Annotated in this window: 195 protein-coding genes and 16 pseudogenes (1 of these 211 running past the window's edge); 97 read left to right on the top strand and 114 right to left on the bottom strand. The window is 70.0% G+C overall.

Translation table 11 applies throughout. The features are described from left to right. Positions 1–91 precede the first annotated feature (91 nt). The 3 genes and pseudogenes from SGFS_RS05705 to SGFS_RS05695 all read right to left on the bottom strand — a co-directional run. Positions 92–1,606 (bottom strand): tryptophan 7-halogenase, encoded by a 1,515-nt coding sequence (locus SGFS_RS05705; RefSeq protein ID WP_286248125.1) that lies wholly within the window; start codon positions 1,604–1,606, stop codon positions 92–94. Next, on the bottom strand, positions 1,603–9,837 hold the full coding sequence (locus tag SGFS_RS05700) for a type I polyketide synthase (RefSeq protein WP_286248123.1): 8,235 nt from the start codon (positions 9,835–9,837) through the stop codon (positions 1,603–1,605). The genes SGFS_RS05705 and SGFS_RS05700 overlap by 4 nt, the downstream gene beginning before the upstream one ends. Before the next feature lie 179 nt (positions 9,838–10,016). Continuing rightward, positions 10,017–10,121: pseudogene (locus SGFS_RS05695) on the bottom strand (glycoside hydrolase); the annotation flags it as partial. A gap of 174 nt (positions 10,122–10,295) precedes the next feature. Between SGFS_RS05695 and SGFS_RS05690 the strand changes: the two are divergent. The 10 genes and pseudogenes from SGFS_RS05690 to SGFS_RS05645 all read left to right on the top strand — a co-directional run bounded on the left by SGFS_RS05690 (position 10,296) and on the right by SGFS_RS05645 (position 18,450). Continuing rightward, the gene (locus SGFS_RS05690) at positions 10,296–10,805 is read left to right on the top strand and encodes a hypothetical protein (RefSeq protein WP_286248122.1); all 510 of its coding nucleotides are present in this window, start codon (positions 10,296–10,298) and stop codon (positions 10,803–10,805) included. Beyond that, positions 10,802–11,056, top strand: coding sequence for a site-specific integrase (locus tag SGFS_RS05685; protein ID WP_434026312.1), 255 nt, complete (start codon positions 10,802–10,804; stop codon positions 11,054–11,056). The genes SGFS_RS05690 and SGFS_RS05685 overlap by 4 nt, the downstream gene beginning before the upstream one ends. 439 nt (positions 11,057–11,495) lie before the next feature. Further along, positions 11,496–12,593 carry a protein kinase family protein gene (locus SGFS_RS05680; RefSeq protein ID WP_286248121.1) on the top strand — a complete coding sequence of 366 codons (1,098 nt, stop codon included), beginning with the start codon at positions 11,496–11,498 and terminating at the stop codon, positions 12,591–12,593. Positions 12,594–12,674: 81 nt separating this feature from the next. Then, positions 12,675–13,088, top strand: a pseudogene (locus SGFS_RS51760) (helix-turn-helix domain-containing protein); the annotation flags it as partial. Between the two features lie 230 nt (positions 13,089–13,318). Beyond that, positions 13,319–13,879: a transposase gene (locus SGFS_RS05670; protein ID WP_286248120.1), complete on the top strand. Its 561-nt coding sequence runs from the start codon at positions 13,319–13,321 to the stop codon at positions 13,877–13,879. Between the two features lie 358 nt (positions 13,880–14,237). Continuing rightward, on the top strand, positions 14,238–15,290 hold the full coding sequence (gene denD, locus SGFS_RS05665) for a D-erythronate dehydrogenase (RefSeq protein ID WP_286248119.1): 1,053 nt from the start codon (positions 14,238–14,240) through the stop codon (positions 15,288–15,290). Positions 15,291–15,579: 289 nt separating this feature from the next. Further along, on the top strand, positions 15,580–16,461 hold the full coding sequence (locus tag SGFS_RS05660; RefSeq protein WP_286248117.1) for an LLM class flavin-dependent oxidoreductase: 882 nt from the start codon (positions 15,580–15,582) through the stop codon (positions 16,459–16,461). Positions 16,462–17,155: 694 nt separating this feature from the next. Next, the gene (locus SGFS_RS05655; protein ID WP_286248115.1) at positions 17,156–17,359 is read left to right on the top strand and encodes a cold-shock protein; all 204 of its coding nucleotides are present in this window, start codon (positions 17,156–17,158) and stop codon (positions 17,357–17,359) included. Between the two features lie 189 nt (positions 17,360–17,548). Continuing rightward, positions 17,549–17,716, top strand: coding sequence for a hypothetical protein (locus SGFS_RS05650; RefSeq protein ID WP_286248114.1), 168 nt, complete (start codon positions 17,549–17,551; stop codon positions 17,714–17,716). An 86-nt stretch (positions 17,717–17,802) separates the two neighbouring features. After that, positions 17,803–18,450 (top strand): class I SAM-dependent methyltransferase, encoded by a 648-nt coding sequence (locus SGFS_RS05645; protein ID WP_286248113.1) that lies wholly within the window; start codon positions 17,803–17,805, stop codon positions 18,448–18,450. A gap of 222 nt (positions 18,451–18,672) precedes the next feature. Here the strand turns inward: SGFS_RS05645 and SGFS_RS05640 are convergent, their stop codons facing one another. The 6 genes from SGFS_RS05640 to SGFS_RS05615 form a co-directional block, all read right to left on the bottom strand. After that, positions 18,673–19,635, bottom strand: a complete 963-nt coding sequence (locus SGFS_RS05640) for a carbohydrate kinase family protein (RefSeq protein ID WP_286248112.1) — start codon at positions 19,633–19,635, stop codon at positions 18,673–18,675. A 159-nt stretch (positions 19,636–19,794) separates the two neighbouring features. Then, a complete protein-coding gene (locus tag SGFS_RS05635; RefSeq protein WP_286248111.1) occupies positions 19,795–20,784 on the bottom strand; it encodes a zinc-dependent alcohol dehydrogenase family protein in 990 nt (329 codons plus the stop codon). Beyond that, entirely contained in the window at positions 20,781–21,665 is an 885-nt protein-coding gene (locus SGFS_RS05630; RefSeq protein ID WP_286248110.1) for a carbohydrate ABC transporter permease, read from the bottom strand. The genes SGFS_RS05635 and SGFS_RS05630 overlap by 4 nt, the downstream gene beginning before the upstream one ends. Further along, positions 21,662–22,621, bottom strand: a complete 960-nt coding sequence (locus tag SGFS_RS05625; RefSeq protein WP_286248109.1) for a carbohydrate ABC transporter permease — start codon at positions 22,619–22,621, stop codon at positions 21,662–21,664. Before SGFS_RS05625 ends, SGFS_RS05630 begins: the two co-directional genes overlap by 4 nt. An 82-nt stretch (positions 22,622–22,703) precedes the next feature. Continuing rightward, positions 22,704–24,059: an ABC transporter substrate-binding protein gene (locus SGFS_RS05620; RefSeq protein WP_286248107.1), complete on the bottom strand. Its 1,356-nt coding sequence runs from the start codon at positions 24,057–24,059 to the stop codon at positions 22,704–22,706. 92 nt (positions 24,060–24,151) lie between these two features. After that, a complete protein-coding gene (locus SGFS_RS05615; RefSeq protein ID WP_286248105.1) occupies positions 24,152–24,913 on the bottom strand; it encodes a DeoR/GlpR family DNA-binding transcription regulator in 762 nt (253 codons plus the stop codon). A gap of 605 nt (positions 24,914–25,518) precedes the next feature. On the opposite strand from SGFS_RS05615, the gene SGFS_RS05610 reads away from it, so the two are divergent. Beyond that, complete coding sequence (locus SGFS_RS05610) at positions 25,519–25,761, top strand: hypothetical protein (RefSeq protein ID WP_286248102.1); 243 nt, start codon at positions 25,519–25,521, stop codon at positions 25,759–25,761. A gap of 40 nt (positions 25,762–25,801) precedes the next feature. Here SGFS_RS05610 and SGFS_RS05605 read toward each other — a convergent pair whose 3' ends face one another. Beyond that, positions 25,802–26,281, bottom strand: a complete 480-nt coding sequence (locus tag SGFS_RS05605; RefSeq protein WP_286248101.1) for a hypothetical protein — start codon at positions 26,279–26,281, stop codon at positions 25,802–25,804. 353 nt (positions 26,282–26,634) lie between these two features. Here SGFS_RS05605 and SGFS_RS05600 point away from each other — a divergent pair, with 353 nt between their 5' ends. Then, positions 26,635–26,952, top strand: a complete 318-nt coding sequence (locus SGFS_RS05600) for a hypothetical protein (protein ID WP_286248100.1) — start codon at positions 26,635–26,637, stop codon at positions 26,950–26,952. Between the two features lie 437 nt (positions 26,953–27,389). On the opposite strand, the gene SGFS_RS05595 is transcribed toward SGFS_RS05600, so the two are convergent. From SGFS_RS05595 to SGFS_RS05575, 5 genes are all read right to left on the bottom strand, one after another. Continuing rightward, complete coding sequence (locus SGFS_RS05595; protein WP_286248098.1) at positions 27,390–28,682, bottom strand: benzoate/H(+) symporter BenE family transporter; 1,293 nt, start codon at positions 28,680–28,682, stop codon at positions 27,390–27,392. Then, positions 28,642–29,766 carry an aminotransferase-like domain-containing protein gene (locus tag SGFS_RS05590; RefSeq protein WP_286248097.1) on the bottom strand — a complete coding sequence of 375 codons (1,125 nt, stop codon included), beginning with the start codon at positions 29,764–29,766 and terminating at the stop codon, positions 28,642–28,644. Before SGFS_RS05590 ends, SGFS_RS05595 begins: the two co-directional genes overlap by 41 nt. A gap of 45 nt (positions 29,767–29,811) precedes the next feature. Next, positions 29,812–30,882 carry an alpha-hydroxy acid oxidase gene (locus SGFS_RS05585; protein ID WP_286248096.1) on the bottom strand — a complete coding sequence of 357 codons (1,071 nt, stop codon included), beginning with the start codon at positions 30,880–30,882 and terminating at the stop codon, positions 29,812–29,814. 71 nt (positions 30,883–30,953) lie between these two features. Continuing rightward, positions 30,954–31,721 carry a sulfite exporter TauE/SafE family protein gene (locus SGFS_RS05580; RefSeq protein ID WP_286248095.1) on the bottom strand — a complete coding sequence of 256 codons (768 nt, stop codon included), beginning with the start codon at positions 31,719–31,721 and terminating at the stop codon, positions 30,954–30,956. Positions 31,722–31,803: 82 nt separating this feature from the next. Next, complete coding sequence (locus SGFS_RS05575; protein ID WP_286248094.1) at positions 31,804–32,793, bottom strand: TauD/TfdA family dioxygenase; 990 nt, start codon at positions 32,791–32,793, stop codon at positions 31,804–31,806. Between the two features lie 812 nt (positions 32,794–33,605). Here SGFS_RS05575 and SGFS_RS05570 point away from each other — a divergent pair. The 4 genes and pseudogenes from SGFS_RS05570 (at position 33,606) to SGFS_RS05555 (ending at position 37,959) form a co-directional block, all read left to right on the top strand. Beyond that, positions 33,606–34,151 (top strand): hypothetical protein, encoded by a 546-nt coding sequence (locus tag SGFS_RS05570; protein ID WP_286248092.1) that lies wholly within the window; start codon positions 33,606–33,608, stop codon positions 34,149–34,151. A 116-nt stretch (positions 34,152–34,267) separates the two neighbouring features. Continuing rightward, positions 34,268–34,420, top strand: a pseudogene (locus SGFS_RS05565) (twin-arginine translocation signal domain-containing protein); the annotation flags it as partial. Between the two features lie 216 nt (positions 34,421–34,636). Further along, the gene (locus tag SGFS_RS05560; protein ID WP_286259813.1) at positions 34,637–35,374 is read left to right on the top strand and encodes a VOC family protein; all 738 of its coding nucleotides are present in this window, start codon (positions 34,637–34,639) and stop codon (positions 35,372–35,374) included. Positions 35,375–35,568: 194 nt separating this feature from the next. Continuing rightward, positions 35,569–37,959 (top strand): SpoIIE family protein phosphatase, encoded by a 2,391-nt coding sequence (locus SGFS_RS05555; RefSeq protein ID WP_286248090.1) that lies wholly within the window; start codon positions 35,569–35,571, stop codon positions 37,957–37,959. A 39-nt stretch (positions 37,960–37,998) separates the two neighbouring features. Here the strand turns inward: SGFS_RS05555 and SGFS_RS05550 are convergent, their stop codons facing one another. Both SGFS_RS05550 and SGFS_RS05545 read right to left on the bottom strand, forming a co-directional pair. Further along, positions 37,999–38,283: a hypothetical protein gene (locus tag SGFS_RS05550; protein WP_286260452.1), complete on the bottom strand. Its 285-nt coding sequence runs from the start codon at positions 38,281–38,283 to the stop codon at positions 37,999–38,001. Between the two features lie 27 nt (positions 38,284–38,310). Continuing rightward, positions 38,311–39,152: pseudogene (locus SGFS_RS05545) on the bottom strand (aconitase family protein); the annotation flags it as partial. 320 nt (positions 39,153–39,472) lie between these two features. Between SGFS_RS05545 and SGFS_RS51330 the strand changes: the two are divergent. The 7 genes from SGFS_RS51330 to SGFS_RS05515 all read left to right on the top strand — a co-directional run bounded on the left by SGFS_RS51330 (position 39,473) and on the right by SGFS_RS05515 (position 45,160). Continuing rightward, positions 39,473–39,832, top strand: a complete 360-nt coding sequence (locus SGFS_RS51330; protein WP_350283980.1) for a hypothetical protein — start codon at positions 39,473–39,475, stop codon at positions 39,830–39,832. Continuing rightward, positions 39,829–39,984: an NAD(P)-dependent oxidoreductase gene (locus SGFS_RS51325; RefSeq protein ID WP_350283979.1), complete on the top strand. Its 156-nt coding sequence runs from the start codon at positions 39,829–39,831 to the stop codon at positions 39,982–39,984. Before SGFS_RS51330 ends, SGFS_RS51325 begins: the two co-directional genes overlap by 4 nt. A gap of 420 nt (positions 39,985–40,404) precedes the next feature. Then, the gene (locus SGFS_RS05535) at positions 40,405–41,490 is read left to right on the top strand and encodes an S-(hydroxymethyl)mycothiol dehydrogenase (RefSeq protein ID WP_286248088.1); all 1,086 of its coding nucleotides are present in this window, start codon (positions 40,405–40,407) and stop codon (positions 41,488–41,490) included. Further along, positions 41,490–42,122, top strand: a complete 633-nt coding sequence (locus SGFS_RS05530; RefSeq protein WP_286248085.1) for an MBL fold metallo-hydrolase — start codon at positions 41,490–41,492, stop codon at positions 42,120–42,122. The genes SGFS_RS05535 and SGFS_RS05530 overlap by 1 nt, the downstream gene beginning before the upstream one ends. Positions 42,123–42,376: 254 nt before the next feature. Next, positions 42,377–42,739 carry a bifunctional 3-phenylpropionate/cinnamic acid dioxygenase ferredoxin subunit gene (locus SGFS_RS05525; protein WP_286248083.1) on the top strand — a complete coding sequence of 121 codons (363 nt, stop codon included), beginning with the start codon at positions 42,377–42,379 and terminating at the stop codon, positions 42,737–42,739. Further along, on the top strand, positions 42,736–43,899 hold the full coding sequence (locus SGFS_RS05520; RefSeq protein WP_286248082.1) for an NAD(P)/FAD-dependent oxidoreductase: 1,164 nt from the start codon (positions 42,736–42,738) through the stop codon (positions 43,897–43,899). The genes SGFS_RS05525 and SGFS_RS05520 overlap by 4 nt, the downstream gene beginning before the upstream one ends. Positions 43,900–44,029: 130 nt before the next feature. After that, entirely contained in the window at positions 44,030–45,160 is a 1,131-nt protein-coding gene (locus SGFS_RS05515) for an aromatic ring-hydroxylating oxygenase subunit alpha (RefSeq protein ID WP_286248081.1), read from the top strand. Between the two features lie 10 nt (positions 45,161–45,170). Here SGFS_RS05515 and SGFS_RS05510 read toward each other — a convergent pair whose 3' ends face one another. Further along, entirely contained in the window at positions 45,171–45,917 is a 747-nt protein-coding gene (locus tag SGFS_RS05510) for an IclR family transcriptional regulator (RefSeq protein WP_286259811.1), read from the bottom strand. Between the two features lie 203 nt (positions 45,918–46,120). On the opposite strand from SGFS_RS05510, the gene betA reads away from it, so the two are divergent. Both betA and SGFS_RS05500 read left to right on the top strand, forming a co-directional pair. Then, positions 46,121–47,797, top strand: a complete 1,677-nt coding sequence (gene betA / locus SGFS_RS05505; RefSeq protein WP_286248079.1) for a choline dehydrogenase — start codon at positions 46,121–46,123, stop codon at positions 47,795–47,797. A gap of 3 nt (positions 47,798–47,800) precedes the next feature. Further along, on the top strand, positions 47,801–48,637 hold the full coding sequence (locus SGFS_RS05500; protein ID WP_286248078.1) for a methylenetetrahydrofolate reductase: 837 nt from the start codon (positions 47,801–47,803) through the stop codon (positions 48,635–48,637). Between the two features lie 101 nt (positions 48,638–48,738). On the opposite strand, the gene purU is transcribed toward SGFS_RS05500, so the two are convergent. Next, positions 48,739–49,620, bottom strand: coding sequence for a formyltetrahydrofolate deformylase (gene purU, locus SGFS_RS05495; protein WP_286248077.1), 882 nt, complete (start codon positions 49,618–49,620; stop codon positions 48,739–48,741). Positions 49,621–49,838: 218 nt separating this feature from the next. On the opposite strand from purU, the gene SGFS_RS05490 reads away from it, so the two are divergent. The 10 genes from SGFS_RS05490 to SGFS_RS05445 all read left to right on the top strand — a co-directional run bounded on the left by SGFS_RS05490 (position 49,839) and on the right by SGFS_RS05445 (position 65,488). Next, entirely contained in the window at positions 49,839–51,308 is a 1,470-nt protein-coding gene (locus SGFS_RS05490; RefSeq protein WP_286248076.1) for an aldehyde dehydrogenase family protein, read from the top strand. Between the two features lie 19 nt (positions 51,309–51,327). Next, positions 51,328–52,416 (top strand): quaternary amine ABC transporter ATP-binding protein, encoded by a 1,089-nt coding sequence (locus SGFS_RS05485; protein ID WP_286248074.1) that lies wholly within the window; start codon positions 51,328–51,330, stop codon positions 52,414–52,416. After that, the gene (locus SGFS_RS05480) at positions 52,416–54,428 is read left to right on the top strand and encodes an ABC transporter permease (protein ID WP_286248072.1); all 2,013 of its coding nucleotides are present in this window, start codon (positions 52,416–52,418) and stop codon (positions 54,426–54,428) included. Before SGFS_RS05485 ends, SGFS_RS05480 begins: the two co-directional genes overlap by 1 nt. 12 nt (positions 54,429–54,440) lie before the next feature. Further along, positions 54,441–55,418: an ABC transporter substrate-binding protein gene (locus SGFS_RS05475; RefSeq protein WP_286248071.1), complete on the top strand. Its 978-nt coding sequence runs from the start codon at positions 54,441–54,443 to the stop codon at positions 55,416–55,418. 215 nt (positions 55,419–55,633) lie between these two features. Beyond that, complete coding sequence (locus tag SGFS_RS05470; protein WP_286248070.1) at positions 55,634–58,072, top strand: GcvT family protein; 2,439 nt, start codon at positions 55,634–55,636, stop codon at positions 58,070–58,072. A gap of 146 nt (positions 58,073–58,218) precedes the next feature. Further along, entirely contained in the window at positions 58,219–59,079 is an 861-nt protein-coding gene (locus SGFS_RS05465; protein WP_286248069.1) for a bifunctional methylenetetrahydrofolate dehydrogenase/methenyltetrahydrofolate cyclohydrolase, read from the top strand. After that, positions 59,076–60,359, top strand: coding sequence for a serine hydroxymethyltransferase (glyA, locus tag SGFS_RS05460; RefSeq protein ID WP_286248068.1), 1,284 nt, complete (start codon positions 59,076–59,078; stop codon positions 60,357–60,359). Before SGFS_RS05465 ends, glyA begins: the two co-directional genes overlap by 4 nt. Beyond that, the gene (locus tag SGFS_RS05455; protein ID WP_286248067.1) at positions 60,356–61,588 is read left to right on the top strand and encodes a sarcosine oxidase subunit beta family protein; all 1,233 of its coding nucleotides are present in this window, start codon (positions 60,356–60,358) and stop codon (positions 61,586–61,588) included. Before glyA ends, SGFS_RS05455 begins: the two co-directional genes overlap by 4 nt. A gap of 11 nt (positions 61,589–61,599) precedes the next feature. Further along, positions 61,600–64,902 carry a sarcosine oxidase subunit alpha family protein gene (locus SGFS_RS05450; RefSeq protein WP_286248066.1) on the top strand — a complete coding sequence of 1,101 codons (3,303 nt, stop codon included), beginning with the start codon at positions 61,600–61,602 and terminating at the stop codon, positions 64,900–64,902. Next, the gene (locus SGFS_RS05445; RefSeq protein ID WP_286248065.1) at positions 64,895–65,488 is read left to right on the top strand and encodes a sarcosine oxidase subunit gamma; all 594 of its coding nucleotides are present in this window, start codon (positions 64,895–64,897) and stop codon (positions 65,486–65,488) included. Before SGFS_RS05450 ends, SGFS_RS05445 begins: the two co-directional genes overlap by 8 nt. Before the next feature lie 53 nt (positions 65,489–65,541). Here SGFS_RS05445 and SGFS_RS05440 read toward each other — a convergent pair whose 3' ends face one another. From SGFS_RS05440 to sigJ, 7 genes are all read right to left on the bottom strand, one after another. Next, entirely contained in the window at positions 65,542–65,823 is a 282-nt protein-coding gene (locus tag SGFS_RS05440) for a hypothetical protein (protein WP_286248064.1), read from the bottom strand. Then, on the bottom strand, positions 65,816–66,913 hold the full coding sequence (locus SGFS_RS05435; RefSeq protein WP_286248063.1) for an isocitrate/isopropylmalate dehydrogenase family protein: 1,098 nt from the start codon (positions 66,911–66,913) through the stop codon (positions 65,816–65,818). The genes SGFS_RS05440 and SGFS_RS05435 overlap by 8 nt, the downstream gene beginning before the upstream one ends. Continuing rightward, complete coding sequence (locus tag SGFS_RS05430; protein ID WP_286248061.1) at positions 66,910–67,107, bottom strand: hypothetical protein; 198 nt, start codon at positions 67,105–67,107, stop codon at positions 66,910–66,912. The genes SGFS_RS05435 and SGFS_RS05430 overlap by 4 nt, the downstream gene beginning before the upstream one ends. Continuing rightward, positions 67,104–67,400: a hypothetical protein gene (locus SGFS_RS05425; protein ID WP_286248059.1), complete on the bottom strand. Its 297-nt coding sequence runs from the start codon at positions 67,398–67,400 to the stop codon at positions 67,104–67,106. The genes SGFS_RS05430 and SGFS_RS05425 overlap by 4 nt, the downstream gene beginning before the upstream one ends. A 222-nt stretch (positions 67,401–67,622) precedes the next feature. Then, positions 67,623–68,339, bottom strand: a complete 717-nt coding sequence (locus SGFS_RS05420; protein ID WP_286248057.1) for a FadR/GntR family transcriptional regulator — start codon at positions 68,337–68,339, stop codon at positions 67,623–67,625. Positions 68,340–68,376: 37 nt separating this feature from the next. Beyond that, positions 68,377–70,560 (bottom strand): MMPL family transporter, encoded by a 2,184-nt coding sequence (locus tag SGFS_RS05415; protein ID WP_286248055.1) that lies wholly within the window; start codon positions 70,558–70,560, stop codon positions 68,377–68,379. A 17-nt stretch (positions 70,561–70,577) separates the two neighbouring features. Next, positions 70,578–71,480, bottom strand: coding sequence for an RNA polymerase sigma factor SigJ (gene sigJ / locus SGFS_RS05410; RefSeq protein ID WP_286248053.1), 903 nt, complete (start codon positions 71,478–71,480; stop codon positions 70,578–70,580). Between the two features lie 181 nt (positions 71,481–71,661). On the opposite strand from sigJ, the pseudogene SGFS_RS05405 reads away from it, so the two are divergent. From SGFS_RS05405 to SGFS_RS05395, 3 genes and pseudogenes are all read left to right on the top strand, one after another. Next, positions 71,662–72,392: pseudogene (locus tag SGFS_RS05405) on the top strand (cytosine permease); the annotation flags it as partial. Positions 72,393–72,530: 138 nt separating this feature from the next. Further along, positions 72,531–73,730: an NAD(P)/FAD-dependent oxidoreductase gene (locus SGFS_RS05400; RefSeq protein ID WP_286248051.1), complete on the top strand. Its 1,200-nt coding sequence runs from the start codon at positions 72,531–72,533 to the stop codon at positions 73,728–73,730. 121 nt (positions 73,731–73,851) lie between these two features. After that, positions 73,852–74,748 (top strand): RNA polymerase sigma-70 factor, encoded by an 897-nt coding sequence (locus SGFS_RS05395; RefSeq protein WP_286248049.1) that lies wholly within the window; start codon positions 73,852–73,854, stop codon positions 74,746–74,748. A 52-nt stretch (positions 74,749–74,800) separates the two neighbouring features. Here the strand turns inward: SGFS_RS05395 and SGFS_RS05390 are convergent, their stop codons facing one another. After that, the gene (locus SGFS_RS05390) at positions 74,801–74,926 is read right to left on the bottom strand and encodes a hypothetical protein (RefSeq protein ID WP_286248047.1); all 126 of its coding nucleotides are present in this window, start codon (positions 74,924–74,926) and stop codon (positions 74,801–74,803) included. Here SGFS_RS05390 and SGFS_RS51320 point away from each other — a divergent pair. Then, a pseudogene (locus SGFS_RS51320) lies at positions 74,914–75,230 on the top strand (citrate synthase family protein); the annotation flags it as partial. The gene SGFS_RS05390 and the pseudogene SGFS_RS51320 overlap by 13 nt on opposite strands. A 220-nt stretch (positions 75,231–75,450) precedes the next feature. On the opposite strand, the gene SGFS_RS05385 reads toward SGFS_RS51320, so the two are convergent. The 7 genes from SGFS_RS05385 to SGFS_RS05355 form a co-directional block, all read right to left on the bottom strand. Next, positions 75,451–77,391: an SWIM zinc finger family protein gene (locus SGFS_RS05385; RefSeq protein WP_286248045.1), complete on the bottom strand. Its 1,941-nt coding sequence runs from the start codon at positions 77,389–77,391 to the stop codon at positions 75,451–75,453. Next, positions 77,388–81,098 (bottom strand): vWA domain-containing protein, encoded by a 3,711-nt coding sequence (locus tag SGFS_RS05380; protein WP_286248043.1) that lies wholly within the window; start codon positions 81,096–81,098, stop codon positions 77,388–77,390. Before SGFS_RS05380 ends, SGFS_RS05385 begins: the two co-directional genes overlap by 4 nt. Further along, positions 81,095–82,255 carry an ATP-binding protein gene (locus SGFS_RS05375; protein WP_286248041.1) on the bottom strand — a complete coding sequence of 387 codons (1,161 nt, stop codon included), beginning with the start codon at positions 82,253–82,255 and terminating at the stop codon, positions 81,095–81,097. Before SGFS_RS05375 ends, SGFS_RS05380 begins: the two co-directional genes overlap by 4 nt. Before the next feature lie 99 nt (positions 82,256–82,354). Beyond that, positions 82,355–87,265, bottom strand: a complete 4,911-nt coding sequence (locus SGFS_RS05370) for a DNA-binding protein (protein WP_286248039.1) — start codon at positions 87,263–87,265, stop codon at positions 82,355–82,357. Next, positions 87,262–88,128, bottom strand: coding sequence for a DUF4132 domain-containing protein (locus tag SGFS_RS05365; RefSeq protein WP_286248036.1), 867 nt, complete (start codon positions 88,126–88,128; stop codon positions 87,262–87,264). Before SGFS_RS05365 ends, SGFS_RS05370 begins: the two co-directional genes overlap by 4 nt. Positions 88,129–88,501: 373 nt before the next feature. Continuing rightward, a protein-coding gene (locus SGFS_RS05360) for an IS5 family transposase (protein ID WP_434028170.1) occupies positions 88,502–89,292 on the bottom strand; the annotation gives its coding sequence in 2 pieces (ribosomal slippage) (positions 88,502–88,971 and positions 88,971–89,292; 792 coding nt in all). A 103-nt stretch (positions 89,293–89,395) separates the two neighbouring features. Next, on the bottom strand, positions 89,396–89,788 hold the full coding sequence (locus SGFS_RS05355; RefSeq protein WP_350283978.1) for a hypothetical protein: 393 nt from the start codon (positions 89,786–89,788) through the stop codon (positions 89,396–89,398). A 144-nt stretch (positions 89,789–89,932) separates the two neighbouring features. On the opposite strand from SGFS_RS05355, the gene SGFS_RS05350 reads away from it, so the two are divergent. Then, the gene (locus SGFS_RS05350) at positions 89,933–90,367 is read left to right on the top strand and encodes a LacI family DNA-binding transcriptional regulator (RefSeq protein WP_350283977.1); all 435 of its coding nucleotides are present in this window, start codon (positions 89,933–89,935) and stop codon (positions 90,365–90,367) included. Positions 90,368–90,441: 74 nt separating this feature from the next. Here the strand turns inward: SGFS_RS05350 and SGFS_RS05345 are convergent, their stop codons facing one another. The 9 genes from SGFS_RS05345 to SGFS_RS05305 all read right to left on the bottom strand — a co-directional run bounded on the left by SGFS_RS05345 (position 90,442) and on the right by SGFS_RS05305 (position 100,301). Further along, positions 90,442–91,890 carry a helix-turn-helix domain-containing protein gene (locus tag SGFS_RS05345; protein ID WP_286248033.1) on the bottom strand — a complete coding sequence of 483 codons (1,449 nt, stop codon included), beginning with the start codon at positions 91,888–91,890 and terminating at the stop codon, positions 90,442–90,444. Between the two features lie 289 nt (positions 91,891–92,179). Further along, on the bottom strand, positions 92,180–92,983 hold the full coding sequence (locus SGFS_RS05340; protein ID WP_286248031.1) for a class I SAM-dependent methyltransferase: 804 nt from the start codon (positions 92,981–92,983) through the stop codon (positions 92,180–92,182). Then, on the bottom strand, positions 92,980–93,138 hold the full coding sequence (locus tag SGFS_RS05335) for a hypothetical protein (RefSeq protein WP_286248029.1): 159 nt from the start codon (positions 93,136–93,138) through the stop codon (positions 92,980–92,982). Before SGFS_RS05335 ends, SGFS_RS05340 begins: the two co-directional genes overlap by 4 nt. A gap of 136 nt (positions 93,139–93,274) precedes the next feature. Beyond that, on the bottom strand, positions 93,275–95,266 hold the full coding sequence (locus tag SGFS_RS05330) for an ABC transporter ATP-binding protein (protein WP_350283976.1): 1,992 nt from the start codon (positions 95,264–95,266) through the stop codon (positions 93,275–93,277). Positions 95,267–95,375: 109 nt separating this feature from the next. Then, positions 95,376–95,501, bottom strand: coding sequence for a hypothetical protein (locus tag SGFS_RS05325; RefSeq protein WP_286248027.1), 126 nt, complete (start codon positions 95,499–95,501; stop codon positions 95,376–95,378). Beyond that, positions 95,498–96,208, bottom strand: a complete 711-nt coding sequence (locus SGFS_RS05320) for a DUF5819 family protein (protein ID WP_286248024.1) — start codon at positions 96,206–96,208, stop codon at positions 95,498–95,500. The genes SGFS_RS05325 and SGFS_RS05320 overlap by 4 nt, the downstream gene beginning before the upstream one ends. Then, positions 96,205–98,127, bottom strand: coding sequence for an alpha/beta fold hydrolase (locus SGFS_RS05315; RefSeq protein ID WP_434026278.1), 1,923 nt, complete (start codon positions 98,125–98,127; stop codon positions 96,205–96,207). Before SGFS_RS05315 ends, SGFS_RS05320 begins: the two co-directional genes overlap by 4 nt. Positions 98,128–98,320: 193 nt before the next feature. Continuing rightward, the gene (locus tag SGFS_RS05310) at positions 98,321–98,629 is read right to left on the bottom strand and encodes a hypothetical protein (RefSeq protein ID WP_286248020.1); all 309 of its coding nucleotides are present in this window, start codon (positions 98,627–98,629) and stop codon (positions 98,321–98,323) included. A gap of 235 nt (positions 98,630–98,864) precedes the next feature. Then, the gene (locus tag SGFS_RS05305; protein ID WP_286248018.1) at positions 98,865–100,301 is read right to left on the bottom strand and encodes a phytoene desaturase family protein; all 1,437 of its coding nucleotides are present in this window, start codon (positions 100,299–100,301) and stop codon (positions 98,865–98,867) included. Positions 100,302–100,855: 554 nt separating this feature from the next. Between SGFS_RS05305 and SGFS_RS05300 the strand changes: the two genes are divergently transcribed. Continuing rightward, positions 100,856–101,203 carry a response regulator transcription factor gene (locus SGFS_RS05300; RefSeq protein ID WP_286248017.1) on the top strand — a complete coding sequence of 116 codons (348 nt, stop codon included), beginning with the start codon at positions 100,856–100,858 and terminating at the stop codon, positions 101,201–101,203. 114 nt (positions 101,204–101,317) lie between these two features. Here the strand turns inward: SGFS_RS05300 and SGFS_RS05295 are convergent, their stop codons facing one another. Continuing rightward, entirely contained in the window at positions 101,318–102,592 is a 1,275-nt protein-coding gene (locus SGFS_RS05295; protein ID WP_286248015.1) for a sensor histidine kinase, read from the bottom strand. Between the two features lie 242 nt (positions 102,593–102,834). After that, positions 102,835–103,509, bottom strand: coding sequence for a response regulator (locus SGFS_RS05290; RefSeq protein ID WP_286248013.1), 675 nt, complete (start codon positions 103,507–103,509; stop codon positions 102,835–102,837). Between the two features lie 286 nt (positions 103,510–103,795). Here SGFS_RS05290 and SGFS_RS05285 point away from each other — a divergent pair, with 286 nt between their 5' ends. Next, on the top strand, positions 103,796–104,563 hold the full coding sequence (locus SGFS_RS05285) for a helix-turn-helix transcriptional regulator (protein WP_286248011.1): 768 nt from the start codon (positions 103,796–103,798) through the stop codon (positions 104,561–104,563). Positions 104,564–104,755: 192 nt separating this feature from the next. On the opposite strand, the gene dmpG is transcribed toward SGFS_RS05285, so the two are convergent. From dmpG to SGFS_RS05270, 3 genes are read right to left on the bottom strand one after another with little or no spacing between them, the layout of a single operon-like run. Continuing rightward, the gene (dmpG, locus tag SGFS_RS05280; protein ID WP_286248010.1) at positions 104,756–105,775 is read right to left on the bottom strand and encodes a 4-hydroxy-2-oxovalerate aldolase; all 1,020 of its coding nucleotides are present in this window, start codon (positions 105,773–105,775) and stop codon (positions 104,756–104,758) included. Then, positions 105,772–106,710: an acetaldehyde dehydrogenase (acetylating) gene (locus SGFS_RS05275; protein WP_286248009.1), complete on the bottom strand. Its 939-nt coding sequence runs from the start codon at positions 106,708–106,710 to the stop codon at positions 105,772–105,774. Before SGFS_RS05275 ends, dmpG begins: the two co-directional genes overlap by 4 nt. Beyond that, positions 106,707–107,552 (bottom strand): 2-keto-4-pentenoate hydratase, encoded by an 846-nt coding sequence (locus SGFS_RS05270; protein WP_286248008.1) that lies wholly within the window; start codon positions 107,550–107,552, stop codon positions 106,707–106,709. Before SGFS_RS05270 ends, SGFS_RS05275 begins: the two co-directional genes overlap by 4 nt. Before the next feature lie 126 nt (positions 107,553–107,678). Between SGFS_RS05270 and SGFS_RS05265 the strand changes: the two genes are divergently transcribed. Then, a complete protein-coding gene (locus SGFS_RS05265) occupies positions 107,679–108,398 on the top strand; it encodes an IclR family transcriptional regulator (RefSeq protein WP_286259808.1) in 720 nt (239 codons plus the stop codon). Positions 108,399–108,490: 92 nt separating this feature from the next. On the opposite strand, the gene SGFS_RS05260 is transcribed toward SGFS_RS05265, so the two are convergent. Both SGFS_RS05260 and SGFS_RS51315 read right to left on the bottom strand, forming a co-directional pair. Then, positions 108,491–109,267, bottom strand: a complete 777-nt coding sequence (locus SGFS_RS05260) for an SDR family NAD(P)-dependent oxidoreductase (protein WP_286248006.1) — start codon at positions 109,265–109,267, stop codon at positions 108,491–108,493. Positions 109,268–109,476: 209 nt separating this feature from the next. Beyond that, complete coding sequence (locus SGFS_RS51315; protein ID WP_350284080.1) at positions 109,477–109,833, bottom strand: SUKH-4 family immunity protein; 357 nt, start codon at positions 109,831–109,833, stop codon at positions 109,477–109,479. On the opposite strand from SGFS_RS51315, the pseudogene SGFS_RS05255 reads away from it, so the two are divergent. Further along, positions 109,738–110,259: pseudogene (locus SGFS_RS05255) on the top strand (Hsp70 family protein); the annotation flags it as partial. The gene SGFS_RS51315 and the pseudogene SGFS_RS05255 sit on opposite strands and share 96 nt — an antisense overlap. 9 nt (positions 110,260–110,268) lie before the next feature. On the opposite strand, the gene SGFS_RS05250 reads toward SGFS_RS05255, so the two are convergent. The 3 genes from SGFS_RS05250 to SGFS_RS05240 all read right to left on the bottom strand — a co-directional run bounded on the left by SGFS_RS05250 (position 110,269) and on the right by SGFS_RS05240 (position 115,831). Further along, entirely contained in the window at positions 110,269–113,151 is a 2,883-nt protein-coding gene (locus SGFS_RS05250) for a Tat pathway signal protein (protein WP_286248004.1), read from the bottom strand. A gap of 156 nt (positions 113,152–113,307) precedes the next feature. Beyond that, positions 113,308–114,822 carry a flavin-containing monooxygenase gene (locus tag SGFS_RS05245; protein ID WP_286248002.1) on the bottom strand — a complete coding sequence of 505 codons (1,515 nt, stop codon included), beginning with the start codon at positions 114,820–114,822 and terminating at the stop codon, positions 113,308–113,310. A gap of 1 nt (position 114,823) precedes the next feature. Further along, positions 114,824–115,831 (bottom strand): patatin-like phospholipase family protein, encoded by a 1,008-nt coding sequence (locus SGFS_RS05240; protein WP_286248000.1) that lies wholly within the window; start codon positions 115,829–115,831, stop codon positions 114,824–114,826. Between the two features lie 201 nt (positions 115,832–116,032). Here SGFS_RS05240 and SGFS_RS05235 point away from each other — a divergent pair, with 201 nt between their 5' ends. After that, on the top strand, positions 116,033–116,638 hold the full coding sequence (locus SGFS_RS05235) for a TetR/AcrR family transcriptional regulator (protein ID WP_286247998.1): 606 nt from the start codon (positions 116,033–116,035) through the stop codon (positions 116,636–116,638). 114 nt (positions 116,639–116,752) lie between these two features. Here SGFS_RS05235 and SGFS_RS05230 read toward each other — a convergent pair whose 3' ends face one another. From SGFS_RS05230 to SGFS_RS05220, 3 genes are read right to left on the bottom strand one after another with little or no spacing between them, the layout of a single operon-like run. After that, a complete protein-coding gene (locus SGFS_RS05230; RefSeq protein WP_286247997.1) occupies positions 116,753–117,481 on the bottom strand; it encodes an SDR family NAD(P)-dependent oxidoreductase in 729 nt (242 codons plus the stop codon). 2 nt (positions 117,482–117,483) lie between these two features. After that, positions 117,484–118,281, bottom strand: coding sequence for an SDR family NAD(P)-dependent oxidoreductase (locus SGFS_RS05225; RefSeq protein ID WP_286247995.1), 798 nt, complete (start codon positions 118,279–118,281; stop codon positions 117,484–117,486). Beyond that, positions 118,278–119,714 carry an APC family permease gene (locus SGFS_RS05220; protein ID WP_286247993.1) on the bottom strand — a complete coding sequence of 479 codons (1,437 nt, stop codon included), beginning with the start codon at positions 119,712–119,714 and terminating at the stop codon, positions 118,278–118,280. Before SGFS_RS05220 ends, SGFS_RS05225 begins: the two co-directional genes overlap by 4 nt. A gap of 286 nt (positions 119,715–120,000) precedes the next feature. On the opposite strand from SGFS_RS05220, the gene SGFS_RS05215 reads away from it, so the two are divergent. From SGFS_RS05215 to SGFS_RS05200, 4 genes and pseudogenes are all read left to right on the top strand, one after another. After that, positions 120,001–120,939, top strand: coding sequence for a TIGR03619 family F420-dependent LLM class oxidoreductase (locus tag SGFS_RS05215; protein ID WP_286247991.1), 939 nt, complete (start codon positions 120,001–120,003; stop codon positions 120,937–120,939). Further along, positions 120,936–121,694, top strand: a complete 759-nt coding sequence (locus tag SGFS_RS05210) for a type 1 glutamine amidotransferase (RefSeq protein ID WP_286247989.1) — start codon at positions 120,936–120,938, stop codon at positions 121,692–121,694. Before SGFS_RS05215 ends, SGFS_RS05210 begins: the two co-directional genes overlap by 4 nt. Positions 121,695–122,216: 522 nt before the next feature. Further along, a pseudogene (locus SGFS_RS05205) lies at positions 122,217–122,330 on the top strand (TetR/AcrR family transcriptional regulator); the annotation flags it as partial. A gap of 256 nt (positions 122,331–122,586) precedes the next feature. Next, complete coding sequence (locus tag SGFS_RS05200; RefSeq protein ID WP_286247987.1) at positions 122,587–123,528, top strand: DMT family transporter; 942 nt, start codon at positions 122,587–122,589, stop codon at positions 123,526–123,528. Positions 123,529–123,543: 15 nt separating this feature from the next. Here the strand turns inward: SGFS_RS05200 and SGFS_RS05195 are convergent, their stop codons facing one another. Further along, positions 123,544–124,434, bottom strand: a complete 891-nt coding sequence (locus SGFS_RS05195) for a GntR family transcriptional regulator (protein WP_286247985.1) — start codon at positions 124,432–124,434, stop codon at positions 123,544–123,546. 508 nt (positions 124,435–124,942) lie between these two features. On the opposite strand from SGFS_RS05195, the gene SGFS_RS05190 reads away from it, so the two are divergent. From SGFS_RS05190 to SGFS_RS05180, 3 genes and pseudogenes are all read left to right on the top strand, one after another. Further along, positions 124,943–126,673 (top strand): streptophobe family protein, encoded by a 1,731-nt coding sequence (locus SGFS_RS05190; protein ID WP_286247982.1) that lies wholly within the window; start codon positions 124,943–124,945, stop codon positions 126,671–126,673. Positions 126,674–126,725: 52 nt separating this feature from the next. Next, positions 126,726–127,434, top strand: a pseudogene (locus tag SGFS_RS05185) (response regulator transcription factor). Continuing rightward, a complete protein-coding gene (locus SGFS_RS05180) occupies positions 127,431–129,056 on the top strand; it encodes a sensor histidine kinase (RefSeq protein WP_286247980.1) in 1,626 nt (541 codons plus the stop codon). Before SGFS_RS05185 ends, SGFS_RS05180 begins: the two are co-directional and overlap by 4 nt. Here the strand turns inward: SGFS_RS05180 and SGFS_RS05175 are convergent. Next, a complete protein-coding gene (locus SGFS_RS05175) occupies positions 129,002–130,669 on the bottom strand; it encodes a hypothetical protein (protein WP_286247979.1) in 1,668 nt (555 codons plus the stop codon). The two genes, SGFS_RS05180 and SGFS_RS05175, sit on opposite strands and share 55 nt — an antisense overlap. 3 nt (positions 130,670–130,672) lie before the next feature. Then, positions 130,673–131,527 carry a hypothetical protein gene (locus tag SGFS_RS05170; protein WP_286247978.1) on the bottom strand — a complete coding sequence of 285 codons (855 nt, stop codon included), beginning with the start codon at positions 131,525–131,527 and terminating at the stop codon, positions 130,673–130,675. Between the two features lie 145 nt (positions 131,528–131,672). Here SGFS_RS05170 and SGFS_RS05165 point away from each other — a divergent pair, with 145 nt between their 5' ends. Beyond that, entirely contained in the window at positions 131,673–132,398 is a 726-nt protein-coding gene (locus SGFS_RS05165; RefSeq protein ID WP_286247977.1) for a hypothetical protein, read from the top strand. A 30-nt stretch (positions 132,399–132,428) separates the two neighbouring features. Here SGFS_RS05165 and SGFS_RS05160 read toward each other — a convergent pair whose 3' ends face one another. Together SGFS_RS05160 and SGFS_RS05155 are read right to left on the bottom strand one after the other, a co-directional pair. Continuing rightward, positions 132,429–134,807, bottom strand: a complete 2,379-nt coding sequence (locus tag SGFS_RS05160) for a family 43 glycosylhydrolase (protein ID WP_350283975.1) — start codon at positions 134,805–134,807, stop codon at positions 132,429–132,431. 131 nt (positions 134,808–134,938) lie between these two features. Beyond that, positions 134,939–135,814: a (2Fe-2S)-binding protein gene (locus SGFS_RS05155; protein ID WP_286247976.1), complete on the bottom strand. Its 876-nt coding sequence runs from the start codon at positions 135,812–135,814 to the stop codon at positions 134,939–134,941. A 335-nt stretch (positions 135,815–136,149) separates the two neighbouring features. On the opposite strand from SGFS_RS05155, the gene SGFS_RS05150 reads away from it, so the two are divergent. The 6 genes from SGFS_RS05150 to SGFS_RS05125 all read left to right on the top strand — a co-directional run bounded on the left by SGFS_RS05150 (position 136,150) and on the right by SGFS_RS05125 (position 144,541). Next, positions 136,150–137,340: an ATP-grasp domain-containing protein gene (locus tag SGFS_RS05150; protein WP_286247975.1), complete on the top strand. Its 1,191-nt coding sequence runs from the start codon at positions 136,150–136,152 to the stop codon at positions 137,338–137,340. Then, positions 137,337–139,073 (top strand): IucA/IucC family protein, encoded by a 1,737-nt coding sequence (locus SGFS_RS05145; protein ID WP_286247974.1) that lies wholly within the window; start codon positions 137,337–137,339, stop codon positions 139,071–139,073. The genes SGFS_RS05150 and SGFS_RS05145 overlap by 4 nt, the downstream gene beginning before the upstream one ends. Next, on the top strand, positions 139,070–140,293 hold the full coding sequence (locus tag SGFS_RS05140) for an MFS transporter (protein WP_286247972.1): 1,224 nt from the start codon (positions 139,070–139,072) through the stop codon (positions 140,291–140,293). Before SGFS_RS05145 ends, SGFS_RS05140 begins: the two co-directional genes overlap by 4 nt. Next, positions 140,293–141,996, top strand: a complete 1,704-nt coding sequence (locus tag SGFS_RS05135) for an IucA/IucC family protein (RefSeq protein WP_286247970.1) — start codon at positions 140,293–140,295, stop codon at positions 141,994–141,996. The genes SGFS_RS05140 and SGFS_RS05135 overlap by 1 nt, the downstream gene beginning before the upstream one ends. After that, on the top strand, positions 141,993–143,213 hold the full coding sequence (locus SGFS_RS05130) for a type III PLP-dependent enzyme (protein WP_286247968.1): 1,221 nt from the start codon (positions 141,993–141,995) through the stop codon (positions 143,211–143,213). The genes SGFS_RS05135 and SGFS_RS05130 overlap by 4 nt, the downstream gene beginning before the upstream one ends. Positions 143,214–143,350: 137 nt before the next feature. Then, positions 143,351–144,541, top strand: a complete 1,191-nt coding sequence (locus SGFS_RS05125) for a 4-hydroxybenzoate 3-monooxygenase (RefSeq protein WP_286247966.1) — start codon at positions 143,351–143,353, stop codon at positions 144,539–144,541. Positions 144,542–144,614: 73 nt separating this feature from the next. Here the strand turns inward: SGFS_RS05125 and SGFS_RS05120 are convergent, their stop codons facing one another. Continuing rightward, positions 144,615–144,977, bottom strand: a complete 363-nt coding sequence (locus SGFS_RS05120) for a DUF6479 family protein (RefSeq protein WP_286247964.1) — start codon at positions 144,975–144,977, stop codon at positions 144,615–144,617. 115 nt (positions 144,978–145,092) lie between these two features. Here SGFS_RS05120 and SGFS_RS05115 point away from each other — a divergent pair, with 115 nt between their 5' ends. Next, on the top strand, positions 145,093–145,467 hold the full coding sequence (locus SGFS_RS05115; protein ID WP_286247962.1) for a ferredoxin: 375 nt from the start codon (positions 145,093–145,095) through the stop codon (positions 145,465–145,467). 32 nt (positions 145,468–145,499) lie between these two features. On the opposite strand, the gene SGFS_RS05110 is transcribed toward SGFS_RS05115, so the two are convergent. Next, positions 145,500–146,090, bottom strand: a complete 591-nt coding sequence (locus SGFS_RS05110; protein ID WP_286247960.1) for a histidine phosphatase family protein — start codon at positions 146,088–146,090, stop codon at positions 145,500–145,502. A gap of 140 nt (positions 146,091–146,230) precedes the next feature. Between SGFS_RS05110 and SGFS_RS05105 the strand changes: the two genes are divergently transcribed. The 4 genes and pseudogenes from SGFS_RS05105 (at position 146,231) to SGFS_RS05095 (ending at position 150,923) form a co-directional block, all read left to right on the top strand. Continuing rightward, positions 146,231–147,409 (top strand): acyl-CoA dehydrogenase family protein, encoded by a 1,179-nt coding sequence (locus SGFS_RS05105; RefSeq protein ID WP_286247957.1) that lies wholly within the window; start codon positions 146,231–146,233, stop codon positions 147,407–147,409. Positions 147,410–149,037: 1,628 nt separating this feature from the next. Next, positions 149,038–149,133, top strand: a pseudogene (locus SGFS_RS51755) (IS5/IS1182 family transposase); the annotation flags it as partial. Further along, positions 149,111–149,608: pseudogene (locus SGFS_RS05100) on the top strand (molybdopterin cofactor-binding domain-containing protein); the annotation flags it as partial. The pseudogenes SGFS_RS51755 and SGFS_RS05100, both read left to right, overlap by 23 nt. 169 nt (positions 149,609–149,777) lie before the next feature. Continuing rightward, a complete protein-coding gene (locus SGFS_RS05095) occupies positions 149,778–150,923 on the top strand; it encodes an XdhC family protein (RefSeq protein WP_286247955.1) in 1,146 nt (381 codons plus the stop codon). Positions 150,924–151,128: 205 nt separating this feature from the next. Here SGFS_RS05095 and SGFS_RS05090 read toward each other — a convergent pair whose 3' ends face one another. From SGFS_RS05090 to SGFS_RS05080, 3 genes are all read right to left on the bottom strand, one after another. Beyond that, a complete protein-coding gene (locus SGFS_RS05090; protein ID WP_286247953.1) occupies positions 151,129–151,794 on the bottom strand; it encodes an SDR family NAD(P)-dependent oxidoreductase in 666 nt (221 codons plus the stop codon). Positions 151,795–151,845: 51 nt separating this feature from the next. Next, positions 151,846–153,102, bottom strand: a complete 1,257-nt coding sequence (locus SGFS_RS05085; protein ID WP_286247951.1) for an MFS transporter — start codon at positions 153,100–153,102, stop codon at positions 151,846–151,848. A gap of 439 nt (positions 153,103–153,541) precedes the next feature. Continuing rightward, entirely contained in the window at positions 153,542–154,384 is an 843-nt protein-coding gene (locus SGFS_RS05080) for an ROK family protein (protein WP_286247950.1), read from the bottom strand. Between the two features lie 139 nt (positions 154,385–154,523). Here SGFS_RS05080 and SGFS_RS05075 point away from each other — a divergent pair, with 139 nt between their 5' ends. Next, positions 154,524–154,715: a hypothetical protein gene (locus SGFS_RS05075; protein WP_286247947.1), complete on the top strand. Its 192-nt coding sequence runs from the start codon at positions 154,524–154,526 to the stop codon at positions 154,713–154,715. Positions 154,716–155,973: 1,258 nt separating this feature from the next. On the opposite strand, the gene SGFS_RS05070 is transcribed toward SGFS_RS05075, so the two are convergent. Further along, a complete protein-coding gene (locus SGFS_RS05070; protein ID WP_286247945.1) occupies positions 155,974–156,117 on the bottom strand; it encodes a hypothetical protein in 144 nt (47 codons plus the stop codon). On the opposite strand from SGFS_RS05070, the gene SGFS_RS51310 reads away from it, so the two are divergent. Both SGFS_RS51310 and SGFS_RS05065 read left to right on the top strand, forming a co-directional pair. Continuing rightward, complete coding sequence (locus SGFS_RS51310) at positions 156,077–156,658, top strand: ImmA/IrrE family metallo-endopeptidase (RefSeq protein WP_350284079.1); 582 nt, start codon at positions 156,077–156,079, stop codon at positions 156,656–156,658. The genes SGFS_RS05070 and SGFS_RS51310 overlap by 41 nt on opposite strands. Next, positions 156,573–157,142: an amidohydrolase family protein gene (locus tag SGFS_RS05065; RefSeq protein ID WP_350283974.1), complete on the top strand. Its 570-nt coding sequence runs from the start codon at positions 156,573–156,575 to the stop codon at positions 157,140–157,142. Before SGFS_RS51310 ends, SGFS_RS05065 begins: the two co-directional genes overlap by 86 nt. Positions 157,143–157,464: 322 nt before the next feature. Here SGFS_RS05065 and SGFS_RS05060 read toward each other — a convergent pair whose 3' ends face one another. The 3 genes from SGFS_RS05060 to SGFS_RS05050 form a co-directional block, all read right to left on the bottom strand. After that, on the bottom strand, positions 157,465–158,334 hold the full coding sequence (locus tag SGFS_RS05060) for an alpha/beta fold hydrolase (RefSeq protein ID WP_286247940.1): 870 nt from the start codon (positions 158,332–158,334) through the stop codon (positions 157,465–157,467). 103 nt (positions 158,335–158,437) lie between these two features. Continuing rightward, positions 158,438–159,442 (bottom strand): NADP-dependent oxidoreductase, encoded by a 1,005-nt coding sequence (locus tag SGFS_RS05055; RefSeq protein ID WP_286247938.1) that lies wholly within the window; start codon positions 159,440–159,442, stop codon positions 158,438–158,440. Positions 159,443–159,605: 163 nt separating this feature from the next. Beyond that, positions 159,606–160,208 (bottom strand): TetR/AcrR family transcriptional regulator, encoded by a 603-nt coding sequence (locus tag SGFS_RS05050; RefSeq protein ID WP_286247935.1) that lies wholly within the window; start codon positions 160,206–160,208, stop codon positions 159,606–159,608. Between the two features lie 482 nt (positions 160,209–160,690). Between SGFS_RS05050 and SGFS_RS05045 the strand changes: the two genes are divergently transcribed. Both SGFS_RS05045 and SGFS_RS05040 read left to right on the top strand, forming a co-directional pair. Then, the gene (locus SGFS_RS05045) at positions 160,691–161,542 is read left to right on the top strand and encodes an alpha/beta fold hydrolase (protein WP_286247933.1); all 852 of its coding nucleotides are present in this window, start codon (positions 160,691–160,693) and stop codon (positions 161,540–161,542) included. Between the two features lie 721 nt (positions 161,543–162,263). Continuing rightward, entirely contained in the window at positions 162,264–163,022 is a 759-nt protein-coding gene (locus SGFS_RS05040) for an alpha/beta fold hydrolase (RefSeq protein ID WP_286259801.1), read from the top strand. 111 nt (positions 163,023–163,133) lie between these two features. Here the strand turns inward: SGFS_RS05040 and SGFS_RS05035 are convergent, their stop codons facing one another. Together SGFS_RS05035 and SGFS_RS05030 are read right to left on the bottom strand one after the other, a co-directional pair. Then, positions 163,134–163,706 (bottom strand): TetR/AcrR family transcriptional regulator, encoded by a 573-nt coding sequence (locus SGFS_RS05035; RefSeq protein ID WP_286247929.1) that lies wholly within the window; start codon positions 163,704–163,706, stop codon positions 163,134–163,136. Positions 163,707–163,824: 118 nt separating this feature from the next. Next, positions 163,825–164,292: a winged helix-turn-helix transcriptional regulator gene (locus tag SGFS_RS05030; RefSeq protein ID WP_286247927.1), complete on the bottom strand. Its 468-nt coding sequence runs from the start codon at positions 164,290–164,292 to the stop codon at positions 163,825–163,827. 92 nt (positions 164,293–164,384) lie between these two features. Here SGFS_RS05030 and SGFS_RS05025 point away from each other — a divergent pair, with 92 nt between their 5' ends. Further along, positions 164,385–164,885, top strand: a complete 501-nt coding sequence (locus SGFS_RS05025) for a PaaI family thioesterase (protein ID WP_286247926.1) — start codon at positions 164,385–164,387, stop codon at positions 164,883–164,885. A gap of 201 nt (positions 164,886–165,086) precedes the next feature. On the opposite strand, the gene SGFS_RS05020 is transcribed toward SGFS_RS05025, so the two are convergent. From SGFS_RS05020 to SGFS_RS05000, 5 genes and pseudogenes are all read right to left on the bottom strand, one after another. Continuing rightward, positions 165,087–166,154 carry an alkene reductase gene (locus tag SGFS_RS05020; RefSeq protein WP_286247924.1) on the bottom strand — a complete coding sequence of 356 codons (1,068 nt, stop codon included), beginning with the start codon at positions 166,152–166,154 and terminating at the stop codon, positions 165,087–165,089. A 285-nt stretch (positions 166,155–166,439) separates the two neighbouring features. After that, positions 166,440–166,829, bottom strand: a pseudogene (locus SGFS_RS05015) (ATP-binding protein); the annotation flags it as partial. A gap of 55 nt (positions 166,830–166,884) precedes the next feature. After that, a complete protein-coding gene (locus SGFS_RS05010; RefSeq protein WP_286247923.1) occupies positions 166,885–168,774 on the bottom strand; it encodes a propionyl-CoA synthetase in 1,890 nt (629 codons plus the stop codon). 183 nt (positions 168,775–168,957) lie between these two features. Beyond that, on the bottom strand, positions 168,958–169,869 hold the full coding sequence (locus tag SGFS_RS05005; protein WP_286247921.1) for an alpha/beta hydrolase: 912 nt from the start codon (positions 169,867–169,869) through the stop codon (positions 168,958–168,960). Positions 169,870–170,119: 250 nt separating this feature from the next. Continuing rightward, positions 170,120–170,743 (bottom strand): TetR/AcrR family transcriptional regulator, encoded by a 624-nt coding sequence (locus SGFS_RS05000; RefSeq protein ID WP_286247920.1) that lies wholly within the window; start codon positions 170,741–170,743, stop codon positions 170,120–170,122. Positions 170,744–170,901: 158 nt separating this feature from the next. On the opposite strand from SGFS_RS05000, the gene SGFS_RS04995 reads away from it, so the two are divergent. From SGFS_RS04995 to SGFS_RS04980, 4 genes are all read left to right on the top strand, one after another. Further along, a complete protein-coding gene (locus SGFS_RS04995) occupies positions 170,902–171,897 on the top strand; it encodes an NADP-dependent oxidoreductase (RefSeq protein WP_286247918.1) in 996 nt (331 codons plus the stop codon). A 66-nt stretch (positions 171,898–171,963) separates the two neighbouring features. Continuing rightward, the gene (locus SGFS_RS04990; protein WP_286247916.1) at positions 171,964–172,830 is read left to right on the top strand and encodes an alpha/beta fold hydrolase; all 867 of its coding nucleotides are present in this window, start codon (positions 171,964–171,966) and stop codon (positions 172,828–172,830) included. Positions 172,831–172,861: 31 nt separating this feature from the next. Continuing rightward, positions 172,862–173,668 carry a strictosidine synthase gene (locus SGFS_RS04985; protein WP_286247915.1) on the top strand — a complete coding sequence of 269 codons (807 nt, stop codon included), beginning with the start codon at positions 172,862–172,864 and terminating at the stop codon, positions 173,666–173,668. A gap of 117 nt (positions 173,669–173,785) precedes the next feature. Continuing rightward, positions 173,786–174,619, top strand: coding sequence for an enoyl-CoA hydratase/isomerase family protein (locus SGFS_RS04980; protein WP_286247913.1), 834 nt, complete (start codon positions 173,786–173,788; stop codon positions 174,617–174,619). Between the two features lie 248 nt (positions 174,620–174,867). On the opposite strand, the gene SGFS_RS04975 is transcribed toward SGFS_RS04980, so the two are convergent. Further along, positions 174,868–175,581 carry an SDR family oxidoreductase gene (locus SGFS_RS04975; protein WP_286247912.1) on the bottom strand — a complete coding sequence of 238 codons (714 nt, stop codon included), beginning with the start codon at positions 175,579–175,581 and terminating at the stop codon, positions 174,868–174,870. Between the two features lie 166 nt (positions 175,582–175,747). On the opposite strand from SGFS_RS04975, the gene SGFS_RS04970 reads away from it, so the two are divergent. Then, a complete protein-coding gene (locus tag SGFS_RS04970; protein ID WP_286247910.1) occupies positions 175,748–176,335 on the top strand; it encodes a TetR/AcrR family transcriptional regulator in 588 nt (195 codons plus the stop codon). Positions 176,336–176,518: 183 nt separating this feature from the next. Here the strand turns inward: SGFS_RS04970 and SGFS_RS04965 are convergent, their stop codons facing one another. Continuing rightward, on the bottom strand, positions 176,519–176,788 hold the full coding sequence (locus SGFS_RS04965) for a hypothetical protein (protein WP_286247908.1): 270 nt from the start codon (positions 176,786–176,788) through the stop codon (positions 176,519–176,521). Between the two features lie 724 nt (positions 176,789–177,512). Here SGFS_RS04965 and SGFS_RS04960 point away from each other — a divergent pair. Next, positions 177,513–177,968, top strand: a complete 456-nt coding sequence (locus SGFS_RS04960; protein ID WP_286259800.1) for a hypothetical protein — start codon at positions 177,513–177,515, stop codon at positions 177,966–177,968. Between the two features lie 51 nt (positions 177,969–178,019). Further along, positions 178,020–178,364 (top strand): annotated as a pseudogene (locus SGFS_RS04955) (helix-turn-helix domain-containing protein); the annotation flags it as partial. Positions 178,365–178,445: 81 nt separating this feature from the next. Here the strand turns inward: SGFS_RS04955 and SGFS_RS04950 are convergent. Beyond that, positions 178,446–179,117 (bottom strand): TetR/AcrR family transcriptional regulator, encoded by a 672-nt coding sequence (locus tag SGFS_RS04950; protein WP_286247907.1) that lies wholly within the window; start codon positions 179,115–179,117, stop codon positions 178,446–178,448. Between the two features lie 68 nt (positions 179,118–179,185). Here SGFS_RS04950 and SGFS_RS04945 point away from each other — a divergent pair, with 68 nt between their 5' ends. Then, positions 179,186–180,025 (top strand): alpha/beta fold hydrolase, encoded by an 840-nt coding sequence (locus SGFS_RS04945; protein WP_286247906.1) that lies wholly within the window; start codon positions 179,186–179,188, stop codon positions 180,023–180,025. 280 nt (positions 180,026–180,305) lie between these two features. On the opposite strand, the gene SGFS_RS04940 is transcribed toward SGFS_RS04945, so the two are convergent. The 3 genes from SGFS_RS04940 to SGFS_RS04935 all read right to left on the bottom strand — a co-directional run bounded on the left by SGFS_RS04940 (position 180,306) and on the right by SGFS_RS04935 (position 183,437). Further along, positions 180,306–181,256, bottom strand: a complete 951-nt coding sequence (locus tag SGFS_RS04940) for a hypothetical protein (protein WP_286247905.1) — start codon at positions 181,254–181,256, stop codon at positions 180,306–180,308. A gap of 130 nt (positions 181,257–181,386) precedes the next feature. Further along, positions 181,387–181,914, bottom strand: coding sequence for a site-specific integrase (locus tag SGFS_RS51305; protein ID WP_350284078.1), 528 nt, complete (start codon positions 181,912–181,914; stop codon positions 181,387–181,389). Between the two features lie 509 nt (positions 181,915–182,423). After that, positions 182,424–183,437 carry an NADP-dependent oxidoreductase gene (locus tag SGFS_RS04935; RefSeq protein ID WP_286247902.1) on the bottom strand — a complete coding sequence of 338 codons (1,014 nt, stop codon included), beginning with the start codon at positions 183,435–183,437 and terminating at the stop codon, positions 182,424–182,426. Positions 183,438–183,576: 139 nt separating this feature from the next. Between SGFS_RS04935 and SGFS_RS04930 the strand changes: the two genes are divergently transcribed. After that, positions 183,577–184,050, top strand: coding sequence for a winged helix-turn-helix transcriptional regulator (locus SGFS_RS04930; RefSeq protein WP_031143657.1), 474 nt, complete (start codon positions 183,577–183,579; stop codon positions 184,048–184,050). Between the two features lie 34 nt (positions 184,051–184,084). On the opposite strand, the gene SGFS_RS04925 is transcribed toward SGFS_RS04930, so the two are convergent. Next, complete coding sequence (locus SGFS_RS04925) at positions 184,085–184,690, bottom strand: CGNR zinc finger domain-containing protein (RefSeq protein WP_286247898.1); 606 nt, start codon at positions 184,688–184,690, stop codon at positions 184,085–184,087. A gap of 65 nt (positions 184,691–184,755) precedes the next feature. On the opposite strand from SGFS_RS04925, the gene SGFS_RS04920 reads away from it, so the two are divergent. Next, positions 184,756–185,628, top strand: coding sequence for an alpha/beta fold hydrolase (locus SGFS_RS04920; RefSeq protein WP_286247896.1), 873 nt, complete (start codon positions 184,756–184,758; stop codon positions 185,626–185,628). 225 nt (positions 185,629–185,853) lie between these two features. On the opposite strand, the gene SGFS_RS04915 is transcribed toward SGFS_RS04920, so the two are convergent. Genes SGFS_RS04915 through SGFS_RS04905 form a run of 3 tightly spaced genes read right to left on the bottom strand, consistent with a single transcriptional unit; the run spans position 185,854 to position 189,258 of the window. Then, on the bottom strand, positions 185,854–187,320 hold the full coding sequence (locus SGFS_RS04915; RefSeq protein WP_286247894.1) for a class I adenylate-forming enzyme family protein: 1,467 nt from the start codon (positions 187,318–187,320) through the stop codon (positions 185,854–185,856). A 35-nt stretch (positions 187,321–187,355) separates the two neighbouring features. Beyond that, positions 187,356–188,276, bottom strand: coding sequence for an alpha/beta hydrolase (locus SGFS_RS04910; protein ID WP_286247892.1), 921 nt, complete (start codon positions 188,274–188,276; stop codon positions 187,356–187,358). A 7-nt stretch (positions 188,277–188,283) separates the two neighbouring features. Next, complete coding sequence (locus SGFS_RS04905; protein ID WP_286247890.1) at positions 188,284–189,258, bottom strand: enoyl-CoA hydratase/isomerase family protein; 975 nt, start codon at positions 189,256–189,258, stop codon at positions 188,284–188,286. Between the two features lie 211 nt (positions 189,259–189,469). Here SGFS_RS04905 and SGFS_RS04900 point away from each other — a divergent pair, with 211 nt between their 5' ends. Further along, positions 189,470–190,153, top strand: a complete 684-nt coding sequence (locus tag SGFS_RS04900) for a TetR/AcrR family transcriptional regulator (RefSeq protein WP_286247888.1) — start codon at positions 189,470–189,472, stop codon at positions 190,151–190,153. 48 nt (positions 190,154–190,201) lie between these two features. Here the strand turns inward: SGFS_RS04900 and SGFS_RS04895 are convergent, their stop codons facing one another. Further along, on the bottom strand, positions 190,202–191,098 hold the full coding sequence (locus SGFS_RS04895) for an SDR family oxidoreductase (protein WP_286247887.1): 897 nt from the start codon (positions 191,096–191,098) through the stop codon (positions 190,202–190,204). Positions 191,099–191,205: 107 nt separating this feature from the next. Here SGFS_RS04895 and SGFS_RS04890 point away from each other — a divergent pair, with 107 nt between their 5' ends. The 3 genes from SGFS_RS04890 (at position 191,206) to SGFS_RS04880 (ending at position 193,411) form a co-directional block, all read left to right on the top strand. Further along, the gene (locus tag SGFS_RS04890) at positions 191,206–191,703 is read left to right on the top strand and encodes a winged helix-turn-helix transcriptional regulator (protein WP_109004512.1); all 498 of its coding nucleotides are present in this window, start codon (positions 191,206–191,208) and stop codon (positions 191,701–191,703) included. A 113-nt stretch (positions 191,704–191,816) separates the two neighbouring features. Beyond that, on the top strand, positions 191,817–192,350 hold the full coding sequence (locus tag SGFS_RS04885) for an SRPBCC family protein (protein WP_123107143.1): 534 nt from the start codon (positions 191,817–191,819) through the stop codon (positions 192,348–192,350). Beyond that, entirely contained in the window at positions 192,350–193,411 is a 1,062-nt protein-coding gene (locus tag SGFS_RS04880) for an LLM class flavin-dependent oxidoreductase (protein ID WP_286247885.1), read from the top strand. The genes SGFS_RS04885 and SGFS_RS04880 overlap by 1 nt, the downstream gene beginning before the upstream one ends. A gap of 50 nt (positions 193,412–193,461) precedes the next feature. Here the strand turns inward: SGFS_RS04880 and SGFS_RS04875 are convergent, their stop codons facing one another. Further along, on the bottom strand, positions 193,462–194,091 hold the full coding sequence (locus tag SGFS_RS04875) for a TetR/AcrR family transcriptional regulator (protein WP_286247884.1): 630 nt from the start codon (positions 194,089–194,091) through the stop codon (positions 193,462–193,464). 33 nt (positions 194,092–194,124) lie between these two features. Here SGFS_RS04875 and SGFS_RS04870 point away from each other — a divergent pair, with 33 nt between their 5' ends. After that, on the top strand, positions 194,125–195,363 hold the full coding sequence (locus SGFS_RS04870) for a saccharopine dehydrogenase NADP-binding domain-containing protein (protein WP_286247883.1): 1,239 nt from the start codon (positions 194,125–194,127) through the stop codon (positions 195,361–195,363). A 131-nt stretch (positions 195,364–195,494) separates the two neighbouring features. Further along, positions 195,495–196,907: a dihydrolipoyl dehydrogenase gene (gene lpdA, locus SGFS_RS04865; RefSeq protein ID WP_286247882.1), complete on the top strand. Its 1,413-nt coding sequence runs from the start codon at positions 195,495–195,497 to the stop codon at positions 196,905–196,907. Here the strand turns inward: lpdA and SGFS_RS04860 are convergent. The 4 genes and pseudogenes from SGFS_RS04860 to SGFS_RS04845 all read right to left on the bottom strand — a co-directional run bounded on the left by SGFS_RS04860 (position 196,897) and on the right by SGFS_RS04845 (position 199,076). After that, entirely contained in the window at positions 196,897–197,145 is a 249-nt protein-coding gene (locus SGFS_RS04860; RefSeq protein WP_434028184.1) for an AMP-binding protein, read from the bottom strand. The genes lpdA and SGFS_RS04860 overlap by 11 nt on opposite strands. Before the next feature lie 148 nt (positions 197,146–197,293). After that, a pseudogene (locus SGFS_RS04855) lies at positions 197,294–197,362 on the bottom strand (hypothetical protein); the annotation flags it as partial. Between the two features lie 25 nt (positions 197,363–197,387). Next, positions 197,388–197,549 carry a hypothetical protein gene (locus tag SGFS_RS04850; RefSeq protein ID WP_286247878.1) on the bottom strand — a complete coding sequence of 54 codons (162 nt, stop codon included), beginning with the start codon at positions 197,547–197,549 and terminating at the stop codon, positions 197,388–197,390. 60 nt (positions 197,550–197,609) lie between these two features. After that, complete coding sequence (locus SGFS_RS04845) at positions 197,610–199,076, bottom strand: amidase (RefSeq protein ID WP_286247876.1); 1,467 nt, start codon at positions 199,074–199,076, stop codon at positions 197,610–197,612. Between the two features lie 326 nt (positions 199,077–199,402). Between SGFS_RS04845 and SGFS_RS51300 the strand changes: the two genes are divergently transcribed. Beyond that, positions 199,403–199,558 (top strand): hypothetical protein, encoded by a 156-nt coding sequence (locus tag SGFS_RS51300; protein ID WP_350283973.1) that lies wholly within the window; start codon positions 199,403–199,405, stop codon positions 199,556–199,558. An 11-nt stretch (positions 199,559–199,569) separates the two neighbouring features. On the opposite strand, the gene SGFS_RS04835 is transcribed toward SGFS_RS51300, so the two are convergent. After that, a complete protein-coding gene (locus SGFS_RS04835; protein ID WP_286247875.1) occupies positions 199,570–200,397 on the bottom strand; it encodes an SDR family oxidoreductase in 828 nt (275 codons plus the stop codon). Positions 200,398–200,460: 63 nt separating this feature from the next. On the opposite strand from SGFS_RS04835, the gene SGFS_RS04830 reads away from it, so the two are divergent. The 3 genes from SGFS_RS04830 to SGFS_RS04820 all read left to right on the top strand — a co-directional run bounded on the left by SGFS_RS04830 (position 200,461) and on the right by SGFS_RS04820 (position 203,232). Then, positions 200,461–201,687: an acyl-CoA dehydrogenase family protein gene (locus SGFS_RS04830; protein WP_286247873.1), complete on the top strand. Its 1,227-nt coding sequence runs from the start codon at positions 200,461–200,463 to the stop codon at positions 201,685–201,687. A gap of 123 nt (positions 201,688–201,810) precedes the next feature. Then, the gene (locus tag SGFS_RS04825) at positions 201,811–202,305 is read left to right on the top strand and encodes a MarR family winged helix-turn-helix transcriptional regulator (protein ID WP_051185546.1); all 495 of its coding nucleotides are present in this window, start codon (positions 201,811–201,813) and stop codon (positions 202,303–202,305) included. 75 nt (positions 202,306–202,380) lie between these two features. Beyond that, a complete protein-coding gene (locus SGFS_RS04820) occupies positions 202,381–203,232 on the top strand; it encodes an IS5 family transposase (protein WP_286247864.1) in 852 nt (283 codons plus the stop codon). Positions 203,233–203,520: 288 nt separating this feature from the next. On the opposite strand, the pseudogene SGFS_RS04815 reads toward SGFS_RS04820, so the two are convergent. From SGFS_RS04815 to SGFS_RS04725, 19 genes and pseudogenes are all read right to left on the bottom strand, one after another. Continuing rightward, positions 203,521–204,116, bottom strand: a pseudogene (locus tag SGFS_RS04815) (molybdopterin cofactor-binding domain-containing protein); the annotation flags it as partial. 255 nt (positions 204,117–204,371) lie between these two features. After that, positions 204,372–204,509 carry a hypothetical protein gene (locus tag SGFS_RS04810; RefSeq protein WP_286247862.1) on the bottom strand — a complete coding sequence of 46 codons (138 nt, stop codon included), beginning with the start codon at positions 204,507–204,509 and terminating at the stop codon, positions 204,372–204,374. Beyond that, entirely contained in the window at positions 204,506–204,862 is a 357-nt protein-coding gene (locus SGFS_RS04805) for an LLM class oxidoreductase (RefSeq protein WP_286247860.1), read from the bottom strand. Before SGFS_RS04805 ends, SGFS_RS04810 begins: the two co-directional genes overlap by 4 nt. A gap of 128 nt (positions 204,863–204,990) precedes the next feature. Then, positions 204,991–205,689, bottom strand: coding sequence for a nitroreductase (locus SGFS_RS04800; RefSeq protein WP_286247858.1), 699 nt, complete (start codon positions 205,687–205,689; stop codon positions 204,991–204,993). 239 nt (positions 205,690–205,928) lie between these two features. Beyond that, the gene (locus SGFS_RS04795; protein ID WP_286247856.1) at positions 205,929–206,669 is read right to left on the bottom strand and encodes an NADPH-dependent F420 reductase; all 741 of its coding nucleotides are present in this window, start codon (positions 206,667–206,669) and stop codon (positions 205,929–205,931) included. A gap of 105 nt (positions 206,670–206,774) precedes the next feature. Next, a complete protein-coding gene (locus SGFS_RS04790) occupies positions 206,775–207,368 on the bottom strand; it encodes a TetR/AcrR family transcriptional regulator (RefSeq protein ID WP_286247855.1) in 594 nt (197 codons plus the stop codon). 246 nt (positions 207,369–207,614) lie between these two features. Beyond that, positions 207,615–208,454: a helix-turn-helix transcriptional regulator gene (locus tag SGFS_RS04785; protein WP_286247853.1), complete on the bottom strand. Its 840-nt coding sequence runs from the start codon at positions 208,452–208,454 to the stop codon at positions 207,615–207,617. 354 nt (positions 208,455–208,808) lie between these two features. After that, positions 208,809–209,558 carry an SDR family oxidoreductase gene (locus tag SGFS_RS04780; protein ID WP_286247850.1) on the bottom strand — a complete coding sequence of 250 codons (750 nt, stop codon included), beginning with the start codon at positions 209,556–209,558 and terminating at the stop codon, positions 208,809–208,811. A gap of 814 nt (positions 209,559–210,372) precedes the next feature. Then, positions 210,373–211,347, bottom strand: a complete 975-nt coding sequence (locus SGFS_RS04775; RefSeq protein WP_286247849.1) for an Lrp/AsnC family transcriptional regulator — start codon at positions 211,345–211,347, stop codon at positions 210,373–210,375. Positions 211,348–211,550: 203 nt separating this feature from the next. Next, positions 211,551–213,134 (bottom strand): MFS transporter, encoded by a 1,584-nt coding sequence (locus SGFS_RS04770; RefSeq protein ID WP_286259798.1) that lies wholly within the window; start codon positions 213,132–213,134, stop codon positions 211,551–211,553. Positions 213,135–213,534: 400 nt separating this feature from the next. Continuing rightward, positions 213,535–214,689 carry an XdhC family protein gene (locus tag SGFS_RS04765; RefSeq protein WP_286247848.1) on the bottom strand — a complete coding sequence of 385 codons (1,155 nt, stop codon included), beginning with the start codon at positions 214,687–214,689 and terminating at the stop codon, positions 213,535–213,537. Between the two features lie 122 nt (positions 214,690–214,811). Beyond that, positions 214,812–216,986 (bottom strand): xanthine dehydrogenase family protein molybdopterin-binding subunit, encoded by a 2,175-nt coding sequence (locus tag SGFS_RS04760; protein WP_286247847.1) that lies wholly within the window; start codon positions 216,984–216,986, stop codon positions 214,812–214,814. Next, positions 216,983–217,984 (bottom strand): FAD binding domain-containing protein, encoded by a 1,002-nt coding sequence (locus SGFS_RS04755; RefSeq protein WP_286247846.1) that lies wholly within the window; start codon positions 217,982–217,984, stop codon positions 216,983–216,985. The genes SGFS_RS04760 and SGFS_RS04755 overlap by 4 nt, the downstream gene beginning before the upstream one ends. 3 nt (positions 217,985–217,987) lie before the next feature. After that, the gene (locus SGFS_RS04750; protein WP_286247845.1) at positions 217,988–218,605 is read right to left on the bottom strand and encodes a (2Fe-2S)-binding protein; all 618 of its coding nucleotides are present in this window, start codon (positions 218,603–218,605) and stop codon (positions 217,988–217,990) included. A 625-nt stretch (positions 218,606–219,230) separates the two neighbouring features. Next, the gene (locus SGFS_RS04745) at positions 219,231–219,908 is read right to left on the bottom strand and encodes a TetR/AcrR family transcriptional regulator (RefSeq protein WP_286247844.1); all 678 of its coding nucleotides are present in this window, start codon (positions 219,906–219,908) and stop codon (positions 219,231–219,233) included. Positions 219,909–220,051: 143 nt separating this feature from the next. Then, on the bottom strand, positions 220,052–220,810 hold the full coding sequence (locus SGFS_RS04740) for an SDR family oxidoreductase (protein WP_286247843.1): 759 nt from the start codon (positions 220,808–220,810) through the stop codon (positions 220,052–220,054). After that, on the bottom strand, positions 220,807–221,595 hold the full coding sequence (locus tag SGFS_RS04735; protein WP_286247842.1) for an enoyl-CoA hydratase/isomerase family protein: 789 nt from the start codon (positions 221,593–221,595) through the stop codon (positions 220,807–220,809). The genes SGFS_RS04740 and SGFS_RS04735 overlap by 4 nt, the downstream gene beginning before the upstream one ends. Further along, complete coding sequence (locus SGFS_RS04730; RefSeq protein ID WP_286247841.1) at positions 221,592–223,235, bottom strand: AMP-binding protein; 1,644 nt, start codon at positions 223,233–223,235, stop codon at positions 221,592–221,594. The genes SGFS_RS04735 and SGFS_RS04730 overlap by 4 nt, the downstream gene beginning before the upstream one ends. Further along, positions 223,232–224,977 carry a CocE/NonD family hydrolase gene (locus SGFS_RS04725; protein WP_286247840.1) on the bottom strand — a complete coding sequence of 582 codons (1,746 nt, stop codon included), beginning with the start codon at positions 224,975–224,977 and terminating at the stop codon, positions 223,232–223,234. Before SGFS_RS04725 ends, SGFS_RS04730 begins: the two co-directional genes overlap by 4 nt. A gap of 188 nt (positions 224,978–225,165) precedes the next feature. On the opposite strand from SGFS_RS04725, the gene SGFS_RS04720 reads away from it, so the two are divergent. Continuing rightward, positions 225,166–225,474, top strand: a complete 309-nt coding sequence (locus tag SGFS_RS04720; protein ID WP_286247839.1) for a hypothetical protein — start codon at positions 225,166–225,168, stop codon at positions 225,472–225,474. Positions 225,475–226,341: 867 nt separating this feature from the next. Continuing rightward, positions 226,342–226,719, top strand: coding sequence for a TOPRIM nucleotidyl transferase/hydrolase domain-containing protein (locus tag SGFS_RS04715; protein ID WP_350284077.1), 378 nt, complete (start codon positions 226,342–226,344; stop codon positions 226,717–226,719). A 272-nt stretch (positions 226,720–226,991) separates the two neighbouring features. Here the strand turns inward: SGFS_RS04715 and SGFS_RS04710 are convergent, their stop codons facing one another. Then, complete coding sequence (locus SGFS_RS04710) at positions 226,992–227,951, bottom strand: helix-turn-helix domain-containing protein (RefSeq protein WP_286247837.1); 960 nt, start codon at positions 227,949–227,951, stop codon at positions 226,992–226,994. 242 nt (positions 227,952–228,193) lie between these two features. On the opposite strand from SGFS_RS04710, the gene SGFS_RS51295 reads away from it, so the two are divergent. The 5 genes and pseudogenes from SGFS_RS51295 to SGFS_RS04690 all read left to right on the top strand — a co-directional run. Beyond that, complete coding sequence (locus tag SGFS_RS51295) at positions 228,194–228,475, top strand: SDR family NAD(P)-dependent oxidoreductase (protein WP_350283972.1); 282 nt, start codon at positions 228,194–228,196, stop codon at positions 228,473–228,475. Next, positions 228,445–228,762: pseudogene (locus SGFS_RS51290) on the top strand (SDR family NAD(P)-dependent oxidoreductase); the annotation flags it as partial. The gene SGFS_RS51295 and the pseudogene SGFS_RS51290, both read left to right, overlap by 31 nt. Positions 228,763–229,075: 313 nt before the next feature. Beyond that, positions 229,076–229,921, top strand: a complete 846-nt coding sequence (locus tag SGFS_RS04700) for an SDR family oxidoreductase (protein WP_286247836.1) — start codon at positions 229,076–229,078, stop codon at positions 229,919–229,921. A gap of 10 nt (positions 229,922–229,931) precedes the next feature. Next, positions 229,932–230,414 (top strand): nitroreductase family deazaflavin-dependent oxidoreductase, encoded by a 483-nt coding sequence (locus SGFS_RS04695; RefSeq protein ID WP_286247835.1) that lies wholly within the window; start codon positions 229,932–229,934, stop codon positions 230,412–230,414. Between the two features lie 179 nt (positions 230,415–230,593). Then, positions 230,594–230,686 carry the beginning of an aldo/keto reductase gene (locus tag SGFS_RS04690; protein ID WP_286247834.1) on the top strand. 888 nt of this gene lie beyond the right edge of the window, so 93 of the gene's 981 nt are visible here — the first part of the coding sequence; its start codon is at positions 230,594–230,596; the stop codon falls past the right edge of the window.

Raw genomic sequence — 230,686 nt, 5'->3', positions numbered from 1 at the left:
TCAGGGCCGGACACCAGGACGGTCAGGAGACGGCGGGCCCGGTCGTCGTGATGGGCCGACCACTGTGGGGGCCCTTTTGGCATGGCAGGGTTCACTCGGTCACCCACGTGAGTCCGTCCTCCGAGGCCATCAGGCCGCCGGGGTGCAGCGGGGTCTCCTTCTCCAGCGGGCCACCGAAGACACCCCGTTCCTGGAGGATCGTGCCCTCCTGGAAGACCTGGCGGATCGAGGCGGACTCGAAGAGCGGATTGCGCAGGCCGTCGGAGTCCGGGAGCCGGCCGACCGCGTGGTCGAGTTCCGAGGCGGTGGCAGTCAGCCGGGCACCCGCCTGCCCGGGCCCGGCGAGGGACGTGTCGCCGGAGGCCAGTCCACCCACCAGTTCGACGAACGCCTCCATTTCCGTCGCGTCGACATGGGTGACCTTGCGGGCCTTCCAGAAGTACGACCGTTCGTCCTGGTGCATGTCGTAGAAGGAGACCAGGAACTCGTGGAACAGGCCGTATTCGTGCCGGTAGCGTGCCTCGAACTCGTCGAAGAGGCGGCCCTCGTCGAGGTTTCCCGCCAGGCCGCTGTTGATGGAGCGGGCCGCGAGCAGGGCCCCGTACGTGGCGAGGTGCACTCCGGAGGACAGCACAGGGTCGACGAAGCACGCCGCGTCGCCGACCAGCACCATGCCGGGCCGCCACAGCTGTGACTTCCAGTACGACCAGTCCTTGCGGACCCGCACCTGGTCGTACGGCGCCTCGGTGGCCTGCGCCACCCCGTCCAGGAGGCCCCGGACCTCCGGGCAGGAGTCGATCAGCCCGCGCCAGGCCGTCACCGGGTCCCGCTGGATCGCGGCGGCGTTGTCCCGGCCGACCACCGCTCCGACGCTGGTGAGGTCGTCGCGGAGCGGGATGTACCAGAGCCAGCCCTCGTCGAAGGCGGCGCAGAAGATGTTGCCGTCGTTGGGCTTCGGGAGCCGCTTGCCGCCGGCGAAGTAGCCGAACACCGCGATGTTCCGGAAGAAGTCGGAGTACGTCCGCCTGCCGCCGACCTCGCCGTGGATCCGGCTGCCGTTGCCGGACGCGTCCACGACGTAACGGGCCCGGGCCTCGCGGGTCTCCCCGGCGGGGCCCGTCCAGCCGACGCCCCTGACGCGCTCCTCGTCGCCGAGCACGCCCTTGACCCGGCAGCCCTCCCGAACGTCGACGCCGACCCGGCGGGCGTTGTCCAGCAGGATCGCGTCGAACCGGGACCGCTCGACCTGGTAGGCGAAGGAGGTCGGGTCGGCCAGCCGGGGGGACAGAGCGAAGGAGAACTGCCACGGGTCCGGGTTCCGGCCCCAGCGGAAGGTCCCGCCGCGCTTCGTCTTGAAGCCGGCCCGCGCGACCTCCTCCTCGACGCCCAGGATGCGGCACACCCCGTGCACGGTGGAGGGGAGCAGCGACTCGCCGATCTGGTACCGGGGAAACGTCTGCTGCTCCAGCAGGAGGACGCGGTGACCCCGCAGTGCGACGGCCGTGGCGGCGGTCGACCCGGCCGGGCCGCCGCCCACGACGATCACGTCGAACTCCTCGGTTTCCACCGACTTTCCTGTCTTCCCTGTCTCGTGGTCGGGGTTCACCGCTCTCCTTCTGTTCCTGTGTTCGGCGCCGACGCGGCGCCCGTACGGCCGAGGGAATCGATCCAGGCGCGGACGGCCGCCGCCGTGGTGGGGGTGTGTTCCCCCATGAGCGAGAAGTGGTCGCCGGGGACGTCGACCCGCGTGTGCGGCAGCGGCCAGGAGGTGCGCCACTCGTCCGGGGCCGCGCCCGCCGCCATCGCGGGCGTCGGCCGGGTGGCCCGGACCAGCAGGGTGGGGGTGGCGACCGGCTCCGGCTCCCAGTCCAGGAACATCCGGGTGTACGCGCCCAGCGCGGCCACCCCGGTGTCCTCGTCCCCCGTGAACTGGTTTCCGCCCAGGCGCGGCGCGATCACGGCGGGCAGGGACAGCAGCCAGTCCTTGTCGCTGTTGCCGTCGTTGATGAGGTACGTGTCGAGCAGCACCTGTCCGACGGGCGGGTTCCCCATGGCTTCGAGCCGCCGGGTCACCGCATGGGCGACCGCGCCTCCGGTGCTCACACCGACGATTACGAAGGGCCGGTCGCCGACGTGCTGTCGCACCGTCTCCGCGTGTGTCCGGGCGAGCGTGTCCCGGTCGGCCGGCACGGCACGGCCCGCCCCGATGCCGGGGTGCGGGAGTTCGAGGACGTCCAGTTCGCCCTGGAAGTGGGCGTGGAATCCGGCGAATTCACCACCGGGGGCGGCGAAGGGCGGGTGGAAGCCGTTGAGGAAGACGAGTACTGGCCCGGCCTGGGAACCGTCGGCGCGCCGCAGCGGGGCCAGGGCGTGCTCCCGGCCGGCGTCCGGGCCGAAGGTCGGCAGCGCCCAGGAAGCCGTGACCAGCATGTGCATCGCCGCGACCACCTGCCCGGCCTCGCAGACCCGCCGGTAGAGCGAGGAGAGCGTCTGCGCGGGCCGGTCCTCCTCCGTCTGCGCGGGCCGGTCCTGCGCGGGAGCGCGCTCCGGCTCCGGTGCGACGTCGGGCAGGTCGTCCAGCAGACCGAGTACGTGGCGGGCCAGCCCCTGGGCCGTCGGGTGCTCGAACACCACGGCGGCGGACAGCCTCAGCCGCAGGGCCATGCTCAGCCGGTTGCGGACCTGGACCGCCATCAGGGAGTCGAAGCCCAGCTCGGCGAAGGACCTGCCGGCCGGCAGCGCGTCGGCGTCCGGGTAGCCGAGGACCGTGGCCACGTCGGCACGCATCAACTCCGCGAGGGCGTCCTCCCGTCGGTCGGCGGGCAGCCCGGCCAGCACCTTGCGCCAGGCGCCCGGCTCCCAGACCTGCTCCGCACCTGGCGAGGAGCCGTCACCGGCGCCCTCCCCGGTCCCGGCGGCCGGCCTGCGGGGCGGCACGAGTCCGCGCAGCGGCGGCGGCAGGAGCCCCTGGGCGGACCTGAGTGCCGCCCGGTCCAGCAGTACCGGCGCCAGTACGGGTTCGCCCGCGCGCAGCGCCGCGTCGAAGAGGGCCAGGCCCTGCTCCACGGAGAGCGCTCGGAGCACCTCACCGGCCGACCGGTGCGGGACCCCCGCGTCCCCGCCGGCCGCACCGGCCGCACCGGCCGCACCGGCCGCCCCGGCCGCACCGGCCGCCCCGGCCGCACCGGCCGCCCCGGCCATGCCGGCCCCGTGGTCCCACGGCCCCCAGGCCAAGGACACGGCGGGCAGCCCCAGTTGGGAACGGCGCCGGGCCAGGGCGTCCAGGAAGACGTTCGCCGCCGCGTAGTTGCCCTGACCGACGCGGCCCAGCAGGCCGGACACCGAGGAGAACAGGACGAACGCCGACAGGTCCAGGTCCCGGGTCAGCTCGTGCAGATGCCAGGCCGCGTCCACCTTCGGCCGCAGCACGGCCGCCATCCGCGCGGGTGTCAGCGCGGCGAGGACACCGTCGTCCAGCACCCCTGCAGCATGCACCACGGCGCTCAGCGCGGGCGAGCACTCCTTGATCACCTCGGCCAGCGCGGCGCGGTCGGCCGCGTCACAGGCCACGATCCGTACCTCGGCGCCCAACTCCTCCAACATGACGCGCAGTTCCTCGGCATTCGGCGCCTGGGGCCCCTGCCGACCGGTGAGCAGCAGGTGCCGTACGCCATGGGCCGTCACGAGATGGCGGGCGACCTCCGCGCCGAGCGCGCCGGTACCGCCGGTGATCAGGACCGTGCCGTCCGGCCCGAAGCTGCCGCCCTCGGTGGAGAGTTCACCAGCGGCGACCAGACGGGGGACCGCCAAGTGCCCATTCTGTACGGAGAGTTGGCCCTCGTCGCCGGCCGCCGCAGCGGGGAGCAGCCGCAGTGATTCCGGCCGCCCGTCCACATCGACGAGGACGACACGTCCGGGCAGCTCCGTCTGTGCGGCACGCACCAGCCCCCACACGGCGGCCCCGGCCGGATCCGGCTCGGGTGCGGTCGCGTTCCGCGTCAGCACGACCAGACGGGCGCCCGCCGTCCGAGGGTTGTCCTGCCAGTCCTGGAGGGTACGCAGCACCCTGCCGGTCAGCCGGTGCACGGCGGGGAGCGGATCGGTATCCGCCCCCTGGCCGTCGTCGACGGCCGTGACGACGACGGTGTCCGGTTCGGGGGCGTCGGTTCCCACGAGGTCGGGGAGCGCCCCGCGCAGGTCCAGCTCATCCGGGCCGACCAGCGCCCAGCGTCCGCCGGTCACGGGTCGCCGCTCGCCCTCCGGCTCCTCGACGCCGGTCCACTCAAGGCGCAGCAGGGCCCGGCGCACGGCGTCGGCCGTCGACTCGACCGTCTCGGCGGGGAGTTCACGCGTAATCATGGAGTCCACGTGAGCCACCGGGCGTCCCGACGGGTCGGCCAGGGTGACCGTGACCGAGTCCGTCCCGCTCGGGGCGATCCGTACGCGTACCTCCGACGCACCCGTCGCGTACAGACGTACGCCGTTCCACGCGAACGGCACCCGGACCGTGCCGGAGCCGGGAGCCGAACCCGTGAGCATCGGGGCGTGCAGGGCCGCGTCCAGCAGCGCCGGATGGATCCCGAACCGGTCGGCGTGTTCCGACTCCGCCTCGGGCAGGCGGACGTCCGCGAACATCTCGTCGCCGCGCCGCCAGACCGCCCGCACGCCCCGGAACGCCGGGCCGTAGGAGAGGCCGACTGCCGCGAGGCTGTCGTACACGTCGGCGAGGTCGACCTCGGTCGCGTCCCGCGGCGGCCACACCGCCGGTTCCGCCTCCGGCCGGGTGGTTTCCGTGGTGCAGAGGAGGCCTGTGGCGTGCCGGGTCCAGTCGGGCTCGGAGTCGTCCGTGGCGGGCCGGGCGTGGATGTCGACCGGGCGCCGGCCGGAGTCGTCCACCGGGCCCACGACGACCTGTACGTGAACGCCCGTGGCCGCGGGCAGGATCAGCGGGGCCAGGACCACGAGTTCGTCGAGCGTGCCGAAGCCGACCTCGTCACCCGCCCGTACGGCCATCTCCACGAACCCCGTCGCGGGGACCAGGACCCTTCCGCCGATCACATGGTCGGCGAGCCACGGGTGAGCGGTGCTGGAGAGCAGGCCGGAGAACACTGTCCGGCCGGTGTCCGGCACGGTGAACGCCGGTCCCAGCAGCGGGTGTTCGTGCGGGTCCGGGGCGGCGAGGGGAGCGCTTGGCGCGGCCAGCCAGTACCGCTGCCGTTGGAAGGCGTACGTCGGCAGATCCTCCAGGTGCCGTGCACCGCTGCCCGTGAACACGACGGGCCAGTCGACGGGCGTTCCGCGCACATGGAGGCGGGCCACGGCGGCCAGCAGGCTCTTCGGTTCGGGATCGCCGCCACGGGTGGCGGCGGCGCACAAGGGGGCGGGGCCCTCGCCGTCCGGGCCGGTCAGACAGTCCTCGGCGGCGGTGGTGAGCGCCGCCCCCGGGCCGATCTCCAGGAACGCCGACACCCCGTTGTCCCCGAGCCATCGCACGGCGTCGGCGAAACGCACCGGCAGACGGGCGTGCCGCACCCAGTACTCCGGCGAACACAGTTCCCCGGCCTCGGCCGGGCGGCCCGACACGGCCGAGACGACCGGGATCCGCGGCGGCCGGAACGTCAGCCCCTCGGCGACCCGGCGGAAGTCGTCGAGCATCGGTTCCACGAGTGGGGAGTGGAAGGCGTGAGCGACCCGCAGTCGAACGGTCCTTCGACCTCGCGCCTCGAATCCGGCCGCCACGGCCAGCACCGCGTCCTCTGCTCCCGAAATCACCACCGCACGCGGTCCGTTGACCGAGGCGATCGCCACCCGGCCGTCGAACGCGGGGAGTTCGGCGAGTACCTCCTCCTCCGTCGCGTGCAGCGCCACCATCGCCCCGCCGCCCGGCAGAGCGTGCATCAACCGACCCCGGGCCGCGACGAGTTCCGCCGCGTCGGCCTGGTCCAGCACTCCGGCGACATGGGCGGCCGCCAGTTCCCCCACGGAGTGCCCGGCCAGGAAGTCGGGGCGTACTCCCCAGGACTCCAACAGCCGGAACAGCGCCACCTCGAAGGCGAACAGACCGGCCTGGGTGAAGTCCGTACGGTCGAGCAGGGCGGCCTCCGGCGTGCCCGGCTCCGCGGACAGCACCACGTCGAGAGGGTGCTCCAGGCGGCCGTCCAGTGCCCGGCAGACCCCCTCGAACGCCGAGTCGAAGGTGGGGAAGGCGTCGCGCAACTCCGCACCCATACGGGCACGTTGAGAGCCCTGACCGGTGAACAGGAAGGCCGTACGGACGCCGGGATCGGCGACGGCACGATCCGCTCCCCTCCCGTCGGCGAGCGCATCGAGGGCGGTCAGCATCCGCGCCCGGTCGTCGGCCGGAACCATCGCCCGGTGGGCGAGCGGGGACCTCGGCACGGCCAGGGAGACACCGACGTCGGTGGGCGACAGGTGGGGCCGGGACGCCAGGTGGGCGGCGAGACGTCGGGCCTGGGAGCGCAGGGCGGCCTCGTCGGCGCCGGACAGCAGCCAGGGCACCGGGACCTGGGTGGGGCTCGGTCCGGTGTCGGGTTGCTGAGGGGCCTCCTCCAGGATCACGTGGGCGTTGGTCCCGCTGATGCCGAACGCGGACACCCCGGCCCGGCGTGGCCGGGAGCCCGTCACCGGCCAGGGGCGGGACTCGGCCAGCAGTTCCACCCGGCCTGCCGACCAGTCGACGTGCGGGCTGGGTTCCTCCGCGTACAGCGAGCGCGGGAGCCGCTCGTGGCGCATGGCCTGCACCATCTTGATGACCCCGGCGACACCGGCGGCGGCCTGGGTGTGCCCCAGGTTGGACTTGACCGAGCCCAGCCACAGCGGCGGCCGGTCCCCGGCCCGCCCCTGCCCGTAGGTGGCCAGCAGGGCGCTTGCCTCGACGGGGTCACCCAGCGTGGTGCCCGTACCGTGCGCCTCCACCACGTCCACGTCGTCGGCGCCGAGCCCGGCGTCGGTCAACGCCCTTGTGATCAGGCGCTGTTGGGCCTGGCCGTTCGGTGCCGTCAGGCCGTTGGACGCGCCGTCGGAGTTGACGGCGGAGCCGCGCAGCACGGCCAGGACGGGGTGGCCGTTGCGCCGGGCGTCGGACAACCGCTCCAGCAGCACAAGGCCCGCGCCCTCGCCCCAGGAGGTGCCGTCCGCCGAGGCCGAGAACGACTTGCAGCGGCCATCGGGCGACAGCGCGCGATGTCGGCTGAAAGCCGTGAACGCCTTGGGAGTCGCCATCACGGTGACACCCCCGGCCAGGGCCAGGGAACACTCGCCGGAGCGCAGCGCCCGCGCCGCCCAGTGCAGGGCCACCAGCGAGGACGAGCACGCGGTGTCGAGCGTGATCGACGGCCCGCGCAGGCCGTACACGTAACTGATCCGGCCGGAGGCCACGCTGCCCGCCGAGCCCAGGGCCAGATGGGCCTCCAGCTCGTGCTTGTCCACGCGCGCGGAGTAGTCGCCGTGCATCACCCCCACGAACACACCCGTGTCGCTCTCGCGCAGCGCCGCCTGGGAGATGCCCGCCCGCTCCCACACCTCCCACGAGGTCTCCAGCAGCAGCCGCTGCTGCGGGTCCATGGCCAGTGCCTCCCGCGGCGAGATCCCGAACAGGGACGCGTCGAACTCGGCGGCCCGGTGCAGGAATCCGCCGCTGCGGGTGTACGACGTACCGACCCGGTCCGGGTCCGGGTCGTACAGGGCGGCCAGGTCCCAGCCCCGGTCGGTGGGGAAGCCCGAGACCGCGTCCCGGCCCTCCGCCACCAGATCCCACAGATCCTCGGGGGAGTACACGTCCCCGGGGTAACGGCAGCCCATGGCGACGATCACCACAGGGTCGTCCGCCTCCGTCGCGGAGCCGAGGTGCGGCGCGGGTGCGGGCGCCGGGGTGAAGAGGATGTCGTGCACGTGCCGCGTCAGGGCGTCCGGCGTGGGATGGTCGAAGACCAGCGTCGACGGGAGCCGCAGCCCGGTCGCCTCGCCGAGCCGCTCGATCAGCGTGACGGCTCCCTCGGATGTCAGCCCGAGATCGGTGAACGGGCGGTCGGCGTCGAGCCGTTCATGGGGACCGTCGGCGTCGGGCCGCTCGTTCGATCCGTCGGCGTCGAGCCCTTCGTACGATCCGTCGCCGCACACCGCGGACGTCTGCGCGAGTACCGCCTCGCGCAGGGCGCGTTCCCTCCCCTCCGGCGGGAGAGCGAGCAGGCGTCGGCGCAGGGCACCGTCGGCCGCCGTCGGGGATGCGGGGCGAACCTCGGGTACCGGTCGGGCCAGGTCCGGCAGGACCGCGTGGCGGGTGATCTTGCCGGACGCCGTACGTGGGACGGCCGCGATCTCGTGGATCTCGACGGGCAGCTTGTACGCGGCCAGCCGCTCCCGGCACGCGGCCAGTATCCGCCGAGGGTCGAACCCGTCCGGTCCCGGAACGACGTACGCCACCGGGACCTCGCCGAGGACGTCGTGCGGCCTGCCCACCACCACCGCGTCCCGCACGCCGGGACAGTGCAGCAGGGCCTGCTCGATCTCGGTGGGGTGGATGTTCTCCCCGCCCCGGATGATCAGCTCGCTGACCCGGCCGGTGAGGGTGAGATGCCCGTGCGCGACGCGTCGCCCCAGGTCACCGGTGCGGTACCAGCCGTCCCGCAGCGCGGCCGCCGTCGCCTCGGGCTGATGGTGGTAGCCGCTCATCAGACTCGGCCCACGCGCCCAGATCTCGCCCTCGTCGCCGTCCGCGACATCGTTGCCGGAGCCCGGATCGACCAGCCGTACGTCCATCCCCGGGACCGGCGGCCCACAGGACCCGTCGACCATCGGCCCGTCCGGTCGGTTCACCGCGATCATCCCGCAGGTCTCGGTACTGCCGTACGCGTCGAGCAGCGGCGCCCCCAGCAGGTCCTCCACCGCCCGTCGCAGGGCCGGCGCGCTCGGAGCGCCCGCCACGACACACGTCCGCAGAGCGGGTACGGGCGAGGTGTCCTCGGCCGCCGACGCCACCAGCTGGTGGTACACGGCGGGCACCCCGGCCAGGACGGTGTAGGAGCCGCCCAGGGATGCGCGAGGCGTGCGCAGCTCCCTCAACAGGCCGCCAGGAGGCAGCAGTTCGCCGGTGATCCGCGCGCTCGCGCCGACCGCGGTGACCCCCAGGATCGCCAGCGAGTGCCCGAAGCTGTGGAACAGCGGGAGCGGCCAGAGCAGCCGGTCCTCGGGGGAGAGCCCGAAGATCGGCGTGTAGCAGGCCGCAACCGACCACAGGGCCGCACGCTGCGTGGACAGCACGCCCTTGGGCCGATGGGTGGTGCCGGAGGTGTAGAGCATCCAGGCCGGCTCGTCGAGCCCGAGATCGTCGCGGGGCGGCACGGCGGGCTCCGCCTCGGCCGCCACCTCGAAGAGGACCGTGCCGTCGGGGGCGTCCGACGGCACCGGATCCGTGCCGGTGAACAGGACGCGCGTACGGTCGTGCAGGCTCCCCACGCGGTTCAAGCGGGCCAGGTGCGTACGGTCGGTGACGACGACCGAGGCCCCGCTGTCCTCCAGGAAATGGGCCAGTTCGGCGTCCGAGGACCGGGGGTTGAGAGGCACGCCGACCGCACCCGCCCGGACACCGGCGAGGACGCTCTCCACCATCTCCACACGGTTGCCCAGCAGGATCGCGACCCGGTCCCCGCGCCGCACACCCACCCCCGCGAGATACGCGGCCAGTCGACCCGTGCGCCGCTCCAACTCCGCGTAGGTGACCTCCCGTTCGTCGTCGGCGTACGCCACCCGCGACGGTGACCTCTCGGCGTGCGCCTTCAACAGCTCGGGCAGCGGCCGGATCAGCTCGTCGCGCGTCATGTACCCGCCCCTCCGGCACGCGGCGCAGCACGGCCCGTTGTCAATCCCCTTGCAGAGCAACGGTATTGATCGTAAAGGCAGGTCGGCCGGGTAATCGAATGTGTCGACGACCGGCGTCGCGTCGCACCTGTCCGACCTGTCCGACCTGTCCGGTCTATCCGCGGTGCAGCGCCGCGTCGGCCGCCGCCGTCCAGGTCCGCGCGTCGGCGCAGCACCCGTAGCTCCTGGCCGGCGAGCTCCATCTCGTACGGCTTGCCCCGCGCGCTCTCGAAGGGGCGGTGGAGCTGGGGGCCGTCGGTGATGTAGGGGGATCAACGCCGTCACGGCGACAGCCACGCCGCCGTGCAGCAGCTCTGGAACACGGTACGCGGTGTCGTCCGGCCCTGCGCTCCAGAGGGCCTTCCTCCGCTCGGCCTCTCGACCGCGCCGTCAGCACAGCGGGCTGGCGGATCCGCTCATTGCTGAACTCGTTGCTGACCGATTCACTGGACAACGAGGAAGGATGGCAACGGCTGACGGAACAGCTGCTTGAGGTGTTGCCCGAACTCACCCAAGCACCATGGGACGACCGCGCCGCGCTCCATGAACCGTTGGCCTACGTCCCGGCTGACCAGCCGACAACTCGTCACTCGACCAACGAGTCCGGCCACGCGGTCTCCTTGGTGGGCACTATTCAGAGTGCCAAGGGCGAAACACACGCCGCGACCCTCGTTCTTGAGTGCCTGGACAGAACGGGAAAGAAGCACGATGTCACTGAAGTGCTGGCGCTGCTGGCCGGAGCTGGCGACCTCGCCCGTGCTTCCCCGACAGTTCGCCGCGCGGCACAACTCATCTTCGTCGGAGCCACACGCCCCACGCACTTCCTCGCCCTGGCCGCGTTGCGGGAGCGAGCAGAGCCCCACGCCGAGGCTCTCGCCCAGAGGGGATGGGCCATCTACGACGTTTTGGACCCCTGGCTGACAAGATGAACCTCGCACCGCCGTGGGGGCTTTTCACGTCGCGGACACTAGCCAAGCGCCCTTATGACCTGCGGCATGCGGGCATCTCGTTCCTGCTGACCTCCGGCGTTGACCCCGCAGAGTGCGCGCGCCGAGCCGGACAGAGCATCCATGTCCTCTTCTGCTTCCACGCCAAGTTCCTGGCCGAAACGCGAGACCACGCCAACCGGCTGATCGAGGAATCGATGAGGGGCTGGGAGGAGCCGACCAGCCGCCTCTGAAGGTGCGTCAGTTGTGATCTGGCTCGGATCAATCCCGGAACAGCTGGTCAGAGGTGAGATAGGGGTGGGAGATATCTGGAGCAGGGCCCAATTTCGACTCGCTGTCCAAGTGGTCGGCTCCGGAAGTCCTTCGGGGGTTGACCCCTGGGCCTGGAGGGCGTGTTCGCGGTCCGGGCGTCGAAGACGGTGCGGATGGAGCTCGACACATGGCGAGACAGGCCAGATCCGAGCCCCTGAGCAGTGGCGGTCTGCCGGGGCATCGTGTTCGCCCGACCTTGTTGTCGATCTTCACGTACAGTGCGGCCAAAGGGTGTTCGGATCCGTGTTCACAAACGGTCCTGGATGCCCTTCGCCCGTGCCAGGGGGCGAACCCTAGGGCTATGCGTCGCGTGCGCGCCCTTTGGACGGGCCCAGGTATTTCCGAGAGGTTGGTGCCCTGGTGGAGGTAGCCGTCGAGAGCTTCGACGCGTCGCGTGGTGCGCGTTTGGCGGCCTACAGTGCCGTCTCCACATCGCTGGCGCTATGCAGTGATCGCGAACTGCGCGACCTTATGGATACGGCTGCGCCGATGGGTTCTGGCATCGGCGGGACCTCAGCGTTGCTGGAGGTCGGCGGAACCCCAGTCTTCGTTAAGCGGCTGCCGCTGACCGATCTGGAAAGGCAGCCGGAGAACGTCCAATCCACGGCGAACCTCTTCGAGCTACCGACCTTCTGTCATCCCGGCCTCGGGGTTCCCGGAAGCCCGGGATGGGGGGCCTGGCGGGAGTTGGCCGTGCACACCATGACGACGAACTGGGTGCTCGCACAGGACCATGAGGGCTTTCCGTTGATGTACCACTGGCGGGTGCTGCCGCACCCCGGGCAGGTGCTGCCCGAGCAACTGGCCGACGTGGAGAAAGCTGTCGCCTACTGGGGAGGCGGACCGCAGGTGCGCCACCGGATCGAGGCGCTGCGGGACTCCTCGGCGAGCGTCGCACTGTTCCTGGAGTACATCCCGCAGAACCTGCACGACTGGCTGGACGGTCAGGTCAAAGCCGACGATGAGACGGCCGAGCAGGCATGCACCATGGTGGCGAAGGAACTTGAGGCCGGAACCTCTTTCATGAACGCCCGCGGGCTCCTGCATTTCGATGGCCACTTCCAGAACATCCTCACCGCCGGCAAGCGTCTGTTCTTCACGGACTACGGCCTCGCGATCTCCTCCCGGTTCGACCTGTCGAAGGAGGAAGCCGACTTCTTCGCCGAACACCAGACCTATGACCGCTGCTACACCGTCACCCACCTGGTGCAGTGGCTCGTCACTGCCCTGTACGGGTACGAGGGGGATGAGCGCAGTGCGTTCGTGCACGCCTGCGCCCGAGGGGAACCTCCGACGGGAATTCCGCCGCAGGTCGCGGCGATCCTCACCCGCTACGCCCCGGTCGCCGCAGTGATGACGGACTACTACCGCGAGTTCCGTTTTGAGAGCAGGCAGACCCCGTATCCCCTGGAGGCGATCCGTCGGATCGGCGGGCCGGACAGCTTGTTCATCATCTGATGGACCTGGGCGGCCAACAGTCGGGCTGGATGCGGGAGCTCCGGGTGCCCTGATCCGCTTCTGCTGAACGGTCTGCCTGCCTTGCCCGTAGCCGCCGCGCGCCCGATCGTCCTGACCGCCGCCGAACGGCACCGGCTGAAGAAGGCGGCCTACGGCCACAGCACCCCGCACCGTGACCGCCTGCGGGCGCAGATCGTGCTGCAGGCTGCCCGGGGGCGGGGCAACGCAGCCATCGCCCGCGAAACGGGAGCGCACCTGGACACCGTGCGCACCTGGCGGGTCCGCTTCGCCGACGGCGGCCTGGCTGCCCTGGCCGATCGCAGGCGCTGCGGCCGTCCACGACGCTTCCCCCCGGTGCAGGTCGCCGAGGTCAAGGCCCTGGCCTGCCAACTGCCCGCCGGGACCGGCACCCCGCTGTCGCGCTGGTCGTGTCCGGAACTGGCACGTGAGGTCGTCGTCCGTCGCATCGCCGGCTCGATCTCTGCCTCCACCGTCCGCCGCTGGCTGCGCGAGACACACTCAAGCCCTGGCAGTACCGGTCCTGGATCTTCATCCGCGATCCGAAGTTCCGGCCCAAGGCCGCCCGCATCATGGACCTGTATGCCGGCACCTTCGACGGCGTCCCGCTGGGCGCGGACGAGTACGTGGTCTCCAGCGACGAATAGACCTCGATCCAGGCCCGCTGCCGCTGCCACCCCACCCTCGCCCCCGGACAGGCCCGGGCCATGCGGGTCAACCACGAGTACCGACGCGGCGGCGCCCTGGCCTACCTCGCCGCCTACGACGCCCACCACGCCCGCGTCCTCGGGCGCTGCGAGCCCACCACCGGCATCGTGCCCTTCATGAGCCTGGTCACCCAGGTCATGACCAGCGAGCCCTACGCCAGCGCGAAACGTGACTTCTGGATCGTCGACAACGGCTCCTCCCACCGCGGCAAGGCCGCCATCGACCGCCTGGCCAAGGCGTTTCCCAACGCCGTCATGGTCCACACCCCGGTCCACGCCTCCTGGACCAACCAGATAGAGATCTTCTTCTCCGTCCTCCAACGCAAAGTCGTGGCACCCAACGACTTCACGGACCTCGACCAAATCCGAAACCAGCTCCGAGCCTTCGAAGACCGCTACAACGCCACAGCACAGCCGTTCCAGTGGAAGTTCACCACCTCCGACCTGGACGATCTGCTGGCCCGGCTCGACCGATACACACTGGACCGCTGTCGACCAGGGGAAACCCCCTCCTCTGAGGCGGACGGCGGATTGATGGCCCGGGAACGCTCCGGATCTTGAGAGACCTCTCCGACGCCGAAGCCGGAGGAAGGTCCAGTGCCGGCACTGCCACGTGCGCGTCACCGAGCAGCACCCCGACCGGCCGGGAGCGTGGTTCGGAGGCCGGCGGATACGGCACACGGACAGGACACCGGTCTGCGCCGTGTTGTCGGCTCGGGAGGTGACGACGGGCAGGCCTACGACCTGATCGGCTGCGTCTACCCGCACGTCCCGGCCGGCGGGGACAAGAGGCCGCCATCGAGCAACCCGCAACCCGCAACCCGCAACCCGCAAGCCGGATCAATGGGGCCGGGCACGTTCGCGTATCCGTTCCGCGGGCATGCTGCACTCCCGGATCCGACTACCGAGGAGACACCGCATGAGGATCGTCATCACGGGTGGCTTCGGCTTCCTGGGACGACAGGTCACCAGCACACTGCTCAAGACGCGGACGTTTCGAGGGGCACCGATCGATCGCCTGGTGCTCGTCGACCGGATCGTGCCGTCCGAGCCGCAGTCGGCGTCCGACCCACTCGTGGAGATCATGCGGGGCGACCTGATCGACCATCTCGGTGAGGCGTTCGCAGAGCCGGTGGACGTGCTGATCCACCTCGCAGCCGCCGTCTCGGCCGAGTGCGAGGCCGACTTCGACCTGGGCATGGGCGCCAACCTGGACACCACTCGCGCGCTCCTCGAAGCCGCCCGGACGCAGTCGGCCACCTGCGGGCCGACGCCACGCCTGGTGTTCTCCAGCAGTGTGGCGGTGTACGGTTCCGACCCGGCGCTCCCGCTCCCGTCTGTCGTCAGCGAGGCGACCCTGCCCACGCCGCGATCCAGCTACGGGATCCAGAAACTCGTCTGCGAGCAACTGATCGCGGACTACACCCGGCGCGGTTTCGTCGACGGACGGGTCGCCCGCCTGATGACCGTGTCGGTGCGGCCCGGCAAGCCGAACGCGGCCGCTTCCGGCTTCCTGTCCGGTATCGTCCGCGAGCCCCTCGCGGGCCTCCCGGCCATCTGCCCGGTACATCCCGACCTGCGGGTGGCCCTGGCCTCGCCGCGCCGCACCGTCGAGGCAATCCTCCGCATCGCGGAAGTAGAGCGCGGGGTGGAGAAAGGTCGGCTCGACGGCGGACTTCCGGTCAACCTTCCGGCACTCACAGTCTCGGTCGCCGAGATGATGGCCACGCTGCGGCAGATGGCCGGCGACGCCGTCGCCGACCTGGTGACGGTCACGCCCGACCCTGCCGTCGAGGCCATCGTGGGCTCGTGGCCTTCCGTCTTCGACAACGCGCGCGCCGCCGCGCTGGGGCTGGATCCCGACCCGAGCTTCGCATCGGTGGTGCGGGACTACCTCGCCCACCCCGACGCAGTCCTGGCCGACCCATCGCTCGCGGCGGGAAAGCCGGGCCAGGGTCCATGGGCTGACTAGATCCTCCTTCCGGACCTCCCCGCGTACCGCACGGGCCGCCCGCTGCGTCGCCAGGGTCATGTGTCTGGAACGGCCTCGCCTGTGGAGCGACGGCACGACAGCCCCTGCGGATGCGGTGATCTGGTGCATGCACCGGATTCCGCCTCGCCCTGTCCAGCCTCACCACGCCGGGTCCGCGTCGCAAGGCCTCGGGTGTTGCCGGAACACTCACCGACAAGCCACGGATGGACGTTCGTCAGGTGGGATACGCCGTTGATCCGCTCGTCGTCCGCCGCATAGGTTCCCCCACATGACAAACGTACGGATCGGTGTGATGCACGACCGCGACTGGGCCCCGGAGGGGTTGCCGGAGTTCGCGCGGCGGGCCGAGGCGCTCGGTGTGGATGACCTGTGGGTGGTGGAGGACCTCGGTTGGAACGGCGGCGTGTCGGCGGCGGCCGTGGCCCTGGGCGCGACACACCGCCTTCGGGTGGGCATCGGCATCACCCCGGCCCCGCTGCGCAGCCCGGCGCTGCTGGCGATGGAACTGGCCACGCTGGCCCGGGTGTTCCCCGGCCGACTGGTGGCCGGCATCGGGCACGGCGTGCGGGAGTGGATGGCTCAGGTCGGCGTCGCGCCCCGCTCCCCGCTGGCCCTGCTGGAGGAGACGATCACCTCCGTGCGGGCGCTGCTGCGTGGTGAGCGCGTCGAAATGACGGGGCGTGAGGTACGGCTGGACGGAGTCAAGCTGGTGCATCCGCCGACCGAGGTCCCGCCGGTCGTCGCGGGCGTGGTGCGCCCGCGCTCCCTCGAACTGTCCGGTCGGGTCGCCGACGGCACGCTGATCGCCGAGGGCCACGGTCCGCGCGATCTGGAACACATCCGGGAGCTGATCGCCAAGGGCGGTGCCACCGCCGACCACGCCCTGACCGCCTTCGCCTTCGCGTGCGTCGGCGACGACCCCGACGAGGTGGCCCGCACCCTCCACCCCCACACCGAGGGCCACGGCGCCTGGTTGGGCCGCCCCCAGGAGGAGGTCTTCACCGTGTCCGGCGACGCCGCCCGGGCCGCCGACGGCATCCGCGAACTCGCGGCGGCCGGTGCGGACACGGTCGTCCTGCGCTTCGTGGGCGAGGATCCGCTGGGGCAGTTGGAGGCCGTGCTCGGAGCCTGGCAGGCGTCGTCGGCCTGAGGGGCGTCGTTCGAGTGCCCTCAGTCCTCACCCAGGCCGCCCCCGCCGCCGGGCTGACGGCAGTGGGGGTGTGCGCCGCACGGCGCGCTGCCTCCGGCTTCGCCCACGGCCGCTACCGGCCCAACCTTCCCGCCACCCAGCCCCGCGCGGGCGCTGCCGCAGACAATGGCGTCCACACAATCGCCCTGGTCATCGACGAAGGCCGGCACCGGCCGTCGGCCGAGCACTGCCACACCTTGCTCCAGCGGCGGCAGGATCGCCACCTGGCCCGAGCCCGAAGCCCCCGAACGCCCGCAGGGGGCGGGGCGGCGGGAGGTTTCCGTGCCGGGCACGGGGCCGGGCGCGCTCAGTGAGTGTTCGAAGCGGAGGCGCCAGGGGCGGCGATCTGGCCGTGCGGCGGTTGCGGCAGAGGCCCGTACGAGCGATGGCGGTCACCGTGAGGCAGTGAGCCGGGTGTCCTCGCGCATGTGGTGCGCCGGGCAGGCCCTGGCGGCATGGATCCAACACCAGCCGACAACACCGGCGTTCCCTACTGGTGGGGCCCTGCGTCGCCGTGTAGCGTCCTCGGTAGATGTCGTGGTTCGCCGTACCAGCCCGCGCCGTGGCGCGGGCGCTTTGCTGTGTGCCCGAGGACCAGGACGACCACCTCCGGGCCCGCACCGCGGGGACCCGTCACCGATAGGAAGGCACCAACATGGCCAGCGGCACCGTCAAGTGGTTCAACGCGGAGAAGGGCTTCGGGTTCATCGCCCAGGACGGGGGCGGTCCCGACGTCTTCGCGCACTACTCCAACATCAACGCCTCGGGCTTCCGTGAGCTCCAGGAGGGCCAGGCAGTCTCCTTCGACATCACCCAGGGCCAGAAGGGCCCGCAGGCGGAGAACATCACCCCCGCCTGATCCGGCACAGCCCGCCGCGCTGGGGCCGCGCTCTCCGAGCAGCCGCCCGCGACGGGTGCGACCGCGGCGCGTGGCCCGCCAGTCGGAAGGCTGGCGGGCCTCACTGCCGCTGGCCTGCCACGGGGCGGGGGCTTCGGCTCCCCACCCACACACACATGGGCTCAGCGATCTGACCGCCACCGTGATCGAGTGGATCTCTGCCCACACCTGGACGAGCCCGGCCCCGGTACATCCCGGGCCGACGCAGTCGTCGGCGGTGTCGCCGTCGCGCACGAGCACGACACGCCCTGGTGCGGGCTGCTGCTCGGAGGCTGCGGCGTCCAGCCGGCGACGAAGCTCTGCACCAACCTTCTCTGAACCAGCGGTAGCCCGGACGAACAGGCGGGCGGGGAGACCGTGATTTCTCTCGGCTCGCCTCAGCGCCAAGAACTACTGTCGCGAGCATGGTCGAACACGATGCCCTCAGTGTCTCCCGCGAGGCTTACGACGCTGCTGCCTCCACCTATGCGCAGCTGTTCCGCGACGAACTGCGTGACAGGCCTCTGGATCGCGCGATCTTGAGTGTTTTCGCCGAGGTCGTAAGTGCGAGTGGGAACGGTCAGGTCGCGGATCTGGGGTGTGGGCCTGGCCATATCACCGCCTATCTGAACGAGTTGGGTCTGGCGGCGTTTGGCGTTGATGCCTCTTCTGCGATGATCGAGTTGGCTCGACAGGCCTATCCGGGCCTGCGGTTCGATGTGGGCTCGATGGCGGCGTTGAACATCGCTGACGGCGCGCTGGGCGGCGTACTCTCACGTTGGTCCATCATTCACACTCCGCCGCGAGAACTGCCCGCCATCTTGGCGGAGTTCCACCGTGTACTGGCATCGGGCGGCCACCTGCTGGTCGGCTTTTCGGCAAGCGACGATCCGTTTCACGCGACGCAGGCCTTCGATCACGCAGTCGCGCCCGCCTATCGGTGGTGGCCCGATCACCTCGCCGCGATGCTACGCAAGTCCGGGTTGGCCGAGGTGGCCCGGATGATTCGCGAGCCTCAGCCCACGGACCGACGGCAGTTTCAGGAGATTCAACTGCTCGTCCGCAAAGCCTAGGCAGGGGCTACCTGATCGAATTATTGAGGCAAAGCAGATCACCCACCAGACGTCTACCGGTGGGCGAGGCGCGACAGCGGGGGCGCCGTCAGGAGAATGTCCCACCGAGACATCCGCGAGATCACCGACGGCCGTTGGGGTCGCTCGTCCCGTGCATCTCCGGCGTGAAGTGGAACTGAAGGCGACAGGTGGCCGGGATGTCCGGCCTGACCTGCCTGCCCGTCAGACACCGCCGGTGGTCGCGAGCTCTGTCAACTGGTTCCGCCATGGCGGATTGGGACCGGCGACCGAACAGGTCAGGGCCGCGACCCGGGTGCCGAACCGGCAGGCTTCCGCGACATCGTCGACACCGAGACGGGCCAGCCGGCCGCCGAGGAGGCCGCGGGCGCCGAGGTGGTGCAGCAGGCCGGCGGTGAAGGAGTCGCCCGCGCCGACCGTGTCGACGACCTGCGTGGTCACCGCGGGCACCCGCAGCCGTTCGCCGTCGAGTGAGGCCAGGGCGCCGTCGCCGCCGAGCGTGATCACGACGAGCCGTACCCCCGCGGCGTGCCAGGTGTCGCACGCCTGCTCGGGCGGGGTGCCCGGCAGGAGGAGTTCCAGGTCGTCCTCGCTCAGGCGCAGGATGTCGGCGAGACCGCACCAGTGTGCCAGCCGGGCGCGGTAGACCTCGGGGCGCACCAGCAGCGGCCTTACGTTGGGATCGATGCTGATGGTGGCCTGCGGAGCCGCTGCCGCCAGGAACTCCTCCACCACCGCCCCGCCGGGCTCTCGGATCAGCGCCAGCGACCCGGTGTGCAGACAGGCGGTTTCGGACAGGTCCACCCTGGCCAGTTCCGCTGGAGTCCACTGCCAGTCGGCCGTGTTCTGGGCATGGAACGAGAACGCGGCCTGCCCAGTGGCATCCAGCTCCGCCACGGCCAGTGTGCTGGGCTCGTCGGCGGCGACGGCGTACGACAGGTCGACGCCGGATGCCTCCAGGTGGGCCTGGAACAGGCGGCCGAACACGTCGCTGGACAGACGTGCGAGGAAGCGGGCCGGCGTGCCCAGCCGCGCCAGGGCCACCGCCGTGTTCGCGGGTCCGCCGCCAGGCAGCACCCGCAGGGCGAGTTCGTTCGCGGCGTCTGCCGGTTCGGTGAAGGCGTCCGCGACGCACTCTCCCAGAACGGTGATCTGATGCGGGCTCATGGTTGCTCTCCCTCGGAAAGGCTCGAAGAGTTCGGAAACGAAGGGCGGAATCGGGCGGGGGCCGGACCCGGGCTTCGTTCGGGTCCGGCCCCCGCCCGACAGGTACGACCGGGCGTGACGTCGAGGAAGATGACGAGGGCACCGGCAGGGAGGGGGTGGTCAGGGCAGTACGACGATCTTGCGCCCCTGGCCGGCGGCGAACTGGTCCAGTGCCTGCGGGTACTCCGTCAGCGGCATCCGGTGGCTGATGAAGACCTGGGGATCGAGTACCCCGGTGGCGAACAGCTCGGCCGCGCGTTCGTAGCTGTGCAGCACCGCCATGGAGCCGGTGATGGTGATCTCCTGGTTGTAGATGCGGTACGGGGAGATGGTGGCTGTCGTCGCGTAGTCGGAGACGCCGAACTGCAGGAACGTCCCGGCCTTGGCGACCCGTTCCAGGCCGTCCTGGATGGCGGCGGCGTTGCCGGTCGCGTCGACCACCACGTCCCAGCCGGCCGGCCGCCCCAACTCGTCGGCGGAGAGGGCCGCTTGGGAGCAGCCCAGCTTCTCGGCCGTCGCCAGTCGCTCCGGGTTGATGTCGACGACGTCGACCGAGGAGGCGCCGGTGCGCTTGGCCAGCTCCAGCATCATCAGGCCCATCGTCCCGCTGCCGTAGATCAGCACGTGGGAGCCGAGCCTGCTGTTGAGGACGTCGTAGCCGCGCACGGCGCAGGACAGCGGCTCGATCAGGGCCGCGTCCTGGACGTCCACGTGGTCGGGCAGCCGTACGCAGTTGGCGACGGGCGCCACCGCGTACTCGGCGGCGCCGCCGGCGACGGTCACGCCGATCGCCTGCCACCGGTCGCAGAGGTTGTTGCGTCCCACCCGGCAGTAGCGGCACTCGTTGCAGTACAGCGAGGGATCCACGGCGACCCGGTCGCCGACCTTCAGTTCGGTGACCTCGCTGCCGAGGCCCACGACCTCTCCGGCGAACTCGTGGCCCGGCACGATGGGCAGTGTCGGGGCGAACTCGCCCTGGAGGATGTGCAGATCGGTCCCGCACAGCCCGCAGGCCGCCACATCGACCACGACCTCGCGCGGCCCGGGAGTGGGGTCGGGCACCGTGGTGACGATGACCTTGCCGGGGGCTTCGATGACAGCGGCTTTCACTTGACTGCTCCTAGGGACAGGCCGCGGACCAGTTTGTCCTGGGCGGCGAAACCGGCGATGAGGACCGGCAGGGAGACCAACGTGGCGGCGGCACACAGCCGGGCGAGGAACAGCCCCTCGCTGGTGATGAAGCCGACGAGGAAGACAGGCGCGGTCGACGCCTTGGTCGCCGTCAGGTTGACGGCGAACATGAACTCGTTCCAGCTGAAGATGAAGCAGATCAGCGAGGTGGCGGCGAGTCCCGGCATGGCGACCGGTGCGACGATCCGCAACAGCACGGTGGGCAGGTTGGCGCCGTCGACCTCGGCCGCCTCGAGAATCTCCTTGGGGACCTCGGCGAGGAACGAGCGCATCATCCACACCGCGATCGGCAGGTTCATGGCGGTGTAGAGGACGATCAGTGTCCACACGTTGTCGAGCATCCCGGCGTCCTTGACGATCAGGTACACCGGAAGCAGGGCCGCGATGGCGGGTAGGAACTTGGTGGACAGGAAGAAGAACATCACGTCGGTCCACTTCTCGACCGGCTTGATGGACAGCGCGTAGGCCGTCGGCACCGCCAGGGCGAGCACCAGCAGCGTCGAAATGACGCTGGCCATCGCCGAGTTGAGGAGGAACGGAGTGATGTCCCGGCTGAACAACAGTTCGTACTGGTCGAGGGTGAGGGCGGCGAAGGGGGTCGGCGGGTTGGTCGCCGCGTCCGCCTCCTGGTGGAAGGAGGTGAGCACCATCCACGCCACAGGCGCGAAGAACGCCAGCGTGGCGAGCCAGGCGACGAAGGTCCACGCGGGTGACAGCCGGGGCGCACCGCCCTGGTCGTCGCGTCGGCGGACGAGTTTCCTGAGCTTCGCGCCGGGCGCGGTGACAGCTGCGTGAGTCATCGGGACACCTCCTCACGGAACAGCGACGCGATGGTGCGCAGCGCGAAGGTCGCGATCACGATCGAGCCGAGGACGACGACCACTCCGGCGGCCGCGGCCTCGCCGTACTCGAATTTGCGGAACATGGTCAGGTAGATCTCGTAGGGCAGGTTGGTCGTCTGGGAGCCCGGTCCGCCCTGGGTGATGGTGTAGACCGCGTCGAAGGTCTGCACGACGTAGATCGTGCCGAGCAGGACGCCCAGCTCGATGTACTGGCGCAGGTGCGGCAGGGTGATGTGGCGGAAGGTCGCAATGGCCGAGGCCCCGTCGACGCGGGCCGCCTCCAGGACGTCACCGGGCTGCGCCTGCAGACCGGCCAGGAGGATCAGCATCATGAACGGTGTCCACTGCCACACCAGCGACACCACGACCCCCGGCATGGGGTAGGAGGACACCCAGTCGATCGTGGGACCGTTGTCCGCGCCGAAGAGCCGGTAGACGGCGTTGAGGGTGCCGTTGAGCAGGCCGTAGTCGGGGTTGTAGATGGCGTGCTTCCACAGCAGCGCGGCCGCTACCGGCATGACGAGGAACGGCGCGATGAGCAGGGTGCGAGCCAGCCCGCGGCCGACGAACCTGCGGTCGAGCAGCATCGCCAGGCCGAGGCCGAGGACCACGCTGATGAGCACCACCGAGGCGGTGAGCACGATGGTGTTGAGCACCGCTGTCCGCAGTCGCTCGTCGGTGAAGACGAACGTGAAGTTGGACAGGCCGACGAATTGCCGCTCTCCCGGCTTGAGGATGTTCCACCGGAAGGTGGAGATGACGAGCGTGGCCACGAACGGCAGCTGTGTGACGACGATGGTGAAGACCAGCGCCGGCAGCAGCGGGAAGCGGCGCTTCCACTTGCTGACTTGGGCGGGGGCGCGCCTGCGGCTGGGCGGTGGGGCTGTCTTGGGTGGGGCGGTGAGCGTGGTCATGATGGTTCCTCTGCCGATGACGGCCGGGGTGGGGGAAGCGGTGCCCGGCCGGGGGGAGGGCCGGCCGGGCGGTTCGGGCGGGTCACTGGTAGTTCTTGGCGACGTCCTCGGCGAGCTTCTGGCCGTCGTTCAGCGCCTTGTCCACGCTCGTCTTTCCGGCGATGGCGGCGGAGATCTCCTGCGTGACCTTGGTCCCCAGGTCCTGGAACTCGGGGATGGCCACGTACTGGATGCCCACGGTCGGCCTGGGCTGGACGCCCGGGTTGGCCGGGTCGGCCGCCTCGATGGACTTCAGCGTGATGTCACCGAACGACGCGGCGGCCTTCTGGTACTCGGGGTTCTCGTAGGTGCTGGCCCGCTTGCCGGCCGGAACGCGTGACCAGCCGAGCTTCTCGCCGACGAGGTTCTCGTACTTCTTGCTGGAGGCCCACAGCATGAACTTCGAGGCGGCGTCGGCGTTCTTCGTGGTCTTGGGCATGGCCCACGCCCAACTCCACAGCCAGCCACTGCTCTTGGTCTCGACGGTCGGGGCGTAGGCGTAGCCGACATGGCCGGCGATCTTGCTGGAGCCGGCGTCCTCCAGTGGCCCGGCCGCGCTGGTCGCGTCGTACCACATCGCGACCTTCTTCTGGCTCATGGCGTTGAGGCACTCCGTGAAGCCGGCCTGCGCCGCTCCCGCCTGCCCGTGCCTCCTCACCAGGTCGACGTAGAAGTTCGTCGCCTTCTTGAACTCGGGGCCGTTGACCTGGGCCTTCCAGTCCTTGGTGAACCAGGTGCCGCCGAAGGTGTTGACCACGGTCGTCAGTGACGCCCCGAGTTCGCCCCAGCCGGCCAGACCGCGCAGACAGATGCCCTTCATGCCGGGTTCCGCGCCGTCGACCTTGGCCGCGATGTCGGCGATCTGCTGCCAGGTCGGGTGCTCGGGCACCGTGACGCCCTTCGCCTTCATGACGTCCTTGTTGTACATGAGCATCGAGGACTCGCCGTAGAACGGCAGGGCGTAGAGCTTGCCGTCGGAGCCGGACAGGGACGTGACCATCGGCTTGAGCAGGTCGGCCTTGTCGAAGCCGGTGTCCTTGTCGGCGTAGGAGCTGAGTTCGTGCAGCCAGCCGTTCTTCTCCCAGATCGGCACCTCGTAGGCGCCGATCGTGGCGACGTCGTACTGGCCGGCCTGAGTGGCGATGTCCTGGGTGACCTTGTCGCGCAGCTCGTTCTCGGGCAGGATCGTGAAGTTGACCTTGATGCCGGTGTCCTTGGTGAACGTGCTCTTCGTCAGCTTCGCGATGTCCTCCATCTGCGGATTGCCGACCATCAGCACATTGATGCTCTCCCCGTCACCGCCCGAGCTCGAGGAGCCGCCCGCGCCACTGCAGGCGACCAGCAGCGAGCTTGTGGCCGTGGCCGTGGCGAGGATGTGGATCATTCTCCGTGTACGCATGACTGACTCCAGGGGTGTTCGAGGGCATGGGGAACCAGGCCCCCGGGCTTGCGCGGGTGGCGGGGAGGGTGGGAATGGAGCTGAACCGCGGCTCAGGCCCGGATGACCTCGGGGCCCAGCAGCGAGTAGCGGTGTGCCTCGGAGGCGGGGAGCCCGGCGTCGGTGACGATCGCCTCGAACTCCGTGACCTCCGCGAAGCGGCAGAAGCTCGCGGCACCGAACTTCGTATGGACGCCGGAGAAGACCCGGCGCCGGGCGGCCCTCATGACCTGGGCCTTGACCTCGCTGACCGCGGGGTCGGGGGTGGTGAGTCCGTACTCGCGGGAGATGCCGTTGGCACCGACGTACGCCAGGTCGATGACGAAGCCGGACAGCATGCGGGTCGCCCAGTGGTCGACCGTGGCCAGCGTCCCGCCACGCACCCGGCCGCCGAGCAGCAGCACGGTGATGTTCTCGGCGGAGGCCAGATCACCCGCCGTGGCCAGTGAGGAGGTGACCACGGTCAGTGGCCGGTCGCGGGGGAGGGCGGCGGCGATGAGCTGTGGGGTGTAGCCCTCGTCGATGAAGACGGTCTCGGCGTCTCCGAGCAGTTCGGCCGCGGCGGCCGCGATCCGGGACTTCTCGGGGACGTGCATGGTGGTGCGGAAGGCGAGCGTGGTCTCGAAGCCCGCGCTCTCCACGGGATGGGCACCGCCATGGGTACGCCGGACCAGCCCGTGCTCCTCCAGTACGTTCAGATCGCGCCGCACGGTCTCCTTGGAGACCGTGAGATCGGCGGCGAGCTTTCCGACGTCCACGGATCCGGTACGGCGTGCCGTCTCCAGAATCCAGCGCCTTCGCTCCTCGGTGTCCACGGCGACACCTCCGTTCCACGGCTCCGCGCGGTGTGCCCGCGTCGGCTGATTTCCGAAGGCCCTGCCCGTTTGGGCGTCCGGTGGCTAATTTCTACAAGGCGACAGACCTGCTGACCAGGCTCTTGGCGGAGCACTTCATGACCGAATGTGCCCGTTTAACGAAGTCTGGAGGCCCTGGACGAGGCGGTGGAGGGCCCCGGGGAGTGCGAGCTCGCTGCCCGTTTGTCCGCTGCGCGTGCCCGTTCGCTGCCCGTATTCCCGGCGGAGGGGCGATGGTGCCTGCTGGTACCTGTCACGGCTTTCTTGAACAGAAGCTTCAGACTCCCGCAGTGGCAGTGGCAGTGGCAGTGGCAGTGGCAGTGGCGGTGGCAGCGCCAGCGGCGACGGTGGGCCGTCCTTGTGTCGACCCGTGGCGACTCCGCCGCACGACCGGCCGGATCCTGCCCGCGACCGGTCGTCAGTCATGTGAAGATCGAGGCCGCGTTCGATGTGCCACCGGCGACGCGCACTGCGGTGCGGCAGGTTCCCTCCACCGCGTCGTGACTGTGTACGTGAGAGCGGGCTGGCGCAACTTGAGCGCGAAGCGATACGCGTGGAGGCCTGCGGTGCGGTCGAACGCGCCGCAGGCCCCGGATGTGGTTTCTGCGCGCGCAGTGCGCAGGCTCGCCCTCGCCCCCCCCGCGCACGGCGAGCCCGAAGCCGAGGGCACGACGATCGCGGCCCGCCGCGCCGAGTACTGGCCCGGCACCGGCCACTGTCTGCACGAGGAGCGGGCCGAGCGCACGATGCGGCTCATCCGCGAGTGGGCGGACGGTGAGACGGCCAACGGCACTTGGTTACGCCGGTAGGCGGTCGGAACGCACGTCCCGACCGCCTACCGGGGCCGTCTCAGGCCTGCACGAGAACGGTGCACCAGACCTCGTTGTTGTCGCCGATGCCGCAGTCGGCGATCTCCCCGCTCCGGATCTTCGTCCAGACACCCTTCTGCCGCCAGTGCCACGTACCGACCCGCGAGAACCGCTCGTGGTACCCGTGGGTGGCGAACGTGAAGGCGTCGACGTCCTTGCCGGTGCCGTTACCGCCCACCGTTCCGTTGCCGAACGACTTCTGCTCGCACTCGGCGTGCTTGAACTTGCTCCCGGTACCGCCGTCCCAGTTCCACACGTCGCAGAAGTGCGGGCCGTCGCCGAGACTCGTCGTGTAGTGCATCGTGCGGCCCGTCCTGTTCTTCACCGCCCCGCACAGGGGACCTACGCACCCGTCCGCAGAGGCGGTCGTCGCCCCCGCGACGACCACTCCGGACGCCATGAAGGCGACGGCGACGATGGCGACAGCCGTCCTGTTCGCTCGGGACATCATCTTGCGCATGCCAGTTCCATTCTCGTGTTGCGTCGGCTCGGCCACGGTTCGCGTGACTGCCGGCAGGGCGAGTGCGGCACACACCGTTCCCTGGAGCCCTGCGCGGGTCAGCGTCGGGTTTCATCGTCGAACAGGGCAAGCACACAGGCGATTCCGGGGACGCTGGGACGAGAAGCCAGCTGTGAGCTGGGCCTTCTGGCAGTCTCTGGGACAGCGCAGACACCGATAACCCAACGTGAACCGTGCGCGTCCCGTGTCAGCGGCCAGGGTGGCTGCATAAATGGATAGGGTAATCCGATTGATGGAGTGGCTGATATGACTCCTGACGCTCAGCCGTCCGAAGCTTCCCCACCGTCAAGACGTTGGAGGGGCACCGCGACAAGGCGCTCGAGGGCATGGTGCGGCTCATCGACCGGGCCAAGGCCGCGGGCCGGTTGCGCGAGGACTTCGACTCCTCGGACATCGTGCTGCTCCACATGGCCAACGCCGGTGTCGTCAACGCCACCGGCGCCGCTGCCCCCGACGCCTGGCGACGTGTCGCCGCCCTGTTCATCCAGTCCTTCGAGGCCCCGGCCCGCGGCCCCCTGCCCGCCTCGCCGGAGCACGACGCCCTCCACAAGGCCATGCTCCGCATCAGCCCAGCCGACCTCACCACGCCGGAACCGGACACGATCAGCTGACCCCAGGTCGATGCCGCTGTCCTATGGCGGGGCGCGGCCGTCGCGTGTCAGGTGGCGTGCACTGGAGCGGTGAGGGCAGGAGGCGGTCCGGCGCACGGAGCTGGGCACTGGCTGAACAAGCCGTGGCCCAGCGGGGCCCCCACGCAGACGCCGACATCCCCTCGTGCCGCCCCATCCACAGACCCCACACCAGGTGGGATGCCGACGGCGCCTGCGCGACGACCCACTCGCGCCGCGCCCCCGTCACCTGTTCCGGGCCGACCCGGAGGCGTTTCAGTCCACCCCGGTCCAGCTGCCGACTGCCGGGTACTGGCTGGCAGAAGGCGCCGGCACCCAAACTCCGTCCCGTTCGGTGACCCCGCTGCCGTAGCGCCAACCAGCCCCGCGAACCAGCCCCTGGCCCAAGGGGATAGCCACCATGCCGCTGGAATTCTTGGTCATCGTCGGGCGTGGGCCCGTTGTCGGAAGGTGAGCGTTCCGTGGGTGGCGAGTCCCAGGACAAGGCCCCAGCAGGCCGAGCCGATGCCGCCGAGTGTGACGCCCGACGCCGTGGTCAGAAATGTGACCACGGCTGCGTCCCGGCCGGATTCGTCGGCGACGGCTTGGGCGAGACTCGTGGAGAACGCGCCCAGGAGAGCCACTCCGGCGATGACGGCGACCAAGTCGGTCGGCAGCGCGGTGAACAGCCCAACGAGGGCGGCTCCGCAAACCCCGGTCACCACGTAGAAGAAGCCGCACGCAATTCCGGCGACATAGCGGCGCCGTCGATCGGGGTGTGCCTCCTCGCCGGTGCAGATCGCGGCGGTGATGGCCGCCAGGTTGATCGCGTGCCCGCCGAACGGAGCGAGCGCTGTCGTGGCCAGTCCGGTGACGCCGATCAGCACACGGTCACTCGGGCGGTAACCGAACGCGGTGAGCACGGCGAGACCGGGGGCGTTCTGCGAAGCCATGGTGACCACGGTCAGAGGGACCGCGATGCCCACCATCGCCTGGAGCGAGAAGTCGGGAGTGGTGAACAACGGGACGGCCGGGGCGATGTCACCCGCCGCGACATGGATGCCTGGCCCCGCAGCCGTCGCGAGCACAGCGGCGAGAAGGGCACAAGCCACTGCGTACCTCGGTGACCGTCGCTTGGCCGCGAAGTACGTGACGAGCGAGGCGAGCACCGGGACGGGAGTGCTGTCCAGCGCGGAGAACACGCCGGCCCCGAAGGAGAACAGCACGCCCGCGAGCATGCCGGCCACCACCCCGGGCGGCACGCGCCGCATGGCCCACCCGAAGGCGCCTGTCACCCCGACCAGCGCCATGAGCAAGCCGGTGACCAGGAACGCCCCGACCGCCTCGGAGTACGGGTATGAGCCGAGGCTGCCCACCAGGACCGCCGCGCCCGGTGTCGAGAAGGCGGTGATCACCGGCATACGGGTCCACCAGCTCAGGGCTGCGCACGTCACCCCGCTGCCGATGCACGCGGCCCAGACCCAGGAGGCCGTCTGCTCGTTGCTGAGCCGTCCGGCGTCCGCCGCGGCGAGCACGATCACCAAGGGGCCGGAGCACGAGACCACAACCGCGACGAGCCCGGCGAGGACGGCCGAGAGCGAGGCGTCGCGGGCGATGCCACGTCGTCCTGCCCCTCCGTCCTCACCGGTCCGGCCGGCGGTGCCCGCCGCTGCGGGCACCGCCTCCTGTTCCTTACTCCGCTCGTTCAGCGGCAGCGGCGAGTCGCCGGACACCTTCCGCGAACTCCTCGGGATCGAGTGCCTGGAACGGCAGCCGCAGGAACGCGGTGCCGGAGGGCGGCGCGGACTCCGACGGATAGAAGGCCGAACCGCGTGTCAGGGCAAGGCCGTCGTTCCGCGCCGCGGCCAGGAAGGACTCCTCGTCGGTACGGATCGGAAGGTGCACGCTGATGTAGTAGCCGCCGTCCGGAACGCACAGGTGGACATCGCCGAGCGTCTGCCGTACCGCCTCGACCGCGGCGTCGTGCCGGGGGCGCAGCAACTGCCGTACGTGCTCGACGTTCTCCTGGACGAGACCGTTCGCGAGGGCCCGCGCGGCGACAGCCTGGAGCAACGGGGCCGGGGACAGATAGATGCTCTCGGCCAGGGCCGCGAGGGCGTGGGGCGTTCCGGGCGGGCCGATGACGTAGCCGACGCGCAGGCCGGGACTGAGCACCTTGCTCAGTGAGCCGATGGTCAGCACCCGTGCGCCGTCGATGGATTCAGCCAGTTCACCGAGAGGTGTGGGGGCGGTACCGCTGAAGCGGAGTTCCCGGTACGGGATGTCCTCCAGGATCGTGAAGCCGTACTCGGCGGACAGGCGCACCAGCTCGCGGCGCTTGTCCTCGCTCGTGGTGACACCGCTCGGGTTCTGGAAGTCCGGGATGACATAGACGAAGGCGGGGACTTTGGTCCGCACGAGCTCTCGGAGGACGTTCAGGTCGACACCGTCGTGCCGCAGGGGCACCCCGGACACCCGGGCCCCATGCCGCTCGAAGATCTGCACCGCGCGGTCGTACGTCGGCGCCTCGACCAGGACCTGCGGCTCGACGGCGTCGCGCAGCAGGTGGGCCGCGAGCAGGTCGAGGGCCTGCAGGGAACCGTTGGTGACGAACACCCGGTCGGGGTCGACCGCGTGGAACTTGCCGAGTTGCTCCCGCAGTTCCTGGTCACCTGTGTGGCGGCCGATGGGCGCGTACTGGAAGACCCGGTCGGGTTCCGCGGCGAGGACCGCGGAGGTGTGCTCGGCGATGGCGGCGGAGGGAATGGCTTCGAGCGGGGGTATGCCGCGAGAGAAGTGGACGGTCCGGACAGTCACAGGTCGTCTCCTAGAGCGAATGGGTGGGCAGAGCCCGAGGCGGCATCAGGCCCGGGTCGCGAAGTCGGGGCCGATATCGGCGACCGAGTCCGCGCCGAGTTGCAGGAGCGTGTCCTCGATCTCGTCCTTGAGAAGGTCCAGGACCGCTTCGACGCCCTCCTGCCCGGCGAGGCCGAGCCCCCACAGATAGGGCCGGCCGATGCACACGGCATCCGCGCCGAGGGCAAGGGCTTTGACCACATGGACCCCGGACCGTATGCCGCCGTCCATCAGCACCAGGCCGCGACCGGACACCGCCGCAGCGACCTGTTCGAGCGCAACCAGACTCGGCACCGCGCCGTCGAGCTGGCGGCCGCCGTGATTGGAGACGATGACTCCGTCAGCCCCGAGATCGAGACACCGCTCGGCGTCCTCAGGACGCAGGATGCCCTTGACCACCAGGCGCATCCCGGTCCGGTTCCGTATCCATTCGAGGTCGTCCCACGTCAGGGGGAGGCGTTCGATGCGCGCACCGTCCGGGATCGCGCCAGTGAGGATACCCAGCGAGCGCAGATTGCCGAAGTCGACATGGGCGGGGGTACGGAAGCCCGCTCGCCGGGTGGTGATCCGGCGGGCCGCGTGGCTGGCGTCGACGGTGACCACCAGAGCGGTTGCGCCGGCCTCCTCCGCCAGGGCGATCGTCGCAGCGACATCCTCCCGGGAGCGGTAGGCATAGAGCTGGAACCAACAGCCGCCCTTGACGGACCCGGCCACCTCGGGGAAGGCATGGTGACTGTCGGTGCTGACGATGGAGACCGTTCCCGCAGCCTCGGCGGCCCGGGCGGTGGCGATCTCCGCGTCGTCGTGCAGAAGCCGCTGCGGGCTGGTCGGAGCGAGCAGCACAGGCAGGGCGAGCCGCTCCCCGAACACACTCACCGATGTGTCCGGCTTTTCGCTCGCACTCCCGAGGGCCCGGGGCCGCAGCCAGACCCGGTCGAACGCCTCGGTGTTGGCACGCACCGTGACCTGCGTATCAGCGCCGCCGGCAACGTATGCCCAGGAAGCGGCGTCGAGCACGGAGTCGGCCGCACGCTCGAAGTCGGGCAGGGTCAACAGCGCGGACAGTTCCCTTGCCATAAGCTCTCCTGTCTACGATCTCACCAGTCGCCGTTTCAGGGAGATTTCCCCCAGCGACATGGAGAGTTCACTTACGCGAACTGATCGAATCCCATCTTGATCACCATTCCGGTGACCACGAGAACCAATACGATCCGTACGAATCCAGAGCCCTTTTTCATCGCGGTACGCGAGCCGATCATCGCGCCCGTTATATTCCCCACGGCCATGCCGAGGCCAATGGCCCACAGAACGTTCCCCTGCCAGGCGAAAACTGCCAGGGCGCCCAGATTCGACGAGGCGTTGATGACCTTCGCCATGGCGGCGCTCTCCAGGAATTGCGTGGCAAGGAGGGTGGTGAAGGAAATGATGAGGAAGGTGCCCACTCCGGGGCCGAAAACGCCGTCGTAGAAACCGATTCCGACGCCTGCCAGAACTATGGCCGTGACACGGCGGCGCCGGGTTACGACCGTGTCCGTCTGCTGCACGCCGAAACTCGGTCTGAAGGCCACGAAAAGTGCCACCGAGACCAGCAGGGCCATGATGACGGGCCGGAAGTAACTCGTCGGCACGCTCGCCGCCGACAGCGCGCCCAGTGCGCCGAAGGGGACCGCGAGCGCCGCGGCCGGTATGAGGACCGAGCGGTCCAGCCGGGTGCGCCGTTGGTACATGTACGCGGCGGTCGCGGTGCCCATGACGGCTGCGATCTTGTTGGTGCCGAGCGCCGTCGCGGGCGGGTACTGCGGGAAGGACAACAGCAGCACAGGGATGAGAAGCACCCCGCCCCCGCCCACGACGGCATCCACCCAGCCGGCTGCCGTCGCGGCGACGAGCAGGCCGAGTACCTCGTACAGATCCACTTTTCCTCATTCGTGTCACATGGGTCACCCTCGGCCCGCGTGGCACGACGTCAGGCGCGGTGGGCAGTGCTGTGGGTGCGGGTCAGGCGACGCCGCGGATGTCCGCCATCGCGGGCAGCACACGCGGGTGCCGCATCATCCGCTGGGCCCAAAGCGGGGTGGAACGCAAGGAGTAGAAGCGGCGCAGCCAGCGGTCGCGCCCGTCGTAGCGGGGCTGGAACGCGCTGCGACCGTGCACCACCACGTGGTTGTCCAGGACGACGAGGTCGCCCGGCGCGAGTACCAGGTCGCGGCAGACGCTCTCCAGCGCCTCGGTCAGCGCACGCAGCACGTGTTCACCGCCGGCGTCGGCAGCGCGTGTGTTGTGCGAGTTGAAGCGGATGAAGGGCCGGTCCACGGGCCCGAAGATCACCGGGTGCGGACCCGACGACGGCCGCGGTCCCTCGGTGTTCCGGGTGAAGGACGTCGGGTACAGGCTGTGGAACTGCGGTTTCCGCAGCTCAGCCACCTGGCCTTCGGTGAGGAGCGGCAGGGCGTCGCGGACGGACGACAGGCGGGTCGCGGCGATCGCCTCGTGGTCCTGGCGCAGACAGAGCAGCCCCAGGAAGTCCGGCCGCAGGGGATGGTGCACGTTCTCGGTGTGGAAGTCGAAGGCGACCGATCCGCTGTTCTCGATATGGTGCTCCTCGCCGCGAACCGGATGCACATCGTGGAACAACGCTCCCGACTTCTCGTCCTGGTATCCCATGAGGGAACCGAGGAGATCCGCGACGAGCATGAGAGTGCCGTTCGTGAAATGGTCGTCGAGAGCCGACATTCCGTGAACCGCGGGGGTCTCCGGAAGATCGTCCACCATCAGACCGCGGAGCATGAAATAGTCGCTCGCCCCGTTCTCCGCCCCGAAGTTGAGCAGAGAATTCCGCATCCCTTCGGGTAGGTCGAGCAGCAGTCCCGAAATGACGATGGGGAGCGAGTTGGACAGGCGACCCGCGAGTGCCGACAACTCGCGTGTCTTGGTCGCCTCGGCCTCGGTTAAGTGATAGCTCGTCACACCTTGAGCGGTGGTGGTCAATATCCCCCTCCTTGCTTCGCATGTGCACTCATCGAAGACGTTGATCAACCTAACCCGCGTAAATTCACTCCGTCAACAAAAGGTTTCGGACGGTGACCATCCCTGTTAAGTGAGAGGGCAATATGCGCAAAAATGCATCATCGTTGAGATAGGCGATCAATGGTCATATGTCGGCACAGATCGACTGCCTAGTAAGGTGTGTTCGCTTCGGTTGCGCATGACCGACGCGCGTCCTGAGCTGCTCTGATGATCGGCATGGAGGGTGAGCGATGGAACGACGGAGCGTGATTGTCGACCTTCGGCGGTCGTCGCTCCTGAGGTGTCGCGACCTTGGGAGGGCGTCCACGTGTGCACGCTTTTTCGCCACGATCCATCCGGGATGCCGAACGGCTCAGGGAATGTGTCCTACCTCACGCGCGAGGCTCCAGAGCACCCGCACCGCGAGCCAGGACGACCTGCCGCTGACGTGAGACACATGATCAGGCGACAGGCTCCAACCGGACACAGCACCGGCCGAAGGGAGAGTTGCCCAGCGTTATGGCGCCTTCCTGCCAGGAGGCCAGCGAGCCGTCCGTGTTGCGCCGGTCCGGGTTGCGCCAGCGGTGGCCGCGTTCCGCGGCGGCCCGGACCGCGTCCTCGTCGATGCCGATGCCGATGCCGATGCCGATGCCGATGCCGGGGCGGGGGCGGTGGGGTGGTCGATGTAGCCGTCACGGAAGGTGGAGGGCGTGGCGTCGTCGAGGTGGTCCAGCAGTCCGCCGTACACCTCGGCCATCGCGGCTGATTCGGCGGGACTCGGAGATGCCGCCGGCGTGGCTGATGTCGGGCTGGGCCACGGCGATGCCGTCGGAGAGCACCGAGCGGAAGTCACATGGGCGGCAGCAGGGCTCCAGGAGGGGCAGTACGCGGCGGGACATCGCTCCGCTGAACCGGCCGTGGAAGTGGAGTGCCAGGTCGCGCTACGGGCCGATGGCCTCCCGGACCGCGGTCACCCCGGCCACGATGGCGTTGATCGCGGCGGGCGCGGCGAGTGGCTCCAGCTGGCCGCAGGGGTTGAGCTTGACCGCTCAGTGGTGAACTCGGGTGCCCACAGCGGAACCTACGCGGCTCGGGTCGGGCCGGCGCCGACCCCCGTCGAGAACCACGTGATCAACGGCAACTCCGAGTACGGCCACACAGTGCCCTGGCGCAACGGTGACTTCTCGCTCACGAGCGCGTCGACCACGTCGAGCACCTACTTGAAACAGTCGACGACCTTCACGCCAGGGGCAGGTGTGACCACCGCTCGCATCTACTGTCACCTCGTCCCCGGGAGCGGCGACGGCCACTGCGACGAAGTCACCCTGACCGAGCCATGAACGACATCGACACACGACGCCTCGACAGCCGCTTGACGAGTACCACCAGTTGATTGCCTTCGGAGGCGACTACCCCGAGTGTCGCGAGGAGGTGCGCACGGAGGACCCTCGGCCCGGTGAAACCGGCCGGGGGTCCACCTGGTGAGCGTGGGCGTGACCGGCTGGGCACGGATCGAGCCGCCCGCCCCGGAGCGCTGTCCCGGCGTGGAATCCTCAAGGGAGCGGCGGTCACGGTGGGGGCCGCCACACTGGGCGTAGTCGGCACCGGCGAAGCCCACGCGGAGGACGCCGCCAGGACAGCCACCTCGCCGGACGGCATCCCCTACCGGGACGGTGACTGGCTCATCCAAGTATTCGCCGCCCAGTCCCAAGAGATCGAATACTTGGCTGCGGGTGACGCCGTGTCACGCTTAGGCTTCTGTTCGGGGGCTGACAAGGTGCCCTGTCGACAGTGGTCAGTCAGTGGATCGGAGATGCGCCGGAGAATGACCTGTCAACTGTTCGCACTCAGTTTCTACGCAAGTCAGCCATTACGTCTCGCGCGGTTCTGGTCCGGGGTTCTGGGGTGGGAGCTGGCCGACGATCCACAGGACGGCGTCGCGCTGCTGCCCAGTGATGACACCGGGTTCCGCATCCGTTTTCTTCCGACCGAGGAGCCGAAGACCGTCCAGAACCGGATGCACTTCGATCTGACGAGTACGTCCCCGGAGGATCAGCGGCAGACGGTGACCAGGGCGCTGGGACTTGGCGGACGGCACATAGACATCGGCCAGAGCCCGGACGATGATCATGTCGTGCTCGCCGACCCCGAAGGCAACGAGTTCTGTGTCATCGGGCCGGACAACAAGTTCCTCGCCGACTGCGGCTTCGTCGGAGCGCTCGCCTGCGACGGTTCCCAGGAAGTCGGGTACTTCTGGAGCGAAGCACTCGGGTGGCCGTTGGTCTGGGACCAGGACCAGGAGACCGCGATCCGCTCACCGCACGGCGGCCCGAAGATCACATGGGGTGGTCCACCGGTGGCGCCGAAGCCAGGCAGGAACCGGCTGTATTTCGACCTCGCGCCCCCTGCCCACGGTGATCGGCAGGCAGAGATCGACCGTCTGCTCTCCCTCGGGGCGACCCGCATCGACACCGGCCAGGGCGACACCGGTCAGGGCGACACCGGCCAGGTGGTGCTGGCCGATCCCGACGGCAACGAGTTCTGTGTGCTGACGCCCCGGTAGCGTGGCGAGGGCCCGGCGCGTGCGATGCGAACCCCGAGGCCAGGGGCGCTTCGACGCTTCGCCGTCGTGGCTGTTGGTAACGAGTCGCGCGCGGCGTGCGGAGTGCCCGGCGCACAATGAACCCTGAAAGTACTGTCGGCAGTCGATCCGTGAGCCCACTGACGGCGGCTCCGGTCGTGTGGAGAGAAGGAACGATGGGCCAGCACGGTGTCGCCTCGGCCGCGGTGGACGCGAAGGGGGTGGTCATCGCGTGGAGCGCCGACGCCCGCCGGGTGCTCGGATACGAGCCGGGGGATGTCCTCGGCCGCCGGGCGGCCGAGCTGCTGGCCGACGTCCTTCCGGCCTCGGCCCGGAGCTGCCTGGCCGAACGGAGCGAGTGGCGCGGCCCCGTTCGCGTACGGCATCAGGACGGTCACGGTGTGCACCTGGAACTGGAGGCCCATCCGCTGGTGGACTCGGCGGGGGAAGTGCAGTGGTTCCTGACGGCCACGGTGCCGGAGCCCGCGGTCCGGCTCCGGCGGTGGGCTCTGGACCAGCTTCCCGTTCCGATCGCGCTCTTCGATCATGACGGGCTCGCGGTGTCCGCGAACTCCGCGATGGAAAGGGTGATGGGCAGGCCGGAGGAGGACCTGCTGGGCCGGCGCGTGGGGGAGTCGGCCGACGGGCGGCGACGGCTCCGGGGCTTCGAGGGGCTCGACGACGCGGTGCAGCGCGTGCTGCGCACGGGTGAGTCGGTGCCGTACGAGGCATGGCTGCGCGCGCCCGGCGAGAGCCGTGAGCACGCGTGGCTGGTGTCCCTCAGCCCGTTGAAGGACGGCATGGGCGCGGTGCGGGGCATGTGTCTGGCGGCGATGGACAGCACGGAACAGTTCCTGGCCCGCCGACGCCTGAGCATGCTCAACGAGTCCGGCAACCGGATCGGCTCCACCCTGGACGTGGCGCGCACCGCCGAGGAACTGGCTGAGGTGTACACGGACTATCTCGCCGACTTCGCCGTCGTGGACCTGTTGGATTCCGTGCTGGCCGGTGAGGAAGCGGTTCCGTCGCCCAGCGGCGATCTTCTGGTCTTTCGTCGCACGGCTGAGCGGTCTGTGCTGGAGGGCTGTCCGGAGGCCGTGATCGCGGTGGGAAGCAGGCACACCTATGACGAGGACTCGCCGCCGGACCGTGCGCTGGCCACGGGCCGGGCCCTGATGTACGTGCTCGACGACACCACCCGGCCCCTGTGGGCTGCGGGCTCGCCCGAGCGTGCCCGCAGCATCGAGACCCATGGCATCCACTCACTGATGGCGGTGCCGCTGCGAGCCCGTGGCATCACCCTCGGCCTGGCGGTCCTCGCCCGCCACCGGACCCCGGAGCCCTTCACCAAGGATGATCTGCTGCTGGCCGAGGAGCTGGCCGCGCGTGCCGCGGTGTGCGTGGACAACGCCCGCCGCTACACCCGTGAACGTGCCATCGCTCTCGAGCTGCAGCGCAGTCTCCTTCCGCACCGTGCGCCACGGCAGGCGGCTGTCGAGGTCGCTTCCCGTTACCGGCCGGCCAGCTCCCGTGCCGGGATCGGCGGTGACTGGTTCGACGTCATTCCCTTGTCCGGGGCCAGAGTGGGACTGGTGGTGGGCGATGTCGTCGGCCACGGAGTGCAGGCGTCCGCCACGATGGGCCGGCTGCGCACCGCCGTACGGACTCTGGCCGATGTGGATCTGGCTCCGGAGGAGCTGCTCACCCGGCTCGACGACATCGTCCTGCGCCTGGATGCCGAGACGACGGCGGACGGTGCCGAGGACGCCGGCAGCCCGGGCGAGATCGGTGCCACCTGCCTGTACGCCGTCTACGACCCGGTCACGCGCCGCTGTTCCATGGCCAGAGCCGGCCACCCGCCACCGGCCCTGGTCTCCCCCGGCGGCGAAGCGGTGTTCCTCGACCTGCCGACCGGGCCGCCGCTGGGCGTGGGCGGTCTGCCCTTCGAGACCGCGGAGTTCGACCTCCCCGAGAACAGCGTGCTCGCCCTGTACACCGACGGCCTAGTCCAGGCACCCGACCACGACCTCGACGGCGGCCTCGCCCTGCTGCGCCAGACTCTGGGCGGTGTGGGCCGTCCCCTGGAAGAGATGTGTGACGGCGTTCTGGGGCGGCTGCTGACGGATCGCCCCGCCGACGACGTCGCCCTTCTCCTGGCCCGCACCCACGCGTTGGACGCCGAGCGGGTCGCCACCTGGGACGTTCCCGCCGACCCCGAATTCGTCGCCCGTGCCCGCAAGCTGGCCTGCGAGCAACTCGCCGCCTGGCAGCTGGAGGACGTCGCGTTCGTCACCGAACTCATCGTCAGCGAGCTGGTCACCAACGCCATCCGCTACGGCGGGTCCCCCATCCAGCTACGGCTGATCCGCGACTCCACCCTCATCTGCGAGGTCTCCGACTCCAGCGGCACCGCTCCGCACATGCGCCGGGCCCGTGCATTCGACGAAGGCGGCCGCGGCCTCCTGCTGGTCGCCCAGCTCAGCCAACGCTGGGGCAGTCGCCACACCCGCACGGGCAAGACCATCTGGGCCGAACAGGCCCTTCCCGACGAGGTGCGCACTCCGTAGGAATTGGTCCGCGTGGAGGGAGGCCGCCCGGTTTGCGGCTCACGGCGAGGCAAGGGCGCGGCGGACCACGTACGGGAGGATGCCCCCGTGCCGGAGGTAGGCCAGCTCCTGGCGGGAGAAGATCCGCAACCTCAGTTCCGCCGAGGCGTACCGTCCCTCCGCCCCTCGTAGGCGGAGGGTGACGTGGTTGGTGCCGACGTCCAGGCTGTCGAGCCCCTCGAAGGAGAGCTCCTGCCCGCTGCTGAACGAGTGGGACGACGCGTCGTCGCCCTCGGCGAACTCGAGCGGCAGTAGCCGCTGGTGCGGCAGGTTCGGCCCCGCCACGCTGGGCTCGACCGTGTCCAGATCGAGGTCGAGCAGCTGGTCATAGTGGGGAACCGGACGGTTGTCGGTGCGCTTGAGCCCCTGGGCGGTGAGGTAGGCGTCGACGAGACGGACGTGTTCCTCTTCCCGGCCGCTCAGGCGGAGATAGGCGGCGGTCTCGTCGTCGTAGGGAAGTAGACGCAGGTCGCGCCGTACTCGGGTGCCATGTTGGAGACGGCGGCGCGTTCTGCCCAGCCCAGTGTGGTGACGCCGTCGCCGCAGAACTCGACGAACTTGTTCACCACGTCCGTGACGCGCAGCAGTTCGGTCAGGGTCAGGGCGAGGTCGGTGGCGCCGACGCCTTGGCGCAGCCGTCCCGTCAGGCGGACACCGACGACGTCCGGGTAGGGGATGGTGACCGGCTCACCGAGCATGGCGGCCTGCCCTTCGAGGCCGCCGACGCCCCAGCCGACGACGCCCAGGGCGTTGATCATCGGGGTGTGGCTGTCGGTCGCGACCAGCACGTCCGGGTGCAGCACCGGCAGGCCGCCGTCACCCGGGTCGTCCTGCCAGACGACGCGAGCCAGCGCCTCCATGTTGACCTGGTGGATGATGCCGGTCCCCGGCGGCACGACACGGAAGTTGTCCACGCTGCGCTCGGCCCACTTCACCATCTCGTACCGCTCGCCGTTGCGGTGGAAGTCGATCAGCAGATTGCGCTCGACGGCGTCCGCGCGGCCGTACTCCTCGACGATCACGGAGTGGTCCACGGTCAGGTCCACGGGAATCGACGGCTGCAGCCGTTCGGGATCCCCGCCGAGTTCCGCGACGCTGTCCCGCATGGCTGCGAAGTCGGCCAGCGCCGGCAGACAGGTCGTGTCGTGCAGCATGATCCGGTTCGGGTGCACGGGAACCTCACCCGCGCCGCTCCCGGCGCGCATCCGCGACACCACGTCCGCAAGCGATTCCGGCGCCCGACGAGCCACGTTCTCCAGCAACACCCGGATCGCGTACGGGAGGGCGTCCAGCTCCGCGGGCGGCAGGATCCGGTCCAAGGGCTGATAGCGGTAGGAGCGGCGCCCGACGGTGAGCAGCGCGGTGCGGTCGGCGTTCATGATCCCCTGCTGTCGTAGGCGTGGCGACTGCGCTCATATTGTCTTAACACGCTCACTGATACAATCTGTCGGTCCGTGCCGTAGATGACGATGGCGTGGCCGCGCTCGTTCGCGGCGTAGAGCTTCCGGCCGTTCTCGCTCGTGGTGGTCGACGGCCACGCCCCCTGCGCACCGCCCTCCTCGGCAACCTCATGGCCGAGCGCGTCCGCGGCAACGGCTGGGCCGGCCGGGCCGTCTCTCACAGCTGTCCGCTTCGCTGTCATCGCGACAGGCGCGCGGCCGTCGGGCCGTGGCTGTCGTCGTCCGGGGTCGGCCACACGCTCGACTGGTCGAGCACCGCCCAAAAACTGATCTACCGCTCGCTGCTGCGGTCGGTCTACGCGGACAAGGCGATCGCGGACGAGCGCATCCGCTCCAGCGGGCTGGACTGGACCGTGTCCTCCCGACGAGGTTGACCAACGACTCGGCCAAGGGCACGTTCGGCGCGGCTGACCGGCTGCCGATGAAGGGCAATCCGACGATCAGCAGGGCGGATGTCGCCGCCTTCATGCACAAGGCGGCCCACGGCACCGAGTGGATCCACCGCAGCCCCGTGCTCACCGACTGACGACCACGGGGCTGCGCCCGGCGACTTGTGCATACAACGGGGCTGCGCCCGTCGACTTGTACATACAGGGGTACGGCTCGCAGCCCTGTCCTTGGTCGATCCCGGCGCGGCGGCACCGTCGCCGATGCGGTTGATCACGCCGCGCCCTGATACAGGGGCAGGCCCCCGCCCCCGGAGTGCCACGGGCTCCCTCCCGCGCTCCCTCGCCGCACCCCGCCGAGTAGCCGCATCACCGACCCCGGACCCCGACCCGGACCCGACACCGGCCCCTGGCCGCCACCGCACCGGCAGGTCCCCAACCCCACGCACGTCCAATCCTTGACCCTCGGTCGACCCTCCCCCATGCTGTGTTGCGGTACACGATGAGTGTGCCGTAATGAGCAACTTGGATTCAGGTCTCGCACCAGCTGAGGAGTGGCCATGACTCACCAGGTCCGTGCTGTCGTCGCGCGGGGGAAGGGCGCCCCCGTCAGCCTGGAAACGATCATCGTGCCCGACCCCGGTCCGGGTGAGGCGCTGGTGAAGATCGAGGCCTGCGGGGTCTGTCACACCGATCTGCACTACCGCGAGGGCGGCATCAACGACGACTTCCCCTTCCTCCTCGGCCACGAGGCCGCGGGTGTCGTGGAGTCGGTGGGGGAGGGCGTGACCGACGTCGCGCCCGGTGACTTCGTCATCCTCAACTGGCGAGCCGTCTGCGGCCAGTGCCGGGCCTGTCAGCGCGGCCGCCCCTGGTACTGCTTCAACACGCACAACGCCAAGCAGAAGATGACCCTCCTCGACGGCACCGAACTCTCCCCCGCGCTGGGCATCGGGGCCTTCGCGGAGAAGACGCTGGTCGCGGCCGGGCAGTGCACCAAGGTCGACCGGGCCGCCTCGGCGGCCGCCGTCGGTCTGCTGGGCTGCGGTGTGATGGCCGGCATCGGCGCCGCCATCAACACCGGAAACGTCGGACGCGGCGACACCGTGGCCGTCATCGGCTGCGGCGGCGTCGGGGACGCGGCCGTCGTCGGGTCGAACCTGGCGGGCGCGGCGAAGATCATCGCCGTGGACATCGACGACCGCAAACTGGAGACCGCCCGGAAGCTGGGCGCGACCCACACCGTCAACTCGCGCGACACCGACGCCGTCGAGGCGATCCGCGAGCTGACCGGCGGCTTCGGCGCCGACGTGGTCATCGAGGCGGTGGGCCGCCCGGAGACGTACAAGCAGGCCTTCTACGCCCGCGACCTCGCCGGCACGGTCGTCCTGGTCGGGGTGCCGACCCCGGAGATGAAGCTCGAGCTGCCGCTGCTCGACGTGTTCGGACGGGGCGGCGCGCTGAAGTCGTCCTGGTACGGCGACTGCCTGCCCTCCCGTGACTTCCCGATGCTCGTCGACCTCTATCTCCAGGGCCGCCTCGACCTGGACGCCTTCGTCACGGAGACGATCGCGCTGGACGAGGTCGAGAAGGCCTTCGAGCGGATGCACGGCGGCGATGTCCTGCGCTCGGTGGTGGTGCTGTGATGCCGGGCGCCCGCATCGAGCATCTCGTCACCTCGGGAACCTTCTCGCTCGACGGCGGCACCTGGGACGTCGACAACAACGTGTGGATCATCGGCGACGACACCGAGGCCGTCGTCATCGACGCCGCCCACGACGCCGAGGCGATCGCCGAAGCCCTCGGTGGACGCGCCCTGCGGGCCATCGTGTGCACTCACGCCCACAACGACCACATCGACGCCGCGCCCGCCCTCGCCGGGCGCACCGGCGCCCCGATCCTGTTGCACCCCGACGATCTGCCGCTGTGGAAACAGACCCACCCCGACCGGACCCCCGACGGCGAACTCGCCGACGGCCAGGTCCTCACGGTCGCGGGCGTCGAGCTGACCGTGCTGCACACCCCCGGCCATGCTCCCGGTGCGGTCTGTCTGTACGCGCCGGCCCTGACAGCCCTCTTCAGCGGTGACACGCTCTTCGCGGGCGGGCCGGGGGCCACGGGACGGTCGTACAGTGACTTCCCGACCATCGTCGACTCGATCCGGGACCGGCTGCTGACCCTGCCCGGCGACACCGTCGTGCACACCGGACACGGGGAGCGGACCACCGTAGCCGCGGAGGCCCCGCACCTCCAGGAGTGGATCGACCGAGGCTTCTGATCGCCTGCCGCCCACCAGCAGGAACCCGCCCGCCTCCCCGGCCTTGCGCGCCGGGGAGGCGGGCTGCCTTCATGTGCCCACGGCGGCGGGCTCCTGACGCCCCTCGCTGTTGTTTACTGCGCACTCTGTTGCGTCAAAAGAAACCCTTGGAGGTCCGGTTCCATGCTCTCTGGATGCCTTGACAAGGGTTCGGGGCGACCTCAGACTGATGTTGCGCTTACCGCAATCCGTTTCGCTATACGCACCGAGGTGTCATGATGATTCCCGCGTGCCGTCTCGCGGATCTCCCGCGAGGCGAGGCCATCCGGCTCGATGTCGAACCGCCGGTCTCGGTGTTCCACACCGACGACGGCGAGGTGTTCGCCATCGACGACACCTGCACCCACCAGGACGCCTCGCTCGCCGACGGCTGGCTGGAGGGCTGCGAGGTGGAATGCCCGCTGCATGCTTCGAAGTTCGACCTGAGGACCGGAGCGGTCGACGCCCCGCCGGCCAAGCTCCCCGTCCGCACCCACGAGGTCGTCGTCGAGGACGGCATGATCTACGTCAAGGTGTCCACGGAGGCCCCCAACCTGCCGCCCTGCGTGTCAGCCCGGCTCGCCGGGGGTCCCGCGTGAGGACGGTGGCCGTGGTCGGCGCCTCGCTGGCCGGACTGTCGGCGGCGCGCTCGCTGCGGAAGCAGGGCTACGACGGGCGGCTGGTCGTCATCGGTGACGAGCCCCACCGTCCCTACGACCGGCCCCCGCTGTCCAAGGAGTTCCTGGCCGGTGAGGTCGGCGAGGCCGACCTCGTGCTGGAGACGGACGGCGAGGATCTGCGGGCGGAGTGGCTGCTCGGCACCCGCGCCACCGGACTGGACGCCAGGGAGCGTGCCGTCCGGCTCGCCGACGGCAGGGAGATCCGGGCCGACGGCTTCGTCATCGCGACCGGCGCGGCCGCACGGCGGTTGCCCGGTTCCGACGGGCTGGCCGGAGTGCACGTCCTGCGCACCCTGGACGACGCGCTCGCCCTGCGGGACGAACTCGCCCGAGGCGGACGGCTCGTCGTGATCGGCGGCGGATTCATCGGAGCCGAGGTCGCCTCCACGGCGTACGCCCTCGGCCTCGACGTGACGGTGATCGAGGCGGCCCCGACCCCGCTCGCCGGCCCGCTCGGCGCCGACATGGGCACCATTGTCTCCGGCCTCCACACCGACCACGGTGTACGGCTGCTGTGCGGTGTGGGCGTCAAGGGGCTGAGCGGGGAGAGCCGGGTCGACGCCGTCCTGCTGGAGGACGGTCGCACGATCCCCGCCGACATCGTCGTCGTCGGTGTGGGCGCGCGCCCGTGCGTCGAGTGGCTGGAAGGGTCCGGCGTCACGCTCGACAACGGCGTGAAGTGCGGCGCCGACGGTCGCAGCAGCCTGGCCGGCGTGGTCGCGGTCGGTGACTGCGCCAACTGGTACGACCCCCGCGCGGGCGCCCACCGCAGAGTCGAACACTGGACCGGTGCGCTGGAGCGCCCCGCAGTGGCCGTCGCCACGCTGCTGGCCGGGGGCGCGGTGGAGTCGGGCGTGCCCCGGCCGCCGTACTTCTGGTCGGACCAGTACGGCGTGAAGATCCAGTTCGCCGGGCATTCGGTCGGCGCCGACAGCGTCACCATCGAGGAGGGCGCCGCGGACGACCGCAACGTCCTGGCCGTCTACCGGCGCGCCGGTGAGCCGGTCGCCGTGCTCGGGATGAACCAGCCGCGGCTGTTCACCCGCTGGCGCAAGCAGCTCGCCGCGGCCACCTCTTGACAGCGGTCGCACGACATCCCATGCTGCGGTTTCATATGGCGCGTAGCGTTGCTCTATACACAACACCGTCCGGAGTCGCTCTTCCCGGCGTGTGACAGTCCGATCCACGACGTTTCCCGAGGAGTGCACCGTGACCTCGACCAGCCTGCCGGACAGCCTGATCGCCACCCTCCCCGGCTCCTCCTACACGGATCCGGGCATTTTCGCCCAGGAGCAGGAGCGCATATTCGAGACCATGTGGTTCTGCGTCGCGCGCGCCTCCGAACTGGCGAAGCCCGGCGCCTTCCGCACCGTCGACGTGGGCCGCGAGAGCATCCTCGTGACCCGCGCCCGGGACAACTCGATCCGCGCCTACTTCAACGTCTGCCGGCACCGCGGCGCCAAGCTCTGCACGGAGGAGACCGGCGAGGTCAAGCGGGCCTTCCAGTGCCCGTACCACGCCTGGACCTACGACCTGAACGGCAAGCTCGTCGCGGCGCCCAACCTCACCAAGATGCCCGACGTCGGCCGCACCGAGTACGGCCTGGCGAGCGTGGCCGTGCGCGAATGGCTCGGTTATGTCTGGGTCTGTCTGGCGGAGAACCCGCCGTCCTTCGAGGAGGACGTGATCGGTGCGGTCGTCGAGCGCCTCGGCGACGTCGAGTCCATCGAGCGCTACGACATCGACAACCTCTCCGTCGGCAAGCGGATCGTCTACGACGTACAGGCCAACTGGAAGCTCATCATCGAGAACTTCATGGAGTGCTACCACTGCGCCACGATCCACCCCGAACTCACCGAGGTGCTCCCGGAGTTCGCCGACGGCTACGCCGCCCAGTACTACGTCGGCCACGGCGCCGAGTTCGGCGAGGAGATCCAGGGCTTCACCGTCGACGGCAGCGAGGGCCTGGACCGCATTCCAGGCGTCGCCGAGGAACAGGACCGCCGCTACTACGCGATCACCATCAAGCCGCAGGTCTTCATCAACCTCGTCCCCGACCATGTGATCTTCCACCGTATGTACCCGGTGGCCGCCGACCGCACGATCGTCGAGTGCGACTGGCTCTACCTCCCGCACGTCGTCGACAGCGGCAAGGACGTCAGCCGGTCCGTGGAGCTCTTCGACCGGGTCAACCGGCAGGACTTCGACGCCTGCGAGCGCACGCAGCCCGGGATGAGTTCCCGGATGTACGCCAAGGGCGGCGTCCTCGTGCCCAGCGAGCACCACATCGGCGCCTTCCACGACTGGGTGAACGAGCGCCTGGGCGCCCACCAGGGTTAGCCGTGGGCGCTCAGCCCAGGTAACCCATCCGCTGGCTGATCTCCTCCGCGCCCTTGACCAGCGCGGGGGCCAGCTCGTGCATCCGCTCCTCGGTGAACCGGTACGAGGGCCCGGAAGCGGTGACCGCCGCGATGACCTCTCCGTCCTTGTCGCGGATCGGCGCGGCCAGGGCGTGGAGCCCGATCTCCAACTCCTCCAGCGTCCAGGCGTACCCGCGCTCCCGCGCCTCGGCGAGGTTCTTCTCGAGTTTCGCCTTCGCGGTGATGGTGTGCGGGGTGACCTTCTTCAGGCCGGCCTCGGCCAGCAGCGCGGTGCGCTGCCTGGCGGGCAGGTGCGCCAGCAGGATCTTGCCGCTGGACGTCGCGTGCAGCGGGGTCAGTTCGCCGACCCAGTTGTGCGCGGCGACGGCCGCGGGGCCGCGCACCTGGTACAGGTTGATCGCGTACTGCTCCTGCATCACCGCGATGTTGACCGTCTCGCCGATCTCCTCGGCGAGACGCTCGCAGATCGGGCGGCCCTGCTGGGTGATGTCGAGCCGGCCCGTGACCGCGCCGGCCAGCCGGACGATGCCGAAGCCGAGGCGGTACTTGCCGCGCTCGCCGGCCTGTTCCACCAGGCCGCGTGACTCCAGGGCACCGAGTAGACGGAACGCGGTGGACTTGTGAACATCGATCTCGGCGGCCACTTCACTGACGCCCGCCTCGCCGCGCTGGGCCAGAATCTCCAGGACGCTGATGGCGCGGTCGACCGACTGCACTCCGCCGGCCTGTGAATTTGTCGCTTCGGTGTCTTGGCTGTGGTTGCTCACAGCGAAACTATACGCGGAGTAAACAACGCGATTGCAAGTAACAGGGTAGAAACCAAGGTCTTATAAGTTGCGTTGCTCGCAACCTGGTGCGTATAGCGCTACCAGTACTAGCATGCCTCGCGTATCTATGGCGCGAGCGAGACGAGGGCACCATGGCTCCCTTGCAGTACGACTTCGTCATCGTCGGCGGCGGATCGGCCGGCAGTGCACTGGCGAACAGGCTCTCCGCGGATCCGGCCAACCGGGTCCTGGTGCTGGAGGCCGGCCGGCCCGACTACCCCTGGGACGTGTTCATCCACATGCCCGCCGCGCTGACCTATCCCATCGGCAGCCGGTTCTACGACTGGAAGTACGAGTCCGAACCCGAGCCCCACATGGGCGGCCGGCGCATCTACCACGCGCGCGGCAAGGTGCTCGGCGGCTCCAGCAGCATCAACGGCATGATCTTCCAGCGCGGCAACCCCATGGACTACGAACGCTGGGCGGCCGACCCCGGCATGGAGAGCTGGGACTACGCGCACTGTCTGCCGTACTTCCGCCGGATGGAGAACTGTCTCGCGGCCGACCCGGACGACGAGTTCCGCGGCCACGACGGCCCCCTCGTCCTCGAACGCGGCCCGGCCACCAACCCGCTCTTCGGTGCCTTCCTCAAGGCCACCCAGGAGGCGGGCTACGCGCCCACCGAGGACGTCAACGGCTATCGCCAGGAAGGTTTCGCCAAGTTCGACCGCAATGTCTCCCGCGGTCGCCGCCTGTCGGCCTCCAAGGCGTACCTCAAGCCCGTCAGGAAGCGTCCCAACCTCACCGTCACCACCCGCGCCCTGGTCACCCGCGTCCTCTTCGAGGGCAAGAAGGCCGTCGGCGTCGAGTACCAGCGCGGCAAGGGCGCCCTGACGCAGGTCCGCGCCAAGGAGGTCATCCTCTGCGGCGGCGCGATCAACTCCCCGCAACTGCTCCAGCTCTCCGGCGTCGGCAACGCGGAGGAACTGAGCGCCCTCGGCATCGACGTCGTCCACGATCTCCCGGGCGTCGGCGAGAACATGCAGGACCACCTGGAGGTCTACGTCCAGTACGCCTGCAAGCAGCCCGTCTCCATGCAGCCGTACATGGCCAAGTGGCGTGCCCCCTTCATCGGGCTCCAGTGGCTCTTCCGCAAGGGCCCGGCCTCGACCAACCACTTCGAGGCCGGCGGCTTCGCCCGCAGCAACGACGACGTGGACTACCCCAACCTGATGTTCCACTTCCTGCCCATCGCCGTCCGCTACGACGGCTCCTCGCCCGCCGGCGGCCACGGCTACCAGGTGCACGTGGGCCCCATGTACTCCGACGCCATCGGCTCGGTGAAGATCAAGAGCAAGGACCCGCGCGAACACCCGGCGCTGCGCTTCAACTACCTGTCCACCGAGCAGGACCGCCGCGAGTGGGTCGAGGCGATCCGGGTCGCGCGAAAGCTCCTCAACCAGCCCGCCCTTGCCCCCTACAACGACGGTGAGGTCTCGCCCGGGGCGAAGGTGGAGACGGACGAGGAGATCCTCGAATGGGTCGCCAAGGAGGGCGAGACGGCTCTGCACCCGTCCTGCACCTGCAAGATGGGCCCCTCCGCCGACGAGATGGCTGTCGTCGACCCGGAGAGCATGCGGGTGCACGGCGTGGAGGGGCTGCGCGTCGTCGACGCCTCGGTGATGCCGTACGTCACCAACGGCAACATCTACGCGCCGGTGATGATGATCGCGGAGAAGGCCGCCGACCTGATCCTCGGCAAGAAGCCGCTGCCAGCCTCCGAGGCCGTGTACTACCGCCACCGCGACGACCAGCAGCAGGCCGGGTAGACGTTGGGTGCCGCAGGGCTGAGGACGCTGCTGGAGAGCGTCCGCTACGAGGTGCTGCCCGCGAAGGCCACCGAGGACAAGGTCCTCGCCCATGTCCCGCGCGACGTCGTCGTCACGGTGACGGCGTCGCCGGTCAAGGGCCTGGAGCCGACCCTCGATCTCACCGCCCGGCTCGCGGCGCACGGCTACCGCGTCGTCCCGCATGTGCCGGCGCGGCTGCTGCGGGACGACGCACAGCTGAAGGACGTCGTCGACAGGCTCCGCGCGTCGGGCGTGGACGACGTCTTCGTCCCGGCGGGCGACGCCGATCCGCCGGCCGGGACCTACGACGGGGCGCTGCCGGTGCTGCGCAGGCTCAGCGAGTTGGGCAGGCCCTTCGCGCATGTCGGCGTCACCGGTTACCCCGAGAGTCATCCGCTCATCCATGACGACATCACCATCCAGGCGATGTGGGACAAGCGCGAGCACGCCACGTACATCGTGAGCAACCTGTGCTTCGATCCGCGGGTGCTCGGGGAGTGGATCGCGCGGATACGGCGCCGGGACGTCGGTCTGCCGGTGCACCTGGGGGTGGCCGGGCCGGTGCAGCGGGCGAAGCTGCTGGCCATGGCGACGAAGATCGGTGTGGGGGAGTCGACGCGCTTCCTGACGAAGCACGCCTCGTGGTTCGTGCGGTTCGCGACGCCTGGGGGCTATTCGCCGGAGAGGCTGCTGACCCGCGCCGAGGACGCGCTCACCGCCCCTTCGGCGGGTGTGGCGGGCCTGCACCTGTTCACGTTCAACCAGATCGCCGAGACGGAGGCGTGGCGCCGCGCGGTGCTCGCGCGGCTCGAGGGCTGAGTTTTGATGCGTGCGTGAGGGGGGCGAAGCCCCTCACGCCCGTATACGGCGGCGGGGCGGAGCTGGACCCCCAGCTCCGCCCCGCCGTCCTGCCGTACCGCTCAGCGGAAGACCACCGTGCGGTTGCCGTACACCATGACGCGGTTCTCGCTGTGCCACTTCACGGCGTGCGCGAGTACCTGGGCCTCGACGTCCCGGCCGACCGTGACCAGGTCCCGGGGGTCGAGCGAGTGGTCGACCCTGACGACGTCCTGCTCGATGATCTGGCCCTCGTCGAGGTCCGGAGTCACATAGTGCGCCGTCGCGCCGACGAGCTTCACACCACGGTCGTAGGCCTGCTCGTACGGACGCGCGCCCTTGAAGCTGGGGAGGAAGGAGTGGTGGATGTTGATGGCGTGGCCCTCGAGCTGCTTGCACAGGTCGTCGGAGAGGATCTGCATGTAGCGGGCCAGCACCACCAGGTCCACGTCCAGCTCGCGCACCAGCTCCAGCAGGCGCGCCTCGGCCTCGGCCTTGGTGTCCTTGGTGACCGGGATGTGATGGAAGGGGACACCGTAGGTCTCCGCCAGCCCCTCGAAGTCGCGATGGTTGGAGACGATCGCGGGGATCTCGATGTTCAGGGCGCCGGTGCGCCGGCGGAAGAGCAGATCGTTGAGGCAGTGGCCGAACTTGGACACCATGATGAGCGTCCGGGTCGGGGTGGACGCCTCGCGCAGGGTCCACGAGATGCGGTACGCCTCGGCGACGGGACCGAATCGGTAACGCAGATTTTTCAGATTCGCGTCCGGATCGGAGACGTCGAAGTGGACCCTCATGAAGAATCGGCCCTGGAGTCGATCATCGAACTGCTGGCTCTCCAGGATGTTGCCCGAGTTCCTGACGAGGAAGCCGCTCACTGCATGGACCAGTCCGGCGCTGTCGGGACACGAGAGGGTGAGGACGAACTCACGGCCAGATTGCGGTCGTGGGGTGTTAGGGGACACGTCGGCCTCCGTCGGTGCGTATTGCACAACAAGGTGAGCGATACGCAACATGGTCGGCTCGACTTCGCTCGCGGTCAAGAGTTGGTCGCGGAAGTGTCCGCTGGCTGAATCGTCATCCTCCAACCTCTTGACGCAGGTCTATGACGTTGGCCATGGTGTTCCACCACAAGCAATTTGATGCACAATGCGCAACGCATTTCGGCTGAGGGGCTTGGCGCGTGGCAGACCTGTATGTGGCTGGGGAATGGCGGGATCCGGTGGCCGGAGGGCACCGGGAGATCCGCTGTCCCGCTGACGGCTCGCTCTCCGCGACCGTCTCGGAGGGGACACGTCCCGACACCGAGGCGGCGATCGCCGCGGCCCGCCGAGCCTTCGACGAGGGCCCCTGGCCGCACACTCCCGAGCGGGAGCGGGGCGCCCTGCTGCTGCGCACCGCCGACCTCATCGAGCGCGACGCCAAGGTGTTCGCCCGCGCCGAGTCGCTGGACACCGGCAAGAGGCTGGTGGAGAGCGAGTACGACATCGCCGACGTCGTGTCCTGTTTCCGATACTACGGGGGCCTCGGCGGCACCGACGCCGGCCGGGTGATCGACACCGGCCGCGACGACGCCGTGAGCCGCGTGATCTACGAGCCCATCGGCGTCTGCGGGCTCATCACCCCCTGGAACTATCCGCTGCTCCAGGCGTCCTGGAAGGTCGCGCCCGCCCTCCTCGCCGGCAACACGCTCGTCCTCAAGCCCAGCGAGCTCACCCCCTCCACCTCGATCCTGCTGATGAAGGCCCTGGCGGAGGCCGGGCTCCCGGCGGGCGCCGCCAACCTCGTCCTGGGCACCGGGCCCGAGGTGGGCGCCCCGCTCTCCGAGGACCCGGCCGTCGACATGATCTCCTTCACCGGGGGACTGGAGACCGGCAAGCGGATCATGGCCACCGCCGCGGCGACCGTGAAGAAGGTCGCGCTGGAGCTCGGCGGCAAGAACCCCAACGTGATCTTCGCCGACGCCGACTTCGAGACGGCCGTGGACTTCGCCCTCACGGCGGTGTTCCTGCACTCCGGTCAGGTCTGCTCGGCAGGCGCCCGGCTGATCGTCGAGGACTCCCTGCACGACCGCTTCGTCGACGAGGTCGTCCGCCGCGCCCGGCAGATCCGCCTCGGCGGCCCCTTCGACCCCGAGGCCGAGACCGGGGCACTGATCTCCGCCCAGCACCGTGAGAAGGTCGAGGCGTACGTCGCCGCGGGCCTCGCCGAGGGCGCCGTACTGCGCTGCGGCGGCGAGCGGCCCGACGACCCCGCTCTCGCCGACGGCCACTACTACCCGCCGACCGTGCTCGACGAGTGCACGCAGGACATGCGCGTGGTGCACGAGGAGTCCTTCGGGCCCGTGCTCACCGTGGAGCGCTTCACCGACGAGGACGACGCCGTACGCATCGCCAACGACACCGAGTACGGACTCGCCGGAGCCGTTTGGACGCAGGACGCGGGCAAGGCCCAGCGGGTCGCCCGGCGGCTGCGCCACGGCACGGTGTGGATCAACGACTACCACCCCTATGTGCCGCAAGCGGAATGGGGTGGTTTCGGACACTCGGGCGTGGGCCGGGAGCTGGGACCGACCGGCCTGAACGAGTACCGAGAGCCCAAGCACATCTGGCAGAACATCCAACCCCGGCCGCAACACTGGTTCCGCGGCTGAACGCCGAAAGAGGTCGATCGTGACTTCAACGCAGACCGAGGTCCCGCAGCGGTGGGACACGCCTCAGGATTCGGACGGTACTCCGGTCATATCCGTGCGCCGGCTGTGGAAGGTGTTCGGGCCCAAGGCCGACCGGGTGCCGGATTCCGAGGAGCTGTGCGGCCTCACCCGCCGCGAGCTCATGGACCGCACCGGCTGCACCGCGGCCGTGCGCGATGTGAACTTCGACGTCCGCAAGGGCGAGGTCTTCGTCGTCATGGGCCTGTCCGGCTCCGGCAAGTCCACCCTGGTGCGATGTCTGACCCGGCTGATCGAACCCACTGCCGGGGAACTCGTCTTCGAGGGCGAGGACATCCGTGAGGCGGACGCCAAACGCCTGCGTGACCTGCGCCGCCGCAAGTTCTCCATGGTCTTCCAGCACTTCGGGCTGCTGCCCCACCGCCGGGTCGTCGACAACGTGGCCTTCGGTCTGGAGATCCGCGGCATGAGCAAGGCGGAGCGCACCAAGCGGGCCCTGGAGGTCGTCGAACTGGTCGGCCTCGCCGGCTACGAGAACTCCTACCCCGACCAGCTCTCCGGCGGTATGCAGCAGCGCGTCGGCCTCGCCCGGGCACTGGCCGGCGACCCGGACGTGCTCTTCTTCGACGAACCGTTCTCCGCGCTCGACCCGCTGATCCGCCGTGACATGCAGAACGAGGTCATCCGACTGCACCACGAGGTCGGCAAGACGATGGTGTTCATCACCCACGACCTCTCCGAGGCACTCAAGCTCGGTGACCGGATCCTCATCATGCGCGACGGCAAGATGGTCCAGTGCGGTACCGGCGACGAACTGGTCGGCGCCCCCGCCGACGACTACGTACGCGAGTTCGTCAAGGACGTCCCGCGCGGCGACGTGCTCACCCTGCGGTGGATCATGCGCCCGGTCGAGGACGGCGACGCCCTTGACGGTCCCGAGCTGGGCCCGGACGTCGTGGTGCGGGAGGCCACCCGGGCGGTGCTGGCGGCCGACAAGCCGGTCAAGGTCGTCGAGAACGGCGAACTGCTCGGCATCGTCGGCGACGAGGAGATCCTCGCGGTGGTCGCCGGGCAGGAAGGCGGCATGTGATGACCGTCGCCGTGGAGAAGCCGGAACAACCCCAGAAGACGGACGCCGTACCCCCGGCCGCCGCACCCGCCGCCCGCGTACGCAAGATCGGGCGCGGCACGGTGGTGGCCGTGATCCTGGTCGCCTGGCTGGTGCTCTTCGCCGTACTGCGTGGCAAGCAGACGCTCGCCCTGGCCGCGGCGGACCTCACGGATCTGCACCGCTGGATCAACGACCTCAACGACTCCATCGGCGCGAATCGCAACTCCAACCCGCTGTTCCTCTACTTCTTCAACGAGATCCGGCTGGTCATCGACACCCTGGTGACCTTCCTCCGGGAACTGATCTCCCAGCCCTCCGTCGGCCGCCCCGTCCCCCAGATCGGCTGGCTCGGCGTCGTCGGCATCGTGGGTTACGTCTCCTGGGCCGTGGGCAACTGGCGGGTCGCCCTCCTGGCGGTGGCGGGCTTCACCTTCTTCGGGCTGCAGGGCCTGTGGCAGCAGAGCATGGACACCCTGGCCCTCGTCCTCTGCGCGGTCCTCGTGGCGCTGCTGTTCGCGATCCCGCTGGGGGTGTGGGCGGGGCTGTCCGACCGGTTCAACCGGATCGTGACGCCGTTCCTGGACTTCATGCAGACGATGCCGACCTTCGTCTATCTCGCCCCGCTGACCCTGTTCTTCCTCATCGGCGGTGCCTCCGCCGTCATCGCCACCGTGATCTACGCGGCGCCGCCGGCGATCCGTATCACCGCGCACGCCATCCGGTCGGTGCCGGGGACCACTGTGGAGGCGGCCGACTCACTGGGTGCGACACGGTGGCAGGCGCTGCTGAAGGTCCTGCTGCCGATGTCCAAGCGGACCGTGGTGATGGGCGTCAACCAGTCGATCATGGCCGCCCTGGCCATGGTGACCATCGCGGCCCTGATCGACGCGCCCGGTCTCGGCAAGACCGTCATGCAGGCACTGCAGTCGCTCGACGTGGGCACGGCCTTCAACGCGGGCCTCGCCATCGTCGTCATGGCGATCGTCCTCGACCGGGTCACCACCGCGGCCAGTGCGCGTGAGGAGGAGGCCCGGCGTTCGAAGAACCGCTTCCTCAAGTGGCGCAGGCCGCTTCTCTGGGCGGGCGCGGCGGTCACGGCGGTCCTCGTCTACATGTCGCACACCTATCTGTGGGCGGCCGAGTTCCCCGGCGAGGGCGGCATCGGCAGCTCCATCGCGAGCACGGCGGACACCGCGACCACCTGGGTGCAGGACAGCCTCTCGGGCGTCACCAACGCCTTCCGGGACGGCATCACCAACGGCCTGCTCAACCCCTTCCAGTCGCTGCTGACCGACTCCCCGTGGTGGCTCGTCGGCGCCGTGCTGATCGCGCTCGGCGCGGTGCTCGGCGGCCCGCGCGCCGGGGCCATAGCGGGCATGTGCGTGGGCCTGCTGGTCGCCACCGGCCTGTGGTCGGACGCCATGACGACGCTGGCGTCGACCCTCGTCGCCACGGTGCTGGTGATGCTGCTCGGGGTCGCCGTCGGGGTGTGGATGGGGCGCAGCACGCTGGTGGACCGGGTGCTGCGGCCGACGCTGGACGCGGCGCAGGTCATGCCGCCGTTCGTCTATCTGGTGCCGTTCCTCGCGCTGTTCGGCGCGACCCGCTTCACGGCCATCGTCGCGGCGATCGTGTACGCGGCGCCGGTCGCCATCAAGATCATCGCGGATGGGGTGCGGGCCGTGCCGGCCACCACCGTCGAGGCGGCCACGGCCGCCGGGTGCAACAACTGGCAGATCATCACCAAGGTTCAACTGCCGATGTCACGCAGTGCCCTGACGCTCGCGACCAACCAGGGCCTGATCTACGTGCTGTCGATGGTTGTTGTGGGCGGCCTGGTGGGAGCGGGCGCCCTCGGCTACGACGTCGTGGCCGGATTCTCACAGGGGCAGCTGTACGGGAAGGGGCTCGCGGCGGGGCTCGCCATCGTCCTTCTCGGAGTCATGTTCGACCGGATCACTCAGGCAGCCGCGCGACGCGTGAGCGCATAAGGAGCACGGACCATGGCAACACAAGTACGTCAGTGGAGAGTCGGCGCGGCCGGTCTGGCCGTTCTCGGTCTCACCCTCACCGCCTGTGGCGGCGCGAAGGTCGGTGACAGCTCCTCGGCCTCGGACAGCTCGGGCGACTCCGGCAAGTGCGGAGCCTTCAACCTCGCCGTCAACCCGTGGGTGGGCTACGAGGCGGACGCGGCGGTCGTCGCGTACGTCGCGGAGCACGACCTCGGCTGTACGGTCACCCAGAAGGACCTGAAGGAGGAGATCGCCTGGCAGGGCTTCGGGACGGGCGAGGTCGACGCCGTCATCGAGAACTGGGGCCACGACGATCTGAAGAAGAAGTACATCACCGACCAGAAGACCGCCGTGGAGGCCGGCTCGACCGGCAACAAAGGCATCATCGGCTGGTACGTGCCGCCGTGGCTGGCCAAGGCCCACCCGGACATCACCGACTACAAGAACCTCAACAAGTACGCCTCGAAGTTCAAGACGTCCGAGTCGGGCGGCAAGGGCCAGCTCCTGGACGGCGACCCGTCGTACGTCACCAACGACGAGGCGCTGGTGAAGAACCTGAAGCTGGACTTCAAGGTGGTGTACGCGGGCAGCGAGACCGCGCTCATCCAGGCCTTCCGCAAGGCCGAGAAGAACAAGGAATGGGTGATCGGCTACTTCTACGAGCCGCAGTGGTTCCTGTCCGAGGTGCCCCTGGTCAAGGTGAACCTGCCCAAGTACACGGACGGCTGTGACGCCGACGCGGAGAAGGTCGCCTGCGACTACCCCGTGTACGACCTCGACAAGATCGTCAGCGCGAAGTTCGCCAAGTCGGGCAGCCCCGCCTATGACCTGGTGAAGAACTTCAGCTGGACGAACGACGACCAGAACACCGTGGCCAAGTACATCGCGGTGGACAAGATGGCGCCCGAGGCGGCGGCGAAGAAGTGGGTCGAGGCCAACCGCGACAAGGTCGACGCCTGGATCAAGTGACCCCTGCTCCGGGGTGGTCGAACATGCCCGGCGGGCGGTGTGCACACGTGTGCGCCGCCCGCCGGGCATCGCCGTGTTCGGGGCCTTTTTCCTCCCCTCACGGACCCCTTGACACCCCCTCCTCGGGGCAGGCACATTGAGTTGCGCAACCTGAACCATGTTGCGCAGACAGCAACTGAACCGGCTGGACTCAGTTTTCAATCGGAGGTGCGGCGATGGCGGGACCCCGAGTGGTCATCATCGGAGCGGGCGTCGTTGGCGCGGCACTCGCGGACGAGATCTCCGCGCGCGGCTGGACCGAAGTGACCGTGGTCGACCAGGGGCCTCTCCCCGCCACCGGGGGCTCGTCGTCGCACGCCCCGGGCCTGGTCTTCCAGACCAACTCCTCCAAGACCATGACCGAGATGGCGCGCTACACCGTCGAGAAGTTCTGCTCCCTCGACGTCGACGGCAAGCCCTGTTTCCTCCAGGTCGGCGGCCTCGAAGTGGCCACCACCCCCGAGCGCCTGACCGAACTGAGGCGCCGCCACGGCTGGATCACCGCCTGGGGCATCGACGCCCGGCTGCTGAGCGCCGACGAGTGCGTCGAGCAGCACCCGCTGGTCAACCGCGACAAGGTCCTCGGCGGTCTCCTGGTCCCCACCGACGGCCTCGCCAAGGCCGTCCTCGCCGTCGAGGCGCAGATCCGCCGGGCCACCGAGCGCGGCGTGACCTTCCTGGCCCGCCACGAAGTCCTCGACGTACAGCAGGCCGACGGCCGCGTCACCGGCGTCCTCACCGACCAGGGCGAGATCGCGGCCGACATCGTCGTGTGCTGCGCCGGCATCTGGGGCCCGAAGATCGCCCGCATGGTCGGCATGAACCTCCCGCTGACCCCGCTCGCCCACCAGCTCGCCTGGACCGGCCCGGTCCCCGCCCTCGCCGGCCAGACCGAGGAGGCGGTCCGCCCGATCCTGCGCCACCAGGACGCCGACCTCTACTACCGCGACCGCTTCGACGGCATCGGCATCGGCTACTACGGCCACCGCCCGATGCCCATCACGGCCGACGAGATCCTCTCCGTCGACGAGGCCGACGACATGCCCTCGGTCCTCAAGTTCACCGAGGACGACTTCGCCGACGCCTGGACCGAGACCCAGTCCCTCCTCCCCGCGACCAAGGACGCCAAGGTCGAGGAGGGCATCAACGGCCTGTTCTCCTTCACCACCGACAACTTCCCGCTGCTCGGCGAGTCCCCGGACGTCAAGGGCTTCTGGGTCGCCGAGGCGGTGTGGGTCACCCACTCCGCGGGCGTCGGCCGGGCCATGGCCGAATGGCTGGTCGACGGCTACTGCTCGTCCTTCGACCTGCACGAGTGCGACGTCAACCGCTTCGAGCCGCACCAGCTCTCCCCGGAGTACGTCCTGGCCCGCGACTGCCAGAACTTCGTCGAGGTCTACGACATCCTCCACCCGCTCCAGCCCTCCGGGAAGCCCCGCCCGATCCGCACCAGCCCCTTCCACGCCCGCCAGCAGGAGCACGGCGCCGTCTTCCTGGAGGCGAACGGCTGGGAGCGCCCGCAGTGGTACGAGGCCAACGCGTCCCTGGTCGAGGGCCGCAACATCCCCACACCGGGCGACTGGGCCGCTCAGTACTGGTCGCCCATCGTCGGCGCCGAGGCCCAGGCCACCCGCGAGACCGTCGCCATGTACGACATGACGGCCCTCAAGCGCCTGGAGGTGACCGGCCCCGGTGCCGCCGCCTTCCTGGAGCGCCTGACCAGCAGCAAGGTCGCCAAGTCCGTCGGCTCGGTGACGTACACGCTGCTGCTGGACCACGACGGCGGCATCCGCAGCGACGTCACCGTCGCCCGGCTGGCCCGTGACCTCTTCCAGGTCGGCGCCAACGGCAACCTCGACCTCGACTGGCTCACCCGCCACCTCCCCGCCGACGGCACGGTCCAGGTCCGCGACATCACCCCCGGCACCTGCTGCATCGGCCTGTGGGGCCCGCTGGCCCGCAAGGTCCTCCAGCCCCTGACGGACGAGGACTTCTCGAACGACGGCCTGAAGTACTTCCGCGCCAAGCGCGCCCACATCGGCTCCGTCCCGGTGACGGCGATGCGCCTGTCGTACGTCGGTGAACTCGGCTGGGAGCTGTACACCACCGCCGACCTCGGCCAGAAGCTGTGGGACACCCTGTGGCAGGCGGCCCAGCCGCTCGGCGGTGTCATCGCCGGCCGTGGCGCCTTCAACAGCCTCCGCCTGGAGAAGGGCTACCGCTCCTTCGGCACCGACATGACCTACGAGCACGACCCCTACGAGGCCGGCGTCGGCTTCGCGGTCAAGCTCGACCGCGACGACTTCATCGGCAAGGCCGCATTGGAGCGTCGCAAGGACGACGTACGACGGAAGCTGACGTGTCTGACCATCGACGACCCGCAGTCGGTCGTCATGGGCAAGGAGCCGGTGTACGACGGTGATCGTGCCGTCGGCTATGTCACCAGCGCGGCCTATGGCTACACCATCGGCAAGGGGATCGCCTACGCGTGGCTGCCGACGGAACTGACGGCCCCTGGGACCACCTTGCACATCGGCTATTTCGACCAGCGCGTCGAGGCTGTCGTGGCCGAGGAGCCGTTGTTCGACCCGACGATGTCCCGTCTTCGTGGCTGAGTGGTCCGAGGGGGCGCCGCGATGTGTTGTCCGTCGGCTGCGGGTGCGTCGTGGCTGGTCGCGCTCCGCGGCGGAGCCGCAGATCGATACAGCCCCGCGCCCCTTTGGGGCGCTCAGCCTCAGGCCCGTAGGAAGGAGTACCGTCGGTGACCGCACAGCTGCTTGACGGCAAGGCGACCGCTGCCGACATCCGCCGCGAACTCGCCGAGCGCGTCGCCAAGTTGACGGCCACCGGTGGCCGCCCGCCCGGGCTCGGCACGGTCCTGGTCGGCGACGACCCCGGCAGTCGTGCCTACGTCGCCGGCAAGCACCGCGACTGCGCGCAGGTGGGCATCGCCTCGATTCGCCGGGACCTGCCTGCCGACGCCTCGCAGCGGCAGGTCGAGGACGTCATCGACGAACTCAACGCCGACCCGGCCTGCACCGGCTACATCGTCCAGCTTCCGCTCCCGCGCCACCTCGACGCCAACGCCGTACTGGAACGCATGGACCCGGCCAAGGACGCCGACGGCCTGCATCCCGTCAACCTCGGCCGGCTCGTCCTCGGCGTCGAGGCCCCGTTGCCGTGCACCCCGCGCGGCATCGTCGAACTGCTCCGCCGGTACGAGGTGCCGCTCGCCGGGGCGCGGGTGTGCGTGATCGGACGCGGCATCACGGTCGGGCGGCCCATCGGGCTGCTGCTGACCCGCCGCTCGGAGAACGCCACCGTCACCCTCTGCCACACCGGAACCAAGGGCCTGGCCTGGCACACACGTGAGGCCGACATCGTCATCGCCGCCGCAGGATCGCCCGGACTGATCACCAAGGACATGCTGCGTTCCGGCGCGGCCGTCCTGGACGTCGGTATCACCCGCACCGAACAAGGGCTGGTCGGCGACGTACACCCGGAGGCCACCACGGTCGCCGGATGGCTGGCGCCGATGCCCGGGGGCGTGGGCCCCATGACCCGAGCCATGCTGCTCGCCAATGTCGTCGAGGCCGCCGAGAGGAACGTGAACGCCGTATGAGCGCGCTGAACACCCCCCTGGCGCAGCTGGACCCCGAGGTCCACGAAGCCCTGCGCGCCGAACTGCACCGCCAGCAGTCCACCCTCGAGATGATCGCCTCGGAGAACTTCGCGCCCACCGCCGTGATGGAGGCGCAGGGCTCGGTCGCGACCAACAAGTACGCCGAGGGCTACCCCGGACGCCGGTACTACGGCGGCTGCGAACACGTCGACGTCACCGAGCGGCTCGCCATCGAGCGGGTCAAAGCCCTCTTCGGCGCGGGCTACGCCAACGTCCAGCCGCACTCGGGCGCCCAGGCCAACACCGCCGTCTTCTTCGCCCTGCTCCAGCCGGGCGACACGATCCTCGGGCTCGACCTCGCGCACGGCGGGCACCTCACCCACGGCATGCGCATCAACTACAGCGGCAAGATGCTCAACGTCGTGCCGTACCACGTGGCCGCGGAGGACAACCTCGTCGACATGGACGAGGTCGAGCGGCTCGCCAAGGAACACCGCCCCAAGATGATCATCGCGGGCTGGTCGGCGTACCCGAGGCAGCTGGACTTCGCGGCCTTCCGGCGGATCGCCGACGAGGTGGGCGCCCTGCTGATGGTCGACATGGCCCACTTCGCCGGCCTGGTCGCCGCCGGGCTGCACCCCAACCCCGTCCCGCACGCCCATGTGACGACCACGACGACCCACAAGACGCTCGGCGGTCCGCGCGGCGGCGTCATCCTCACCAACGAGGCCGACCTCGCCAAGAAGATCAACTCGGCGGTGTTCCCGGGGATGCAGGGCGGACCGCTGGAGCACGTCATCGCCGCGAAGGCGGTGTCGTTCAAGGTCGCCGCGTCCGAGGAGTTCGCCGAACGCCAGGCCCGTACGCTGGCCGGCTCCCGCATCCTCGCCGAACGCCTCACCCGCCCCGACGCGGCGGCCGCCGGGGTGAAGGTGCTGACCGGCGGCACGGACGTCCACCTCGTCCTCGTCGACCTGCGGGAATCGGAGCTCGACGGCCGACAGGCCGAGGACCTGCTCCACGAGATCGGCATCACCGTCAACCGCAACGCCGTCCCCTTCGACCCGCGCCCGCCCATGGTCACCTCGGGCCTGCGCATCGGCACCCCCGCGCTGGCCACCCGGGGCTTCACCGAGGACGACTTCACCGAGGTCGCCGACGTGATCGCGCTGGCCCTCCAGCCCGGTCCGGACATCGGCGCCCTGCGCGCCCGTACGGAGGCGCTGGCCGCCAAACACCCGCTCTACCCGCACCTCTCGGAACACGGAGACGCCCGATGAGCCCCCGCACCCCAGGCGCCGCGCTCCCCGAACACCCCGACTGGCTGTGGCGCACGCCCGAGCCTAAGCGCTCGTACGACGTGATCGTCGTGGGTGGCGGCGGCCACGGGCTGGCCACCGCCCACTACCTGGCGAGGAACCACGGCATCACCAACGTCGCCGTGCTGGAGAAGGGCTGGCTGGCGGGCGGCAACATGGCCCGCAACACCACGATCATCCGCTCCAACTACCTGTGGGACGAGAGCGCGGGCATCTACGAGCACGCCCTCAAGCTGTGGGAGGGGCTCGCGGAGGAGCTCGACTACCCGATCCTCTTCTCCCAGCGCGGCGTGCTGAACCTCGCGCACAGCCTGCAGGACGTCCGCGACAGCGTGCGCCGGGTGGAGGCGAACCGCCTCAACGGCGTGGACGCGGAGTGGCTCGACGCCGAGCAGGTCAAGGAAGTCTGCCCGATCGTCAACATCTCCCCGGATGTGCGCTACCCGGTCCTCGGCGGCACCTACCAGCCACGCGCCGGCATCGCGAAGCACGACCACGTGGCCTGGGGCCTGGCCCGCTCGGCCGACGCGGCCGGTATCGACATCATCCAGAACTGCGAGGTCACCGGCCTGGACGTGGTCGGCGGCCGGGTGGTCGGAGTCCAGACCAGCCTCGGCCCCATCGCCGCGGGCAAGGTGGCGCTCTGCTCCGCGGGCCACACCTCGGTCCTCGCCGCCATGGCGGGCATCGAACTCCCGCTGCAGAGCCACCCGTTGCAGGCCCTGGTCTCCGAACTGCTGGAGCCGGTCCACCCCACGGTCGTCATGTCCAACGCGGTCCACGTGTACGTCAGTCAGGCGCACAAGGGCGAGCTGGTCATGGGCGCGGGCATCGACGCGTACAACTCCTACACCCAGCGCGGCGCCTTCCACATCATCGAGGAACAGATGTCGGCGGCCCTGGAGCTCTTCCCGGTTTTCGCCCGGGCCCACGTCCTGCGCACCTGGGGCGGCATCGTGGACGTCAGCCCCGACGCCTCGCCGATCATCGGCCTCACCCCGGTGGACAACCTCTACCTCAACTGTGGCTGGGGCACGGGCGGCTTCAAGGCCACCCCGGGCGTCGGCTGGGTCTACGCCCACACCATCGCCCACGACACCCCGCACGCCCTCAACGCCCCCTTCTCGCTCGACCGTTTCACCACCGGCGCGCTCGTCGACGAGCACGGCGCGGCCGCGGTGGCCCACTAGGGAGCCGAACCATGCTGCTCATCCCCTGCCCGTGGTGCGGGCCCCGCGACGAGGCCGAGTTCCACTACGGCGGCCAGGCACACGTGCCGTACCCGGAGAACCCGGCGGCCCTCACCGACGAGGAGTGGGCCCGCTACCTGTTCTTCCGTGACAACACCAAAGGCCCCTTCGCCGAGCGCTGGAGCCACGCGGCGGGCTGCCGCCGCTGGTTCAACGCGGTGCGGGACACGGCGACGAACGAGATCCTCTCCGTCTATCGGTCGGGGGAGCCGCGTCCGGCCGACACGGAACTGAGGCCTGCGACGACTTCCGAGCCGCGTACGGCAACAGCTGGGCCGAGTACGGTCACTTCTCAGCCCGGGCCGGCACAACCAGCCGGTCCGGCGCTTGCGGACGAGGCCGTTCAGGCCGAAAGCGGGGGTCTGGGGGCGGCAGCCCCCAGGGATGGGACGGGTAGGGGCGGCGGGGGCGCCGCACCCGTCAGCGGCTCCGCCGCGAGCCACCCGTTCCGCCACCCCACCCACGGCCGAGTGGACCGAGACACCCCCCTCACCTTCACCTTCGACGGCACCGCGTACCAGGGCTACCGAGGCGACACCCTCGCCTCCGCCCTCCTCGCCAACGGCGTCATCCAGGCCGGCACCAGCATCAAGCTCGGCCGCCCACGCGGCATCTTCTCGGCCGGCGTCGAGGAACCCAACGCCGTCATCCAGATCGAGGCCCCGTTCCCCGAGCCGATGCTCCCCGCCACGACCGTCGAGCTGTACGACGGCCTGGTCGCGACCAGCCTCCCCGGCCAGGGCCGCCTCGCCACCGAACCCGACCCGGCCCGCTACGACGCCGTACACGCGCACTGCGACCTGCTCGTGGTCGGCGCGGGCCCGGCCGGCCTCGCGGCCGCGGCGGCGGCGGCGAAGAGCGGCGCCCGCGTCATCCTCGCCGACGACCAGCCCGAGCCGGGCGGCAGCCTCCTGGGCACGGGAGAGCACCTCGACTGGGTGGCGGAGACCGCCGCGCGACTGGACAGCGCACCCGATGTGCGCGTCCTGCGCCGCACCACCGTCTTCGGTTACTACGACGACAACCACCTCCTCGCCGTCGAACGCCGCACCAACCACCTGGGCGCCGACGCCCCCGAGAACGTCTCCCGCGAACGTGTCTGGCGCATCCGCGCCCGCCGCGTCGTCCTCGCCACCGGCGCCCACGAGCGCTCACTGGCCTTCGCGGACAACGACCGCCCCGGCGTGATGCTGGCCGCCTCGGCCCGCACCTACGTCAACCGTCACGGAGTCCTGCCCGGCCGCCGCGCGGTCGTCTTCACCACCAACGACAGTGCCTACGCGGCGGCGCTGGACCTCGCCGCGGCGGGAGTGGACGTCGTCGCGGTCGTCGACACCCGCTCCGAGCCGGGGGAGTGGGCGCAGCGCGCCCGGGCCGCCGGTGTCGAGGTGCTTCCCGGGCACGCCGTCACCGGCACGGAGGGCGCCCCGCGTCTCACCGCCGTGACCGTCGCCCCGTACGGGGAGTCCGCCGGGCAGCGGGAGTTCGCCGCCGATCTGCTGCTGGTCTCCGGCGGCTGGAATCCGGTGGGGCACCTGTTCAGTCAGGCGGGCGGCAAGCTCCGCCACGACGAGGCGCTCGGTTCCTTCGTCCCCGCCGAGTGCCGCCAGGCGGTCGAGGTCGCGGGCAGCGCGAACGGCGTACTGGACCTGGCCTCGGTGCTCGCCCAGGGTGCCGCAGCCGGTGCCCGCGCGACGGAGGCGGAGGGCTACGCCGCCGAGGCGCCCCGGCTGCCGGACGTTGCCGCGCGGCCGCACACGCCGCCCATGCATGTGTACGCCGTCCCCGGCCGGGAAGGCGCCCCCCGCTTCGTGGACCTCCAGCGCGACGTCACCATCGACGACCTGGCCCGGGCGACCGGCGCCGGTATGCGCTCGGTCGAGCACACCAAGCGCTACACCACGGCCGGCACCGCCAACGACCAGGGCAAGACCTCAGGTGTTCTGGCCAGCGGGGTCGTCGCCGAACTGCTCGGCGTGGACATCTCGGCGCTCGGCACGACCACGTTCCGCCCGCCCTACACCCCCGTCTCCTTCGCCGCCCTCGCCGGCCGGGACCGCGGCGCGCTGAGCGACCCGGTCCGCACGACCGCGATCCACGAGTGGCATGTCGAGCACGGCGCCCTGTTCGAGAACGTCGGCCAGTGGAAGCGCCCCTGGTACTACCCCCAGGACGGCGAGGACATGGAAGCGGCCGTGCTGCGCGAGTGCGCCGCAGCCCGCGACAGTGTGGCGTTCATGGACGCCTCCACCCTCGGCAAGATCGACGTCCAGGGCCCGGACGCCGCCGTCTTCCTCGACCTGCTCTACACCAACATGATGAGCACCCTGAAAGTCGGCATGATCCGCTACGGCGTCATGTGCCGCATGGACGGCATGGTCTTCGACGACGGCACGGTCATCCGCCTCGCCCAGGACCGCTTCCTCGTCACCACGACCACGGGCAACGCCGCCGCCGTACTGGACTGGATGGAGGAGTGGCTCCAGACCGAGTGGCCGGAGCTGCGCGTCCACTGCACGTCCGTGACCGAGCAGTGGGCCACGGTCGCCCTGGTGGGCCCGCGTTCTCGTGACGTCCTCGGCGCCCTCGCACCTCAACTGGCCGTGTCCAACGACGACTTCCCGTTCATGGCCTGGCGGGACACGACCGTCGCGGGCCTCGACGCCAGGGTCTGCCGGATCAGTTTCTCCGGCGAACTCGCCTACGAGATCAACGTGTCACCGTGGGAGGCCCGCACCCTCTGGGAGGCGCTGTACGAGGCCGGCGCCCCGTACGGCATCACCCCGTACGGCACCGAGACCATGCACGTCCTGCGCGCCGAGAAGGGCTACCCGATCATCGGTCAGGACACCGACGGCACGGTCACCCCGCAGGACCTCGGCATGGGCTGGGCGGTGTCGAAGAAGAAGCCCGACTTCATCGGCAAACGCTCCTACGCCCGCGCCGACAACGCCCGCCCCGACCGCAAGCACCTGGTCGGCCTGCTCCCGGACGACCCCGGCACCTTCCTCCCCGAAGGCACACACCTGGTCGCCGACAGCGTGCTGCCCGCCCCGCCCGTCCCGATGCTGGGCCATGTCACCTCCAGCTACCGCAGTGCCGCCCTCGGCCGGACCTTCGCGCTCGCCCTGATCAAGGGCGGCCGGGACCGTATCGGCGAGCGGCTGTACGCCCCCGTCGGCGACCGGCTGGTGCCGGTGACCGTCGCCAACCCCGTCCTCTTCGACCCCGAGGGAGCCCGTCGCGATGGCTGACACCGCCCTGCCCCGCAGCCCTCTCGGGCCCGCCGCCGACCGCCTGGCCGCCACGACGCACGCCTCCGGGGGCGCGGTCCGGCTGGCCGAGCTGCCCTTCCTGGCCCAGATCGACCTGCGCCTCGACGCCAAGGGGACAGCGGCGGACGCCGTCGGGCTCGCCCTGGGCCTCCAACTGCCGCTCGAACCCAACACCGTCGTACGCGCCGGGGAGTTGACCGCACTGTGGCTCGGCCCGGACGAATGGCTGCTGGTGGGCCCGGCCGGCACACAGCGGGACCTGGAGAGCCGGATCCGGGAGGCCGCCGGGGACGAGCCCGTCTCCGTCACCGACGTCTCCGCCCAGCGCACCACGCTGCTCGTGGCGGGCCCCCGCGCCCGTGACCTCCTGGCCCACGGCTGCGCGCTGGACCTGCACCCACGCGCCTTCGGTCCCGGACGCTGCGCCCAGACCACACTGGGCCGCACCCAGGTCGTCGTGGTCGCCCGGGACGAACCCAGGGCCGGCTTCTGGGTGCTGGTCCGTTCGTCCTTCGCCGGCTATCTGGCGGACTGGCTGCTGGACGCGGCGACGGAATACATCTGACCCCCCTGAGGGTGTCCACGTAGGGGCTGCCGCGCTCGTGGCGTTTCCGGTCGTCAGGACGGGATCGGCGCGAGCGCGGCAGTCTGCCGTTGCAGGGCGGGAGCGGTGACGACGGGACCGTGGTTGGCGAGCAGGACGGCGTGATGGGCGCGTGTGATCTGCTCGGCGGGGGCGTCCAGGTTCGTGTCGCCGGGTACGGCGACGGCTTCCTCGGTGGGTGGGGAGCGGGATTCGACGGTGTTGCCGGCGGCGTCGCAGTCGGCGGGCAGTGAGGTGTCCGGTCCGGGAGCGCCGAGGACCAGGGCGGTGCGCAGGGACGTGGTCGGGCTACTCACAAGGTGAGTTCAGGCCGATGCCGGCGGTGATGGCCTTGATGACGGCGGCGGTGAACTCGGTCGTGGAGGCCGAGCCGCCCAGGTCGCGGGTGGAGGTGCCGGAGGCGATCGTCTCGGCCACCCCCTTCTCGATGATCTTCGCGGCCCGGGCGGTGGCCTCGTCCCCGTGCCGGGCTCCGAGCCACTCGAAGAGCATCGCGCCGGAGAGGATCATGGCGACCGGGTTGGCGATGTTCCGCCTGGCGATGTCGGGGGCGGAGCCGTGCGAGGCCTGGGCCATGGCGGTGGTGGCGGAGGCGTTGATGGAGGGCGCGGTGCCCAGGGAGCCGCTGATCTCGCCGGCGAGGTCGGAGAGGATGTCGCCGAACATGTTCTCGGTGACGATGACGTCGAAGTCCTGGGCGCGACGCACCAGATGGACGGTCATGGCGTCGATGTGGAAGTCGTCGACCGTCACGTCCGGGTACTCCTGGGCGACCTCCTGGCAGACCGTGCGGAACAGCCCGGTGGTGAGCTTGAGGACGTTGGCCTTGTGGACGATGGTCAGCTTCCTGCGGCGCGAGCGGGCCAGTTCGAAGGCGACGCGGGCGACGCGTTCCGTGGCCTCGCGGGTGATGATGCCCATCATGATCGCCGTGTTGGGCGTGGGCATGAACTCCCCGGTCCCGGCGTAGGTGTTGCGGTCGGCGTAGAAGCCCTCGGTGTTCTCGCGGACGATGACCAGGTCGGCGCTGTTACAGACGGCCTTCGCGCCGGGGAAGCTCTTCGCCGGGCGGATGTTGGCGAACAGCTGGAAGTGCTTGCGCAGGGTGCCCGAGGGGTTGAGGGCGGACTTGTGCGGCTCGGGGTAGCCGACGGAGTCGTGCGGGCCGAGGTACCAGCCGTCCAGCTCGGCCAGGGTCCGCCTGGTCTCCTCCGGTACTGGGTTGTCGTGGGTCTCGATGGCGGTGGCGCCGAGCGGGAGGGTGACCCAGTCGACGGATACGCCGGCTGCCTGCGCGGCGGCGGTGGCGATCTCCACGGCGGAGGGGACGATCTCGGGGCCGATGCCGTCGCCCGCGAGGACACCGAGGCGGTAGGTGGTGCTCATGATGCAGGTTCCTCTTTCGGTCGGCTGCGCTGCGCGACAGCGGGGTCGGTACAGGTCAGGGTGATGGCCGTGTCGTCGAGCGCGGCCGATGAGCGGGCCGCTGCCTCTGGGCCATTGATCGTGCCGATGGCCAGGACGCGGATGCCCACGGCTTCGGCTGCCGCCGTCAGGGCGGGAGCGTCCCGCTCGCTCACCCGGCGCACTTGTACCCCCAGGCCGGTGTGACCGAGGTCGGCCAGGTGCCCGGCGGCCTGGTCAGCGGCAGGCCCTGGGCGCCTGTGTCCATGGCGTGGGCGATCAGGCGGAGCATGCGGCGGCGCAGGGCCTCGGTCAGGCCGTCGGCGTCACGGGCGTCGTCCAGGGGACGGTCGTCGAGGATGTTCCGCAGCCGGGCCTCGGGGAATGCGTGGGCGAACGCCTGCCGGGCGATGCGTACGACGGGCGGAACGGCGTGGATCAGGGCGACCAGGGGGCGGGGCTCGATCACCGGGGTTTCTTCCTCCTCCGGTAGGCGGAGAGCCGGAACGAGCTGCCGCCTGGGCCTGTTCCGATCGGAGCAGTGCTGAGAGCGGGCCCGGACGGGGCACGGCAAGCCCGTTTCCGTCGGGCCGCCACTGTAGAGATCTTTGACACAACCGGTCAACCGGTAGACCGGTTGTGTTTACAGTTCTGCGCGGGTCGTTTCTCCCCGCGCAGATCCGGGCCCTGGTCAGGCGTCGTCGCGCTGAACCAGGGCCTCCCTCAGGCGCCGGGACGCGCCCTCCATATGGGCCGCCATCGCGGCGCGCGCCGCCTCGGCGTCACCCTTCTCGACCGCCTCGAAGATCGGCACGTGGTCCGCGTAGGCGATCTCGCGGGGGCGGACCGCGCCGGTTCGCTCGACCCAGCCGCGCTGGATCATGGCGCGCATCCCCTTGAGCATGTCCCGCAGCACGGTGTTGCCGGCCAGTTCGTCCAGTGCCGCGTGGAAGGCGGTGTCGGCTTCGGGGAAGTCCTCGTCCGGGCAGTCGCGCATCACCGTCAGCCGGGTGCGCAGCAGTTCCACACCGGCCTTGTCCCGCGCCTGCGCGGCCAGCCCCGCGACCACCACCTCCATCTCCGCCCGCGCCTGCAGCATGTCGTGCGCGCCGCGCTCCCCGAGGATCAGCCCGAGTTCGAAGAGGCGGTAGAGGACGTCGGAGTCGGTTCCGCGGAAGTAGGTGCCGCTGGACTGCCGGACCTCCAGCAGACCGAGAAATCCCAGCGACTTGATCGCTTCGCGGACGGTTGGCCGGTTCACCCCGAGCAGTTCGGTCAGCTGCCGCTCCGAGGGGATCCGGTCCCCGGGCTGCACCTCACCCGACATCAGGTAGTCGATCAGACGCCGGGCGACCTCGGAGGCCAGCGGCTCCCGCGGCTCGACCTTGATCCTCGCGAGTTCGGCCATGGGGTCCTCACTTCGGTACGGACGGGGTGGCCGGATTCTAGTTACCAGCCGCCTCACCGGTGAACCGGTCAGCCGGAGAACCGCCCGCTTCGTGACGCGCTCCGAGCGCACAGGCAAGAAAGTCGTGACGTCTGAACAGTGCGCCCGGCCACCACATCCATCGGCCCACGTCCAGGGTCAGCGCGGTGACCAGGACCGACCGGACGACCATGGTGTCCAGGAGCACGCCGAACGCCACCGCGAAGCCGAGTTCGGCCGCGAACACCAGCGGCAGTGAGGCCATTGCCGCGAAGGTGCCGGCCAGCACCAGGCCCGCCGAGGTGATCACACCCCCGGTGGCGGACAGGCCCGTCAGCGCACCGCGCCGGGTGCCGTGCAGCAGTGCCTCCTCGCGTACGCGGGTGACCAGGAAGATGTTGTAGTCGATGCCCAGGGCGACCAGGAACACGAACGTCAGGAGCGGGAAGGAGGCTTCCGCGCCGGCGAATCGGAACACGTGGTTGAACATCAGACTGCTCACACCGAGGGCCGCGCCGAAGGACAACACCACCGTCGCCATCAGCAGCAGAGACGCGACGATCGCCCGCAGCAGCAGCGCGAGGACGAGGAACACCACGACCAACACGATGGGAATGATCACCTCGGAGTCACGTGCGGCGGCCTCCTGCGTGTCGAGAACGATCGCCGTGTTGCCGCCGACCTGGGCGTGCGCGCCCTCGATCCTGTACACCGCGGCTCTGGCCCGCTCGACGGTGCGCAGCGCGGCCGTGCTGCTGGGAGCGTCCCTCAACTCCCCGAGCAGGAGGGCCTCACCGCCCTTGACCATCGGCGTCGAGACACCGGCGACTCCCTGGACGCCGGACAAGGCTGCCCGCACCTGCTCGGCCGAGGAGGCCCTGGCGACGACGTAGAGGGGATCCCCCGACCCGGCCGGGAAGTGCCTGGCCTGGATCTCCTCGCCCACGGCCATCTGCGGTCGGTCGGTGAACTGGTCCGTGTTGGAGAGCCCGTCGGCCTTGAGCCCGAACACTCCGATGGCCATGACGCCGAGAACGAGCGCGGTGCCGATCCACACGACCCGGGGTCGGCCCGCGACGGCGGTGCCGACTCGGGTCCAGAGCCCGCCCCTGCCCGCCGAGTTCGCCCCGGCCACTCCTGTCGTTCCGGGCATGCCGGCCGATCCGTACGCCTCGTACGACGGTCTCACCGGCCAGAAGACCCAGCGGCCGCAGATGACCAACAGGGCGGGCATCAGGGTGAGCATGGCGAGCAGTCCGACGAGGATGCCCACGGCGCAGGCCGGTCCGAGCCCCTGGGTGGAGTTGAGGGTGGCGAGCATCAGCAGCATCAGGCTGACCGCGACGGTAGCGGCGCTGGCGACGATCGCGGGACCGGACCGGCGCAGGGCCTCCGCCATGGCCTCGTGCCGGTCCTCGTGCCGCCTCAACTCCTCCCGGTAGCGCGAGATGAGCAGTAGCGCGTAGTCGGTGGCGGCGCCGAAGACCAGCACCGTCAGGATGAAGCTTGTCTGCTTGTTGACGACGAGTCCGGCGTTCTTCGCCAGCACGTAGATGACCGCTTCTGACGTGACCAGGGCGACGCCCAAGGTCAGCAAGGGGAGCAGGGGCAGTACCGGGCTGCGGTAGGTGAGCAGCAGAATCACGACCACCACCACCGCGGTGATCGTCGTTAGGTCGCCTCCTCCGCTGAAGGCCTTGATCGAGTCGGACGCGTAACCGGCCAAACCGGTTACATGGAAGCCGAGACCGTCCGCGTTCTTCTCACCGACGTCGGTCATCGCGTCGACGACCTCGCCGATCCCCTCCCAGCCCGTCCTGTCCTTGCGGACCTGCACCACGGTCTGGATGGCCTTGCCGTCTTCGGCCTTCGAGGGGCCCTGCGGCTGCCCCACCACGTTGTCGATGTCCTGGAACGCCTCGGCATCGGCTCGGGCCTTGGCCAGGTCGGCCGAGGTGACGCCCTCGGGCCGGTCGTAGACCACGATCGCGGGCAGGGTGTCGGCGGGCTGGAACCTCTCGGCCCGCTCGACGACCTCGGTGGACTCCGCGTTGCCGGGCAACCAGGCCGAGTTGTCGTTCTCCTCGACCTCGCCGAGCCCGCCGGCCAGCAAGAGGGCCGGGACCAGCAGGGCCGTCCAAAGGGCGAGGACGACCCACTTCGCCACTCTGCCACTGGGCAAAGACGCTATTTTCCGCACCATGTGGATTTCCTCGGTCCTCAGTTGACGTGGGCGAGCTTGTCGGGGTTGGCGACGGTGTAGATCCCGCACACCTGATCGCCGTCCGGAGTGAGGTCGAGGACCATGACGGCGTAGGGGGTGTCGCCGGCGAACAGCAGTGCCGACGGGTCGCCGTTGACTCTGCGGTAGACCACGTCGAGGCCCTTGCCGGAGCGGGGGGCGAGGCCGGCGAAGAGGCGGGCGACCTTGTCCCGGCCGTGGACCGGACGCAGGCCCGCCGCCCGGGTCTTGCCTCCGCCGTCACTCCACAACGTCACCTCCGGCGCGAGGATCCGCAGGAGGGCGTCCAGATCACCGCCGAGCGCGGCGACCAGGAACCGTTCGGTCACCTGCTGCCGGACGTGCGGGTCGGGTTCGTAGCGGGGGCGCCGGGCGTGGACGTGCTCGCGGGCGCGATGGGCGAGCTGGCGGATCGCCGAGGGACTGCGGCCGAGGATCTCCGCGATCTCGGTGTGGGCGTACCCGAACACCTCGTGCAGGACGAACACCCCGCGCTCCAGCGGAGTGAGGGTTTCCAGGACCACCAGCAGCGCCATCGACACCGACTCCGCGCGCACCGCCGCGTCCGCGGCGTCGTCGGGGGCCGGGATGCCGCAGAGGGGGCTGACGAGCGGCTCGGGCAGCCACGGCCCGACGTAGGTCTCACGGCGGCGGCTGACGGCGGTCCGGTGGGCGAGGGCGCCGTTCACCGCGATCCGTACGAGGTAGGCGCGCGGATTGTCGATCCGCTCCGCGCCCGGCACCTGGCTCCTGCCCGTCCACGCCAGCCACGTCTCCTGCAGTACGTCCTCGGTGTCGGAGACGCTGCCGAGCATGTTGTAGACGATGGAGAAGAGCAGCTCACGGTGGTCGTGGAACACCTGTGTCGCCGTGTCGGACATCGTGGGGCCTCCCGTCGCGGATACGTTCCGAACTGAGAGGGATCCAGGCGCCGGGAGTGTGACATCCGCTTCTGAAATGTGATCCAGACCTCATGGATGGGCGACCAGGGGCGGGCAGGCGTAGGGGGGCCTGCGCCAGGATGGTGGCCGAATCATCCAGTGTGGGTGCCGACTATGGCCGGCCCCGGAGTACGTCGATCCGGTTGCCCTCGACTTCGTGGGCGGGCCGCTCGCCATCTCACCGGGCTGGTTCTTCCTGCCGGTCTGCCTGCTCGCCCTGATGGGAGGCATGCCCACGGCACCACAATCGCTGTACGGCACGGGGCTCGACTTCTCGTCCGTGTTCCCGCGGCTGTCGCCGCGTTCAGGCGACGCTGCTGGTCGGCGTGCTGTCCATCGGAGTCATCTTCGTCTGCCGTTTCGGCCTGAACCTCGTCCAGTCCATCTCGACTTTCGCCACGATGATCATCACCTGCGCCACGTTCTGGATGGTGATGATGACGCTCGGCTTCCACACCCGCCGCGGCTGGTACGACCCGGACGCCCTGCAGGTCTTCAACCGCCCTCAGGGGGGCGGCCGTTACTGGTTCAGCCACGGCTGGACCTGGCGCGGCACGACCGCGTGGTGGGTGTCCGCGGTGCTCGGCGTGCCGTTCACCAACATCCCCGGCCAATTCGTCGGCCCGCTGGGCGATCTGGCGAACGGCGTCGACATCAGCCTGCCCCTGTCGCTCGCCGCGGCCGCGGTGCTGTTCCTCGCGCTGCTGCGGATCTTCCCGGAGCTCCCGGGCGGCGTACGGCCCCGAGGGCGCCCGGCTCGCGCGGACCGTGGACGCGCCGGTCCCGCCGATCACCGGACCGGGAACGCCGGACAGCCGGACACCGCCGGTGCCCGCTGCCGAGGCAGGCTGACGGTCACCTGAGTCGGCCCGTCTCTCCGCGCCGAGGGCCGCTGAAGAGGGCCCCGAAAAAAATTCGCACGCGTCCCTGTCACAACCATCGACCCGGCGGTGTCTTGAGGCCGAACCCCTTTCATACGGAGGAGACACCATGACCGGGAACACCGATGTGGTCGTGATCGGCGGCGGATACGCCGGCGTCATGGCGGCCAACCGTCTGACACAGCGCGACGACGTGACCGTGACCCTGATCAACCCGCGCCCGAACTTCGTCGAGCGGATCCGCCTGCACCAACTCTTGGGCGGATCCCACGACGCGATGGTCGACTACCGAAAGGTCCTGGGCGAGCGCGTCGGCCTGGTCGTCGACACCGTGATCCGGATCGACACGGCCGAGCGCAGGGTGACGCTGGCGACGGGCGGCACGGTCGACTACGACTATCTGATCTACGCGGTGGGAAGCGGCAGCGCCGACCCGAGCGTGCCCGGAGCGGCCGAGTTCGCCCACCCGATCGCGAGCCTGGAGGAGGCGCAGAGGCTGCGGCCGGTCCTCGACGCCGCGCCTGCCACGGCCGCGGTGACCGTGGTCGGAGCCGGTCCGAGCGGTATCGAGACCGCCGCCGAACTGGCGGAGGCGGGCCGTGCCGTGACGCTGGTCTGCGGCGGGGTGCTCGGCCCCTACCTGCACCCTCGGGGCCGTCGCTCGGTCGCCGGGCGGCTGGGCGAACTCGGTGTGACCGTGCTCGAAGGCCCCGACACGAAGGTGACGGCTGTGACACGCGATGTCGTGCGGCTCGCCGACGGCCGAGAGTTGCCGAGCGAGGTGACCATCTGGACCGCCGGGTTCGGCGTGCCGGACCTGGCCGCGCGCAGCGGACTGACGACCGACGCCTTGGGCCGACTGCTCACGGACGAGACGCTGACCAGCGTGGACGACGAGCGCGTCGTCGCGGCCGGGGACTCGGCCGCGCCGTCCGACCTGCCCTTCCGGATGGGCTGCCAGTCCGCGGTCCAGCTGGGCCCGCAGGCCGCGGAGACCGTCCTTCGCCGGCTCGAGGGTGAGGAGCCCGTGCCCGTCAGCGTGGGGTTCGCCGGCCAGTGCATCAGCCTGGGGCGTCGTTTCGGCGTCTTCCAGGTCTCACAGAAGGACGACACCGCCAACAGGTACTACCTCGGCGGCCGGACGGGCGGAAAGCTCAAGGAGTTCATCTGCAGGAGCACCGTCTGGCAGCTGCGGTACGAGGCACGCAAGCCCGGTGCGCACACCTGGTGGGCCAAGGACGACAAGCGTCAGGAGTTGCTGCTGGCCAAGCGGGGCGAGGTGCCGAGCACCGTAGAACCGGTGTCTTGACCAGGCAAGTGTGATCAGGTGGATCGGAACGAACGACTGCCAATGAAAAGGACCTTGCTGTGCACGCACGTCTGAAGGCCTTCGGTAATCAGGTCCGGTCGCACGGGAGAGGAGCCGGGACATGAGCGACCCCGCCACCGACCCGGCGACCGAGACCTTCGTCGCCCATCGCAACCTGCTCTTCACCGTCGCCTACGAGATGCTCGGATCGGCGGCCGACGCCGAGGACGTCCTCCAGGAGACGTGGCTGCGGTGGGTCGAGGTCGACTTGGAGCAGGTGCGCGATCAGCGCGCCTACCTGGTCCGGATCACCACCCGGCAGTCGCTCAACCGGCTGCGCACCATGCAGCGCCGCAGGGAGGCGTACGTCGGCCCCTGGCTGCCGGAGCCGCTGCTCACCGCGCCCGACGTGGCGGAGGACGCCATGCTCGCCGAGAGTGTGTCGATGGCGCTGATGCTCGTCCTCGAAACGCTGGCGCCGACCGAACGAGCCGTCTTCGTGCTGCGCGAGGTCTTCGACGTCGGCTACGACGAGATCGCGGCCGCTGTCGACAAGAGCCCCGCGGCCGTCCGACAGATCGCCCACCGCGCCCGCAAGCACGTCGATGCCCGCCGGCCTCGCCAGGTGGTCTCCCCGAGCGAGACCCGGGCGGCGCTGGAGTCGTTCCGGCGCGTGCTCGAGACCGGGGATCCGCAGGGCTTCCTCGACGTGCTCGCCCCCGAGGTCGTCATGGTGAACGACGGCGGCGGCATCAAGCAGGCCGCGCCGCGGCCCATCACCGGCGCCGGCAAGGTGGCCCGCTTCCTGATGGGTGTTCTCGGCAAGAACGAAGGCCGGGTCACCGTCGCCCCCACCGTGGTCAACGGCAGCCCGGCACTCGTCGTACACCTGGACGGCGAGATCGACGGCATCATGGCGGTCCGTGTCGAGGACGCCTGTATCACCGGCCTCTACTACGTCCGCAACCCGGAGAAACTGTCCCGCGTGGCATCCGCGACTCCGCTCACCCTGCGCTGAGCTCCTGGCGGCGGCTCAGCCCCGGTGGCCCGGAGTCGGGCGCCGGGGCTGGTCAGCGGTATGTGTTGTTGCCGGAGTGGTCGCCCGACAGCCAGGAGGCGAGGCCGGTGCGGGCGGTGCGGCGGCGTTCGGCGTCGCTCTCGTGGATGCCGGGGCACAGCCAGGGTGCCCACCGCACCCGGCGCCTCCAGCCGCACCGCGATCACCCTGCTCGGCCACGACCTCGCCCGTGACGTCATGGGCGAGGTGGGCGAGGTGGGCTTCGGCGAACTCACCTACTGGGTCGCCAACGCCACCCAACGCCGCCCCACCCCGGCCAAGTACGCGTCTCCGAGGCCGTACCCGCCGCGCTCGCCGACCACGGCTTCACCCCGACCACCACCGTCACCCGCCTCACCCACCTGTCGGCGCCCGATCATTCGGTGCAGGGCGCGCTCGCCACCGGGCTGCTCGGCGGCGGCTCCCGCTTCCTCGGCGTCACCTAGGACACCGGCGCGGAGCCGCCCTGGCCGACCTCGACCTGCCCATCCCGCTGCTGCGCGGCAATGTCACCGGCTCCTTCTGCGGCGTGCGGGCCATCCCCCCGTCATACGACGCCGCGGCCGCGGACGCGTCCTGCACCTCTCCAGCAACGGACGGATCGGAATCGGTTCCTCCATCCGCTGATACTCACCTGGTGCAGCCTTGGCGCGCAGCACAGCGTCAGGTCGCATCGGAGGCCGACGGCTGCCAGGTGGCCTGGATCAGGGCCCGTTCGGTGCCGGCCAGGTACACGGCTGTGGCGAGCCATGCCCGGGCGTAGCGGTCCGGGTCGGGCTCGGTGATGCGGCCGAAGACGTCGCGGGTGCGGCGGTCGGCTTCCGAGGTGAGGGCGGCCGCCAGATCGGCGGCCGAGCGGAAACCGCTGCGCCGCAGGGCCGCCCCGCCCTCGCTCCGATCTCCGTCGCGCGCCGGTTCGGCCACGGCCCGGCGGCCCCCGGACACCGCGACCTCGACCAGCCTGCGCAACCGCCACAGCGGGGCCTCCGCGAGCGGGTCCGCCGGGACGCCGCCGAGGCCGTCCACGGTGGGAAGGGCATCCGATGGCGGGAAGTGCGCGCCCTGGAGACGGTCGTAACCCAGGTCGGCGTGGCCCTGCCAGTCGGCGGGGAGCCGCAGCGTCGCCTCGGTGTCCGGCACCGGGCCCACCGCGAGGGGGCGCAGCGTGGCGGCGCGCTCGGCGTCCAGGCGGCCGATCACGCGCAGCCGCAGACCGGGCCGGGACGCCAGCTGACGGAAATTGGCCGTGTGGGCGAGGTCCGGGTGGCCGTTGGCCGGTGTCAGCCTGATCAGGAGGCCGTCCGCCGCCGGGTGCCCGGCGGGGTCCAGTGCGTGAGCGAGCAACTGGTCGCCCGCCGCGCCGACGAGGACCAGGTCGCAGCCGATCAACTGGCGCGCCGTCTGCTCGGCCTGCTCGGGGTCGGCTCCGGGGCTGCCCGTGAGCCGCTCGGCGACGGCTTCGGCCAGGGGGCGGGCGAACAGGGCGGCGAGCGGGCCCGATGTCCAGGACAGACCGGCGACCGGGGTGGCCCGCACACCCTTGCCGGAGCCGAGGCGGCCGTCCGGAGAGAGCGTGGCACCGGAGATCAGCAGCCCGCCACGGGCCAGCCGGGCGTGGTCGAGCGCGCCCGAACCGAGCGCCACGCTGGCTGTGCCCGCACCACGGGCGCGCGCCGGGCCACCTGGCTTGACATCGGCGATGGAGAACCAGCGCCCGTCGTCCGAGACCAGGTGGGTGACGACCCCGCCGTACCCGGTGGCCGCGATCACCGGCTCCCGGCACACCCCGTGCACCCGCAGTGCGCCGCCCGGCCGGTAGCTGCGGCGGGCAGTGCCGACCAGCGCCGGATCCGGGTCCGCCGCTGCCAACAGGCCGGTGGTGAGCAGCAGCTCGCGCACGTTGGCGACCAGGTCCGCCAGCCGATGGCCGTCGTGGCGGGCACGGGCACCGCGCAACCCGCGTACGACCCGCAGGGCCGCCGCCTCCGCGCGGTGCAACCCGGCCAGCCGCGCCGTGTGGGCGGCCCGCAGCAACTCCGCCTGCGGCACCGCGCCCGCCGCGGGGACTCCGGAGGCGAGGACGGCGGCGGTGGCCGCCCAGAGGCCGGTGGCGGCGGCCACTTGAGCGGCAGTGGGGCCTGTCGGCCCGGTCGGTTCGGTCACTTGCGGAGGCTCGGAGGTCTCCGAGGTGGGCACCTGAGCGGCGGTGGCCCCGGCGGCGGTGGCTCCTTCCGCTGACACGGCATCACCGGCGCCGCCCGCTACGGCGGTCGCCTGCTCGACAGCCGTGTCCGCGTCGGCGACCGCGTCCGCGTCGGCCACGGGGCAGGCGCCCAGTACGGCCGCGCGGTGCAGGCACCGGGGCGCGAGCAGACAGCTGCACACCGCCTGCCCGGCGTCCGTGACGGCGCCGGAGGGACCAGGCGTGAGGGTGACTTCGGCGTCCTCACCGCACCGGACGCGCAGGACACCGTCTTCCGTGGTGACGGGAACGGCCGCGTACGACTCGATCGCGGCGTCCAGCTTCTTGCGCAGCCGCGAGGTCAGGCTCTCGACGGCGGCGGCGACCACGTCGGGCGCCACCGGGGGCAGTTCGGCGTTCATCGGGTCTCTCCGCGGAGGCGGTCGCCCACCCAGCGGGCGAGGGCGAGGGGACTGAGGGCGGCGACGGGCATACCGGCCGCGACGAGCTGCTGGGCGACGGGCACCGAGTAACGCGGGGTGCCGGTGTCGTCCAGGGCGGCGCAGCCCATCAGGTGCACCCCGGAACCGGCGAGGGCCCGTACCTCGCCGAGGAGGCCGCCCAGCGGATAGCCCTCCTCGAAGTCGCTCACCACCACCACGAGGGTCCGGCTGGGCACGGTCACCAGGGAACGGGCGTGCGCGAGCCCGGCCGCGATGTGGGTGCCGCCGCCGACCCGTACCTCCAGGAGCAGCGACAGCGGGTCGTCCACCCGGTCCGTCAGGTCGATCACCTCGGTCGAGAACGTGAGGAAGTGGGTGGACAGGGTGGGTACCCCGCCCAGGACGGCCGCGGTCAGCGCCGACCAGATGACGGACGCCTCCATCGACCCGGACACGTCCACCACGAGGATCAGCCGCCAGTCCGACTCCTTGCGGGAGCGGGTGCTGAACACCGGCTTCTCCGGCACGATCACCGTCCGGCCGTCGGCCGTCCGGCGCGTGTGCGCCAGGTTGGCGCGCAGCGTACGCGGGAGGTCGAGCCGTCCGCCGGGGCGGCGGGTCGGGCGCGGTGTGGCCAGCCCGGTCAGGGCCGGGCGCATCCGGGTGGCCAGCTCCTTGGCCAGCTCGTCGACCAGACGGCGTACGAGCGGGCGCAGCTTGGCCAGTTGCTGCTCGGGCATCCCTCCGGCCAGGGACAGCACGGACGTCAGCAGATCGACCGACGGGCGGACCGACTTGGGGTCCAGCTCGGCCAGTACGTCCGTACGGCCCTGGTCGGCGGCCCGCGCCAGCACCTCCTCGCGGACCTCCGCGCCGAACAACGCGTCCAGTTCCTCGGCCCATTCGCGGGCCGTGGGGAAGGACGCGTCCTGGCCGCCGCCCTGGGCCTGGTCGTGCTCCCGGCCGAGATCCGAGGAGCCCTCACCCCGGCCGGTGCCGTACAGCTCGTCGAGCGCGTGCGCGTAACGGCGGGCGCCCTGCGGCAGTTTCTCGGTCTCCCTGCCGAGGAGGAGTCGCCAGCGGTCGGTGGGGGTGAGCCGGAGGACGGTCGAGGTTGTGGCGGCGGGTGCCTCCGGCGGAGCGGCCACAGTCACCTCGGCGGCCGTGGCGGCCGAGGTGGTCACGGGAGTCTCAGCGGCAAAGGGGCCCGCAGGGACGCTGACGCTCTCGGGCACGCCCGTCGCGCCGGTGTCGTTCGTGTCGTCCGTCCGCACCGGCAACCGCAGGGAGTTGACCGCCGCGAGGCCCACCCTGTCCGCCGCCGTCCACAGCGCGAGGAGCTCCGGGGATACGGTGAGCGACAGGTCGAGGCGGTCGCCGAGCCGCTCGGTCACCGTGCTGAGCAACCGGTCGCGGCCGGCCGGAGTGAGCGTGTCGAAGCCGCCGCGCAGCGCGGGCAGCCGGTCCAGAAACCCCTGATCCGGGAGCGTCTCGATCCGGCCGAGCAACGGGTCGAGGGCGGTCGGCGCCGCCTGGAGGAGCGGAGCCGCGCCGCTGAGCAGCCCGGTGAGGCGGCGGGCCAGCCCAAGGCGCGCGTCCGGCGCCGTGGCCGTGTCGATCCAGCCGGCGGCCCGCGCGCCGAGTGTGCCGGCGTCGTCCAGGTCGAGCAGGACCCGGGCCGCCAGGGCGGCCCCCTGCACGAGCGGTGAGCCGGTGCGCGCGAGGGTACCCAGGGCGTCGTCCATACGCAGACCGAGGAGGTGTTCACCGGCCCGCGACGCGAGCGCGATGAGCGCGGCCGCGTCCTCCGGCTGGTCGCTGCCCGCCAGGCCGGGCAACGCACGGACCGCCGCCTCCATCAGGGTGGCCGCCAGCTCGGCGGCCTCCTGCCGAGCCTCGGGCGTGGTACCGGGCAGATGACCCCGGCGCAGCGCCTCCAACAGGTCCAGCGCTTCGAGGAGTTCGGGAAGCGTCGCCGCCGCGGGGAGTACGACCGCGGCGTCGGCCAGGCGGTCCGCGACCAGCGCGGGCAGGTCGCATCGGGCGGCCGCGCGAAGCCCGGAGAGAACAAGAGCACAGGTCGGCCCGCCGTCCGCCGACTCCCGGCGGAAGGTCTCCCGCAGGGTGCCCTCGGCGGCCAGGGCCGCGGTCACGCCCCGTATCCCGGCCAGGTCCAGCCGTACGGGAACGGCCGGGGTCCACGACAGCCGCCACTTTGTGGTGAGCGCCGTACCGTCGCCCGTGCCGGCCACCTCCACGGACTCGCCGTAGCCCGCGCCGCACACCGCGAGGCGCTGGAGCAGGATTTCGCGGCGGCCGTCGAGGGCCGAGCGGAACGGGTCGAGCCGCAGCTCGCGCGAGGCGGGGTCGTCCGGGCCGGGCAGCCGCAGCGCGGCCAGCTCCGATTCCACGGACGGGCCCAGCCCCGACCGTGGTGTGCCCGGCGCGATCCTGCCCCGGTCGGTACCGACCAGGACCACTTCGAGCGCCCGCGCGAGGGCCCGGCCGCGGCCGAGCGGCTCGCCCTGGCCCAGCACGGCCGTCAGCGCCTCCAGCACCTCGCCCCGCCCCGGGGCCGCGAGCCCCCGCAGACTGGCCAGGTCGCACGCCATCCGCAGAGTCTCGGCGGCCTCACCCGTCCCCGCCGTGTGCCCGGCCGCGCGCAGCTCCCGGCACACATCGGTGATCGCCCGCGCCGCCGCGCCGTGCAGCAGCTCGGGGTCGCCCCCGGCCATGAACACCGCCTGCTGCCAACGCGGGTCCCGGATGCCCGCCGGGTAACCGGAACGGGAGTCCAGCAGATCGAAGGCGTACGGGACGAGGGAGGTGACCACGGGCGGCCGCTCCCCGACGAGGCCCGCTCCCCGTGCCCCGGACGCCGAACCGGCCGCGGTACGCGGGGCCGGAAGCGGGCCGTCCGCCACGGTCTCCTCCGCGCCCGTGCCCACGTCCGTGAGCGCCGGGGCGTGGAACGCCCCGACGACCGCCGCGACGCGGCGCCCGCCCGCAGCCGCGCGGGCGATCGTGTCGCGCATATGGGCCTCGCGGGCCAGGTCCACCGGCGGTACACCGCCCGCCGACTCGGCGTCGCGGCGCAGCGCCCACCCCACGCCGAGAGCGGCCCGGCGGATCGCCTCGGGGGCGCAGCCGGGGGCGAGTACCTCCACGCAGCGGTCCCAGAGGTCGTCGCCGTCGCGGCCGGTGCCGGCGGCTGTGAGGGCGACCGCGAAGGCGGTGGGCGGGGCGACGGTGGCTTCCGCGACCGCGTTCCGCGTGTCGCCCGCCGGGGCGGGAACATCCGCGTCCCGCCCCGCGCCGTCCGCGCTCCACGTCGGATCGGACATCGGCAGATCACAGCACACGACGTCCACCCCCCGCTCCCGGGCCCAGCGGACCGCGGCGAGCTCGGGGGAGAAGTCGGCGAACGGGTAGAAGCCGAGCCGCCCGCCCTCACCGGCCCCGGCCAGCGCCACCGGCGCCAGGGTGCCCGGGGCGGAGAGATGGACGAGCCAGGGCTGGAAGTCGGCGGGCAGTTCCACGCACACGACCTCGGCGCCTGAGGCGTCCAGCAGGGCGGGCACGGCCGCGGCGAGGGCAGGGCTGTGGTGCCGTACGCCCAGCAGATACGGCATCGCGGAGTCGGCGAGGGCCGGGATGACCGCCCGGGGGTCCTGAGCGATCGTCACCGAAGGTTCTCCCGCAGGTCCCAGAGGCGGCGCCACATCGCCGAACCGTCCTCGGCGCGGCGGCGAACCGGGCCGTCCCAGTAGCCGAGCAGCCGGGCGTGGTCGGCCGGGTCGTCCTTGCGGACCACGCCGAGGAGGTGACCGGGGACTAGGTCCAGGGCGTCCCCGCCGGGCAGATAGGCGGCGGCCACCCCCAGCGAGGCGGCGACCTGCACGGCCTCGGCGGTGGACATCACCGTCCCGGGCCGCTCCACGTCCCAGCCCTCGACGGAGCGCCCTTCGCGCAGATCGCGGAAGACGGTGACCAGTACGTCGAGCACGGCGTCGTCGACACCGAAGGCCGCGCCCGCCCGCTCGACCGCCGCCTGCGCCTGCCGCCGGACCAGCGCCGTCTCGGCGTCCACGTCCGCGATCGGGTGCACGGTCTCGAAGTTGAAGCGCCGCTTGAGCGCGGCGGACATCTCCGAGACACCGCGGTCGCGCAGGTTGGCGGTCGCGATGACGGTGAACCCGGGAGCCGCGGCGACCTGGGCGTCGTCCGTGCCGGACAGCTCGGGCACGCTCACCCGCCGGTCGGACAGGATCGACACCAGGGCGTCCTGCACCTCCGGCAGACAGCGGGTGATCTCCTCGACCCGCGCCACCCGCCCGGAGCGCATGGCGCCGAGCACCGGCGAGTCGACCAGTGCCTGCGGGGTCGGGCCCTGGGCGAGCAGCAGGGCGTAGTTCCAGCCGTAGCGGAAGGCGTCCTCGGTGGTGCCCGCCGTGCCCTGCACGGTGAGCGCGCTGGTGCCGGACACGGCGGCCGACAGCAGTTCGGAGAGCATCGACTTGGCCGTACCGGGCTCGCCGACGAGCAGCAGGCCGCGCTCACCGGCGAGGGTGACCACGCACCGCTCCACCAGGGCGCGCTCCCCGACGAACTTGGGGGCTATCACGAGCCGGTCGGGCAGCGTCTCGTGCGGCTTGGCGAGCTTCAGGCTCTCGCCGCCACTGCCGCAGACGAACGTGACCGCGGCACGCGGGGTCAGGCGCCAGCCCGGCGGGCGGGGTCCCTCGTCGTGGGCGGCGAGGAAGGCGAGTTCGGTGGCGTGGCGCTCTTCGGCGGGCAGGACCTGCCGGGCCGGAAGGGCCGTCGCCGTGTCGGTCGAGGTCATGGATGTCCTTGCTCGGTGAGTCGGTGAGTCGGTGAGTCGGTGAGTCGGTGGGTCTGTCTGTCGTCGCGGGGGCGCCCGTGGCCGGGCGCCCCCGTCTCCTCAGCGGCGGCGGCCCCGCCGCACCTTCAGCTCCTCGAACCGGGGCGCGTCGCCGTCCTGGACCCGCTGCCAGGCCCTGCGGTACAGCTCGGCGGCCGGTTCGGTCGGCACGATCACGCCGAACGTCGCGTGGTCGTCGCTCATCAGGTCGCCGAACAGCGGCAGCTTCCACCGCTCCAGCGGCAGGCGCGGCGCCTTCGGGTCGACCCAGGCGCCGGGCAGGAACAGCGACCGCCCCGCCCTGCTGCGGCTCGCCTCCACCACCAGCTCGCCCCCGGCCAGTTCGGCACGGGCCGCCCTGAGCCGGGCCGGCTTCCAGCCCGTCCAGCGGGCCGTCGTACGGTCGGTCGGGTCGGGCATGGCCAGCAGCATCAGATACAGCGTGGCGGCGTCCTCACCAAGGCCGTACTCCTTCGCCACCTCGGTCACCAGCTCGGGCACCGAACGGCTCGGGTCCTGCGGCCACCAGGTGCCGTCCTGGGCGCGCTCGCCCGCGACCGGGTCCCCCGGGTCGGCCATCAGGGCCGCGTACGGGGCGGAACGGGCCAGGCGCAGCGCCACCTCGGCCGCGTAGGGCCGCTGGTTGTCGACCCGCAGCGCGGGCAGGTACGGGTCCTGGCCGGCCTCGTCGAGCAGCGCGACCCGGATGCCCGGCGCCGGCTGGTCGTCGTGGGTGGCGAGGACGACGGCGCCGTACCGCTCGAAGCCCTGGCCGGTCTCGGTCGGGGTGCCCGCCGTCTTCCGGAACTGGGTGATGCTGATGTACTGCCCGAGGTCGAGCACCAGCCCGGGGTGGGCGAGCCGCTCTCGTACGGCGGTGAGCGCGGCGGGCAGCGCGGCCCGGAGCGGGTCGCCGGCGGGCAGGCGGTGGGCGAGCCAGGCGGCCAGCCCGACCGAGCCGACCAGCGTGTCCGCCGTGAACCCGACGGCGTCGTCCGTCACCGGCCTGACCCGGTCGCCCTTGACGGCCCACTCCAGGTCCTGGGTGAGCCGGGGCTCACCTGCCGGGTGCACCAGGGCGGGCAGGGCCTCGCGTACGTTCCATCGCGCGTGCTTGACCGCGCGCAGGGCGTCGGCGAGCACGTCCTCGGGCACGGCCGTCCGCCTGCCGACCTCGCTGTTCCACAGCTCGACCGCGGCGGCCACGTTCGGCCCGTCGGTCCAGAGGCCGGCGGGGTCGTCGGGTAGCAGCGCGCCGACCACGGCCGCGCGGACCGCGCTGTCGATGCCCTGGAGCTCGTCCTTGGCGACGGCCGCGGGGGCTGCCTTGACCCCGAGGGCCTGGCGTGCCTCCGTGGTCAGGAACGTGCGCTGGTGGACGTCGACCCCCGGAAGACCGGCCACGATCAGCCGGGCCACCGTCTCGGTGACGCCGGTCAGGCGGGCGAACTCCTCGGCCGCCTCCGGGAACCAGGGTGCCGGTCCGCGCGCGGCGAGCTCCGCCAGGAAGCCGCCGATCCAAGGGGCGTCCCCCGCGACGCCCAGCGGGGTGAACTTTCGGAGTGTGTAGGGCTCCGGGGTCTCGAACCGCTCCGCCGGGTCGTGGAAGTACCCCCGGAAGGTGCAGCCGTCGTTGTCCGGTGAGCCGTGCTCCACGATCGCCAGGAACGCGCCGCCGCCCAGCGGCAGGAGCCCGTCCCAGGAGCCCTCGTGCCATGCGCCCGACGGGGTGCGCAGCTGGTCGGCCCCCAGCCTCAGGGTCACCTCGCGCCAGCGGGTGGACGCGCCGTCGTTCCCCAGCCCGAGGGTGTCGAGCCGTTCGAGCAGCGTCCTCAGTACCTCGCGGTGCTCCTCCGTGGTGGTGAGGGCCGCGGCCCGGAACGCCAGGGCGCACACCCGGTCGATCAGCGTCGGCAACTCGGGGCGCCCGGTCGGCAGCCCGGTCCCGTCGAGGTGGAGGCGTACGGTGCGCTCCTGCGGCACGGCGGTCTCGGCGTGCCCGGCGGCCCTGGTCAGGGTGCGCAGGGCACGGAAGACGGTGTCGGCCTGGTCGTCACGGTTCCACCAGTAGCCGGCCGACCCGCCGACACCGCTCAGGGCCTGCTGGAGCACGGTATCTGCCGGCCCGGCGGGCCCGTCCGACTCCTCCAGGCCCCCGTCGAGGGCCCGGGTGAGCCGCGCCGCCGCGCCGTCGAGGACGGCCTGCTGACCGGCGGCGTGGCGCACGACTCCGGCGATGCCCGCGACGAGCGCGTCATCCGTGACCGGCAGGAGCGTACGGATCGCGTCGGGCAGCGCGGCCTTGTCGTCCTGGGCGGCGGCCGCCAGCAGGGCCGACGAGGTGCCCTGGTCGATGCGGCGCAGCGCCTCGGAGCCCGCCGGGTCGCGGGGTGTCATGCACTCCCAGAACTGCACCGGCGGCAGCAGCAGTGTGCCCTCTCCGAAGACGCCCGGGGTGCGGTCCGTCTTCGCGACGGAGGTGACGACGCCGTCCGTGTCGACGATCTCGAGCTGCCAGCCGTTGCGGACGACGGCACGGGCCCGGTCGTCGCCCGGGAACACGACGAGCGCGGACGGCCTGCCCCTGTCGGCGGGCAGGGTGACGGTGTGTCCGGCGAGGTCCTGGGTCCGCCAGGAGCCGTCGGGCAGCTGAACCGTGCGGATGCCGACCACGCCGTCCACGGGCGCGGAGGCCGGCGCGTGGCCGACGGTCGGCGAGGGGCCGAGCCAACCGCTGTCGAAGACGCTGCCCTCGGGGGCGTCGCGCAGCGCGTCGGCCAGGAACGCGGGCATGCTCATGCGCCCGCGCTTGTTCGTGGCCGGGTCGTACTCGTACCAGCCGTGCGTGTCCGGCTCGCCCTCCGCGTGCCAGACCCAGTACGAGGCGCCGTCGAAGGCCAGCCACGGCTCCTCGGGGATCGTGGTGTCCCCGACGTGCAGCACGCCCGCGCCGGTGGTGCGGCCGCCACCCGGCAGGGGCAGGGTGAGCCTCAAATCGCCCTTGTACCAGTCCATCTCCGTGCCCCGGGTGCCGCCTGGGCCCTCCATGGTCTGGGGACGGTCGGCGCGGGTGTGCCAGTAGCCGCGCAGACCGCCGCTGCGGGAACGCCAGTAGACGAGCAGCTCGCCGTCCACGTGGTGGAAGCCCGGGTCGCCCCACTTGTCGTCCGCCGGGATGCGCAGGTCGTGGGTGAGAAGGGTGCCCTCGGGGCCGATCACGCGGGCCTGGGCGGCGCCCGCCACGATGAGGTGGGGCCAGGCGTCGGCGACGATGATGTCCTCGACGTCGTCCTTGGGGACGAGGCCGGCGGTCGCGTCCTCCCAGGCGGGCCAGCCCAGTTCGTCGAAGAGCCCGGCGCGCAGGGTCCGCGACAGCACCGGTGCCAGGTCGGTGGCGACGGCCGCGCGCACCTCGTCCTCGGCGAGCGCCAGCGCCTCGGCGGGCAGCCACTTCAGCCGGGTGAGCGCGTCGGGCAGCTGCGGCAGACCCACGGCGGCGAACCGCCGGACGACCCCGCGCACCCACTCCGCCAGCAGCGGGCGCCCGCCCGGCGACGTGGCGAGCACACGGATCGCCCGCAGCCCGGAGTCGTTGTCGCTGAACCGGTCCGCGCCGTGCCGGAACGCCTCGTGGAAACGGGAGTCGGCGGTCAGCGACAGCAACTCGCGGTGCCCGTCACCCGAGGCCCACTGCTCCAGCGGCAGCGAGTCGCCCTTCCCCGGGGCGGCCACGGGCACCCCCAGAAGCAGTAGCAGATCCATCAGATCGATGTCGTGCGTGACCTTCAACTCGCGCCCGGTGGGCGCCAGTTCGGCACGAAGTCGGTCAGCGGCCCGCTCCACCAGCGGGTACAGCTCGGGCATCCGGGTGGAACCGTGCCAGGACCGCGCCCGCTCCCGGAACGTCAGGAACCGCTCCAGCCAGCCCGCCGTACCGTCGTGCGGCCGCTGCTCCTCGGGCAGAGAGGCGTCCCACAGCCCCGCCGTGGCACCGGAGGCCTCCAGCATCTCCAGCCACATCGCGGGCATCTCGTCGTCGTAGGACGAAGGGAGGGTGTCCAGCAGGGTGCCGCGCACCTTCGGCTCGCGCGCCGCCAGCGCCACCAGCGCCGTACGGTGGCCCTTCCACCAGCCCGCCGCGGCGCGCAGGGTGGACGGCAGGACGAGCAGCTCGGCCAGATAGTCCTGTTCGGTCAGGTCCGCGTCCCGGCCTGCGGCTCGCGCCAGCCTTCGCAGGTCGTTGGCCATCTGTGCCGACGGCGGCAGACCGCCCGCCGTGCGGCGCAGGCACAGCTTGGTGAAGCGCCGCAGTGCCTCCTCGGCCGGGACCCGCGCGGCCAGCTCCTTCGCGTACGCCGACAGCACCTTCACCGGGAGCGCACCGGCCAGCGCGAACTCCAGGAACACGGCGTCGAGCCGCTCCTCCTCGACCGTCAGCCCGTGCTCCGCCTCGGCCTTCCGGGCGCGGGTGAACAACTGCGCCGCGTACGTGGCGTTCTCCTCGGCGAGGAACACCCGCCCGGCCTGCTCGTAGAAGGTCGGCAGGAAGTGCGGCACCGACGCCGCCAGCCGCTCGCCGAGCTCCAGGTAGGCCTCCAGGGCCGCCTTCGGCTTGGACTTCGCCTGCCGGGCCGCCCGCTCCAGGTCGGGTACGACACCCAGCGCGTGGTGCCCGTCCGCCGGGTGGTGCACCAGCACCCACTCGGGGAACCCCAGCGACTGGCGCAGCCCCAGCCCCACGACCTCCGGCTCCGCTTCCTGCTCCAGACCGAGGAACCCGGCGGCCAGATCCTCCGCCGCGCCCAGCTCCCCGGCGACCAGGCGCACCACCACCCGGTCGTCCAGGCCCGGATGACGGTACGTCCGCACCGTCAGCGGCACCGCCCGCTCACCGGCCCCCTCGGTGTCCGGCGGCAGCACACCGCCCGCCGTCAGCAGCTCTTCGTACGACACGTCAGTCCCCCCGCTCATGCGTCCTTGCCCTCCTCGATCACGCGCCCGGCGTACAGCGCCGCAGCCATCCGCATCCCCTCCGACCAGGCCACCGGGCCCACTTCGCCGAGCGGCAGGGCGTGGCCGTCCTGGTCCTGCCAGGTGAGGCTGCCGGTCTCGACCTGGTCGTCCCAGTACGGTTCGCCGATCCACACGGAGGCCTCGACCGTGCGCTCGCCGTCCCGGACGCGGGCGGTGGCGTAACCGCCGGACACGCGGTACCCCAGCGAGGTGGCGCGCGCGGCGAGGGCGAAGCGGGAGCGGAACTGGCCCCCGGTGAAGTCCCGCACCTGAGTGGCCTTGGCGGCGAGGCCTTCCGGCCGCCGCCAGGTCGCCCGGTGTATCTGCTCGACGCGCTGGACGATGCCCAGCTCCGCCGCGAACTCCCGCAGGTCGTCGAGGTCCGGCAACAACACCGGGTGGGGCAGCGTCACCGTGCGAGGGGACAGCCGGACGGTCTCGCCGTCCAGGTTCACGATCTGTAGTTCGCCCGATTCGGTGGCGCCCCGCAGAAAACCCACCTCGTCCGGGTCGTCGCCCACGACCGCCAGGTCGCGCAGCGCGGACTGCCAGGCCTCGTCCGGCCACACACGGGCCAGCAGGCCGGTGGGCACGGGCAGTGACGACACCATCCAGGCGTCCACCTGCGTGACGCACGACGCGGCATGCCGATCCAGCCACTCGGCGAACCGCCGCAGCCGGTCCACCTCCGGATGCTCCTTGATCGCCTTCGGCAGCGACTTCAACTGCCGCCCCGCCGCCCGTCCCGAGGTGGCCCGTGCCGCCACCCGTCCCTCCACAAGGGCGACTTCATACCCGTCACCTGCCGACAGCCAACCCACGTACCCCAGCCCTCCGCGTCAATTGCACAAGAAGAAAGCACAGTTCAGCCGGGGAATCCCGGCCCAAGTGCGACCATGTGCGGAACGCTAGCGGCAGCCACTGACAATCGGTCCGGGACGCCTCCCGACGGGTCCCGCCCGATGCGCCGGAAACCCGGCGACGAGCGGACACGCGAGGCGATCCCTCCGGCGTCCGGCAAGTCAATCCAACGGAGATCACCCGCCGCATCCGTAGACCTACGTAACGGGAATACGTATTACCGGCCAGTCGACGTAGGCGCCCGCGCGGAGTTTGACATGGTCACGCTCTGTTTCCAATGGATGTGGCCCCGTTCCTGGTCGACAGGAACGGGGCCACGCGGAGTAAGAGGTCCTAACAAAGGCGTTGGACGTGTCGGTGGGTGATGAGACAGGTGGCGAGGCCGAGGAAGGCTTCATGGATGTCGTCGCGTCGTTCCCAGCGGATGCGCAGGCGACGGAAGCCGTGGAGCCAGGAGATGGTGCGCTCGACGACCCAGCGGAAGATGCCCAGGCCGGAGCCATGTGGCTGGCCCCGTTCGGCGATCGCGGGCCGGATGCCGCGTTTCCGCAGCAGTCGCCGGTACTTGTCGTGGTCGTAGCCGCGGTCCGCGAAGAGCATGTCCGGCCGTCTCCGCGGCCTCCCGACCGCGCCGGCCACGGGTGGAATCTTGTCCAGCAGCGGGATCAGCTGAGTGACGTCATTGCGATTGCCGCCGGTCAGCGACACCGCGAGCGGGATGCCCTGCCCGTCGACAAGGACGTGGTGCTTGCTGCCCGGCCGTGCGCGGTCGACCGGGCTGGGACCGCTTTTGGGCCCCGTCGGGCCGCCCGCACGTGGGAGGAGTCGATCACCGCCCTCGACCAGTCCAGCTGCTTCGCCGACCGCAGCTTCTTCAGCAGCACCAGGTGCAGCTTCTCCCACACACCGGCCTCGTTCCATGCGGCCAGGCGCCGCCAGCAGGTCATGCCCGAGCCGAAGCCCAGTTCCTGGGGCAGGTACTCCCACTGGATGCCCGTGTGCAGCACGAACAGGATCCCGCACAGGGCTTGTCGGTCCGGCACCCGCGGCCGGCCCGCCACCAGCTTCGGCCCCGGCTCGGGCAGTAACGGCTCGATGAGCGACCACAGTTCGTCCGACACGATCCACGGCCGCGACTGACGTTTCCCCACGACTAGACCAACGACCACCCAAGTCGAAAGTCACTTGATCAACAACTTCTGTTAGGACCTCTAAGAGGGGGGAGGGCTACACGGCCGCTGTGGCGTTGTGGAGGTCCTTGGCTGCGAGGGCTAGGCCTTCGGTCCGGGAGTAGGCGGCGTCCTCGTGTTCGATGTTGACGGCCATGTCGGGGTTGATGTCGGCGAGGGCTTTGAGGAACCGGGTCCAGAAGGGGACGTCGTTGCCGAGGCCGACGGCGACGAACTTCCAGGCGGGGTCTTCGGGCCAGGCGTTGCACCAGAAGCCGTAGCCGGTGGGGACCTTGCCGGGGGCGTCGGCGGGCACGCGGGTGAAGGAGGTGTCCAGGACGCCGCGGATGTCGGCGCCGGGGCAGAGGGCGGCGTCCTTGACGGCGATCCTGCTGGGCCCGACCGCCCCCACCGCCGCGCTCGCCGCCCTCGACCGTAAGTCATCGGTCATCGGTCATCGCCGTCGGCCGGCGGATCGCCGACGCCGACCTGGACGTCGTACGGACCGCCGACGACGACGGGGTCGGGCAGATCGTCGACCACCTCGTCGAGTTCGGCCACCGGGCGATCACCTACGTCGACGGCGGCAAGGGGCGTGATCGCCACCGACCGGCGCCGCGGATACCGCACCGCCATGCGCCGCCACGGCCTTGACGACCACATCCGTGTGCTGCGCGGCGACCACACCGAGGCCGCAGGCGAGCGCGCCGCCCGCGAGCTTCTTGACAGCGGCGACGTGCCCACCGCCGTCCGCGCCTTCAACGACCAGTGCGCCATCGGGGTCCTGGCCGCCCTCGCCAGCGCCGGGGTCTCCGTCCCGGGCGAGGTCTCCTTTGTCGGCTACGACGACGACACCCTCTCCCGGCTGAGCTGCTTCAACCTGACCACCGTCAGCCAGAGCGCCGAGGAGCAGGCCCGATACGCGGTGACCGGCGCCGTGCAATGCCGCGACCACGATCGCACCGAACCGCGCGAGGTCGTCCTCACCCCCCGCCTGGTCCTCCGCGGGACGACGGCGGAGCCCGCCTGACACGTACGGCGGTGTCCGTCCGAGGTGACCGGCACGGATCTGCCGGGACGGGCGGACGGGCACCCGCGACGCGGTCAGTGGGCGAGGCCGGCGGCTGTCTCCGTGGGGATGTTCGCGCACGAACGCGAGATGTCCGCGGCCGCGTTGCGCGCGGCGCGGATCCGTGTCCGCAGGGTGTCGAGCCCGGGAGCCTGTGACACCAGGGTCAGTACGGCGTCCGGTATCCCCCCGCAGGTGAGGACGGGGACCGCGAGGGCGGTGAGACCTCCGGAGGCCGTTGCCACGGCGTAGCCGTGTTCGGACGCCACCACGGACGGCGGCGGCGACGCATACTCGGGGCACTCGGAGAGCATCGCGAACGGGCCGTTCGGATCGGCCGTCCGCACAGTGGCCCGAGCGGCGGCCGTGCACAGCCTCCCGACGGCGCCGGTGACACTGCGATCGAAGGCGGAGACCATCGGCCCGCCGAAGTAGACACGCGTCAGAGGGTCCATCACCGGCGCGTTCGGCACCAACAGACAGGAGATCCCGGCGCTCTGTTCGCACAGCGACCGCTGCCACGGCAGGGCGGTGGCCCGCAGCAGTCGCCGGGACGGCACCTGAGCACTGAGGGCGAAGACCCGGGGGCCGAACATGACACCGGCGCCACCCTCCTGCAGGAACTGGTAGTCGATCAGCACCGAGATCAGCCGATGCGCCGTGGACTTGGGCAGCCCGGTGCGGTTGGCCAGCTCCGAGAGGCTCACCCGGGTCTCGCCCGCGCGCACACTGTTCAGCAGACTGATACCCCGGAAGAGCATCGAGGGGGTGTCCGGGCACGGGTCAGGCGGGGGAGGACTCGGCGGCAGCGGGACCACCGCAGCGTCCGCCAGCTGGCCGCTGAGCCCCTGCGCCACGGCGTACACATGGGGTACGGCGGCTGCCACGGCGTCCCTGTCGCCCCGGCCGATCAGGGTGACCGCGGCCCTGATGGCCGTGCCCGGTGGGCTGATCGCGGCGCTGACCCCGGTCACCTCGCCATGGCTGATCACCTCCGGGGTCACGACGCCGCGGTCGTGGCGCCGCAGGGCTCCCGCCACCAGCGTGGAGTTGATCATGCTGTCCGGCGGCGCGTACGAGACCACCGTGGTGCCGCCCAGCCGGCTGAGGTGGCCGATCGGCAGTGTCTGCGAGCCGTAGCGCGCGGAGAGCACCACAGCGAGGCCGGTCGCGTCGTGCAACCGGGTCAGCAACGGCAGCGAGTCGTCCAGGAGCGTGTGCAGATGGCCTTGCGCGCGTGTCGCCAGCAGCGCCAGTGACCGGCCCAGCCGCAGATGGCCGCCAACGCGCTCCAGCATGCCGCACAGCTCCAGTTCCTGGACGAGCCGGTGCGCGGTCGGCAGGGGTACCTGGGCCCGGGCCGCCAACTGCGAGAGTCTCAGCACGTCGTCGTCGGGGCCGAAGCAGTTCAACAGATTCAGACCGCGTACGAGCTTGGACTCCCGTGGCACGGCCAGGCGTGCGGGGGGCTCTGGCTGCGACATCGCTCTCCTGGGGACAGGAACCGGCAGTTGAGCCGTGCCGGTCCTGCCTGGGACCGGGGCGGATCATCGGCACGGGCAGCCATTCTCGGCAGAGCGCCACCGACTCGACCAGAGTCAGATGCCCCTACCGGCGAGTGTTGCCGGAGCCGCCGGGGCGTGTTCCGGATCTCTTCCGGACACGACCTCGCCCGGACGCGTGCGTGCGCGTCCGGGCGAGACCTTCATGGGGTGAGGCCGGAGGATCGGCGGGACAGCGGGGAGTGCCGGGGGTGAGCGGACCGTCAATCACTCACGCCGCCGACGCGGGGCGGGACGGTTTGACGTAGGTGCAGATGGTCAGGGGCGAGAGTTCGTCGTGCGTGTCCGCTTCCGGGTCCCAGTCGCCGAGGCGGCTCTCCGGCCACAGACCTGCGGCGCGGGCGTACGCGTCCAGTTCGTCGGCACCGGTCAGCCGGGAGACCTCGGTGCCGACCCGGGTGCTGCCGTCGGCCTCGTACCAGATGTGGGAGAGATGCCACAGGGAATCCTCGGGCTCGAGTACGGAGTGGCTCTGCAGACCGGTGCCGGCGGTCGGGTACGGGGTGAAGAACGTGGCCCGGCGGCGGCCTTCGTGGAGGTCGACGATCGCCGACTTGTTGTGGGTCTCCACGACGAGCCGGCCGCCGGGGGCGAGCAGGTCGGCGGCCCGCCGTACGGCCTGCCGCTGGTCCTCGGGGGTGAGGAGCATCGACAGGGTGGCGCACACGCAGTAGACGAGTCCCACGGTGCGGGCGGCGGTGTAGGTACGGATGTCGGCGTGGACGGCTTCGACGGGGGTGTCGGGGCGGAGGTTCGCGCGCAGGACGTCGAGCATCTCGGCCGAGGAGTCGACGCCGACGACGGGTCCCACCCGCCGGGAGAGCGGCAGCGCCAGCCGGCCGTTGCCCACGCCGAACTCGACGGTGCCGGAGCCCGGGTCCGGATGGAGCGAGACGAGACGCTCCACCTCGACGTCGACGGAGTCGTCGCTGGGGAACAGACGGTCGTACCAACCGGCGAACTGCAGTCCGTAGCCGATGTCGTCGACGACGTCGGTCGTGTCGGCTGTTTTCATGAGTGCTGCCTCTTCTTCCTGAGCTGGGCGGCGACGCCGGTCGGCACGAGCAGTGCGGCGCCGATGAGGGCCGGGAGGGCGACCGCCTGATTGGCGATCAGAAACCCGAATATTCCGATGACCACGACGGCCGGACAGAGCAGAAGATGACTCATCGTGTTTCCCTTCTCCGTCTCGGGTGGACGGTATGTGCGAGGGCCTTTTCTGATTCGACGTTAGGTCCCTGCGGGATTCCGAACCATTGAGAGAAATACCTATTCATGGCACGGGATCGGAAAGTCGAATTCGAGATCAGGATGCGATGTCGCTGAGTTCCTGCAGCTTCGACAGCCTGCTGTAGAGGGCATTGGTCCGGTTCAGATCGGCATGCGTACCGGTCGCCTGTACCGTGCCCTTGTCCATGACGATGATCTGCTGTGCCTGGGTGACCGTGGACAGCCGGTGTGCGATGGCGATGACCGCGCAGAATTCCGAGATCATGGCGATGCTGTCCCGCAGGGCGCCTTCCGATTCGCTGTCCAGATTCGCGGTCGCCTCGTCCAGAAGCAGAAATCTGGGAGTCTGCAAAAGGGTGCGGGCGATGGCCAGGCGCTGCCGCTGACCGCCGGACAGCCCGGCGCCGCGGTCGCCGAGTCCGGTGTCGAGTCCGTTCGGCAGGGCCGCGATGACCTCGGTGAGGTTGGCCATGCGTAATGCCTCGGCGATGTCCTTGTCGCCGGCGTTCGGAGCGGAGTACGTGAGGTTGTCCCGCACGGAGCCGCGCAGCAGCGTGTGGTCCTGGTCCACATAACCGACGACGGACCGGAGCTGGTTCAGCGGCATGTCGGTGATGTCCGTGCCGTCGATCCTGATCACCCCGGACACCGGGTCGAAGAGCCGCTCGATCAGCTGGAACACGGTGGACTTGCCGGCGCCGGACGGCCCCACGATCGCGGTGAGCCCGCGGTCCGGAACGGTGAAGGAGACCCCGCCCAGAATCACCTGCTGGCTGTTCGGATAGGAGAAGCGGACCTCGTCGAAGACGAGCCCTGCCTCGTATCCGCGGCTACGGGAGCGGCCACTACGAGTACGGGCCGTCGCCGGGTCGTACCGTTGGTCGGTCTCGACCTCGATCCTGCCGAGTTCCGCCAGCCGGTCCACTGATGCCCTGCCGACCTGGAACTGGGCAATGGACTCGAACAGTTGCAGCAGCGGTGCCACCAGGTAGAAGAGGTACAGGATGAACGCCGTGAGATCCGCCGCGGGCATCGCGCCCGTCGCACTGCGGGCCGCGCCCAGACCGATGACCACGGTCAGAGCGAGCTGGGTACCGATGCTCATGGTCGGATCCAGCAGCGACGACATGACCGTCACCTTGATCCCGGACTTACGGGCTTCCTTGGCGATGACCGCGATGCCCTCCGCCTCCCGGCTCTCGGCACGCGACGCCTTCACCGTGGGCATCGCGCCCAGCACCCGCAGCAGCGCGGAGCCGAAGTTGCCGGTGTCGGTCTGGTTGCGCACCGACACCCGGTGGACCCCCCGAGCGAGCCACAGGGAGACGACGCTGGTGACACCGAGACACACGAGCGTCGCGGCGAGCAGCACCATGTCGATCCAGGCCATCAGCACGATGCCGCCGATGACCAGGAAACCGTTGTTGAGGATGCTGTCGATCGCGTGCGTCATGGTGGACCGGGCGAGCAGGGTGTCGCTGACCATCCGGGAGAACACATCGCCCTGTTGCCAGTCGCTGTACGCCCGGAACCGGGAGCGCAGCAGACGTGACGTCAAGGTGGAGCGGATGTCGTAGACGATGTTCTCCCCGGCCAGCCCGATGGTGTACGAGTGCAGCGCGCCGAGGACGGCGTCGGCGGTGAACAGTGCCGCGGCGATGAGGATCGGCTCGGTCACCGGCCGTCCCTTCTCCGCGGCGCCCACCAGTTGGCCGATCACCGCGGGCTGCGCCAGGGACGTCGCCGCGCCCGTCAGACCGAGCAGGATGCCGAGGACGATCAGCCTGCGGTGCCGGCCGAGGGCCTGCCAGGGTTTGGCGCCCTTGCCCCACAGCAGATGCAGGTGAAGCTGGGGAACCGCCCGGTGCCCGGCGCGACGCCGAGCGGTCCCGTCCTCCATCTGCTGCTGATCCTTGCTCATGCCCTGCCCGTGTCCCCGCTTCTCTCGGGTCGCTCTCCGGCCCTGTTCCGGGCCCTGCTGCGAGGCGCTCTCCGAGGCCTTCGTCAGGTCCGTCCGCTGTTCCCGCGGACGCCGGTGCCCGCCCTCGTCGGTGGTCCGGTCGCTCATGTCGCGTCCTCGGCGGGGCCAGGGACCTGGGGCCGGAACCACCCGCCGCCCGCCCGGAGTCGAACCGGGCGGGCGGCGGGGGCACTCGTGGCGATCGTGCCGGCCAAGGTCACTCGGTCTCCCTCTCTTCCTGGTTCGGTTCCCGCGTCCCTTGGAAGTAGAGGGCGCCCGCCTTGACCAGGCCGAGCAGGAAGATCGCGCCACCGGCGATCAAGAAGGGGTTGTCGAGGCTCATGAGCCTGTCCTCTCAGGTGTCTTGCCGGGTGCCTTGGCGGGTGCTTTGTCAGGCGCCACGTCGCCGGTCCAGTCGGACGACTTGGCGAGGGTGATCGGAGTCAGCGGACTGCTCGGCGCGTGAGGGGCGAGTGGGACGAAGGGGGAGACGAACAGGAGTTGGGGTTTGTGCCGCAGGTCGTATCCCGTGCCGGAGGCAAGCGCGAACTGGAAACCCCGGGCCTCGGCCGTTCCGCCCGGAGCCGCCTCCCCGACCGTTTCGTCCCCGGCCGTGATCCGAGCCCGTACGCGCTCTACGACCAGCCGGTACCCAGGAGTGCGAACGACAGCCGGGAAGCCGTGGTCGAGTCGCTGCAGCATCTCCTGGCAGGCGTCGAAGACGGACTTGTCAGCGCGGCGGGTCGGGAACCAGATGAGGTGCATGGGCTTGCGGTCCTCGATGCCGCTGATGTCGTGCCACGTCGAGGCCGAACCGTCCGCGTGCACGGTGCGGTACAGGAAGTGGTAGTCGTACATGGCCGGATTTGGCGCGAAGAACCGCCAGTTCGGCAGCATGGAGAAGATGTCCCTGGTGCGGACCCGGTTGAACTCGTGGTTGGGGTGCTGGGCCGCGAGGGTCAGCAGCAGTGCGGCGGCTCCGGCGATCCGCCAGGGGGCTCCCTCGCCGGCGAACGGGTTCTTCGAGCTCGGATGCGACAAGGCACTCACCGGACGGTCTCCTTCGTGTGCTGGGGCTTCCTGCCGGGGGAGCGGACGGGCTCGGCGACCGGGGCGCGACCGTCGTCGCCGAAGAAGGCGATGATGAGATCCGACACCTGATGGGCGTGACGGCTGTTGATCAGCATGCTCTCGTGTGTGGCGTTCTCTACGACCACCGTCTTGGTACGCGTGCCGGTGTGGGCCTCGGCGAGTTCCCTGTGGAGCAGCAGCTGTGCGGGGTTGCTGTCCACGGTCCGCTGTGCGGAGACCACCAGGGCGGGCACCCCCTCGATCCTGCTGAGCGTCCCGGGGAAGGACCGGAAGTCGGCCTGCACCGCCTTCCATTCGCGGCGCGCCGCCTCCCACATGCGAGAGTCCGCGTACTGGGCGTGGACCTTCTTCCGGTAGGCATGGGGCAGTTCGTCGAGCCAAGTCGGCCGGTTGAGGAGGATTCCGGTCCCCAGGCGCAGCGCCCGGCTCACGGCGGTGAAACTCCCGCCCAGACCGATGTCGACCAGACTCTGCCCACTGTTGAACTGGCCCGGGTGGGAGGCGTCGAGATAGACGACGCCCTCGACGCGGTCGCCCAGGTGCAGGGCTGCGCGGCGGGCGAGTTCCCCACCGATCGAGTGGCCGACCAGGATCACCTTGCGGTGCGGGGCGACGGCACCGTTCACCAGGTCCACCAGGTCGTGGACGGACTCCACCAGACGGAAGGGACCGGTGGCCTTGCGGTGGCTGCCGGCGTACCCGGCGCGGGCGTAGGTGATGACCCCGTACCCGGTGTCGTGGGCAAGGCGCTCGGAGATCCAGGCGTAGTGCTCGCTGGTGGACAACAGCCCGCTGGCGAGCACGACGACCGGCTTCTCCGGAGCGCCCGGCGAGTACTCCTCGTACTGCAGCAGGTTGCCGTGCCGCGTGGTCAGCACCCGTGAGCTGTGCCAGCCCTCCGTGGTGCGCAGGCGCCGCTGCACGGCGGTTACAGCCGCCGCGGCCACACCCGCGGCGAGCGCGGCGAGCGCGGTCTGCACGGCACGGTCGTCCCGTCCGGCGACCGTGGGGTGGGAACGTGGAGCGGAGGTGTAGGCGATCAGCGGATGGAACGCGGGGAAGGCGGTCGCGAACCTGCCCAGACCGAGGAAATAGCCGTTGGCCAGGTGGAACGCGGCGGCACTGGCGATCATGGAACGGGTCAGTTTGCCGCCTCGCGCGTAGGCGAGCGGGAAGAGGCACTCCAGCGCCAGCACGCTGTGGGTGAGCACCTTGGTGACCTGGGGGTGTTCCTGCGTCCACCGGTACATGCCCTCATGACCGTAGGTCCGGGTGCGCATGACACCGCCCAGAGCGGAGGCGTCGCGCCAGCTCTTGCCGAAGAGCTTGACCCAACCGGACACCGCGTAGGCGAGGTTGCCCTGGAGGGCTGTGTACCACAGCAGCGCGTCCTTGGCCGCCGGCGACGGTACGAGGCGGGCGGCGCCGGTGGCCAGCTGCACCAGCGACGCCACCTGGTCGGAACCGTCGGCGCCGTAGTGGTGGCGCGGGGAGAGCAGGGCCGAGGTGGTGCCGAGGAAGAGGCTGCCCGCGCCCCGCCAGCGGGAGTTGCCCGGCAGTAGCATGGCGGCGGACACCGCGGAGCGCGCGATGTGCAGGGCGGTCGTGGTCCGCACTCCGCTGACGCTGTCGACCAGTCGGCGCGTGAGCGGGCCGGAGCCCGCCAGGTACCCCTTGCCGACCTCCCAGTCGCTCATGCCTCCCTTCTCGATGTCCTTGCGCTGGGTCAGGTACTCCAGTGACGAGGTGAGAGAGGACATGGCGGCCAGCCGCTCGGACATGGCGATGGCGCGGTCCCGGCCGACCGGAGCCGGGGCGAACACCGCCGAATTGATCCTTCCGGGAATGCTGGAAGGTATTTTTCCGGTGAATTTCACTGGAACCCCAATCGTGATAGCCTCCGCCGGAGGAATCTTTCCCTTTGCAGTGCGCTGCCGGGCCAGAACAGGCCTCTGGCCCGGCAGTCTTCAAGCACTTCTCGCGTCAGCTCCTACAGACTTGTCGCACCGCTTGATTCGGGCGGCCTCTGCTTTCTTACGAGCTGACAGACCCCGGATCGGGGCAATGTGATCAGGCCGGCGGAGCACCAGCGCCCGCGGCGACGTCCGCCGCGGCCTGGGCCACGGCCTGGTCCGCTGCCACGGAGGCGTTGGCCGCCTCCACGGTGGACGCGGCACCGACCGTCGCGCCGACACCGCCGGCGACACCGGCGAGGTCCGCGATCGCACCCAGTGCGGCGAGGCCGCGACCGGCACCGCCACCGGCGCCACGCCCGGCCCGACCGATACGCGGAGTGCCCAGGGTGGGGCGGGCGGCCCCCAGGATGATCCCCTCCACGGGGAGGTTCAGGCTGTCCACTGCCTTCGCGATGTGGCTCATTTCCTTTTTCCTTTCGGAACTGATTACCCGGAGTCTTGTTTCTCCGGTGCCGCTTTCGTGAAAGAAACAATGCCCCAGCGGCGTCCGGTCGCACATTGTGGAAAATACCTAATCCCGGGTGGCGCAGTTCACATGAACGCTGGCCCTGTTTTTTACGTACAGGTTCTTTGCGCGTAATCGCGCACAAAAAAATCACTCCCGGCAGTGGCCGGGAGTGACATCGGGTGGAATGCGATCAGCTGTTCACGGTCTGTTTTGTCGCGCGCAGATGGCGCAGGGCCGAGGCCGCCGCTCCCGCCCCGCACATGCCGTGGGCGCCGGCCCCGGGCGGCGTCGCGGCGGAGCAGATGAAAAGGCCCGGAACTCCGGTGCTGTAGGGATCCAGGGCTATACGGGGCCGCATCACGAGCTGGAGCGCGGTGTTCGCTCCCGTGACGATGTCTCCGCCGACGTAGTTCGGGTTGTACTCCTCGAAGCCGGACGGCGGGCGGACGGACATGGCGAGGACCCGCTCGCGGAAGCCGGGGGCGAACCGTTCGATCTGACCGACGATGGCCTCCGTGGCGTCGCCGTCGTAGCCATGGGGCACGTGGGCGTACGTCCACACGGGGTGGACGTCGCCGTCGGACCGCTGGGGATCGGCCAGATACTGCTGGCCGACCAGCACGAAGGGCCGCGTGGGCATCCGGCCGGCGTGGATCATCCGTTCGGTGTGGGCGACCTCGTCGTAGGGGCCGCCGAGGTGCACCGTGCCGGCCCGACGCGCCGCTTCGTTGCGCCATGGGACACCGCCATCGACCGCGAAATCGACCTTGAAGGCACCGGGACCGTGCCGGAACCGGCGGTACGCGCGTGCGACCCGTCCCGGCAGCCGGTCCCCCACGATCTCGGCGACCGCACGCGGGGCGAGATCGAAGAGGACCACGTCGGCCGGCGGTAGCTGCGCCATGGACCGCACCGGCACACCGGTCTCGATCCGGCCACCGAGGTCGGCCAGCAGGGCGGCGAGCGCGTCGCTGATCGCCCGGGAGCCGCCCGCGGCCACGGGCCAGCCGTGCCGGTGCCCGGCGCCGATGATCATCAGTCCGACGGCGGCCGTCATGGGGCGGTGGAACGGGCGGAACGCGTGCGCCGCGACCCCCGCGAACAGGGCGCGGGCGCGCTCGGAGCGCCACAGCCGGGCCACCACACCGGCCGGCAGCAGCGCCGACGCGCCGAACGCGGCCATGGGCAGGGGGTGTTTCGGCAGGTGGAGGAGGGGGCGCATGAGGTCCTCGGCGAGCGCGTCGTAATGACCCGCGACCGGGCCGAACAACCGCTGCCACATCCGTCCGTCCCGTTCCTCCAGGCCGTCCGCCGTGCCCGTCACCGACCGGTGGAGCACCCCGGCGTCGCCCGAGTCCAGCGGATGGACGCAGTCGATCTCCGGGAGGCGCCACCGCAACCCGTGACGCTCCAGGTCCAGGGTGCGCAGAAAGGGGGATCCGACGGTCATGGGATGGGTCGCCGAGCAGTGGTCGTGGAGAAGGCCCGGGGTCAGTTCGCTGGTACGCGTACCGCCGCCGATGGTGGGGGCGGCCTCCAGCACGGTGACCTCCACACCCTCCCGGGCGAGTGCGACCGCCGCCGCCAGACCGTTGGGGCCGCTGCCGACCACGATGGCCGTGCTCATGTGGGCTCCTCTCGATGAGGGCCGAAGCGTCGCCGGCCGGGCGTTGTTCGGGTGGGTTGCGAGGTTAGACGGTGCGTGTGTTCCGTGCGATTCGCAAAATTACCTAGTGGCGGCTGATCCGGCTCCCCGGCGCCTCCATCGAAGCGGAACTGCTCTCCTCCGATTCGCCGCCTTACCTGGGCGGATGTCGCGGCCGATTCATCACCGGGCGAGGGCGGGGCGAGGCTTCCGGGGGGAGGGGTTCCGGAGAGCCGCTCTTTCATTGGGCGGGACGTTTCTGTGAAATTTCTCAGAGTTGTGTCAGCATCTGCTCACCGCCTCCGCGAAACGGTGAATTCGGCGAGTGCGGTCCGTGTCGAGCGCCGGTACGAGGACATGACCGAGAACACCTGTCCTTCGTCGTCACCGCGCCACGGAAACGGTTCCACGGAAGGGAAATCCACCCACATGGATTTGACATCGATCGTGCCCCGAGCTGTGTACCGCTCCCGGTCGGCATTCCGGAGAGAATCAGCGCCCGTCCATCCGTGCGGCGCACCTCTTCAGGGAGCGACATGAGCCTGGACAGTTCATTGCCCGAGGCGGGAGCGGCAGGAAATCGTTCCGAACAGCTCAGCCCCCGGGAACGCGAGATATTACTCCTGGCGGCACACGGCATGTCGGATTCGGAGATCTCCGCCTCCCTGTCGATTTCGCCCCGCACGGTGGGCGCGCACCTGTCCAGCATCAGGGACAAGCTGAGCGCCAAGAACCGCACCCATCTGGTGGTGCGGGCACTGCGCGCCGGTGTGCTCGCCATCCGTACGGAGTGGTCCTCCGCGCGACCGAGCGGCGGCGACCCCGAAGAGACGTTTCGCCTCACCTGCCCGACGAAGGTGCGCGGCGAAGGTCCTGGACGGTGATGGCCCGAGCCCCGTCTCCGCGACAACCACATCCGACCGCTTCCGTGCCGCTCACCGGGTTCCACCGGTGAGCGGCACGGCTGCTGACGCGGAGAAAGTACGGGCCCCTTGGCCCTAACGGGCACCGCTCGCATGGCGGGCCCGGGGCATGGCCGGGTCCTGGGCGGTCGGGAAGTGGGCGATGACCCACCAGCCGCCGTCGTCACCAGGGCCCGCCGTGAAGGTGCCGCCCACGGCGTACGCCCGCTCCCGCAGACCGGTGAGGCCGAAGCCGCCGTGGCCCCCGGTCGGGACGCCCACCGGCACCCGGGCCTCGGTGTTGTGGACGTCGACCCGGAGCAGCCCGTCGTCGGTCCGGTGGACGCGTACGGTGGCCTGGGTGCCCGGGGCGTGCCGGCGCACATTGGTCAGGGCCTCCTGCACCACACGATGCACCGCCGATTCCACCTCGGGCGCGACGAGACTGCGGCGGGCGACGGCGGAGATCTCCAGCCGCGCCACCGTCCCGTCGCCCGGCTCGCTGAACGACGCGACCAGATCGGTGAGGAGCGGGGCCAACTCGGTGAGGACCGGCTTCGGTTCGTCGGAGCGACCGCGACCGCGCCCGCCCCGGCGTACGACGGCCTCGGCCGGGGACTCCTTGTCCTCGCGCAGCACCCGGACCAGACGGCGCATCGAGTCCAGCGTCTGCTGGCCGGCCTCCGCGATGTTCTGCAGGATGGGCCCGATCTGCTGGGGCGCGCTCTGGTGGATGACGCCGGCCGCGTGCGCCTGCGCGACGATGCCGGTGACGTGATGGGCGACGAAGTCGTGTAGTTCGCGGGCGAGTTGGAGCCGCTCGGCGAGCCGTGCCGCGGCCACCGAACGTGCCCGCCGGGCGTCCATGGAGCGTTGGTAGCACCCTGTGCCGATCGCGGCCCCGACGGCGAACGTCAGCAGGAACGGATACGTCAGGGTGATCCCGGTCCCCTCGGACCGCAGCGGTTCGTCTATCACGGCGGCACCGAGCCCCGCCGACAGGACGAGGGCGATACCGGGCTGCCTGACGGTGCGGCAGGTGCGGGCCAGCAGGATGAGTAAACACGCCGTCTCCACCAGCCCCCAGTCGGGCATCGACCGCCCGACCACGATGGTGGCCACCGTCAGCACCGACGAGCCGACCGCGGCCACCCCCGCCCGCCACTCCGTGGTGAGCCATCGCTGCGGCATGAGGAGCAACGCCACCGCGATCGGACCGGTCAGTGTGGGCAGCCAATCACTGAGGTGCTGCTGCTGGAGCCAGACCAACTCGACGTCGAGCAGCCACAACAGACCGAGCGCCGCGTACAACGCACCGAGGCCGACACGAAGGGCGCGCCGTGGGAGGTGCGAGGGTGCCGAGTGGGTCATGGGGCGAGCGTATGTAAGCCTCTGTCGCCGCGCGGGCCGTTCGCCGGATCTGTGGGCATGGACACGACCGGTTGCCGGACTTCTTCCCGTCTGACCGTCATGTACGCACGGCCGTCATGTCCGCACTGCCGTCATGTCCGCACTGCCGTCATGTGAGTAGGGCCGTCACGTTCGTACGGCCGTCCGCCCGTCCCGAGTGTGTCCGCGCCACACAACAGTGCGGCGGTGTACGGCAGTTGGGGTCATCCCGCTCGGACGGCGCCGTTCGCCCAGGCCCAGGCGGCCACCTCGACGCGGTTGCGTACGCCGAGCTTGCCGTGGATCTTGCCCAGGTGGGTCTTGACCGTCGAGAGGGACAGGAACAGCTCGTCGCAGATCTCCTGGTTGGTGCGGCCCACCGCCACGCGCTGGACGACCTCCAGCTCCCGGGCACTGAGCGGCGACCCGGACGGGTCCGAGCCGGACCGCGACGAGGACGTCTGCTCCTCCAGGCGCTTCAGCAGCCGGACGGTCACCGCGGGCGAGACCAGCGCGTCACCACGCGCCGCGGCCCGTACCGCCTCGACCAGCAGGGCCGGGGTGGCGTCCTTGAGCAGGAAGCCGCAAGCCCCGTTGCGCAGGGCGGTGTTGATGTAGTCGTCGTGGTCGAAGCTCGTGATCACCACCACCTGCACCGGGTCGACGACCCCGGGCCCGGCCAGGCGCCGGGTCACCTCCAGGCCGTCCAGTCCCGGCATCCGGATGTCCACCAGACAGACATCCGGCCGCAGTTGCCGGACCATGTCCAGGCAGGTGAGCCCGTCGGCGGCCTCGCCGATCACATCGATGCCCTCCTGGGCGTCGAGGATGAGCCGGAAACCGACGCGGACCAGGTCCTGGTCGTCGGCGATGAGGACACGGATACGGGTGCTGCTCACGCCGCTGATCCTTCCATAGAAGGGCCGAACTCCTGGTCGAATACCGCCAAGTCCGTGGTATCCGTGATCAATCGTCGGTCCCGGAGCGGACGGCATGGCCGTTCGGCCGACGCCGGCTCCGGGAAATCGGCCGAACGGCCGATGGTCGCCTGAGCTGCGCCGGAGGACAGTCCAAGACGACAGCCCGTCCGTCCGCAGCGGTTCGGACGGGCAGGGCGCCAACCCCAGCGGGAGCGCGCCCGGTCGTCCTCGTTCCCGGCGGAAGGAATGCAAGGTGCGGTGCTCGATGGTCACGGCTGCGGTTCCGGTTCCGGCCCTTGGGCCGTCCTTCACCCTCGACGTGGCCGTGGTCGGTGACGAGGGGGACTGGCCGCACGGGGACCTTCTGAGCCGGGACGACGGGATACGGCTGCGCCACGTCTCCTCCCCGTACGGCGAACTCCTCGACGGACCGTGCCATCTCGTGCTGGTGCGCGGCGCGGAGGCGGCCCGTGACGTCTCCCGGTATCTGGCACCGCTGGGCACGGACGCGCCCCCGCTTCTCCTCGTCTGCTCCGTGGACGGCCTCAGGGAGATCGGTGACGTGTTCCGCCTCGGCGTGACCAGCTGCCTGGTCGAGGGGGACTACGACGGCTGGACCCTCATGCACGCCCTGTGGAGCACCGCCCAGCGCCACACCCTGGTCTCCCCGACCGTCAGGGCGCTCTGCCGGGACCTCGCCCCCGCCGCCGCACACCCCGCCGCTCCGGCCGCTCGGCAGGAACGGCTGCGCGGAACCCTGTCACCGCGCGAACGACAGGTCATGGACCTGATCGCCAGCGGACTCGGGGTCTCGGAGATAGGGCAGCGGATGTGCCTCACGGTGAAGACCGTCCGCAACTATCTCAGCGGCATCTACACCAAGCTCGGCGTCTCCGGCCGCACCCAGGCGGTGCTCCACTGGCTGGACGCCGCACCGCCGCCCGCCGCCCCCCACCCCACGCCGACGGCGACGAGACGGGGCCGCGGCTTCACCCCGAGCACGACGGGCACCGCCGTACGACGCTGCGCCTAGGGGGTGTCCGACGATTCCCGTCCGCGGACGCCGACGGGAATCGCCGGACAGGCCCTGGCGGGCGACGGCCGTACGGTCCGCCGCGCGACTGCGGCGACCTGCTGAGCCACGCACACTCGTTGTGCCGCCGAAGGCCGGGGCCCGGTGCGACCCCTACGCACCGGGCCCCGGCCGCCTCTCCACCGCCCCGGATCAGGACGTGCTCTCCGCGCGGGCGGCCAGGTCCAGCGCGATGTCGGTGATCATGTCCTCCTGGCCGCCGACCATGCCCCGCCGCCCGACCTCCACCAGGATGGTGCGGGTGTCGAGGCCGTAGCGGGCGGCGGCCGACTCCGCGTGGCGCAGGAAGCTGGAGTACACCCCCGCGTAGCCGAGGCTGAGCGTCTCTCGGTCCACTCGGACCTCCCGGTCCTGGAGCGGTCGTACGAGATCGTCGGCGGCGTCCATCAGCGGGAACAGGTCGCAGGCGTGCTCCCAGCCCATGAGGTCGGCGACCGCGACGAACGCCTCCAGGGGGCAGTTGCCCGCCCCGGCGCCCTGCCCGGCGAGCGAGGCATCGACGCGTACGGCCCCGCTCTCGACGGCGACGACGGTGTTGGCGACACCGAGCGCGAGGTTGTGGTGGGCGTGGATGCCCAGCTCGGTCGCAGGGTCGAGGACATCGCGGTAGGCGCGGAAGCGGTCGCGTACGCCGTCCATGGTGAGACGGCCGCCGGAGTCCGTGACATACACACAGTGCGCGCCGTACGACTCCATCAGCTTGGCCTGGCGGGCGAGTTCGGCGGGCTCCGCCATGTGGGACATCATCAGGAACCCGGCGACGTCCATGCCCAGCTCCCGCGCGGCGGCGATGTGCTGGGCGGAGATGTCGGCCTCCGTGCAGTGCGTGGCGACACGCACCGAACGGACTCCGAGGGCGTGCGCCTGCTTGAGGTCGTGGACCGTGCCGATGCCGGGCAGCAGAAGGGTGGTGGGGATCGCGGTGCGCGTGGCGCCCACGACCGCCTCGATCCACTCCCAGTCGGTGTGGGCGCCGACACCGTAGTTGATGCTGGAGCCCGACAGACCGTCGCCGTGGGCGATCTCGATGGCGGCCACACCGGCGGCGTCCAGGGCGGCCGCGATGGCTCGGGCCTGGTCGACGGTGTAGCGGTGGCGGACGGCGTGCATACCGTCCCGCAGGGTCACGTCCTGGACGTACAGAGCGGTCACTTGGCTGCCTCCCGGCCACGCTGGGCGGCCATGCGCTCCGCGGTGCGCAGCGCGGCCGAGGTCATGATGTCGAGGTTTCCGGCGTAGGCCGGGAGGTAGTGGGCGGCGCCCTCCACCTCGAGGAAGACGGAGACCTTCAGGGCCTCGCCCGCGCCGGCGACGAGGGCGTGCAGGGGGTCGCCCGCCCGAACCCGGTCGTACTGCACCTTCTGCTTGAGGCGGTATCCGGGCACATACGCCTGGACCTGGCCGACCATCTCCTCGACCGCCGCCGTCACGGCCTCGGTGGCGCAGTCGGCCACCAGACAGTGCACGGTGTCCCGCATGATCAGCGGGGGCTCGGCCGGGTTGAGGATGATGATCGCCTTGCCCTTCGCGGCCCCGCCGACCCGTTCGATCGCCGAGGACGTGGTCTCGGTGAACTCGTCGATGTTGGCGCGAGTGCCCGGCCCGGCGGAGCGGGAGGAGATGGAGGCGACGATCTCGCCGTAGTGCACCGGGGCGACCGCGTCGACGGCGGCGACGATCGGGATGGTGGCCTGGCCGCCGCAGGTGACCATGTTGACGTTCGGCGCGTCGAGGTGGGCGTCGCCGTTGACCGGCGGGACGACATACGGGCCGAGCGCGGCCGGGGTCAGGTCGACGAGGGTACGGCCCAGCGGGCGCAGTACCTCGTCGTGGTGGCGGTGGGCGCCGGCGGAGGTCGCGTCGAAGACGAGGTCGACGTCGGCGAACTCGTCCATCGCGACCAGCCCCTCGACGCCCTCGTGGGTGGTGGCGACCTTCAGGCGGCGGGCGCGGGCCAGGCCGTCGGAGTCCGGGTCTATCCCCGCCATGGCGACGATCTCCAGGCTCTCCGACAGCCGCAGGACCTTGATCATCAGGTCGGTGCCGATGTTGCCGGAGCCGATGACGGCGACCTTGGTGGTGCTCACTGTGCGTCCCCCTCCTCGGAGAGTTCTTCGGCGAAGACGACCCGGACGGAGCCCAGGCCGGAGATGCGGGCCTCGAAGGAGTCGCCGGGGACGGCGGGGGCCATCGGGCCCAGGGCGCCGGTGAGGACGAGATCGCCCGCGCGCAGCGGATCGCCCCGCTCGGCGAGCGCGGAGGCCAGCCAGACGGCCGCGTTGATGGGGCTGCCGAGGCAGTCGGCGCCGGTGCCCTCGGACACGGTCTCGCCGCCCCGGGTCATGGTCATCGCGACGGTCCGTAGATCGACGGCCGTGAGGGGGACGGGCGTGGCGCCCAGGACGTAGAGGCCGCAGGAGGCGTTGTCGGCGACGGTGTCCACGAGGGAGATGTCCCAGCCGCGTACCCGGCTGTCGACGATCTCCAGCGCGGGGAGCGCGAAGTCGACCGCGCGCAGGACGTCGACGACCGTGCACGCGCGGTGCGGGAGGTCACGGCCCAGGACGAGCGCGACCTCGGCCTCCACCTTGGGCTGGATGAGCCGCCCGGCGGACACCTCTCCGCCGTCCGGTACCGCCATGTCCGCGAACAACGCGCCGAAGTCCGGCTGGTCCACGCCCAGTTGCCGCTGCACGGCCACGGAGGTCAGACCGATCTTGCGGCCGACGATCCGACGGCCGGCGTCGAGGCCGCGCCGCACGTTCAGCTGCTGCACGGCGTAGGCGGTCTCCAGGTCGCCGTCGGCGAGCAGATCGCGGACGGGGGGACAGGCGGACCCGGTGCGGGCGGCCTCCGCCAGCAGATCGGCGGCCTTGACGGCGGCCGGTGGCACGGCGTCCGGACGGACGCCGTCGAGCACGGTCGACACGGATTTCCTCCAGAGGGGGGCGGCGAGGCTGGGTTTCGACGAACCCGGCTGTGCCTACCGGTATAGACAGTGCGCCCTCGAAGGGCCAAACATTGTTCCGTGACACGGAACAACGTGGGCGGAAGCATGCTGGAAAAGGCCGCCGTCATCCTCGACTGCTTCAGTCCGAGCGGCGGGCCGTTCCGTCTCGCGGAACTTGCGGAGCTCGCCGGCCTGCCCAAGCCCACGGTGCACCGGCTGGCCGCGGACCTCGTCCGGCTGGGCTGGCTGGAACGGACGGGCCCGCAGTACCGGCTCGGCTCGAAACTCTTCGAACTCGGCTCGCTGGTCCCGCACCGGCTCGATCTGCGCGAGGCGGCCCTGCCCTTCCTGCAGGACCTGTTCGAGGCGACCCGGGAGACCGTCCACCTCGGAGTGCGTGAGGGCCTGGACGTGGTCTACCTCGAACGCATCCACGGCCACGAGGCGCTCCAGCTGCCGTCCCGCATCGGCGGCAGCCTGCCGCTGAGCTGCACCGGCGTCGGCAAGGCCCTGCTCGCCTTCTCGGGCGCCGAGCTGACGGAGGAGGTGCTGTCGAGGCCACTGCCGAGCCTGACGCCCCACTCGATCACCGACCCGGCCCGGCTGCGCATGACCCTGGAGAAGATCCAGGTCTCCGGCCTCGCCTACGAGGAGCAGGAGGCCGCCCCGGGCGTGAGCTGCATCGCGGCGCCCGTCTTCTCGGGCGGCACCACGGTCGCCGCCCTCTCGGTGGCCGTACCCCGTGCCCGCTTCAGCCCCGCCCAGCTGGCCCCCGCCGTACGGACGGCGGCACTGGGGCTGTCCCGGGTCCTGCGCGGCGGCTGACTGTGCGTGCATCCCTGGACAGCTCCACCACACCGGAGGTCTTCGCCAGATCAAGCACCGGCGAGTGCCGACAACGCTCGTGATCAATACACCTAGCGCGCGGCGAGACGCCGCAGCACGAACGCGGAGAGCGGTGTCGGCAGGGCACGCAGCGTGCGGACCAGGGCCGCCGTGGGCCACGGGAAGTACGCCTGCGCCGGTTCCCTCTCCAAGGCGCGCACGACATGACGGGCCGCCTGCTCCTGGCTGATCTGGAACGGCTTGGGCAGGCCGTCCTCGCTGATGCGCTCCGTGGCGACGAAGCCCGGGTGGATGGAGGTGAACCGGATGCCGTTGGGCGCCAGTTCGATCCGGGCCGCGTCGATGAGGGTGCGCGCGGCAGCCTTCGCCGCCGAGTACGGCCCCTGGCGGGGGATACCCATGAGCCCGGCCAGCGAGTTGGTGTGGGCGATCAGGCCCCCGTCCCGCTGGCCGCCCATCTGCGCGATCAGCGGGACGAGGTAGTTGACGACGACGTCGTAGTTCAGCGCCATGATCCGCGAGACGTCGGCCACCGTGACCTGGTCCATGGACATGTCCGGACCCTGGCCCGCGTTGAGCAGCGCGATGTCGACACCGCCGTACTCCGCGACCGCGGCCGCCACCACATCGGCCGCCGCCTGTGGTTCCAGGGCGTCGGCGGCGACGTCCAGACAGTCGCCGCCCGAGGCCCGTATCTCCTTCGCCAGCGCGGCCAGTTCGGGGGCGCGCCGGGCCGTGACGACCAGCCGGTTGCCGTCGTGGGCGAGCAGGCGTGCCACGTCGGCGCCGATGCCCGACGAGGCGCCGACGATCAGAACCGTCCGGCCGGTGATACGCGCCATGGGCATCCCTTCACTGTGCGGACCGGTGATCACAGGAAGTGTCGGCTCTCGCCCCACTACGAGGCAACGTGACCGGGGCGACGTGACCGAGGCGACGACAGGCCCCCGGCCCCGGGACCGGTGGGCTCGCATGTTGAGGTGTCGCGTATTCGCGAGCCACTTGGCACGCCGGACACGGTGAGTGATCGCTTGGGCGTCGTGGCAGCTGCGGGCACCTACCAGAGCCGGCGGTCGAGGAACTCGGCCCAGATGAACCCGTTGTAGCCGTCGAAGGCACGTGAATCGATCTTCTTGAGTTCGTCGGCGAGCATGCTGAGTTCGGCCAGGGCTTCGTCCTCGCGGTCATCCGGATCGCTGAGGGTCTCGGACACGCCGACGTGCAGGCCGTAGTGGTGCAGGGTCCGCAGCCACAGGTCGATGGAGGAGTTGGCGAACCATGCCTCGCCTTGAGGAAGGACGTAGAAGACCGGCCCTGTGCCGGGTTCCTGCAGAAGCTGAAGCGGGACGCCGAGTCGTACCTGGGCGAGCAGGTCACCGATGCGGTGATCACCGTCCCGGCGTACTTCGGCCACTCCGAGCGGCAGGCCACCAAGGAGGCCGGCCAGATCGCGGGGCTGAACGTCCTGCGCATCATCAGCGAGCCGACCTCCGCCGCCCTCGCCTACGGCATGGACCGGGACGATGAGACAGTCGTGGTCATCCACTTCGGCGGCGGTACCTTCGGCGTGTCGCTGCTGGAGATCGGCGACGGCGTGGTGGAGGTGAAGGCCACCGGCGGCGACAACGAACTCGGCGGTGACGACTGGGACCATCGCATAGTCGACCATCTGGTCAAGCGATGCGCCGACGACCACGGCGTCGATCTCGCCGAGGACAGGAAAGCGCTTCGGCGCCCGCGCGAGGCCGCGCAGAGGGCGAAGGTCGAGCTCCCTTCGACCGCCGAGTCCACGATCGACCTGCTCACGAGCCCACCAGTACCGGGGCCGGCCCCCGCCCCCTCCGGCGGCTCAGCGCCTGCGCAGCACCACCGTCGTACCCGGCCTCAACCGAAGCTGGGCGTTCTCGCTCACCCTCGCGCCGGTCACCAGGTTCGTCGACGCGCCGAAACCCTTCGTGGTGAAGGTGTGGACGCGGTCCACGGTGGTGTTCATCGCGATCAGATACGGGCCGTACACGCACCGGTAGAAGGAGGCCCGCCCGGCGTACGGACTCTCCACCCCGGCCGCCCGCTCCGGGACGTCGGCGGGCGCCTCGGCCAGCGGCAGCACCTGCCCGGCGAACGCCTGGTGCAGGGCGTCGCCGGGAGGGGCGAAACCGCCGTCCGGGATGTCCAGGTCGTCCACGGTGAACTCCCAGTTGACCCAGTCGGGCTCGGTGAACGTCCGCCCGTCCGCGACGAACCGCACGTCCTGCCAGACCGTGGCCGACCGCTCGACGCCCCCGGCGCCGATGTGATGGACGCGCGCGAGCCGGTTGACGCCCCAGCGGGCCCGCCAGTACAGGGACGCGTACAGGATCTCCTCGCCGTGTTTGACAGCGACCAGGCCGTTCTCCTCGTCGGAGAACACGAAGTCCGGCGACCCGGGCGTCATGGGGAGCCGCGCGCCGCTGCCGGTGGCCCCGCTGATGTACGCGTAGTCGTCGGCGGTGCTCAGCAGATTGAGGTTGGTGCGGGCGGAGACCGTCATCCCGTGGGAGTCCTTCAGGGACTGGAACGCCTGGCCGTCGGCGACGGACTGCCGCGCGTACGAGGTGAGGTCGGGGTCCTTGACCAGCGCGGCCATCTTCAGGGCGTGGCCGTCCCACTTGGTGTCCTCGTCGTAGGCGACCTTGCCCGGGTACTCGCTGTCACGCCAGCCGACCACGGTCTCCAGCCGCATCGCCCGGTAGCCGTCGCGGTCCAGGGCCGGGTGGCGGAAGACCATGCGCGCCTTGGCCATCTTGACCAGGTGGTCGCGCAAGGTGCCGTCCTCCACGCCGCCGATGCCCGTCACCGCGTCGTACACCAGCGACAGCCACTCCTGGAGCTCGCCGTAGCTGCCCGCGTAACCGAGTTCCTTGGAGATGCCCTTCTTGGTGACCTGGTGGTACGAGCCGCCGAGCGGCTTGGTCGGGGTGCCGTCCGCCTTCTCCGGGCCGAGCCAGGGGACCAGGCCGACGGACTGGTAGACATAGTCGCGGGCCTTCTTCTCGCCCCAGGCGGCGTCGGAGCCGAGCCGGGACAGTCCGCGGTCGGCGAGGCAGAGGCCGATGGCGCAGATGATGGCCTGGTTGGTGTACTGCGGGAAGTTCTGCCGCCAGTACTCGCGGCTGTCGAGGAGCATCTTCGCCCAGGCGGCCCGGCGGACGACCGGCGCGTACGCCGAGCCGCTGGGCGCCGTCATGGTCAGATCGTCGAACCAGGCGGTGCCCGCGCCCGACAGACGGACACCGAGGGTGACCTGCGTGGCCGTGGCGGGTGTGACGAGCGTGGCCGTCACGTGCTCCCAGTCGTGGGTGCCGGCAGCGGCGTGGACCTTGTTGTCCGTGCCTACGAGCGTGCCGTTCGCGTCGTGGAACAGGACGTCGAGGCAGGCGCCGCTGGTGCCCACCCCGTCCGTCTTGATCCAGGCGCCGTACGTGTACGTCCCCTGGTCCACCGGAAGCTTCGCCGAGGTGCTGTAGCCGACCGTGCCCGAGACGGGGATCGTCACCTTCGCGGAGGCGTGGCCGGTGCGGTACACGCTGGTGTCGCGCGAGGCCGTACCGCTGCCGGACCAGGTGGCGGACTTCCAGCCGGTCATACCGAACTCGAAGCCCGGGTTGCTCAGACCGTACGGCGAGCCGAGGACCGGCTCGTCCAGCAGCGGCTCCAAGGCGTCGCCGAGGGCCAGCAGGACCAGGCCCGCCCGTCCCAGGCCCATCCACTGCTGGCTGGAGCCGGTCATCACCGTGGAGTCGGCGAGGTACCTCCAGTAGACGCCGTCGAGGCTGCGCGCGATCTGTGGCGGCACGGCGATGTTCCGGTACGCGGCCGTCGACGGCATGGTGGAGGCGCGAGCCAGGAAGTCCAGGTACCACAGGTCGAGTTGGGGGCTGGTGCGGGAGGCCTCGGACGCGGCCCTGGCCAGGACGCGCGCGTTGATCGTGTCGACGATCTCGCTGCCGGGGGAGGGGCGGGTGGTCGCGGTCGGCAGGGTGCCGGTGAGGTCGTCGTCGGCGGGGTCGAAGTGGGGCTCGTGGTGGGTGTAGAGGCGGTAGATCGTGCGGCTCGGGCCCTCGACGTTCTTGTAGTAGGCCTCCGCCGTGGCCGCGTACCCGGCGATCCGGCCCATGGCGCGGACCTCCAGCGCGATCGACTTCTTGCCCTTGGTGAGGTCGGTTGGCAGGGGCAGCGTGTGGAAGAAGAACCGTCCCGGGCTGCGCGGGTCGTCACTCGCGATGTCGAGGGGGTCGACGGCGCCCAGGTGGTAGTGGCCGACCTGCTTGCCCTCGGCGAACAACTGGAGCCGGCCCAGGTCCGCGCCGCCCTCCGAGCCCCACAACTTGACGGTGACGTAGGTGGCGCCCTTGGGGCTGCACGCCATCGTCGCGGCGAGCGTGCCGCCCCAGAACCCCGGGGTCTCGGGCGCGTTGAGCACTCGTGCCGCTTGGTCCAGCCCGCCGGTGACCACGTCGGAGAGCGTGCTGGTCAGCCCGTGCGCTCTTTCGGACGCGCCGTCGCCGAGGACGAGGGTGTCGAGGGGACCGGTGCCGACCGGTCGGGAGCCGGTCGCTCCGGTACCGGCCGACACGGTCTCGTCGGCGGACTCGGCCGCCCGGGCGTGGCCGCCGCCCTGCCAGAGCCATCCGGTGGCCGCCGCGCCTGCGGCGGCCTTCAGGAGGGATCTGCGGTGGATGGTCTCTGACATGGCCGAGCGTCCTTTCGGCGGAACTGTCCCCGGCTCTGGGGAGTAAACGTATTCCACGCTATGAGGGGACGCGAGTTCGGTCAATGGCCGCCCAGCTACGGGAGTTGCTACGGGCGGGCCTATTGAGTACCCGTTGAGCCGATCGTCCGGAGTGTTCTAGAGCAAACGATTACTGTTCTCTGAGGTGGCCGTGTACGCCTCCGGATCGAACTCGGCGAGCCGTCGGCGCATCCGGCCCGTCGACCAGGGCCAGCTGAAGCTGTTGCGCCCGTTGACGTCGAGGTAGTAGCTGGAGCAGCCGCCGGTGTTGTACACGGTCGTCGAGAGGGCCTGCCGCACCTCGGCACTGAATGCGGCCTGGACCTCGGGGCGTACGTCCATGCTGGTCCAGCCCGCGGCGCGGAAGTGGCGTACCGCGCCCGCCAGATAGTCGAGTTGGGCTTCCAGGACCATGTAGGCGGAGGAGTGCCCGGTGCCGAGGTGCGGTCCGAGGAGGACGAACGCGTTGGGGAAGCCGCTGACGGTGGTGCCGAGATAGGCGTCCGGGCTGCCCTTCCAGTGGTCGTCGAGACTGGCACCGTCGGAGTCGAGGACCCGCCCCGCGATGGGCATGTCGAGGATGTGGAAACCGGTGCCCAGGATGATCGTGTCGACGTCCGCGCCGCTGCCGTCGGCGCCGACGACGCGGCTGCCCCGGACCGCCTCGACCGCCGTCGCGTGGACGCTGACGTTGGGCCGGGTGAGGGCGGGATAGTACGAGTTGGAGAGCAGGAGCCGCTTGCAGCCCAGTGTGTAGTCGGGGGTCAGCGCCCGGCGCAGCCGTGGGTCCTTCACGGTGGCCCTGAGGTGCAACGAGCCCAGCTTCTGGACCGCGCGCAGGAGGGACGGGTGGCGGAAACCCAGGCCCAGGGTCTCCAGCGCCCCGTACTCCGCGTTCCGCAGGGCCCGTTGGGCGGCGGGGAAGCGCCGCAACAGCCGTCGCTCGGCGTGCGGCACATAGTGGTCGGGCTTCGGCAGTACCCACTGGGCGGTCCGCTGGAACAGATGCAGTCGGCCGACGCGCGGCTGGATCGCCGGTACGAACTGCACGGCCGAGGCGCCGGTGCCGATGACGGCGACACGCGCGCCGGTGAGGTCGTGGTCGTGGCGCCAGCGGGAGGAGTGGAAGACCTCGCCGGGGAAGTCGGCCAGGCCGGGGATGTCCGGGAGTCGGGGCTCGTGCCAGGGGCCCGCCGCCGCGATCAGGAAGCGGGCGGTGTAGTGGTCGCGGTTCGTCTCGACGCGCCAGCGGGCGGCCCCCGGGTCCCATTGCGCGCGTATCGCTTCGGTGCCGAAGCGGATGAGGGGCGTGATGCCGTACCTGGCCGCCGTGTCGCGTAGGTAGGCGCGGATCTCCGGCTGGCCGGCGAAGGCGCGCGTCCACTCGGGGTTGGGGGCGAACGAGTACGAGTACAGGGCGGACGGGACATCGCAGGCGCAGCCCGGGTAGGTGTTGTCCCGCCAGGTGCCGCCGAGGTCGTCGGCCTTCTCGATGACGGCCAGGTCCCGCACGCCGGCGTTGCGCAGGGTGACGGCCGCGCCGATGCCGGACAGGCCGCTGCCGATGATCAGCGCCTCGACGTGGTGGGTCTCGCGGACGACGGACGTGGTGGGCTCGTCCTGGTGCGGCATGTCAGGCTCCTGTCCGGGCGTTCGGGCGGTGGCCGGGCGCCTGTCGTCCGGCGGACGAGGCGGCGAGGCTGTCGCGGACCACGGCCCGGGTGGTGCGCAGCGCGGTCTCCAGGACCGTCGGACGACGCCTCGGGTCCATGAAGTTGCCGCCCATCACCCGCAGATCGGCGGCCGTGGGCTCGATACGGACGACCCTGGTGCCCACCGCCCGCAGCGCGGCGCACTCGGCGTCCAGGGTGCGGGTCATGGCGCGGCGCAGCAGGGCCTCCGCACGGCCAAGCCCCCGTCGGGGCACGGGAGTCGCCGAACTCATCGGAGCGATCACGTACACCTCGTCGAGCCCCAGGGGGGCCAGGACGTCGGCGGAGGCGGTGGAGAGGATGCCGCCGTCCGCGTAGCGCAGGCCGTCGATGCGTACGGGCGGGAACCAGCCCGGGACGGCCCAGGAGGCGCGGAGCGCGTCGCGCAGCGCGACCGGTCGGGCGTCGGGGTGCCCGAAGACCGTACGCCGTCCCGTGTCGAAGTCGGCCGCCACCAGCCAGGTCGCCGGATGCCGGACCCACTGCCCGGGCGGCGTCAGGAAGTCGGCGAGGGCCGCCAGCCAGTGCGCCTCGCCACGCCCTTGGGGCAGCAACCCGGAGAGGCCCGCCAGTGTGGGGGCGTCGCGCCGCAGGGCTCGGCGTGCCAAGGGCGGTGACCCGGGGAAGAGCGCCGGCCGGGGTGGGAGTGCCCGGGGCGGAGTGGCGAAGTGCCGGACCAGTTCGGGGCGGGCGTCCTCGTCGGCGAGCTGCGCCGACAGCAGGTCTGCCACCCCGATCCCGCCGCCCAGCAGGGACACCAGCTCCGCCCCCGCCGAGGTGCCCAGCAGGACCTCGGCGTCACGGGGGTCCCACCCGAGGGCTTCCTGGAGCGAGTGCAGGGCGCCGACCGTCCAGGCCGCGCCGAGGGTTCCGCCGCAGCCCAGTACGAGTCCGCGGGAAGGGGGTGTTGGCGCGCCAAGTGGGGTCACGGAGTTCTCCGGCTGCTCGGGATACCAATGGAATCGGGATACTAGCGGTATCCGAATGTAGGTGGCAGCCCGCGACGGAGATAAGATCCGAAGGACTTCCCCGGGGCAGCCGGTCACGGAGAGCGAAGCTCCCTCGGGCAAGTCACGTGGAACGAAGACTTCTCGGGGAAGCCGCGCAGGGAACAGGGAAGGGAGCGGGACATGGCCGCCCGCCTCAGCCGGGCCGAGAGCCAGGAACGTACGCGCGAGCGGCTCGTGGCCACCGCGCGGGAGCTCTTCCTGCGGGACGGTTACGGCGCCACGTCCCTCAGCCAGGTCGCGGAGGCGGCCGGCTACTCCAAGGGCGCCGTCTACTCCAACTTCCGCGGCAAGGGCCATCTGTGTCTGGCCGTCCTCGACGACATCCGCGCCGAACAGTTGACGCTGCTCGCGGACGCCGTGCTGCGCGACGCCGGGATCGACGACCGCCTCGCGGCCTTCGCGGCCTGGGGCGAGGCCCACATCGGCGACGAGGCCTGGACGACGCTGGAGGTCGAGTTCCTCACCGCCGCACGGCATGACGAGGAGCTCCGACGCGAGATCACGGCACGCGTCGGAGTGATCCGGGAGGCGCTGGCCCAGCTCCTCGACTCCCTGGCCCGCGAGTTGGGCACCTCACCGGCCATGCCGGCCGAGGCCGCCGCGCTGGCCCTGCTCAGCCTGGGCATCGGGATCGGCATCCAGCGGATCGCCGATCCGGCCGTGCCCACGGCGGTACTGACCGACACGCTGCGGTTGGTGCTGGGCAGCGGGGGTCCGGGCGGCTGACGACCGGGTTCGTGGGCGGGCGCGAGGCAGGCCCTGGTCGGCTGGACTCGCTCCACCACCAGCTCGACACGGCCTTCGCGGGTGATCAGCGGCCCCTGGCGCCCGACTTCTCGTTCACGCCGGGAAGGTCGACCTCGCCAGGCCCCCGAAGTCCAGTACGTGTGTGGTGCCGTTGACGCCGCGCGCCAGGTCCGAGGCGAGGTAGCAGACGGCCGCGGCGACCTCCTCCGGCTGGTGCACGGGGAAGGGCTGGCCGTCGAAGCCCTGTTCGGTCAGGCCGAGGTCGGCGCGGGACATGGGGGTGTCGACGACGCTCGGGGCCACGCAGTTGACCCGGATGCCGTCGTCGGCGAGGTCGGTCGCCAGGGCCTTGGCCAGCATCAGCAGGCCGCCCTTCGAGGCGCAGTACGCGACCATGCCGGGCGCGGCGACGAAACCGGAGTCGGAGGCGAGGAAGACGATCGCGCCCCCGCCGCGCTCCCGCATGGCCGCCGCCGCGTGCTTCGCCAGCAGGAACTGGCCGGTCAGGTTCACGTCGAGGGTGCGGGCGAAGTCGTCGCGGCCGATCTCGGTGGGCGCCTTGCCCACGGGCCCGGAGATGCCCGCGCAGCCCACGGCGATGGAGAGGTCGCCGCTGTCCCGCACGGCCGCCGCGACCGCCTCCTCGTCCGTGACGTCCCCCGAGTGCCAGCGCACGGACTCGGGCACGTCCGCCGGCCGCTCGGCGCGGTCGAGCACGACGACCCGTACGCCCTCGTCGAGCAGCGCGGTGACGACGGCGCGGCCGATACCGCTCGCGCCGCCGGTGATCAGGGCCGTACGGCCCGCCAGGTTCAGTTCCATCCTCAGTCCTTACGGGGGGTGATGCGGAAGTCGAACGGCAGCGCGCCCGGGTCGACGATCGTCGTTCCCCCGTCGACCACGAGGGTAGTGCCGTTGACGTACGAGGAGTTCGGGCCCAGCAGCCACAGCACCGCGTCGGCGATCTCCTCCGCCGTGGCCGGCCGGCGCTGCGGGACGAGCGCGGTGACCGCCTCGTACGACTCGTCGACGCCCATGCCGAGCGGGCCGCCGAACTCGCGCATCTCCTCGTCGGCCATCTCGGTGCGGGTCCAGCCGGGGGAGACGGTGTTGGCGCGCACCCCGAGCGGCCCGAACTCGGCGGCGATGGTGCTGGTCAGCATCGCCGCGCCCGCCTTGGAGGCGGCGTAGGCGGACATGCCCGTGGGGGCGCGCAGCCCGGCGATCGAGCCGACCGTGACGAACGAGCCCCGGGCGGCGATCAGTTGGCCGATGGAGGCGCGGGCGAGCAGGAAGACGGAGGTGAGGTTGGTGCGCAGGGTGGCGTCCCAGTCGTCGTGCGTCAGGTCGAGGACCCCGCCGGGGCGCATGACACCGGCGTTCGCCACGACCCCGTCGAGGCGGCCGTGTTCGCGTACGACCGCGTCGATCAGCTGCTCCACGTCCTCGCGCCGGGTGACGTCGGCGACGTGCGCGGTGGCGCCGCAGCGGTCGGCGACCGCCGTCAGGGCCTCGCGGCGACGGCCGCAGACGGCGACCCGGGCCCCGGCCTCGGCTGCCCGGACGGCGACGGCCGCGCCGATGCCGCTGCTGGCCCCGGCCACCAGATAGACGGGCTTCAACGTGCCACCGCCGTACGCGACTTGACCAGGAACCCGGCCGCCAGCGCGAGCACCGCCCAGCCGATCGCCGCCCACGCGGCCCAGATGGTGGGGGCGGGCACGTGGTAGACGGCTCCGAAGAGGGCCCCGCCGGTGATCACCACGCCGATGGTCGCTGCCGCCCACACCTTGGCGGGGGCGACCTGGCCGCGCAGCCCGCGCGGGGCGCCCAGACACAGGGTCAAGTAGATCGCGGCCAGACAGATGATGCCGAACGCCGACAGCCACGCGTACCAGCTGAAGTAGTCCGGCAGACCCGGCACGGAGACGGCTTTCGGGAAGGCCTGGCTGACCAGGACGATCAGCAGATACGCGCCGCCGACCACCATCGTGCCCCCGATCGGTGTACCCCGGCGCGCGCTGACGCGGGCGAGCGGGCGGGGCAGCCAGCCGTCGCGGGCCATCGTCAGGACGCCTCGGGTCACGGAGACGGAGACGCCGATGTAGACGGCCAGCATGTCGAGGAGGATGACCAGTTCGACGAGCCGGGCCAGCCAGGTGGCGCCGTACGCGCCCGGCGAGGCGAGGGCGACGAGCGGGGCGCCCGCGTTCTCCGCGACCGCGGACACGTCGAAGTGGAAACCGGCGATCTGGGCGTAGCAGCCGAGCAGGAAGAACGCGGCGGAGACGAGGAGGGAGATGAGGACGGCCCGGGGGATGGAGTGTTTGGAGTCGGCCGTCTCCTCGGCCAGGTTGGCGGCGGCCTCGAACCCGGTGAACAGCAGCACGCCGTAGATCACCGAGAAGGCGATACCGCTGAGGCCCTGCGCGGAGCTGGAGGGCTTGAAGGGGGTCAGGCTGTTGTCACCGCCCACCTTGATGATCATGTACACGAAGAAGACGGCCAGGACCACCATGGAGACCAGCGCGAGCGCAAGCTGCACTTTCACCGAGACCTGGACGCCGATGTGCACGATGGCGACGAGAACCGCCAGGACGATCAGCTGCCAGGCCCACACGGGCACGGCGTCGAAGCCGAACTCGGCCTTGAGGTTGTCGTACAGCGTGCCGCCGATCAGTACGGCGATGCCCGCGCCGAGGACGAGGACGCCCAGGTAGTAGACGTAACCGGCGGCCGCGCCGAGGCGGGCGCCGAAGCCGTCGGTGACGTAGTTGTAGAGCGATCCGGCGGCGTGGATGCGGCGGGCGTAGGCGGCGACGATCCAGCCGATGGCCAGCATGCCGATCGTGCCGATGAGCACGGCGAGCGGGGCGGCGGCGCCCGCGCCGTTGCCGGTGGCGGTGGTGATGCCGACCAGCTGCGGCAGAAGTATGGAGACCGAGAAGACCGGGCCCATGAAGCCCACGGACTGGGCCACCACATCGGTGAGCGAGAGGGTGCCGGAGACGCGCGTGGTCGGTGCCGTGCTGGGTGGTGCGGTCTGGCGCGACATGGATCGCTCCATCCGGGAGGAGCCGCGGGGCGGCGAGTGAACGGGGAGGGGCGGTCGGTTGCGGGGAAGCCGGCTCCGGAGAGCACCGCCGAGCAGTGCGAGGTCATTCGTTTGGGCCCGTACGTTATGCGAGGCGCCCGGTGGCGGCAACCACCCCGACGTCTCGACTCGGCAAAGCGGCGCCCGGACGCCGGCGCGCCGGTGTTCCCGTTCGGCCTTGCCGGTTCGGCATCCCCCGACCTATGGTTTGGGCTCAAACGAGATGGCGAACGGAGTACGCCCAGCGATGACCAACGCCCCCCGTATGCAACTCGTGCTCAGCGAGAACTGGACGATGACCGGCGGCCGCGCCGACCTGCCGGCCCTGGTGCGCTGGGCCCGTGAGGCCGAGGACGCCGGCTTCGACTCCGTGATGATCAGCGAGCACATCGTGCTCGGCCCCGACGCGGGCGCCAACGGCGTGATGGGCAACCCCCGCGACTACGCCCTCCCGGGCAACCAGGACCCCTACACCCCCTGGCCCAACTCCCTCCTCCTGCTCGCTTCCATCGCCGCGGTCACCTCACGCGTACGACTGGCGGCCTCGGCCGTGATCGCGCCACTGCGCCACCCCCTGCTGCTCGCCCGCGAGCTGGGCACCCTCGACCTGTTGAGCGAGGGCCGGCTGATGGTGCTGCCCAATGTGAGCTGGAGCCGCGACGAGTACGCGGCCCTCGGCGTCCCCTTCGCCAAGCGCGGCAAGCTGCTCGACGAGCACCTGGAGATCTGGGCGAAGCTGTGGGGCCCCTCGCCCGTGTCGCACAAGAGCGAGAACTACGCCTTCGAGGACGTGTACTTCGAGCCCAAGGCGTACCACCCCGACGGCCCGCGCCTGTGCATCGGCGGGGCGGGCATGCACGACGCGATGGTCCGCCGCATCGTGCGCCACGGCCATGCCTTCAACCCGCTCGGCCGCCCCACGCCGGATGAGATGCGGAAATTGGCGGACGCGATGGCGGCCGCCGGGCGGGACATAGCCGACCTGGAGATGATCGGCGGCACCCGGGCGGTCTTCCCCGACGACACCTCGTGCGCGGACCTCGCCCAGGCGCTGGAGTCGATCCCGGAACAGCTGGCGGAGGGCTTCACCACCTTCTGCGTGAAGCCCTCGCAGTTCATCGACGACCAGCACGGGGTGGGCGCGTTCTGCCGTGAGGTCGTACGACGAGTGGAGGCCCTGGCGTGACGACTTCGCCGCGCGCTCTCCTCATCCGGCACGACCACGCCTCCCTGTCCGGCCCCATCGGCGACAGGATCGCCCGACTCGGCTACTCGATCGACGAGTTGACGGTCGTCCCCGCCGAGCGCCACCGCACACCCACCGTCGACTTCACCTTCCCGGACCCCACCGACTACGACCTCGTGGTCGCCTTCGGAGCCCCCTGGTCCGTGTACGACCGCGGCTCGGTCGCCCCCTGGATCGACGGCGAACTGGACCTGCTGCGCACCGCGCACACCCTGGACATCCCCGTCCTCGGCATCTGCTTCGGCTCCCAGGCCTTGGCGACCGCCCTCGGTGGGCGGGTCGAGCGGGCGCCGAGCCCGGAGATCGGCTGGACGAAGGTCGAGTCCGACGTACCGGAACTCATCCCGGCCGGCCCGTGGTTCCAGTGGCACTTCGACCGTTTCGAAACGCCGCCGGGAGCCGTCGAACTGGCCCGGAGCGCCGTCGGGCCACAGGCGTACCGGACCGGCCGGGCGCTGGGCGTGCAGTTCCACCCGGAGATCACCGAGGAGACCCTGAACCTGTGGCTCGACCTCGGCGGCCGACGCCAGGCCGAGGAGAACGGGGTCGACCCCGACCGGCTCCTTTCCGACACCATCGCCCTCCGGGACGACTCCCGGCAGCGGGCGCATGACCTGGTGGACGCGTTCCTGGACCAGGTGGCGGCCGTGCCCGGCGGTGCCCAGAGCCGACCGAGCCGATCCGCGGGCCTCTGACGACACGCGCGTCCCTCGGCCCCTCTCGCCACCCGCCACGGAAGGCGACCGTACCCGTCGAGGGCGATGCCGATCGCCGCAGTGCCCCCGGCCCGAGGCGAACACCCGGCCCTGCCCGGGCGGCCAGGTTCAGCTGCTGTCGAGGTCGGCGGCGAGGGCGGTGCCAGGGGCGGGAGGGGGCACTGCCGCTCACGGCCGCGACGGTGCAGGCCACGGCCCTCTTCGGCCCGGTGGGTCGACCCCGCGCCGAGGCCAAGCGTGACGAGCGCCCGGCGTGGGGGCGCGGTCGGGGAGGGGCGGTCGGAGAAGGAGCGGTGGCGTAGGGCGGTCGCGTGCCCGACGGCGTCGGCGATGGTCGCCATCGGGCGGCTCCCTCAGGAGACGTGGGGGAACGAGGCGTACCCACAGGGCGCCCGTCATGGGGCGCGGCGCACTCCACCGGCCGGTCGTATCGGCCGCAGGCCCCGCTATCGTGAATGCAAGCGGACACCTGTCCGCTGTCGGGAAACGCGACGGACAGGTGTCCCCGGCCTCTGGCAGATCGACCGCGCAGGGGACTGGCAGCCCCGGACCACCCGCCTCCTGGACCTCATCATGGACGGCCTGCGGGCGGGAGCTCCCGGGCGGAGGGAGTGAAGGGGCCGCCGACCTCGGTGAGGTCCGGCGCCGACGGTCGCGTCCCGGCCGGATAGCATCGCGGCGTGAACACCTACTGGCACGTCGTTCTGCCGCCCCTCTGCGCCTGACCGGGCGCAGACACTGACGGCTTGATTCCCCGGCCCCGACCGACCCGCAGGGCGGTCAGGGGCTGTTGTCGTGCGCCCGTTTCGGACCGAGTCCCAGACGCATTCGACGACGGAAGTTCACGACTGTGCCGAACCGCACTTCCCCCTTGTCCTTCACGCGCCCGACCGCCGGCCGGCGCCCCTCGCGCACCGGATTCCTCGGCGGTCCCGCGCCCATCCTCACCGCAGCCCTGCTGTGGGGCACGACCGGCGCCGCCGGCTCCCTGGCCCCGACCGACGCACCGGCGGCGGCCATCGGCTGCGCCGGTCTCAGCCTCGGCGGCCTTCTGCTGTTCCTCACCTCCCGAGGCGCCCGTTCGCTGCCCGCCGCCTGCACTCGCGGGGAGTTGTGGCTGCTGGCCCTCGGCGCGTTGGCGGTGGCCGGATACCCGGTCACCTTCTACCCCGCCGTCGCCCGGACCGGCGTCGCCGTGACCACCGTGATCGCGCTGGGCAGCGCGCCGGTCTTCGCCGGACTGCTGGCCTGGAGCACCGGACAGGCCAGGCCGACCGCACGCTGGACATGCGCCACCGCGGCCACTGTCCTGGGCTGCACCCTGCTGGTGCTCGGCCCCGGGCTCGCCGGACACACCACGCCGACGGATCTGACGGGCGTGGCGCTCGCCGTCTGCGGCGGGCTCTCGTACGCCGTCTACGCCTTGATCAGCGGCAGGCTCATCACGCGCGGACACCCGTCCGACGCGGTGATCGGTGTGCTGTTCGGCGCGGCCGGGCTGCTCGTCCTGCCGCTCGTGCTGCTGGTCGACACGCACTGGCTCGCCACCGCGCGCGGTGCGGCGGTGGCCGGGTACCTCGCCCTGTTCACCGTCTGCCTGGCCTACCGGCTCTTCGGGCGGGGACTGCGCCGCACCCACGCGTCGCTGGCCACGTCACTGACCCTGGGCGAGCCCGCCGTCGCGGCTGTCCTGGGCGTCACCGTTTTCGGCGAACGCCTCCCGGCCGTGTCCTGGTGCGGCCTGGCCGTCCTCGGCCTGGGGCTGATCCTGCTGACTGCCCCGATCGGGGTCGGCAGGCGCAGCAGGCGGTAGCCACCGGGCGGCCGACTACGCCTCCGGTCCTGCACCGGTCTTGATCGACCGCACCTTGTCGAGGTGTTCGTGCAGAAAGGCCGAGGCCTCCTTCAGGTCACCGTTCTCGACCAGGTCCAGCAGCCGCAGATGCTCGCGTGCCTGCTGGGCCAGGCGGGAGCGGTCGACCTGGTGGCGGTACTCGATCAGCCGCCGCAGCCGGTTCTGGCGGCGTACGGCGTCAAGCAGGAACTGATTGCCGGAGCAGCCGACCAGCATCTCGTGGAACGAGGCGTTGACCTGGAACAGCTCGGCGCGCGGAAGCAGCAGGATGTCCCCGTGCAACAGGGCCTCCTGCTGCTGCCGGTGCTGCGCGAAGGCGTCGGCGTCCACGGTGAAGTCCGGCTCCAGCAGCGCGGCCGGCTCGACGATCATCCGGAAGCGGTAACTCTGGGCGTGCGCCTCGACGGTGGCCATGACGTGCTGGAACTCCCAGCCCCGGCCGCCGGCCTTGCGCCGTACGAGGTCCTCGCTCTCCATCCGGGCCAGTACCCGGTCCGCCTGGCGCGCGGTGAGACGGTAGCGACGGCCGATGTCGGCCGAGGTGAAGGAGCCGGTGAAGCGTCCGCCCACATGGTCGTCCGCGATCTTGAAGTACGCCGTCTGTTCCACGTCCGCGTCCCCGCTCAGGTCGGGCCGGGTGAGGGCGCCGACGTCCTGGGCGAGGAAGAAGCCGCGGTTGGGGACCCGATCCAGGATGCCGACCTCGGCCAGGAAGACCATGGCCTTGCGCACGGGCGTACGGGAGACCTCCAGAGTGTCGGCCGCCCACTGCTCGGTGACGTGCGAGCCCTGCTCGAGGCCACTGCGGCGGAAGAGCTCCACCAGCCGGGTGGCGAGGGAAGTGGTCAGGTTCGGCCGTGACATCGGTCCCCGTGGTGGTCGGCTGGAAGGGATGGCAGGGGAGCCATCCTAGGAGTGCCGGCGATCCGGCAGCCCTCGGGACGGAGCCGTAGGAAGGGGACGCGCAAGAGAAAGCGATCGGGTAGCGCTAGCCGGGTGGTCGGCTGACCTGAGGGCGGAGGCCTGACCGTGACGGTCACCGTCCCTGCCGTTGCCCGGTCTCACCGACAGGGTTTCTGGGAAGTTCCTGGGAAACGCGGCGACTGTCCGCCCCCGCACGGCACATGACGTGCGGTGTCTTCCACAGGCTCTCAGAAACCTCCCAGAACCTCTCCGGAACATGGCATTCGAGGCCGACAGTCTGTGCGAGCCCCCCGGGGTACGTGGCGCCGTATCTCCCCCGATTCCCCTGTACGGCGCCGCGTGTTCCCCCCTTCCTCGAAGCGAGCGGAGTGCTTCTGACATGTCGGCCGTCACGTCCCACGCCCACGCCCATACCCGACCCCGTACCGGTGGCCCCGCCAGAACCGCTGTGGCAGGGCAGCCGGACGGTCCGTTGCGCAACGCCCTCGAAGGGGCTGCGGCCGTGCTGTGCGCGGTGGTCGTGATGGCGGGGGTGTCCGCGCTGGCACTGTCGCTGATGGATGCGGGGGAGGCCGGGTCGTTGTGGCGGCTGACGGCGGCCGTGACCGCCATGGCCGTCGGGGGCTCGGTGAGCGCGGGCCCGGGCGGGTCGGGAGAGCCGGGAACGACGGGCTCGGGGCTGGACGCGCTGGCCGGCCTGTTCGGCGGCGGGGGCGGGATGAGCCCCTCGATGAGCGGCGCGGCCGATGTGGTGCCGCTCGGTGTGACGCTGGCGGGCGCCGTCGTGCTGTGGCCGGCGTTCTCCCGGCGGCTGCGGCACAGGCGGCCCGACATGCGTGAACTGGCCGTGCGCGCCGCCGGAGCCGGGGCTGCGGCCCTGCTCGCCTTCGCGACCGTGGCGCGACTCGGGCGCGGGACGTTCACCATGCCGATGTCGGCGATGGGCGGTCTCGGCGGCGGCCAGGACACGGGTTCCGGTGGCGCGGGCGGCTTCGGGGGCTTCGGCGGCGCGCTGCCCGAGGGCATGGGCGGCACCGACGATCCGCTGGGCGGCCTGTTCGGTGGCGGGCTCGGCGGTCTCGGCGGCGGTGCCGGTACGGCGTCCGAGTCGGCGATGACCTATCAGGTGCACGTGGGCTCGGCGATGCTGGGTGCGCTGGTGTGGGCGGCCGTGGTGCTCGCTCTGGGATGTGTGGTCGCCAGGAGGGTCCGGCTGCCCCTGGGCGGGGTGGTGGACCGGATGCGGCCCGCGTGGGCGCCGGGCCTCTCGGCCGTCGTACGGACCCTCCTCCTCCTGGCGGTCGTCCCCTTGGCGCTGGTGACGTTCGTCGGGATGGCGGTCGGCGGCCGGGCCGGGACGGCGGCGGGCGCGGCCCTGCTTCTGCTGCCGAACGCGCTGGCGGTGTTCCTGACCCTGGGCCTGGGTTCCCCGTGGACGGCCGGGACCCAGCAGGTGCAGTCCGAGGGCGGCAACCCGCTCGCCTCCCTGATGGGCGGCATGGGTGGCATGGGCGGCCTGGGTGGCGGCGAGCAACCCACGAGTCGGCCCGACCGCACCGAGCAGCTCAGGGAGTTGTCGGCCGGCGGCTGGCCGCTGTGGCTCGCAGCCCTCACGGTGACCGGTGTCATCCTGCTGGCCTGCGCCTACGCCGCGACCCGCGCCACGGACCCGGCCCACACACCGCCGCTGCACCGCTACCGCGGCCCTTTCGGCCCGCACCTCGGTTTCGCCGAGCGCTTCGGCATCGTCACGGCCGTCGTCCTCGGCCTGGCCGCCCATCTCGCAGGCGTGTCCGGTCACTTCGGGATCAGCGTGTTCGGCAGCGAAATGGGCGGCATGGAGGCGGAACTCAGCGGCAGTGTGCTGTGGACGGTGGTGTCCGGGCTGGTCGTCGGCACTGCGGCTGGGCTCGGGGGGAGCCTGCTGCGCGGGTTGCGCGAGCGGCGGACGCAGAGGAAGCCCGCGACTGGGGTCGGGGGAGCCGGCGGGCAGGGCGAGTCCGGTGGGCAGGGCGAGTCCGGTGGGCGCGGACGGCTCGGGGGGCTTTACGCGGCGAAGACGTTCCCCTTCCGTATCCTCCCGCGCAGGACCTCGGCCGCCACGGGCAGCAGTGCCTCGGCAACGGCGGAGCAGGGTGCGGATTCCGGCCCGATGGAGGCACCCGTTGGCAGCAGTTGAGCGGTCCACCCTGCGCACCGACCGGGCCGGGCACGAACCGGCCCGGTCCGCCATCACGGGCGTCAACCTGCTCGTCGTGGACGACGAGCCCACCGTGCGGGAACTGCTCTGCGCGGCCCTGCGGCACGCCGGGTTCACCGTGGCCGCCGCGAGCACCGGCCAGGAGGCCCTGGAAGGCGCCCGGGACAACTCGCCCGACCTGGTCCTGCTGGACGTGATGCTCCCCGGACCTGGACGGCTTCGAGGTGATCAGGCGGCTGCGCGCACAGCACCGGCCTCGGCCCTCGGCCCGCACGGGTCACATCCCGGTCGTGTTCCTCACCGCCCGCGACGCCACCCAGGACAAGATCGAGGGCCTGGTCCTGGGCGGCGACGACTACGTCACCAAACCCTTCGACCTCCAGGAGTTGATCGCCCGCATCCACGCCGTACTGCGGCGCACCAGCGGAGACCCCACCGCGCTGCTGCGCGTCGCCGACCTGGAACTCGACTTCGGAGGCGTGCAGACGACGAGGGCGGGCGAACCGATACGCCTGACACCCACCGAATTCCGGCTCCTGCACTACCTGATGAGCAACGCCGGTCGCACGGTCACCAAGCCACAGATCCTGCACCGCGTATGGGACTACGACTTCGACGGCGACACCGGCATCGTCGACACGTACATCAGCTATCTCCGCCGGAAGATCGACAACGGCGGCCCGAAACTGATCCACACCGTGCACGGCGTCGGCTACGTACTTCGCGGACCCAAGGCATGAGCATGCGGCGGATCCGCGGTCTGTGGGCGCGGGCATCGCTGCGCGGCCGGGTCCTGCTCCTGGCCGTCGCCCTGCTCACCACCGGAATCGCGGCCTTCAGCGTCGTCAGCGGAACCGCCCTGCGCGCCTGTATGGAGGACCGGCTCGACACCCAACTCCGCTCCTCCGCCCAGGTGTTCGCTCTGCTGCCGCCCACCATCGCGCGGACCGGGGCCGAACGGACCCCGCCGTCCGGCCTCGCCGACTTCAGCACGGACGTACTCGGCAACCCCGTCATCACGTACGTCGCCGACGACGGCACGGTGGAGAGCAGCATCTCGTCGCTCGCCGGCGAGAACCGTTCGAGCGACGCACAGGGCCCGGTACTGCCGAAGCTGGACAAGGCGGTGGTCACCGCGCGTGACGGCCGCCCGTTCACCGCCGACAGCTCCGGGGGCGACACGCGCTGGCGGGTGATCGCCGTGCCCAGGGTCGACCGTTCGGCACTGACGGGTGTCTCGGGGACGGCCTCGGCCGACGGTGCCACCGGCAGCATGGTCGTGTCCATCTCCATGGCTCAGGTGGACGGCACGGCGGACCGCATGTGGCGGATCCATCAGACCGCCGGGCTGTGTCTGCTCGTCCTGCTGGTGGCGGCGGGCTGGTTCGCGGTCCGCTCCGGGCTGAGCCCGCTCACCAGGATCGAGCAGACCGCCGCCGAGATCGCGGGCGGCGATCTGTCCCGCCGGGTCCCCGAACTGGCCGGTCCGGGGACGGAGATCGGCCGTCTGGCCGCCGCCCTCAACGGCATGCTCGGCCAGATCGAGACGGCCTTCGCCGCCCGCGCCGAGTCCGAGGCGAGGATGAGCCGCTTCGTCGCCGACGCCAGCCATGAACTGCGCACCCCGCTCGCCGGCATCAAGGGTTTGACCGATCTGCACCGCATGGGCGCCCTGCCCGAACGCCAGGACATCGACGACACGATGGCCCGCATAGCACGCGAGTCCGAACGCCTCACCCGGCTCGTCGAGGACATGCTCCTGCTCGCCCGCCTCGACGGACGCTCCCTCCAGGCCGCTGGGAAAGGCGCCGACCACCCCGCGACCGGCTTTCCCCTCGCCCTGGACCTGGCCCCCGCCGACCTGCGCACCCTCGCCGCCGACGCCCTGCACGACGTACGCGCCCTCGACGCGAGCCGCCCGGTCACCCTCACCGGCCCGCACGGAGACGGCCCACCCGCCTCGGCGCCCGCCCTCGCCGACGAGGCCCGCCTCCGCCAGGTCGTCACCAACCTGGTCGGCAACGCCGTCACGCACACACCTTCCGGTACTGCCATCCGTATCGGCGTCGGCACCCTCGACGACCACACCGTGCTGGAGGTCGCCGACCAGGGCCCGGGCCTCACCGAGGAGCAGACCCGCCGCATCTTCGAACGCTTCTACCGCGCCGACACCTCCCGCGCCCGCACCACCGGCGGCGCCGGCCTCGGCCTCGCCATCGTCGACTCCCTGGTCACCGCCCACGCGGGCCGCGTCGAGGTCCACTCCATCCCTGGCCAGGGCACCACGTTCCAGATCCTGCTACCCCACTATTCGTGCGGTGCCAGGCAGCGGAGGTCTTCCGTACCCGCCGCGCAGAAGTAACCGTGCTCATCGCCGTCCACCCGTACGAAGACGGCGCTGTACGGCATCCGCTTCACCTCGATGGTCGCGCCCTGACGGTAGTTCGGATCGTCGGGCCGGTTGGTGGTGCTCAGCTTGCCGCGAAGGGTGCCGCCGTCGCCCGTGAGCGTGCCGGTCGCCTTGCCGCCCCACACGGTGTCCTTGTCGCAGGGAGCCGGTTCGGTCTCGCAGGGGCGGAAGAGACGCCAGCGATATGTGAAGTGGCCTTCGCGGTCGATGACCAGGGAACCGTGGCCCCATGTCCACGTGCCCACGAAGGCCGCCGGTCCGCCGCCCTTGTACTCGACCTCGGGCGCGCTGCCCTGGTCGCCGAGCCAGAGATGGGAGCCGGGATCGTCGGGCTCCTTGGAGCTGCCCCGGCCGAGCAGGATGTACCGACCGTCGAGTTCCGCCGCGCCGTACAGATCGAAGACCTCGTCGAACTTGTTCTTCTTCGTGGCCTGCTTGGCCCAGCGACTGCCGTCCGGCGAGGTCCACAGCGCCCCTACGTGCCCCAGCCGCAGATCCATCGAGCGGCCCGAGGCGATGAATCCACCGGGCACGGCACTGACGGCGTTGACGCTCTGTTGCTTACGGGGCGCGACACCGGTATCGGGAATCTGCCCCACGTCGAGCGGACGCCCACGCGTCCAGTCGCTGTCGCCCCCCGACGTACGGCTCCACGCCGTGGACACGTACTCGTCGGGGCTGTCGTCGCTGTCCTTCGTGCGGGTCACCAGGACACTGCCCTGGTCGCCGGAGACTCCGGCAACCGTCGACTGCTTCTTGAACTGATCCGGCCCGCTCGCCCAACGGCCACCGTCGCGCGAGGTGACGACGAGCCGTTTGGTGTAGTTGGAGCCGTTGGTGCAGTCGGCGGTCACAACGAAGCCCGCGTCGTCGGCCACCGTGGACACATGGGGCTCGAAGTGCGGGTGGGCCGGACAAGAGACCTGGCGAGGCTGCCCGAAGGTGCCGTCGTCGTGTGCCGTCCACAGCCGCAGCGACTCACCCCGATAGGCCGTGAGGTCGTCCGTGTCGTCGCTCGACTCGGAGAAGGGGCCGCCGTCGTGCGCGACGACGATCGTGCCGCGTGGCCCCTCGACCACGGCCAGGACCTGGTCCGACGGAACACCACCGGGCAGGATCTCGGGCTGCTTCCAGCGCCGGGCGTCCCGCGTCCGCCACACCGCCGGTACGAGACTGCCGCCGTTGCTCATCTGGCCCACCAGGGTCAACCGGCCGTCGTACGAGGCCAGATACGCGGGGATGCCCTCGTCGGGCTGTGCCCGGTACCAGGACATGCCGTCCTTGGACCCGTACACACTCACCGCGCCCTCCTCCGACTGCCCGGAAACCACGAACTCGCGCTCCGTGGAGAGGACTTGGCCGGGCAGGAAGTCGAGGAAGGCGGCCGGGAGTCGGGTCTTCGGCACACTGCGCCACTGGACCGCCGATGGCGGACGACCGTCGTCGGGGCCGTCACTCGAGGACGTGTCACAGGCCGGGGCGCAGACGAGGAGCAGGGCGGTCAGCGCGGCGGTGATCCACCGGCTGCGAGGCGGGCGCGGAAGCGAAAGGGAGGGCTGGCGCATCGGTCAGTCCTCCGCGTAGCAGGCGGAGGAGTCAGCGGGCAGCATCCAGTAGTCGCGCCCGTTGTATCTGCCGAAGCACGTTGGGGCGGCCGCGGTGGTTGCTGTGACACGGAAGGGTTTGCCACCGTCGTCCACGACCAGTGTGCCGCTGTGCCCGCCGCTGTTCCAAGGGATGAGGATGCGGAACTCCGTGTCGTACTCGGTGCTTTGAGGGGTGACGACGAATTTCTCGGCGTCGCCCACCTTGACGGCGTAGGACCAGTTGGTGAGTTCGCGTGACGTCGACTCGGCTTTGGTGTCCGGCACGATCTTGAGCGGCGGCCGTTCCCGGTCGAGGTCGACGGTGAAGTTGCGTGCGGGGACGTCCGAGCCGCACTCGGCGGCCACGTGCGTGCCCTGTGCCGGTCGATGCCGGGCGACGATCTCTGCCCGTGCGCCGGTGAGGATCAGTTCCTCGTCGTTGTTGCCCTGCAGGACGATGCTGATGCTGCTTCCGGAGACCAGGATCCCGCCGCTCGGGAACTTGTGGAACGACTTTCTGCCGTCCGGTCCCACCTTCAGCTTCGGTACGACCGCCGACTGCCCGCAGTTCCAGTCCTGCGCGTCCGCGATGGCCCTCGGCCTGCCCGTCACGGACTTCGTATCGTCAGCCGTGGCGCGGCCGTGGAGAAGGTTCGACACCAGCAGTGCGAGGGCGACCGAGGCGGCTGTGAACAGCCCTGCTCCGACCAGGACATGAGCCGGACGTAACCCCTTGAGAGTGACGAAGACGCGGCCGATCTGGAGGAGGGATCCATGTACTTCCACGTCCTGTGCGGTGTTGCGCGTGCTGTCGTGACCGTTCGTCTGATGCGCCATCGTTCGCCCCCGTTGCACCGTTCCGCCTCGATGGAACCAGAGCGCGTCCTACGCTGTCTACTCGTGGTGACCGAGTCTATTCGAGGGGTGTTCGCATGGAGTCTGTGTCGGTGGGACCGCTGAACACTCGCATGGGTGTGCCCACGTGACGCGGCGCCGGGACGTGGCGCGTGGTGTCCTGCTCGGCCTGACGGCCGGAGTGGTGATCGTCCTGCTCGCGGGCGGTGCCTGGTGGTGGTCCGGCGGTGATCTCGGCCCGTTGACGAGGGACGGGAAGGACTCCGCCGTATCGGACACGAAGTCCGACGCGACGTCCGATGCGAGGCCGGACGTCGCCCCCCTCGACCTGGACGTCCTCGACTGGCGCAATGCGACCATCCCCGGCGAGCTCTGCCGACACCAGGGCTCCATCCGCCTGCGGGACGGTTCTGCGACCAACGTGTCGTCCTCGTTCGACGGGCCGGAGCCGAACTTCCCCCAGGACGTGTCCGCGTTCACGGACGAGGTCGTCTACGGCGACCTCACCGGAGACGGCCGCTTGGAGGCCGCCCTGCCGGTGATCTGCGCCAACCACAACTCGACCGCGGCGGGCCAACGAGCCCTCGGTGTCATGGTGTTCGACGGCTCCGACGGCCGGCTCCAGCTCATCGGCACCCTGGTGAGCCAGCAGCCACGACTCGGTGAGCCGCCCAACTTCGTCCACGTCGAGAAGATCACCCGGGGCACGATCACGGCCACCGAGACCTTCTACGGCTCGGCGGACGCCAACTGCTGCCCGACGGGCGAGGCGGACAGCGTCTGGAAGTACATCGCCGGCAAACTGATCGCGGCGGGCAGCGACGTACAGGCGTCGCCGTCGCCCATGCCGTAGCCGAAATCCCCACACCGGGGCTCGGTTGAGCTATAGCGTCGGAACCACCGGCACGATCGACCCGCCCGGCCCGAACTCCAGCCGGTCCAGCGCCGCTTCCCGGTGCATGCCGTCACCGCGCGGTCGGCCGCCCGGGCCCGGGATCGCGAAACGGTGATAGACGATGTACCAGTCGTCGGTGCCGGGGACATTGACCACCGAGTGGTGGCCGGTGCCGAGGATCCCGTACTCGGGGCGTTTGCGCAGGATCACGCCCCGTTCGGTCCATGGGCCGAGCGGGGACGGGCCGGTCGCGTAGGCCACGCGGTAGTTCTCGCTGCGGGTGTCGTCCTCCGACCACATGAAGTAGTAGACGCCCCGTCGCTTGATGACGAACGCGCCCTCACGGAAGTCCGCCGGCGTGAACTGCCGCACCAGCGCGGGGTCGAAGGACACCATGTCCTCGTTCAGCGGGACGCCGTACGCGTCGCCGTTGCCCCAGTACAGATAGGCCGTGCCGTCGTCGTCCTTGAACACGGCCGGGTCGATCATCTGGCCGTCGTAGTCGTCGCGGGCGATGAGCGGCCGGCCGAGGGCGTCCCGGAAGGGGCCGGTCGGGCTGTCCGCGACCGCGACACCGATCTGCTGGTCGGCACAGAAGTAGAAGTAGTAGCGTCCGTCGCGTTCCCCGGCGGCCGGGGCCCAGGCGTAGCCGTCCGCCCAGTCCACGTCGGTCTCCAGGTCGAGCACGACACCGTGGTCCTGCCAGCTGACCAGATCGTCCGAGGAGTACACCTTGAACGTCGTGCTGCCCCAGTGCTCCACGCCGTCCGTGGTCGGATAGACGTAGTAACGACCCCCGAACTCCTGGATGTTGGGGTCGGCGTGCAGACCCGGCAGCAGCGGGCCGCGCATGTGCGCCGCCTCGACCGTCCATGTGCGGCTAGTCCCGTCGGTGGCCGTGACGGTGTACGGCAGCGGGGTGCGGAAGTCGCGTGGCGTGCCCGAGGGCGGGCTGATGCGGGCGCCAGCCGCCACCGTGAACTCCGGTGCCAGGGTGTCGAGTTCGGCCTCGGGACGCAACGGCAGCACGACCTTCGACGAGGTGTGGTCGACCATCGCGTAGGCCTTGAGACCGTGGTCAGGGACGGTCGCGTCGACCACGGAAGCCTGCGGGGCGTACGCGACGCGCAGCCGCTCGTACTCCGCCCCCGTCACCGGCAGCACCGAACCGTGCCGGGCGCCGGGCGGCAGCTCGAAGTCCTCGCACATCGTCCACTTCCCGGAGTCGAGATCGCTCGTCTCGAAGGGGACGTAGCCGCGTCCGCTGAACTCGTCGATGAACAGGTACCACTTGTCCTCGGTGTTCGACCGGAAGACCGTCGGGCCCTCGCCCTGCTCGATCGAGCCGTGACCGATGCGGTCGGCCACGAACGCGTACGAGGTCGCCCGCAGCTCGGTCGACCTCTCCGCGGTGACGAACTTGCCGCCGGGCACGTCCGGGGACGCGTTCCGCTCGTCCTTGGTGAAGCGGTGGTAGGTGCCGTCGTGGTGGATGACGGTCGAGTCGATGACCGAGTGCCCGGGGTCGTTCCAGACCTGGGGTTCGGTGAAGGTGCGGAAGTCACGGGTGGTCGCGTACAGCATCTTGTTGTACGTGTCCGTGGTGTGGCCCGGATCGTCCTCGCCGTAGAGCTTCGAGGCCCAGAAGACGACGTACGCGTTGATGGTGGGGTCGTAGGCGGCCTCGGGGGCCCAGGTGTTGCCGGCCGTGTCGGGGGAGAGGTCAACGAGGCGCTGCTCGGTCCAGTCGACCAGGTCGGTGCTCTCCCAGACGGCGATCGACCGGCTGCCGGTGCGCTGGACCTGCTCCCAGTCGCCGTCGGGTTCGCCGTGCATCCTGAGGTCGGTGGCGATGAGGTAGAACCTGTCGCCCTCGGGGGAGCGGACGAGGAACGGGTCGCGCAGCCCCTTCGTGCCGAGCGACGAAGTCAGCACCGGCGCACCGGAGTTGAGCGCCTGCCAGTGCAGCGGGTCGTCACCGCGGCTCAGTGCGAGACGGATCTGCTCGCCGTCCGGGGTGCCCTCGCCCGCGAAGTACGCGAAGAGGTATGCGGCGTACGGCTGCTCCTCGGGCAGCTCGGGCACGACCGCGTCGAAGAGGCGGACCGCCTGGGCCGCCCCACGCGTGACCGTGGCCGTGAGCTGCACGAACGCGGCGCCCGCGCCCGGCCGGGGGCGGTGCACGACCCCCGTCGCGTCGATGACGTGCGGCTCACCGGAGGCCCAGGTCACCGTGGTGCCGTACGCGCCGGTGGTGGGGAGGGTGAGATGGCCTCGGACATCGTCGGCACCCTGGACGGCGATCAACCCGGCGGCCGCCGCCACGGCTCGTTCGTCGTCGTGGCCGACCTCGGGCTCGGCGGGCACGGGACCTCCAGCGTGTGTGGTTCTGATGCTTCCTGTGGGAAACACACCGAAAGTTTTCCTATGGGTGCCCGATGGCGTCAATCGCGGGACGGTACCGGACGGAGATCGAAAGTTTCGGAGGCCCCGACGGGTCACCCTTCGAGGCGGCGCAGCCGTTCGGCGTCGCAGGTGCGCGGGCACGTCGAGCAGGCCTCGGCCGGGCGGATCGTGTAGTAGAGGCAGCAGCCCATCCGGGTCCGGGTCGGGTGCTCCCGGCCGTCGCTCGTGCGGAGCGTCCGGAAGTCGGCGCCACCGGGGAAGGGTGCCCGGGCTCCGGGCAGCACCTCGGAGGCGGCCCGCACCGCGGTCGCCTCCTCGCCCAGCATGCGGCCGAGGTACCAGATGCCGGAGACCAGGTCGTCCGACACCATGCCCCACAGGGCCCGTGAGCCCCGCCGTACGTACGGGCCCAGCGCGTCCAGCACCGGCCCCATGTGATCGGCGACGGCACTCCTCAACTCGGCGCTCAGGGCCTCGTGTCGGGCCACGGTCCGGGTCCCGGTGAGGAGCGCGGCCGGGTCGTCCGGCAGGCAGGTGAGGAGGGATCCCGGCCTGAGCTCGTAGGTGCCGGACGCGAGGTCGACCCGAATGTCCTCGGGGGCGATGCGCGGCACCCTGCGCTCCAGGTACCAGACGCCGCTCATCAGCAGGCCGACCGACCACGCGTAGTCGTGCAGTGCGCGGGAGGCGGCGACATGCCGGGGTGCCGTGTGGTCGTAGCCGTCGAGGATGCGCGCCTTCTCCGCCTCGACGAAGGCCTCCACGCCCGCCTGGGACTCCGTCAACCCAACAGTCCTATAGGCCTGTTGAGGTGAATTCGAGGGCGCCGCCGAGCCGGGTTCCAGTACGCGCACGGACAGCGCCTCGCACATCTTGTCCAGGCGGTTGTAGGCGGTGGCGAGGAGAGAGGGGAGGGCGGGGGCGCGCATGGCCGCGGGGGCCGGGGCGGTCTCCAGGGTCACGGTCATCGGCAACTCCAGAGCGTGAGGATGTGAGGCGAACTTACAAGGTAAGCCTTACCTTAGCTGTAAGATCCAGTTCCGATGGTCATCGGGGCGAGTGAAGGTGTGATGGATGTGTGCAGTTCGTTGACCTGTGAGGTTCATGGCGGACTGATCGAGAGCGGTGATCGCCACAGTGATCACGCATCTGTTGAAAGCTAAAACATGCCTCACCTGATCTCACGTTTCGTGACTGCGACCGAACGGGCCGCGCCCACCGGCGCACACCTGCGTGGCCTGAGGCACCTGCCCCTTTTTCCGTCCCAACCCCCCACCCGCTAGCGGAAGCCACGCACCACCCCATGCGCCTGTACCTGCTCGCCCTGAACCCCACCGACTCCGTCACCGAGGGCTTTCTGCCCGCCGCCGCCCGGCTCGGCCTCGACATCACGGTCCTCACCGACCGGCCCGCCGCCCACCGCGCCGCTTACCCCCACATCGAGGTCCTCGACTGCGACGTACGCGACTTCCGTGCCGTAGTCACCCGCATCTCCACCCACCACCGGCCCGGCGCGGTCTTCACCAACAGCGACCACCTCCAGACCCAGGCCGCCCTAGCCGCCCACTACTTCGGCCTCCCCGGCAAGGACTGGCGGGCCACCCTGCGCGCCAAGGACAAGGGCGAGATGCGCCGCCGCCTGGCCGCCGCCGGCGTGGACACCGTCTGGTCCGCCGAGATCACCGAACCGGCCGACCTCACCGGACCCGCCGTCCAGGGCGCGCCGTACCCGTGTGTCCTCAAGCCCCGCGAGGGTGTCGCCAGCGAGGACGTCGTGCTCGTCGACAGCCCCGAGGAGCTCGTCGCGCGCGGCAAGGAGACCCTGGCCCGCCGCACCGGGGCCACCCTCGTCGTCGAGGAATATCTGCCCGGCGAGCTGTACACCCTGGAGACCCTCGGCGACGGCCGCCTCAGGCACATCATCGGCGGCTTCCACACCGAGCTGTCTCCGCCGCCGTACTTCATCGAGGAGCGGCTGACGTTCGTCCCGGCCCACCCCGAACCGGTCGTCGCGCAGGTCCTCGCCCAACTCGACGCGCTGAGCGTCGGGTTCGGCGCCTGTCACACCGAGTTCGTCGTCCACGAGGGCCGGGCACGGATCATCGAGGTCAACTACCGGGCCATCGGCGACCAGTGCGACCTGCTGCTCGCCCAGCTCCTCGACCTCCCCCTGTTCGAGCACATCCTCCGCACCCACCTCGGCGAGCCGCTGCCCACGGACCTCGACCTCCGCCGTGACGGCGCGGCCCGGCTGGAGTACCCGTGCGCCGAGAGCGCGGGCACACTCGTCGCCGCCCCTGGAGCCACCGAACTCCACATCGACGGCGTTGATCTGACGTATCGTCCGCTCCGTGAGGTCGGTGAACGCCACGACCTGTACCGGACCAACCGCGACTACCTCGGCGTGCTCCGCGCGACCGGCACCGGCCAGGGGACCGTCGACCGGGTGGTGGCCGACTTCCTGGCCGCCCAGCGCTGGGAGATCCAGCCGTGACGGCCACACGAGTGGACACCGCCGAGCCCGAACTGCTCACCAGAGTGCTCGGCGCACTGCTCCGCGAGGACGTCGTCGGCCTGCGTACCCGCAGCGCGCTCACCGAACGGGCGGACGGCCGCTGGCTGCGTCTGCCGGTGGGGTTGTCCGATGCCGTACTGCTGCCGGTGGTCGAGGACGGATTCCAGTACGCGTACACCGCCCGACTTCCCTTCCTTGTGCGGGAGGGGGACGGAACCCGGCTCACCACCTGCGAGTCCATCCTCGGCGAGCTGCGCGCCCTGGCCGAGCCCGTCGACCGCGACGGCTTCGACGCCTTCGCCGAGGAGTGCCGCCAGACTCTCGCGACGATGCGGCTGCACCACACGACGAGGGAGTCCGTACGGGACGCGCTCGCCGACCGGTACGGCCCCGACCCGGCCCACTGGACGGGCCTCGCCCGCAGCCTCGCGTACGACACCCTCGCCGCCCGCCTCGACCACCCGGTGTACCCGACCGCACGCGGCCGCTCTGGGCTGCGCGAGAAGCAACTCCGCTCCTACGCACCGGAGTTCGGCCGGCGTTTCGCACTGCGCTGGCTGGCGCTTCCCCGGGAGACGATCACCGGGGAACTGCCCACGGACCACTGGCCCACACCCTCCGGGCTGGGGTTGCGGGCGGACCTGGACAGCACTCATGTCGCCCTGCCCGTCCACCCGCTGACCGTCGGCGCACCGCTCGACGCCGCACTGCGCGAGACGGGGCTCGCGGACCGCGCGGTGCTCGCCGAGCGGGCGTACCTCGACGTCGTACCCACCCTCTCCATGCGCACGGTCGCCGTCGCCGACGACCCCACGCTGCACCTCAAACTCCCGCTCGCCACCGCCACGTTGGGTTTGCGGAACAAGCGGTCCATCAAGCCCGGCACCCTCGTCGACGGCGCGGCGGGCCAGCGGCTGCTGGCGGCCGTGACCGACCGCGAGCCCCGCTTCCGGGACTCGGTCCTGCACGCCGACGAGACCGGGTACGCGCACGCCGGACACGAACTTCTCGCCGTGCTGTGCCGCCGCTACCCCGAGGGCCTCGACAACTCGCTCGTCGTCCCCCTGGCCGCCCTGCTCGCCGAGGCACCCGGCGGCGGCCTGGTCGTCGACCACCTCGCCGACCGCTTCCACGACGGCGACCCGCTCGCCCTCCTGGACGCGGTGCTCACCCTCCTCTTCGACTGGCAGACCACGCTCTTCGGTTACGGCATCGCCCTGGAGTCCCACCAGCAGAACATCTCCCTGGTCCTCGGCCCCGAGCCGGGTGACCTGCGGCTGCTGCTGAAGGACAACGACGGCCCGCGTATCAACAGCGCACGGCTCGCGGCAACACTGGGGGGCGGCACCTGGGGTTTCGACGACCCCCGCACCTTCGGCCCGGACGACAGCGCGGTGGCCGACGTCTTCACCACCATCACCCTCCACCTGTGCGCGGGCGCCTACGCGTTCGGCCTCGCCCGGCACGGGCGCGCCCCGCTGCCGGACCTGCTGAACCTCGTACGGGACCGGCTCGCCGAGGCCGTCGACCGCATCGGCGGCGACGCGGGAGCCGTACTGCGCGAGCGGGTGCTCGACGCACCCTGGCTGCCGGTGAAGGCGATGGTGACCGCCGGGACGCTGCTCAGCAAGGAGCGGTCGGGTGCCGCCGACATCAACAAGCACTACACCACCGGGCCCAACTACCTTCTCCGGGCGGGTGGTTCGCCATGACGGCCGTGGCGCTGCCCGTGGCGCGCCCCGCCTTCGGCCGCCGTCAGGTCCACGCCGTCGCCGCCTGCTACTTCGTGGCGTCCTTCGCCGCGCTCGGACTGCCGCCGAACTTCACGCAGATCCTCCCCGAGCCGGGCGACCGCACCGCCCGCTGGGCGGGGGTGCTGTACGTCGTACCGACCGTGTCCAGCGCTGTCACGGCACCCATGTGGGGACGGCCCGCCGACCGCCTGGGACGAAAGCGGCTGCTGCTGCGGGCCCAGCTGGGACTCGCCGGCTCCTTCCTCATCGCCGGGTGGGCCGACTCGATCGCCATGTTCACGGGGGCGCTGCTCCTCCAGTGCATCCCGGGCGGCACCGTCGGAGCCTCCAACGGCTATCCGGGCGCCGCGCTCGAAGGGTCCAGCCTGTCGAAGGCGCTCACCCTCATGCAGGGCAGAGCACGGGCCGCGCTGGTCGTGGCGCCGATCGTCGTAGGCGCGCTCTCGCCCTGGCTGCCCCCGCACCGCCAGTACGCCCTCCTCGCCCTGCTCCCGCTCGCCGCCGCCCTGCTGCCGGCGGCCCTGCCCGAGCCGGGCGAAGGACGGCGACAGGAACAGCGGGAGACGCAGAGCACGGCCGACGCGAGCAACGCGGACACGTCCCCGAGCGGAGCCCTCCGCACCCTGTACGCCCTGGAGTTCGTCTTCGTCTTCTCCGCCGTCATCTCCTACCCCTACCTCGTCTTTCTCGTCGAGGAGCGTCTCCCGGGTGCCTCGGCGGCCCTGTCCGGTCTGCTGTTCGCCCTGCCCCACCTCTGCTACCTGGTCACGGCCGTGCCAGTGCACCGCGCGATACACACCCGCCCCCGGCCGGGCATGGCGTTCGGCTTCGCTCTGATAGCCCTCGGCCTCGCCGGGCACGGCGTCGCCCACACCCTGCCCGCCCTGATCGCCGTACGGCTGCTGCTGGGCGCGGGCCTCACCCTCGGCATGGTCGGCCTGTCGATCCTGGCCGCCGACTGCGCCCGGGGCCGGGCCCCCGGCGGGATGTTCGGCTCGCCGGAGTCCTTCTCCAAGGCGGGCGCCTTCGCCGCCGGGATGACGGCGGCCCTCGGCAGCGTCCGCTTCCGACGGGCCGCGCCCGTCCTCACAGGCGGTGCCGTCGCCGCCCTCACCGCCCCCGCGACCCTTCTCCCTCCACATCTCCCCTCACGTCTGCGCAACCGCTGGAGCCACTGATGCCCCCGCTGACCGAATCGCTCGGTACCACCCATCTGCCCACCGCCGACGACGTGGTGGCCCACACCCTCCTCAACTGCCTGCTCCGCGAGGTGTCGGGCCCCGAGCACCAGACCGCCGTCAGCGACGGCCACCTGATGCTGCGGCTGCCCCGCCGCGGCCTGTTGCTCCGCGTCGCCCTGCGCCGTACGTCCCTGATCGGCGCCCACCGCTTCACCGGCCCCGTGCACGAGCAGACCGACAGCGGCTGGCAGCAGGTCGACTGGCACCGTCTCGCCCGGTACACGCACGACGAACTGTCGCTGCGCACCGGTGTCCGCAACGACGAGTTCCTGCACCAGGTCGAGGCCAGCCACCACACCGTCACCACCGCGCTCGCCACCCGCGAGACCGGGCCCGAAGGCCTCCCGGACTACCTCGCCTCCGAACAGTCCCTCCTCTTCGGCCATCGCTTCCACCCGACGCCCAAGGCCCGCACGGGCGACGCGGACGCCTGGCAGTCGTACGCCCCGGAGGCCGGCGCCTCCTTCCCGCTGCGCCTCCTCGCCGTACGCGCCCACCTCATCGCCGAGGAGGGCGCCGCGCCAGGCGCCACCGCCGTCCTCGACGGGGAACGCGGCGACATCCCAGAGGGCTACCGGCTGCTGCCCGCACACCCCTGGCAGTACGAGATGCTGCGCGACCACCCGCTGCTGCGCGAGGCCCTCGGCCGCGGCGACATCCTCGACCTCGGCCCAGGCGGCCCGCACCACGCCGCCACCGCCTCCGTCCGCACCCTCTTCGACGGCGACGCCTTCCTGAAGTTCAGCCTCAACGTCCGCATCACCAACTGCCTCCGCAAGAACGCCAGTTACGAACTCGTCGGCGCCGTCGCCCTCACCCGCGTCCTCGCCCCGGCCCTCGCCGACCTGGAGACCCGCTTCCCCGGCAGCGCGATGCTCCGCGAACCCGGCTACCGCAGCCTCGCCCTCCCCGGCCCCGACGGCAGCCCCGACCGGGCCCTCCTCGAAGGCTTCGGCGTGATCGTCCGCGAAGGCCTGTCCCGGCGGCTGCTGCCCGGCACGACCCCGCTGCTCGCGGCCGCCGTCGCAGACGAGTACCCGACCAGCGCCGCGCACATCTCCCGCCTCCTCGCCGGCAGGGGCCCGCAGACCGCGCCGGACTGGTGGAGGGCGTACCTGCGCCTCCTCGTCCCGCCCGTCCTGTCCGCCTACTTCGACCACGGCCTCGTCCTGGAACCCCACCTCCAGAACGTCCTGATCTGCGTCGACGCCGACGGCATGCCCGCCCAGGTCCTCTTCCGCGACCTGGAGGGCACCAAGCTCGTCCCCGACCACCACGCCGACACCCTCGCCGCGCTCCCGCCCGACGTCGCCGCCCCGATGTCGTACGACGCCCAGCGAGGCTGGGACCGGGTCGTGTACTGCCTGCTGGTCAACCATGTCGCCGAGCTGCTCGCCGCCCTGGCCGACCTGAACCCCGACACCGAGGCCGCTCTGTGGGCGGCGGTCCGTGCCGTGCTCCAGGAGTACGCCGACGAGGAGAGCTGCCCGCCCCGCCTCGCCGCCCTGCTCGCCGGGGTGCCGCTGCCCGCGAAGGCCAACCTGCTCACCCGCTGGGAACGCAAGGCCGACCGCGATGCCGGCTACGTCCGCCTGCCCTCGCCACTCGCCGAGGACATCCTCCGCTGGAGCACCCGATGAACGAGCCCACCGCAGCCGTACACGACCGCGCGTTGTCCCTTCCGCCCACCGAACTCCCCGCCTACCTCTACGACTTGGCGGCCCTGCGCGAGCACGCCGCGTTCGTACGGGCCGCGCTGCCCGAGCGGGTCGAGCTGTACTACGCGGCCAAGGCCAACCCCGAGCCGGAGATCCTCACCGCGCTCGCCCCGTACGTCGACGGCTACGAGGTGTCCTCCGGCGGCGAGCTCGCCCATGTCGCGATGGCCGTGCCCGGCCGCCCGCTGGCCTTCGGGGGGCCTGGCAAGACCCCGGACGAGATCCGCGCGGCCCTGGAGCAGGGCGTCGAACGCTTCCACGTGGAGAGCGAACACGAACTGCGCGTGCTCGCCGAACTGGCCCGGCAGACCGTGCCGGGCACCGGCGTGGCGGTGCTGCTCCGCTTCAACCTCGCCGTCGGTGACGGAGCCCTGGCGGGCAGCTCCCTCGCGATGGGAGGCCGCCCCACCCCGTTCGGCCTCGACCCCTCCCGGGCGCCCCACCTGGTCCGCCTCCTCACCGACGGCACCTACCCGCACCTCGAACTGCGCGGTGTTCACGCCCACTTGGCGAGCGGACTCGACGCCCCCGAACAACTGGCCGTCGCCCGCTCCATCGTGGAGTGGGCCACGGGCCTGGGTGTCCCCCTCTCCGAGGTCAACGTGGGCGGCGGCATGTCCGTGGACTACGCCCACCCGGGCCGCCGCTTCGACTGGACGGCGTACGGCGAAGGCCTCGGCCGGCTGGCCGCCGAGCACCCGGAACTGACGCTGCGCATCGAACCCGGGCGGGCCCTGACCGTGTACTGCGGCTGGTACGCCACCGAGGTGCTGGACGTGAAGCACAGCCATGGCGAGGAGTTCGCCGTGGTCCGGGGCGGCACCCATCACCTGCGCACCCCGGCGACCAAGGGGCACGACCAACCCTGCTCGGTATTGCCGGTCGAGGAGTGGCCGCACCCGTGGCCCCGCCCGGCGGCCGACGGGGAGCACATCACCCTCACCGGGCAGCTCTGCACCCCGAAGGACCTCCTCGCCCGGAACGTCCACGCACCCGGGCTGCGTGCGGGGGACAGGGTGGCCTTCTCCCTCGCGGGCGCCTACGCATGGAACATCTCCCACCACGAGTTCCTGATGCATCCGCGCCCCGGATTCCACTTCCTGAACGGATCCGTGGGGGACGTCCGTCCTTCTGGGTGACTGTGAGCGTTGACAGCAGGGCCGACCGGGCGCAGACTCACTCGTACAAAGAAGTGAAATAGTTTTCACTGGACGAACAAGGGGTCGGCGCCCGACGGGACGGGACGCCGCTCGTCCGCAACGACGAGGAGTCACGCATGCACACCACCGTCGGAATCGTCGGCGGCGGCCCCGCCGGGCTGCTGCTGGCCCGTCTGCTGCACAACGCGGGCATCGACAGTGTGGTCCTCGAACGCAAGGACCGCGCCTACGTCGAGCAGCGCCAGCGCGCCGGAATCCTGGAGCAGGCCACCGTGGACGTCCTGCGCGCCTCCGGCGCCGGGGCACGACTGGACGCCGAGGGCATGCCCCACGACGGCATCGAGCTGCGCTTCGACGGCCGCGCCCACCGCGTCGACTTCCCCGAGCTGACCGGCGGCCGCCGGGTCTGGGTCTACGCCCAGACCGAGGTCGTCAAGGACCTCATCGCCCTCCACCTCACCGACGGCGGCCCTCTGCTGTTCGAGGCCGAGGTGCACGCCGTCGAGGGCGTCGACACCGACCGGCCGGTGATCCGCTACACCCACGAGGGCCGCGAGCAGACCCTGACCTGCGACTATGTGGTCGGCTGCGACGGCTTCCACGGCGTGGCGCGCGACGCCGTCCCGGAGTCGGTGCGCACGACGTACGAGCGGACGTACCCCTACTCCTGGCTGGGCATCCTCGCCGACGCGCCGCCCGTCTACGACGAGCTGATCTACGCCCACTCCGAGCGTGGCTTCGCGCTGGCGAGCATGCGCTCGCCCTCCGTGAGCCGTCTCTACCTCCAGGTTCCCAACGGCACCGACCCCGCCGACTGGTCCGACGAGCGGATCTGGGACGAGCTGGACGCGCGGTTCGCCCTCACCGCGAACCCCGGCTGGCGGCTCAAGCGCGGCCCCGTCACCGCCAAGGCCGTGCTGCCGATGCGCAGCCACGTCACCGAGCCGATGCGCCACGGCCGCCTCTTCCTTGCCGGCGACGCCGCCCACATCGTGCCGCCCACCGGCGCCAAGGGGCTCAACCTCGCCGCCACCGACGTGATCGTGCTGGCCCGCGCCTTCGCCCAGCTGAAGGAGAGCGGGTCCACCGAACTGCTCGACTCCTACTCCGACACCTGCCTGCGCCGGGTCTGGCGGGCCGAGCACTTCTCGTACTTCATGACCACGACCCTGCACGTCGACCCGGAGCAGTCCGCGTTCGAGACCAAGCTCCAGCTCTCCCAACTCGACCGTATCGCCGGCTCGGCGCACGCGGCGGCCGAACTGGCGGAGAACTACACGGGCCTGGCACTCGACGGAACGACCTGACCCGGCCCGACGCGCGAACAGACCGGACATCGTGTGCGGCCTCGTCGCCGCACACGATGTCCGGGGCGGTGCCTCAGTGGGCGCCCAGCCCGCCGCTGCCGAAGGAGCCGCTGCCGCCCTTGCTCCAGCGCGGCCGTTCCTGTGACGTACTCGGACGGGAACCCATGTTGCCGTGCACTTCATAGGGGGTGAGCCGCAGCTCACTCTTGGGGATCTCGTCGGGCTCGCGGTTCGCCCGTTCCTCATGGACCGGGCCGCCCTCCGGTAGCCGGGGCTGTTCCTCCGGAAGCGGGCGGCGCGGTTCGCCGGCACGCACGCGGCTGTTCAGCCACATGGCGCCGACCAGCACCGCCACGACAACCACACCCGCGATGAACGGCGCGATACCGGCCAGCACACTGCGCTCCGCGGCGATATCCATCCATTCCGTCTTCATATGTGATGAATACCCTGCAAAAGGGCGAGTGAACCCGGTCGGTCGGCCGGGAGGGCGGGCCGCCGCCGACGCGACCGGCGTGTTTGACCGGATTCCCTGGGGCTACCCGCCCTCGGTGACCTCGACGACATCCCGACAGGAGCTCGTCCGATTCCTGGAGGACCGCTTCGCCTGTGCGCAGGCGTGCACCGACTGTGCGCGCGAGTGTGCCCTGCGGGCGAGCCGCGCCGACCCGGACGGACCCGAAGACCAGACAGACCTGCGGCGTACAGGCATCAGAGGCGCGGAGGTGTGCGACACCACCTGCCGCGTCCTGTCCGAACAGGCCCAGCTCGACGAGGCCGCCGTCCGGGTCCAGGTGGAGTGGTGCCGGACCGTCTGTCTGGAGTGCGCTCACCTCTTCGACCGCCATCCGGGTACGGAGGAGGCCGCGCGAGCCTGCCGGGACTGTGCGCGGGCCTGCACCGACTTCCTCACGATGCTCGACTAGAGGGTGTTCTGAAAGTCCTGTGCGGGGTGCTCTCAGGAAGTGCCGGTGGAATGGTCCCCGGTCAGCGGCAGCCCGGCCCTGATGTTCCAACGCCCCGCCCGGCCGCTCAGCTCGGTCGCGGTCAGCGGCGGTACGTCCACCCGCCAGAACCCGGCCTCCGGCGCCCCCAGCACCCGCACCACCACGGCCCGGACGATCTCCGGCTCGACCACGGCCACGATCCGGCCGTCGACACCGGCGACCCCGTCCAGCCAGCCGGCGACCCGGTCGCACAGCGCACGCACCGACTCCCCGCCGTGCGGTGCGGCCTCCGGGTCGGCCAGCCAACGGCCCACCGCCTCCGGCTCCTCGGCGCCCACCTCCTCCAGGGTCGAGCCACGCCACCGGCCCACATCGAGGCCGGCCAGTCCGAGGACCTCAGTGGCGTCGAGCCCGAGCGCCGTCGCGGTCTCGTGGCAGCGCACGCCGGGGGAGACGTACGCGCGGTCCGGCACCCGCAGCGTGCCCGCGGCCGCCCGAGCCTGCCGTGTCCCGGCGGCGTCGAGCGGGCACCCGTCGTCGAAACGGGCCGTACGCAGCGCCTCGTTCATCGCGGGCGAGATCAACATCACTCGACTCGTCATGCTCCCACTCTCGTACGTCCACGGCGCCCGCGTCCCCGCCCACGAGGTGGCGTTCGTACATGTTCCCAATTACTGAAACACGTTCTACCGTGTGCGCCGACAGGTCCGCCAGGTCCGCCGTGGGCAAGCCAGGAGGCGCCGTGCATCTCGAATACACCCCCGAGCAGCAGCGGCTGCGCACTGAACTGCGCGCCTACTTCGCCGAGTTGGTCCCGGAAGGTGCGTACACCCGCCACTCCGACCCGGCCGCGCAGAAGCGCTTCTACCGCGCGACCATCCGCCGCCTCGGCACCGACGGCTGGCTGGGAGTGGGCTGGCCCAAGGAGTACGGCGGACGCGGACTGACCGCCATGGAACAGTTCATCTTCTTCGACGAGGCCGCCCAGGCCGGTGTCCCGCTGCCCCTGATGGCCCTCAACACGGTCGGCCCGACGATCATGCGCTACGGCACCGAGGAGCAGAAGGCGAACTTCCTGCCGCGCATCCTCTCCGGCGAGATCGACTTCGCCATCGGCTACAGCGAGCCCGACGCGGGCACGGACCTGGCGGCGCTGAGGACGCGGGCGGTCAGGGAGGGCGACGAGTACGTCGTCAACGGCCAGAAGATCTGGACGACCAACGGCGACACGGCCGACTGGGTGTGGCTGGCGACCCGCACCGACCCCGACGCCCCGCCCCACAAGGGCATCACCATGCTCCTGGTCCCGACCACGGCCCCCGGCTACTCCTGCACCCTCATCAACACCCTCGCCTCCCACGACACCACCGCCAGCTACTACGAGAACATCCGCGTCCCCGTCGCCCACCGCGTCGGCGAGGAGAACAAGGGCTGGCGGCTGATCACCAACCAGCTCAACCATGAGCGCGTCACCCTCGCCGCCCACGGCACCATGGCCATCCGCTCCCTGCACAACGTCCAGCGCTGGGCCATGGAGACCAAACTCGCCGACGGCCGCCGCGTCATCGACCTGCCCTGGGTCCGCCGCCGCCTCGCCCAGACCCACACCAAGCTCGACGCCCTCAAACTCCTCAACTGGCGCATGGTCAACGCCGTCCAGGAGGGCACCCTCACCCCCCAGGACGCCTCCGCCGTCAAGGTCTACGGCTCCGAGGCCCGCCGCGAGGCCTACGCCTGGCTGATGGAGATCGTCGCCACGGCCGGCGTACTCAAGGAGGGCTCGGCGGGCACGGTCCTCCACGGCGAACTCGAACGCGGCTACCGCTCCGCCGTCATCTTCACCTTCGGCGGCGGCAACAACGAGATTCAGCGGGAGATCATCTCGTGGATCGGCCTGGGGATGCCGAGGGTACGGCGTTAGCCTGATTGTGACGAAGCTTTTTAGTTGGCACAAAAGCGGGATAGTTGGCACTGAGCTCAACGTTCGGCGGTGGCGGTGTAGATCCCTCAGTGAAGATGCTGACTGGGCTTTGAACTGCTGTTATGTCGGGGCGAGGCTGCAGTGTTTGAGGAACGGATGGCCGTTTCCTCCGGGGCTGCGACGGCTATGCCGAGCGGAAGCTCCGTGCCTTGGTCGCAGGTTTTCATCACATGCGTCGCGTAGGGGTTCAGACGTCGACAGCGGCAGAACGGGCGGTTATGGCGGAGGTGAGCTTCGTGTTGCGCGCTTGTACGGGGCGTGAGGGTTCGCGTTCAGGGGAGCGGCGTCGGACCCTGGAACACCTGAGACATCGATGTGGCTGGAGTGGCGGCGATCTCGTCGATGTCGATGTCCAAAGGTCTCTGCAGGTCGCAAGCCTGGGACAGCAAACAGGCGTAACGATCGAGACGGAGGCGCAAGAGTCGACGAGGTGTGTGTAGCGGACCGTGGAAGACCCCTGCCCGGGCGACGACGCACTCGGCCATGGATTTGTTGTCCTCGCGGAGCATCCGTACCAAAGGGCTGAAAGCGCGTTCTCCCTGGGTGACGTTGCACCACACGAGGATTTCTCCAATGTGTGGGTTATGTCCGTAGTGCGCGGATCGGAAGCGTGGAATGTCACGGCAGATGGCATCCCAGTGTTGCTCGGGGAGATGCCAGTCGGCCATCCTCTGCCGCCTGCGGGCATACTTGAGGTTCTGCTGGAATCCAGTTGACAGGCGACTGCTCTGATGCGGTTTTCGAATTCCAGCCAGAGGTCTGCCCTGTTGAGTCGTTTTCCAATGGAAGCGAGGAGTTTTGCGGCGTAGCCGGGTGGAATTCCGATCTGCGGTGCACAAGAAGGCCACGATTCTCCGGTGATGAACTGGGTGAGCTGCAGAGATGAAGCCCGTCTCAAGGAATAGGCCAGCCGGGTATCGGGGCCGTTCATTCGATGCATTAACTCCGCGAAGTTGGGGTCGAACCATTCCTTGGGCAAAAACGAGGGGATCTCTTCGATCGTGTAGCGGTGGCTCGCTTTCTGCTGCCGCAGCCTTGAGTGTCGTTGATATCCGTGTGCTCGCCACGCGATGGCCCGCAGCAGGTCAGGCGAGACGTGCTCGCTGGCGCGGACGATATTGCCGATGTAGCTCGGAGCGCGCTGGTGCGCCTCCTGCGCCAGTGGGCGGAGGCGCTCGCGTAGCGAGGACAGATCGCGGTCGGCAAGGGCTGTGTCGGCCGCCAGCGGGAATGCGGCGCATTCGCCGGGATCTGTGGGTGGTGTTCGTACTCCCGTGAGCCTCTTGGAGCCGGCAGGGCCGGGTTGTTCGTGGAGCAGTTGAGTGATGGGCGAGAGGTGCCTGTCCAGCAGTTCGGTGAGACGGGCGGTCGGAAGCAGTGAGGTGCCGAGCGGCCAGCTCAACTTGATGAGGTGGGTGACGAGCAGCAGGTCCGCGATGGCTGTGCTGCCGTCGGAGTCGAGGTCGGCGTCCAGCCGTCGCTGTAGATCGATTAAGGAGTTCTTGCAGAAAGGTCGTGTTGTGGCACGGTGGAGATGTACGTGATCCCGTGTTTTGTGGGGTGTGAGCATGGCGCGGCGGAAGCCGTGGGAGGTCAGCGACGAGTTGTGGGCGGTGATCGAGCCGCTGCTGCCGAAGCACGAACGACCGCACCCACCTCCAGGCGGACGGCTCCTACGCCGGGGCGCCGCAACCGGAGCGGCGCTCCTACCACGCCTACAACGCCACCTTCGCCGAAGTCGCCGTCGACGCGACGCTCGGTCTGGTACGGGTGCGGCGGATGCTCGGCGTGTACGACGCGGGCCGCATCATCAGCCCCAAGCTCGCCGACAGCCAGGCGATCGGCGGCATCGTCGGCGGCATAGGCACAGCTCTGCTCGAACACACGACCACCGACCACCGCGACGGCCGGATCGTCAACGCCAACCTCGCCGACTACCTCGTACCCGTGAACGCCGACGTCCCCGAGGTCAGGGCGATCTACCTGGACGGCGAGGACAACGACGGCAACGCGCTCGGCGTCAAGGGGCTCGGCGAGGTCGTGCAGGTGGGGGTGGCGGCCGCCATCGGCAACGCCGTCTTCAACGCCACCGGTCGCCGGGTCCGTCAACTGCCCATCACCGCCGAGGCGTTGCTCTGACGCCGGCGCGCAGAGCACACCCCGACCGGTCCGGCATCCGGCTCCCCGTCTGATCGCCGGCCCCCCGAGGCCGCCGCCACGCCACGACACTCCCCCGTGGCGCGGCGGCGGTCCTCTGGCCATCCTCCACACTTTCCGCCATCCGGCCTCCCCCACACGGAGAACGCCCATGCTGAACATCGCGGACACACTGCACCGCTGGTGCCGCGAAGCCCGCCCCTTCGCCCTCGCCACCGTCGTCGACGTCACCGGCAGCGCACCCCTCCCCATCGGCACGTCGGTCGCGGTGGACGTGGACGGCAACGCGGTCGGCAGTATCTCCGGCGGCTGCGTCGAGGGAGCCGTCTACGAGCTGTGCCGACAGGTCCTCCACGACCAGGGTCCACCCCAGCGCGCCTGGTTCGGCTACTCCGACGACGACGCCTTCGCCGTCGGCCTGACCTGCGGCGGCGAACTCGACGTCCTCGTCCAGCACATCGACCCTGCGGCACAGCCGCACCTCACCGCAGCCCTCACCGACGTCACGGAGGGCAGACCTGTAGCCGTGGCCCAAGTCATCGACGGCCCGCAGGAGTTGCTCGGCCGGATACTGTGCGCCGACGCGGAGGGACGTATCTATCCCGGCACGCTGACCGGAGCAGTCCAACGGGAGGTCGGCGCACAGGCGCGGGCACTGCTGCGGGCCGGACGCACGGCCCGGGTGGACATCGGAGGGGATGCCGCCACCTGCCCGGAGCACCTGTCCGCGCTGATCCACGTCAAAGCGTCCCGCCCCCACATGATCGTCTTCGGCGCGGTCGACTTCGCCGCCGCACTCAGCCAGGCCGGCAGCTTCCTCGGCTACCGGGTCACCGTCTGCGACGCCCGCCCCGTCTTCGCCACGGCGGCCCGTTTCCCTCACGCGGACGAGATCGTGGTCGACTGGCCCCACCGCTACCTGGAACACACCGAGGTAGACGCCCGTACCGCCGTCTGCGTCCTCACCCACGACGCCAAGTTCGACATCCCTCTGTTACGCCTGGCCCTCGGCCTGACCGTCGGCTACGTCGGCGCGATGGGATCTCGGCGCACGCATCACGAGCGCCTCCGCCTCCTGCGCAAAGCCGGTGTCACCGAAGAACAGCTCGCCCGGCTGCGTTCCCCCATCGGGCTCGACCTCGGCGCCTGCACGCCCCAGGAGACGGCCATTTCGATCACCGCGGAGATCATCGCCCACGCCAACGGGAACACGGGCCTGCCCCTGACGCACACCACCGGAGCGATCCACCACTCACCCCGGCTAAGGCAGCCGGCCTCGGCAGCGATCACCGCTTGAAACCGGCCCTGTGCTCGTCGGCGCGGAGCGGTGGCGTCGTCAGTGGGCAGTTCCTTGTGCATCAGGGCTTTGTTCTTGAATGCGCTGTCACAGAGGTCACTGCTGGAGGAACGCAAGGACCTCGACCCGTACGGCGAAACCCTGCGGGACTGGATCCCTCAGGCCGAGGCCGATACCGGCAGGGGAGAGCGTGTCCGTCCCGGAGCTATCGGGCGACGTAGCCGCCGTCGACGGGGAGGGCGACGCCGACGACGAAGCCGGCTCCGGGGCTGCACAGCCACAGGACGGCCTGCGCGATCTCCTCGGCGGTGCCGAGCCGGTTGATGGGCTGGTTGGCTTCGGCCTCGGCGCGGTCGAGCTCACCCTTGGTGATCATGTCGCGGACCATCGGGGTGTCGATGGTGCCGGGGCAGACCGCGTTGATCCGGATGCCGCGCGGGGCGTATTCGAGGGCCGCGCTGGTCGTCAGCCCGATCACGCCGTGCTTGGAGGCATGGTAGGAAGCGCGGCCGGGCAGGCCGACCAGGCCGCCGAGCGAGGAGCAGTTGACGATGGCGCCGCTGCCCTGGGCACGCATGTGCCGCAGCTCGTGCTTCATGCAGGCCCACACGCCGCGGAGGTTGATGGCGTTGACGCGGTCGACCGCGGCGGCGACCTGCTCCTCGTCGCTGACGTCACAGGTCAGGGCGAGTGCTCGGTGGCCGGCATCGGTGAGCTCCTTGACCGCCGTGTTCAGGGCGGCGGCGTCAATGTCGGTGAGGGCGACGGCGGCTCCGGCCTCGGCGAAGGCGCGGGCGGCAGCCAGGCCCATGCCGGAGGCGGCTCCGGTGACGAGGGCGACCTGTCCGGTGAAGTCGTAGGTGGGGTTCATGCGGTGTTCTCCTGTCGAAAACCGAGTGACGGATGAGGGGCCGGGTTTACGTCAGTGCTGGGACGGCGCCTGGGCGGGGTCCTCTTCTCGCGTGCGGGGCGGGGCTGATGCGCTGGTCGACGATCCACGCGAAGTGGCTGTGCCGCCGGCGGCGAGGGCCAGGAGCGGAAGGATGGTGAGGGCCGTGATGACGGCGCCCACCAAGGGTGGTCCGGTGAGGCCGAGGGAGGAGTCCAAGGCCCTGCCGGCGATGGCCGCTCCGGCGGCGATGCCCGTGTTGTAGGCGGAGGTGGTGAGTGCCGACGTCAGGGTGGGCGCGTCGCCTGCGAAGCGGACGGCGAGCGAGGTGATCACCGGATTGACGGTGAACCCGGTCAGGGCCATGAGGAAGACCAGGCCGGCGGCCGCGAAGGGATTGACCGACAGGGGAATCAGCAGGAACAGGACCAGGGCCGTGGCCGCCGCCGCTGTGAGGGACGTGGTCATCGGACGACGGTCGCCCAGACGGCCGCCCATGGTGATGCCGCCCAGCGCTCCGACCCCGAAGGCGACCAGGACCAACGGGACGGCACCGTCCGGGACGCCGGCGCGGTCAGTCAGCAACGGGGTGACGTAGGTGTAGGTCGCGAGGACGCCGCCCATGATCAGCATCGCGGCGGTGAGCGCCAGCCACAGCCGGCCCTGCCGTAGCGCACCGACCTCGGCGCGCAAGGACACCTCGGTCGACTGCTCGACTCGGGGGATGAAACGACCGACGGAGGCGGCGGCGAGCGCCGAAAGGGCGGCGAGTGCCCAGAAGGGGCCGCGCCAGCCGGTGATCTGGCCGGCGAAGGAGCCGATCGGGACACCGATGACGTTGGCGAGGGTCAGGCCGCCCATCATGACACCCACGGCGCGGGTGGAGTGGGAGGGGCCTGCGGCGGCGGTGGCGACGACGAATCCGACGGCCCAGAACGCTCCGGTGGCCAGAACGGTGACGACGCGGGCTATGAGCACGACCGTGAAGGACGTGCTGGCGGCCGCGACGACGTGGCCGAGGCTGAAGACGACCAGGGCAAGGATCAGGGTCTGGCGCTGGGGCAGGCGCAGGGTGGCCATGGCCATGGTCGGCCCGCCGGTGATCATGCCGATGGCGAAGGCCGTGATCAGCAGGCCGACGTGGGGGACGCTGACTCCGAGGTCATGGGCCATCTCCGGCAGCAGGCCGGCGATGACGAACTCGGTGGTCCCCATCAGGAAGGTGCCTGCGGCGAGCGCCCAGACGACAAAGGGCAGTTTGGCGGAGGGGGCCTCGGGTGCGGAAGGCATGCTCGTGGTGACTCCTTGCGCGTGTTGCGGGGGATCAGGGAACGGACGGAGCTCGGCCAGAGCAGACAGCAGCCACGGAAGGGGTGACGAGAGAGAACCGTCTTCCCCGTGACCCGCCGGCGGCAGGGTCACGAGACGGCGTCGAGGGTGGGGCTGTTCGCGGGGAGAGGGGCGAGCCTCGCGGTGGTCGCAGTCGGCGACATGGCCAGGAACGGCCGGCCCGGTGGGCGGGCACCGTAGCGGCAGAAGGGCCCCGGGTCGCTTCAGGGGACGCGGTGGCAGGGCGGCTTGGGTTCGGCTGTCTCCGGCGCACCGGAGGCGTCCACTTGGTGGGGCAGGCCTCCTTTCTGTCGGATGCCGGTCACACAGGTCCGCGGTCGTGCGGGCAGCGCGACGAAGCCGTCATGGCCCTGATCGTGGACAGAGCGCCGAGCAGGGATCATCCGGCGTCGGCGTCGGCGAGTTCGGCTTCGATCCCCTCCGGAGAGAGGATGTGCTGACAGACGAGTTGGCTCGCACCCATGATCGCGGCACGCTCGCCGGCGCGCGAAAGGGAGATCCGGAGGTTGGTGGTCGCAAGCGGAGGCGAGCGCTGGTAGACGACCTCGCGTACGCCCGCCGCGAGGTGCTCACCGACCGCGGCCATCGCGCCGCCGATCACGACCACCCTCGGATTGAGCAGGTTGACGCACGTGGCGAGGACCTCGCCGATGTCGCGCCCGGCCTGCCGCAGGGCCTGGATCACAGCGATCTCACCGCTCCCGGCGAGCGTGATGACGTCGACCGCGCGCTCGGTCTCCAGTCCTTGGGCACTGAGGAACCGTGCGACGGCGGCTCCGGACGCGATGGCTTCAAGGCACCCCGTATTGCCGCAGCGGCACACGATGTCCTGACCGCGGGCCGAACGAACATGTCCGATGTCGCCCGCGGTGCCGTCGGCTCCGCGTTGGAGCCGGCCACTGCTGATGACCCCGGAGCCGATGCCGGTGGCAACCTTGATGAACAGGAGGTCGTCGACATCGGGCCAGAACCACCGCTCTCCGACGGCCATGATGTTCACGTCGTTGTCCACCAGGACCACCCGCGTAGGCAGGGAACCCTGGACGAAGCCGACGACGTCGAAACCGTCCCAGCCGGGCATGATCGGAGGCTTTACGGGCTGTCCCGTGGTGTGCTGGACGGGGCCTGGAAGGCCGATGCCGACGCCTGAGAGGTTCCCCGGCCGATCCCTTTCCTGGTGCGGGGCGTGCAGTCCGGCGGAGTGGCGGCCACCATCAAGCACTTCGTGGCCAGGACCAGATGGGATGGAACGACGCGCTCGCCTGGCCAGCACTGGGCGAGCCGTCAGCGGATGATTCGACCGAGAGCGTCCGCGATGATGGCGCAGAGTCGCGCCCCATCGCCGAGGCGGGCACGGCCCGATGAAGCTAACCGCCCTGCGCTGGCTGCTCGACCCGGCAACCAGCCTTCTGGCCCTGCGGCTTCGTGCTCAAGAAAGCGGCCGTATGTCCTACGACGCGGCCTGGCGGCTGGCCCGGGTGACCCGCCACCCCGACGAAATGGTGTATCGGCTCCACGGACATCTCGCTGAGGACTCAGGCGACGAAAGGTAGTGAGTGATCAATGCAAGGTTGGTGCACATAACATAACGCCAGCTCCCGGACGCGGAGTTGTGGATTCAACGTCGAGAACCTGCGGGCGTGCCACATTCCCGAACTCGTTCCGCTGCCGTGCCCGCGTTGTGGGAAACTAGTTCGGCGATCGCAGCAGGAGCAACGACGCGGGGCGCGGAGCCCGTTGGGGAGTCCCCAAGTCGAGGGTGACCCGTCGAGGCTCTCGCACCCTTCCTCGGGGTCAAGGGTGCACGGTGCCTGACGCGAACCAGTCGTAGGCGTTGGGCAGGGCTTCGTCGGGGACGTCGGTGAGGAAGACGACCGCGAGGCCACGGCGGGCTCAGCTGGGATGCTGGGAGGAGTTGCCCGGGGATTACGCGTTGTTATCCGATGACTTTCGGTTAGGGTGCCCCTTCACGCCGAACTGGCCGCCCCACTAGTGCACTTGGCAGCGCCCTCGGCAGAGCTGGCAACCGCAGCTGAATTCGTACGGGCGATCTAAAGGCGTTCTACTTGAGGCCGGGCATCGATGACGCGACTGCCGATGGTCGGTTGTCCCCAGCCGTCTCATGGGAGCTCGGCGGGTAGCTCAAGCGGGAGCGGGAGGTTGTTCCTTCCGCCATGGACTGACCGGCGCATACTGGCGCGAGCGGTTCGGCTCGCCGTCCAGCACAGCTTCTCGCCTCGCAGGAACACGGCGATGTGGCTGCCGCGTTCATATCAAGGCTGCCTCCGCCAAAGATTTCTGGCCCCCCTATGGCGACACACGCCTCATGACTGCTGTACCAAAGTGCCAACTGTTTCGCTGATTCTGCGGCTCCGGCTGTTGAAGCTACTTGGCATCAGTGCAGGTCGTGAACGTGGCCTGGTGCCAACTAGCGAGCCCGGTCACACTGATTGTGACCACAGACCCTAGTTGTCACATGACGAGGATAGTTGGCACCGTGATTCTGTGGGATCAGGATGACGGTCGAGCCGTGATGCGGCAGTTGGCACTTCGCCGCGAGCACTGGAAACGCCGTCGACTGCGACTTCGCGGCGATGGCGGCTCCAACTCAAGATCGAGAACTTACCGCCTGCCAGGCTGAGAGTTCTCCGCTGGCGCCGCGTCCGAGGTTGCCCGTGGGCGTACACCATCGGCAGCCGCCGTTCTGGCGGGGATCTTGGAGATGCCGTTCGCGGACTCGAGGGCGGTGGATGACTGATCCCAGATCGTTGTCGTTCTCGTGCAGGCCGGCGGACGCGAGCAGGAATTGGGTCACGGCCTGCCGGTGGCGAGTGTGTTCAAGGGCATCACGCTGGGCACGGGTACACCGGGGATGTACCGGGCTTGCTCGCGCTCGGTCTCGGGGTGCATCTCGATGGCGAGTTCGGTCGGGTCGATGAGGCCGTTGCACCACATGCAGCCGATGAACGACGTCGTCGACGGCGGATGCCTGCCCGAGGCGTTGGACTACTTCACGTCGAGGCGACCTGAGGCGTGGTCAGCCGCCCTGGTGCCGGTAGGGACGGCACCGTTCATCGTGGAGAACTCCGCGCACACGCTTCAACGGCGCAGATCGAATGTCGCTCATGAGATGTCGCACCTCCTCTTGGAGCACCAGTTTGAGGGGATTCTCTTCGCTGACGGGGGGTGCCGCGACCTAGGCCCTGAGATGGCGCTGAAGGAGAAGCAGGCCGCGGCTCTCTCTGGGGAGCTGCTCATTCCCATGGCGGCGGCGATCGGCGCGGCTCTGTCGGGCAGGACCGACGAACAGGTGGCGGAGCAGTTCGACTGCGTGGATCGACCTTATTCCAGCCGCCTCGGACGGAGTGGTTCAGTGAGCGGAGGCGACCGGCGGGGCGGTAGCTTCGTCCGTGGGGAGTGCGGGGGTATCGAGTTTCCTGTGCGAGGGTCTCGGGGAGCACGGCGACGACGGCGATGCCGTGGGCCCTTCCCGTGAACATGCCTCGGCACGGACAACTCCTACCTGCTCCAGGCCCTCGGCAAGGCGCCGGGGCCCCCTCCGCGGCGTGGCCGTCATAGACCCCGGACGTCGGGGGGAAGAGCTCGACCGGCTCGTGGAGACGGGTGCGTGCGGGATCCGCCTCAACCTGATCAGCGGCCCGGTGCCCCCGCTGGGAGATCGGCTCTGGCGGCGACCGGTGCACGAACTCGCCGCCCTTGGACTCCACTTGGAAGTCCAGGCACAGCAACGCCAGTGGGAGGAGCTGGAACCCTGGCTGCTCCGCTGGCCCGGCGCGGTGGTTGTCGATCATCGGGGGCTGCCGGCGGCCTTGTCTCTGTCCTACCCCGGATCCGCTGCGCTCTCCCGCCTGCTGGCCGGACAGCACGTGTGGGCGAAGGAAGGCGGCCGTGCCTTGCCGTTCGGCGCCGCAGGCGGCCACTGCGATGGTGCGTGGCCTGCTGAGCGCCGGAGGCGATGAGCGGATGCTGTGAGGGAGCGACCGGCCGTGGACCCGGCATGGGCAAATGGCCGTGTCTACAGCACACCCCGACCTGGCTCACGGCGGAACTCGGCCCCACCGAAGCCCTGCGGATACTGTGCGCCAACCCAGCGCGACTGTTTGCTTGGACGCCCTTTCGTCGCGCGGGCCGACCGATGACGTACAGGGCCGCACTCAGGCACGGCTGAGCAGGGTGGGGCCGCCTTCCACGGCCAGGGCCGGCGAACGGTGACGGCCGAGCTGACGTTTCCAAGGGCGTTGTGCGAGCGTGAAGGTGCGGGCAGCGTGGCTTGGCTCGGGTTCAGGACCCAAGGAATTCGAGTGCCCGTGCCACGAATTCATCGTGGTACTGGAAGATCCCCGCGTGCCCGGCATCGGGGTAGAGCGGGACGAGTTCGCTGTGGGGCAGGCGGGCGGCCAGGTCGAGTGTGTTGTGGCTGGGCACCATGCGGTCGTTCTCGCCGTTTGCCACGAGCACCGGTTGGCGAATCTCCGACAGGTCCGACTGCGCCTGGCGGCCCCATTGTCTGATGGCCTTCAGCTGGGCTCGGAACGCCGGCAACGAGATGTCCTTGTCGCGGTGGTGCGTACGCTCCTTCAGCCGTTCCAGGAAGGCCCGTCCCGCCCGCCGACCGCCCTCGGTTTCGGTGAAGAAGAGGGAGAGCTTGGGATCCTGGCGGGTCAGGGCGCCCTTGAGCGTGGCCTGGAGGGTGAGCGCCGGGACCTTGTCGATGCCGGGGCCACCGGCGGGGCCTGTGCCCGCCAGGATGACCTTGCGGATGAGGTGAGGTTCTTGTTCCGCGATGACCTGTGCGATGAAGCCGCCCATCGACAGGCCGAGCAGATCGACCTGGTCGAACCCGAGGGCTCGGATGAACAGCACCGCGTCGCGGGCCATCGCCTCGATCGTGTCCGGCGTGGAGCCGCTCGATCCGCCCACCCCGCGGTTGTCGAAGGCGATGACCCGGCGTCGTGCGGCGAGTCCGTCGACGACGCGCGGGTCCCAGTTGTCCAGGACCCCGGCCAGGTGAATCAGGAGGATCAGCGGTACGCCGTCCTCGGGGCCGAGTTCCCGGTAGGCGAAGTCCTCGCCGCGGACGGACACGGAGCAGGTCGGCGCGTTCTGGTACGGCGACGGCGAGGAGGGCGGTGAATTCCGCGGTGTGTTCATGTCCAGGTCCTTCTGTGGCGAGTTTCAGGGCACTTCTCGTTGCCGCGGGTGGTGTCGTGCCGGCGCCCGCGGAGCGCCGCGACCGGTCGGCAGGACTGTTCCCTCACATCATGTTGAGGACGACCTTGCCTGCCTTCGCGCGCCCTGTCTCGAGGTACTCAAGCGCTTCTGGGGCCGACTCGAACGAGAACACGGTGTCGACGACGGGCCGGATCCTGCCGGCCTCGATGAGCGGAGTGAGCTTGCGCAGCTGGTCCCCGCTGGCCTTCATGAACAGGAACGAGTACGTCACGTTCCGCCGCCGGGCGCGTCGCCGGATCCGGGAACTCAGCGCGGACATCACCAGCCGGATGACCGGATTCGCTCCCAGTTCCCTGCCGAAAGCGGCATCAGGAGGGCCCGAGACACTGATGACCTGTCCGCCGGGCTTGAGCACGTCCAGGGACTTCAGAAGCGTCTCGCCGCCGAGCGAGTCCAGGACGACGTCATAGTCGTGCAGCACCGTCTCGAACGCCTGCTTCTTGTAGTCGACGACAACGTCCGCACCGAGCCGCTTCACCAGGTCGACGTTGGCCGTGCTCGTGGTCGTCGCCACGTGGGCACCCAAGTGCTTCGCCAGCTGGATGGCGATGGTGCCCAGGCCGCCGGAGCCCGCGTGGACGAGGACTCTCTGGCCCGGCTGGATGTTCGCCCGTTCGACCAGCGCCTGCCACGAGGTCAGGGCGACCAGGGGAAGGGATGCCGCCTCCTCCATGGTCAGCGTGGCCGGCTTGATCGCCACGTCGTCCTGGTGCACCGCGATGAGTTCGGCGAATGTGCCGATCCGGTCCTTGTCGGGCCGCGCGAAGACCTCGTCGCCCACCGCGAAGCGCGTGACGGCCGCGCCTACTTCGACCACGATTCCGGCGAGGTCGTTGCCCAGGACGACCGGGAGACGGTACGGCAGGATCGCCTTCAGCTCCCCGTCCCGGATCATGCGGTCGAGCGGGTTGACGCTCGCGGCATGGATCCGGACCAGCACGTCGTCCGCGCCCACCTCCGGGTCCGGCACCTCACGGGCCCGCACGCCGGCCTTGTCGCCGTAGCGCTCTACCGTGAAGGCCCTCATCGTCGTCTCCGTATCTCGTCCGCAAGTGGACGGGGGTGATGTGCATCGCGGGATTCCTGGGCATCCAGGGTTTCCCTGGGTGTCGGGCGGACGCCGCAACCCTTGAGATTATGATCGTAATGTTATGTGTCGGGTCGGTGGACCGCAAGAGGGTGTGGGTGTGTCACATCGCGGGTCTGGAGTGCCCGTCTTCCACGCCCAGCAGGGCGAAGGCGTTGTGGATGCCCTGTTCGAGCAGTTCGTCGGCAAGCTGCCGGTCGGTGAGGGCTCGGGAGAGCTGGAGTGTCCCGGCCATCATGGCGTAGGCGCCGAGCGCCTTGGTGCGGACCGAGAGGGGATCGTCGGGTGCCAGGCGGGCGGCGATGCCGTCGATGACCATCAGTACCCCGTCGGTGTAAGCCTGCTTGGTCGGGTCTGTGCAGCGCCGGATTTCGTCGAGCAGGGCGGCGGAGGGGCAGCCGTCGTCGGAGCTGTCGCGATGCTGGGCGGAAAGGTACCAGCGCACGATCTGCTCAAGTCCTGCGCGACCGGGTGCCGCCCGCGTGACGATGCTCGCGTTCTGTGCCTGCAGTTGGTCGGCGACCGCGGTGGCCACGAGGTCGTCTTTCGACGTGAAATGGGTGTAGAAGGCGCCGTTGGTCAGCCCCGCGGCCGTCATGAGGGTTGAGATGCCCGAGCCGTCGATGCCGTCCCGCTTGAACCGGCGTCCGGCCGCCTCGATGATCCGCTGCCGGGTCGCCTGCTTGTGCTCTTTCCCGTAGCGCACCGCGCGCTCCTTTGCTCGTCGGAGGGGCTGCTTGCTCTTGGCGGGCGCCCTCGTCATATTGTATTTCGATCGTACTTCAATAGATTCGAGGCTTCAGTGGCTGCCCGTTCGTCGGCGAGGTGCCGTGCCGGGTGGCGCGGTGTCCCCTCGCTCGGGGGTGTTCATTGCGCGTCGCGGAGTGCGGCCGGCTGCGAGGGCTCGCTTGCGGTCCATCGTCTCCGTACTTAGTATTATGAATGTAATTCAATTACCCCCGGCCGGCGCCGCCTCAGTGCTCGGCGAGGCGGATGCCGGGGTGATCGGAACGAGCCGGCTGGCAATGGGTAGGCACCTGCCGCTGTGTGACCTGGTCGACAGTGCCGGTGCAGTGCATCGGGCGCCGGCGAAGAGAACTCCGTCCCGCCGTCTCGGCACGTCTGCGGTGTGCTGCGCGGGCAGACCCGCGAGATGTCACGCGCACCCGTCAAGAGGAAAAGGACATCATGAGCACCTATCTGGCAGACAAGGCCGAGGACCTCATCGTCGAGGGTCCCTCCGCGCGGTTCACCTACCGGCGGATGGGTCCGCAGGGCGGTGTCCCGCTGGTCCTGCTGAACCGCTTCCGCGGCACCATCGACTGGTGGGACCCGGAGTTCCTGGACTACCTGGCCGCCGACCACGACGTGATCGTGTTCGACAACGTCGGCGTCGGCTACACCGACGGCGAGCCGCGTGACTCCCTCGAGGGATTCGCCCAGGGCGCCATCGAGTTCATCGACGCACTCGGCCTCTCGCAGGCCGACCTGCTCGGCTGGTCCCTGGGTGGCATCGTGGCCCAGCGGGTGGCCGTGCGGCGCCCCGAGCTGGTGCGCAAGGTCGTCGTGGCGGGCAGCGGCCCGGCCGGCTGGGTGCCCGACGCTCCGCCCTTCAGCGAGAAGGTCCTGGGCATCATGGCCAAGCCCGATGCCGACCTGGAGGACATGTTCTACCTGTTCTACCCCGAGACGGAGACGGCCCGCGCGTCCGGGCGCGAGCACTTCGACCACGTCGCGACCCGGCTCGCCGCCGGCGGCCCCGCGGTCTCCGAGGCGGCGGCCCAGGGCATGCTCACCGCGGCGGCCACCCTTCTGGCGGCGCCCTTCGACGAGGTCGTGGCGGAACTGGAGGCGATCAAGCAGCCCGTCCTCTACGCCAACGGCCTGCACGACGTGATGATCCCCGCCCATAACTCCTATGTCGCGGTCCAGCACCTCGACAACGCCACTCTCGTGCTCTACACCGGTGCCGGCCACGCGTTCCTGTTCCAGTACGCCAAGGCCTTCACCACGCAGGTGGCCGACTTCCTCGCCGCCTGACCGCACCGGCCCCGCCGCCGCCCCCGCAACGCGGGGGCGGCGGCGGGGCCGAGGCATCGTGCAGGCGCCGCCTCACGGCTTGTGTGAGGCGGCGCTCGCGCGATGGGCGAACGTCACCGCCACGGGACCTGGTGGCCGACTCCGTGTCCCCACCGGGACCTCGCGGAGATGTCCGACGCGCGACCTGACTGGCCTGTTCGGCCCGCGTACGCAATGAGCGCCGGGCCGCCGACGAGGTCTCCCGAACCGGCGGCCGACCGTGTCGGTGCTCCGCCGTATCGTCGCCGACGGCATAGCACGGGGAGCGCGCCAACGGGCCCGCCCCCATCGCCCGTGGCGTGCGCGACGGTCGCTTCCGCCATGGCCTTGCTCCTTCGCCCTCCGATACGTCGCTGTCCCGAGGGCGCCGGATGCCTCTGGGATCTCGACGCCTTCGAGGCGGGTCGCCCACGCACCCTTCGCTCATGTTTGGTGCCGTCATCGTCGGCTGACTCGTCTTGGGTCGTCCGTGGTGGTGTCGGCAGGTGTCGGCGTGTCCCGGTGCGCCGAACCTTCACGACCGCTCGATGTCCGGGCGCACCGTGCCCGACCTGTCGCGCCGGGCCTCGGTGCGAGCACCTCGTCCGCGACCTGAAGAGTCGACTCCGACGGGCTGCAGTCTGCGGGGGTCAATGGTCAAAGGCCGCGGACATCGGAACCCTGAGCGGTCGAGCCTCTCAGCATCACGTCGGTCTTCCTCACCCACCTCGCCGCGGTTCTCGACAACTGGGACCCCCGGGTCGTCGACGGCATCGCCGCCAAGCGTTACGTCGTCACCTTCGACAACAGGGGTGTCGGTGCTTCCAGCGGTTCGACGCCGCGCACCATCCAGGCGATGGCGAAGGACGCCGTCACGTTCATCCGGGCACTCGGGCTCGAGTACGTCGATCTCCACGGCTTCTCGATGGGCGGCATGGTCGCCCAGGTGATCGCGCAGACCGATCCGGACCTCGTCCGCAAGCTGATCCTCACGGGTACCGGTCCGGCGGGTGGCGAGGGCATCAAGGACGTGACCCGGCTGTCCCATCTCGACACCGTTCGGGGGCTGCTCACCCTTCAGGACCCGAAGCAGTTCCTCTTCTTCACCCGTACCGCCAATGGGCGTCGGGCCGGGAAGACGTTCCTGGCCCGCCTGAAGGAGCGCACCCAGGGCAGGGACAAGGCGATCTCTCACGTCGTACGGCGCTCAGCTCAAGGCCATTCACCGTTGGGGGCTGGAGCGGCCCCAAGACCTCTCGGTCATCCACCAGCAGGTGCTCGTCGCAAACGGCGAGAGCGACAGGATGGTTCCGACCCAGAACTCGGTCGACCTGGCGCGGCGAGTGCCGAACGGCGAGTGCCGAACGGCGAGTTGGTCCTCTACCCCGACGCCGGCCATGGCGGCATCTTCCAGTTCCACGGGCAGTTCGTGGAGACGGCTCTCGAGTTCCTCGAGCGGTAAAAGGCGTGCGTGCGGTCGTAGTCTGGGCCGAGGGTGGTGCCTCAGGGTCGTGGCGCCCTTTGGGTGAGCGGCTCGAAACACCCGTTCACTGACGCGACCTCGCCTTCCGCCTCACCCCATGAACGCGAGAGCGTTCTCGATCCCCAGCTCAAGGACCTCATCGGCGCGCTTCCGGTCGGACAGGGCGCGGGACAGCTGCATCGTCCCCACCAGCATGGTGAACAGCCCGATGGCCTTGGCCTGAGCGGACCGCGGGTCCTCGGGTGTCAGGCGGGCGGAGATCTCCTCCAGGATGGCCCGCGCGCCGTCGCTGTAGGCCTGCCTGGTCCCGTCCTCGCAGCGGCCGATCTCGTCGAGAAGGGCGGCGGAGGGGCATCCGAGGCCGGGGTTGTCCCGGTGCTCGGGGGACAGGTACTCGCGAATGAGGTCCTCGAGTCCCGGGCGGCCGGGTCGCAGGGTGCTGTACCCCGCGACCTGCGTGTGCAGTTCCTCGGCCACGACATGGGCGACGAGGTCGTCCTTGGACGAGAAGTGGGCGTAGAAGGCTCCGTTGGTGAGCCCCGCGTCCGCCATCAGCGTGGAGATGCCCGAGCCGTCGATGCCGTCCTGCTTGAACCGGTGGCCGGCCTTCTCGATGATGCGTCGCCGCGTCACCTGCTTGTGCTCCTTGGCGTAGCGCACCACGAGCTTCCTCCGTTCGCTCCGTAAGGCCGATGCTTCGCACTCAAGGGTAATCCATGGCCTGACGTGCGTAATATCATGACCGTCGTGCCCATGTCCGGCGTCCACATGACCGGCGTGCTCACGACCGGATGCGGGCACCGGGTCCGAGTCGGGCGGTGACTTCCGCGGCGGTAAGGGTGGAGTGCTCCGCGGAACACTCGACGACGACGCGGACCGGGGCGTCGCAGTCGGTGTGACGGATGTCCAGTACGGGCCCCTCGGGGCCGAGGGCGTACGCCTCGCCCCACTGGCTCAGCGCCATCAGGACAGGCCACAGATCCCAGCCCTTGCGGGTCAGGCGGTACTCGTTGCGGGAGCGGCTGCCCGGCTCCTGGTAGGGGACAGTCTTCAGGATGCCGACTGCGATCAGCTTCCGGAGGCGGTCGCTGAGGACGGCTTCCGACAGGCCGATGTGGCGGTGGAAGTCGTCGAAGCGGCGGACTCCGTTGACGGCGTCACGCAGGATCAGCAACGTCCATTTCTCTCCGACAACGTCGAGCGTGCGCTGGACGGGGCAGTTCTCCGTGCTCGCCTCAAGCCACTCCATCCCGTCATCGTAAGGGTCTGGCTTCGTCATTGACAGTCAGGTGAGCGGGAAACTAGCTTCGTTTTCAAAAGTCAGACGGAAGGTGCCCGGTCGTGGGACGAACGCGTACGTATCAATGGGAAGATCCCGCGATCCTGGCGGAAGCCGCCGGACGCATGGCCGGCATCGACTTCCTGCGTGAGTTGCAGGCGGGGCGACTGCCGGGGCCGCCCATCAATTACTCCATCGACTTCACTCTGAGCGAGGTGGAGCCCGGTAGGGCGGTCTTCTCCCTGACGCCGGGTGAGGAGCACTACAACCCGATCGGCAGCGTGCACGGCGGCATCTTCGCCACCCTGCTCGACTCGGCGGCTGGTTGCGCAGTCCAGTCGACCCTTCCCCAGGGTGTTGCGTACACCTCGCTCGACCTCACGGTGAAGTTCCTGCGACGGATCACCGTGGACACGGGTACGGTACGCGCCATCGGCACAGTGGTCAGCAAAAGCCGTCAAACCGCCCTGGCCCAGGCGCAGTTGGTCGACGGCACGGATCGTCTGCTCGCCCATGCCACCAGTAGCTGCATGCTCTTCCCGGTGCCTCCCTCGCAGGGGTGAGCCTCGGCGGCGACCGGTATCGGTCTGGGCCGTGACGCCGACTCCCTCGATCGCGGCGCAGAACGCCGGGGTGTGAGGTGAAACCGCTGCGGCGCACGTCGGTCGCGTCCCGTAACTCCTCGGGTCGCCGGCCTCTGTGCGCCGCAGCTGTGTCGAGGCGCCCGAAGGTGGTGGTTTCCTCGGGCACCGGGCTGCTCTTCGTCAGGCGGCGTGGGTGGGGTAGTCGGTGTAGCCGGCCGCGCCGCCGCCGTAGAAGGTGGCGGGGTCGGGGGTGTTCAGGGGGGCGCCGGAGCGTACGCGCTCGACGAGGTCGGGATTGGCGAGGGCCATGGTGCCGACGGTGACGACGTCGGCCAGACCGTCTTCGACGTCCTTGGCGCGGGTGGCGATGTCGGCACCGGCCCGGTTGAGGATCAGCGTGGTCGGCCACAACTTGCGGAGGGTGAAGAGGAGTTCCTCGTCGCCGCCGTGGCCGATGTGCAGGTAGGCGAGGTTGAGGGGGGCGAGGGCGCGCAGGAGGTGCGGGTAGAGCTCGTGCGGGTCGCTCTCCGCGAGGTCGTTGAGCTGGAAGGGGTTGCCGGGAGAGATCCGGATGCCGGTGCGGCCGGCGCCGATCTCGTCGGCCACGGCCGTGGCGACCTCCACCGCGAAACGGATGCGGTTGTCGAGGGAGCCCCCGTACTGATCCGTGCGCTGGTTGGTGCTGGGGAAGAGGAACTGGTTGACCAGGTAGCCGTTGGCCCCGTGGATCTCGACGCCGTCGGCGCCGGCCGCGATGGCGGCCGCGGCGGCGCGCCGGAAGTCGTCGACCGTCGCGGCGACCTCCTCGGTGGACAGTTCGCGCGGCTCCGGCATCTCCTGGAGCCCGGACGGGGTGAACGTCTGGCCGGCCGGCTTGATCGCGGAGGGTGCCACCGGCTGCCGGTGGTGGGGGGTGTTGTCCGGGTGGGAGACGCGCCCGGTGTGCATCAGCTGGATGACGATGCGTCCGTCGGCCTTGTGTACGGCGTCGGTGACCTTGCGCCAGCCGGCGATGTGATCCTCGGTGTAGATACCCGGGGTCACCGGGTAGCCCTGGCCGTCGGCGGAGGGCTGGGTGCCCTCGGTGATGATGAGCGCGTGCGAGGCGCGCTGGGCGTAGTACTCGGCGTTCAGCTCGGTCGGCACGCCGTCCGGGGTGGCCCTGCTGCGGGTTAGGGGGGCCATGGCCAGCCTGTGCGGGAGGGCGATCTCTCCGACGACGGTCGGGTTCCACAGGGCGTTGAGCATGGGTGATTCCTCAGGTGATGGGTGGTGGTTCCGAAAGGGGCGGGGGCGGACACCGCGGACGTGGACACCGGGCTCTTCTGCTTCCGGGTCCGAAGACGCACCCGCCCTGCGCCCGCCGGCGGAGTCGGAGTCGGCGTCGGCCTATCAAATTACGATCATAATACTATGCGGTCGGGTGGGCTGTGGCAAGTGGGTCCCGGCATGGGGCACGAAGTCGCGCGGCGCAGCTCGCGCAAGAACCTCACGCCAGAGCGGATGGGAGTTCTGCAACGGAAGCTGGAATCGCCTGCTCCCCCAGATGGCCTTGCCCTCGCGGTTGTGCCGTGTGCCCCAGTGTTCGGTGGGGTGGGCGACGAGGAGCAGGCCGCGGCCGCCCTCGTCGAAGACCCGGGCACGGCGCAGGTGCGGGGCGGTGCTGCTGGTGTCGGAGACTTCGCACGTCAGGGCGGACTGAAGGATCATCCGCAGTTTGATGGGGCTCTTGCCGTAGCGGATGGCGGTCGTCACCAGTTCGCTGACCACCAGTTCGCTGACCACGAGTTCGGTGGTGAAGGCCAGTTCTTCCAGCCCTCAGGCGGTCAGTTGATCGGATGCCTGGACGCGGGCCGTGGAGACGACTGCCGGGTCGCTGGGGAGACCCCAGGTCGCGACATGATCGGCGTCAAAGGCTCCGGTGGGGCAGTCCGCCGGGCGCGCCCGCCCACCGTCAGCCGGGGAAGGCGACAGTCGATCACGGGGTGTGACCGGCGCGGCGGAGAACAGGGCGCAGGGCCTCGATGACACCGGGGTCGTCCACTGTGGAGGGGATGGGTTCGTCGCGGCCGTCGGCGATGCCGCGCATCGTCTTGCGGAGGATCTTTCCCGAGCGGGTCTTGGGCAGGGCGGCTACTACCGCGACGTCCTTGAGGGAGGCGACGGCGCCGATGCGCTCGCGCACGAGCTGGACGAGTTCGGCCTCGACCTCGCCCGGTTCGCGGTCGACGTCGGCTTTCAGGACGACGAAGCCGCGCGGTACCTGCCCCTTCAGGGCGTCGGCGACGCCGATGACGGCGCATTCGGCGACGTCGGGATGGGCGGCCAGGGCCTCTTCCATGCTGCCGGTGGACAGGCGGTGTCCGGCGACGTTGATGACGTCATCGGTGCGGCCCATGACGAAGACGTAGCCGTCGTCGTCGATGTGACCGCTGTCGCCGGTCAGGTAGTAGCCGGTGTAGGCGGAGAGGTAGGAGGCGACGTACCGGTCGTCGTCCTGCCAGAGCGTGGGCAGCGCGCCGGGCGGCAGCGGGAGCCGCACGACGATCGCGCCGTCGACGCCTGCGGGCACCGGCTCGCCCGAAGCGTCGAGGACCCGGACGTCCCATCCCGGCAGCGGGCGGGTGGGAGACCCGGGCTTGAGGGGAGCCGCCTCGATGCCCACCGGGTTGGCGACGATGGGCCAGCCGGTCTCGGTCTGCCACCAGTGGTCGATCACCGGGATGCCCAGCAGATCGCTCGCCCAGTGGTAGGTCTCGGGATCGAGGCGCTCGCCGGCGAGGAAGAGGTGGCGCAGGCCGGTCAGGTCGTAGCCCGCGGTGAGCGTTCCCTGCGGGTCCTCCTTCCTGATCGCCCGGAACGCGGTGGGTGCCGTGAACATGGTCCTGACCCCGTACTCGGCGGCAACGCGCCAGAACTGGCCCGCGTCCGGGGTGCCCACCGGCTTGCCCTCGTACAGCACCGTCGTCGCACCGACCAGCAAGGGCGCGTAGACGATGTACGAGTGCCCGACGACCCAGCCGACATCGGAGCCGGTGAACATCGTCTCGCCCGGGCCCACGTCGTAGACGGCCCCCATCGACCAGTGGAGGGCGACCGCGTAGCCGCCGCAGTCACGCACGACTCCCTTGGGCTTTCCGGTGGTTCCGGAGGTGTAGAGGATGTAGAGGGGGTCGGTTGCGGGGACGGGAACACAGTCGGCCGGCGGCGCGGCAGCCACCAGGTCGGCCCAGTCGAGATCGTGAGGCCCCAACTCGGCCGTCTCCTGCGGGCGTTGCAGGATCACGCTCTTCTCCGGCTTGTGGGCCGCGAGCTCGATCGCCTCGTCGAGCAGGGGCTTGTACGCGATGACACGCTTGCCCTCGATGCCGCAGGAGGCGGAGACGACCACCTTGGGGGCCGCGTCATCGATGCGCAGCGCGAGTTCGCGCGGGGCGAACCCGCCGAAGACGACCGAGTGCACCGCGCCGATACGTGCGCAGGCCAGCATCGCGACAACGGCCTCGGGGACCATCGGCATGTAGATCACCACACGGTCGCCGTGCCCGACACCGAGCCGCCCGAGTGCTCCCGCGAAAGCCGCCACCTCGTCCCTCAGCTGCACATAGGTGTAGGTGCGCCGGGTGTCGGTCACGGGCGAGTCATAGATGAGCGCAGCCTGTTCACCGCGGCCGGCCTCGACGTGCCGGTCGACCGCGTTGAAACAGACGTTGAGCCGACCGTCGGGAAACCAGCGGTGGAAGGGGGCACCCGAGGAGTCCAGGGCGCGTCGTGGGGTGACATCCCAGTCGATGCCCTCCGCCGCCTTCAGCCAGAAGCTCTCCGGGTCCTCGGTACTGGCGCGGAAGACATCCTCGTACGTTCCCATCGCGCACTCCTTTGTGGCATCAAGGGACGGTGGTGTGGCTGTGTGCGGAACCGTGTCGGACACAAGTACCGCATGCCGGCCCACATGGTCGAGCAGGATGCCGGCGACAGGCGGACCGGTCACCGGCATCGCGGTGGTGCGGCGGTCCGGCCGAAAGGCCGCTCCGCCCGGTGTGGCTTCAGCTCACGCGCCGAGGTGCTTGCGGAGCCACTGACCCATCTGCTGGATCGCCTCGTCCACCTCGGGTACGCGCCCCGCGCCCAGGACGAACGAGTGCTGTCCCTCGGGCAGCGGGTGGACCTCGGAGGTGACCTTGAAGTCCTCGAGGCGACGGCCCAGTTGGGCGCCGTCGTCGGCGAGGGTCTCGTACTCGCCGTAGAGGACGATCGTGGGAGGCAGGCCGGTCAGATCGGCGTTCACGAGGCTGATCTTCGGATCGGCGAAGTCCACTCCGGGCTCCTGGAGCCAGGCTCCGCGGAAGAGCTCAAGAGTGTTCCTGCTGAGCATCTTGTCGTTGTCCTCGTTCTCGTCCACCGACGCGTTCTGGATGGTGAGGTCGGTCCACGGCGAGACGCTGACGATCGCGCCCGGGGTCGCCTCCCCCTGCGCGAGCAGGCGCAGCGGGAGCATCACCGCGAGGGTGCCGCCGATCGAATGGCCCGTGCTGCCGATGTTCCGCGGCTCGTAGCCCTGCGAGAGCAGCCACCGGTACGCCGTCTCGGCGTCGTCGAGCTGCGCCGGGTAAGGGTGTTCGGGCGCCAGGCGGAAGTCCACGACGAGAGAGCGGGCTCCCGCCGCCTTCGCGATATGGCCCGCAGCCTTGCGGTCCGAGTGCATCGAGGCGGTGACCGACCCGCCGAAGTGGAAGTGGAGCAGAGCCCGGTCGGGATCGGCTCCCTCGGGGATGGCCCAGAGGGCGGGGACGCCGCCCGCGTCCACCTCGGCGTACGTGACGCCTTCTGGCTCTGTCGACGCCTTGTGGTTCGAGTCGACGATGTCGCGGACGATGGCCAGGTCGAGGCCCGGCGTCGAGGACTTCGCGCTCACGCTCTCGAGGAACTGGGCGAACTGCTGTGCCTCTGGGCTTGCTCCCATGGTGGTGCTCCTTCGCAGGTTGCTGCCACGCCCACGTCCCGCGTGCAGCCAGGTTGATGTGCTGGTCGTGACGCTACTGGCTGAGTATAGAAAAGTAAACCCAGAGGGGGTCGGGAACACCTCTGGCTGTGGGGGCGCGGCGGCGCTGTGCGGGCGACCTAGAGTGATCAACGCTCCAGAACTACCGTTGCGGATCAGCGGTCTGAGGTCCGACTGTCTCTCCCGTCAGGATCCTCGCTGGAGCGAGCGGTCATGCGGCGCGGATGTGCGGCGCCAGGGTGGCGTGGATCTGGTCGCGGATGTCGGCGAGCACGGCTTCGTCGCTGCGGTGCCGGCACACGGTGGCGGTGGTGCTGATGTGGATGATCGCGGTGATCACCCGCGCCAGCGTTGCCGCGTCGGCGGCGCCGATGTCCTCGTCGCGGGTGAGCAGGCCGGTGATGCCGTCCTCGAGGCGGCCGGCAAGGGTCAGACCCGCTTGCCGGTAGGGCTCGGCCGGGTCGCCGAAGACGAGTTCGCGCAGGTATGCGCGGCCGTTCTCGATGTGCTCCCTCACGCACTCCACCACGGGGCGGATGAGAGCGATGACCGGCTCCAGCGCGCCCTGTCCGACGGCGGCGTTCGCGGCGGCGAGGCCGGAATCGACGGCGGCGGCGAACTTCTCGTTCTGCACCATGATCAGCAACTCGGCCTTCGTGGACGCGTACAGGTAGAGCGTCCCGATTGCGACATCGGCCCGGCGGGCGACCTGCTGCGTCGTGACCCTGTCGACGCCGTGTTCGACGAACAGCTCGCGGGCGGCGGTCATGATGCGCTCGCGCTTGTCCTGTTTGGCCCTCTCGCGGCGCCCGATCGGCATGTGACCGCTTCCCATGGGGACCCCCCTTGACAATAATTCTGAGTGGACTCATAGTTGAGTGTACTCGGATTAGCCGTGTGGGGCGAGGTTGTGAGGTCCCCGGATGTCGCGCCGGGTTTGCCGATCCAGTCTCAGACCTGGATAAATAGGACAAGAATTAGGAGCGGCGCCCCATGAGAGCGTTCGTCGTCACCAAGTACAAGGAGCCGCTGCAGGAGGCGGACGTCCCCGAACCCACCGTGGGGGAGCACGACGTGCTCGTCCGGGTGGAGGCCGCCGGACTGAACCCGCTGGATGAGAAGATCCGCACCGGTGAGTTCAAGCAGATCCTGCCCTACAAGCTCCCGCTGATCCTGGGCAACGACGTAGCGGGCACCGTCATCGGCGTCGGAACAGCGGTTCGCGGCTTCAAGCCCGGAGACGAGGTCTACGCCCGGCCCCACCAGAACCGCATCGGCACGTTCGCCGAGCGCATCGCCGTCGCGGAGGGCGACCTGGCGCTCAAGCCCGCTTCCATCAGCATGGAAGAGGCCGGCTCGCTGCCGCTGGCGGCGCTCACGGCATGGCAGGCGCTGGTGGAGCGCGGGAAGGTGCGGCCCGGGCAGAAGGTCCTCATCCACGCCGGGGCCGGCGGGGTCGGTTCGATCGCGATCCAGCTCGCCGCGCACCTCGGCGCGAGCGTCGCCACGACCGCCGGCGGTTCCAACGCGGACTTCGTGCGCGCGCTCGGCGCGGACACGGTGATCGACTACCGCACCCAGGACTTCGAACAGCTCCTGACCGGCTACGACCTGGTGCTGGACAGCATCGGCGGGGAGACCCTCGAGAAGTCCCTGCGGGTGCTCAAGCCCGGCGGCAAAGCCATCGGGATCACCGGTCCCCCGGACCCCGCGTTCGCCCGCGAGGCCGGCCTGAACCCGCTGATGCGCCTGGCGGTCGCAGGCCTGAGCGGCAAGATCCGCAGGCAGGCCAAGAAGCTCGGCGTGACGTACGAGTTCCTGTTCATGCGCGCCAGCGGCGACCAGCTCCGCCAGATAACCACCCTCATCGACCAGGGCGCGGTGCGCCCGGTCGTGGGAAAGGTGTTCCCCTTCGACCAGACCCCCCAGGCGCTGCAGTCCCTGTCCCAGGGCGGCATCCGCGGCAAGGCCGTCATCGGCAACAGCTGACCCGCCGCAACCGCGACGGGCGACACGAAACACACAGCGACACAGAACACGCAAGGAGAATCCGTCATGAGCAGCACCGACACCCCGAACGAAGCCGTCATCACCTCCTACGCGAAGGCCCCGGCCCGCACCGTCAGCGCCGACGGCGTCACCTACGCCTACCGCGAGCTGGGACCGAAGGGCGGCATCCCCGTCGTCTTCTTCGTTCACCTCGCCGCGACCCTGGACAACTGGGACCCCCGCATCATCGATCCCATCGCGAAGGGCCGTCACGTCATCGCCTTCGACAACCGCGGTGTCGGGGCATCCACCGGTCAGGTGCCGGACAGTGTCGAGGCGATGGCCGAGGACGCCTACACCTTCATCAAGGCGCTCGGGTACGACAAGATCGACGTCTTCTCCTTCTCCCTCGGCGGCATGGTCGCTCAGGCCCTGGTGGTGAAGCACCCCGAGCTCGTCCGCAAGCTGGTCCTCACCGGCACCGGGCCCAAGGGCGGCAAGGACATGGACAAGGTCGCCAGAGTCACCTACTGGGACATCCTGCGTGCCACGTTGACCCGTTCGGACCCCAAGGAGTTCCTGTTCTTCAACCGCAATGCCACCGGCAAGCCCGCCGCACGCGCGTTCGTCAACCGGCTCAAGGAGCGCACCGTCGACCGCGACGCGGACATCAAGACCAAGGCGTTCCAGACGCAGCTGAAGGCGATCAAGAAGTGGGGGCGCTCCGCCCCTGACGACCTGTCGTCGATCACGCAGCCCACCCTGATCGCCAACGGCGACAACGACCGCATGGTGCCGTCGGTCCTGTCGGAGGACCTGCACCGGCGCATCAAGGGCAGCGAGCTGATCATCTACCCCGACTCCGGGCACGGCGGCATCTTCCAGTACCACCAGGAGTTCGCCCCCGTAGCGGTCGAGTTCCTGGCCCGATGACCGCCATCTGACCAGGAAAAAGGGCAACATCATGAGCACGTCACCGGTCGCCGCGCCCCTGGAAGTGAAGAAGCCTCTCACCTCCTCGATCCTGCTGTGGGTGCGCACCGACCAGCCCCGCCAGACCGGCATGGACCACTGGAAGGGCCCGCACTCTGGGATCATCTCCGCCACCCCGGGCCTGGAGGAGTACCGGCAGATCCACCTCGCCGAGCACAACACGGGCCTGTGGCCGGCCATCGACGGGGTCCAGACCGCGATCCCCGCCGACCGGAAGATCGACGGCGTCGCGGAAGTCACCTTCCAATCGGCGCTTGCACCCCTGAAAGGGCGCAAGCAGACGAAGCTCGCCTACGCCGACGAGATCAACGTGTTCCGCCGCACCCTGCTCTACGCCGGCCCGCCGAACTCATCCCGCTGGTACGACGTCGCAGGCCCCGGACAGACGGTCGGTGCCCGCGCTCTGATCTACCTGCGCCGCAGAGACGGGGTCGGCGCCGGCGCCTTCCGGAAGTTCGTCAACGAGCAGCTCGCCCCCGCGCTCGCCGGCACCGGAGTGCTGAAGGAACTGCGCACGCAGACGTTCCTGCCCTGGACGAAAAAGCTCTGGGACACCCCGGACGTCGCCCACGACAACCCCCACGACCAGCACTTCCACGCCTCGGTCAGCCTCGGGTTCACCGACACCGCGGCACGGGACGCCTTCTTCACCGGCAACGCGATCGAGGACCTGTCCAACCGGCTGGCACCGCAGGTCTCCGCGATCCACGCCTACGACGTCGCCGCCGCCCTCACCTACGTCAAGAACGGCGACATCCTCCCGCACTACGAGGAGTGAGCAGTGCAGGTGGGGCGGGACCGCCGGATCTGCTCGGCAAGTCCATCCGCCCCGGCTTCCTTCCCCTCCTCGCGCCCCAATCACCGTCTGATACCCCTCACGCATCCGGAGCCAACCATGAGCGAGCAGCAGAGCACCATCCACTACGAGCGCACCTCACCGCAGATCGCGAAGATCACCTTCGCCAACCCGCCCGTCAACCTCATCGCCGGCGAGACAGTCCTGCGCCTCATCGAGATCGTCGCCGAACTGGCCACCGACCCGGACATCCAGGTCGTGCTGTTCGACAGCGCCACCCCCGACTTCTTCTACAACCACTTCGACCTGGCCGCCGCCGCCGACTTCCCCGCCTCCGAGGACCCGGACGCGGTGCCGGCATGGACGAATCTGGTCCTGGAACTCTCCAAAGCGCCGTACATCACGATCGCGGCCATCCGTGGACGCACCCGCGGCGGCGGGAACGAGCTCGCCCTCGCCCTCGATCTGCGCTACGCCAGTCGTGAGAAGGCGATCTTCGGACAGCCCGAGGTCGGTAGCGGACTGCTGCCCGGCGGTGGTGGCAGCGAACGCCTGCCGCGGGCCATCGGACGCGACCGCGCCCTGGAAGCCATCCTCACCAGCGACGACTACGACGCCGACACCGCCGAACGCTGGGGCTGGGTCACCCGCGCCCTCCCCGACAGCGAACTCGACGCCTTCGTCGGCACCGTCGTCGCCCGACTCGCCTCCTTCGACCGCACCTCACTCGCCTCGGCCAAAGCCCAGATCAACCGGGCATCCCTGCCCCCGGACGCGGATCTGGTCGCCGCGTACGGCGAGTTCACCCACTCCCTCACCCTCCCCGGTTTCCTCACCCGGGCCGCAGGCACGCAGGCCGTCGTCGAACAGGCCGGCATCGACTTCGAGTACCGTCTCGGGCACTACATCGGCATCGCCAACCAGCAACGCTGACACCCATCGGAAAACGAGCACGGACGCGGCCGATGCCGCGTCCGTCCTCGTTTGCCGCGGGGCCCACCTGATTTCCGACGTCTTCGGCACCGTGGTCGGATCGGGCTGCTGCCGGATCGACCGCCGATGTCATCCACCGCTCGACGGCCGCGACGGTGCACCGCTTCTGGACACCGGCCGTCCAACTGTTCGAACATGGATCACTGGGTTCCGACGTGAAGAGATCACGTCGGGACCGAAGATCAAGCTCAGGCGTCCGTGCTGTGCAGGTCCGGGTAAAGCGCCTCGACCGGGCCGCTCAGAGCCGCCTTGACCCCCTTGGTCAAGTCGTCGGCCAGGACCTCGTATTCTCCGGCCTCGACGGCGTCGTAGACCGTCGTCACCAGCTGCGTCGGCAGCATCTTGGGTCCGTCGGCGTGCGCGGCCATATCGGTGTCGACGTAGCCCATGTGCACACCCGTCACGTGGACGCCCATGGGTGCGAACTCGATGCGCAGCGAGTTGGTGGCCGACCACAGTGCGGCCTTGGACGCACTGTAGGCGCCGCCGAAGGCATACCAGCTGGCAACGGAGTGCACGTCGATGAGGACGGACCCCTTCTTGGCGGCGAGGATCGGTGCGAAGGCGCGGGCGAGGAAGACCGGTCCGAAGAAGTTCGTCTCCATGTTCGCCCGGATGTCCGCCTCGGTGACGTCCAGCAGGCTCGCGCTCGGCGGGGTGGCGCCCGCGTTGTTGACGAGCACGGTGATATCCGCCGCGGCGGCCACGGCCGCGTCGATCGACGTGCGGTCGGTGACGTCAAGGGGCAGGGGGACGATGCGGTCATCGTCCCAGGCGCGGGGGGAGCGGGCGGTGGCGTAGACCTTGACGGCGCCGCGAGCCAGGGCGTCGTGGACGAAGTGGGTGCCGATACCGCCATTGGCGCCGGTGACGAGGACGACTGCTCCATCGAGGGAGGGCATGGGTTCCTTCTTTCCGAGGGGGATGTGAAGTGCGTGACGGTGCACGGATGGAGCAACGAACGTCGCCCCGCGATGGGAGAATGAGCGGAGCCACATTCGAGCCCACACGATATTGAGTACAATCATAACTGATTTCAGTCAGAAACTATTCCTGGAGGACACCGCCATGCCTCTCGGACGGCGCGAGCGGAAAAAGCAAGAAAAACTCGATCGCATCGTCGCTGCCGCCAGTGAACTGTTCGCCGCACACGGCGTAGATGAGGTCACGACCCAGCAGATCGCTGACAAGGCCGACATCGGCACCGGGACCCTGTTCCTTTATGCCAAGACCAAGGGCGAACTCCTCCTCCTTGTCCAGAACGCCAAGTACGTCGAAGCACTTGAGCAGGGCCGGGCGAACGCCGAGACCGTCCCAGACGTGCTGGACGCGGTGATGGCGATCGTCCGGCCGATCGTCGAGTGCAACCGCATCCAGATCGACAACGGACGCACCTACCTGCGAGAGATGGTCTTCGGCGACCCCGAGGAGCCCCGGCACGGCGCGGCACTCGCCATCGTCGCGCAGACCGAGGAGGCCGTCGCCGCCGTGCTGCGCCGAGACGAGCGGGTCACACAGGGCGACGCCGCGACGCTGGCGCACATCGTGTCCGCCGTGATGTTCCTCAGCATGGCGGTGAGCGTGAACATCGCCTTGAGCGTCGAGGAGATCGTGCAGGACATCCGGGGGCAGGTTGAGGTCCTGCTGCCTCGCTGAAGCGCTGCCCGGCCTCAGGCCCAGGTGACCATCCGGGCAGTCCCCGGCTGCGGCATGGCCCGAATCGCTAAATGGCAGGTCATCCGGCCGTTACTGCCCTATTCCGACATGGCCGGAGGGGTGGGGCGGGCGGCCGGAGGGCTACCGTCACCGCGTGCTGCTGGGATTCCGGAGATTGCCCACCTACGTGGCGTCGGGTCCCACTCCCACAGCCCCTGTCCCCGGGAGTCCGGGTCGGGGCCCGTGTGGTGCGGTCAGGGCTTTGTGGGTCGATTCCAGGATCTTCTCCGACAGTTCTGTGCCCGCCGTGGCGCGGGCGAGCAGAATCGCGCCGACCAGGGTGGCCACCACGGGAAGGCCGTCGTCGACGTCGGTGGACATCCACGCGGCGAATTCCTGGACTCCGGCCGCGTACGTTTCGCGTACCTCCCCGGCTGTGGCCTCGCGAGCCATGTCCCCTGCGAATCCGGCGGTGGGGCAACCGGTGCCGGGCTGTTCACGGTGCTCGGCCGACAGGTAGAAGTCGACGAGAGCGCCGCGTGCGGTGGCGTGATCGCCGTGGGCCGTGTCGAACGACGCCAGAAGTAGGTCAAGGTCCCCGGAACGGCGCCATCGACTCCGCGTGGCTCGACTCGTCACTGCACCGGCTGATGTGCCCGCGCCACCAACAAGCCACTCCCGACCTACGACTCACCTCCACCGTCCACACCCAAGGCGTGTCCGAACTCGCCGCCGCACACCACACCCACCAGCGCCTGCTACAACACCCCCGAGCCGCCACCGCCTGGACCACACCACCCGCCATCACCCGCCCGACTGGCTCCGAGCCCTGTGGAACGCGCTGCCACGGCCCTGGGAGTAGCCAGCGCGGCCAGGCAGGACCACCCTGCCCGGCCGCTGCTGCCGCCCGGACGTCATGCGGCGTGGAACTCGTGGGCGTGGCCGCCGCGCCACTCCACCCACTGAGTGGTGTGCATCGTGAAGTCGCAGGTCGCGGCTCTGGTGTGAGTGACGAGTGGGGTGATCGCGCCGGTCGGCGGCCGATGACCACGGCGTAGAGCATCGGGCCGGTCCGGTTCTGGCGGGATGCCGGGTTCGGCTGCGCCTGCCTCCGCCCCCCCCCGCCTACGATCCGTCGGCAGGTCGGCACGCCATGAGAACGCGGGAGGGTGCGGGGATGCAGGAGCGGCAGTGGATCACCGCCCACCGGAGCGAACTGGACGCCCTCGCCGAGCAGTTGACCAAGCAGCTTCAGGAGGTCGAGGTCGAGCGGGACGAACTGGCGATCGCCGAGCGGGTGTTGAACCGCCTGGCCGAGCAGGCCCACGCCGACGCCGAGGCGGCCGATTCTGTCGCTCCGGTACCGGTGAAGGTGGCCGGGCGGGCGGTCCTGCTCATCCCGCACCGCAGCGACGCGGCCGACGAGGGCGCGCTGCCCGGCGACTACCGCAAGATCCTGGCGATCGTGCGGGAGGCCGACGGGCCGGTGCAGGTCAGGGCGGTCGGTGAGTGGCTGGGCCTGGATGCCTCGGTGTGCGGCAAGCTGGAGCCTTTGCGTACGAAGATGACCAAGCTCGCCGACCGCGGCTGGCTGCACAAGCGGCCCGACGGGCGGTTCACCGTACGCTCGTAACTGCGCGGGCAGGCCCTAACGGGCGGGACCCCGGCGGCAGTTGAGTTTGGTGTGAAGAAATACAACGGTCTCACCGAGGGCCCTGACGGCCTTGTCTGCACCGCCCGCCTGCCGCTGTCGAGCGCGACCTTGAACCATCTCGCCGGTCTGATACGCGGCCGCCTGAAGTAGATCGTCCCGCGGCGGCGGGCGCTGCTCGCCGGGAAGATCGCCGGCATCGTGCTGGCGGTGCTGCGTTGTGACCAGCGGCCCGGCGATCTGGCCGGTGGGAACGGGGTGCGCCGCACCACCGTGAGCCGGTGGGTGCGCGAGGTCGTGGGCCTGCTGGCCGCCCGCGCCCCGCGCCTGGACCGCGCGTTGCAGAAGACCGCCCGAAAGGGCGGCGGGGTGGTCCTGCCGGTGTTCGTACTGAGGCGACTGGGAGCCGGCCTCGTGCTGCTCATGGCACTGAGCTGGGCTTTCGTCGGTCGGCTGCGGTCAGGTTTCTGGACTCCTTGCCGCCGGCTGGTCGCTGTTGCCCTGTGCCAGTGACGCGAGAATCTCCTTGCGGCAGACATCGAGGATTTCGTCCGCCAGCGGAGAACCGTCCGGGCATGCCCGCGACAACATGACCGCTCCGACCGAATGGGCGAGCATGTCGATCACCATCATGCGGGCCGCGCGCTGGTCCGCATCCCCCGGCGTATCGCTTTGGGACTGAAGGGCCGTCAGCAGGTTCTCGATCCCGGCTGCGAACTCTGTTTTGATGTCCGCCGGCTGACGTGCGGCGTCGCCGCCGAGGGCCGCGATGGTGCAGCCGTCGTCGCGCCCGTCGCGATGCTCTCGCGAGACGTAGCGCTCGACGAACTCGGCGGGGTCCAGACCTTCTGCCCGTGCCACGGTCTGCGAGAGCCCGCTTGCGGACGCTTCGGCCATCAGGTCGGCCTTGGAGCGGAAGTGCTTGTAGAACCCGCCATGGGTGAACCCGGCGGCTGCCATCAGTTCTGCCACGCCGACACCGTCATAGCCGCGCTCCCGGAACAGCCTGGAGGCTGTCGCGACGATGTGGGCACGGTTCTGCTCTGCCTGTGCCTTGGTGACCCGCATGTCCAGCCGTCCCTTCGTCGGTCGACGCTCGACGGTCCAGCATACATAGATGTCGATCGACATCAAAGAGCTTGACTTTTTAGATGACGATCGTCATCGTATTGCTCACCCCCTCCAGAAAGGCTCAGGCCATGAGTGACACGCATGTGACCGCACCGACTCAGTACATCGAGGTTGACGGCGACCGGTTCGCCTACCGGCGCTGGGGCAAGCCCTCGGGCGTCCCGATCTTCCTCGTCCAACACTTCCGCGGAGGGATGGACAACTGGGACCCGCTGCTCACCGACGGCCTGGCCGAAGGCCGTGAGGTCATCCTGTTCAACGGCCGCGGCGTCGCCTCGTCATCGGGCACGCCGCGTAACCGGATCGAGGACATGGCCGACGACATCGCCGCGGTCATCCGGGCGCTGGGGCTGGAGCAGGTCGACCTGCTCGGCTTCTCGCTCGGCGGTTTCCAGGCGCAGGAGGTCACGCTGCGCCATCCCCAGCTGGTGCGCAAGCTCCTCCTGCTCGGCACCGGCCTCCGAGGCGGGGACCCGACAAGTGACCCCCAGGTGCCTCAGTACGCCCTGAACCCGGTCCCCACCCTGGAGGACTTCCTCTTCCTGTTCTTCGGCCGCTCGGAAGCCGCGAAGCAGGCGGGCAAGGCCTTCTGGGAGCGCCGCCACCAGCGGGCCGACCAGGACCCGCCGAGTTCGCCCGCGGTCGCACAGGCGCAGTTCGAAGCGACCGTCGCCTACGCGGAACCGCTGCCGGGCGAGAACCCCTACGCCCACCTGAACGCGATCACCCAGCCGACGCTGGTCCTCAACGGCGAGAACGACGTGATGATCGCCTCGATCAACTCCTGGCACCTCGCCCAGAACATCCCCAACGCGCAACTGCTGATCTACCCCGACGCCGGCCACGGAGCGCAGTTCCAGTACCCCGAGCGGTTCCTGAAGCACGCCATTCAGTTCCTCGACGAGTAAAACCCGCAGGACTTCGGTGCAGTCGCTGACGCCTGGTCCGTGATGACGGGCCGCAGGCTCACCGGATCCCCGGAATGCGACACGCACACCTTCCCAGGCCATGGGGTCCTCTACGCCCCCGTGGTCGAAACGGAAGACAGTCCGGCCAACGAAGCGTCGCCGATTTCGCCGGCTTGACCAGCTGCGCGAGAATCCGGCAGGCCGGACCCCGGCCTGCCGGAGGTAGGCGCATCCTGCCCGATGGCGGCTTTGACGGTCTCGGTGCCGGGCAGGGCGCGTTTCACTCGGCGGTCTCCGGGGCGTGGCATGTCAGGAACGCAGCGGTGGCGCGGTGCCTTTCCTCCAGGCGGTGACGGACGTAGGGGGCGAGGCGATCGCTGTCGGAGAGGGCGTCCTCCAGGCGGGCGAAGTGACCGGTGAGGGCCTGCAGGTTGGCCGGCGTGAGAGCGGTGTTGCGGCAGACCGGCGGTTTGCGGTCGGCCATGACGGGCTGATCGGCGGGGCCCTCGGACGTGCGGCACAGGGCGCGGTCGGGGTTGTAGACGCAGGTGATGAAGGTGCCCGGGTACAGACGGGTGTCGTGGCGGGCCAGGATGCGGCGCAGGCGGGCTTCGGCGGTGACAACCCGGCCGTCGAAGACGGTGTGGCGGGCGAGCTCGGCGAGCCGGGCTTCGGCTTCCTCTCCGGCGGGGCCCGTGAGGGACGGCCGGTCGTCGTCGGCGCCCAGCTCGGCGAGGAACTGGTCGAGGCCGAAGGCTTCTTCGGCCTCGACCTCGTCGCGGAAGCCGGAGTCGCCGGTGCCGGCGTATCCCTCGAACATCTGGATGCGCTGGTGGCGGTACTGCAGGGCGCCGGGGATGGTGCCGCCCGAGCGGCGGGCGATGAACCAGTGCCGCAGCATGTGCGGCGTCGCCTTCACGTCTACGCCCTGGGCACGGCACCGTGCGTTGGCGTCGGCGAAGACCTGCTTCCACCCGGACATCGTCATCGGCAGGCCCCACTGGTTCAGCCACACCATCGCCGGCTCCCACCTGCCATCGGCCGTCGTCACCAGCAGCTGGCGCCGCTCCTCCGCATCCAGGCGGACCACCGGCACCCACCGGCCCCCCCCCCGCACCCGGGGCGCGGCCGGGTCCTCCACCAGCAGCGACCGGCGCGTCGGGATGTAGAAGCCGCGCGAGCGCCCATAGTCGAGCATCTCGGCCCGGTCCCACTCCATGTAGTCGCACATCTCGCAGCACCGGCACCGGCCAGTACACCGCCCGGCCCGACCTCCCCTTGGACAATCGCGTGCGGCAGCACCGCTCGCGCGTTGACGATCCCTGACGCCGCAGGCGGCAGCTGCGGCAGATCGAACACCGTCAGCGCCGAGTGCGCGCACAACCGCAGCCCCGTACGGACCATCGAATCCGCGTACGCCGCGTTCCGCGCCGCCCACCCCCCCCACGGAACCCGCGCCTTGGCATCTCCTTCGAGTCGAAGCCGCACAGCCCGACATTGCGCCAAAGCTGAGACGACTTCGGTGGCAGCCACTTCACCTCGCGTCGTGGCCCCATGTGCGACGTCTCGGCTGGCACTTGCCGCACCATCGTGCCGCCAGCCCCGCCCCGCCACGGCGACCACACCGAAGCCGCGCGCTGACGGATGGGACTGGCCCTGACGAGGTTCTGCTCGATCGCCCACAGGTAGAACTGGTTGACCGTGGACACCTCCCGGTCCCAGCTCGTGTCTTCCAAACGAGGTCCACGCTCATCACGACGCCGCCACCGCTCGAACGCCGCCCGGTCGTCCATGGACGCATCACGCCAGTCACGCCTGTCTCGCGCGAACCACAGGAAGTCGAAGTACGTGCGCAGGCTCCGGGCATGGGCGGCCTGGGTGTGTTCCACGGCGAAGACGCCAGCCACACCGAGAAGTACAGGTTCAGCGCCACGTCGTACCCGCCCGCCGGGCTGATCAGGAACGGCCGCCCCTCGGGCACCCCCAGATCGTCCAACCCCTCACCGAGATCGGCGAACAGGGAGCTGAACTCCCGCATGAGCGGGTCTTTTCGCGCGCCCACGCCAGGTCTCGACGGGTGAAATGCGCTCGCCAACCGGTGATCGACATGACGCTGGACGATAGTCCGTGGACAGCTCAACAGCGCATAACCAAAGGCACGCGACAACAAGGCACGCGGGGCACGGGGCTCCGCAGACTGCCGCGGCCGCCGGCAGCCCTCGGATTCGAGGTCGGAGCAGAGGGCGCCGTTGGACAACTCCCGTGTCCGTCATGAGCGTCGAGACACGCGAGCCGTCGATGTTGTTCCGCCCGACGCGGCGAGCATCTCTCGCCCCTGGTGTCGCGTCGTCGGCCCCGCGTGATCATGCCAGGAGGATGCCGTGTGGCCGGCCTGATCTCAGTTGCTGTCGGGCGTCATCGAGACCACGACCTTGCCGGCCTTGGTGCGACCTTGCTCGACGTACGCCATCGCCTCGAGCGTCTGATCGAACGGGAAGGTGCTGTCGATGACCGGGCGGAGCTTCCCGCTGTCGTAGAGGGCGCCGAGCTCGCGCAACTGGGAGCCATTGGCCTGCATGAAGAAGAACTGGTAGCGAACGCCCAGGGCCTTCGCCTGCTTGCGGATCTTGCGACTGAGCACGTTCATGACCAGCCCCAGGAAGGAGGGAGCGCCGAGCTGCCTGGCGAACCCGGCGTCCGGCGGGCCCACGACGCTGACAGCCAGGCCGCCGGGCTTCAGCACGGTCAGCGACTTCTCCAGGTTCGCCCCGCCCACGGCGTCCAGCACCAGGTCGTAGCCGGACAGCACCTTGGAGAAGTCCTCCTTGGTGTAGTCGACGACGACGTCGGCACCGAGGCTTCGGACCAGCTTCTCGGAATCAGTGCTCGCGGTCGTCGCCACGGTGGCACCGAGGTGTTTGGCGAGCTGGATGACCGTCGATCCGAGACCGCCGGCACCGGCGTGGACGAGCACCTTCTGACCCGGCTTCACATGGGCCTGGTCTACGAGGATCTGCCAGGCGGCCAGGGCCACCAGCGGCACCGCGGCCGCCTCTTGCGGTGTGAGCGAGGCCGGCTTGGGCGCGACGTCGTCCATGTCGATCGCGATGTACTCCGCGAAGCCTCCGATCCGCAGGTCGCGCGGGCGGGCGTAGACCTCGTCGCCGACTTCGAGGCCGCGCACGGCGGAACCGACCCGCGTCACGACGCCGGCCACGTCATGACCGAGCACGAACGGAGGCTTGTACTTCAACAGCTGTTTGAACTCCCCGTTACGGACCATCTTGTCCAGCGGGTTGATGCTCGCGGCGCTCACCCTGACCAGAACATCGCGGTCACCGACGCTGGGCTCGGGTACCTCGGCGGCGCGCACGCCGTCCTTGCCGTACTTCTCGACGACGAATGCCTTCATGCCGGCCGCCTTTCCACGTGATCTTCTCGGTCGCCTGCGTGTGATCATGACGCTACTTGCTGAGTATAGAAAAGTAAACTCATGTCGGGTTAGAATCACCCCCATGGATGCGAGGACCGAAGCTCTTCAGGACGCCGGCATGGACACCCGACTCGACCGGGACATGTCGAACTGCTCGATCGCCCGGACCCTTGAGGTCGTGGGTGAGAAGTGGACGATCCTGATCCTGCGCGAGGTCTGGTACGGCTCGTCCCGCTTCAGTGACTTCGAACGGGTCCTCGGCTGTCCCCGGAACCTTCTCGCTGCCCGGCTCCGGATGCTTGTCGAGGAAGGGATCCTGGCCACCGAGACCTACAAGGAGCCGGGTTCACGGAGTCGGCCGAAGTACGTGATCACACCCAAGGGCGTGGACCTGGTCCCGGCCGTGATGGGGCTCCTGCAGTGGGGCGACCGCTACCGCGCCGACCCGGAGGGCCCGGCCGTACTGACGCGACACCGCGGATGCGGTGCGCACGTCGATGCCCAGATCCGCTGCGAACGCGGCCACGCCGTGCAGGCGGAGGACATCGAGAGTGTCCCCGGCCCCGCATTTCGTCTGAGGCCCGCGGAGTGAGCTGAGCGCGGTGGCGGCAGGAGTCCGGGTGGGCTCAGTCCGCCGGGGTGCGCTCACTCCGTCTGGCTCGGGCCTGGTGGAGGCGGACTTTGGTGCGGTTGCCGCAGCGGGACATCGAGCACCAGCGGCGGTTGTGGGCGGGGGAGCGGTCCAGGAAGCGCAGGGCGCACGTGTCCGCGCCGCACACGCGTACGCGCCGGATCTCGCTCGACAGGAGCAGGTCTACGGCGTCCTGCGCGATCAGTGCCAGCGCGGTCGCGGGATCAGGTGACATGGTCGTGGTGCCGGCGGGCTCCAAGTGGCCGCCTTTGATGGCGATTTGCGGCGCCGGCCGGGGCGCCTGTGCTGCCGATTCGTTGAGCAGCACGACGTCGCTGGAGGAGGGCAGTCGGCCGTCGGAGACCGCGAGTACGGCCCGGTCGACCGCCTCGCGCAGGCGTCGGCCCGATGCCAGCACGGCGGCATCCACGGGATCCGGGATGCCCGGTGTGAGCAGTCCGGCCCGCTGAAGCCAGAGGGTGAGATCGCCCGGGTTCCGGAGCGTCTCCCCCGGCGTGGATCGCCACCGGTGGCGGAGGGTGTTGGTGAAGTCCAGACAGACCCGCCCGCCGTCCCAGATCCACGTGTCGTCCGTTGCCACGCCTTCATTCTGCACGTTAGGTTTAACCCCCTAAGAGGGTTAGTTCATGTCCGGGAGGCGCATCCATGGGACAGCCCACTGTGACCACCGGCGTGACGCAGGTGGACGGGGTTCGCCTGCACTACCTCCGAGCGGGATCCGGTCCTCTGCTCGTCCTGCTCCACGGCTGGCCGCAGACCTCCGACTGCTGGCAGCGGGTGCTGGCGGATCTTGCCGCCGACCACACCGTTGTGGCACCCGACCTGCGTGGCTACGGCCTGAGCGACAAGCCCTCGACCGGATACGACAAGCGGCGGATGGCCGCCGACATGGCGGGCCTCGTCGAATCACTCGGCTTCGAGACGACCGCCGTCGTGGGTCACGACCGGGGCGCCCGCGTGGGGCACCGCTGGGCGCTGGACCGCCCCGAGCAGGTGGAACGGCTGGCCTTGCTCGACATCGTGCCGACCCGGGAGATGTTCCGCCGGCTGGACGCCTCGCTCGCCTCCGGGTACTGGCACTGGCTGTTCCAGATGCAGCCTGATCTTCCCGAGCGCCTCGTGGGGCACGATATACGGGGGTATCTCGAGTACTTCTTCGAGCGGTGGACCTATAACCGGCACGGGCTGACACCCGAAGCGGTCGACGGATATGTCCGAGCCTTCTCCCGCCCGGGTGCCATGCGCGCGAGTTTCGACGACTACCGCGCCATGGAGCAGGACGTCGCCCTCGACGACATCGACGCCGCCGAGGGCCGCCGCCTCACCATGCCGGTACTGGCGCTCTGGGGTTCCGCAGGGCTGCCCTCCCGCCTGCCGACGCTGGAGATCTGGCGCGCCTACGCGGACGACGTCACCGGAGCAGAAATCCCGGAGTGCGGCCACTTCATCCCGGAAGAGCAACCGGAGGCGCTGCTGGGCCATTTGCGGTCGTTCCTGGCCGACGAGGCGAGTCGGTGACCCTGCCACCGTGACGAGAGAGCGGCGCCCCTGCGGGTCCACGGTCTCACTGGCCGGGGCAAGTCGTCCGAGCAGCCCCCCGAACCGAGGGGCGGCCCAGCCGCTTCCGGTTGGGCCGCCCCTCAGTCAGATCCTGGCCGAGACCGGGACACCCGCCGAAGCGCCCCGCGGCCGCGCTGTCGGATATGCGCTGCCTGGGCATCCAGGCTCGGCGCGCGGTGAACCTCAGGAAGCCGCGACGTGGGCAGCGCGCAAGGAGGCTTTGTCGATCTTCCCGACCGCGTTCTTCGCTATGGCCTCCACCACGAAGAAGTCGGTCGGACGCTTGAAGCCGGTGAGGCTGCGCGCACAGAGCTCCCGCAGCGCCGTCAGATCGACGGTCACGCCTGGTCGCGGCTGTATGTAGGCCACGACCACCTCTCCCCACTTCTCGTCGGGTACGCCGATCACGGCGGCTTCGAGCACCGACGGGTCGCCTGTGAGGACATCCTCGATTTCCTTGGGGTATATGTTCTCCCCACCACGGATGATCATGTCCTTCGAGCGCCCGACCAGGGTCAGATAGCCCTCGGCGTCGAGGTGACCCACATCGCCCGTGTGCAACCAGCCGTCGACGATGACTCTGGCCGTTTCCTCAGGGCGGCCGAGATAGCCACGCATGACGTTGGGGCCCTTCACGAGGACCTCACCGTCCGTGCCCGGCCCCACCTCGGCACCTTCGGCGTCGACGATCCGAATCTCCTGGCCGGGGAAGGGAAGTCCCACGGTGCCGGCACGCCGCGGGCCCGCGACGGGGTTGACGGTGGACCCGCAGGTTCCTTCGGACAGGCCGTACCCCTCGACAAGAGGGAACCCGTACCGGGCTTCGAACCGGTTCAGCAGCTCGGCGGAGGCAGGTGCGGCGCCACAGACTCCGAACCTCAGCGACGATGTGTCGGGCCGCACGTCATCCGGGAGCGCAGCGAGCATGCCGTAGATCGTCGGCACGGCGCTGAAGAAGGTGGGGCGCTCCTGCTCGACGAGGTCGAAGAAGCTGTGTGGGTCGAACCGGCGGCCCGCGATGACGACGCTCGCCCCCGCGAGAAGAGGCGTGAGAATGCTGACCACGATGCCGTTGACGTGGAAGAGCGGCAGGATCAGCAGGCACCGGTCGGCGGGCCCGATGTCCAGGGACAGGCGGCCCATCTCCGTCATGGCGTCGATGTTGGCATGGTCCAGCATCACGCCCTTGGGCGTCCCGGTGGTGCCGCTGGTGTATATGAGAAGAGCCAGCGCGGACGAGTCCACATGCGGTGCGTGATCCGAACTCGCCCCTTCCGCGTACAGTGCGCCGACGGCGAGTACGGCAGTACCGTCCGTGACGGGCGCCTCGCGGTCTTCGACCACCAGCAGACGCGCACCGGAGTCCTTGACCTGTCGGTCCACCTCGACGTCGGTCATGCTCGGGTTGACCGGCGTGATGGTGGCGCCGATCCGCCAGGCGGCGAACAACAGCAGCACGAACTCGATGCGGTTCGTCAGCTTGAGGGCCACCACATCGCCGGGACCGATCCCGAGGTCCTGGAGCTGACGCGCTGCCGCACGGACGCGGTCCAGCAACTGAGCGTTGGTGAGTGACTGGCGCCCGTCCGACACCGCTGCCCCATCGGGGGCGTGAGCGGCGCGACGGTCGGGCAGTGAAGCGAAGTTCATGGCGGGCGTACCTGTCTCGGTGTTGTGCGATCCGGTCAAGGAGTCGATGCCGGCGCGGGGTGCAACTGCCGGGTGAGGAACTCGATCTGGTCGCGGACCAGGGCCTCGAAGGTCTCGCCGGTGTAGAAGTCGAAGTGGCCGGCGTCGTACCTCTTGATCTCTCCCCGGGGTGCGGTGCGCGCGTACCGGAGGGTCTGGGCGGGAGGCGTGACGGAGTCGGTGTTGCTGACGCAGAAGAGGATCGGCATGGCGACCTTCTTCGCCGCACGCCCGGGCCGGTAGGTGGCGATGGTCGGAATGACCCGTGCCGCCACCTCGTTGCGGAACGTCGTCCCCGCCGGTTGCAGCGCCTGATATCCGGGCAGGGCGTCCGGAGCGTTCATGAGGGCCGGCGAACCGGGGGCGGAGGCGATGGGAACCATCGCGGGTGCCTTGCCGCGCACTCTGGCCGCCATGTCCCGAGCGAGCACGGGGGTCATCCTGAGCGAGGCGACCGGGCCGAGCGCGAGCGCGGAGGCGAGACCATCGGTGAACGGGCACTGGGACACGGCCGCGCGCAGTTCGGGATGCCGAGAGGCGACGGTGATGGCGTGGCCTCCGCCGAAGGAGCTGCCCCACACCGCGATGCGGGAGCGGTCGATGTCGGGGCGGGCCTTGACGTAGGCGAGGGCGGCGTCCCAGTCGGCGAGCTGACGCTTGATCGACAGGAGCTGGCGCGGGTGGCCGCCGCTGTCGCCGAAGTGCCGGTAGGTGAAGGCCACGGCGGCGATGCCGGCCTGAGCGAAACGCTCGGCGAAGGCGTCCAGGCGCATCTCGCGGGTGGCGCCGAGGCCGTGCCCGAGGATGACGACGGGCGGGGAGGTGACGCCGGTCGGGAGGTAGAGCCATCCGACACAGGTGCTGTCGCCGGAGGGGAAGGTGATGTCGTGGCGGGTGAAGGAGTGCACGGTGGTCATCGTCTGCTCACCGCCGTGTCGTCTGCGTCGAGCGGCGCCCGGGCACGCTGCCCGAGGCGAGCGCTTGGGCGTAGGTGTCCGGGTGGTAGAGCGGGAGCTCGCCGGTGGCGTCCGTCGTCTTCATGTAGTCGAGCATCAGTTCCTGACCGTCCTTCGACATGACTCTGGTGAAGAACTCGGCGCGTTCGACGTGGAGTCCGTCCTCCAGTGACATCGAGCCGCCGAAGTACACCGACCTCTTGGCGGCCGCGACCGACCCCTTCGACCGCCGGCCGAAGTGCTCCGCGAGTTCGACCGCCTGCGCGACGACCTTGTCCTGGGGTACGACCTTGTCGACCGCCCCGTTGGCGAGAGCCTCCGCGGGCGTGAACGGCTTGCCTTCGAGGATCGCGGCCAGGGACCGGTGGGTGCCGATCAGGCGGGTCAGCCGCTGGGTGCCGCCTCCGCCCGGGATGATGCCGAGGAGGATTTCGGGCTGGCCGATGAAGAAGTCCCCGTCGGCCATGACCCGCAGATCGCAGGCCCAGGCGAACTCGGCGCCGAGGCCGAGAGCCGAACCGTTGAGGGCGGCGACGAAGAGGACACCGCTGGCGTTCATCCGGAGGAAGGTCGTGTGCAGACGCTCCAGCTGGAGGGCCCCGCGCATCGGGGTCCTGCGCATCACGGCCCCGAGGAGACGGGACCGGTCCACGTGCTTGGCCATGCGTACGACGGCGGCGGCACCGCGTCGGCCGACCGTCGGGCTCGCGGCGCCCTCTTCCTGCAGCCACCGGACCGCGGCATGGCTGACGAACCGCTCGGGATGTGCCCCGGTGAAGACGACGGCACGGATGCTCGGATCGCGGTCGACCCGGTTCACCAGCTTGTCCAGCTGCTGGGCGACATCGAGGCCGAACAACTGGTGCGGGCCGCCGTCGACCCGGACGACAAGGACGGCTCCGCGGTCCTCGATCTCCAGATGACCCTTGTCTTTGTATGGCATGGATTCTGCTCCCGTGCTGAGTTCATGGGGGAGTGCAAAGCGAGTGAGGGAGGGGCTACCGGCGCCAGGAATCTGGGACAGTGCGTGAAAGCCCGTCCGGAGAGGCGCGCCCGTGTCCGAAACGGCACGTCGCTCGAGATGTGTACTATTGCCGTGACGAGTTACATAACCAAGTTATTTCAAGAGTGTCAATGGTGGAGGCGCGAGAGGCATGGCAGGGCGGCCGAGGCTCGATGACGCACCGGAGCGGCTTGTGCGAGCCGCTGTCGGCCTGCTGGCCGAACAGGGGCCGTCGGCCATCAAGGCGCGTACTGTGGCGTCCGCGAGCGGGCTGTCGACGATGGTCGTCTACGGCCACTTCGGTGGGATCCCCGAACTGATGCGCGCCGTCGCCGACCACGGCTTCAGGGAGCTCGGCGCGGCGTTCGCCCAGGTGCCGGTGACGGATGATCCGATCGCGGATCTCTTCGCCATGGCTTTGACCTGCCGCCGAGTGGCCCACGAGAACCCTCACCTGTACGACCTGATGTTCGGCCTGTCCACTCGTGCGACGTACCGGCCGCTGTCGGACGCGGACCTTCGCTTGAGCGGACATTCGCCGGCCTTCCGGGATGCCCACGTCCATATCACCGCGGCATGTCAACGGCTCGTGAACTCGGGCAGGGCCGAGCGGCAGGAACCTGAAGTCATAGCCGCCCAGTTGTGGAGTCTGGTCCACGGGTACGTCACCCTTGAGCTGGCCGAGCACTTCGGCGAGTTCGAGGACCCCGTGGTGCAGGTGATGCTGCCGATGGGCGTGAACTTCTCTGTCGGTCTGGGCGACGAGCGGGAACGGGCCGAAGCCTCGCACGAGGCGGGCGCGCGCCTTTACGACTCGATCGTTCAAGGTCGGTGAAAGTCGGTAGGGCAGGACGCTGTCCCGCGCGGGACCACCCATGTGCGGCTAGGGCGACTTGGTCTCCGCGGCAGAGGTGCCGGTGCCCGGCGTGAGCTGGTCATGCCTCCCCAGCGCCGCGACCTCCCGTTCGAGGGACGGAACGGCACGGGCCGCGAAGCGCCTCGCCCATGGCCAGGCCAGTGGCGAATTCAGCGCTGCCTTGGCCCAGTTGGCCACGACGACCGCGCGCGGGACGTACACGCGGCTGCGGCGGCGCACGAGCCCGTCGACGATCGCGGCAGCCGCCCGGTCGCCACTCGTGGTGACATTGCCCGGGTAGGGAAGCCGGTTGCGCAGGCCCTGGAACGAGGGGAGGTCCGCCTCGGCGCCCCGGACGAGATCCGTGTCGATCCAGGAGGGGTGCACCAGGCCGACCGTGACGCCGAGGTGCGCCACCTCCTGGCGATAGGTCAGGGCGAGCAGCTCGGCCGCGGCCTTGCTGGCGCCGTAGGAGGCCATCGCCGCCAGCGGCATGAAGGACAGCGCGGACGCCACGACCAGCACGTGTCCCCGGCTGCGCTCCAGATGGGGCGTCACGTACTTGAGGGTCCGGAAGACACCGTTCAGATTGATGTCCAGGACCCGCTCGAACGACGCCTCGTCCGTCTGTCGCACGGTCCCGTACGCCACGACGCCGGCATTGGCGACGACGAGATCGATGCCGCCCATGACCCCCGCAGCCTCGTCGATCGCTGACCGCAGGACGGTGCCGTCGCGCACATCGGCCTCACGCCAGGAAGCGGCGGGGCCCAGCTCGCGGGCGAGGTCACGGAGCCGATCGGGCTCCAGTCCGATCAGGGTCACCTGAGCACCTCGGGCGATGGCCAGGCGGGCCACCTTCTCGCCGATGCCGCGCGCCGCTCCGGTGACAACCAGCTTTCTGCCCAGCAAGTCACGTTTCATGGCCGCAACATAACTTCGTTATTTATTGAGCGCAAGATGTCGCGTGTATGAACTGCCGTCGCTCCACCTGCTGGGTCTCACGACTGGACGAACCTATGCTGACTGTCATGAGGCGGACATCCTTTGCGCACTGGCCCTGCTCGATCGCGCGCACCATGGACTTGCTCGGGGACTGGTGGACGCCGTTGGTGCTGCGTGAGGCGTTCTACGGGATCCGGCGGTTCGACGCGTTCCAGGTGTCACTGGGGATCGCGCGCAACACATTGACGGACCGGTTGCGCCGACTGGTGGACGAGGGGCTGCTGGAGAAACGGCCGTACCAGACGGAGCCGGTTCGGTACGACTACGTGCTCACGGAGAAGGGGCGCGACTTCTACGGTGTGCTGCTGGTGATGAACCGGTGGGGGGACCGCTGGCTGTCCGGTGAAGAGGGCCCGCCGGTAGTCATGCGTCACGAGGTCTGCGGACAGGAAGCCCATGCCGAGGTGGTGTGTTCTTCCTGCGGCGAGCAGATGACCGCGGAGAACACCAGTCCTCGGATGGGCCCCGGCTATCCGCCACATCTGGCCGAACGGCCGGATGTGCGGGAGCGTTTCGCCGGCTGACTCAGCGGCTCTGCCGGGGCTGCGTTTCCCTTGACATGTGAGTCTATCTACGCAACTTTACTGGTCACGTCTGGTCATGGGAGTTCTCGGATCGGCATGGAGGCTGCAGGAACATGGAGTGGACAGGCGCGCGCTATGCGGACAAGCCGACGGTGGAGGTCCGCACCTGGATCGCTGCTCCGCCCGAACAGGTGTGGACGCTCGTGTCAGACATCGAGTTGATGCCGCGTATGAGCTCCGAGCTGCAGTACGTCGAATGGCTGGACGGCAGGACCGCCCCTGCCCTGGGAGCCCGGTTCATCGGCCGGAGCAAGCACGAGGCACTCGGGGAGTGGACCACCACATCCCACATCGTCGAGTACGAGCCGCCGAGGCTGCTTGCCTGGGGCGTCGAGAACCCGCAGAACCCAACGGCGATCTGGCGGTTCACGTTGGAGCCGCAGGGCGGTGGCACTCTGCTGAGCGAATGGATGCAGATGGGGCCGGCCCGTTCGGGCCTCTCCTTCGCCATCGATCGCATGCCGGAGAAGGAGCAGAAGATCGTCTTCGTGCGCATGCGGGAGTTCGAGGCCAACATGACGATCACCCTCGAAGAGATCAAGAAGCTGGCCGAGAGGGCCCAGCCCGCGGGCGAGGCGAGGCTGTGATGCGTACCTCCACCACGATCGAAGCTTCCGGGAGCGACTGGCGGGACATCGTCGCCTATGTTACCGAGGCGGAGAAGCTCGGTCTCGACATCTGCTGGGTGGCGGAGGCGTGGGGTTCCGAGGCTCCCTCGCCGTTGGGCTACCTCGCGGCGAAGACCGAGCGCATGCTCCTCGGATCCGGAATCATCCAACTCGGCACCCGCACGCCGATGGCCATCGCCCGTGCCGCGATCACACTGTCGCAGATCTCCCAGGGGCGCTTCCTTCTCGGACTGGGCCCCTCCGGGCCGCAGGTGATCGAGGGGCTGCACGGCGTGCCCTTCGCCCGACCGCTGGTGCGGATGCGGGAGACCGTCGAGATCGTGCGGGAGGCCGCCGCGGGCGGCAAAGTCTCCTACTCAGGAAAGGAGTTCCGGATTCCACTGCCGGGCGCGGAGGCGAAGCCCATGCGTCTGTCGATGCGTGCCGAGCATGACATTCCGGTCTACCTCGCCACTCTCTCGCCGAAGATGCTGCACCTGACCGGTGAGATCGCCGACGGGTGGCTGGGCACCAGTTTCGTGCCCGAGGGCGCCAAGGAGGCGTACTTCGACCACCTGGACCAGGGCTTGGCCGCCGCCGGTCGCGCCCGTGCCGACCTCGACATCTGCCAAGGTGCCGAGGTCGCCTTCGCGGACGACGAGGACGCGCTGAGCGCGATGGTGGCCGGACGCAAGAAGGAACTGGCCTTCAGCCTCGGCGGCATGGGTTCCGCGACCACGAACTTCTACAACAACGCCTACAGCCGCCAGGGTTGGGCCGAGGTGGCGGCCGAAGTCCGGACACGTTGGCAGGCTGGGGACCGGGACGGCGCGGCCGGCTTGGTCACCGACGAAATGGTCCTGGCGACCACTCTGATCGGCACCGAGGCCATGGTGCGCCAGCGGCTGCGTGTGTGGCGCGACGCCGGTGTGGACACCGTACGTTTTTACCCGGCCGGAGAGACCCTCGACGCTCGGCTCACCACTCTCGGCCGGGCCCTCGACCTGGTCCGTGACATCGAGGACGAGGCGGCACGGTAGCGGCACGGTCGGGTGCAGTCGAGGAGTGCTGTTGCAGGCGTTGGTCGACGTCAACCGTGCGCGCTGACGCCGTCCGTCGCCAGTCCCGACATCAGCAGGGTGATCGTGTGGAACGTCCTGGCCAGGGCATCCTCCCGGTCCGCCGCGGCGGCGATGATCTGGTTGCCCTCGCACAGGACGGCCAACAGCAGCCGGGCGACGGTGGCGACCGGAACGTCCGGTTCCACGCCACCGCGTTCGGCCAGGACGGTCAAGAGCCGTTCGATCGGCGGCTGGGCCACCGTGTCGTTGATGTGCCGGTACTGCTCCACCAGCACCGAGGGCGCCTGGGCCATCAGCTCTCGATGCAGGGGATCGTCGATGGTCCGCCGCAAGAAGGCGTGCGTGAGGTTCGACACGGCGGTCAAGGCAGGCTCGCCCGGTGTCGCACGGATCGCCTCGGATGCCGCGTCGGCGAGCGCTCCGACCCGCTGGAGCAGCTCCGTGTAGAGCTCGGCGAACATCGCCTTCTTGTCCGAGAAGTGGTGGTAGAAGGTGCCCTTGCTCACTTGCGCCGCCGCGGTGATGGCCTCGACCGACGTGTCCGCGAACCCGTTGTCGACGAAGAGTTTGCGCGCGGCCGCCACCAGGTCCGCCCGGGTCTGCTCCGCGTACAGCTGTCGTCGGTTTGGCCCTCTCATGTCGACCATCGTATATTCAATGACCTGAGGTCAGTGAATGACTCGTGGTCGGTCAGTGCTCGTGGTGACAGTGCCCTCCGGAAGGCAGACGTAGCCGTGGAAAAGCGCAGAATCTTGTTGCTGGGTGCGACGGGGTACACGGGGCGGCGAGTTCTCAGGGAACTGCTCGCACGAGGTGAGAAGCCGACCTTGGTCGGGCGAAGCCGAACGAAGATGCTGACCCTGGCCGACCGCTTCGAGGCGGAACTGCCGGTGGCGGAAGTGGACGTCACCTCTTCCGCCCACCTCACGCGCCTTCTGGGCCCCAGCGATGTGGTCGTCTCCACGGTCGGGCCGTTCATGCAGCTGGGCATGGCCACGGTCACGGCTGCCGCGCGGGCGGGAGCGCGCTACTTCGACTCCACGGGGGAGGGACCCTTCGCCCGCCGGGTCCTCCTTGAGCTGGACTCCGTCGCGGCCGCCCGGGGAGCGACTCTCGTGCCCGCGTTCGGCTACGACTACGTGCCCGGCAATCTCGCCGGCGCCCTGGCCCTGGAACAGGCGGGCGAGCGCGCATGCCATGTCGAGATCGGCTACTTCATCACCCGTTCGGGGCGCGGGAGTGAGCTGCGTTACCGGAGCACCCTGCGCGACTCCTGGGACCTGACCACGGGTGGCACGCGCCAGACGCTGGTCGCCGCGGCGGCCGAGGACGGGTTCGCCTACCGCTCTCCACGCCCTGGAGCCTCTTCCCGACTGGTCGACGAGCGGGCCGCCAAGCGTGTCCTCACCTTCCGCTACGCCGGTGTGCGACGCCCGGCCATGACCGTCCCGGGCACGGAGCATCTCGGCCTGCCCGAGGTCTTCCCTCAGTTGGAGAGCGTCGAGGTGGGGATGGGCTGGCTCGGGCGGTGGACGCGTCCGGTACAGATCGCCGCCATGCTCCAGGCGCCCTTGCTGAGGTCGGCGAAGGTGCGGGCTGCCCTGACGCGGTGGTCCGGGAGGCTCCCGGGAGCACATCGTGAGCCGGACACCGACGGCCGTTCCCTGGTGATCGCGGTCGCCCGCGACGGCCAGGGTCGTCCCCTGGCCACGACGGCCCTCACCGGACCTGATCCCTACGAGATGACGGGCTCCCTCCTGGCATGGGGCGCGGTTCATGCGGCGGCGCCGGATGCCGTCCTCAAGCCCGGTGTGCACGGTCCGGTCGCTGCCTTCGGGCTCGACACCCTCAGGCTCGGTGCCGCCGAGGCGGGAGTGTACGAAGTCGACGGGGCGTTGGCCCGTCGGTGATCGCTGCGTGGGCATGGATCACGGCACCGGGGCGTTGAACCACAGCGACTGATTTGATGAACAGGTTGTGCGATCGGGAGCGAGTCGGCCACTGACGTGGAGTCGACCGTCCCAGTGGAAAGGAGAGGTCCATGGACGAGCAGGATGAGCACTTCGACGTCGTCGTACTCGGCGCGGGCCCAGGTGGGTACGTGGCCGCCATCAGGGCCGCCCAACTGGGCAAGCGCGTAGCGGTCGTCGAGGAGAGGTACTGGGGCGGCGTCTGCCTGAACGTGGGCTGCATCCCCACCAAGGCCCTGCTGCGCAATGCCGAACTGGCGCACATCTTCACGCGCGAGGCGAAGACCTTCGGCATCAAGGTCGACGGTGAGGTCTCCTTCGACTACGGGGAGGCATTCCGCCGTAGTCGGAAGGTCGCGGACGGCCGGGTCAAGGGCGTCCACTACCTGATGAAGAAGAACAAGATCACGGAAGTCGCTGGCCGCGGTACGTTCCTCGACCCGCACACGCTTCTGGTCGCCGACCACGACGGCAACTCCCGCACCATAGGCTTCGACCATTGCATCATCGCCACGGGCGCCACCCCGAAGCTGCTCCCCGGCACCAAGCGCAGCGCGCGCGTGGTGACGTACGAGGAGCAGATTCTCGCGGAGGACCTCCCGCAGTCGATCGTCATCGCGGGTGCCGGCGCCATCGGCATCGAGTTCGCGTACGTCCTGCACAACTACGGTGTGCAGGTCACGATCGTGGAGTTCCTGGACCGAGTCGCTCCCCTCGAGGACGCCGAGGTTTCCGCCGTACTCGCCAAGCAGTACCGAAAGTTGGGCATCGACGTACTCACCTCGACCCGTGTCGAGTCGATCGATGATTCCGGGCAGCAGGTCCGCGTCACGGTCACCGGAAAGGACGGTGCCCGCCAGGTCCTGGAGGCGGACAAGGTCCTCCAAGCGATCGGCTTCGCCCCGAACGTGACCGGGTACGGCCTGGAGAACACCGGCGTCAAGGTCACGGAGCGCGGCGCCATCGATGTGGACGAGCGCTGCCGTACGTCCGTTCCGCACATCTACGCCATCGGTGACGTCACCGCGAAGCTCATGCTCGCGCACGCCGCTGAGGCGATGGGAGTGGTCGCCGCTGAGACGCTCTCAGGCGCGGAGACCATGGAGCTGGACTACGTCATGATCCCGCGCACCACCTTCTGCCAGCCGCAGATCGCCAGCTTCGGCTACACCGAGGAACAGGCGAGGGAGCAGGGTTTCGACGTCCAGGTGGCCCAGTTCCCGTTCACCGCGAACGCCAAGGCTCATGGCCTGGGTGATGCGACCGGCTTCGTGAAGCTCATCAGTGACGCCAAGTACGGCGAGCTCATAGGCGCTCACCTCATCGGCCCGGACGTCACCGAGCTGCTCCCCGAACTGACGCTGGCCCAGCAGTGGGACCTCACCGTCCATGAGGTCGCCCGCAACGTCCACGCCCACCCCACCCTCGGCGAGGCGGTCAAGGAAGCCGTCCACGGCCTCGCGGGCCACATGATCAACATGTAGCAGGGCGTTGCCCCCTCGAAACGAACAGGTCGATGCCGGCGAGCGCGTTGTCATACACGTTGCGGTGACGCAGCTCCGCGCCCTTGGGGTGGCCGGTGGTGCCGGACGTGTAGGGGACCGCCGCTGTGTCGTCTTCGTCGCGTTCGACCGTCCGGAACGTCACGGGCTGCTCGGCTACGACCGAGGTGTTGGACTCCGGCGTCTCGTCCCCCGACCATGGCGCGCCGCCGCTCTCTATCAGGAAGAACTCGGTGCAGCCCGCGCTCTCCCGGAATCCCTCCCAGGCGGCCTTCCCGATCGGCAGCTCCGGGGTGCCCTCGAAGGCGAAGTACGCCCTTCGCGTCGGAGTCGGTGAGGTGGTAGGCGACCTCGCGGCCCTTCAACAGCATGTTCAGCGACACGACCGCGGCCCCGGCCTTGAGGATGCCGAAGTAGATGCTGGAGAAGTGGGGCAGGTTGGGGCAGGACAGCGCGACCTTGTCACCAAGCTGGATCCCGCGCGAGACGAGCAGGGTTCGCGAGCCGGTTGGCCGCGGCGTCGAGGGCCTCGTAGGTGATGCGGTCGTCGCCGAAGACGATCGCGGTGCGTTCCGGGTAGCGGGACGCGGAATCCGTCAGGAGTCGTGACGCGTTGCGGCTCAAGCTGTGCATCGTCGTTCTTCGGGGTTTTCGGGCGGGTGGTCAGGGTCCAGTGGTGGGGGTCTAGACGAAGGCCGGAGGCGGCACGAAGCCGTCCACTTCCCGGCCCAGCAGGGCGGCGAACTCGATGGTGGTGAGATCGCCCCCGCTCGGGCCCATGGCCTGCAGACCGATGGGCAGTCCGCTCCTGCCTCGGCGCACCGGGATGGTCGTCGCCGGCCCCCCGGAGACGTTGGCGACGGCGCTCCACTTGACCTGGTCCCAGTAAGGGCGTCGCACACCTTCGACTTCGAATGGCCGCCCGAACCAGTCGATCAGCTTGTTGTGGTGGGCGGGGGCGGCCGTCGGGGTGACCGGCATGAGCACGATGTCGAAGTCCTGGAAGAACTCGAACCATCGCTGCCGGATTTCATTGCGCACCATGTGGGCCTGCAGCCAGTGATAGTGGGACTGGAAGGTTCCGAGCAGGGCGGGACCGGCGTCACCCCGCGGGTGCTGGACGAACCGGGCCAGCACTGCGGCGCTGGAGGCAGGAGCGAGGCCGGTGCGGTCGCCCGCGCCGAAGAGCAGGGGCTGGAAGGCCTTCCCGTGATTCGTCGCGATGTCGACAGGGAGGCTGGCGGGCTGGACCGTGATCTTCGCGCCGGCCGCCCGCAGCGCAGTGACTGCATCGTCCACGGCTGCCGCGACGTCGCTGTCGACCGGACACGCGGGATCCTCACCCCAGACGGCGACCCGGAAGTCGGCGAGCTTGGTCGCGCGCGGCGGTGCGAGTGTGTAGCTGAAACCGCCGTCGTAGTCGGCGGGCCCGACCGTTGCCCGCAGGATCGGGACGAGGTCACGGGCGTCGCGGACCTGCGCGCCGCCGCAGCCCATGTCGGCCTCGGTCCATCGTCCCGGGCCCGGGCCGTAGGGCACATGCCCGATGAGGGGTATCGACCGCCACGTCGACTTGTGCCCGTACAGGCCGTTGAAGTGGGACGGGATCCTGGTCGATCCGCCGATTTCCGAGCCGAAGTCGAACGTCGTGAGGCCCGCGGCGGTGGCGACGGCGCCGCCCCCGGCGGATCCGCCCGAGGTACGGGTCGTGTCCCACGGGTTCGATGAAGGACCGAACACCGGGTTGTCGGCCTGGACGTCCTGGTTGCCCGGAGGCATGTTGCTCTTCCCCATGATCACGGCACCGGCCGAACGCAGCCGCTTGACCGCCTCGGCGTCCTGGTCGGGCACGTAGTCCTTGAGGTCTGTTCGCCCGCAGACGGTGCGCATCCCGGCTGTCTCGAAGCTGTCTTTGACCGTGATCGGCACACCGTGCAGAGGACCGAGGTCTCGCCCGGCCGCCCGCGCGGCGTCCGCTTCCCCGGCCTCGCGACGGGCCCGCTCGGGGTCGAGGGTCACCACCGCGTTCAACGCGGTGTTATGGGTGGCGATCCGCTCAAGATAGAGCTCGACGAGTTCCCGGCTCGAGATCTCACCCGCGGCCAGCGCGCGTGCCTGCTCCACTGCGGGCTGGAAGGGGACGTCACTCACGGCATGCCTCATCTCTGACTCTGACGTGCCATCAAATCTGAGTCATAACATTACATTCGACAGACCATAGGCTCGGGATGACGTGCAAGGCAATGGCCCTGCGGAATGAACGGAGGATCCTGTGGCGTCAGAGGATCCTGTGGCATCAAGGGACGACCTCGTCGCCAACGTCGTCGCGGAGGAGCTACGCACGCAGACGGCGCGGTACGGCACTCTGCGGCCCGGCGGCCCGGCGGCCCGGCGGCCCGGCGGCCCGGCCGCCCGGGACTCGAGGATCTCGTTCGCGGCTATCTGTCGCCCGAGCACCGGGACCAGCGCGGCGTCGGATGTCCCTCCGCCGCCCTGCTCGACTGGATCGGCCGCTGCGAAGGCTTGGGTCGCTGCAGCTGTCCCGCGCCGCCTTCGACTCGAAGCTCGCCGATGAGGTCCTCGAGAAGGGCATCGAGAAGGGCATCAAGAACGCCCTCGCGTTCATCGACTGAGCAGTGTGGGATCAGGCCGGATCGACGAATATGTCGAGCGCGAGATCACCTTCGAAGTCGGCAGGGCTGTAGACGGACAGGTCGGTGACGCCCTCGTCCGACAGGACCTCGTCGTCGATGAACAGGTTGGCGGTGCACTTCCGCGCGTCACGCGTGAGGATGGCGTACGCGGCGTCAGCCATGATCCGCGGACTACGGGCTTGTCCGGCGCCGCCGACCACGTTGCGCACGGCGGCCGTGTCGATCAGGGTCCGCGGCCACAACGAGTTGGCGGCGATGCCGTCGGCGGCGAGCTCCTCGGCGAGCCCGATGGTGCACAGACTCATGCCGTACTTCGACAGCGTGTAACCGAGATGCTTCCCCACCCAGTGCGGCGCGAGGTTCAACGGCGGGGAGAGCGTGAGGATGTGCGGGTTGCCCGCCTTGCGCAGGTGCGGGATAGCGGCCTTGCTCAGCAGGAACGTGCCACGCGTGTTGATGTCCTGCATCAGGTCGTACCGCTTCATCTCCAGCTGATCCGACGACGACAGGTCGATCGCGCTGGCGTTGTTCACCACGATGTCGATGCCACCGAAGGCGCTGACCGCCGCGTCGACGGCGCTGCGCACATCGTCCTCGTCGCGGACGTCACCGACGACGGCCAGCCCCTTGCCGCCCGCGCGCTCAATCTCGTCAACGGCGGTGTGGACCGTGCCTTCGAGCTTCGGATGCGGCACGGCGGTCTTGGCGAGCATCACCACGTTCGCACCGTCGCGGGCCGCGCGCAGAGCGATGGCGAGTCCGATGCCGCGGCTGCCTCCCGACATCAGGATGGTCTTGTCGGCCAGCGTCTGTGTCATGGTCGAACCTCCAAAATAGATTGCCGAGCTAATGGTACGTGATGCTAATGGTATCTTCCCCGTATGACTTCCACTCCCACACGCCAGATCGACCGGCTCTACCACGAGCTCCTCGCCCCCAAAGAGACACAGTCCGTTCGCGCTGCCGTGCGCCGGATCGCAGAGCACGAAGTGGCTCCGCACGCCGTGGCGATCGCGGGGGGTGACGAGCGCACGGACGGCTTCCCCCGGCAGGTGTTTGACGGGCTTGCGTCGGCGGGGGTCTTCCGGATCCCCTTCCCCGGCGAGGTCGGCGGCGACGGTCTGACCCACCCGGCGACCGCCACCGCCGCGGCCATCGAGGAACTGGCCTACTACTCCAGCAGCGTCGCGGCCGTCTTCGATGTGCACTGCATCCTGGCGGGCAACGCCCTGCGGCAGGGCACCGAGGAGCAGCAGCAGCGATGGCTGCGAAAGGTCGCGGAGGGCTCAGTGGTCGGCGCGTTCGCCACCACCGAGCCGGACGCCTCAAGTGACCTGTCCCCGCAGGCGGTTCAGACCGAGGCGATACGCACCGAGGCCGGCTGGGTGCTGAACGGCCACAAGCGGTGGATCTCCAACTCGCCCGTCGCCGGGTTCGTGGTGGTTCTCGCCCGCACCGGCACCCGGCTGAGCATGTTCATCGTCGACACGGCACTTCCCGGAGTGGAAGTCGGCCTTCCCGACCGCAAGATGGGCAACCGCGGCCAGCTCACCGCGGACATCCGCTTCACGGATGTGCACCTGACCGACGACGACCTCCTCGGTGGCGCCGAGGGACACGGACTGCGCCATGCGCTGTCCACTCTGACGTACGGCCGGATCGGCATCGCGGCTGCCGGGGTCGGCATGGCGCAGGCCGCCTTCGACCACACCGTGGCCCACCTGTCGACGCGACACGCCTTCGGCAAGCCGGTGGCCGCCAACCAGCACTGGCAGTTCCTGCTCGCCGAACGGGCCACCGAGATCGAGAACGCCCGCACCCTCTACACCAAGGCCGCCCTGCGTCTGGACGCGGGCACCCCGTCCCCCGAGCCCGAGGCCGCGATGGCGAAGTACTACGCCACCAAGCTGTCGGTGGACATGGCGCGCGACGCCGTCCAGGCCTTCGGAGGCCTCGGCTTCGCGCGCGAACTGGGTGCCGACGGCAGCCCCGGCCCCGTCGAGGCGATCTACCGGGACAGCAAGATCGGCGAGATCTATGAGGGCACCAACGAGATCCAGAAGTGGGTCATAGCCCGGCAGATCTTCGGTCGGGCCATCGTCGGCTGACCACCCAGGACGCACCGGCCGTAAGCCGGCGGATCCCGCCGGCCTGCAGCGGTCCTGGCGCCTCGGGCCTTCTCGTACGATGGACAGGACCATACGTACGACTAACCATGGGCGGGATAAACGATGTCCGAGGCTCCGCTGGTACCGGGGACAGTGGCCGAACACACCATCTGCCTGCTGGTCAAACTCGGGCAGGTGGCGTTCAGGATCGCCGAGGACGGCATCGGCGGGACCGGCCTGCGAGTGCGGCATTACAGCGTCCTGCAGGCTTTGGCGGACAACGGTGCCATGCCGCAACTGGCACTTGGCTCGTTCCTGCGCATCGACCCCGCGACGATGGTGACGAGTCTCGACGACCTGGAGCGCGCCGGATACGCGGAGCGGACACGAGATCCGCAGGATCGTCGCCGCTACGCCGTGGACATCACCGCCGAAGGGCGCAAGGTCCTGGCCCGCCTCAACCGCACACTCGTCGATCTCGACGGCGAAATCCTCGCAGACCTGGGCACCACGGAACGACAGTCGCTTCACGTCCTGCTGGACAGTCTCGCGGGAAGTCCCGCTCTGACCTCCCTGTTCGACACCGTCCGGGAGCAGAACGGTGGGAAACGGGCTTAGAGAGCATCTGATCTAGGTAGTTGGTGTTCTGGGATGGTTTTGTGACTGGTGCTGTTGGCGGTCGTTGGATGAGGCGTGAGTGTTCGTCGTCCGTACCGCAGTGACGTGTCCGACGCCCGCTGGGCCTTGATGAAACCGGTCTTCGACGACTGGCGGGCGAGACGGACCGGACCCGGAACGGCAGCCCGGGTGCACGACCTGCGAGAGATCGTCAACGCGATCCTCTACGTCAACCGCACCGGCATCCCGTGGGAGTACCTGCCGCACGACTTCCCGCCGTACAAGACCGTCTACGACTACTACGCGAAGTGGGAATCCGACGGCACCACCCAGCAGGTTCACGACCTGTTACGCGGCAAGACCCGCCGATTCCACGGCCGCCGCGCTGAGCCGACCGCGGCCGTGGTGGACGCGCAGAGCGTGAAGACTTCGGCAAATGTCGCCAAGACGAGCCAGGGCATCGATGCCGGCAAGAAGATCAAGGGACGCAAGCGGCACCTGATCACGGACACGCTCGGTCTGGTGCTGGCCGTCCTGGTCACCGCCGCGAACGTGCACGACACCACCGGCGGCAAGCTCCTGCTCGACGACCTGGCCGCGGCACATCCCAGCGTGTCCAAGGTCTGGGCCGACGGCGGTTACCAGAACAGCATCTGCAACCACGGCGCCGGTCTGGGCATCGATGTCGAGGTGGTGCAGCGGCCGCGGGCCAAGGGGTTCGAGCCTCTGCCGAAACGGTGGGTGATCGAGCGGACCTTCGGCTGGCTGATGCAGCACCGCCGCCTGGCGCGGGACTACGAAGCCCTGCCCCAACGATCACGAGCGATGATCCACTGGGCCATGGCTAACAAAATGTCCCGCGAACTGACCGGAGAATCCACACCAACCTGGCGAATCGAAACGGACATTCGGCTCGAATCCGCGTGAAAACTGATCAGATGCTCTCTAAGTGGGCGTTTAGGCATAGTTTCTGGCGATCGGCCCCCTTTACGGTCAGGGGCTTTGGGGTGGTCCGTGCCGGACCTACCGCTTCGCGCCCTTCGACACATCGGCCCGGCCGTCCGTTTGCTCCGCTTCTCAGTCCCGGATTCCGTCTGGTTTAGCGATGGCCTGGAAGCTCCCCATTCATCGGGACCTTCCAGGCATTTCAAGCTGTGCACGTTGACGATGAATACAAGCAAACCGCATCGAAACAGTAGGTGCGAATCAACATCAAACGCCCACTAAGACCGCGCCGTAGGCGAACAGGGAGAACCGTTCAGGGCCCATGGGCCGGGTGAAGGAGCCCATTGTTTCGAGGCGGGTGCGGTTGTTGCGGGTCAGGACTTGCCGGTAGGTCTCGCCGCGTGCGGGGTTGCCCTTGACGTGCAGCCGGTCGGCGCTGGCGACGACGGTGTCGGGGTCGACGCCGTGCAGCGGCGACTTGGCGTCCTCGACGGCGAGCTTGATGGCCTGCTCCCGCATTGTGTCGCAGCCGTCCTGGACGGCCGATCCGACGCTGGCTATGGTCCAGGAGCCGCCGCGCGGTGGGGCGAGCGGCGCATGAGGGAGTCGCCGAGCCGGAACGACACCCTGCCCATAGGCAGGCCGAGGGCATCCGCAGCAAGCTGGGTCTGGGAGGCGTAGGTGCCCGGGCCCATGTCGCTGGCCGCGGACTGGATGAGCGCGGTGCGGTCGGCGTCCAGCCTGACCGACGCCTGGGCGTCATTGCGGGCGGTGTCGTAGACGCCAGTGGCCATGCCGGTGCCAATCAACCAGTCGCCGTCGCGCGTGGAGCGCGGTTTCAGGTTGCGCCGGTGCCAGCCGAACTCGCTGCCTTCTCTAGAGGCCGGAGAGTGGTGCGACGGGCTGAGGGCGCGAACGTGCAGCTCAACAGCTCTAGCGGAAGGGTAGTTGGCGCCACAGGTGTTGCACCATCACCTGGGTGGGTGACAGGCGTGCCCGGGTGTGCGTCAGTTGCTGTCAGTGAGGATCGTGAAGACCCGGTTGAGGCCGACGATGGCGGCGCAAGCGGGTGGCGACACCGCTCACCTGCCCTGTATGTCCCAATCTCTGAGGTCAGTGGTTCACCTGTCGCCCAGCAGACCATCAGGGAGATCCTCCAGGCAGAGCGCGGTGTAGCCACCGGTGTCGTCCTGGCGGAACATGCGGAAGCCATGTCCATTCAGGTCGCGTCGAGAAATGGGCTGCGTGGTGGTGGTCATGACTGGGCCTTCGTGAGGCGCGGGTCGAGGCCGTACTGCTCGTGGGCGCCGAGCTTCTCGCGCAGGGTGGGGCCTTCGTAGTCGTCGTGGAAGAGGCCGCGTTCCTGCAGGATCGGAACGACCTTGTCGACGAAGGCGTCGAAGCCGTCGTGGTAGCTGTCGATGGCGATCGAGAAGCCGTCGCAGGCCCCCGCCTCGAACCACTGCTGCATGTGGTCGGCCACGTCGGCGGCGGTGCCGGCGACCACCGGGTGGTAGTCGATGACGCCGTGGGCGAGCACGTCGCGCAGGGTCCAGCCTTCCCGGGCAACTTCGAGGGCGCGGGCGGAGCGCGGATCGTGCGGGCTGGGCATGGCCTCCGATTACTTCCTCGGCAATAGGAGGCATCCTCCGAATTGCCGAAGCCGTGCGGGCGCCGGGCGCGGGCCGACCGAGTGGCGGCCCGGGCCCAGGCGCCGGATGGTTCCTGCGGGCGGAGGAACTACCGCCTGTCGAGGACTCCCGGGGTGTCATGCAGGACCACGCTTCGCCGCAGCGGAACCCGCTCCGTGCGGAGCGTGTTCACCGGTGCCGCCGGGTCGGCCATGCCGAAGGAGATGCCGAACAGCAGCTTGAGCTCCGCGGGGACGCCCAGGAACTCGCGGACGGTGTCGGCGTAGACGCCGAGTACGGTCTGCGGGATGCCGGCCAGCCCCCGGGTCGTCAGCGAGAGCAGGAAGTTCTGCGCGTACATGCCGATGTCGCCGGCCGTCCGTACCCCGTCTCCGAGCGCCGGCATGAACAGGAACGCGGCATGGGGAGCCCCGTAGAACTCCAGGTTCTCGCGGACCGCCGCCCTCCTGCCGTCCCGGTCCGAGCGCTCGACGCCCCGGGCCCGGTAGACACTCGCGCCCAGGGCCTGCGACCGCTCGAGGTAGATGCCCTCGCCGTAGCCATCGGTGAAATCCGGGGAGGTCCGCCCCTCCTCCTCGGCCCGGAGCAGCTCTTTGCCCAGGGCGTCCCGCGCCGCACCCGAGACGACGTGCACCGTCCACGGCTGGGTGTTGCTGTTCGAGGGGGTGGTCTGCGCGTCTTCCAGCACACCGCGGATGTCCGCAGGGGACAGGGCGGTGGGCAGGAACTGCCGGGGGGAGCGGCGGGAGCGTGCGATGTCGGTGAAGGGTGACGCGGTGCCGAGCAAGGTGGTTCCTCTCCGTGGCGCACAGTCATCTGCCATGCTGCGCTGCGCGGAGGCCGCCGCGACTGCGGACGCACCCTGCGGGTGCCGGCAGGCTTGCGGATGCTCGCAGGCAGCGGCGTGCCGAAGCTGCAGTCTGCAGCGCGGGGGACTGTGCGCTCTTCGTGTTCGTCTTCTCGTTCGCGGCGTGCCGGCGCTGCCGCCCTCGTGCCGTTGGGTGCGCGAGAGTCGCGTCGGGTGTCTCAGCGGTGGGCGGCGCGGTTCATCTCGACGACGTCGTCGACGGTGGGGTTGGCCGGGAGGGCGGCGAAGCGTTCCGGGAGGCTGTCGCGGATGGCCGCGTCCTTGGCGCGGTCGGCCGTGGCCAGGGCCGCGGGCAGCTCGTCGAAAGTCAGTTCGGTGCAGTAGGCGGGGCTGTTCGGCTGCTGGCGCCAGGAGTCGGCCAGTGTGCCGGTGTCGTAGGGGTCGAAGCCGGTGTCGTCCACCAGGCTCATGGCCACCTTCCGCGCCTCCTCGGAGTCGCCGGCGACGGGGATGGCGAGGCGGCCGGGCGTTCCGGCCGGGACGCCCTTGGTCCGCTGGGTTTCGGCCAGCGCGGCGTTCCACGCCTTGACCACGGGGCGGCCGAGCAGCTCGGCGGTGTACACGCTCTCCACCTGGCCGTTGTCCACCGCCTCGATCGGCTCGCTGAGCATGCCGGGGTAGTAGTTCGAGGTGTCGATGACCACCGTCTCGTCGGGCACCGACGCGAACAGGTCCGCCAGCTGGCCCGCCACCCCGAACGGGATCGACAGGACGATGACGTCCCGGCCCTGGACGGCGGCGTCGGCGAGCTCCACCGCGCGGGCCCCGGACTCCAGCACCTCCGCCCGGACGGCCTCGGGGCCGCGGGCGTCGGCCACCTGGACGTCGTGACCGGCCGTGCTGAGCTTGGCAGCGAGGTTCCCGCCGATGGCACCGGCGCCTATGACAGTAATTTTCACGATTTGTTCCTTAGGGGGTTGTGCCGCCCCTGGGGGCAGCACGATGTGATGGATGGATCGTGGTGCCGCCTGGCGTTGCGGGGGCGGAGCGGGGTGCCTGGCGATTTACGCCTGGGTGTCCTGCTGGCGGTAGCCGCTCGCGATGAGCGTGCGGAGCCGGTCGAGTGACTCCTCCTCGGTGCCGGTGCCCTTGATCCACGCAACGGAACAGGCCGCGAGGAACAGGTCGTGCCCCCGCACCGACGCGCGCACGCGCCCCGCGAGCTGGGCGGCTCGCACGTACTGATCGGTGGCGGAGATGAGGATGTCGCAGGGGATCGTGAGGGGGTTGTCCGGCTCCTGCGCCCGGGCCGCGGCCATGAGCGGGTCCGGCAGCCCGCTGAAGGCGCTGAAGTACTCCTCCATCGCCCGCAGCCACTGCTCCAGCGCCTCGGCCGGGTCACCGAGTTGCTCGATGTCCGCCTGGCGGGCCACGAGTTCCTCGGAGCGCGTCTGCAGCACGGCCGCCAGCAGTGCCTCCCGGGTGGGGAAGTGCCGGTACAGGGTGCCGGGCCCGACGCCCGCCTCCTTGGCCACCGCCTCGAGGGAGGTGCCGACCCCGTGCTGCAGGAAGTGACGCTGCGCGGTCTCCAGGAGGGCAGCGCGGTTGCGCTGGACGTCCGCACGGGGCTTGCGTCCCCGCTGTTCGTCGGCGCTCATGCGCCCTCCTGCCTGCCGCGATCCTCCGGCCGGATCAAAACGGATGCTGCCTCCGTACTTGGTCGAGAGTAAAACGGAGGCAGCGTCCGGTCAAACCGGCGGCCTGAGCGCGGAGCCCGGACATCGCAGGGGGTCGACACATTTAGCCGTAGAGCACAGGGCAAAAGCCGTACGGGCTGCACCATTCCAGGGTGCCCTTGTCCGGCCCCTCCAGCGCCGAGCCCGGCCCGGCCCCGTCCCAGGACGTCAGGGAGTGAGCTGTTGGTGTCCGATGACGGCGAGCAGTTCGAGTTTGCTGTGGCTCTCCGTGCCGGGGCGGGTGGTCAGCACCACCAAGGTCTGGGCGCGGTTCTCGGTGAACAGGAGCTGGGCGTCGACGTCGATGCGGCCGAGTTCGGGATGGAGGAGGGTCTTGCAGTCGTCGTAGCTTTGTGCGACTTCCTGCAGTTCCCACATGCGGACGAACTCGGGGCTGTGTTCCTGGAGTTCGGCGAGGATCCGGGCGGCTCGCGGGGTGTCGCTGCCGGCTGTCAGCGCGGCCCGCAGGCGCGCTGCATGGGCGCGGCCGTGGTGTTCGTGGACCTCCTCGGGATACACCAGGCGTTCGGCCGGGTCCATGAACCAGCGGTAATAACCACTGCGGGCCAGACCGGTGTGGCGGGTCTGGTCGCCGAGCAGCGCGACGGCCAACGGGTTCATCGCGAGGGTGTCGAGCAGGTCGGTCTGCACCAGGGCCGGAGAGTCGTCCAGGCGGTCCAGGACCCGCAGCAGGGTCGGGCGGACGTGTTCGGAGCGGTGGAAGCGGGCCGGGGCGTTGTGGCCGATGAGGACGAAGAGGTGGTCGCGTTCGTCCGGGGTCAGCCGCAGCGCCCGGGCGAGAGCGGTGGTGATCTGAACGGAGGGCTGCGGGGCGCGCTGCTGTTCCAGGCGGGCGTAGTAGTCGGTGGACATGCCGGCGAGCTGAGCGACCTCCTCGCGGCGCAGCCCCTGGGTGCGCCTGCGCGCCCCTTCGACCAGCCCGACGTCGCGGGGCCGCAGCGCCTCACGGCGATGGCGTAGGAATTCCGCCAGTTCCTTCTTGTCCATGCCGTCCATCCTCGCCGCATCCCGCCCGGCTATCCAGAGACTGCCGATCCATGGCTGAGCCCGCACCTCCCCTCCCACCCGCGCGAAGCCGCTCGTACGGCCGACGCGAGGGCGCGCGCAGCGAGACGACCCGATGATCACCTGCCCCTGCGTGACCCGCTGGGAAATTCGCCGCCTGTCGGCGGTACGCCGCAGGCCGTCGGTATGGAACGGCCTGCGGCGACGGGCTCCGTCGAGGACGCCTGACGCTTTGGACGGGCCCCGGGCCTCGTCGCCCGGCCTGGCCGATACGACGAGGTTTGTCGTGTGACGGCGCTCGCGTGCTGTTGTTTCCCGTCGGAAATAACAGGTCGGTCAGCTGCCGGCGATCATGGCGAGGACGTCGTCGTAGGAGCCGGTGGCCTGCGCGTCGCGGATGAACCTGGCGCGCTCGACGACAATCTCCTTCGCGTCGGGCTTCTCGCGCAGCAGGTCGAGGGTCTCGCTGAGGAAGTCGTCCAACGGCATGGAGTGTTCGCTGTCCTGCTGGCCGAGCAGGGTCGTTCGCACGCCCGGCGGGACTATCTCGATCACCTGGACGCCGACGTCAGCACCGGCCAGTTGGATGCGCAGGCTCTCGGAGAAGGAGTGCAGCGCGGCCTTGGTCGCGCTGTAGGTCGGGGTGCTCTGATACGGGACGAACGCCAGCGCCGAGGTGACGTTCATGACGACGGCGTCGTCCTTGCCCACCAGCAGCGGCAGGAAGGCGTACGTCATCCGGATCGTGCCGAGCAGGTTGACGGTGACGTGGTCCTCGGCGACCGGGAGTTCGGCCGGGTCGAGGAGGTTCTCCCGCAGCATGATGCCGGCGTTGTTGACGAGGACGTTCAGCTCGGGGTGGCTCGCCGCCACGGTCTCGCGGGCCCGGGCGATCGAGTCGGGGTCCGCGACATCGAGGGTGAGCGCGTCGATGCCGGGGTGCTCGGCCGTGATCTCGTCGAGGAGTTCCTTGCGCCGACCGGCGACGATCACCTTGTTGCCGGCCTCGTGCAGACGCAGGGCCAGACCGAGGCCGATGCCCGAGGTTCCGCCGGTGATCAGGATCGTGTTGCCGGTCATCTTCATGGGGGTCTTGCTCCTTCGGTACGGCGGGCCGGTGAGCGCCCGCAGCCTCGACCGTAGGGGCGCCCGCGAAGGGGCGGGAGAGGACGGCTTATCCATGGATCGGCGCTCCATGGCTGAGCCGCAGACGACGCTCCTGCCGGTCAGCGCTTCCAGAGCGGGCGTAGCGAGCCACCGATAGGAGAACCCGGTGGCCAGGATCACAACCTGTGCGGTAACGGCGGATCCGTCGTTGCACCGCAGCACCCGCGCGGACCCGGCCGGCTCCAGCGTCCGCTGGCCTCCGCGGCAGCACTGCTCCCGCGTGCACAACCAGCGCCTTCCCATCGGCCGCCACCGACAGCCCATGGCCCCACCCGGCACGCCTGACCACCGGAAAGGTTTCCTGACCCCCGCACCGGATACGATCGCATCCTTGCAGATCAGCGGCACCTTTCTGCCGTCAGGACGTCAGCTCACCCATCCCGCTGAACAGCCGGGGTCGGCCCAGGGAGCGGGCAACCACGGACAGTCCTGCGGTCTTCCCTCCAGGTCGATGCCGGTGGTGGCCCGGACGACGGTCGGCACCGCGCCCCGGTTGTGACCTCGCTGGACGGCATACGGGCATGAGCACCGTTTGGTCGCCGAGGAGAAGGCGGTCGCAGAGCTGCTGGAGAGCAACGCGGGCGGCTGGGCCGCCTGCCCTGTACCCCGACTCGGCGAGACGCAGAGGAGACGAGCGCGTCCGTCGACTGTGCAGCACCCAACCACGGGTCGCTCCGTCGGTCCGTACGCAAGGGTCCATGTGCGACTCAGTTGCTTGGTGGCCGTTCGGCGGTCAGCGGCTCGGCTCGTAGGTGAGTTGCTTGACATGCCGCAGAGTCAGGGCGGTTTCCACGGACTGCACGCCGTCGAGGCCGCCGATCTTCTCGCTGAGGTATGTGTAGAGCTCGCTGGTGCTCGAGGTGGCGACGGTGGCGACGAGGTTGGCCTGGCCAGTGGTGGCGCCGGCGAAGCGGACCTCGTGGTGTTCGGCCAGTTTCCGTCCGGCGGTGTCGAGTGCGGAGGGGGCGACGGTGAGCCAGAGCATCGCGCTGATGCCGTGTCCGAGGGACTCGCGGTCATGCTGCACTTTGAAGTAGAGGATGCCCGTGGAGCGCAGACGCTCCAGGCGCCGCTTGACAGCGGACTCCGACTGGCCGGTGCTGGTCTGCAGTTCACTGAAGGTAACGCGGCCGTCGCGCCGTAGCACGGCGAGCAGCGCCTCGTCCGCTCCTTCGAGAGCGATGGGGGCGGCTACCGGTTCGCTGTACGGGAGACGCAGTGCCGCCTCCTGGTCGGGTTCGAGCGCCTGAGTCTTGTCGAGCCAGCCGAGGGGACCGCCGAAGAAGGTGTGCAGCAGGCAGTGGGCGCTGACCGAAATGACCTGAGGCGTGCGTTGCAGGCGGTCGAAGAGCAGCTCGTCGCGGGCCTGTCGGCTGCGGGCTCTCATGGCACACAGCACTTCGGTGCCGCCGGAGATGAGATCGACGTGCGAGGTGTCGGGGCGCCGGGCCAGCGCGGTGGCGAGTTGTTCGGCCACGTCGGGAGTGCAGCGCAGCCGGACGACCCAGCTCTGGCGGCCCAGCAGGCTCTCGTCGGTCATGCCGACGATCCTGAGTCCGGCGGTTGTGCGCAGTTTGCGGAAGCGGCGGGCGACGGTCTGGTCGGACACTCCGAGGATCTCGGCGATACGGCTGAACGGCGCCCGCCCGTCCACCTGGAGCGCGTGCAGCAGTTTCAGATCAAGCGCGTCGGGTGAAGGGGACTGCATCGATGGCTCCTGTTTCGAGCGGGTTTTGTTCACGTCAGGTCGTACGACAGCGCTGTGTGGCCTGGGACCGGAAGGGTCCGGTCCCAGGCCACTGAGCGGCGCCGTGCCCGTCCCCACGGTCGGCGCCGGCACCGGCGCGGTGACTGTCCGCTCCTGAGCCCGTGCCGGTACGCCTGGTGTTACCTCGGTGGAGGGGCCGGCGCTCACCGAGGGGCGGTTGCCTGCGGCCCGGCTGCCGTCCGAATGTCGGCGGTGGGCTGGTCGGGTGTGCCAGGCCCTTGGGCGGAGGCAGCGGGGCCTGCGGCCGATGGGGCCGACTGCCGCGGCCGACGCAGCAGGACGAATCCCACCGCGGCCGCCAGCAGGGTCAGGACGGCCGCGGCGATCAGACAGAGCTGAAGACTGTCGATGAACGCCTGCGACAGGGCGCCGAGGACATGCGGGGTGTCCGCGCCCAGGCGAAGCCTGCCGACCGCACTCAGTCCGCCGGCGTCCGCGGTCTCGGTGACGCGCCGGACCGTCGCCCCGTCCAGCCCCGCGGCGGTGAGATGTCCGGGCAGAGCGTCCACGGCCCGAGAGGACAACAGCGTGCCCAGGACAGCGGGGCCCAGGGCGGCGCCGAGCTGACGGAATGCGTTGTTGGCGGCAGCGGCCATACCGGCCTGGTGGAACGGCACCGAACTGACGGCGGTGGCGGTCATCGGGGTGAGGACGAAAGACACGCCCAGACCGAGCAGGGCCAGCCGCCAGGCCAGTGAACCGAACGAGGTGTTGGCGCCGATCGTGGTCAGCGACAGCAGCGAGACCGCGGCGAGCAGGAGGCCGCCGGTAATCAGCACCCGAGGAGACACCCGGTGCACCAGGCGCCCCATGGGGACACCGAGGACCAGCGGCACTATGCACACCATCAGCAGGCGCCAGGCCGATTCGAGGGTGCTGAGCTGCTGGACCACGCCGAAGTAGAGGCTGAGGGCGAAGAAGAACCCGATGAGCCCGAGAAAGCTGATCATGGCGATCAGCGCGGTGGCGGTGAAGGAGGGGCTGCGGAACAGTGTCAGGTCCAGCATCGGGCTGGAGCTGTGCCGCTCCACCAGCACGAAAGCGACCGATGCGACAACGGCAGTGAACAGGGCAAGCATCACCTTGGTGTCGGTGAAGGAGTTGGCGCCGCCCTCGATGATCCCGTAGACCAGAGCGGTGATGGCCAGCGCGGAGGTGAGCTGGCCGGGCCAGTCCAGTCGGCGCGTGCCCGGGGCACGGGAGTCGGTGAGCAGCTTCGTCGAGACGACCAGCGCGAGCAGCGAGGCGGGGACGGGCAGCAGGTAGAGCCAGCGCCACGTGAAGTGGTCGAGGATCACGCCCGCGATGACGGGGCCGAATGCGAGGGCGGCTATCAGGGAGGTCGCCCACACGCCGATGAACTTCCCGCGCTCGCGCGGGTCGGGGACGGCGTGGCTGATCAGGGCCAGGGTCGTGGGCAGCAACGCGGCCGCGCCCAGACCGGCGAAGGCCTGCCCGGCCCAGACGACCTCGATCGACTGGGCGCACAGTGCGATCAGGGCACCCAGACCGCTGAAGGCCAGGCCCGCCTGGAAGACCTTCTTGCGGCCGTGCACGTCACCGAAGACGCCCGCGGTGAGGATGAGCGCGGCCATGGGCAGCACGAACGCGACGCTCACCCAGGACAGCTGAGCGGTCGACGTGTTCAGCGCCCGCTGAATGGCGGGCAGGCTCGCCGATACGGTGGTCACCGGCAGATAGGCGACGAACACGCCGACGCAGGCCATGACGAGTGTGGGCACCCGCCGCTCCCGCGGCGCGTTCCCCGTGGTCGTGACGTTCACGAAAGACTCTCTCCCTAAAGCGCCGGGCGCTGTGACCGGCCGGCTTCCGCCGCAACGTTCCGCCCCGCCGGGGAGCCGAGGCCAGCCACGACCGCCGGATCCCGGAAATTCGACATCCGAGCCTTCGGTCCGGAGGAAGTCCGACACGGCAGAGAACAACGGCCGGCAGCTCCCGGCGTGCCCGAAGATCTGGCAGAGCCGCGGGTGCCGCCGTTCCGGCCGCGCTGCGATGCGGGCCCGGGGACGGCGCAGGCGCCGTCCCCGGCGAGGGCGAAGGTCGTCATGATCAGTCCTTGTGTGGGAGAGGGCGGTTGCGACCCGGAGGGCTTGCCCGGTCACGGCGTCAGTTGCGGGCGTCGAGGGCACGACGCTCGTCGACTGCCTGGTCACCAGGCCGGTGGATCGGGCCCGTGCCGAGAGTCAGGGGCAGACCCGTGCCCTGGTTGGTGTGGGCGATGATCTCCGCGGTGATGGAGATCGCCGTCTCCTCGGGCGTGCGCGCACCGAGGTCGAGACCGATCGGGGAGCGCAGCCGAGCCAATCGGTCCTGCGCGACGCCCGCCTCGCGCAGGAGACGCAGGCGTTCGTCGTGAGTCCGGCGGGATCCCATCGCGCCCACGTAACCGACGGGCAGATCGAGTGCCTGCCGCAGCAGGGGGATGTCGAACTTGGAGTCGTGGGTGAGGACGCAGACGGCGGTTCGGCCGTCCACCTCGGTGCGTTCCATATAGCGGTGCGGCCAGTCGACCACGACCTCGTCCGCGTGCGGGAAGCGTGCCGCAGTCGCGAAGACGGGGCGGGCGTCGCACACGGTGACCCGGTAGCCGAGGAAGCGGCCGGCCTGGCTGAGCGCGGTGGCGAAGTCGACCGCGCCGAAGATCAGCATGCGGGGGCGGGTCGCGGCCACGTGGACGAGGACGGAGAGCCGTTCGGGACAGGTGTCCGCGTCCCCGCCGAGCGAGACGACCGCGGTGCGGCCCACCCGCAGCTGGGCTGTGGCCCGGTCCGCCACCGCCATGCCTGTCGGACCCGCGGCCAGCGACCCGTCGGCGATCCAGCTGTCACCGAGAACGCCCAGGGTGGCGCCGATCAGTCCGTCGGGCCCGTCGACGACCTGTGCCACGGCGGCGGGTCGGCCCCCGGCAACCTCCGCGAGGGCCGCGCCGAGAAGCGGCCGGGTCACGGGGTCGATGCGCTGGACGAGGACGTCGAGTTGGCCGCCGCAGGTCAGGCCCACGGCGAAGGCGTCGTCGTCGGAGTAACCGAACCAGGCGCGCTGCGGGGCACCCAGGTCACAGAGCACCTGTCGGCACAGTTCGTAGACGGCGCCCTCGACGCAGCCGCCGGAGATGCTGCCGACCGCGTTGCCGTCCTCGTCCACGGCGACCGACGTACCGACGGGCAGGGGCGCGCTTCCGGTGACGTCGACGACGGTGGCCAGGGCGAAGGGGCGTGCCTCGCGGCACCAGTGGTGCAGTGTGTCCGCGATGTTCAGCATGGGGCGTCCTCCGGGTTCCCCGCAGGGGTGGGTAGGGCGGTTGCCGCCGCGCGCGGACGCTGAGCGCGTACGCGGGGGCGACCCTGGTAGGTCCGACGGCCGGACCCTGGCGAGGTGACGGCCTACATCACGTGCTCGATCCGGATGGGCAGCTGGTTCTGTCGCTGTCCGGTGGCGTGGAAGACCGCGTTCGCGACAGCGGCTGCCGCGCCGATCATCGTGACTTCGCCGAGGCCCTTCACCCCGATGTCGTTGAGGAGCAGGTCGGGCTCGTCGATGAAGTCGAAGTCGATCTCCTGGATGTCGGCGTTGACCGCGACGGGATACTCCTCCAGCGTTGTGTTGAGGAATCCGCCGAAGCGCCCGTCGACCTCGCTCGACTCGCGGAGCGCCTGGCTGATGCCCCAGGTCACGCCCCCGCGGACCTGACTGGCCGCGGTGACCGGGCTGGCGACCCGTCCGCAGTCGGCCACGCAGAGCGCCCTGGGCACACTGATGCGCCGTGTCGTGGCCTCGATGCGGACCTCGACGAAGTGAGCGGCCCAGCTGAAGGCCGTGAAGTCCGGGAAGACCGGACCCGCGGCGGAGAACAGGCCGGCCCGTGAACGGTCGAGCATCTCGGGGGGCTGGCCCGGTCCCACGGAGGTCACCTCCACCTCCGGCGACCCGCCTCCGGTGGCTCGGACCGCGGCTGCCACATCCACTGTCCCGGTGTCGCCCGTGCCGAGCTGCCCCCGCAGCTCGCGCAGTGCCTTGTGCACCGCGGGCAACGCGGTCGCGGTGCCCCACGCACCGGCGGTGAGATGCTGCGGTGCCAAGCGCGTGTCACCGACCCGTACGACGACGTCCCGCACGGGAACACCGAGGTCCTCCGCGACCAGGAGAGCGATGGCCGAGCGGATGCCCTGCCCCATCTCGTGGCCGTCGACGCTGACGGTCACCCGGCCATCGGCCGCCGCGGACATACGGGCCACGGCGGGAGCCACCATGACCGGGTGGGCGCCGACAGCGACGCCCAGGCCCACGAACGATCCGTCAGCGGCACGCATCGACCCCGGACGCGGATCGCGTTTGCCCCATCCGAACCGCTCCGCACCCCGCGTCAGACACTGGGCCAGGTGGCGGGAGGAGAAGGGCAGCCCGGTGACCGGGTCCGTGGCGGTGTCGTTGGCCAACCGCAGCTCGACGGGGTCCTGGCCGGTGGCGTACGCCAGTGCGTCCATGGCCGACTCGAACGCAAAGCTGGCCGGGCCCTCCATCGGAGCCCTCATGAATCCCGGCGTCTGGACATCGGTTTGAACCAGGCGCTGACGTCCCCCGAAGTTGGGTACGGCGTACAGCCTCGACGTCATCTCCGTGAACATGGCGGGGTACAGGTCGTGGCGGGACGTCTGGTGCTCCGCGTCGTGGAGGGCGGCCAGGAGCCGTCCCGACGGGTCGGCGCCGAGCCGGATGCGATGACGACTGACCGGCCGGAAGCTGCCGGCGTGGAACGTCTGCGGGCGCGGAACGACCAGCTTGACCGGACGCATCAGCCTGCGTGCGGCGAGCGCCAGTGGCCCGATGTGTGGCTGCAGCGCGTTGCGGGATCCGAAGCCGCCCCCGATGTAGGGCGAGATGACTTCGACGTCGGCCGGATCGAGGTTCAGCTGCGTGGCGACTCCGTGGCGCAGTGCGCCGGCGTTCTGGGTGCCCTCGTGCACCACGAGCCTGTCGCCCTGCCATTCCACGACTGAGCTGATCAGTTCCATCGGGACCTGGTGCTGAGCCGGGTGCAGGTAGGTCTCGTCGATCTGCACCGGGCTCGCCGCGTACGCGCTCTCGGCGTCGCCCACCTTGACGTCGGGAAACCAGGGCAGGGCTTCTTCCTGGACGACGGAGGTGGCGCCTTCGTCGTCGAGTCCGACGGCGAACGGCTCGGCCTCGTAGCGTGCCCGGACGAGTTCCGCCGCTTCGGTGGCGGCGACCAGGGTGTCGGCGACGACCAACGCGATCGGCTGTCCCCGGTAGGCGACGACATCGCTGAGCAGCGGCTGCAGGCTCTGGAAGGCGAAGCCTCCACCCATCAGAAACCCGGGGCCGCGCAGTTCGTCCTCGTTGAACCGGGTCAGGACCAGACGGCCTCCGGGGACCGCCTCGGCCGCGGCCGTGTCGATGGCCACGGTGCGGCCCCTGCCGAACGTGGCCACGGCGAACATGGCATACGCCAGGTCGGCCGGGACGCGGTCGGCGCCGTAGCGTGCGCTGCCGGTGACCTTTTCGTGGGCGTCGACGCGGCGCAGGTCTGGGGTCTTCATCGGGCGGCTCGCTTCCCGGCGGTGAGCAGTGCGTCAGTGACGGTGCGGATGCCCAGCTCCACTCGGAACGCGCCGGTGCGCGGAGGGCGGGCCTCGGCGAAGGCGACTTCCCCCGCGCGGCGGGCGGTTTCCCTGGTGAGTTGCTCGCCGATCAGTGAGCGTTCCGCTGTCGTCGCCCGCCAGGGGCGCGTGGCGACCCCTCCCAGACCGATCCGGCAGTCCGTGACCAGACCTTGGGCGTCCAGCGTCACGGCGGTGGCGGCCGAGGTGAGGGCGAAGGCGTAGGACTCCCGGTCACGGATCTTGTGATAGGTGGAGCCGCGACCGGCGGGTGTCGCGGGAACGCGGATCCGCAGGATCAACTCATCGGGAGCCAGGGTGTGTTCGAGCAGGGGGTTGTCTCCCGGTTCGACGTGCAGTTCGCCGAGCGGCAGCGTCCGCTCGCCTGCTGGGCCGACCACGTCGAGTTCGGCGTCGAACGCGATCAGGGCTACGGCCCAGTCGCCCGGGTAGGTGGCGATGCAGGTGTCGCTGGTACCCAGCAGCGCGTGGGTGCGGTCGAGTCCCTCGAGAGCCGCACAGCCGCTGCCGGGATTCCTCTTGTTGCAGGGGAACTCCGCTCCGCCGCGGAAGTAGCCGCATCGCGTGCGTTGCAGCAGGTTCCCGCCTACCGTCGCCATGTTGCGCAGCTGCTGGGACGCCGCCCGCCACAGGGATTCCGACAGCGCCGGATAGTCACGGCGTACGACCGGATGGTCGGCGACCTCGGCCATTCTCGCCCCCGCACCGAACGACAGTCCGTCCTCACCCGTACTGATCTCGGTCAGCTCGGCGAGACGGTGAATGTCGATGACGGCCGGAGGCGCCTCGATGCCGAGCTTCATCAGGTCGTACAAGGTCGTGCCACCGGCCAGGATCTTGGTGCCCGGCTCGGCGGCGGCCAGGGCGTCGACGGCCCCGGCGACACTGTCGGGCACCACATAGGCGAATGAGCGCACCGTCTACACCTCGCTCTGCTCGCTCTGCTCGGCCTGCTCGGGCTGCTCGCTCTGCTCGGGCTGCTCGCTCTGCTCGGCCTGCTCGGCCTGCTCGGCCTGCTCGGCCTGCTCGGCCTGCTCGGCCTGCTCGGCCACACGGCGGATTGCGGCGGTGATGCCGACATACGCGCCGCACCGGCACAGGTTGCCGCTCATGTACTCACGGATGTCGCCGTCGGTCCCGGTGTGCCCTTCGGCCAGGCAGGCCAGGCCGGACATCACCTGCCCAGGTGTGCAGTAGCCGCACTGCAGGGCGTCGCAGTCGACGAACGCCTGCTGCAACGGGTGCAGTGTGCCGTCGGGGGCCGCGACGCCTTCGATGGTCGTCACATCCTGTCCCGCGACCTGGACCGCCGGAGTCAGACAGGACACGACGCGACGGCCGTCGATGTGCACCGTGCAGGCGCCGCACTGCCCCTGATCGCACCCCTTCTTGGTTCCGGTCAGCACGAGACGCTCGCGCAGCACGTCGAGCAAAGACTCACGAGGATCCAGAGCGAGGCACACCTCCTCGCCGTTGACGGTGAAGGCCGTCTCGACAAGGCCGGTCGGCGGCCTCGTGGTCGTCGATGTCTTCTCCATAGGGGGCTCGCTCCTTCGTTGCGGCGGGCGGGTGAGCGCCTGCGGCCTCGACCGTAGAAGCGCCCGCGCAGGAGCGGGAGAGGAAGGTTTATCCATGGATCGGCGGTCTCTGCCTGGCGGAGAGGTCCCACCCAGCGGATCCGGTATCGCTTCGGCGTCGCGGCATCCGAGGCCGGCCCTGGACGCGCCCACGCCGGCTTCCCCTTCTGAATCAGGGAACTGAACGGTTCAGCCGCTCTGGGGCCGAAGCCCGTCGGACAACCCGCGCAGACGCACATCCGCCAGGCCGTTCCTGGTCGGCGTCGGTGAAGAGCCCTCCACGGTCGACCGCCGCATGTCAGCGCCGAAGGCGAAGCCCTTGGTGACGCCTTCGGCGGCACCACTGACGACAGCTGATACGCGCTCGACTGCCCGGCGACCCTGGCGTCCCCGCAGGCCCGGCACTCGGTGCGGCTTGTTGACGATCACATGGTCCCACCACCCATGTGCGCCCTCACGTGGTGAAAGCCGGGCCGTCCGCGACGTGACAGCGCAAACGTGCCAGCGATGCTTTTGGATATGAGGGTGGTGTCTGGTCAGAGACGATCCGCGAGGTGCGCCCCTTGCCTGGGCTTTAGCTCGGCGCCTAGACCGGGTCCTTGGGCGAGCGCACCGCTGTGGAAGGAGGCTCGAATGTGCCCTGCTCCGAGCTGAGCCCGTCCAACAGGAGGTCACCGAGCTCGGAGAAGGCGTCGCCGGCGGTCAGGCCGGTCCTCTCCAGGAGGATTCCCGACTGGACCGCGTCGATGGTGACCGCTACGACCTGGGCGGCGAAGTGCCCGTTGAGCGCGCGGAAAACGCCGGACTGCACGCCCTCCTCGATCAGTTCGTGGACCCGGTGCGCCGCGGCGGCGGAGTTCTTGCGGTAGATCTGCGCGGTCGGTTCGTAACCGACCATGTCGTCGTAGAAGGCGTGGGAATGCCGGCGCATGGCCGTGCCGACGCCGGTGAGGTAGACGCGGATGCGCTGCCTGGGGTCGGGCTCGGCCTGGACGGCCTGTTCGATCTCGGCTGTCGCATCCCGGAAGAAGGCGCGGGTGACCGCCAGGACCAACTGTTCCTTCGTGGAGGCGAGGCTGTACAGCGTCGCCTTCGAGCACTCCAGTCGCTGGGCGAGCTCATCCATGGTCACCGCGGTGAAGCCTTCGGTGAGGATGATCGCCTCGGCCAGGCGCAGCAGTTCGTCCCGCCGCCGAGTGTCGACGACCCGCCTGCGCGCCGTTCGGCGCGGGCGTCGGTCACGCGAGTCAGTTTGGGCCGTCACCGCAGCAGTCTCCCATGAGCATCTCCGCCTCGAGCAGCGGATGACCGTCCGGGCAGGAAGACTGATCTTAGCAGACGGGTACTAGCGTACCATCTAACGTACCCTCGTCGAGCCCTCTTGAGCCTCCAGCTCCGGGTTAGCCGTTACCGGATCGAGGATCCGATGGAGATGCCGCCGTCAACGTCGAGGACGATGCCGGTGATGTAGCCGGCGGCTTCACTGGCGAGGAAGGCTGCGGCTTCGGCGATGTCCTCGGGCCTGCCGGTGTGACGCATCGGGACCTTGCTGGTGAGCTTGTCTCGCGCCGGGCCGTTCATCGAGGCGAGCATCGGTGTCTCGATGAGGCCGGGGGCGATGGCGTTGGCGGTGATGCCGTGGCGGGCGCCCTCCAGCGCGAGGGTGCGGGTCATGCCGACGATGCCGGCCTTGGCGGCCACGTAGTTGGTCTGGCCGAAGTTCCCGCGCCATGACATGGAGGAGAAGCTGACGATACGTCCGTAGCCCTGGCGTTTCATGGGGCCGAACGCGGCGCGGGCGCAGTGGAAGCCGCCGGTGAGGCTGACGCCGATGACCGCGTGCCAGTCGTCGTCGGTGATGTCCTCGACGCGGTTGTCGCGGATGATGCCGGCGTTGTTGACCAGCACGTCGAGGCCGCCGAGGTCGGCGGTGACCCCGGTGATCCAGGCATTGACCTGAGCCGAGTCGGTCACGTCCACCACGTCGGTGCGAAGTTTCGCGTCATGGGCGTCGGTGATGGTCCCGGCGGCATCGATGAGGGCTTGTTCGTTGACGTCGGACAGCGCGACGGTGGCGCCCTCGGCGGCGAAGCGGGTTGCCATGGCGAGGCCGAGACCTTGTGCGGCCCCGGTGATGGCGACGACCCGTCCCTGGTAGCGATTCACTTGTGGTCTGCTTTCGTGGTCCGGGGTGCGAGGAAGGCCCGCAGGGCGTCGGCCACGGAGCTTGCCGTCCAGTTGTCGGCGAAGGTGGCCAGTTCCTTGCGCAGGGCCTGCTCGGGGGCGAGGCCGTCGATCCGGTGCAGCAGCGTCTTGAGCCGTTGCTGGGCTGGGCTGTTGCGGTCGGCCAACTGGTGGCAGGCGCGGGTGGCGGTGTCGTCGAGGTCGGCCTCGGGCACGATCGCGTGGATCCAGCCCGTGTGCGCGAACTCGGTGGCGGGCAGCAGTTCGCCGGTGAGCAGGAGCCAACGCGACAGGCCGCGTCCGACCGCACCAGGAAGCCGCACGCTGGACCCGCCGGCCGGTACCAGCCGCCGCTGCAGGTGACCGTCGCCGATGAGCGTGGTGTCGGCGGCGACGACGACGTCGCAGGCCAGCGCGAGTTCGAGGCCCCCGGCGACGGCGTGACCGTGCAGCACGGCGACCCATGGTTTCGGGCTGGCCGCGATGCGGCTGAAGCAGGCCGACACGTCGGCCAGGAAATCGACCGGGTTGTCGCCCCTGTCGTGCAGTTCCAGGAACTGGTGGAAGTCCCCGCCGGCACAGAAGCTCGGCCCGTTGCCTGCCACGGCGATGACCGCTGTGGCGGGGTCGGCCTCGGCGCTGCTGATCTGCTTGTCCAGGGCTTCGACGAGGGAGATGTCGAGGGCGTTGCGCCGATCGGGGCGGTTGAGCAGCAGCCACCGGACGGGGCCGCGTTGCTCGACGAGCAGAGGTTCGGTGTCGGTCAACGGGACTCCGGGGTGGCGAGTTCGGCGCGTCGGCGGCTGCGCAGCAGGTAGCGCTGGGTCTTGCCACTGGGCGTCTTGGGCAGGGCGTCGATGAAGTGGATCGTGCGCGGGTAGGCGTGGGCGGCGTAGCGGGTCTTGACCAGCTGCTGGAGTTCGGTGGCCAGTTGCCGCGAGGCGTCGCCGGCGTCGCGCAGGACGACGTATGCCTCGATGACCTCGCCGCGGACGTCGTCGGGTGCGCCGATGACGCTGCACTCGGCGACGGCGGGGTGCTGGGCGAGGACGCTCTCGATCTCGAACGGGCCGATCCGGTAGCCGGCCATGATGATGACGTCGTCGTCGCGGGAGGAGAAGAAGAAGTCGCCGTCGGCGTCGATGCGTCCGGCGTCGCCCGTGAGGTAATAGCGGCCGTCGGGGGTGAACTTGGCGTCGCTCTGCCCGGGGATCTGGTAGTCGCGGAAGGTCATCAGCGGGCTTTCGGCGACGTCGATCGCGACCCGGCCGAGCACGCCCGGGCCGGCGGGCTCGTCCTTCTCGTCGGCCAGGACGGTGAGGCTCCAGCCGGGCAGAGGCCGGCCCATCGATCCGGCCTTGAGAGGGTGGGCGAGTTCGGGGTGGTGGTGGTTGGCCAAGGGCATCCCGACCTCGGTCTGGCCGAAGTGGTCGTGCACGGCCAGGCCGAGCGCAGCGCCGGCCCACTCATTGACCTCAGGGGTCAGGGGCTCCCCCGCGCTGGACGCCCGTTGAAGCCACAGGCCCCGGGGCACGGGCACCGATGAGGAGCGCAGTCCCCGGTACACGGTCGGGGCGGCGGCGAAGTCGGTGACCTGGTGGTCGACGAGGGTGCGCCAGGTCGTCTCCGGGGAGAACCCGCCGGACAGCAGCAGGCTGGGGATGCCGGCGGCCATCGGAGCGACGATGGCGGAGTACAGCCCGTAGGCCCAGCCTGGATCGGCTGCGCACCAGTAGCTACTGCCCCGGGTGACGCCCAGGCCGTACTCCAGGTAGACCTGCCATCCGGCGATGTAGGAGACGGGGTGGATGACGCCCTTGGGCTTGCCGGTGGTGCCGGAGGTGAACATGTGCACCAGCGGTCCGTCCCCGCTGGTGGTGACGGCGGGGACCGGCTCTGGCGACGCGGCCGCGATGAGGTCGGCCAGCAAGGTGTCACCGCGGGAGGTGCTGGTTCCGGTGACGACGACGCGGCGCTCGGGGTCGTCCGGCATGTCGGGGCCCGGGTCGAGTTTGTGGCGCTGGTCCGGGTCGACGACCACGACGTGCGCGCCTGAGCCTTCCAGGCGCAGGGCGATGGCCTGGGGTGCGAACGCGGTGAACAGCGGGACGTAGACCGCGCCGAGCCGCCAGATCGCGAGGATGACGGTGACCAGGTCGGTGCTCTTGCCCATCAGGGTCGCGACCCTGTCACCGGGACCGACCCCGAGCCCTTGGAGGGCTCGCGCACAGCGGTGGGAGTCCGCGGCGAGCTCTCCGTACGACAGCATGGAAGCCTTGCCGTCACTGTCGACAACGGTGAACGCGACACGGTCCGCGGGGTGCCGGTCGCACAGCAGCAAGGCCGCGTTCAGGGAAGGGGCTGTGAAGGTCGCGTTCAGTTCGGCGACCCGGTCGGCGGCGCTCATCGCTGGTCCTTGCGGTCGATGACCGGCAGGACCAGGCGGCTGGGGTGGTTCGGCCCGTGATGGATCTGGTTGACCGCGGGAATCATCTGCTCCTCGCTCTCACGGGCGATGACACCGCCGGTGTTGGTGTTGCGGTCGTAGCGGGGGAAGTTGCTGCTGGAGACGTCCACGCGGATGCGGTGACCGGGGAGGAACACATTCGAGGTGGCGGTCATGTCGATGGTGATCTCGTAGACCGTGCCGGGCTCCATCAGCTCTTCCGTGGCGAGGCCGCCTCGGTAGCGGGTGCGCAGGATCCCGTCGCACAGGTTGATCGCTTTGCCGTCGGGGAAGACGTCGACGAGCTTGGCGGTGAAGTCGGTGTCCACCGCCGAGGAGGAGACGAACAGGGTGAGGCTGACCGGACCGGTGACCTCGACGGCCTCTTCGAGCACGGGCGTGGCGAAGCACAGGACGTCTTCGCGGCCGGCGACCGTCCGTTGGTCGACCGGACCGCAGAATCCGAATGTCGTCGGCATGGATGCCCCGCCGGCGGTGGGAACCGGGCGGCGCGGGTCGTAGAGGTAGGTGTCGTGCCCGGTGCCGGCCGGTGGATCGGTCGTCAACACGCCGTCGCCGTCTGCTGTGTTGGCGTGTCCGCTGCTCGTCAGGTGGAAGTCGGTCCACAGCGTGTCGGGCAGCGGCCACTCCTGCTCGTCGCGCCACTGGTCGATGCCCATCACGAAGATCTTCACGGGCGCCACGTCGTCCAGAGCGGTGGTGTCGCCGCGCAGCCAGCGGTCGAAGAACTTCACATGCAGACCGGTCAGGCCCAGCATCTGGGCACTGGCCAGCGGGCCGAAGGAGCGGTCGGGATAGACGCCGGTCGTGGCCATGTGATCCCACGGACCGATGATCAGCCGCTGCCCCTCACGCGCCTGTGCACTGCCCGCCTGCCGGCGGGCGGTGGTGTAGGTGCGGACGGTCTGGCCGATGTAGAGGTCGTACCAGCCGCCGATGTTCAGCGCCGGGGCCGTGACGTTCTTGAGCTCGGGGGTGAGCTCCATGGCGTCCCAGTACCCGTCGTGGGAGGGGTGGGCCATCCAGTCGTCCCACCACTTGCCGTACGCCGCCAGAACCGGAACTTCGGCGGTCGGCAGCACGTCGTTGAGAGGCTCGGGGAACAGGACCGCCTGACCGAGCTGCTGCAGCTGGGACAGAGTGTCCTCGCCGGCCGCCAGGGACCGCTGCGCGTCGGCCGCGTACATGATGGCGTTCCACCACGTGACCAGGCTCAGTGAGAGCGCACCTCCCGCGGAGTACCAGGGCGCCTCGTAGTTGTCGATCGAGGTGAAGGTCGGCGCGATGGCTTTGAGGGCGGGGGCGCCAGTGGCGGCGGTTTCCCACTGGACCATCCCGAGGTAGGACGGTCCGTACATGCCCACCGTGCCGTCCGACCACGGCTGCTCGGCGATCCAGGCGACGGTGTCCTCGCCGTCGGCCCGGTCGGCCATGTGGGGAACGAACTCGCCTTCCGAGCGGTGGGTGCCCCGGCAGTCCTGCACCACCAGCGCGTAGCCGGCCTCCACCAGAGTCAGGAGGTCGGGGATGGCTGACTGGCCGAAGCCCATCACGTCTTTGCCGTACGGCAGGCGCACGAGCAGCGCCGGAGCCTCCCCTTCGGCCGGATGCCACACGTTGGCGGCAAGAGCTACGCCGTCACGCATCGGAACCTGGACATCTATGTCGTACAGGTGCTGCATCGGTGCTCCTCGTTGAGCTGATGGCCTTGCCCGGGATGCGGGTACGTTAAGAGGTACGTCCGTACCCTGTCAATTACCAGAGCGGAGGTCGACCTCCCCGCGATTCACCTGCGCGGGCTCCCTGCCCGAACCTGCGGACAGATCGCCCGGCGACGGGAACCCGGCGAGTGCTCCAAGGCCCGCGAGGCATGTCGGTGGGGGGCGCCTCGCGCGGGCTCCTCAATGCCGCCGTGGTCGAGGGGGGCTTCCGAACGGGTGCGGGCCAGGTGGCTGCCGGCTTCGGCCGGGGCCCCGGAGACGACGTCCCGGGTGACAGCGGCAAGACGGCCATCATCGATGCGATCCGCCTGTGCCTGCTGGCGACCGCGGCTGACTTCTACCGCATCACGCGCGACGACTTCCACGTCGGACCGGACGGCCGCGCGGGCACTTTCAAGATCACCTGTGGGTTCAAGGGCCTCACGACGGAGGAGCAAACCGTCTTCCTGAGTTGCTGACCACGGACGATGAGGGCAACGTCGCCCTCTACGTCACCGTCAAGGCGGAGTTGAGGACCCGTTGCGGCCCCACCGCGTCGCGGTGACCACGCGCACCGGCCGCGATGGGCAGGGGCCGGCCCTGGACGGTGCTGCGCGTGAACTGCTGAAAGCCACCTATCTGCGTCCGTTGCGGGATGCCGAGGCGGAGTTGCGCTCCGGCCGGGGATCACGGCTGTCGCAAATCCTGGCCGGCTACCCGGCCATGCGTGCACAAGGTGAGGACGACTTCGACGAGGCGACCGGCAGCGCCTCCACCCTGGTCGGGATCCTGCGCCGCGCGGAACGGCACATCAGCGACAACGAGGCGGTGGCCGCGGCCCGGGACGACATCAACACCGGTTACCTGCAGAAGTTCTCCATCGGCTCGGACGTCCTGCGCGGTGAGATCGGCGTTGCGGGTGATGCCACACTCGCCCGTGCGCTGGAGCGGCTGGAGCTCACGCTGTTCGCGGGCACGGGGGAGTGGACCAGACATGGCCTGGGTTACAACAACGCCCTGTTCATGGCGGCCGAACTGCTCCTGCTCGGCAACAGCGACTTCGCGCCCCTGCTGCTGATCGAGGAACCCGAGCTCACCTCCACCCGCAGCTCCAGACCCGCATCATGGACCTCCTGCGGGATCGCGCCGAGACCGCGAACACAGCGGAGACGCCGCCGGTCCAGTCATCCTCACTACCCACAGCCCCAACCTGGCCTCGGCCACCCCGGTCGAACACCTCACCCTCGTCGCCCGCGGATCGACCTTCCGCCTGGCACCGGGCCTGACCCGGCTCGACGAGGGGGACTACGCCTTCCTTACCCGCTTCCTCGAGGTGACCAGCCAACCTGTTCTTCGCTCGCAGCGTGGCCATCGTCGAGGGCGACGCCGAAGCCATTCTCCTGCCCGCCCTCGCACAGGCGGTCGGCCGGTCGTTCAGCGAATGCGGCGTCAGCGTCGTCAATGTCGGCGGCGTCGGTCTCTTCCGCTACAGCCGGATCCTCCAGCGTGACGGCGAGCAGATACCGGTCACCGTGGCCTGCATCCGGGACCGGGACCTGTTTCCAGCCGGTACCTCCGCGGAGATGCGCAAGAAGCTGAAGTGCTCGGCGGAGATGCTGACCTCGGCCAGTCGACGGGGCGATGTCCGTGCCCGTTTCGAGGAGTCAGCCCACGCCGAAGGTCGGCCGGCGCGCCTTCGGAGGGCTACTGGTTCTTGGCGTTGATGGCGGGCGTGGTGACGACCGTGCGGCCAGTGTCAGCGGCCAGGCAAAGGAGGCCAGCAGCGGTGAAGGCCATGGAGTAGCCGCGGGTCAGAGTGTCGCTCGTCTTGGCGATTCTTGGGGGTACCAGGTCTGATCTGGCCGCTTGAAGAGTCAGATGCTGCGGACTGTTGCCCCGAAGGGCAGTCGTGGCAGCCGATGCTTTCGGTGGAGGATCGTGCCGCTGCGCAGGAAGCGTTGACGACCCCTGCGGATCGACACGCGTGGCTCATCGATCAGTCGGGAGTGTCGGAGGAGTCGACCGGTTCGGAGTCAGTAGCCGGCGCGGACCGCTCGATGTCGTCGTTGGCCGCGGCCCAGCTGGCCAGCAGGTTCAGGGCGTCCTGCGAGGGCGAGGCAGGCTCAGCTGTGTAGGTGAGGAGGACCTGGCTGGGGTCGGCGCCTAGAGGGAAGGTTTCGAAGGGCAGGTCGAGGTCGCCGACGACCGGGTGGTGCAGGAGCTTCACGCCGGTGGCGTGCATTCGGACGTTGTGGGCCGCCCAGCGGCGCCGGAACTCCTCGCTGCGGGTGGACAGCTCCCCGATCAGGTCCGTCAGCCGCCGGTCGTAGAGATCGCGGCCGGCCTCGGCGCGCAGCATGGCGACACAGTCGCCTGCGACCTGGTCCCAGTCGCGGAAGAACTCAATCGCGCGGGGGTCGAGAAAGATGAACCTGGAGTTGTTGGGCGGGCGCACCGGGTCGGCGTAGACCGGGGAGTACAGGGCGTGCCCGAGGTGGTTGGCGGCCAGGATGTCCCCGCGTCCGCTGAGGATGAAGGCGGGGGTGCCGCTCATCGAGTCGAGGACGCGTTGCACCGGGGGCCGCACGCGCTGCTGGGCCGGTCGGCGGCGTGGTGGGCGGGTCGTGCCTGCGCCGCGCAGGAGGTCGAGCAGGTGGATGCGTTCGGCCTCGTCGAGCTGCAGCGCTTGCGCGATGCCGTCGATGATGCTCTCGGAGACTCCGGTGGCGTTGCCGCGCTCCAGCCGGGTGTAGTACTCGCTGGAGATGCCCGCGAGCAGGGCGACCTCCTCGCGGCGCAGTCCAGGGACCCGTCGGCGCTCTCCGCCGTAGACCGGCAGTCCGGCCTGCTCAGGGGTGACCTTGGCCCGTCGCGTGCCCAGGAATTCCCGGATCTCCGCGCGGAAGTCATCACGGATGTCGCGGTTGGTGCCGTTGGGGTCGTTTCTGCCTGCCACGCGCTCCACTCTACGAGCGCTTCCGCCGGGGAGGGGGTCCCTGTCAGTGACCCCCTCATCAGGGACTCCCACACTCCCGTGACAACCGGTTTTGTTGGTGATGCACCGCCTCACGGCGGTGTGAACGGCCCGGATACGGCGCGCTCGCCGCGCCCTCGGCACGCACGGGTCCGCCCCGCCGGGCCCTGTGCCGCACATGTAGAGATCCGAAGAACAGAACCAGAGAAACAGGAAACCCCCCCATGGCATCGAAACTGACTGGCACGGTCGTTCTCGTCACCGGCGCGAGCAGCGGTATCGGCGAGGCCACCGCCCACCAGTTCGCCGAGCACGGCGCGTCCGTGGCTCTGGTGGCTCGGCGCAAGGACAGTCTGGACGGTCTCGCCGCCGAGATCGAGAAGGCCGGCGGCACCGCGCTGGTGGTGGAAGCGGACATCACCGACCGCAGTAGGCCGAGGCCGCCGTCGAGCAGACGGTCGAGTACTTCGGTCGGCTGGACACTCTGGTCAACAACGCCGGCGTGATGCTCCTGGGCCCGGTCGTCGGCGCGGACGCCGAGGAGTGGGAGCGCATGATCGCCGTCAATGTCCAGGGCCTGCTCTACACCACCCGTGCCGCCCTCCCGCACCTGCTCAAGGCCGCCGAGGACGGTCCGCGCCGGGTCGCCGACATCGTCAACATCAGCTCCGTCGCCGGCCGCGTCGCCACGAACGGTCTCGGCGTCTACAACCTCACCAAGTTCGGTGTGAACGGTTTCACCGAGTCCCTGCGCCAGGAAGTCACCCAGCGGCACGTCCGCGTCGGTGTCCTGGAGCCGGGTGGTGTGTACACCGAGCTGGCCTCGCACAACAAGCCCGAGATCCAGGACGCGATGATCACCCCCCCTCCTCGGAGTGGTCGAGTTCCTCGCCCCCGAGGACATCGCCGACGGCGTTGCCTACATGGTCACGCGCCCCCGGCATGCCTCCATCGCCGACCTGTGGATCATGCCCACCGAGTCGGCCTGACGCCGTCCGACCCGCCAGATCCTCCCCTGTCCATCCCTGGCCCGCCGCCGGGACGGGCACGACACATCACCCCCGCACATACCGGGTGCCGGATATGGCGCCTGAAAGGAATTCCTCATGAGCAAGGTCATTCTCGTCACCGGTGCCGGACGCGGTCTGGGCACGGACATCGCCCGCGAGGCCCTGGCCGCCGGGCACCAGGTCGTCGCCACCGGCCGCCGTCCCGAGGAGGTCGAGAAGACCCTGGGCGGGCCGCAGGACAACCTGCTGGTCACCAAGCTGGACGTCACCAGCCTGGACGACGCGGAGTCCGCCGCGCAGGCCGCCGTCGACCGCTTCGGCCGCATCGACGTCCTGATCAACAACGCCGGGTATCTTGTCGCCGGCTACTTCGAGGAGATCTCGCCCGCGCAGATGCGCCAGCAGTTCGAGACCAACCTCTTCGGCCCGATGAACGTCACCCGCGCCGTCCTGCCGATCATGCGCCGCCAGCGCGCCGGGCACATCATCACCATCACCTCGACCGCCGGCCTGGTCGGCATGGAGTTCACCTCCGCCTACGCCGCCTCCAAGTTCGCGGAAGAGGGCTGGATGGAGTCCCTTCGCTACGACGTCGAGCCCTACGGGATCCACACCACAGCCGTGGAGCCTGGCTACTTCCGCACCGAATTCCTCGTGGACGGGTCCCCCACCTGGCCCGAGCTGTCCATCCACGACTACGCCCCGCGCACCGCCCCCAGGATCGAGGGCATCAAGAGCATCAACGGCAAGCAGCCCGGCGACCCCGCCAAGCTCGCCCGCGCCCTGCTCACCATCGCCCAGCAGGAGAAGCCCCTGCAGCGCTTCGTCGCCGGCGCGGACGCCATCGAGGCCGCCGCGGCCAAGGCGAAGGAACTCCTCGCCCAGGCCGAGGCATCCCGCGAACTGGGCGACAACCTCGCCTACGACAACACCCACGCCTGAGAGGGACAACATGCCACTCAAAGGCGAGTACGAGCCGAGCAGGGAGCAGTTCGTACGTGACCATGTGGAGCTGTACGAAAGCTCCGGCGGTACACAGGGAACGACGCTGAGTGTCCTGGTCACACGGGAAGAAGACGAGAAGCTCCGGGACGTGCCCGTCGTCATCCTGACCACCCTGGGCGCGAAGAGCGGCAGGATCCGCAAGTCCCCGGTCATCCGGGTGGAGCACGACGGCTCCTACGCCGTGGTCGCCTCCGCGGGAGGAGCCCCCAAGCACCCGGTCTGGTACCTCAACGCGGTGGCCGACCCCCGAGTCGAACTTCAGGACGGCCCCCTACGCCAGGACATGCTGGCACGCGAGGTGACCGGCAACGAGAAGGCCCTGTGGTGGGCCCGAGCCGTCGAGGCCTTCCCGACCTACGCCGAATACCAGCAGAACACCGACCGCGAAATCCCGGTCCTCGTCCTGGAACCGGCTGCCCAGGAGCACTGACCCGGCACAACCGATTCAGCCTACCGATCCCCGCAGCCTGTCACCGGTGACACCGGCCTGGCCTACGGCCACCCCACGCCTGAGCAATACGCCCCGAAGCACGGTCCGCCGGCTGGTGGCGTACCGCACTGATCACGACACCGACCGGGCCTGACGGCCGTCACGACAAGGAGTACCTGATGAAGCACGTATCACTAGGCGGGCTTGACGTCTCGCGCATGGGCCTGGGAGCCATGACCATGGCCGGTGTCTACACCACGGGCGGAGGGCTC

The organism is Streptomyces graminofaciens, from assembly GCF_030294945.1.
GTDB classification, from domain to species: Bacteria; Actinomycetota; Actinomycetes; order Streptomycetales; family Streptomycetaceae; genus Streptomyces; species Streptomyces graminofaciens.
This window is presented reverse-complemented; position numbering and strand designations above follow the sequence as displayed.

Bases quoted from the DNA above. Each gene is read 5' to 3' on its own strand.
- SGFS_RS05700 (WP_286248123.1), bottom strand. From the start codon at position 9,837: ATGACGCGCGACGAGCTGATCCGGCCGCTGCCCGAGCTGTTGAAGGCG.
- SGFS_RS05685 (WP_434026312.1), top strand. From the start codon at position 10,802: ATGAACCTCGCACCGCCGTGGGGGCTTTTCACGTCGCGGACACTAGCC.
- SGFS_RS05670 (WP_286248120.1), top strand. From the start codon at position 13,319: ATGCGGGTCAACCACGAGTACCGACGCGGCGGCGCCCTGGCCTACCTC.
- denD (WP_286248119.1), top strand. From the start codon at position 14,238: ATGAGGATCGTCATCACGGGTGGCTTCGGCTTCCTGGGACGACAGGTC.
- SGFS_RS05660 (WP_286248117.1), top strand. From the start codon at position 15,580: ATGACAAACGTACGGATCGGTGTGATGCACGACCGCGACTGGGCCCCG.
- SGFS_RS05655 (WP_286248115.1), top strand. From the start codon at position 17,156: ATGGCCAGCGGCACCGTCAAGTGGTTCAACGCGGAGAAGGGCTTCGGG.
- SGFS_RS05645 (WP_286248113.1), top strand. From the start codon at position 17,803: ATGGTCGAACACGATGCCCTCAGTGTCTCCCGCGAGGCTTACGACGCT.
- SGFS_RS05640 (WP_286248112.1), bottom strand. From the start codon at position 19,635: ATGAGCCCGCATCAGATCACCGTTCTGGGAGAGTGCGTCGCGGACGCC.
- SGFS_RS05630 (WP_286248110.1), bottom strand. From the start codon at position 21,665: ATGACTCACGCAGCTGTCACCGCGCCCGGCGCGAAGCTCAGGAAACTC.
- SGFS_RS05625 (WP_286248109.1), bottom strand. From the start codon at position 22,621: ATGACCACGCTCACCGCCCCACCCAAGACAGCCCCACCGCCCAGCCGC.
- SGFS_RS05620 (WP_286248107.1), bottom strand. From the start codon at position 24,059: ATGCGTACACGGAGAATGATCCACATCCTCGCCACGGCCACGGCCACA.
- SGFS_RS05605 (WP_286248101.1), bottom strand. From the start codon at position 26,281: ATGCGCAAGATGATGTCCCGAGCGAACAGGACGGCTGTCGCCATCGTC.
- SGFS_RS05585 (WP_286248096.1), bottom strand. From the start codon at position 30,882: ATGGCAAGGGAACTGTCCGCGCTGTTGACCCTGCCCGACTTCGAGCGT.
- SGFS_RS05560 (WP_286259813.1), top strand. From the start codon at position 34,637: ATGACCTGTCAACTGTTCGCACTCAGTTTCTACGCAAGTCAGCCATTA.
- SGFS_RS05555 (WP_286248090.1), top strand. From the start codon at position 35,569: ATGGGCCAGCACGGTGTCGCCTCGGCCGCGGTGGACGCGAAGGGGGTG.
- SGFS_RS05535 (WP_286248088.1), top strand. From the start codon at position 40,405: ATGACTCACCAGGTCCGTGCTGTCGTCGCGCGGGGGAAGGGCGCCCCC.
- SGFS_RS05530 (WP_286248085.1), top strand. From the start codon at position 41,490: ATGCCGGGCGCCCGCATCGAGCATCTCGTCACCTCGGGAACCTTCTCG.
- SGFS_RS05525 (WP_286248083.1), top strand. From the start codon at position 42,377: ATGATGATTCCCGCGTGCCGTCTCGCGGATCTCCCGCGAGGCGAGGCC.
- betA (WP_286248079.1), top strand. From the start codon at position 46,121: ATGGCTCCCTTGCAGTACGACTTCGTCATCGTCGGCGGCGGATCGGCC.
- SGFS_RS05480 (WP_286248072.1), top strand. From the start codon at position 52,416: ATGACCGTCGCCGTGGAGAAGCCGGAACAACCCCAGAAGACGGACGCC.
- SGFS_RS05475 (WP_286248071.1), top strand. From the start codon at position 54,441: ATGGCAACACAAGTACGTCAGTGGAGAGTCGGCGCGGCCGGTCTGGCC.
- SGFS_RS05470 (WP_286248070.1), top strand. From the start codon at position 55,634: ATGGCGGGACCCCGAGTGGTCATCATCGGAGCGGGCGTCGTTGGCGCG.
- glyA (WP_286248068.1), top strand. From the start codon at position 59,076: ATGAGCGCGCTGAACACCCCCCTGGCGCAGCTGGACCCCGAGGTCCAC.
- SGFS_RS05455 (WP_286248067.1), top strand. From the start codon at position 60,356: ATGAGCCCCCGCACCCCAGGCGCCGCGCTCCCCGAACACCCCGACTGG.
- SGFS_RS05450 (WP_286248066.1), top strand. From the start codon at position 61,600: ATGCTGCTCATCCCCTGCCCGTGGTGCGGGCCCCGCGACGAGGCCGAG.
- SGFS_RS05445 (WP_286248065.1), top strand. From the start codon at position 64,895: ATGGCTGACACCGCCCTGCCCCGCAGCCCTCTCGGGCCCGCCGCCGAC.
- SGFS_RS05435 (WP_286248063.1), bottom strand. From the start codon at position 66,913: ATGAGCACCACCTACCGCCTCGGTGTCCTCGCGGGCGACGGCATCGGC.
- SGFS_RS05420 (WP_286248057.1), bottom strand. From the start codon at position 68,339: ATGGCCGAACTCGCGAGGATCAAGGTCGAGCCGCGGGAGCCGCTGGCC.
- SGFS_RS05415 (WP_286248055.1), bottom strand. From the start codon at position 70,560: ATGGTGCGGAAAATAGCGTCTTTGCCCAGTGGCAGAGTGGCGAAGTGG.
- sigJ (WP_286248053.1), bottom strand. From the start codon at position 71,480: ATGTCCGACACGGCGACACAGGTGTTCCACGACCACCGTGAGCTGCTC.
- SGFS_RS05400 (WP_286248051.1), top strand. From the start codon at position 72,531: ATGACCGGGAACACCGATGTGGTCGTGATCGGCGGCGGATACGCCGGC.
- SGFS_RS05395 (WP_286248049.1), top strand. From the start codon at position 73,852: ATGAGCGACCCCGCCACCGACCCGGCGACCGAGACCTTCGTCGCCCAT.
- SGFS_RS05385 (WP_286248045.1), bottom strand. From the start codon at position 77,391: ATGAACGCCGAACTGCCCCCGGTGGCGCCCGACGTGGTCGCCGCCGCC.
- SGFS_RS05375 (WP_286248041.1), bottom strand. From the start codon at position 82,255: ATGACCTCGACCGACACGGCGACGGCCCTTCCGGCCCGGCAGGTCCTG.
- SGFS_RS05370 (WP_286248039.1), bottom strand. From the start codon at position 87,265: ATGAGCGGGGGGACTGACGTGTCGTACGAAGAGCTGCTGACGGCGGGC.
- SGFS_RS05355 (WP_350283978.1), bottom strand. From the start codon at position 89,788: ATGACCGATGACTTACGGTCGAGGGCGGCGAGCGCGGCGGTGGGGGCG.
- SGFS_RS05345 (WP_286248033.1), bottom strand. From the start codon at position 91,890: ATGTCGCAGCCAGAGCCCCCCGCACGCCTGGCCGTGCCACGGGAGTCC.
- SGFS_RS05340 (WP_286248031.1), bottom strand. From the start codon at position 92,983: ATGAAAACAGCCGACACGACCGACGTCGTCGACGACATCGGCTACGGA.
- SGFS_RS05335 (WP_286248029.1), bottom strand. From the start codon at position 93,138: ATGAGTCATCTTCTGCTCTGTCCGGCCGTCGTGGTCATCGGAATATTC.
- SGFS_RS05330 (WP_350283976.1), bottom strand. From the start codon at position 95,266: ATGAGCGACCGGACCACCGACGAGGGCGGGCACCGGCGTCCGCGGGAA.
- SGFS_RS05325 (WP_286248027.1), bottom strand. From the start codon at position 95,501: ATGAGCCTCGACAACCCCTTCTTGATCGCCGGTGGCGCGATCTTCCTG.
- SGFS_RS05310 (WP_286248020.1), bottom strand. From the start codon at position 98,629: ATGAGCCACATCGCGAAGGCAGTGGACAGCCTGAACCTCCCCGTGGAG.
- SGFS_RS05305 (WP_286248018.1), bottom strand. From the start codon at position 100,301: ATGAGCACGGCCATCGTGGTCGGCAGCGGCCCCAACGGTCTGGCGGCG.
- SGFS_RS05300 (WP_286248017.1), top strand. From the start codon at position 100,856: ATGAGCCTGGACAGTTCATTGCCCGAGGCGGGAGCGGCAGGAAATCGT.
- SGFS_RS05295 (WP_286248015.1), bottom strand. From the start codon at position 102,592: ATGACCCACTCGGCACCCTCGCACCTCCCACGGCGCGCCCTTCGTGTC.
- SGFS_RS05285 (WP_286248011.1), top strand. From the start codon at position 103,796: ATGGTCACGGCTGCGGTTCCGGTTCCGGCCCTTGGGCCGTCCTTCACC.
- SGFS_RS05265 (WP_286259808.1), top strand. From the start codon at position 107,679: ATGCTGGAAAAGGCCGCCGTCATCCTCGACTGCTTCAGTCCGAGCGGC.
- SGFS_RS05260 (WP_286248006.1), bottom strand. From the start codon at position 109,267: ATGCCCATGGCGCGTATCACCGGCCGGACGGTTCTGATCGTCGGCGCC.
- SGFS_RS05250 (WP_286248004.1), bottom strand. From the start codon at position 113,151: ATGTCAGAGACCATCCACCGCAGATCCCTCCTGAAGGCCGCCGCAGGC.
- SGFS_RS05245 (WP_286248002.1), bottom strand. From the start codon at position 114,822: ATGCCGCACCAGGACGAGCCCACCACGTCCGTCGTCCGCGAGACCCAC.
- SGFS_RS05235 (WP_286247998.1), top strand. From the start codon at position 116,033: ATGGCCGCCCGCCTCAGCCGGGCCGAGAGCCAGGAACGTACGCGCGAG.
- SGFS_RS05230 (WP_286247997.1), bottom strand. From the start codon at position 117,481: ATGGAACTGAACCTGGCGGGCCGTACGGCCCTGATCACCGGCGGCGCG.
- SGFS_RS05220 (WP_286247993.1), bottom strand. From the start codon at position 119,714: ATGTCGCGCCAGACCGCACCACCCAGCACGGCACCGACCACGCGCGTC.
- SGFS_RS05215 (WP_286247991.1), top strand. From the start codon at position 120,001: ATGACCAACGCCCCCCGTATGCAACTCGTGCTCAGCGAGAACTGGACG.
- SGFS_RS05195 (WP_286247985.1), bottom strand. From the start codon at position 124,434: ATGTCACGGCCGAACCTGACCACTTCCCTCGCCACCCGGCTGGTGGAG.
- SGFS_RS05180 (WP_286247980.1), top strand. From the start codon at position 127,431: ATGAGCATGCGGCGGATCCGCGGTCTGTGGGCGCGGGCATCGCTGCGC.
- SGFS_RS05175 (WP_286247979.1), bottom strand. From the start codon at position 130,669: ATGCGCCAGCCCTCCCTTTCGCTTCCGCGCCCGCCTCGCAGCCGGTGG.
- SGFS_RS05170 (WP_286247978.1), bottom strand. From the start codon at position 131,527: ATGGCGCATCAGACGAACGGTCACGACAGCACGCGCAACACCGCACAG.
- SGFS_RS05155 (WP_286247976.1), bottom strand. From the start codon at position 135,814: ATGACCGTGACCCTGGAGACCGCCCCGGCCCCCGCGGCCATGCGCGCC.
- SGFS_RS05150 (WP_286247975.1), top strand. From the start codon at position 136,150: ATGCGCCTGTACCTGCTCGCCCTGAACCCCACCGACTCCGTCACCGAG.
- SGFS_RS05140 (WP_286247972.1), top strand. From the start codon at position 139,070: ATGACGGCCGTGGCGCTGCCCGTGGCGCGCCCCGCCTTCGGCCGCCGT.
- SGFS_RS05135 (WP_286247970.1), top strand. From the start codon at position 140,293: ATGCCCCCGCTGACCGAATCGCTCGGTACCACCCATCTGCCCACCGCC.
- SGFS_RS05130 (WP_286247968.1), top strand. From the start codon at position 141,993: ATGAACGAGCCCACCGCAGCCGTACACGACCGCGCGTTGTCCCTTCCG.
- SGFS_RS05125 (WP_286247966.1), top strand. From the start codon at position 143,351: ATGCACACCACCGTCGGAATCGTCGGCGGCGGCCCCGCCGGGCTGCTG.
- SGFS_RS05120 (WP_286247964.1), bottom strand. From the start codon at position 144,977: ATGAAGACGGAATGGATGGATATCGCCGCGGAGCGCAGTGTGCTGGCC.
- SGFS_RS05110 (WP_286247960.1), bottom strand. From the start codon at position 146,090: ATGACGAGTCGAGTGATGTTGATCTCGCCCGCGATGAACGAGGCGCTG.
- SGFS_RS05095 (WP_286247955.1), top strand. From the start codon at position 149,778: ATGCTGAACATCGCGGACACACTGCACCGCTGGTGCCGCGAAGCCCGC.
- SGFS_RS05090 (WP_286247953.1), bottom strand. From the start codon at position 151,794: ATGAACCCCACCTACGACTTCACCGGACAGGTCGCCCTCGTCACCGGA.
- SGFS_RS05085 (WP_286247951.1), bottom strand. From the start codon at position 153,102: ATGCCTTCCGCACCCGAGGCCCCCTCCGCCAAACTGCCCTTTGTCGTC.
- SGFS_RS05075 (WP_286247947.1), top strand. From the start codon at position 154,524: ATGAAGCTAACCGCCCTGCGCTGGCTGCTCGACCCGGCAACCAGCCTT.
- SGFS_RS51310 (WP_350284079.1), top strand. From the start codon at position 156,077: ATGGCGAGTTCGGTCGGGTCGATGAGGCCGTTGCACCACATGCAGCCG.
- SGFS_RS05070 (WP_286247945.1), bottom strand. From the start codon at position 156,117: ATGTGGTGCAACGGCCTCATCGACCCGACCGAACTCGCCATCGAGATG.
- SGFS_RS05060 (WP_286247940.1), bottom strand. From the start codon at position 158,334: ATGAACACACCGCGGAATTCACCGCCCTCCTCGCCGTCGCCGTACCAG.
- SGFS_RS05055 (WP_286247938.1), bottom strand. From the start codon at position 159,442: ATGAGGGCCTTCACGGTAGAGCGCTACGGCGACAAGGCCGGCGTGCGG.
- SGFS_RS05045 (WP_286247933.1), top strand. From the start codon at position 160,691: ATGAGCACCTATCTGGCAGACAAGGCCGAGGACCTCATCGTCGAGGGT.
- SGFS_RS05030 (WP_286247927.1), bottom strand. From the start codon at position 164,292: ATGGAGTGGCTTGAGGCGAGCACGGAGAACTGCCCCGTCCAGCGCACG.
- SGFS_RS05020 (WP_286247924.1), bottom strand. From the start codon at position 166,154: ATGCTCAACGCCCTGTGGAACCCGACCGTCGTCGGAGAGATCGCCCTC.
- SGFS_RS05010 (WP_286247923.1), bottom strand. From the start codon at position 168,774: ATGGGAACGTACGAGGATGTCTTCCGCGCCAGTACCGAGGACCCGGAG.
- SGFS_RS05005 (WP_286247921.1), bottom strand. From the start codon at position 169,869: ATGGGAGCAAGCCCAGAGGCACAGCAGTTCGCCCAGTTCCTCGAGAGC.
- SGFS_RS05000 (WP_286247920.1), bottom strand. From the start codon at position 170,743: ATGGGAAGCGGTCACATGCCGATCGGGCGCCGCGAGAGGGCCAAACAG.
- SGFS_RS04995 (WP_286247918.1), top strand. From the start codon at position 170,902: ATGAGAGCGTTCGTCGTCACCAAGTACAAGGAGCCGCTGCAGGAGGCG.
- SGFS_RS04990 (WP_286247916.1), top strand. From the start codon at position 171,964: ATGAGCAGCACCGACACCCCGAACGAAGCCGTCATCACCTCCTACGCG.
- SGFS_RS04985 (WP_286247915.1), top strand. From the start codon at position 172,862: ATGAGCACGTCACCGGTCGCCGCGCCCCTGGAAGTGAAGAAGCCTCTC.
- SGFS_RS04980 (WP_286247913.1), top strand. From the start codon at position 173,786: ATGAGCGAGCAGCAGAGCACCATCCACTACGAGCGCACCTCACCGCAG.
- SGFS_RS04975 (WP_286247912.1), bottom strand. From the start codon at position 175,581: ATGCCCTCCCTCGATGGAGCAGTCGTCCTCGTCACCGGCGCCAATGGC.
- SGFS_RS04970 (WP_286247910.1), top strand. From the start codon at position 175,748: ATGCCTCTCGGACGGCGCGAGCGGAAAAAGCAAGAAAAACTCGATCGC.
- SGFS_RS04965 (WP_286247908.1), bottom strand. From the start codon at position 176,788: ATGGCTCGCGAGGCCACAGCCGGGGAGGTACGCGAAACGTACGCGGCC.
- SGFS_RS04960 (WP_286259800.1), top strand. From the start codon at position 177,513: ATGCAGGAGCGGCAGTGGATCACCGCCCACCGGAGCGAACTGGACGCC.
- SGFS_RS04950 (WP_286247907.1), bottom strand. From the start codon at position 179,117: ATGTCGATCGACATCTATGTATGCTGGACCGTCGAGCGTCGACCGACG.
- SGFS_RS04945 (WP_286247906.1), top strand. From the start codon at position 179,186: ATGAGTGACACGCATGTGACCGCACCGACTCAGTACATCGAGGTTGAC.
- SGFS_RS04940 (WP_286247905.1), bottom strand. From the start codon at position 181,256: ATGTGCGACTACATGGAGTGGGACCGGGCCGAGATGCTCGACTATGGG.
- SGFS_RS04935 (WP_286247902.1), bottom strand. From the start codon at position 183,437: ATGAAGGCATTCGTCGTCGAGAAGTACGGCAAGGACGGCGTGCGCGCC.
- SGFS_RS04930 (WP_031143657.1), top strand. From the start codon at position 183,577: ATGGACACCCGACTCGACCGGGACATGTCGAACTGCTCGATCGCCCGG.
- SGFS_RS04920 (WP_286247896.1), top strand. From the start codon at position 184,756: ATGGGACAGCCCACTGTGACCACCGGCGTGACGCAGGTGGACGGGGTT.
- SGFS_RS04915 (WP_286247894.1), bottom strand. From the start codon at position 187,320: ATGAACTTCGCTTCACTGCCCGACCGTCGCGCCGCTCACGCCCCCGAT.
- SGFS_RS04910 (WP_286247892.1), bottom strand. From the start codon at position 188,276: ATGACCACCGTGCACTCCTTCACCCGCCACGACATCACCTTCCCCTCC.
- SGFS_RS04905 (WP_286247890.1), bottom strand. From the start codon at position 189,258: ATGCCATACAAAGACAAGGGTCATCTGGAGATCGAGGACCGCGGAGCC.
- SGFS_RS04900 (WP_286247888.1), top strand. From the start codon at position 189,470: ATGGCAGGGCGGCCGAGGCTCGATGACGCACCGGAGCGGCTTGTGCGA.
- SGFS_RS04895 (WP_286247887.1), bottom strand. From the start codon at position 191,098: ATGAAACGTGACTTGCTGGGCAGAAAGCTGGTTGTCACCGGAGCGGCG.
- SGFS_RS04890 (WP_109004512.1), top strand. From the start codon at position 191,206: ATGAGGCGGACATCCTTTGCGCACTGGCCCTGCTCGATCGCGCGCACC.
- SGFS_RS04885 (WP_123107143.1), top strand. From the start codon at position 191,817: ATGGAGTGGACAGGCGCGCGCTATGCGGACAAGCCGACGGTGGAGGTC.
- SGFS_RS04880 (WP_286247885.1), top strand. From the start codon at position 192,350: ATGCGTACCTCCACCACGATCGAAGCTTCCGGGAGCGACTGGCGGGAC.
- SGFS_RS04875 (WP_286247884.1), bottom strand. From the start codon at position 194,091: ATGAGAGGGCCAAACCGACGACAGCTGTACGCGGAGCAGACCCGGGCG.
- lpdA (WP_286247882.1), top strand. From the start codon at position 195,495: ATGGACGAGCAGGATGAGCACTTCGACGTCGTCGTACTCGGCGCGGGC.
- SGFS_RS51300 (WP_350283973.1), top strand. From the start codon at position 199,403: ATGTCCCTCCGCCGCCCTGCTCGACTGGATCGGCCGCTGCGAAGGCTT.
- SGFS_RS04835 (WP_286247875.1), bottom strand. From the start codon at position 200,397: ATGACACAGACGCTGGCCGACAAGACCATCCTGATGTCGGGAGGCAGC.
- SGFS_RS04830 (WP_286247873.1), top strand. From the start codon at position 200,461: ATGACTTCCACTCCCACACGCCAGATCGACCGGCTCTACCACGAGCTC.
- SGFS_RS04825 (WP_051185546.1), top strand. From the start codon at position 201,811: ATGTCCGAGGCTCCGCTGGTACCGGGGACAGTGGCCGAACACACCATC.
- SGFS_RS04810 (WP_286247862.1), bottom strand. From the start codon at position 204,509: ATGACCACCACCACGCAGCCCATTTCTCGACGCGACCTGAATGGACAT.
- SGFS_RS04805 (WP_286247860.1), bottom strand. From the start codon at position 204,862: ATGCCCAGCCCGCACGATCCGCGCTCCGCCCGCGCCCTCGAAGTTGCC.
- SGFS_RS04790 (WP_286247855.1), bottom strand. From the start codon at position 207,368: ATGAGCGCCGACGAACAGCGGGGACGCAAGCCCCGTGCGGACGTCCAG.
- SGFS_RS04785 (WP_286247853.1), bottom strand. From the start codon at position 208,454: ATGGACAAGAAGGAACTGGCGGAATTCCTACGCCATCGCCGTGAGGCG.
- SGFS_RS04780 (WP_286247850.1), bottom strand. From the start codon at position 209,558: ATGAAGATGACCGGCAACACGATCCTGATCACCGGCGGAACCTCGGGC.
- SGFS_RS04775 (WP_286247849.1), bottom strand. From the start codon at position 211,347: ATGCAGTCCCCTTCACCCGACGCGCTTGATCTGAAACTGCTGCACGCG.
- SGFS_RS04770 (WP_286259798.1), bottom strand. From the start codon at position 213,134: ATGGCCTGCGTCGGCGTGTTCGTCGCCTATCTGCCGGTGACCACCGTA.
- SGFS_RS04765 (WP_286247848.1), bottom strand. From the start codon at position 214,689: ATGCTGAACATCGCGGACACACTGCACCACTGGTGCCGCGAGGCACGC.
- SGFS_RS04760 (WP_286247847.1), bottom strand. From the start codon at position 216,986: ATGAAGACCCCAGACCTGCGCCGCGTCGACGCCCACGAAAAGGTCACC.
- SGFS_RS04750 (WP_286247845.1), bottom strand. From the start codon at position 218,605: ATGGAGAAGACATCGACGACCACGAGGCCGCCGACCGGCCTTGTCGAG.
- SGFS_RS04730 (WP_286247841.1), bottom strand. From the start codon at position 223,235: ATGAGCGCCGCCGACCGGGTCGCCGAACTGAACGCGACCTTCACAGCC.
- SGFS_RS04725 (WP_286247840.1), bottom strand. From the start codon at position 224,977: ATGCAGCACCTGTACGACATAGATGTCCAGGTTCCGATGCGTGACGGC.
- SGFS_RS04720 (WP_286247839.1), top strand. From the start codon at position 225,166: ATGTCGGTGGGGGGCGCCTCGCGCGGGCTCCTCAATGCCGCCGTGGTC.
- SGFS_RS51295 (WP_350283972.1), top strand. From the start codon at position 228,194: ATGGCATCGAAACTGACTGGCACGGTCGTTCTCGTCACCGGCGCGAGC.
- SGFS_RS04700 (WP_286247836.1), top strand. From the start codon at position 229,076: ATGAGCAAGGTCATTCTCGTCACCGGTGCCGGACGCGGTCTGGGCACG.
- SGFS_RS04695 (WP_286247835.1), top strand. From the start codon at position 229,932: ATGCCACTCAAAGGCGAGTACGAGCCGAGCAGGGAGCAGTTCGTACGT.